164 protein-coding genes, 1 tRNA gene and 2 pseudogenes are annotated in these 180,221 nt (G+C 75.1%); 94 read left to right on the forward strand and 73 right to left on the reverse strand.

Going from position 1 to position 180,221, the window contains the following annotated elements:
- Positions 1–491 precede the first annotated feature (491 nt).
- Positions 492–1,853 carry a sugar transferase gene (locus ACI78Q_RS07530; protein WP_456922707.1) on the reverse strand — a complete coding sequence of 454 codons (1,362 nt, stop codon included), beginning with the start codon at positions 1,851–1,853 and terminating at the stop codon, positions 492–494.
- Positions 1,854–2,262: 409 nt separating this feature from the next.
- Between ACI78Q_RS07530 and ACI78Q_RS07535 the strand changes: the two genes are divergently transcribed.
- The 4 genes from ACI78Q_RS07535 to ACI78Q_RS07550 all read left to right on the forward strand — a co-directional run bounded on the left by ACI78Q_RS07535 (position 2,263) and on the right by ACI78Q_RS07550 (position 7,378).
- Entirely contained in the window at positions 2,263–3,459 is a 1,197-nt protein-coding gene (locus tag ACI78Q_RS07535) for a glycoside hydrolase family 3 N-terminal domain-containing protein (RefSeq protein WP_456922708.1), read from the forward strand.
- A gap of 505 nt (positions 3,460–3,964) precedes the next feature.
- A complete protein-coding gene (locus tag ACI78Q_RS07540; protein ID WP_456922709.1) occupies positions 3,965–4,198 on the forward strand; it encodes a hypothetical protein in 234 nt (77 codons plus the stop codon).
- 121 nt (positions 4,199–4,319) lie between these two features.
- Entirely contained in the window at positions 4,320–6,239 is a 1,920-nt protein-coding gene (locus ACI78Q_RS07545; protein WP_456922710.1) for a glycosyltransferase, read from the forward strand.
- Positions 6,236–7,378: a glycosyl hydrolase gene (locus ACI78Q_RS07550; RefSeq protein WP_456922711.1), complete on the forward strand. Its 1,143-nt coding sequence runs from the start codon at positions 6,236–6,238 to the stop codon at positions 7,376–7,378. The genes ACI78Q_RS07545 and ACI78Q_RS07550 overlap by 4 nt, the downstream gene beginning before the upstream one ends.
- A 16-nt stretch (positions 7,379–7,394) precedes the next feature.
- Here the strand turns inward: ACI78Q_RS07550 and ACI78Q_RS07555 are convergent, their stop codons facing one another.
- On the reverse strand, positions 7,395–8,480 hold the full coding sequence (locus ACI78Q_RS07555; RefSeq protein WP_456922712.1) for an NAD-dependent epimerase/dehydratase family protein: 1,086 nt from the start codon (positions 8,478–8,480) through the stop codon (positions 7,395–7,397).
- A gap of 181 nt (positions 8,481–8,661) precedes the next feature.
- Positions 8,662–9,120: a hypothetical protein gene (locus ACI78Q_RS07560; RefSeq protein ID WP_456922713.1), complete on the reverse strand. Its 459-nt coding sequence runs from the start codon at positions 9,118–9,120 to the stop codon at positions 8,662–8,664.
- Between the two features lie 152 nt (positions 9,121–9,272).
- On the opposite strand from ACI78Q_RS07560, the gene ACI78Q_RS07565 reads away from it, so the two are divergent.
- Positions 9,273–9,821: a hypothetical protein gene (locus tag ACI78Q_RS07565; RefSeq protein ID WP_456922714.1), complete on the forward strand. Its 549-nt coding sequence runs from the start codon at positions 9,273–9,275 to the stop codon at positions 9,819–9,821.
- 1,714 nt (positions 9,822–11,535) lie between these two features.
- On the opposite strand, the gene ACI78Q_RS07570 is transcribed toward ACI78Q_RS07565, so the two are convergent.
- Complete coding sequence (locus tag ACI78Q_RS07570) at positions 11,536–12,117, reverse strand: hypothetical protein (protein ID WP_456922715.1); 582 nt, start codon at positions 12,115–12,117, stop codon at positions 11,536–11,538.
- Positions 12,118–12,547: 430 nt separating this feature from the next.
- Between ACI78Q_RS07570 and ACI78Q_RS07575 the strand changes: the two genes are divergently transcribed.
- From ACI78Q_RS07575 to ACI78Q_RS07585, 3 genes are read left to right on the forward strand one after another with little or no spacing between them, the layout of a single operon-like run.
- Entirely contained in the window at positions 12,548–13,690 is a 1,143-nt protein-coding gene (locus ACI78Q_RS07575) for a Gfo/Idh/MocA family protein (RefSeq protein WP_456922716.1), read from the forward strand.
- On the forward strand, positions 13,687–14,337 hold the full coding sequence (locus ACI78Q_RS07580; RefSeq protein ID WP_456922717.1) for a hypothetical protein: 651 nt from the start codon (positions 13,687–13,689) through the stop codon (positions 14,335–14,337). The genes ACI78Q_RS07575 and ACI78Q_RS07580 overlap by 4 nt, the downstream gene beginning before the upstream one ends.
- The gene (locus ACI78Q_RS07585) at positions 14,334–15,068 is read left to right on the forward strand and encodes a sugar transferase (RefSeq protein ID WP_456922718.1); all 735 of its coding nucleotides are present in this window, start codon (positions 14,334–14,336) and stop codon (positions 15,066–15,068) included. Before ACI78Q_RS07580 ends, ACI78Q_RS07585 begins: the two co-directional genes overlap by 4 nt.
- Before the next feature lie 600 nt (positions 15,069–15,668).
- Here the strand turns inward: ACI78Q_RS07585 and ACI78Q_RS07590 are convergent.
- Positions 15,669–16,874, reverse strand: a complete 1,206-nt coding sequence (locus ACI78Q_RS07590) for a glycoside hydrolase family 5 protein (protein ID WP_456922719.1) — start codon at positions 16,872–16,874, stop codon at positions 15,669–15,671.
- A 691-nt stretch (positions 16,875–17,565) separates the two neighbouring features.
- On the opposite strand from ACI78Q_RS07590, the gene ACI78Q_RS07595 reads away from it, so the two are divergent.
- The 10 genes from ACI78Q_RS07595 to ACI78Q_RS07640 all read left to right on the forward strand — a co-directional run bounded on the left by ACI78Q_RS07595 (position 17,566) and on the right by ACI78Q_RS07640 (position 30,369).
- The gene (locus tag ACI78Q_RS07595; RefSeq protein WP_456922720.1) at positions 17,566–18,762 is read left to right on the forward strand and encodes a DegT/DnrJ/EryC1/StrS family aminotransferase; all 1,197 of its coding nucleotides are present in this window, start codon (positions 17,566–17,568) and stop codon (positions 18,760–18,762) included.
- A gap of 96 nt (positions 18,763–18,858) precedes the next feature.
- A complete protein-coding gene (gene murJ, locus ACI78Q_RS07600) occupies positions 18,859–20,535 on the forward strand; it encodes a murein biosynthesis integral membrane protein MurJ (RefSeq protein WP_456922721.1) in 1,677 nt (558 codons plus the stop codon).
- Positions 20,532–22,061, forward strand: a complete 1,530-nt coding sequence (locus ACI78Q_RS07605; RefSeq protein ID WP_456922722.1) for a hypothetical protein — start codon at positions 20,532–20,534, stop codon at positions 22,059–22,061. Before murJ ends, ACI78Q_RS07605 begins: the two co-directional genes overlap by 4 nt.
- Positions 22,054–23,484, forward strand: coding sequence for a hypothetical protein (locus ACI78Q_RS07610; protein WP_456922723.1), 1,431 nt, complete (start codon positions 22,054–22,056; stop codon positions 23,482–23,484). Before ACI78Q_RS07605 ends, ACI78Q_RS07610 begins: the two co-directional genes overlap by 8 nt.
- Positions 23,485–23,522: 38 nt before the next feature.
- Positions 23,523–24,743, forward strand: a complete 1,221-nt coding sequence (locus ACI78Q_RS07615) for an FAD-dependent oxidoreductase (protein WP_456922724.1) — start codon at positions 23,523–23,525, stop codon at positions 24,741–24,743.
- A gap of 131 nt (positions 24,744–24,874) precedes the next feature.
- Entirely contained in the window at positions 24,875–25,966 is a 1,092-nt protein-coding gene (locus tag ACI78Q_RS07620; protein ID WP_456922725.1) for a carboxylate--amine ligase, read from the forward strand.
- A gap of 30 nt (positions 25,967–25,996) precedes the next feature.
- The gene (locus ACI78Q_RS07625; RefSeq protein WP_456922727.1) at positions 25,997–27,493 is read left to right on the forward strand and encodes a hypothetical protein; all 1,497 of its coding nucleotides are present in this window, start codon (positions 25,997–25,999) and stop codon (positions 27,491–27,493) included.
- Entirely contained in the window at positions 27,493–28,770 is a 1,278-nt protein-coding gene (locus ACI78Q_RS07630; RefSeq protein WP_456922728.1) for a glycosyltransferase family 4 protein, read from the forward strand. Before ACI78Q_RS07625 ends, ACI78Q_RS07630 begins: the two co-directional genes overlap by 1 nt.
- Before the next feature lies 1 nt (position 28,771).
- Positions 28,772–29,461, forward strand: coding sequence for a hypothetical protein (locus ACI78Q_RS07635; RefSeq protein WP_456922729.1), 690 nt, complete (start codon positions 28,772–28,774; stop codon positions 29,459–29,461).
- 89 nt (positions 29,462–29,550) lie between these two features.
- Complete coding sequence (locus ACI78Q_RS07640; protein ID WP_456922730.1) at positions 29,551–30,369, forward strand: hypothetical protein; 819 nt, start codon at positions 29,551–29,553, stop codon at positions 30,367–30,369.
- An 8-nt stretch (positions 30,370–30,377) separates the two neighbouring features.
- Here the strand turns inward: ACI78Q_RS07640 and ACI78Q_RS07645 are convergent, their stop codons facing one another.
- The 5 genes and pseudogenes from ACI78Q_RS07645 to fdh all read right to left on the reverse strand — a co-directional run bounded on the left by ACI78Q_RS07645 (position 30,378) and on the right by fdh (position 37,174).
- Positions 30,378–31,220, reverse strand: a complete 843-nt coding sequence (locus tag ACI78Q_RS07645) for a polysaccharide deacetylase family protein (protein WP_456922875.1) — start codon at positions 31,218–31,220, stop codon at positions 30,378–30,380.
- A gap of 295 nt (positions 31,221–31,515) precedes the next feature.
- The gene (locus ACI78Q_RS07650) at positions 31,516–31,698 is read right to left on the reverse strand and encodes a hypothetical protein (RefSeq protein WP_456922731.1); all 183 of its coding nucleotides are present in this window, start codon (positions 31,696–31,698) and stop codon (positions 31,516–31,518) included.
- 37 nt (positions 31,699–31,735) lie between these two features.
- Entirely contained in the window at positions 31,736–32,776 is a 1,041-nt protein-coding gene (gene nrfD / locus ACI78Q_RS07655) for an NrfD/PsrC family molybdoenzyme membrane anchor subunit (protein ID WP_456922732.1), read from the reverse strand.
- Positions 32,773–33,858, reverse strand: coding sequence for a 4Fe-4S dicluster domain-containing protein (locus tag ACI78Q_RS07660; protein ID WP_456922733.1), 1,086 nt, complete (start codon positions 33,856–33,858; stop codon positions 32,773–32,775). Before ACI78Q_RS07660 ends, nrfD begins: the two co-directional genes overlap by 4 nt.
- A 19-nt stretch (positions 33,859–33,877) precedes the next feature.
- A pseudogene (fdh, locus tag ACI78Q_RS07665) lies at positions 33,878–37,174 on the reverse strand (formate dehydrogenase).
- A gap of 156 nt (positions 37,175–37,330) precedes the next feature.
- Between fdh and ACI78Q_RS07670 the strand changes: the two are divergent.
- From ACI78Q_RS07670 to ACI78Q_RS07700, 7 genes are all read left to right on the forward strand, one after another.
- On the forward strand, positions 37,331–39,925 hold the full coding sequence (locus ACI78Q_RS07670) for a putative bifunctional diguanylate cyclase/phosphodiesterase (RefSeq protein ID WP_456922734.1): 2,595 nt from the start codon (positions 37,331–37,333) through the stop codon (positions 39,923–39,925).
- A 65-nt stretch (positions 39,926–39,990) separates the two neighbouring features.
- Complete coding sequence (locus ACI78Q_RS07675) at positions 39,991–40,800, forward strand: MBL fold metallo-hydrolase (protein ID WP_456922735.1); 810 nt, start codon at positions 39,991–39,993, stop codon at positions 40,798–40,800.
- A complete protein-coding gene (locus ACI78Q_RS07680) occupies positions 40,797–41,426 on the forward strand; it encodes a DedA family protein (protein ID WP_456922736.1) in 630 nt (209 codons plus the stop codon). The genes ACI78Q_RS07675 and ACI78Q_RS07680 overlap by 4 nt, the downstream gene beginning before the upstream one ends.
- Positions 41,423–43,573: a phage holin family protein gene (locus tag ACI78Q_RS07685; protein WP_456922737.1), complete on the forward strand. Its 2,151-nt coding sequence runs from the start codon at positions 41,423–41,425 to the stop codon at positions 43,571–43,573. The genes ACI78Q_RS07680 and ACI78Q_RS07685 overlap by 4 nt, the downstream gene beginning before the upstream one ends.
- A gap of 85 nt (positions 43,574–43,658) precedes the next feature.
- Entirely contained in the window at positions 43,659–44,651 is a 993-nt protein-coding gene (locus ACI78Q_RS07690) for a glucosyl-3-phosphoglycerate synthase (protein ID WP_456922738.1), read from the forward strand.
- Positions 44,652–44,777: 126 nt separating this feature from the next.
- The gene (locus ACI78Q_RS07695; RefSeq protein WP_456922739.1) at positions 44,778–45,236 is read left to right on the forward strand and encodes a DUF5946 family protein; all 459 of its coding nucleotides are present in this window, start codon (positions 44,778–44,780) and stop codon (positions 45,234–45,236) included.
- A gap of 46 nt (positions 45,237–45,282) precedes the next feature.
- Positions 45,283–45,978: a TetR/AcrR family transcriptional regulator gene (locus ACI78Q_RS07700; RefSeq protein ID WP_456922740.1), complete on the forward strand. Its 696-nt coding sequence runs from the start codon at positions 45,283–45,285 to the stop codon at positions 45,976–45,978.
- 15 nt (positions 45,979–45,993) lie between these two features.
- Here the strand turns inward: ACI78Q_RS07700 and ACI78Q_RS07705 are convergent, their stop codons facing one another.
- From ACI78Q_RS07705 to ACI78Q_RS07720, 4 genes are all read right to left on the reverse strand, one after another.
- Positions 45,994–46,587: a TetR-like C-terminal domain-containing protein gene (locus ACI78Q_RS07705; RefSeq protein WP_456922741.1), complete on the reverse strand. Its 594-nt coding sequence runs from the start codon at positions 46,585–46,587 to the stop codon at positions 45,994–45,996.
- A gap of 144 nt (positions 46,588–46,731) precedes the next feature.
- Positions 46,732–47,064 carry a hypothetical protein gene (locus tag ACI78Q_RS07710; protein WP_456922742.1) on the reverse strand — a complete coding sequence of 111 codons (333 nt, stop codon included), beginning with the start codon at positions 47,062–47,064 and terminating at the stop codon, positions 46,732–46,734.
- A gap of 92 nt (positions 47,065–47,156) precedes the next feature.
- A complete protein-coding gene (locus ACI78Q_RS07715; RefSeq protein ID WP_456922743.1) occupies positions 47,157–48,044 on the reverse strand; it encodes a 1,4-dihydroxy-2-naphthoyl-CoA synthase in 888 nt (295 codons plus the stop codon).
- A gap of 32 nt (positions 48,045–48,076) precedes the next feature.
- The gene (locus tag ACI78Q_RS07720) at positions 48,077–49,045 is read right to left on the reverse strand and encodes a hypothetical protein (RefSeq protein ID WP_456922744.1); all 969 of its coding nucleotides are present in this window, start codon (positions 49,043–49,045) and stop codon (positions 48,077–48,079) included.
- Between the two features lie 93 nt (positions 49,046–49,138).
- Here ACI78Q_RS07720 and ACI78Q_RS07725 point away from each other — a divergent pair, with 93 nt between their 5' ends.
- Positions 49,139–49,930, forward strand: coding sequence for an endonuclease/exonuclease/phosphatase family protein (locus ACI78Q_RS07725; protein ID WP_456922745.1), 792 nt, complete (start codon positions 49,139–49,141; stop codon positions 49,928–49,930).
- Between the two features lie 11 nt (positions 49,931–49,941).
- Here the strand turns inward: ACI78Q_RS07725 and ACI78Q_RS07730 are convergent, their stop codons facing one another.
- Positions 49,942–50,415, reverse strand: coding sequence for an NUDIX domain-containing protein (locus ACI78Q_RS07730; RefSeq protein ID WP_456922746.1), 474 nt, complete (start codon positions 50,413–50,415; stop codon positions 49,942–49,944).
- 89 nt (positions 50,416–50,504) lie between these two features.
- Between ACI78Q_RS07730 and ACI78Q_RS07735 the strand changes: the two genes are divergently transcribed.
- Together ACI78Q_RS07735 and ACI78Q_RS07740 are read left to right on the forward strand one after the other, a co-directional pair.
- Entirely contained in the window at positions 50,505–51,074 is a 570-nt protein-coding gene (locus tag ACI78Q_RS07735) for an LOG family protein (protein WP_456922747.1), read from the forward strand.
- Positions 51,075–51,248: 174 nt separating this feature from the next.
- Positions 51,249–52,370 (forward strand): NAD(P)/FAD-dependent oxidoreductase, encoded by a 1,122-nt coding sequence (locus tag ACI78Q_RS07740; protein WP_456922748.1) that lies wholly within the window; start codon positions 51,249–51,251, stop codon positions 52,368–52,370.
- Here ACI78Q_RS07740 and ACI78Q_RS07745 read toward each other — a convergent pair.
- The 4 genes from ACI78Q_RS07745 to ACI78Q_RS07760 form a co-directional block, all read right to left on the reverse strand.
- Positions 52,357–53,442 carry a GGDEF domain-containing protein gene (locus ACI78Q_RS07745; RefSeq protein ID WP_456922749.1) on the reverse strand — a complete coding sequence of 362 codons (1,086 nt, stop codon included), beginning with the start codon at positions 53,440–53,442 and terminating at the stop codon, positions 52,357–52,359. The genes ACI78Q_RS07740 and ACI78Q_RS07745 overlap by 14 nt on opposite strands.
- A 43-nt stretch (positions 53,443–53,485) precedes the next feature.
- The gene (locus ACI78Q_RS07750; protein ID WP_456922750.1) at positions 53,486–54,115 is read right to left on the reverse strand and encodes a GerMN domain-containing protein; all 630 of its coding nucleotides are present in this window, start codon (positions 54,113–54,115) and stop codon (positions 53,486–53,488) included.
- Positions 54,112–55,485, reverse strand: a complete 1,374-nt coding sequence (locus ACI78Q_RS07755) for a sensor histidine kinase (RefSeq protein WP_456922752.1) — start codon at positions 55,483–55,485, stop codon at positions 54,112–54,114. The genes ACI78Q_RS07750 and ACI78Q_RS07755 overlap by 4 nt, the downstream gene beginning before the upstream one ends.
- A 79-nt stretch (positions 55,486–55,564) precedes the next feature.
- Entirely contained in the window at positions 55,565–56,287 is a 723-nt protein-coding gene (locus ACI78Q_RS07760) for a response regulator (protein ID WP_456922753.1), read from the reverse strand.
- Between the two features lie 138 nt (positions 56,288–56,425).
- Between ACI78Q_RS07760 and ACI78Q_RS07765 the strand changes: the two genes are divergently transcribed.
- Complete coding sequence (locus ACI78Q_RS07765) at positions 56,426–56,761, forward strand: STAS domain-containing protein (protein ID WP_456922754.1); 336 nt, start codon at positions 56,426–56,428, stop codon at positions 56,759–56,761.
- Positions 56,758–56,997, forward strand: coding sequence for an STAS domain-containing protein (locus ACI78Q_RS07770; protein ID WP_456922755.1), 240 nt, complete (start codon positions 56,758–56,760; stop codon positions 56,995–56,997). Before ACI78Q_RS07765 ends, ACI78Q_RS07770 begins: the two co-directional genes overlap by 4 nt.
- Before the next feature lie 24 nt (positions 56,998–57,021).
- On the opposite strand, the gene ACI78Q_RS07775 is transcribed toward ACI78Q_RS07770, so the two are convergent.
- From ACI78Q_RS07775 to ACI78Q_RS07830, 12 genes are all read right to left on the reverse strand, one after another.
- Positions 57,022–57,261: a hypothetical protein gene (locus ACI78Q_RS07775; RefSeq protein WP_456922757.1), complete on the reverse strand. Its 240-nt coding sequence runs from the start codon at positions 57,259–57,261 to the stop codon at positions 57,022–57,024.
- 34 nt (positions 57,262–57,295) lie between these two features.
- Positions 57,296–57,382: transfer RNA gene (locus ACI78Q_RS07780), tRNA-Ser, on the reverse strand.
- A gap of 118 nt (positions 57,383–57,500) precedes the next feature.
- Positions 57,501–58,208 carry a class I SAM-dependent methyltransferase gene (locus ACI78Q_RS07785; RefSeq protein ID WP_456922758.1) on the reverse strand — a complete coding sequence of 236 codons (708 nt, stop codon included), beginning with the start codon at positions 58,206–58,208 and terminating at the stop codon, positions 57,501–57,503.
- 152 nt (positions 58,209–58,360) lie between these two features.
- On the reverse strand, positions 58,361–59,392 hold the full coding sequence (locus ACI78Q_RS07790) for an ABC transporter ATP-binding protein (RefSeq protein ID WP_456922759.1): 1,032 nt from the start codon (positions 59,390–59,392) through the stop codon (positions 58,361–58,363).
- 80 nt (positions 59,393–59,472) lie between these two features.
- Complete coding sequence (locus ACI78Q_RS07795) at positions 59,473–60,471, reverse strand: ABC transporter ATP-binding protein (protein ID WP_456922760.1); 999 nt, start codon at positions 60,469–60,471, stop codon at positions 59,473–59,475.
- Positions 60,468–61,370 carry an ABC transporter permease gene (locus ACI78Q_RS07800; protein WP_456922761.1) on the reverse strand — a complete coding sequence of 301 codons (903 nt, stop codon included), beginning with the start codon at positions 61,368–61,370 and terminating at the stop codon, positions 60,468–60,470. The genes ACI78Q_RS07795 and ACI78Q_RS07800 overlap by 4 nt, the downstream gene beginning before the upstream one ends.
- Positions 61,371–61,392: 22 nt before the next feature.
- Positions 61,393–62,334, reverse strand: coding sequence for an ABC transporter permease (locus tag ACI78Q_RS07805; protein ID WP_456922876.1), 942 nt, complete (start codon positions 62,332–62,334; stop codon positions 61,393–61,395).
- On the reverse strand, positions 62,331–63,857 hold the full coding sequence (locus ACI78Q_RS07810) for an ABC transporter substrate-binding protein (RefSeq protein ID WP_456922762.1): 1,527 nt from the start codon (positions 63,855–63,857) through the stop codon (positions 62,331–62,333). The genes ACI78Q_RS07805 and ACI78Q_RS07810 overlap by 4 nt, the downstream gene beginning before the upstream one ends.
- A gap of 185 nt (positions 63,858–64,042) precedes the next feature.
- Positions 64,043–66,130, reverse strand: coding sequence for a fibronectin type III domain-containing protein (locus ACI78Q_RS07815; RefSeq protein ID WP_456922763.1), 2,088 nt, complete (start codon positions 66,128–66,130; stop codon positions 64,043–64,045).
- 535 nt (positions 66,131–66,665) lie between these two features.
- A complete protein-coding gene (locus ACI78Q_RS07820) occupies positions 66,666–68,429 on the reverse strand; it encodes a glycoside hydrolase family 2 protein (RefSeq protein WP_456922877.1) in 1,764 nt (587 codons plus the stop codon).
- Positions 68,430–68,485: 56 nt separating this feature from the next.
- Entirely contained in the window at positions 68,486–69,340 is an 855-nt protein-coding gene (locus ACI78Q_RS07825) for a MaoC family dehydratase (RefSeq protein ID WP_456922764.1), read from the reverse strand.
- Positions 69,340–70,620 (reverse strand): acetyl-CoA C-acetyltransferase, encoded by a 1,281-nt coding sequence (locus ACI78Q_RS07830; RefSeq protein WP_456922765.1) that lies wholly within the window; start codon positions 70,618–70,620, stop codon positions 69,340–69,342. Before ACI78Q_RS07830 ends, ACI78Q_RS07825 begins: the two co-directional genes overlap by 1 nt.
- Before the next feature lie 94 nt (positions 70,621–70,714).
- On the opposite strand from ACI78Q_RS07830, the gene ACI78Q_RS07835 reads away from it, so the two are divergent.
- Complete coding sequence (locus tag ACI78Q_RS07835; protein ID WP_456922766.1) at positions 70,715–71,380, forward strand: TetR family transcriptional regulator; 666 nt, start codon at positions 70,715–70,717, stop codon at positions 71,378–71,380.
- Positions 71,377–73,389, forward strand: a complete 2,013-nt coding sequence (locus tag ACI78Q_RS07840) for an acyl-CoA dehydrogenase family protein (RefSeq protein ID WP_456922767.1) — start codon at positions 71,377–71,379, stop codon at positions 73,387–73,389. Before ACI78Q_RS07835 ends, ACI78Q_RS07840 begins: the two co-directional genes overlap by 4 nt.
- Positions 73,390–73,479: 90 nt before the next feature.
- Here the strand turns inward: ACI78Q_RS07840 and ACI78Q_RS07845 are convergent, their stop codons facing one another.
- Positions 73,480–75,015 carry an amidase gene (locus ACI78Q_RS07845; RefSeq protein WP_456922768.1) on the reverse strand — a complete coding sequence of 512 codons (1,536 nt, stop codon included), beginning with the start codon at positions 75,013–75,015 and terminating at the stop codon, positions 73,480–73,482.
- Positions 75,016–75,121: 106 nt separating this feature from the next.
- Between ACI78Q_RS07845 and ACI78Q_RS07850 the strand changes: the two genes are divergently transcribed.
- Positions 75,122–75,838, forward strand: coding sequence for a trimeric intracellular cation channel family protein (locus ACI78Q_RS07850; RefSeq protein ID WP_456922769.1), 717 nt, complete (start codon positions 75,122–75,124; stop codon positions 75,836–75,838).
- A gap of 9 nt (positions 75,839–75,847) precedes the next feature.
- Here the strand turns inward: ACI78Q_RS07850 and ACI78Q_RS07855 are convergent, their stop codons facing one another.
- Positions 75,848–78,691 (reverse strand): SpoIIE family protein phosphatase, encoded by a 2,844-nt coding sequence (locus tag ACI78Q_RS07855; protein WP_456922770.1) that lies wholly within the window; start codon positions 78,689–78,691, stop codon positions 75,848–75,850.
- Positions 78,692–78,872: 181 nt separating this feature from the next.
- On the opposite strand from ACI78Q_RS07855, the gene ACI78Q_RS07860 reads away from it, so the two are divergent.
- Positions 78,873–79,967 (forward strand): EAL domain-containing protein, encoded by a 1,095-nt coding sequence (locus ACI78Q_RS07860; RefSeq protein ID WP_456922771.1) that lies wholly within the window; start codon positions 78,873–78,875, stop codon positions 79,965–79,967.
- A 55-nt stretch (positions 79,968–80,022) separates the two neighbouring features.
- Positions 80,023–80,196 (forward strand): DUF1059 domain-containing protein, encoded by a 174-nt coding sequence (locus ACI78Q_RS07865; RefSeq protein WP_456922773.1) that lies wholly within the window; start codon positions 80,023–80,025, stop codon positions 80,194–80,196.
- A gap of 46 nt (positions 80,197–80,242) precedes the next feature.
- Here ACI78Q_RS07865 and ACI78Q_RS07870 read toward each other — a convergent pair whose 3' ends face one another.
- Positions 80,243–81,166 carry an aldo/keto reductase gene (locus ACI78Q_RS07870; protein WP_456922774.1) on the reverse strand — a complete coding sequence of 308 codons (924 nt, stop codon included), beginning with the start codon at positions 81,164–81,166 and terminating at the stop codon, positions 80,243–80,245.
- 183 nt (positions 81,167–81,349) lie between these two features.
- Between ACI78Q_RS07870 and ACI78Q_RS07875 the strand changes: the two genes are divergently transcribed.
- On the forward strand, positions 81,350–81,634 hold the full coding sequence (locus ACI78Q_RS07875) for an HU family DNA-binding protein (protein WP_089336247.1): 285 nt from the start codon (positions 81,350–81,352) through the stop codon (positions 81,632–81,634).
- Between the two features lie 118 nt (positions 81,635–81,752).
- On the forward strand, positions 81,753–83,009 hold the full coding sequence (locus ACI78Q_RS07880; RefSeq protein WP_456922775.1) for a serine hydrolase domain-containing protein: 1,257 nt from the start codon (positions 81,753–81,755) through the stop codon (positions 83,007–83,009).
- A 16-nt stretch (positions 83,010–83,025) separates the two neighbouring features.
- Here ACI78Q_RS07880 and ACI78Q_RS07885 read toward each other — a convergent pair whose 3' ends face one another.
- The gene (locus ACI78Q_RS07885; protein ID WP_456922776.1) at positions 83,026–83,487 is read right to left on the reverse strand and encodes a MaoC family dehydratase; all 462 of its coding nucleotides are present in this window, start codon (positions 83,485–83,487) and stop codon (positions 83,026–83,028) included.
- Positions 83,488–83,560: 73 nt separating this feature from the next.
- Here ACI78Q_RS07885 and folP (ACI78Q_RS07890) point away from each other — a divergent pair, with 73 nt between their 5' ends.
- The 5 genes from folP (ACI78Q_RS07890) to ACI78Q_RS07910 all read left to right on the forward strand — a co-directional run bounded on the left by folP (ACI78Q_RS07890) (position 83,561) and on the right by ACI78Q_RS07910 (position 88,347).
- Entirely contained in the window at positions 83,561–84,421 is an 861-nt protein-coding gene (gene folP, locus ACI78Q_RS07890) for a dihydropteroate synthase (RefSeq protein WP_456922777.1), read from the forward strand.
- A 67-nt stretch (positions 84,422–84,488) separates the two neighbouring features.
- Positions 84,489–84,869 carry a VOC family protein gene (locus tag ACI78Q_RS07895; protein WP_456922778.1) on the forward strand — a complete coding sequence of 127 codons (381 nt, stop codon included), beginning with the start codon at positions 84,489–84,491 and terminating at the stop codon, positions 84,867–84,869.
- 109 nt (positions 84,870–84,978) lie between these two features.
- Positions 84,979–85,404 carry a PaaI family thioesterase gene (locus tag ACI78Q_RS07900; RefSeq protein WP_456922779.1) on the forward strand — a complete coding sequence of 142 codons (426 nt, stop codon included), beginning with the start codon at positions 84,979–84,981 and terminating at the stop codon, positions 85,402–85,404.
- A gap of 80 nt (positions 85,405–85,484) precedes the next feature.
- Entirely contained in the window at positions 85,485–87,083 is a 1,599-nt protein-coding gene (locus tag ACI78Q_RS07905; RefSeq protein WP_456922780.1) for a 4-coumarate--CoA ligase family protein, read from the forward strand.
- A gap of 274 nt (positions 87,084–87,357) precedes the next feature.
- Positions 87,358–88,347, forward strand: coding sequence for an NAD(P)H-quinone oxidoreductase (locus ACI78Q_RS07910; RefSeq protein ID WP_456922781.1), 990 nt, complete (start codon positions 87,358–87,360; stop codon positions 88,345–88,347).
- 16 nt (positions 88,348–88,363) lie between these two features.
- Here ACI78Q_RS07910 and ACI78Q_RS07915 read toward each other — a convergent pair whose 3' ends face one another.
- The 4 genes from ACI78Q_RS07915 to ACI78Q_RS07930 all read right to left on the reverse strand — a co-directional run bounded on the left by ACI78Q_RS07915 (position 88,364) and on the right by ACI78Q_RS07930 (position 91,026).
- Complete coding sequence (locus tag ACI78Q_RS07915; RefSeq protein ID WP_456922783.1) at positions 88,364–88,984, reverse strand: zf-HC2 domain-containing protein; 621 nt, start codon at positions 88,982–88,984, stop codon at positions 88,364–88,366.
- Positions 88,981–89,505 carry a sigma-70 family RNA polymerase sigma factor gene (locus ACI78Q_RS07920; protein WP_456922784.1) on the reverse strand — a complete coding sequence of 175 codons (525 nt, stop codon included), beginning with the start codon at positions 89,503–89,505 and terminating at the stop codon, positions 88,981–88,983. The genes ACI78Q_RS07915 and ACI78Q_RS07920 overlap by 4 nt, the downstream gene beginning before the upstream one ends.
- On the reverse strand, positions 89,505–89,633 hold the full coding sequence (locus ACI78Q_RS07925) for a hypothetical protein (protein ID WP_456922785.1): 129 nt from the start codon (positions 89,631–89,633) through the stop codon (positions 89,505–89,507). Before ACI78Q_RS07925 ends, ACI78Q_RS07920 begins: the two co-directional genes overlap by 1 nt.
- Before the next feature lie 169 nt (positions 89,634–89,802).
- On the reverse strand, positions 89,803–91,026 hold the full coding sequence (locus ACI78Q_RS07930; RefSeq protein WP_456922786.1) for a cysteine desulfurase-like protein: 1,224 nt from the start codon (positions 91,024–91,026) through the stop codon (positions 89,803–89,805).
- A gap of 90 nt (positions 91,027–91,116) precedes the next feature.
- On the opposite strand from ACI78Q_RS07930, the gene ACI78Q_RS07935 reads away from it, so the two are divergent.
- Complete coding sequence (locus ACI78Q_RS07935; protein WP_456922787.1) at positions 91,117–91,680, forward strand: bacterial proteasome activator family protein; 564 nt, start codon at positions 91,117–91,119, stop codon at positions 91,678–91,680.
- A 137-nt stretch (positions 91,681–91,817) separates the two neighbouring features.
- Entirely contained in the window at positions 91,818–92,102 is a 285-nt protein-coding gene (locus ACI78Q_RS07940) for a hypothetical protein (RefSeq protein ID WP_456922789.1), read from the forward strand.
- A gap of 103 nt (positions 92,103–92,205) precedes the next feature.
- On the opposite strand, the gene ACI78Q_RS07945 is transcribed toward ACI78Q_RS07940, so the two are convergent.
- Genes ACI78Q_RS07945 through serS form a run of 3 tightly spaced genes read right to left on the reverse strand, consistent with a single transcriptional unit; the run spans position 92,206 to position 95,202 of the window.
- A complete protein-coding gene (locus tag ACI78Q_RS07945; RefSeq protein WP_456922790.1) occupies positions 92,206–93,009 on the reverse strand; it encodes a Cof-type HAD-IIB family hydrolase in 804 nt (267 codons plus the stop codon).
- The gene (locus tag ACI78Q_RS07950) at positions 93,002–93,913 is read right to left on the reverse strand and encodes an HAD family hydrolase (protein ID WP_456922791.1); all 912 of its coding nucleotides are present in this window, start codon (positions 93,911–93,913) and stop codon (positions 93,002–93,004) included. The genes ACI78Q_RS07945 and ACI78Q_RS07950 overlap by 8 nt, the downstream gene beginning before the upstream one ends.
- Positions 93,910–95,202 (reverse strand): serine--tRNA ligase, encoded by a 1,293-nt coding sequence (gene serS, locus ACI78Q_RS07955; RefSeq protein WP_456922792.1) that lies wholly within the window; start codon positions 95,200–95,202, stop codon positions 93,910–93,912. Before serS ends, ACI78Q_RS07950 begins: the two co-directional genes overlap by 4 nt.
- A 136-nt stretch (positions 95,203–95,338) precedes the next feature.
- Here serS and ACI78Q_RS07960 point away from each other — a divergent pair, with 136 nt between their 5' ends.
- The 3 genes from ACI78Q_RS07960 to ACI78Q_RS07970 are packed head-to-tail and all read left to right on the forward strand — an operon-like array spanning position 95,339 to position 97,487.
- A complete protein-coding gene (locus ACI78Q_RS07960) occupies positions 95,339–96,769 on the forward strand; it encodes a GuaB1 family IMP dehydrogenase-related protein (RefSeq protein ID WP_456922793.1) in 1,431 nt (476 codons plus the stop codon).
- Positions 96,766–97,113, forward strand: coding sequence for a metallopeptidase family protein (locus ACI78Q_RS07965; protein ID WP_456922794.1), 348 nt, complete (start codon positions 96,766–96,768; stop codon positions 97,111–97,113). The genes ACI78Q_RS07960 and ACI78Q_RS07965 overlap by 4 nt, the downstream gene beginning before the upstream one ends.
- 44 nt (positions 97,114–97,157) lie before the next feature.
- Positions 97,158–97,487 (forward strand): GroES family chaperonin, encoded by a 330-nt coding sequence (locus ACI78Q_RS07970; protein WP_456922795.1) that lies wholly within the window; start codon positions 97,158–97,160, stop codon positions 97,485–97,487.
- A 134-nt stretch (positions 97,488–97,621) separates the two neighbouring features.
- Here ACI78Q_RS07970 and ACI78Q_RS07975 read toward each other — a convergent pair whose 3' ends face one another.
- Positions 97,622–98,092: a MarR family winged helix-turn-helix transcriptional regulator gene (locus tag ACI78Q_RS07975; protein ID WP_456922796.1), complete on the reverse strand. Its 471-nt coding sequence runs from the start codon at positions 98,090–98,092 to the stop codon at positions 97,622–97,624.
- Between the two features lie 78 nt (positions 98,093–98,170).
- On the opposite strand from ACI78Q_RS07975, the gene ACI78Q_RS07980 reads away from it, so the two are divergent.
- Complete coding sequence (locus ACI78Q_RS07980; RefSeq protein ID WP_456922797.1) at positions 98,171–100,282, forward strand: MMPL family transporter; 2,112 nt, start codon at positions 98,171–98,173, stop codon at positions 100,280–100,282.
- A gap of 33 nt (positions 100,283–100,315) precedes the next feature.
- Complete coding sequence (locus ACI78Q_RS07985) at positions 100,316–101,197, forward strand: ketopantoate reductase family protein (protein ID WP_456922798.1); 882 nt, start codon at positions 100,316–100,318, stop codon at positions 101,195–101,197.
- A 6-nt stretch (positions 101,198–101,203) separates the two neighbouring features.
- On the opposite strand, the gene pheA is transcribed toward ACI78Q_RS07985, so the two are convergent.
- The gene (gene pheA, locus ACI78Q_RS07990; RefSeq protein WP_456922799.1) at positions 101,204–102,139 is read right to left on the reverse strand and encodes a prephenate dehydratase; all 936 of its coding nucleotides are present in this window, start codon (positions 102,137–102,139) and stop codon (positions 101,204–101,206) included.
- A gap of 110 nt (positions 102,140–102,249) precedes the next feature.
- Here pheA and ACI78Q_RS07995 point away from each other — a divergent pair, with 110 nt between their 5' ends.
- The 3 genes from ACI78Q_RS07995 (at position 102,250) to larC (ending at position 107,960) form a co-directional block, all read left to right on the forward strand.
- A complete protein-coding gene (locus ACI78Q_RS07995; protein WP_456922800.1) occupies positions 102,250–103,905 on the forward strand; it encodes a diguanylate cyclase in 1,656 nt (551 codons plus the stop codon).
- A 101-nt stretch (positions 103,906–104,006) separates the two neighbouring features.
- A complete protein-coding gene (locus tag ACI78Q_RS08000; protein WP_456922801.1) occupies positions 104,007–106,694 on the forward strand; it encodes a diguanylate cyclase domain-containing protein in 2,688 nt (895 codons plus the stop codon).
- A 93-nt stretch (positions 106,695–106,787) separates the two neighbouring features.
- Positions 106,788–107,960, forward strand: a complete 1,173-nt coding sequence (gene larC, locus ACI78Q_RS08005) for a nickel pincer cofactor biosynthesis protein LarC (RefSeq protein WP_456922802.1) — start codon at positions 106,788–106,790, stop codon at positions 107,958–107,960.
- Here the strand turns inward: larC and ACI78Q_RS08010 are convergent.
- Positions 107,945–109,063, reverse strand: coding sequence for an MFS transporter (locus ACI78Q_RS08010; RefSeq protein WP_456922803.1), 1,119 nt, complete (start codon positions 109,061–109,063; stop codon positions 107,945–107,947). The two genes, larC and ACI78Q_RS08010, sit on opposite strands and share 16 nt — an antisense overlap.
- A gap of 329 nt (positions 109,064–109,392) precedes the next feature.
- Between ACI78Q_RS08010 and ACI78Q_RS08015 the strand changes: the two genes are divergently transcribed.
- Together ACI78Q_RS08015 and ACI78Q_RS08020 are read left to right on the forward strand one after the other, a co-directional pair.
- Positions 109,393–109,995: a TMEM165/GDT1 family protein gene (locus ACI78Q_RS08015; RefSeq protein WP_456922804.1), complete on the forward strand. Its 603-nt coding sequence runs from the start codon at positions 109,393–109,395 to the stop codon at positions 109,993–109,995.
- Between the two features lie 130 nt (positions 109,996–110,125).
- On the forward strand, positions 110,126–111,574 hold the full coding sequence (locus ACI78Q_RS08020; RefSeq protein WP_456922805.1) for a diguanylate cyclase domain-containing protein: 1,449 nt from the start codon (positions 110,126–110,128) through the stop codon (positions 111,572–111,574).
- On the opposite strand, the gene ACI78Q_RS08025 is transcribed toward ACI78Q_RS08020, so the two are convergent.
- Positions 111,551–112,132, reverse strand: a complete 582-nt coding sequence (locus tag ACI78Q_RS08025; protein WP_456922806.1) for a TetR/AcrR family transcriptional regulator — start codon at positions 112,130–112,132, stop codon at positions 111,551–111,553. The genes ACI78Q_RS08020 and ACI78Q_RS08025 overlap by 24 nt on opposite strands.
- 68 nt (positions 112,133–112,200) lie before the next feature.
- On the opposite strand from ACI78Q_RS08025, the gene ACI78Q_RS08030 reads away from it, so the two are divergent.
- Positions 112,201–112,581 (forward strand): hypothetical protein, encoded by a 381-nt coding sequence (locus tag ACI78Q_RS08030; protein ID WP_456922807.1) that lies wholly within the window; start codon positions 112,201–112,203, stop codon positions 112,579–112,581.
- Between the two features lie 162 nt (positions 112,582–112,743).
- Here ACI78Q_RS08030 and ACI78Q_RS08035 read toward each other — a convergent pair whose 3' ends face one another.
- Both ACI78Q_RS08035 and ACI78Q_RS08040 read right to left on the reverse strand, forming a co-directional pair.
- A complete protein-coding gene (locus ACI78Q_RS08035) occupies positions 112,744–113,661 on the reverse strand; it encodes a haloalkane dehalogenase (RefSeq protein WP_456922808.1) in 918 nt (305 codons plus the stop codon).
- 11 nt (positions 113,662–113,672) lie between these two features.
- The gene (locus ACI78Q_RS08040; RefSeq protein WP_456922809.1) at positions 113,673–114,263 is read right to left on the reverse strand and encodes a DinB family protein; all 591 of its coding nucleotides are present in this window, start codon (positions 114,261–114,263) and stop codon (positions 113,673–113,675) included.
- A gap of 104 nt (positions 114,264–114,367) precedes the next feature.
- On the opposite strand from ACI78Q_RS08040, the gene ACI78Q_RS08045 reads away from it, so the two are divergent.
- The gene (locus tag ACI78Q_RS08045; RefSeq protein WP_456922810.1) at positions 114,368–115,123 is read left to right on the forward strand and encodes a MerR family transcriptional regulator; all 756 of its coding nucleotides are present in this window, start codon (positions 114,368–114,370) and stop codon (positions 115,121–115,123) included.
- An 84-nt stretch (positions 115,124–115,207) separates the two neighbouring features.
- Here ACI78Q_RS08045 and ACI78Q_RS08050 read toward each other — a convergent pair whose 3' ends face one another.
- The gene (locus ACI78Q_RS08050; RefSeq protein ID WP_456922811.1) at positions 115,208–116,002 is read right to left on the reverse strand and encodes a methyltransferase domain-containing protein; all 795 of its coding nucleotides are present in this window, start codon (positions 116,000–116,002) and stop codon (positions 115,208–115,210) included.
- Between the two features lie 99 nt (positions 116,003–116,101).
- Here ACI78Q_RS08050 and ACI78Q_RS08055 point away from each other — a divergent pair, with 99 nt between their 5' ends.
- Together ACI78Q_RS08055 and ACI78Q_RS08060 are read left to right on the forward strand one after the other, a co-directional pair.
- A complete protein-coding gene (locus tag ACI78Q_RS08055) occupies positions 116,102–117,196 on the forward strand; it encodes an FUSC family protein (protein WP_456922812.1) in 1,095 nt (364 codons plus the stop codon).
- Between the two features lie 65 nt (positions 117,197–117,261).
- Positions 117,262–118,353, forward strand: a complete 1,092-nt coding sequence (locus ACI78Q_RS08060; RefSeq protein WP_456922813.1) for an FUSC family protein — start codon at positions 117,262–117,264, stop codon at positions 118,351–118,353.
- A 4-nt stretch (positions 118,354–118,357) separates the two neighbouring features.
- Here the strand turns inward: ACI78Q_RS08060 and ACI78Q_RS08065 are convergent, their stop codons facing one another.
- Complete coding sequence (locus tag ACI78Q_RS08065; protein WP_456922814.1) at positions 118,358–119,890, reverse strand: glycerol-3-phosphate dehydrogenase/oxidase; 1,533 nt, start codon at positions 119,888–119,890, stop codon at positions 118,358–118,360.
- A 15-nt stretch (positions 119,891–119,905) separates the two neighbouring features.
- On the opposite strand from ACI78Q_RS08065, the gene ACI78Q_RS08070 reads away from it, so the two are divergent.
- Complete coding sequence (locus ACI78Q_RS08070) at positions 119,906–121,612, forward strand: FAD-binding oxidoreductase (protein ID WP_456922815.1); 1,707 nt, start codon at positions 119,906–119,908, stop codon at positions 121,610–121,612.
- 93 nt (positions 121,613–121,705) lie between these two features.
- Here the strand turns inward: ACI78Q_RS08070 and ACI78Q_RS08075 are convergent, their stop codons facing one another.
- On the reverse strand, positions 121,706–122,314 hold the full coding sequence (locus tag ACI78Q_RS08075; RefSeq protein ID WP_456922816.1) for a hypothetical protein: 609 nt from the start codon (positions 122,312–122,314) through the stop codon (positions 121,706–121,708).
- A gap of 132 nt (positions 122,315–122,446) precedes the next feature.
- Here ACI78Q_RS08075 and ACI78Q_RS08080 point away from each other — a divergent pair, with 132 nt between their 5' ends.
- A complete protein-coding gene (locus ACI78Q_RS08080; RefSeq protein ID WP_456922817.1) occupies positions 122,447–122,914 on the forward strand; it encodes a DUF7144 family membrane protein in 468 nt (155 codons plus the stop codon).
- 46 nt (positions 122,915–122,960) lie between these two features.
- On the forward strand, positions 122,961–124,202 hold the full coding sequence (locus tag ACI78Q_RS08085) for an arginine deiminase (RefSeq protein ID WP_456922818.1): 1,242 nt from the start codon (positions 122,961–122,963) through the stop codon (positions 124,200–124,202).
- 130 nt (positions 124,203–124,332) lie between these two features.
- Here ACI78Q_RS08085 and araA read toward each other — a convergent pair whose 3' ends face one another.
- The 4 genes from araA to ACI78Q_RS08105 form a co-directional block, all read right to left on the reverse strand.
- A complete protein-coding gene (gene araA / locus ACI78Q_RS08090) occupies positions 124,333–125,844 on the reverse strand; it encodes an L-arabinose isomerase (protein WP_456922819.1) in 1,512 nt (503 codons plus the stop codon).
- Between the two features lie 10 nt (positions 125,845–125,854).
- Complete coding sequence (locus ACI78Q_RS08095; protein ID WP_456922820.1) at positions 125,855–126,532, reverse strand: L-ribulose-5-phosphate 4-epimerase; 678 nt, start codon at positions 126,530–126,532, stop codon at positions 125,855–125,857.
- A complete protein-coding gene (locus ACI78Q_RS08100) occupies positions 126,529–128,205 on the reverse strand; it encodes a xylulokinase (RefSeq protein ID WP_456922821.1) in 1,677 nt (558 codons plus the stop codon). Before ACI78Q_RS08100 ends, ACI78Q_RS08095 begins: the two co-directional genes overlap by 4 nt.
- Positions 128,206–128,304: 99 nt before the next feature.
- Positions 128,305–129,342, reverse strand: coding sequence for a LacI family DNA-binding transcriptional regulator (locus tag ACI78Q_RS08105; protein WP_456922823.1), 1,038 nt, complete (start codon positions 129,340–129,342; stop codon positions 128,305–128,307).
- A 269-nt stretch (positions 129,343–129,611) separates the two neighbouring features.
- Between ACI78Q_RS08105 and ACI78Q_RS08110 the strand changes: the two genes are divergently transcribed.
- From ACI78Q_RS08110 to folP (ACI78Q_RS08120), 3 genes are all read left to right on the forward strand, one after another.
- On the forward strand, positions 129,612–130,232 hold the full coding sequence (locus ACI78Q_RS08110; RefSeq protein ID WP_456922824.1) for a cyclodeaminase/cyclohydrolase family protein: 621 nt from the start codon (positions 129,612–129,614) through the stop codon (positions 130,230–130,232).
- Positions 130,229–131,068, forward strand: coding sequence for a bifunctional 5,10-methylenetetrahydrofolate dehydrogenase/5,10-methenyltetrahydrofolate cyclohydrolase (locus ACI78Q_RS08115; RefSeq protein WP_456922825.1), 840 nt, complete (start codon positions 130,229–130,231; stop codon positions 131,066–131,068). The genes ACI78Q_RS08110 and ACI78Q_RS08115 overlap by 4 nt, the downstream gene beginning before the upstream one ends.
- Before the next feature lie 69 nt (positions 131,069–131,137).
- Entirely contained in the window at positions 131,138–132,007 is an 870-nt protein-coding gene (gene folP / locus ACI78Q_RS08120; protein ID WP_456922826.1) for a dihydropteroate synthase, read from the forward strand.
- Positions 132,008–132,146: 139 nt separating this feature from the next.
- On the opposite strand, the gene ACI78Q_RS08125 is transcribed toward folP (ACI78Q_RS08120), so the two are convergent.
- Positions 132,147–132,872, reverse strand: coding sequence for a GntR family transcriptional regulator (locus tag ACI78Q_RS08125; protein WP_456922827.1), 726 nt, complete (start codon positions 132,870–132,872; stop codon positions 132,147–132,149).
- A gap of 84 nt (positions 132,873–132,956) precedes the next feature.
- Between ACI78Q_RS08125 and ACI78Q_RS08130 the strand changes: the two genes are divergently transcribed.
- From ACI78Q_RS08130 to ACI78Q_RS08160, 7 genes are all read left to right on the forward strand, one after another.
- Positions 132,957–134,330 carry an L-serine ammonia-lyase gene (locus ACI78Q_RS08130; RefSeq protein ID WP_456922829.1) on the forward strand — a complete coding sequence of 458 codons (1,374 nt, stop codon included), beginning with the start codon at positions 132,957–132,959 and terminating at the stop codon, positions 134,328–134,330.
- 10 nt (positions 134,331–134,340) lie between these two features.
- Entirely contained in the window at positions 134,341–135,189 is an 849-nt protein-coding gene (purU, locus tag ACI78Q_RS08135) for a formyltetrahydrofolate deformylase (protein ID WP_456922830.1), read from the forward strand.
- A gap of 13 nt (positions 135,190–135,202) precedes the next feature.
- A complete protein-coding gene (locus ACI78Q_RS08140) occupies positions 135,203–136,555 on the forward strand; it encodes a bifunctional folylpolyglutamate synthase/dihydrofolate synthase (protein ID WP_456922831.1) in 1,353 nt (450 codons plus the stop codon).
- A complete protein-coding gene (gene pabB, locus ACI78Q_RS08145; protein WP_456922832.1) occupies positions 136,552–138,375 on the forward strand; it encodes an aminodeoxychorismate synthase component I in 1,824 nt (607 codons plus the stop codon). The genes ACI78Q_RS08140 and pabB overlap by 4 nt, the downstream gene beginning before the upstream one ends.
- 273 nt (positions 138,376–138,648) lie before the next feature.
- Complete coding sequence (locus ACI78Q_RS08150; protein WP_456922833.1) at positions 138,649–139,677, forward strand: methionine ABC transporter ATP-binding protein; 1,029 nt, start codon at positions 138,649–138,651, stop codon at positions 139,675–139,677.
- Complete coding sequence (locus ACI78Q_RS08155; protein ID WP_456922834.1) at positions 139,674–140,333, forward strand: methionine ABC transporter permease; 660 nt, start codon at positions 139,674–139,676, stop codon at positions 140,331–140,333. The genes ACI78Q_RS08150 and ACI78Q_RS08155 overlap by 4 nt, the downstream gene beginning before the upstream one ends.
- Before the next feature lie 63 nt (positions 140,334–140,396).
- A complete protein-coding gene (locus tag ACI78Q_RS08160; RefSeq protein ID WP_456922835.1) occupies positions 140,397–141,215 on the forward strand; it encodes a MetQ/NlpA family ABC transporter substrate-binding protein in 819 nt (272 codons plus the stop codon).
- Positions 141,216–141,279: 64 nt separating this feature from the next.
- Here ACI78Q_RS08160 and ACI78Q_RS08165 read toward each other — a convergent pair whose 3' ends face one another.
- Together ACI78Q_RS08165 and ACI78Q_RS08170 are read right to left on the reverse strand one after the other, a co-directional pair.
- Positions 141,280–141,549, reverse strand: a complete 270-nt coding sequence (locus tag ACI78Q_RS08165) for a DUF1876 domain-containing protein (protein ID WP_456922836.1) — start codon at positions 141,547–141,549, stop codon at positions 141,280–141,282.
- Positions 141,550–141,837: 288 nt separating this feature from the next.
- Positions 141,838–142,140: a DUF3040 domain-containing protein gene (locus ACI78Q_RS08170; protein WP_456922837.1), complete on the reverse strand. Its 303-nt coding sequence runs from the start codon at positions 142,138–142,140 to the stop codon at positions 141,838–141,840.
- A 139-nt stretch (positions 142,141–142,279) separates the two neighbouring features.
- Between ACI78Q_RS08170 and ACI78Q_RS08175 the strand changes: the two genes are divergently transcribed.
- The gene (locus ACI78Q_RS08175) at positions 142,280–143,479 is read left to right on the forward strand and encodes a PucR family transcriptional regulator (protein WP_456922838.1); all 1,200 of its coding nucleotides are present in this window, start codon (positions 142,280–142,282) and stop codon (positions 143,477–143,479) included.
- Between the two features lie 95 nt (positions 143,480–143,574).
- Here ACI78Q_RS08175 and ACI78Q_RS08180 read toward each other — a convergent pair whose 3' ends face one another.
- Positions 143,575–143,853: a DUF7455 domain-containing protein gene (locus ACI78Q_RS08180; RefSeq protein ID WP_456922839.1), complete on the reverse strand. Its 279-nt coding sequence runs from the start codon at positions 143,851–143,853 to the stop codon at positions 143,575–143,577.
- A gap of 305 nt (positions 143,854–144,158) precedes the next feature.
- Between ACI78Q_RS08180 and ACI78Q_RS08185 the strand changes: the two genes are divergently transcribed.
- From ACI78Q_RS08185 to ACI78Q_RS08195, 3 genes are all read left to right on the forward strand, one after another.
- A complete protein-coding gene (locus ACI78Q_RS08185) occupies positions 144,159–144,515 on the forward strand; it encodes a hypothetical protein (protein WP_456922840.1) in 357 nt (118 codons plus the stop codon).
- Positions 144,516–144,591: 76 nt separating this feature from the next.
- Positions 144,592–145,500 (forward strand): dioxygenase family protein, encoded by a 909-nt coding sequence (locus tag ACI78Q_RS08190; protein ID WP_456922841.1) that lies wholly within the window; start codon positions 144,592–144,594, stop codon positions 145,498–145,500.
- A gap of 94 nt (positions 145,501–145,594) precedes the next feature.
- Positions 145,595–146,464: a 3-hydroxyacyl-CoA dehydrogenase family protein gene (locus ACI78Q_RS08195; protein ID WP_456922842.1), complete on the forward strand. Its 870-nt coding sequence runs from the start codon at positions 145,595–145,597 to the stop codon at positions 146,462–146,464.
- A 25-nt stretch (positions 146,465–146,489) separates the two neighbouring features.
- Here ACI78Q_RS08195 and ACI78Q_RS08200 read toward each other — a convergent pair whose 3' ends face one another.
- A complete protein-coding gene (locus tag ACI78Q_RS08200; protein ID WP_456922843.1) occupies positions 146,490–147,647 on the reverse strand; it encodes an acyl-CoA dehydrogenase family protein in 1,158 nt (385 codons plus the stop codon).
- Positions 147,648–147,759: 112 nt separating this feature from the next.
- On the opposite strand from ACI78Q_RS08200, the gene ACI78Q_RS08205 reads away from it, so the two are divergent.
- Together ACI78Q_RS08205 and serA are read left to right on the forward strand one after the other, a co-directional pair.
- The gene (locus ACI78Q_RS08205) at positions 147,760–149,259 is read left to right on the forward strand and encodes an APC family permease (RefSeq protein ID WP_456922844.1); all 1,500 of its coding nucleotides are present in this window, start codon (positions 147,760–147,762) and stop codon (positions 149,257–149,259) included.
- Between the two features lie 97 nt (positions 149,260–149,356).
- Positions 149,357–150,553 carry a phosphoglycerate dehydrogenase gene (gene serA / locus ACI78Q_RS08210; RefSeq protein WP_456922845.1) on the forward strand — a complete coding sequence of 399 codons (1,197 nt, stop codon included), beginning with the start codon at positions 149,357–149,359 and terminating at the stop codon, positions 150,551–150,553.
- Positions 150,554–150,584: 31 nt separating this feature from the next.
- Here serA and ACI78Q_RS08215 read toward each other — a convergent pair whose 3' ends face one another.
- Genes ACI78Q_RS08215 through ACI78Q_RS08225 form a run of 3 tightly spaced genes read right to left on the reverse strand, consistent with a single transcriptional unit; the run spans position 150,585 to position 152,008 of the window.
- The gene (locus ACI78Q_RS08215; RefSeq protein WP_456922846.1) at positions 150,585–150,839 is read right to left on the reverse strand and encodes a hypothetical protein; all 255 of its coding nucleotides are present in this window, start codon (positions 150,837–150,839) and stop codon (positions 150,585–150,587) included.
- A gap of 12 nt (positions 150,840–150,851) precedes the next feature.
- Positions 150,852–150,980, reverse strand: a complete 129-nt coding sequence (locus ACI78Q_RS08220; protein ID WP_456922847.1) for a hypothetical protein — start codon at positions 150,978–150,980, stop codon at positions 150,852–150,854.
- 29 nt (positions 150,981–151,009) lie between these two features.
- Entirely contained in the window at positions 151,010–152,008 is a 999-nt protein-coding gene (locus ACI78Q_RS08225; RefSeq protein ID WP_456922848.1) for an ABC transporter substrate-binding protein, read from the reverse strand.
- 178 nt (positions 152,009–152,186) lie between these two features.
- Between ACI78Q_RS08225 and ACI78Q_RS08230 the strand changes: the two genes are divergently transcribed.
- A complete protein-coding gene (locus tag ACI78Q_RS08230) occupies positions 152,187–153,062 on the forward strand; it encodes an MOSC domain-containing protein (protein ID WP_456922850.1) in 876 nt (291 codons plus the stop codon).
- Here ACI78Q_RS08230 and ACI78Q_RS08235 read toward each other — a convergent pair whose 3' ends face one another.
- Positions 153,063–153,944: a LysR family transcriptional regulator ArgP gene (locus ACI78Q_RS08235; protein WP_456922851.1), complete on the reverse strand. Its 882-nt coding sequence runs from the start codon at positions 153,942–153,944 to the stop codon at positions 153,063–153,065.
- Between the two features lie 72 nt (positions 153,945–154,016).
- Between ACI78Q_RS08235 and ACI78Q_RS08240 the strand changes: the two genes are divergently transcribed.
- The 3 genes from ACI78Q_RS08240 to ACI78Q_RS08250 all read left to right on the forward strand — a co-directional run bounded on the left by ACI78Q_RS08240 (position 154,017) and on the right by ACI78Q_RS08250 (position 156,232).
- Complete coding sequence (locus tag ACI78Q_RS08240) at positions 154,017–154,649, forward strand: LysE/ArgO family amino acid transporter (RefSeq protein ID WP_456922852.1); 633 nt, start codon at positions 154,017–154,019, stop codon at positions 154,647–154,649.
- 150 nt (positions 154,650–154,799) lie between these two features.
- Entirely contained in the window at positions 154,800–155,384 is a 585-nt protein-coding gene (locus ACI78Q_RS08245; protein ID WP_456922853.1) for a DivIVA domain-containing protein, read from the forward strand.
- A gap of 38 nt (positions 155,385–155,422) precedes the next feature.
- Complete coding sequence (locus tag ACI78Q_RS08250; RefSeq protein ID WP_456922854.1) at positions 155,423–156,232, forward strand: esterase/lipase family protein; 810 nt, start codon at positions 155,423–155,425, stop codon at positions 156,230–156,232.
- A gap of 107 nt (positions 156,233–156,339) precedes the next feature.
- Here the strand turns inward: ACI78Q_RS08250 and ACI78Q_RS08255 are convergent, their stop codons facing one another.
- Together ACI78Q_RS08255 and ACI78Q_RS08260 are read right to left on the reverse strand one after the other, a co-directional pair.
- On the reverse strand, positions 156,340–157,545 hold the full coding sequence (locus ACI78Q_RS08255; RefSeq protein ID WP_456922855.1) for an FAD-dependent monooxygenase: 1,206 nt from the start codon (positions 157,543–157,545) through the stop codon (positions 156,340–156,342).
- Between the two features lie 175 nt (positions 157,546–157,720).
- Positions 157,721–158,158: an ATP-binding protein gene (locus ACI78Q_RS08260; RefSeq protein ID WP_456922856.1), complete on the reverse strand. Its 438-nt coding sequence runs from the start codon at positions 158,156–158,158 to the stop codon at positions 157,721–157,723.
- Between the two features lie 246 nt (positions 158,159–158,404).
- Here ACI78Q_RS08260 and ACI78Q_RS08265 point away from each other — a divergent pair, with 246 nt between their 5' ends.
- Positions 158,405–159,391 (forward strand): anti-sigma factor RsbA family regulatory protein, encoded by a 987-nt coding sequence (locus ACI78Q_RS08265; protein WP_456922857.1) that lies wholly within the window; start codon positions 158,405–158,407, stop codon positions 159,389–159,391.
- Positions 159,392–159,669: 278 nt separating this feature from the next.
- Here the strand turns inward: ACI78Q_RS08265 and ACI78Q_RS08270 are convergent, their stop codons facing one another.
- Positions 159,670–159,879: a dodecin gene (locus ACI78Q_RS08270; RefSeq protein WP_456922858.1), complete on the reverse strand. Its 210-nt coding sequence runs from the start codon at positions 159,877–159,879 to the stop codon at positions 159,670–159,672.
- Positions 159,880–160,148: 269 nt separating this feature from the next.
- Between ACI78Q_RS08270 and ACI78Q_RS08275 the strand changes: the two genes are divergently transcribed.
- Positions 160,149–161,867 carry an FAD-dependent oxidoreductase gene (locus ACI78Q_RS08275; RefSeq protein ID WP_456922859.1) on the forward strand — a complete coding sequence of 573 codons (1,719 nt, stop codon included), beginning with the start codon at positions 160,149–160,151 and terminating at the stop codon, positions 161,865–161,867.
- 124 nt (positions 161,868–161,991) lie between these two features.
- On the opposite strand, the gene ACI78Q_RS08280 is transcribed toward ACI78Q_RS08275, so the two are convergent.
- From ACI78Q_RS08280 to ACI78Q_RS08290, 3 genes are all read right to left on the reverse strand, one after another.
- A complete protein-coding gene (locus ACI78Q_RS08280; protein ID WP_456922860.1) occupies positions 161,992–162,417 on the reverse strand; it encodes an ester cyclase in 426 nt (141 codons plus the stop codon).
- Between the two features lie 126 nt (positions 162,418–162,543).
- Entirely contained in the window at positions 162,544–162,987 is a 444-nt protein-coding gene (locus ACI78Q_RS08285) for a TIGR03618 family F420-dependent PPOX class oxidoreductase (RefSeq protein WP_456922861.1), read from the reverse strand.
- Positions 162,988–163,030: 43 nt separating this feature from the next.
- A complete protein-coding gene (locus ACI78Q_RS08290) occupies positions 163,031–163,702 on the reverse strand; it encodes an alpha/beta fold hydrolase (RefSeq protein ID WP_456922862.1) in 672 nt (223 codons plus the stop codon).
- A 278-nt stretch (positions 163,703–163,980) separates the two neighbouring features.
- Here ACI78Q_RS08290 and ACI78Q_RS08295 point away from each other — a divergent pair, with 278 nt between their 5' ends.
- From ACI78Q_RS08295 to ACI78Q_RS08305, 3 genes are all read left to right on the forward strand, one after another.
- Positions 163,981–164,958, forward strand: a complete 978-nt coding sequence (locus ACI78Q_RS08295; protein WP_456922863.1) for a substrate-binding domain-containing protein — start codon at positions 163,981–163,983, stop codon at positions 164,956–164,958.
- Between the two features lie 64 nt (positions 164,959–165,022).
- Entirely contained in the window at positions 165,023–166,084 is a 1,062-nt protein-coding gene (locus ACI78Q_RS08300; protein WP_456922864.1) for an ABC transporter permease, read from the forward strand.
- Positions 166,085–166,088: 4 nt separating this feature from the next.
- The gene (locus ACI78Q_RS08305; RefSeq protein WP_456922865.1) at positions 166,089–166,904 is read left to right on the forward strand and encodes an ATP-binding cassette domain-containing protein; all 816 of its coding nucleotides are present in this window, start codon (positions 166,089–166,091) and stop codon (positions 166,902–166,904) included.
- A gap of 63 nt (positions 166,905–166,967) precedes the next feature.
- Here the strand turns inward: ACI78Q_RS08305 and ACI78Q_RS08310 are convergent, their stop codons facing one another.
- Both ACI78Q_RS08310 and ACI78Q_RS08315 read right to left on the reverse strand, forming a co-directional pair.
- Positions 166,968–167,822: a sugar phosphate isomerase/epimerase family protein gene (locus ACI78Q_RS08310; RefSeq protein ID WP_456922866.1), complete on the reverse strand. Its 855-nt coding sequence runs from the start codon at positions 167,820–167,822 to the stop codon at positions 166,968–166,970.
- 2 nt (positions 167,823–167,824) lie between these two features.
- The gene (locus ACI78Q_RS08315) at positions 167,825–169,009 is read right to left on the reverse strand and encodes a phytanoyl-CoA dioxygenase family protein (RefSeq protein ID WP_456922867.1); all 1,185 of its coding nucleotides are present in this window, start codon (positions 169,007–169,009) and stop codon (positions 167,825–167,827) included.
- Between the two features lie 99 nt (positions 169,010–169,108).
- Here ACI78Q_RS08315 and ACI78Q_RS08320 point away from each other — a divergent pair, with 99 nt between their 5' ends.
- The 6 genes and pseudogenes from ACI78Q_RS08320 to ACI78Q_RS08345 all read left to right on the forward strand — a co-directional run.
- Positions 169,109–170,158 (forward strand): LacI family DNA-binding transcriptional regulator, encoded by a 1,050-nt coding sequence (locus tag ACI78Q_RS08320; protein ID WP_456922868.1) that lies wholly within the window; start codon positions 169,109–169,111, stop codon positions 170,156–170,158.
- Between the two features lie 107 nt (positions 170,159–170,265).
- Positions 170,266–171,279 carry a Gfo/Idh/MocA family protein gene (locus ACI78Q_RS08325; RefSeq protein ID WP_456922869.1) on the forward strand — a complete coding sequence of 338 codons (1,014 nt, stop codon included), beginning with the start codon at positions 170,266–170,268 and terminating at the stop codon, positions 171,277–171,279.
- 40 nt (positions 171,280–171,319) lie between these two features.
- Complete coding sequence (locus ACI78Q_RS08330; protein ID WP_456922870.1) at positions 171,320–172,333, forward strand: Gfo/Idh/MocA family protein; 1,014 nt, start codon at positions 171,320–171,322, stop codon at positions 172,331–172,333.
- Between the two features lie 235 nt (positions 172,334–172,568).
- On the forward strand, positions 172,569–173,585 hold the full coding sequence (locus ACI78Q_RS08335; RefSeq protein WP_456922871.1) for a LacI family DNA-binding transcriptional regulator: 1,017 nt from the start codon (positions 172,569–172,571) through the stop codon (positions 173,583–173,585).
- A 111-nt stretch (positions 173,586–173,696) separates the two neighbouring features.
- Positions 173,697–175,949, forward strand: a complete 2,253-nt coding sequence (locus ACI78Q_RS08340; protein ID WP_456922878.1) for a cytochrome P450 — start codon at positions 173,697–173,699, stop codon at positions 175,947–175,949.
- 32 nt (positions 175,950–175,981) lie between these two features.
- Positions 175,982–177,202: pseudogene (locus ACI78Q_RS08345) on the forward strand (cytochrome P450); the annotation flags it as partial.
- Positions 177,203–177,214: 12 nt separating this feature from the next.
- Here the strand turns inward: ACI78Q_RS08345 and ACI78Q_RS08350 are convergent.
- Complete coding sequence (locus tag ACI78Q_RS08350) at positions 177,215–178,216, reverse strand: LacI family DNA-binding transcriptional regulator (RefSeq protein ID WP_456922872.1); 1,002 nt, start codon at positions 178,214–178,216, stop codon at positions 177,215–177,217.
- 114 nt (positions 178,217–178,330) lie between these two features.
- On the opposite strand from ACI78Q_RS08350, the gene ACI78Q_RS08355 reads away from it, so the two are divergent.
- Positions 178,331–179,350: a Gfo/Idh/MocA family oxidoreductase gene (locus ACI78Q_RS08355; protein WP_456922873.1), complete on the forward strand. Its 1,020-nt coding sequence runs from the start codon at positions 178,331–178,333 to the stop codon at positions 179,348–179,350.
- A complete protein-coding gene (locus ACI78Q_RS08360; protein ID WP_456922874.1) occupies positions 179,347–180,126 on the forward strand; it encodes a TIM barrel protein in 780 nt (259 codons plus the stop codon). The genes ACI78Q_RS08355 and ACI78Q_RS08360 overlap by 4 nt, the downstream gene beginning before the upstream one ends.
- The last annotated feature ends 95 nt before the right edge of the window (positions 180,127–180,221 follow it).

The raw sequence follows: 180,221 nt of genomic DNA on the forward strand, positions 1-180,221 counted from the left end.
CCCCCGGCCCCCCCCCCGCCCCCCCCCATACCACCCCGCCCCGCGCCCCCCGCGCCCCCCCCCCCCCCCCCCCCCCCCCCCCCCCCCCCCCCCCCCCCCCCCCCGGCGACCGTCGTCCCTGCCCCCTCCCTGTCCGGACCGCGGAAGGCCCGGATCTCGCCGTCCGCCCGCTGCAGCGCCAGCCGGATCCTCTCGACGGTCGTCGTCTCGCCGTCGGTCAGCGAGCGGAGCGCCTCCACGACTGCCTCCGCGGCCGCGGCCCCGCCGGCGTGCCCGCCCATGCCGTCGGCAACGGCGAAGACCGGCGGCTCGGCGAGGAACCTGTCCTGGTTGTCCTCGCGCATACCGACCACGGTGGCCGCTCCCCAGCCCAGCTCTACCGGCGGCATCCACTCTCCACGGCTCAGATCGACGACAACGACCCGCGGGGAAGGCAGGTGCGCCGAGCGTAGAAGGTCCTGGTCGCCCCGGCAGGTCAGCGCCACTCTCATTCAGTACGCGCCCTCTCCCCGGACGACGGCACGCACCGTCTTGGCCAGGATCATGAGGTCGAACGCCAGCGACCAGTTCTCGACGTAGCGGATGTCGATCCGCACCGAGTCGTCCCACGACAGGTCGGACCGGCCGCTGACCTGCCACAGTCCGGTCAGCCCCGGCTTCACGAGGAATCGCCGGTGCATGTCCTCGCCGTAGAGCTCCACCTCGGAACGCAGCGGCGGTCGCGGGCCGACGAGGGACATCTCCCCGCGGAGGACGTTGAACAGCTGCGGCAGCTCATCCAGCGAGTAACGGCGCAACACCGTCCCGACCCGCGTCACGCGGGGGTCGTCCCTCTTCTTGAAGAGCACGCCGTTGCCGTCGTCCCCCTCGAGGTCGGCCACCATGCGGTGGGCGCCCTGCACCATGCTGCGGAACTTGAGCATCGTGAACGGCCGCCCGCAGTGGCCCACCCGCTCCTGACGGAACAACACGGGCCCCGGACTCGTGAGCCGCACCGCCAGCGCGATCCCGACCAGCGCCGGCGAGAGGAAGATCAGGATCGCGGAGGCCACCACCCGGTCGAAGCAGGCCTTCATGAACCGGCGCACCCCGGTGAGCTCCGGCCGCTCGAGGTGCAGCAGCGGCAGCCCGGCGACCGGACGGATGTGCACCCGCGGGCCGACGACGTCGGTGATCGCCGGCGCGACGAGCAGCTCAGCAGAGGTCTTCTCGAGCTGCCAACCCAGACGCCGCAGGGACGTGCCGTCGAGATCCTCGCTCGGCAGGACGGCGACCGTGTCCACCTGGAACCGCATCACCACGTCGGTGACCTCGTCGAGCCCGCCGAGCACGGGCAACCCGTTGAAGGCGTCCATCCCGGGGGAGACCTGATCTTCAGGCAGGCAGCACCCCACCACCCGGTACCCCTGGTGACGCGCCCGCTGGAGCTGCTCGTCGAGGTCTGCGACCGCGACGGGATGACCGACGAGCAGCGTCGTCTGCTGGAGGTGACCGTGGCGGCGCTCGCGGAACAGCCAGTGCCGGTGCGCGAACCGCTGGGCGAGGGTGGCGGCAGCGGTCGTGGGCAGGGCCACGACGACGAACCCACGAGCGAGTTCGATCTGGAACGCCCACGCGAACGTGCCGACGGCGGCCAGTAGCGCCACCGCAGCAGCGAAGACCCGGCGGTACTCCTCCACACCGATCCAGAGGAACCGCTGCTCGTACCCGCGGGCGAGCAGGATCGCCGGCAACCACAGCAGCGGGAGGACCAGCACACTGACCACCGCCGGACTGCCCGAGCCGTTCCAGCCGAACCAGAGCAGGTAGCCGACCAGCCCAGCGATCAGGGCGCTGAGGGCATCGAGGAGCACGGCACGCCGCACGTAGTCCGCGCGCCAGGTCCGACGTGCCTCGGTGCCCTCCCCGCTGATCCGAGCGGCGAAGGGCGACCATCCCCCGCCGACCTCGGGGCCATGGGATCGACTGGGCGAGTGGGTGATGCCGACTGCTGACACCATCTGACCCCCGTGCGGTGGCGGTTCCCCCCCAGGCATGGAACAGGACTACAGAGGCGACCTCTATCCACTGGGAGCTGCGGTAATCCTGACGATCCTGGCCAGTTCCGGATCGGCGCAAGAATTCCGGGAGACGGTCACCGCGCGGCCACCAGCGGTTATGCCCGCCGGGCGCTGACGGCCGCCGAGCCCGTCGATGTCCGCGAAAGTCTCGCCGACCGACGAGCCCGGCCGAGGCGTCGGGTGAGGACGGACAATGCGGTCGATGCGTTCGATGGCTTCCCCCTGCATCGTCCTGGCCGGCCTGTTGGTGGGCCTCGTCCTGCCTGCCTGCTCCGGCGGAGCGCCAGGACCGAGCCCGGCGGCCACTGACAGTCGCACCACCCAGGCCACCGCGAGCGTCATCTCGCCGCCAGACCCCCTGCAGCAGCAGGTGGACACCGCACTCGCCGGCCTCGGACGCCGCCAGCAGGTAGCCCAGCTCCTCGTCGTGGGCGTGCCTCTGGACGACCTCTCTCCCGTTGACGCCCTCGTGGCCGACACCGGCGTTGGGGGCGTCTTCCTCCAGGGCCGCAGCTCCGCGCTTGCCGAGGAGCTCGCCGCCGCGACGGCGCGATGGACGGAGTCGTCCGGGGGCACTGAGCCCTGGATCGCCGTCGACCAGGAGGGTGGCGCGGTCCAGAGCCTCTCCGGCCCCGGCTTCTCGGACCTGCCTTCGGCCGTAGAGCAAGGTCAGCTACCCCCTGACGAGCTCGCGGCGCTCGCCGCCGGCATCGGCGCTTCGTTGGCCGGCGCTGGCATCAACCTCGACCTGGCACCGGTCGTCGACGTCGTCCCCGAGGACACCGAGGCGAGCAACGCACCCATCGGCGCCTACGGCCGCCAGTACGGCAGCACCCCCGACGCCGTCGGGACAGCGGCCCGCACGGTCGTCGACGGTCTGGCCACGCACGGGGTCACCGCGACGCTCAAGCACTTCCCCGGGCTGGGCCTGGTGCAGGAGAACACCGACGTCAGCGCCGACGTCACCGACGACGTCACCACCCGGGACGACGACCAGCTCGCCCTTTTCGGCTCGCTGGCTGCCTCCGACGCACACCCGTTCGTGATGATGTCGTCCGCCACCTACACGCAGATCGACCCGTCCGCGCCGGCCATGTTCTCCCACACCGCCGTGACGGATCTCCTGCGTGAGCAACTCGGCTTCGGCGGGGTTGTCATCTCCGACGATCTCGGCGCGGCGCAGGCCGTCCGGGACGTGCCGGTCGGGGAACGCGCCGTTCGCTTCCTCGCTGCCGGGGGAACGCTCGTCCTCACCGTGGACGCCGGGACGGCGCCGGAGATGATCGACGCTGTTCTGGCCCGCACCGAACGCGATCCCGGCTTCTCGCACCAGGTGGACGCCGCCGTCCGCACCGCCCTCACCGCGAAGGCGCGCGCCGGCCTTCTGCGACCTGCGTAGCGCCGCATGCCGTCGCAGCACTGCACAACCTCCGGCATCCCACGAACGGTCGACTTCACCACCCGGTCAGGGGAGGCCCTGAGGACAGGACCGGTTACGACTCGTGATCAGGTTCACCCTCCCCGCGTGACCAGATGGAGGAAGGCACGAGCTGAGACCTTGCAACTCTGGGCTGAGATCGAGCGATCCGGCTACCTGAGGGCCATCGCCGGTGATGTGGTGACCCGACACGCAGGGGGTGATCGACGCGCAGCCAAGCGCGTGGCCCTCGAGGTCCTCGAGGACGTGTGGCTCCACACGAAGTCACGGCCCCTCGCGAACCTGGCCTACCGCCGGACTCTCGCGATCGGCCGACAGGCGATCCGGGTCGGAAGTGCCGCGACACTCTTGGACGACTCCCCCGAGGATGCGTGACCAGCGGTTCCCGGGCGCCGCACTGACTCGAAGAGGGACACCGGGAGCGGCGACGGCCGCACCGGAGCAGCGGCCGATTACCGTGCGCCCGGTGCTCCGCTTGCTGTTCGCGATCGTCGTGGCCGGGATCCTCACGGTGTTCGCGTTCCTGCTGCTCACCGGCGAGTACATCAACGACGGCGCGGTGCTGGTGCGGCTCGCTGAAGACCACGGGATCCACCGCGGCGACATCTTCGTGGTGACGGGGTGGGCCGCCGCCCTGCTCTCGGAGATCGGCCTGCTGATCACGAACGGGCAGCGCGGTCGCCGTCCCCCGAACGGGTGACCCAGGACGCGATCGCCTCCACCGCCACCTACCGGGCGCCGATGCGCCCCTCATGCAGACGTCCAGCGCTCGCCGAGGGCGGCACCGCACGCCCCGGGCGCTCGCCGCCGCCCCCCGCGCCGTGCCTCCCACCGCGCCGGTCCGCAGGCGGCCCCGGCCGCAGGGCGAGCTGCCCGCGCCCGAGGGCCCCGCCCGCCGCGCGCTCCTGCACGCGGTCGCCGTCGGCGCCGTCGTCTGCACCCTCGTCTACCTCGTCTGGCGCATCTGCTGGACCATGCCCGACGGCGACGCGCTGTGGCTCGGCGTCCCGTTCCTCGTCCTGGAGCTGCACGGCTTCGTGGCGCTCGTGCTGTTCGTGGTCACGACGTGGAACGTGGAACCCACCCGCGAGCGGCTGCGCACCGCGCCGAGGACCGGTCGGCAGCCGAGCGTCACCGTGCTCGTCGCCACCTACAACGAACGCCTCGAGGTGCTGCTGCCCACCGTCGCCGCCGTCCTGGCGATGGACGGCGACCACGAGACCTGGATCCTCGACGACGGCGACCGCCGCGAGGTGGCCGAGATGGCCGCCGCGCTCGGCGCCCGCTACGTCACCCGCCCGGTGCACGACCACGCCAAGGCCGGGAACCTCAACTCCGCGCTGCGCCTGGTGACCACCGACCTGATCGCGGTGTTCGACGCCGACCACGTGCCCGAGCCGGACTTCCTCACCCGCACCGTGCCCTACTTCGCCGACGAGCGGCTGGCCCTGGTGCAGACCCCGCAGGACTTCTACAACACCGCGTCCTTCGAGCACCACCGGCCGGGGTCGGCGCTGCACGAGGAGTCGCTGTTCTACCGGGTCATCCAGGCCGGCAAGCACAACGCCGGTGCCGCCTTCTGGTGCGGCACCAACGCCGTCCTGCGCGTCTCGGCGCTGCGTGAGGTCGGCGGCGTGGCCACCGAGACCCTCACCGAGGACTTCCACACCACGATGCGCCTGCACCGCGCCGGCTGGCGGACGGCGTACCACAACGAGGTCCTGGCCAGCGGTCTCGCCGCGGGCACTCCCGCGGCCTTCTACGCCCAGCGGCAGCGCTGGGGCGCCGGCGCCATGCAGGTGCTGCGCACCGACAACCCGCTCACCGCGCCGGGGCTCACCCTCGCCCAGCGGCTGAGCTACGGCTATTCGCTGTCGGCGTGGTTCGACTCGTGGCGCACCCTCGGCCTGGCCTTGATGCCGGTCGCCGTCCTCGCCACCGGCCTGTTCCCGGTCGCGGCCGACCCGTGGCACTTCGTGGTGTTCGCCGGCTCGTCGTTCGTGCTGCAGCAGGCGGCGGTCACGCTGCTCGGCCGGGGCTTCGCCCGCGCCGCCTTCTCGCTGCTGTTCGACATGGTGCGGCTGCCGTCCAACCTCGCGGCCACCCTCTCCCTCCTCCGGCGCGGCACCGGCACCTTCGCCGTCACCGCCAAGGGCCGCACCGGCGACGAGCGGGCCCGGGCCCGGGTGCCCTGGACGCTCTCCGCCCTCGGCGTCGTGCTCCTCGCCGCCGTCGTCTACGCCGGGCTCACCCTCGCCGGCCTCACGCCGACCGAGTACCCGGTCAGCGGCACAGCCGTCGTCCCGTTGCTGTGGCTGCTGGTCACCGCCGGGTTCGTCGCCACCGCGATCGCCCGGATCCGCAGCTCCCGCTTCGGCACCGAGCGTCGCGAGGGCCACCGCTTCCCCATCGCCTTCCCGGCCACCCTCGATGGCCTGCCCGGCCAGATGGTCGACGTCTCCCTCGGTGGCGCGCAGGTGCGCGTGCCCGGGGAGCCCCTCGCCGTCGGGACGGAGACGCTGCTCGCCATGTGGGTGCCCGACCGACAGGAGCCGATCATCTTCGAGGTCACCGTCCGCTCCGTGCAGGAGGACCGGCACCGGCTGCAGTTCCGCGTCCGCGACTGGCGCGCCCTGGCCGCGCTGTCCGCCACCGCCATGGGGGTCGGCGCGCTCACCTGGGCCGCCGACGCCGGGGACGCCGTCCGCCCCGCCGCCGCCGGCGTGCTGGAGCCCGCGTGAGGCGCGCCGTGGGCGCGGCCGCGGCCGCCGTCCTGACCCTGACCGGCTGCCATCCGGCTGCCGATGACCCAGAGGCCACCTGCGCGCCGACGCCGGCCGCCGACCTGGTGCCCACCTCCGGCGCCTACCTGGGCACGAACCTCGACTGGGCCGACGAGACGCTCGCCGACTACGCCGGGCAGCTGGGGGAGGCCCCCGCGGTCGCGGTGAGCTTCGCCGGCTTCCCGCTCGGCACCGACGACGAGCGGAACCTCGACGGCGCGGTGGAGCAGCTGCGTGCCGACGGCGGCCTGCTCCTGCTCACCCTCGAACCGCACGACGGGCTGGCCGCCGTCACCGACACCGCTGCCCGCGACCTCGCCGAGAGGCTCGCCGGCTGGAACGCCCACGGCGTGCCGGTCGTCGTGCGGTTCGCGCACGAGATGAACGGCTCCTGGTACGCGTGGGGCCAGCAACCCGAGGAGTACGTCGCCGCGTTCCGCCGCGTCGCCGCCGCCGTCCACACCGGGGCGCCGGGCTCGGCGACCATGTGGGCGCCGAACTACGGCGGGGGCTACCCGTTCGCCGGCGGCCGCTACGAGGGGCACTCCCCTGCCCTGGACACCGACGGGGACGGTGCCGTCACCGGCGTCGACGACCCCTACGCCCCCTACTGGCCGGGGGACGACGCCGTGGACTGGGTGGGCATGTCGCTCTACCACTGGGGCAGCGCCTACCCCTGGGGCGAGAACGAGGTGCCCGAGCCAGGCAAGTTCGTGGCCCAGCTGACCGGGGAGTACGCCGGCCTGGCCGGGGACGAGCGCCGGGTGCCCGACTTCTACGGGATCTACGGCGAGGCGCACGGCAAGCCGGTCGCCATCCCCGAGACGGCGGCGCTGTACGCACCCGGCCGCCCCGGTCCCGACGAGCTGACGGTCAAGCAGGCCTGGTGGCGCCAGGTGCACGACCCGGCACTGGCCGAGCGACTGCCCCGGCTGGCGATGGTCAACTGGTTCGAGTGGGCCAAGGACGAGCAGGAGGTGGGCGGCCGCGTCGACTGGCGCGCCACGGCCACACCCGCGATCCGGGCCGCCTACCGGTCCGACCTGCCGGCGTGGGCGCTGTGGGCCGACGCCGTGCCGACCTGCGGCGAGGCCTGAGCGCGCACCCCCGCGCTCAGACCGCCGCCTGGGGGCGCAGGTCCCGCCACCACTCGTCGTGGGCGGCGAACCAGGCGACCTCCTCGGCCAGCCCCTGCTCCAGCGTCACCATCGGCCGGAAACCCAGCTCCGCGCGCACCCGGTCGGTGCGGCACACCAGGTCCGCGGCGTTCGGACCGGCCACGTGCTGCGGCCCCGGCGGCTCCGCCCCGGCGTGCGCGGCCACCGTCCGGCACACCCGGTGGGCCAGCGCGACCGTCCGCACCACGGTCCCGCTGCCCGCGTTGACCAGGCGGAACACCGGTCCACCGGCGACGCCCGGCGGGCGGGCCAGTGCCCGCACCACGACCTGCGCCGCGTCGCTGACGTGCAGGTAGTCGCGGCGCTCCAGCCCGTCCCCGGCGATCACCGCCGGCAGCCCGGCCAGCCCGGCACGGACGAACGCCGGTACCGCCCGCGACACCGTCTCCCCCGCCCCGTACAGGGTGGTGAACCGCAGCACCGTCGCGACCGGCCCGCCCTCAGCGGCGACGACCCGCAGCAGGTCCTCCACCGCCAGCCGGGCCGCTCCGTACGCGTCGTCCGGCGTCGGCCGCAGCCCCTCGTCCGCCGGACCGCCGAGGCCGTGCCCGTACACCTCCACCGAGCTCCCGAGCACGACGTGCCCGAGCCGGTCACCCAGCGCTGCGAGCAGCTCCAGCGTCCCGGCCAGGTTCACCACCGCCTCGTGGCGGGCGCGGGCCGTAGGGGTCGTCCTGCCCGACCGCGGCGGCGCGGACGCCAGGTGCACCAGGTGCTCGACCCCGGCTGCCCGGCGGGCGAGTCGGCGCGCCACCACCGGCCGCCACCACTCCTCCTCCGCGAGGAGCCGCACGACGCCGTCCCGGATGGACTGCCGCAGCGGCTCGCGCCACCCGGCGTCCGGCCCGACCACCGTGACCTCGCAGCCGGCGGCCACCAGCCTCGGGACGACGTACGCGCCGAGGAACCCCGTGCCACCCGTGACCAGCACCGGGGTGCCGGCCAGCTCGATGGCCGGGGGGACGTCGTCGACCGCGAACAGTTCCTGGACGGTGTTGTCCCAGGAGGATGGCGGGGCCACGAGGTCCTCCTGACGTCACCCCAGTGCCCGGGCACTCCTCGCCCGAGCACTGGATCCGGAACGCCCCCGTCCGTTGCGCGGACGCTAGGCAGGCGTCAGGAGTCGTAGGAGGGACGTAGGGCCCCGCACCGGCGCGCCCTCACCCCTCGTAGGGCCGCCGCGCGCCGCGCGGAACCGTCCGTCAGCGCCCGACCGGCCGGGCCGGCTCTCTCTCCCGGGAACTGCGCGGCTGCGGCGCGCCCCCACCGTCGACGTCGGGGCGCGCGGCGGCCAGCTCGGCCCGCAGCGCCTCCGCGAAGCGGCGGGCCGAGCCCAACGCCGGCACGCTCGCGGGCCCGACCGGGATGCCCAGCACCCGGCCGCGCTCGACCAGGTAGTCGCCGACGGCGAGGTGCACCCGCCGCCGGCCGCCGCCGATCTCCTCCCACGTCACCCGCAGCGCCATCTGCCGCTCGAACCCGCCCGGCCCCTGCGCCAGGTAGCGGATCCCCGACCCGGTCGCCCGCACCTCGGTGATCGTCGTCCGCAGGTAGTGGCGGGCGGCCTCCGCCGCGCGCCGTCCGGCCGCGCGGATCGCCGCCGGCCCCAGTTCCGTCTCGGCCGTGAACGCCACGGCCGCGACGTCGTCGTCGACTGCCACCTGCTCCCCCGTCGCCCCCGTGCCGGCGCCGCGCGGCGCCGTCTCCACTCGCGCCGGGAAGCGTATGGCCTGCGGTCGCGGAACCACGCGGTTCCGTCCCCGAGCGCGACCGAGTCGTGACCTCCCGCTCATCTGTCGAGCAGTGGGACCACGTGCACCCGTCCGGGTGGATCTGCTCCACCGCGCTTCAGCTCGACGTCCCGCCGGCCGACGTCCTCGGCATGGACACGGTCACCGACCCGACGATCGCCGCGCCGACCGCCTCGCCGCAGGACGACGTCACGAGCCTCCTGCCCGGCCCCGACGCGGTGCTGGCCCACCTGGCGCAGCGGCTGGCCGCGGTCGACGACGTGCCCGGCTGCCTGGTGGTCCTGCGGGTGCAGGAGCCAGGGGACGCCGCTCCGGCCGGTCTGGCCGCCGCCACCTCGATCATCGCCCGCTCCGTGCGCGGCGACGACTGGCTCGGTCGCACCGGCCCGCACGAGTTCGCCCTCGTGCTCAGCGGCGGTCTCGGGGGCGCCATGGCCGCGGCCGCCCGCGTCGTGGGCGCGGTCAGCGAGCTCGGCAGCACCGGGCTGGGTGTCTGCGCCGGCGTCTCCGTCCTCGAGCCCGGCGTCCCGGCCGGCGAGGTCCTGCACCGCGCCTACGCGGGACTCGCCGCGGCCACCGCCGCCGGCACCGGGGCGGTCTGCGTCAGCTGAACCGCCGGCCGGAGCTCGCGCCACCCCGGACCGTTCACCGCCCCGTCGGCGGTCGCCCACGTCGCCGGCCGAGCGAGGGCGACCGGCGACGTGGGCGAGCGGCGCCTGGGTGCACGATCCGGAGGGCGGTGGATTTCGATACGGTAACGGCAGTTTCTGGTCACAGCCGGTGGAGACGCGGCGGCGTCCCACCACATTGCCGCGCGCGGATGTTGCCCTAGGACCGCCCGCGTCGCAGGGTCCCCAGCCACAGCAGGGGGAAGACACGCCCGACCAACCGCTGGCGCGTCGCCCCTTGATGGGCGAAGGGACGTGCGGTGATCGGCAGGCGCCCTGCTCGGTCGCCCGGCACAGCAGAGCTGCCGGGGACGATCGTCATGGCACCCTGCCGTCCGCCGGGCCGGCCGACGGCAGCTCCTCGGTCCACCTGGGGTCGCCGCCTGGTGGTCGGGCTCCTGCTGGCCGCATGCGCCTGGTGGTTACTGCTCGCGCTGGCCGAGGCCTCACCCGCCGCCGCGTCCCCCTCGTCATCGGATGCCTCTCAGCAACGAGGGTCGCAGCGACCCGAGGGAGGCGGCGAGACCGGGGGGCAGGGACCGTCGACTGACCGCGGGCGGTCATCGGAGGACGGGACCAGGGGTCGGGAGAGCTCGCCGCCCGACACGGGACGAGGCGCCGACGCACCGGGCGCCGACGAACCCGCCTCCCGGTCCGGGTCCGCCGCCGCAGCGCGCCGAGGCGAGTCCGCCTCCGCCCGTCGGGAGACGTCGACCGATGCGTCTCCTGCGGCCGACTCGGCAAGTGGTGAGCGTTCCGGCGGACGGCGCGACGCCGAGCCACCGCGCTCCGAGCCCTCCGACCCACCCTCGTCGGCCCCCCCTCGTGACGAGTCCCCGCGAGGAGCTGCGAGGGGCGACTCCAGCGCTTCCCCGAACCGCGAGTCCGACGCCCCTGTGCGTGCGCGTTCCCCAGAGCCCGACGTCACGTCGCCCACTGATGAGCAGCAGGAGGCCGACCCCACCGATCGACCCTCGCCTCCACGGCAGGACCGTGGTCGCCAGCCGGCGGTGGAGCCCCCCGAGACGCGGCCCACACCCGGAGCGCCCCCCGCTGACGCGGACCGGCCAGTGGACGACCCGCCCGCACGTGCGGGAGGCAGGCCTCCCCCCGACCCCAACCCGCGCACGCCGGCGGACGACCCCGACCTCGGGACGGATCCCGCCGGCCCCGCCCCCGGCACCGGTCCCACCGACCCCGGCACGCCGACGGCCGAGCCCGACCCCGGCACGGATCCCATCGACGCCACCCCAACCACGCCGGCGGCCGACCCGGACTCCGGCACCGGTCCTGCCGACCCTGGCACGCCGACGGTCGACCCCGACCCCAGCACGGATCCCATCGACGCCACCCCGGGCACCGGTCCCACCGACCTCGGCCCGTCGCCTGCCGAGCCCGGCCCCGGCACGGATGCCGTCGAGCCCGTCCCCGACACACCCTCCACCGACCCCGGCACGGACCCCGTCGAGCCCACCCCGGGCACCGGTCCCGCCGCCCCCACCCTCGGCACGCCGACGGTCGACGCCACTCCAGACCCCGAACCAGCCGAGACAGACCGCGGGACACCGCCGCTGGGTCCGCGCCCCCGGTCGCCGCTCCCCGAAGACCCCGAACCGGACCCACCACTCACCGCGCACCCATCGCCACCGGCGGCCGATCACGCCGGCTCCGTGCAAGAGCCCCGCACGACCGACGAGGAGTCGACCGCTGCCGCGAGCGGCTCCTCCCGGGCCTCCGACACACGGGAAGCCTCCGATCCCAGACGAGACGACGAGCCGGCGATCCCGTCCGGCCCCACCGCGGAGGTGAACGGTCCGACCGTCGACGCGAGCCGTGAGACCCCACCGCCTCCCACCGAGGGGATGACGACCGGGGACGCCTCCGCCCCGGCCCCGCTCGAGGACGCCGAGGTCACGGCCGCTCCGGACTCCGCACCCCCGCAGGCCAAGCCACCTGCCGCTTCCGAGACCCGGCAACGGTCCGGCGGGACGGCGACAGCGAGGGCATCGTCGACCACGCCCTCCGCCGGCACGTCGGGGGCGACCACCGCGCTACTCGTCGTCGGCAGTGACGAGCAGACGTGGACGCAGACGTTCGCGTCGCCGTCGTGCACGACCACCGGCGCACTCCCGTCCGGGAGTCGGCAGACTTCCCGTGGTAGCACCTCGTCCACCCGCCCGGGTGATGCCTCCAGCGCGGGCACGCCCGTGGGCGCCGACACCCTCTCGGCGACGAACACGCCTGTCCGACCGGTCCTCCCCCTGCTGCCGTCGTTCCCCGGCCCGCCACCGATCACGCCACCGCCGCCGCCCCTGCCGCCGATGGCGCAGTTGGCTACAGCGACGGCCGGTCCGTCCCCCCCGGGGACCGGACAGGGCACCTACATCGACGGCAAGCTGGCGATCCTCGTCGACCAGCTGCCGCTCGGGGCGCCGGGAGCCGAGGGTCGCTCCACTCGGAGTGTCGACGGACGCCCCATCATGCGATCGCACGATCCAGGGGACCGGCCCGACTGAGGAGCGGCGACGGTCGCCGTTGCGCTCGCCGCGTCGCCGACCGTGACCGCACACCTGCCCTGGCCCGGCTCAGCCGGCGCCCGTCGAGACACCTTCCCGCCCGACAACGGGCTCCTCCGCGCACTCGCGCGAGCACGCCAAGGACTACTTCCGATGAGTCAAACAGCGCACTCGATCCGCTTCACGTCCAACCACGTCTGCCCCGACCGCGTCGCCGTCGTGGGGTACGGCTACTGGGGCTCCAAGCACGTCCGGGTCCTCAGCAGCATCCCGGGCGTCGAGGTCACCGTCGTCGACGGCCAGACGACCCGCCTGGCCGAAGCGGCGGCCCACCACCCCAGCGCCCGGCTGGCCACGTGTCTGGACGACGTGCTCGACGACGTCGACGCGGTCGTCGTCGCGACGCCACCCGGCACCCACGCGGCGATCGCCCACCGCGCCCTGTCGGCCGGCCGGCACACCCTGGTCGAGAAGCCCCTCACCACGTCCGTCAGCGACGGCGAACTCCTGGTCAGGACGGCCGAAGAGCACGACGTGCGCCTCATGGTCGGCCACACGTTCGAGTACAACCCCGCCGTCCGCAAGCTGAGGGAGCTGGTGCGATCCGGGGTCTTGGGCCGGATCCTCTACGTCGACACGGCTCGGCTGAACCTGGGCCGCTACCAGAGCGATGTGAACGTCATTTGGGACCTCGCCCCGCACGACATCTCCATCGTGTCGTACGCCCTCGACGAGATGCCCACGTCCACAGCGGTCTGGGCGCACAGCCACATCAGCAACCAGCACCCCGACGTTGCCCACCTGCGCCTGGACTTCCCGTGCTCTCGGACGCAGGCCTACGTGCACGTCAGCTGGCTGACCCCGAACAAGACCCGGCGCGTGACCGTCGTCGGTGAGCGCCGGATGGCGGTGTACGACGACCTCTCGGACAACGAGCGGATCCGCGTCTACGACATCGGGGTCGACGTGGAGGCGATCGAGGACCAGGCACGGGCCCACGCCCTCCCGGTGTCCTACCGGAACGGCGACATCGTCTCCCCGTACATCGCCTTCGAGGAGCCGTTGCTCGTCCAAGATCAGCACTTCATCACCTGCGTGCGGACTGGGGCCCGGCCGGACACCCCCGGCGAGCGCGGACTGGACGTGGTGCGCGTCCTCGCCGCCACGGACCAGGCCATCCACGCCGACGGCCAGTCCGTCGACCGCACCCGGCCTTCGGACCACCTGACGGATGGCGCCGGACGACGGGGGTCGGAGACCCCGCACCCGCGCACCCCGTCCCCGGTGCTGTCATGACCGCGCTGGAGGCCGAGATCGGCCCACGGATCCTCGCCGACGACGACGTGAGCATCGGGTACCCACCGGGGCGGCCCGTCAGGGGTCCCCTCGTCCTGGGCGAGGACGCGCGGCTGCGCAGCGGCAGCGTCCTCTATCGGGGTTCCCGGATCGGTGCCCGCTTCCAGACCGGTCACCACGTCGTCATCCGGGAGGAGTGCGACATCGGTGACGACGTCTCCGTCTGGAGCGGGTCGGTGGTCGACTACGGCTGCCGCATCGGCAGTGGCGTGAAGATCCACGTCAACTGCTACGTGGCGCAGTTCACCGAGATCGCAGACGGCGCCTTCCTGGCGCCGGGCGTGACGATCGCCAACGACCTGTACCCAGGGGACCCGGACTCGGGAGCGGTCATGTCCGGCCCCTTCATCGGTGCCGGCGCGCGGATCGGCGTGAACGTCACGATCCTGCCGTTCGTGCGCATCGGCCCCGGCACACTCGTGGGCGCCGGCGCCACGGTCACCCGCGACCTGCCCGAGGGGTGCGTGGCCTACGGGAACCCCGCCGTGGTCCACGGTCGCGTGACGGAGTTGCCTCCCGTCGATCGGCGGATCGAGGCCGTCCGCGAGTCCGCCTCCCGCTACCGCCTGACCAGGAGGGACCAGTGAGACCCCTGCTCATCCGGCCCGCACCCACACCGTGGCGGGCGGCGGCGGTACCGCAGACCGCTCCCCCGGAGCCGGCTCTGCCGACGCCGGTCGTCCCCGTCCGCTCCCGGCGAGGCGTCTCGCGCGTCGTCGACGTGGTCCTCGCCGGTCTCGCGCTGGTCGTGCTCGCCCCGTTCATGGCCGTCATCGCGGTGCTGACCAGGTGCACCTCCCGGGGTCCCGCGCTGTTCCGCCAGGTGCGTCTCGGCGAGCAGCGACGGCCGTTCGTGATGCTCAAGTTCCGCACCATGCAGGCGGGGTGCGACGACACCCGGCACCGGGAGTACGTCCGCGCGTTGCTGACCGACCCCGCGGTGGTCCCCACGGGAGCCCACGGGCTGTTCAAGCTGGTCGACGACCCGCGGATCACCCCGCTGGGTGGCTGGATGCGCCGGACGAGCATCGACGAGTTGCCGCAGTTGTTCAACGTCCTGCGGGGGGAGATGGCCCTCGTCGGACCGCGGCCGGTGCTGCCGTGGGAGGCCGACCTGTTCTCCCCCCGGCACGAGGCGCGCTTCGCCGTACGGCCGGGGATGACCGGGCTGTGGCAGACCAGCGGACGCAACGGGTTGTCCATGACCGAGGCGCTCGACCTCGACGTCCGGTACGTCGAGACCCGGTCACTCCGGCTGGACGTCGCGATCCTCCTGCGCACGGTTCCCGCCGTCCTCCGCCGCAGGGGGGTCGGGTGACGTCCCTCGCCACTGATCCCGGGACCGGTCCTCCTGGGGTCCCGATCCCGCGTCGTCGCCCGGATGGGCGACGACGCGGGTCCGGCACGTGCCGGTCGCCTCCTGCCGGCGCCGGTCACCCGGCCGGACACAGCACGGCCGGTCGGTCCGGTCGGTCGGTCGGTCCTCGCCTCGTCACCGACCTGCACGCGCCCCGAGTGAGCGACCGGACGCGTCGCCTCGGTCAGAGCCGGACCGCCATTGTCGCGACGGCCGCGAGAATCGTCCGCCGGCAACCGGAGGACGCCATTCCAACGGTCACAGACAGCCGGTCGACCGACGAGCGGTGACGCTGTCAGACGTCGCGCCACCGCTCGCCGACGCATGCCTGAGAATCGTCGTGCGCCATTCTGACGATGCGGCTTGGGACATACCCGCACTCCGCACACGAAGACTCGCACAGGAATGGAGAGCGACCCATCACGCCACTCCTCTCCGTGCTGCCGGGAACGGGACCCGACCGGGACGCACCCACCTCCGGGCGGCCTCGCCCATCACAGAGGGTGAGCAGAAGCGCGGCAGACGCGTTCCGCGTGCGAGGGCAGCCGGCGCCGAGCCCCACTACTGGCCCAGGGCCGCCAGCCTCGTCCGGATCTGCTGTCCCCAGATCGGCGTCGGCGTGCCCTCGGGGTCTGCGATGAGCGCGTAGCAGTCACCCCACGCGTTCCACGACCACGCCGTCCAGCTGGCCCCGTGCCGGTCGAGCCAGTCGAGCAGCCCGTCGGAGAACCCCGTGTCGCCGACGGCACTCGGGGGGCACGGGGCGTCCCCCGCGACGTCCGCGTCCGGCCCGACCTCGCCCGCATAGAGGGGCACCCGCTCCGCGACTCGGGCCAGGACCGTGTCGTAGCAACTCGCGTCGCGGCAGATCCGGTTGAAGGCGTAGTTGTGGAAGGAGGCCACCAGGTTGTCCAGCGGGTCGTCCGGGCGGTACTCCAGCCACTGGTCGAGGACTTCGGCCCACGCGATGCCGCCGAGGGCGATGATGTTGGCGGCACCGGTCGAGCGGATCACCTCGACGAGCTCGGTCATCCCCACGGTCTGGTACTGCCCGCCACCGTTGCGCGACTCCATCGGACACCCTCCGTCGCGCCAGCACCGCCACGCCCCGTCCGAGGTCTCGCCCAGGGGCCATGGCTCGTTGAACACGTCGAAGACCACGGCCGTGTCGTCCTTGTACGCGGTTGCGACCTGACGCCAGAACTCCAGACTGTGGTCCCGGTCCGGCATCTGTTCCTGGAACTCGGACCGCGCGTCCCCGGGAGCCGAGCGGTGCAGGTCGAGCACCACGGCGAACCCCTGCGCTCGCAACAGGTCGACGAAGTCCCGGATGGCGTCCTGGTAGTTGGGACCGCCGAAGGCCGGGTCCACGCCGAGCCCGAGCCAGCACTGCTCGTTGAGGGGCACGCGGACGGTGTTGGCGCCACTCCAGGCCGCCATCTGCGCGACCCTGGCCTCGGTCATGCGGGCCGAGTCCGGCGCCGGCTGGTCGAAGAAGCCCCAGCCGGACAGGCATGCGTACTCAGAGCCGGACACGTTGAAGCCCACCAGCCGGACGGGGGCGCCGAGGGCGTTGACGATGCGGTTGCCCATCACCCGGAGCCCCGACATCGAGTCCCCCGCCGGGCCGGTCGAGTCCGCCGCCGCCTCCGACTGCTCCTGTGACGCCCCCAGCAAACGAGGGACGACGAGCAGGCCGGCGAGCAGGACGACGGCAGCGACGGCGACGGCGGCGGCCTTCTTGAAGGCAGGAGAGGCGCCCCTCATCCGACGGACTCCTCTCGTGCGCGGGCCCGGCGCGGGTCGTCGGCTGACGAGGGCAGTCACTGTCCGCTAACACCCGGCGAGTGATGCCCGGCACCGTACGTCGGGCGACACGGATCCGGAAGAGTCCGGACAAACGAGTCGCAGAATGGTGCGGAGTCGTGGCGGAGACCATTACCGGCGTCACAGTCCGCCGGTCCGAATGGATCTTCGACACAGTCGCACAGTCACGGGATGAGCACGGTCCGAAACCACGGGATGACGGACCAGCGAGATCATTGACTGATCTTGGAAAAAGCGAGGATCCGCGTTACAGGGTGTGGACAGGCGCCATTCGGTGCCCCAGAGTGACGACTGCTCCGCTTGGACGCGCCAGCCGCGGGGGCGGCTCCGAGATGACGTCTCCGAGCCCGGCCACGGTGCACGCCGCCGCAGGTCGGCCTGTCCGACGGAGTTCGAGAACCTGCACCTGAGCGGGGACACGGCCGCGCCACGACCGCCGCACGAGCGCACCAGCAGAGGTCGCGATGATCACTCCAGCCCTTGCCCGACCGCGGACGACGTGCGGCTGCCGCCGTGGCCGGGGCGGTCACGTCCCCGGCTCGTCGGTCGCCGTCCTGGTGCCGACGCCGCAGTCCGAGGCCGCGCTCACGGGAGACGGGGGGACGCTCGTCTCCCGCAGGGAGCACGTGCGATGACGACCGACCTGTCCACCACCCGGCCGGATGCCCCGCATCCGGCCGAGGCGGGGCACGGATCACTCCCTGCCGTGCCGTTCGCCGACCTCGCCGCGATGACCCGGGAGATCCGTGCCGAGGTGGAGGCCGGGTTCGCGGAGGTGCTCGACTCCGGCCGCTTCATCGGCGGGGAGGCCGTCGAGCGGTTCGAGCAGGACTGGGCCCGCTACTGCGGCACCCGTCACGCCGTCGGCATGGCCAACGGGACCGACGCCCTGCACCTGACGCTGCGCGCCTGCGGGGTGGGGCCGGGCGACGAGGTCGTCGTCCCGGCCAACACCTTCATCGCGACGGCCGAGGCGGTGGCCCTGGCCGGGGCGACGCCGCGGTTCGCCGACGTCGACCCGGACACCCTGCTCCTGACACCGGCAACCCTGGAGGCGGCGCTCACCCCGCGCACTCGCGCGGTGGTCGTCGTCCACCTGTACGGCCAGATGCCGGACATGGACGCCCTCACGCGCACCGCCGCGGCGCACGATCTCGTCGTGCTCGAGGACGCGGCGCAGGCGCACGGTGCCCACTGGCGGGGGCGCCCGGCCGGCTCCTGGGGTCACGCCGGGTGCTTCAGCTTCTACCCCGGGAAGAACCTGGGCGCCTTCGGGGACGCAGGAGCTGTGGTCACGGACGACGCCGACCTGGCCGGCCGGCTCCGCTCCATCCGGGACCACGGGAGGGCAGCCGACTCCCACCACGACCACGCGCTGCTCGGGACGAACAGCCGTCTGGACGCCCTCCAGGCCGTCGTCCTCTCCGCCAAGCTGCGCCGCCTGGACGGCTGGACGGCCGCGCGTCGTGCGCTCGCTGAGCGGTACCGGACCCGGTTGGCGGGAGGACCGGCGCGTCTGGTCGTGGGACTCCCCGACGCCGGGGACGTCCACCACCTGCTCGTCGCCCGGGTGGCCGGCCGTGAGTCGGTCCGGTCCCGGCTGCGCCGCCTCGGCATCGAGACCGGCCTCCACTACCCCGTGCCCTGCCACCTACAGCGCCCCTTCCGGTCCTCCGCTCTGCCTGGATCGCTGCCGGTCGTGGAGGCCAGCGCCGGCGAGGTGCTCTCTCTGCCCATGTCCCCACACCTGACCCCGGAGCAGGTCGACCGGGTGTGCGAGGCGCTCCAGGAGGCGGTCGCGACGGAAGCGGGCGACGGTGTCGCCTGACGATCGGGTGACATGCGCCGTGGCGCACCGGCGCCGCGTGGCCTCGCCCGGAGCCACGTCGGCGCTGACCCCCATCGCCCACCGGGCAGACCGCGGATGATCACGTCCGGAGGAGCCGAGGCACTGGACCCCGCACGGGGCGACCAGGAGGTGGTCGCCACCGCGGCTGCCGGCGACTCCGTGCGCATCGCCGGGTGGACCCTGGTCAGCCGGCTCACCGGGGTGCTCCGCGTCGCCGCCATCGGTGCGGTCCTCGGCCCCACTCTGCTGGGCAACACCTTCCAGTTCGCCAACTCGCTGCCGAACCTCGTCTACTACGGGTTCCTGGCCGGCTCCCTGTTCTCCTCCCTCCTGGTGCCGTGTCTCGTCCCGGCCCTGGACGGCGGCGACCGGCGCACCGCCGAGCAGATCGCCGGGGGCTTCCTCGGTGTCGCCCTGGCGGCCCTGGTGGTCGCGGGGTTCGCGGTCGTGCTGGTCGGCCCACTCCTGCTGCGCGTGGGCCTCCTGGGGACGGAGGCGGCTGCCCTCGGGGACACGCAGGAGCGCGTCGGGCGACTCCTGGTCTTCCTCCTCGTCCCGCAGGTCCTGCTCTACGTCGTGGTGGGGTCGGCCACGGCGGTGATGAACGCCCAGCGGCGGTTCGCCCTGGCCGCAGCGGCTCCTGCGCTGGAGAACCTCGGCATGCTCGTCGTCCTCGGGCTCGCCGCGCTCCTCTATGGCACGACCAGCCACCTCGACGTCGTCCCCGAGTCCGAGCTCGTCCTCCTCGGAGCAGGTGCGACCGGAGCGGTCGTCCTCCACGCCGCGGTCCAGTGGTGGGGTGCGCGCCGGGCGGGCGTGACGCTGGTCCCACGGGCGGGGTGGCGCAACCCCGAGGTGGTCGCCCTCGTCCGCCGGGCCATGCCCGCTCTCGGCCTCGCGGGTCTGGCCGCCCTCCAACTGCTGGCCGTCCTCGTCCTCGCCAACCGCGTCGCCGGCGGCGTCGTGGCGATGCAGATGGGGCTGACCTTCTACTACTTCGTGGTGGCCCTGGGAGCGACGCCCGTGGCGCTGTCCTTCCTCCCCCGCCTGGCCCGCTTGCACGCGGACGGCGACACCTCGGGCTTCGGGCAGGTCTGGACGCGGGGGATGGCCCTCGTGCTCTTCGTGACCGTGCCGGCGGCCATGGGCTACGTCCTCCTGGCGCGTCCCCTGGCGGAGACGATCGCGATCGGGCGCATGGGCTCGGACACCGGTGTCCACCTCGTGGCGGTCACGATCGCGACCCTCGCCCTGGGGGTGGTGGGCGAGGGCCTGTTCCAGGTGCTGACCTACACCTCCTACGCCCGCAAGGACAGCCGGACACCACTGAGCTCCATGGGCGTGCAGGTCCTGGTCTTCCTGGTGCTCGCGAGCTCTGCCTTCCTGGTGGAGGGCGCCGCCGTGCTGACCGTCCTCGGCCTCTCCTTCTCCATCGCCAACTGCGTCGGCGCCGGGCACCTCGCGCTCCGCCTCCGGCGCCGGACGGGCACGGCCCAAGGCCAACTGGGGTCGACCGTCGCGAGGGTCGTGGGTGGGGCCGCGCTGATGGCTCCCCCCGTGTGGGTGCTGACCCAGCTCATCCCCCGCTGGCTCGACGGCCGGGTCGGCTGGGCGGCGACCGTGCTGACGGCCACGGCGCTCGGCGCGACGGTGTTCCTCCTCCTCCAGGTGTGGTGGAGGTCGCCGGAGCTCGCCTGGGTCACTGGCGGGCTCGGCCGCGTCCGGGGCAGGGACCGGGAGGGTGGACCATGACGTCGCCCGGTCTGCTGAGCGCCCGTGCCCGGCACACGCGGCAGCCAGGCCGGGACCACGTCGCTGCCGCCGGGAGCAGGGCACTGGAGCCGGTGGCGCTGATCGGCGCCTGCGCCGCCGGGCTCGCGGCGGTGTACCAGCCCCTCTTGGTGGTAGGCGCCTGCGCCGTGGCGCTGCTGGTGGCCCTCGTCTGGGTCCGCCCGCCGACCGCTGCCTACCTCATCATCGGGACCACGCCGCTCGTCGCCGGGATCGACCGCGGCGTGCTGATCCCGCTCTTCCGGCCGAACGAGGCCCTGCTGCTGCTGCTCGGCGCCACCCTGTCCGCGCGTTGGCTGTTCGGACTCCGATCCGGAGCGGTCCGCTTCGGCAGACCCGACGCCGTCGAGATCGGCATCCTGCTGTTCGCGGTGACCAACTCACTGGTGCCTCTGGTCACGATGACCGTCCGCGGTCAGGAGATCACCCTGGACGACCTCCTCTACAGCCTCGTGCTCTGGAAGCTCCTCGGGTTGTACTGGATCGTCCGGTCCAGCGTCCGCGATCCACGCTCGGTGCGGAACTGTCTGCTCGTCTCACTGGCCGCTGCCGTCGTCGTCGGCGTCATCGGCATCCTGCAGGGCCTGGACCTCTTCGGCGTGCGCGGGATCCTGGCCGAGTTCTACGCCCCCTTCGGCGACACCAGCGCGGTCACCGACGTGGCCCGGGGAGGGGCGACCCTCGCCCTCCCCGCGGCGGTGGCGGACCTGATGATCATGAACCTGGCGGTGTTGGCCGGGCTGTGGCTCCGGGAGCGCCGCTACCCGTTCCTGTGCGCAGCGGTCGCGGGGTTGCTCATCCTCGCGACGCTGGCCGCGGGTGAGTTCTCCACCACTCTCGGGCTGGTCCTCGCGATCGTGCTCGTGGCCTGGATCCACCGCTCGCCCTCCCTCCTCGGCGGCTTCGGCCTCGGGTTTGGGCTCGGGATCATCGCGGTCTGGCCGATCGTCATCGAGCGCCTCTCGGGCTTCGCCCTCGCCTCCGGCATGCCGGCCAGCTGGGTGGGGCGACTGCGCAACCTGCGCACGTACTTCTGGCCGGACCTCTTCTCCCACGGCAACTACCTGCTGGGGGTGCGGCCGAGCGCGCGTGTCCCCGTGGCCACCCAGTCGCTGCAGTGGGTGTGGATCGAGAGCGGCTACACCTGGTTGCTGTGGGGCGGCGGCATCCCGCTGCTGCTCAGCTACGTCTACCTGACCACCGTGGCCTCGGCCCGGGGCTGGCTCGTCTCCCGGCGGCGCGCGGACGCGGTGGGGGCGGCAGGCAGCGCCACGTTCGTCGCGTTCGTGGTCATCGCCGTCCTCATGCTGTTCGACCCGCACGTGACCTACCGGGGATCGGCGGACGAGGCGTTCGCGCTCCTGGCGCTCACTGCCGTGGCGAGGAGGCAGGTGCCGGCCCCGGGTGCCCGCGGCGTACCGGCGAGGGCCACGGCTGCCAGGCCGGAGGACGGGATCGACGAGGGGGTCCGGCGAAGCCATGAGTGAGGACTCGACCCGGTGGGCTCCTCTGGAGGGCCCGCGCGACCGCTCGCTGCTGAGGGTGCAGGCGGGGTGGATCGTGTTCGTCGCGCTCGCGACGGCCGTGAGCGCGCTGGTCCTGTCCTGGGCGCTGCACGACCCCGTCTACCGCTCGGACGTCCAGGTCGTCGTCAACCCCGCCCTCACGCCGAGCGGCGCAGCACTGGCCACGAACATGGAGACGGAGCGGCAGGTCGCGATCTCCGGGACCGTCCTGTCGGCCGCGGCCGACCAGACGGGCCTGTCCCCGGAGCGGTTGCGGGCCGGGATGTCGGTGAGCGTGCCCCCCGAGACCACCGTCCTCGTGTTCGAGTACCAGGACCAGACCGCCGCGACGGCGCGTCGGCGGGCGCAGGCGCTCGCCGACGCGTACATCTCCTACCGCGGGACGCAGGCGGCGCTCCTGACTGCGGCGACCGACCCGGGGGCCCCCACCGGACCGGCCTACGTGACCAACGGCGCTGCCGCACTCGTCCTCGGCCTGCTCCTGGGTCTGGGCACCGCGATGGTCCGGGACCGTCGAGACGACCGGCTCCGCGGGCCGCAGGACCTGGCCCGGCGCGCCGACGCACCCCTCCTCGTCACCGTGCCGGCCACCGCCGGCCGGGACGGCGGACACGACCTCGCGGTCGTCGAGCAGCCGGCCTCCACGACGGCGGAGGCGTACCGGCAGCTGCGGACCAAGCTCTGCCGAATGGCGGGCGACCGCCGCGCGACAGGGACGGCGACGGTGACCGTGGTCGCTGGTACGGCCGAGGACGACGGGGCCGCCGACGTCGCCGCCAATCTCGCAGCGGCGCTCACCGTCGCGGGTTCCCGCGTCCTCCTCGTCGATGCGGACCTGCGCCAGGTCGGGACGGGCGACCCCGCGGAGCGCTCGACCGGCGTGGGCCTGACCGACGTGGTCGCTGGGCGCGTCCCCCTCGTCGAGGCGGTGGGTGTCGGCCGCACGGAGCGGCTCGTGGTGCTGGCCGCAGGCGGCGGCGGACACGCGGCCCCCGGGGATCTGCTCGACGAGCGGGCGATCGACCGACTGCTGCAGCAGGTCCCCCGCGACATCCGGCACGTCGTCGTCCACGCGGCACCGGTGCTGCGCGCCGCGGCGACGTCCTCGCTGTCCGAGCGCGCCGACCTGGTCGTCATCGCCGCCCTCCTGGGCGCGACCACGCGGCGCGACGTCGCCGCAGGAGTCGCCGAGCTGCGCGGCAGCGATGCCGCGCTGGCCGGATTCGTCCTGGTGGTGCGCCGCTCGGCACGCGAGCCGGGCCGAACGACCGCCGTGGGGACCGGAGCACCCGCCGACGACATCGCGCCGGACGGGCGCAGCGGCGGAACGCACCGGTCCCCGGAACGACCTGGCGCCGATGCGGTGCCGACGCCGGACGACTGACCGTCGCCCGTGTGCCCGACGATGGTGGAGGAAGTCCCATGACAGACGTGGATGTCGCGGTCCTGGGTGCCGGACCGCACGGATTGGCCGCAACTGCCCACCTGCGACGCGCGGGGGTCGACGCACGCGTCATCGGTGACCCCATGTCGTTCTGGAGGACCATGCCGGTGGGGATGGTCCTGCGGTCGAACTGGACGGCGAGCTGCATCGCCGAGTACGAGGGTCCGCTGTCGCTGGACGCGTACCGCGCGGACACCGGTGACCGTTTCACCTATCCCATCGCCCTGGAGAACTTCCTCCGCTACGGCACGTGGGTGGCCGAGCACGTCGCCCCGGACGTCGACGACCGGGTGGTCGAGCGCCTCGAGCAGGACGCCGACCGCTTCTCCCTGCGCTTCGCCGACGGGGACCAGCTGCGCGCGCACCGGGTGGTCGTGGCCGCCGGGATCGCACCTTTCGCACACCGGCCCGCCGTCGCCGCTCACCTGCCGGCGGAGCTGGTCTCGCACACCGCGGACCACCGCGACCTCGCCCGGTTCGCTGGACGCCGCGTGCTGGTGGTGGGGGGCGGCCAGAGCGCTCTGGAATCGGCCGCGCTGCTGCACGAGGCCGGCGCCGACGTGGAGGTCGCCGTCCGCAGAGATCACCTGACCTGGCTGCACGGCGGCAAGTACCACCGCATGCTGGGCCGCTGGTCGAAGGTGGTCTACGCCCCCACCGACGTGGGCCCCATGGGTCTGTCCCGCATCGTGGCGGTTCCCGACCTCTTCCGCCGACTCCCCCGACCGGTGCAGGACCCGATGGCGCACCGCTCGATCCGGCCCGCGGGTGCACGGTGGCTGCAGCCCCGCCTCGAGGGGATCCCGATCCACCTCGCGACCACGGTGGAGGAGCTCACGGCCGTGGGGGACCAGGTGCGCGCACGGCTCTCCACGGGAGGACAGCTCACGGTCGACCACGTGCTGTTCGGCACGGGCTACCGGGTCGACGTGACGCGGTACCCGTTCCTCGCGCCCTCCCTCGCCGGTCGGCTGCAGCGAGTCGGCGGGTACCCCGTGCTGCGGCGGGGGATGGAGACATCGGTGCCGGGACTGCACGTCGTCGGCGCCCCGGCCGCCTGGAGTTTCGGGCCGATCATGCGTTTCGTGGCCGGCGGCTGGTACGGCGGCCAGTCGGTGGCTCAGCGGGTCACCGCGGCCGACCGCCGGCGGCGGGGCCGCCCCGCGGTGGCGGTGCGTGAGAGGAGCGAGGCGGCGTGAGGGCCGCCGCGTCCAACCGGGCGCACGTGCGGAGGACGGGCCGTGGAGGATCCGGGCCCGTCGTCGGTGCCGTCGTGCTCGGGGGGGACTACCAGGGACTCGGGATCGTCCGCAGTCTGGGACGGCATGGAGTGCCGGTCTGCGTCGTCGACGACGAGCGGTCGATCGCCGGGGCCTCCCGCTTCACCACGCACCGGCTGCGCGTGCCCGACCTCGGCAGCGCGGACGCCACCCTGGAGGCGCTGCGGGCCGCCCGGAGCCGGTTCGGGCTGGAGGGCTGGGTCCTCTACCCCACCCGGGACGAGACGGTCGCCGTCCTGGCCACCCACCGCGAGGCGCTGGCCCGGCACTTCCGGGTACCCACGCCGTCCTGGGCCTGCGTCGAGCAGGCCTGGGACAAGCGGTGCACGTACCGGCTGGCCGAGGAACTCTCCATCCCCGTGCCGCGCACCTGGTACCCCTCCGAGGAGGCCGACCTCGCGCAGATCGACACGACCGTGCCGCTGGTGGTGAAGCCGGCGATCAAGGAGCACTTCTTCTACGCGACGCACGTGAAGGGCTGGCGGGTCACGAGCCGGAGCGAGCTGCTCGACGCCTTCCGACGGGGGACCTCCGTGGTGGGGACCGACGGCGAACTCCTGGTCCAGGAGATGATCCCGGGGGGCGGGACGCAGCAGTACTCCTACTGCGCCTTCGTCAAGGACGGTTCAGCCCTCGCCTGGATGACGGTCGTCCGGCGGCGGCAGCACCCCAGCGATCTCGGCCGGTCCACCACGTTCGCCGAGACGGTCGACGAGTCGGCTCTCGTCAAGCCCTCGCTGCGGTTCCTCGCCGAGATCGGTTACCACGGCCTGGTGGAGCTCGAGTACAAACGCGATCCGCGGGACGGCGTCCTCAAGCTCCTCGACGTCAACGCGCGGACCTGGGGCTACCACTCGCTCGGGCCCGCGGCGGGGGTCGACTTCCCGTACCTGCTCTTCCGGGACCAGGTCGGGGAGCCGGTCGCACCCGTGCGGGCCAGCGCGGGTGTGCGCTGGGTGCGCCTCACGACCGACGTGCCGAACGCACTGCGCGACCTCCGGCGCGGGGACCTCGACCTGCGGCAGTACCTGTCCTCGCTCCGGTCGGTCGACACCGAGGCGGTCTTCTCCCTGCGGGATCCGCTACCGGGCCTCTACGAGCTCGCCCTGCTGCCCTACCTGGCCGTGCGCCGGGGGTTGTGACCGAGACCGGCGACCACCCCGGGAGAACCGATGCTCCTCCGCGCCACCCACCCCTTCGCCCCGCTCGACTACCACCGCGTGCCCTACTCGGTCGACGCCCGGGACCTCGGGTCGGACCGGACGCTGGACTTCCTCGGCCGGGTCCACGACCACTCGACCGACGTGGGTGCGCGACGCGCCCTGTTCTGGTTCCGGGCGGAGGCGCGGGACCAGCTCGCGACGTCCTGCGTCGAGGGCAGGTTCCGGTTGGGGGACTCGTGGCTGGTCGGGCATGTCGTCCCGGATCCCACGGCGGCGGGGTGGTTGCCGCAGGTCGGCACCGGATGGCGCCCCGTCCAGCCGGTCCTCGATGGTCGGGGGGCGCGCGTCGCATCGGTGTGGAGGGACGAGGACGGCGCCGTGTTCGTCCCGTTCGACGCCGGCGAGGTGATGCAGAACCTCTGGTCCGAGCGGTACCTGACCATCGGGCGGAACCGATCCGCCGCCGTCGCCAAGGCCGCCCTGCTGAGGGGCTACTACCTCGCCAAACCCGCCATCCCCCGAGCCGCCCAGCTCGCCCTCCGGCGTCGCCTCACCCGGGTGCAGAGCCGGTCGGACTTCCCGCGGTGGCCGGTGGAGGACAGCCTGCACGACCTGTACGTGTGGCTCCTCGCCCTCCTGGCCGGCGTTCGGGGCGGTCCCGTCCCGTGGCTCGACGCCTGGCCCGGGGGCCGGTCGTGGGCGCTGGTGCTCACGCACGACGTGGAGACCGAGCTCGGCTACCGCAACATCGACTTGCTGCGCGACGCGGAGCGGGCGGCGGGGTTCCGCTCGTCGTGGAACTTCGTCCCCGAGCGGTACCCGGTGGAGGAGTCCGTGCTGCAGACCCTCCGGGGCGAGGGGTGCGAGATCGGCGTGCACGGACTGCGGCACGACGGTCGCGACCTGGGCTCGCGCACGCTGTTCGAACGGCGCCGGCCGGCGATCCGGGCGTACGCCGAGCGGTGGGGTGCGGTGGGGTTCCGCTCACCGGCCACCCAGCGGGTCTGGGCCTGGATGCCCCGACTGGGGTTCGACTACGACTCGTCCTACACCGACACCGACCCCTACGAGCCGCAACCGGGCGGGTGCTGCAGCCACCTGCCCTTCTTCAACGAGGACCAGGTCGAGCTGCCGATCACGCTGCCGCAGGACCACACCGTGTTCGCCATCCTAGGGCACCAGGACGCCGAACTGTGGCTGCGCAAGGCGCACCACCTGCGCGACCGCGGCGGGATGGCGCTCGTCCTCGCCCATCCGGACTACGCCGTGGACACCCGGGTGGCCAGGGCCTGGGCCCGGTTCGTGTCGGAGTTCCGAGACGACGGCACCGCGTGGCAGGCACTGCCGAGAGAGGTCGCCGAGTGGTGGCGACGACGGGCGGCGTCCACCCTCCGCGAGACCCCGGACGGATGGCGGGTGGACGGGCCGGCCGCCGCCGACGGGAGGGTCCGGTTCGCGACCCCGGACGCCGCTCTGCTCGCCGCCCCGGGGGTGGAGGCGCCGTGATGCCGTCCCGGCGCCGGCGAGCGGCCCCCGACCGCACCCCTCACGTCCTCCTCGTCGTGGAGAACGTGGCGCTGGGGATCGACATCCGGGTGCGCAAGCAGGTCCGTGACCTGGTCGCCGCCGGCTACCGGGTCACGGTCATCACCCGGGCGGCGCCGGAGAACGACGAGTACCGCCGGCTGCCCAGCACGACCGTGCTCGAATACCCCTCGCCCAGCGAGCCGCGGAGCGTGCTGGGCTACGTCCGTGAGTACGCCGTCTCGTTCGCCTGGGCGGCCGTGCACTCGGCGCGGGTCCGCCTGCGAGACCGCGTGGACGTCCTCCAGTTGAGCCAGCCCCCGGACTTCTACTTCCCCCTCGCCTGGGTGCTCAAGGGCCTGGGCGCGACGGTCGTCGTGGACCAGCGCGACCTGATGCCCGAGCTCCTCGCCATGCGTCTGGAGCGTCCCCCACCCGCCATCACCGCGGTCCTCCGGTGGTTCGAGCGCGAGACGCAGCGTGTCGCCGACGAGACGGTCACCGTCAACGACCGACTCCGGGAACGGCTGGTGCAGGCAGGGGCGGACCCCGACCGGGTGACCATCGTGCGCAACGGTCCGGTTCTCGCCCGCGTGTCGACGGCGCGCCCGGACGAGTCGTTGCGGGACGGCCGCCGGTTCCTCTGCTGCTGGACGGGCAAGATGGGCCGGCAGGACCGTCTCGACCTCGTCCTCGCGGCCGTCCACCACGTCGTCCACGTCCTCGGCGTGCAGGACGTCCGGTTCGTCCTGCTCGGTGACGGTGAGTGCCTGGATGCGGCCCGAGCGCTGTCGACGGAGCTCCGGCTGGACGCGTGGGTGTCGTTCCCCGGCTGGGTCCAGGAGGAGACCGTCTTCACGCACCTCGCCACGGCCGACCTCGGCATGGACGCCGCACTCCAGGAGGAGGTCTCGCCGGTCAAGGTGCTCGAGTACATGGCCTTCGGTGTTCCCTTCGTCGCGTTCGACCTGCGGGAGACGTCGGCCATCGGGGCCGGCGCCGGGGTGCTCGTACCACCCGGCGACGTCCCGGCGCTGGCCGGCGCGATCGTGTCACTGCTCGCTGATCCCGGGCGCCGCGCAGCCCTGGGTGGTGCCGGACGGCAGCGGTTCCGCGACGAGCTCGCATGGGAGCGGCAGGTGCGGGACTACGTCGAGGTCGTCGACAGGGCCACCGACCGCGTTGGCCGGGCCGCACGAGCCGTCCCCCTCGGCACGGCCACCCCGCCGTCCCGGCCCGACACCACGGAGGTGCGCTGACATGGCCACGACCACGCCCGCCCGCCCGCGATGGCGGTGGGTCCGCGACCGTCCCGTTCCTGCGGCGGTCGTCGGCTCGGTGCTGGTGGTCGCCGCGGGGAGTGTGGCGCAGCTGGTCGACTACGCCGTCCTCGACCTCCGGGTGGACGTACTGGACTCCGCCGAGGACGGCGGCGCCTTCGGGCTGGTCGGGGACCTCGCCGCCCTCGCGGCCGCGGGCTCGGCCTGGTTGCTGCTGGTGCGGTCCCCGCACCGTCGGCCGGCGCTCGTCGCCCTCCCGCCCCTGCTCACCGTCATCGCCGTGGACAAGGCGCTCCGCGTGCACGACCACGTCCCCCACTACCTCCTCCTGTACGCGCCTGTCCTGGCCGGTGCCTTCGCCTGCGTGGTGGCGGTCGCCCGGATGGTGCCCCGTCCCGGGTCGCGTCTCCTGCTGGCCGGCGTGGCGCTGCTGGCGGTCGCCTTCGGGCTGCACGTGGTCGGTGAGCGCGTCCTGACGGGTCTGGGCGTGGGCGCCGACCCGCTGGCGCACCAGCTCAAGGCGGTGGTGAAGCACGGCTGCGAGGTACAGGCGTGGCTGCTGCTGGCCATCGGCTGCGTGCCGGCCGCGCTCCACGCGCACCCCCGGAGGTCCCCGCACCGTGGAGCGGTGCACCCCGACGACGCTCCGGACGCCGGGCGGGGGCCCTAGTGGTGGGGCCGACCGCCGGGCCCGGGGACGGCCCCGCGGTCCGCCGGCCGAGGCGACTGCGCTGGGTATCGGGGGGCGTCCTCGCAGCCGTGACGGTCGTCGCGATCGTCGCCGCCGTCGCCGTCGCCGAGGACGGATCGGGACGTGCGACGGCCCCGGCACCCGGGCCGTCGCCGCCGCCGCCGCCGAAGGGCGGGTACCTGGAGCTTGAGCCGGTGGGGGCCTACGCCTCTCTGCCCACCGACGCCGAGGCGACCGCGATGGTGCACCGGTCGGCGTGGGAGCCCCGCCCGGAGAACCGGCGCTACAACGAAACGGTGCCGACCGGGCTGGCCCTGGTACCGCGGCGGGACGCCGACCTGGCGTACGACCCGAAGTGGAACACCCACGTGCTCGGCCGCATCACCGGAGACGCCACCGGGACGACCGACGAGATCATCCAGTGGGCGGCTGCCAAGTGGGGTGTGCCGGACGACGTCCTCAGGGCCATGGCCATGATGGAGAGCACCTGGCGCCAGTCCAACTACGGCGACTTCGTCTACGACGCCGCCGAGTGCCCGGAACCCGGCATGCCGCTCCCCTGCCCCGTGACGTTCGGGCTCGTCGGTGTGCGGTCGTCCTCGTGGCCCGGGATCTACCCGTGGAACCGCGACTCGACGGCCGCCGGCGTCGACGTCCTGGGCGGCTGGCTGCGCGGCTGCTACGAGGGTTGGGTCTGGTGGCTGCGTGACCACGGGAACCGCAGCAGGGGCGTCTACGGGCCCGGTGACCTGTGGGGCTGCGTCGGAGCCTGGTACTCCGGGGACTGGCACGACGGCAGCGCGGACGAGGTGCGCTCCGGCGAGGGCTACCTGACGCGAGCGCGGCACTGGTACCACACTGCCCCCTGGCGCGAGCCCGGCTTCTGAGACGCCCCTCAGCCGGGCACCCCCATGACCTCACGCACGGTCTGGACAGTCGTCCCCGGGGGCGCGCCGTCTCCCAGCCAGTCCAGGAAGGCGGTGAAGGACGCCACGTCGACGGGCGACTCGCCGGACATGCAGGAGGAGAACACGGGATCCCCCTGGGCACAGATGCGGTGGAACGGCACCGGGACCCACCCACCGCCGTGCTCTGTCGCGCGGACGACGGCGTCCTGCAGGGCGGCGAGCGACCACGGGCCGCTGGGGGGCGTGTGGACGGCCCGCGTCGCGAACGGGTCGCGCGGGGGGATGGTCTCGGAGAAGACCCCCACCTCGGGCCCGAGCCCGCCTCCCGACCTGCCCGACAGGTACCCGCACGAAGCCACGAGTTGCTCCGCCGCCGGGTCGAAGGCGGAGAAGGGATAGGCGAAGCTCACCGGGTCGAAGCCGAGCTCCTCCAGCCGAGCGCGCTCCCCGCACACCTCCTCGCGCCGCACCGAGTCCGGCAGGGCCGGATCGGTCAGGTCCAGGTGGTTGGCCCCGTGGCCCCCGATCTCGTTGCCGTCCGCGTGCAGGCTGGCGATCTGCGCCCAGGTCATGTTCTGGGCGTTGCCGGCGTCCACCTTCCCGGCGTTCACGTAGAAGGTCCCTCGCAGGCCCCGATCCCGCAGCAGAGGACCGGCCACGGCTTGGGCAGCATCCCCGTCGTCGAAGGTCAGGGACACGACGGTGGTCACTGCGGGGCCTGTCTGCGGTGCCGAGGGCGGCGCGCCCTGGAGATCCCCACCGCTGGGCGCGGTGGCCTGGGACGCGCCGGAGAAGACCCAGGCGGCGAGGACGACGAGCAGGACCGGCATCACCGGCACGGCCCAGCGGACCAGGGGATGCGCAGACCTCAGCCCGCGACCCCAGCCTCGCGCCGCAGTGACCACGCCGGACGCAGTGCGACCGGCTCCTCGGAGAACCCTCATCTCGCCGTCCCGTGGTGGTGGCCCATCACGGCCCAGCCGCATCTCGCCGGTTCGAGCCGCCCGGGCCGGTCCTCGTCAGCGCCGCCTCCCCCGGCGGTCTGGGCACGGTATCCGGGTCAAGTGCCCTGGAGAAGGGGCACGACCCTGGTCGTCCGCTTTGGGCACCTGGCAGTCGCAGTGGTCACCGAGAGTGGCGCCACCGACGAGTGACCGCCCAGCAGACAACGGCCAGCAACAGCAGGCCGGTGACCCAGCCGGCGACCTCGGGCGCCGGGCCACCGACCGCCGTCCACAGTGCGTGGCCGACGGCATAGCCGAGGACGACGACCAGCAGCCCGGGCACCGCGACCACGAGGACGAACACACCCGCCCTTCCGGCGGACCTCCTCCGCCGGACGCACTCAGCGGGTGATGGTGCCGGCGTCCTCCCGGGCCTTGATCCGTTCCCGCTGCGGGACGACGACGTACTTCGGGTCCTTCGTGCTGGCCATCCCCGCCTCGAACACCCCGAACCGGGTCAGCAGTGACCCGGCCGCCAGCAGGGCTCCGGAGGCCACCGCGCCGGCCCGTCGGCGTCCGGCGACGACGGTCAGCGCCGCCCCGGCCGCGGTGCAGGCCTTGGCCGCCCGCAGCAGGGCTCCGGGCCGGCCCTCGTGGTACGGCTCGCTCAGGATCCCGTGGTCGTTCTCCACCCCGTGCGTGACCGCGAGCTCGATCGCCGCCCCCGCCACCGCCATCTTGCGGGCCGGGCCGGCCTCGGCGACCGGGCTCAGCGCCATGGCCAGACCGCCGCCGGCGGCCATCCCCGAGGCCCCGAAGAGGTAGGGCAGCTGGGTGTGCGCCGCGTGCCAGGACGGGACGGCGGTGTTGGCCAGCAGCACCCCGGTGTAGCTGGCCAGCGGCCCGCCGAAGAGCGCGGCCACCACGCCACCGAAGCGCTTGAGCCGCGGGAACCAGCCGAGCAGCTCGACCGCCGCGGTCGCCCCGGCCGCCGCGCTGAACGGCGACAGGATGTAGGTGCCGATCGACAGCGGCGAGGTCGGCTTGATCACCCGCAGCATGTGCAGGAACCGCTCCGGGCGCCCCAGGTCGTGGACCAGGAAGACCACCGACGCGATCGCCCCGCCGCCCGAGACCAGCCGGGTGACCCGGGTCAGGTTCGGGCGGTCGGTGAGGTCGGCGATCGCTCCGAGGATCGACGACGACCCCGCGGCGCCGCCAAGGAAGAGGTAGAGCGGGACGTCGGGGCTCTTCCAGATCGGTGTCTTGACGATCTGCCGGCCGTAGTACGAGGTGAAGTCGGCCTCCTCGACCATCGACACCTCGCCACCGGCCCGGCCGCGACCCCGTCGGCGGCGGCGCCCGCCGTTCGCCTCGGCCGTGACGTCCGAGCCGCCGGCCCGCCGCCAGCCCGCGCCCGGCGTCGTGATCCCCTCCGTCACCGCGCCCGCCTCGAGCCGAGGACGGCGGACAGCGCCACCCCGACGATCATCACGGCCGCCTTCCCCGCGGCCTTCCACATCGCCGGCAGGTCGCGGGTGGTGACGATCGGGTCCGGCGGCAGGCCGTAGACCTCCGGCTCGTCGAGCAGCAGGAAGAACGCCCCGTTGCCACCGACGCCGTCGTCCTCGTCGCGGCCGTAGAGCCGCGCGGTCTCCACACCCTGTGCCTTGAGCGTCGCCAGCCGCGCGTCGGCCCGGGCCTGCAGCTCGTCGAGGTTGCCGAACTGGATCGACTGGGTGGGGCACGCCGTGGCGCAGGCCGGCTGCAGCCCGTCGGTGAGCCGGTCGTAGCAGAGGGTGCACTTGAACACCCGGCCGTCGTCCTTGCGCTGGTTGATGACGCCGTACGGGCAGGACGCCACGCAGTAGCCGCAGCCGTTGCAGATGTCGCCCTGGACGACCACGGTGCCGAACTCGGTGCGGAACAGCGCGCCGGTCGGGCAGACGTCGAGGCAGCCGGCGTGCGTGCAGTGCTTGCACACGTCGGAACTCATCAGCCAGCGGACCTGCCGGTCGCCGGACTGCGCGGTCTGCGGGTCGAACTCGGTCAGCGCCTCGGCGTTGAGCACGCTGGTCTGCGCCGACAGCACCTGGTCGGCGCCGAGCCCGAGCTCGTCGGCCGGGTGCCTCTGGGCGTCCCCGGTCCCGCCCGGCGCGGACACGTGGGACGGCGGCCCGACGGTGGGCATCGGCAGGTCGACGGTGCGCACCTGCTCGATGAACGCCACGTGCCGCCAGGTGTTGGCGCCCAGCTGACCGGTGTTGTCGTAGGACATGCCCGACAGCCCGATGACGTCGCGGTTGCCGTGCGAGTCGTCCATCGGCAGGAGGTTCCACTCCTTGCACGCCACCTCGCAGGCCTTGCAGCCGATGCACACCGAGGTGTCGGTGAAGAAGCCCACCCGCGCGGGGTGGTCGCCGTCGTAGCCGGCCTCGCCCTGGACGTCGGGCAGCGGCCCGTACAGCCGGTTGTGCGGGTCGTTCCCGGTGAAGGCCGGGCTCGCCGAGCTGATCGAGGTCACGCCGGCCTCCTCTCTCTGGTCACTGCGTGGACCCCTCCCCCGCGGAGGCCTCGACCGGGTCGCGGCCGTTGAGGCCCACCCGCCCGGAGGCCACGCCGGCCCGCCGTCGGTAGGACTCCACGAGCTCCAGCAGCTCCGGCCCGCGGGGACGGCGTCCCGGCCGGATGTCGCAGGTGCTCGCCTTGGACTCCTGGATGTGCGTGTTCGGGTCGAGCACGATGCCGAGCAGGTCGTTGGCGGCGTCGCCGGTGGAGATGCCGCTGTAGGACCAGTGGTACGGCATCCCGATCTGGTGCACGACCGTGCCGTCCCGCAGCCGGATGGGCCGCATCCGCTCGGTGACCAGCACCTTGGCCTCCACCGCCGTCCGGGCGCTGACCAGCGTGGCGTACTCGCCGTTGGCCAGCCCGCGCAGCTCGGCCAGCTGCGGGCTCACCTCGACGAAGAACTCCGGCTGGAGCTCGGCGAGGTAGGGCAGCGTGCGGCTCATCCCCCCGGCCGTGTGGTGCTCGGTGAGCCGGTAGGTGGTCACCTGGAACGGGAAGACGTCGCTGCGCGTCGGGTTGCCCCGGTTCCACGGCCCCTCGATGTACTCCACCGTCGGGTTCGCCTGCTGCTTGTACAGCCCGTTCTCGACGACGGACTCCGCCGGCTCGTAGTGCGTCGGCAGCGGCCCGTCGACCAGCCCCGCGGGGGCGAACAGCCAGGCCTTGCCGTCGCCCTGCATGACGAACGGGTCGGTCCCGGCGATCGCGTCCTGCGCTCGCGCGCCCTCCGGCGGCACGTAGTCCGGCCGCTTGGTCGCCTCGAAGTCGGGGACGTCGTCCCCGGTCCAGCGGCCGGCCTCCTCGTCCCACCAGACGTACTTCTTGCGCTCGCTCCACGGCCGGCCCTCCGGGTCGGCCGAGGCACGGTTGTAGAGCACGCGGCGGTTCAGCGGCCACGCCCAGCCCCACTCGGACGGGACCGGCCCCTGGTCGCGGTGCGACTTCTTGCGGGCGGACTGGTTCACCTCGTCGGCGTAGACGCCGCAGTAGATCCAGCAGCCGCCGGTGGTGGAGCCGTCGTCGGTCATCTGCATGTAGGACGACAGCGCCCGCCCGTCGGGGCCGGTGCCGTTGATCTCGCGCAGCACCGCCGCGGCGCTCGGGTCCTGCGTCTCGCCCTCGAGCGGGTAGTCCCAGGTGAGGTCGAGCAGCGGGCGGTCCCGCGGGTCGGTGGAGTCGGCCAGGCGTTCCCGCAGGATGCGGCCCAGGTGGTAGTAGAACCACAGGTCGCTGCGGGCGTCGCCCGGCGGCTCGACCGCCTTGTGCCGCCACTGCAGCACCCGCTGGGTCTGGGTGAAGGTGCCCTCCTTCTCCGCGTGCGTCGCCGCGGGCATGAAGAACACCTCGGTGCCGATCGTCTCCGGCGCCAGCTCGCCGGTCTCGATCTCGGGCGCCTGGTTCCAGAAGGTCGCCGACTCGATCATCTGCAGGTCACGGACCACCAGCCAGTCGAGGTTGGCCAGCCCGAACCGGTTCATCCGGCTGTTCGGGTGGCCGACCACCGGGTTCTCCCCGACCAGGAAGTAGCCGGAGACCTCGCCCCGGATCATCGCGGCGATCGTCTGGTACGAGCTGTGGTCGCCGTCGATCTTGGGCAGGTGGTCGAAGCAGAAGTCGTTCTCCGGCTGGGCGGCGTCCCCGAACCAGGCCTTGAGCAGGCTGACCGTGTAGGCCCGCTTGTTGCCCCAGAACCCGGCCTTGCCGGCGGCGTCGGCCACGTAGTCGTCCAGCGTCTGGTGCTGGAGGGCGTGCGGCATCGGCAGGTAGCCGGGCAGCAGGTTGAACAGCGTCGGGACGTCGGTCGAGCCCTGGATGCTGGCGTGCCCGCGCAGCGCCATGATCCCGCCGCCGGGACGGCCGATGTTGCCCAGCAGCGTCTGCAGGATCGATGCCGTGCGGATGTACTGCGCGCCGACGCTGTGCTGCGTCCAGCCCACCGAGTACACCCACGCCGTCGTCCGCTCGCGGCCGCTGTTCTCGGTGATCCACCGGGCGACCTGGAGGAAGACCTCCGGCTCGACGCCGCAGACCTCGGCCACCATCTCCGGCGTGTAGCGGTCGAAGTGCCGCTTGAGGATCTGGAAGACGCACCGCGGGTGCTGCAGCGTCTCGTCCCGCTTCGGCTTCGCCGGGATCGGGGGCCCGCCGCTGCCGGCCGCCTGGGCGCGGTCGGACCTCTTCACGTCGGGGTGCTGCTCGGCCTGCTTCTGCTCGGCCGCCTGGGCCGGGTCGTCGGAGGAGGCGTGCGGCGGCTCCTCGGGCTCGTACTGCCAGCTGGACTCGTCGTAGGTGCGGTTGGCCGGGTCGAAACCGGAGAAGATGCCGTCGAGGTCCTCGGAGTCGACGAACTCCTCACCCACCAGCGCCGCGGCGTTGGTGTAGGCCGCGACGTACTCCTTGAAGTACAGCTCGTTGTCGAGCACGTACCTGATCAGCCCGCCGAGGAACGCGATGTCGGTGCCGATGCGCAGCGGCACGTGCAGGTCGGCGATCGCGCTGGTCCGCGTGAAGCGCGGGTCGATGTGCACGATCTTCGCCCCGCGCGCCTTGGCCTCGGTGACCCACTGGAAGCCCACCGGGTGGCACTCGGCCATGTTCGAACCCTCGATGACGATGCAGTCGGAGTTCGCGAGGTCTTCCAGGGTGTTCGTGGCGCCGCCACGTCCGAACGAGGTCCCCAGACCGGGGACCGTGGCGGAGTGCTATATGCGCGCCTGGTTCTCGATCTGGATCGCGCCGAGGGCGCTGTAGAGCTTCTTCATGAGGTAGTTCTCCTCGTTGTCGAGGGTCGCCCCTCCGAGGCTCGCTACTCCCATGGTGCGGTTGACGCGCCTGCCGTCCGCGGTGTCCTGCCAGCCCTTGCGGCGGCTCTCGAGAACGCGGTCGGCGATCATCTCCATCGCCGTGTCGAGGTCGAGGTCCTCCCACTCCGTCCCGAACGGGCGGCGGTACTTGACCGTGGTGACCCGGGTCGGGCTCGTGACCAGCTGCTTGCTCGCGCTGCCCTTGGGGCACAGCCGGCCGCGGCTGATCGGCGAGTCGGGGTCGCCCTCGATCTGGACGATCTGCTCGTCCTTCACGTAGATCCGCTGCGCGCAGCCGACCGCGCAGTACGGGCAGACGCTCTGCACGACACGGTCGGCGGTGGCCGTGCGGCTCACCACGTTCTCGGTGCCCTTGCTGCGGGCCGCCCTGCCGCGTCCCAGCGGGTCCGGGCCGGTCAGCTGCCGGAACACCGGCCACGCGTCTAGCCAGGTCTTCACCCCCAGGACTCTGCCACCACCGGGGCGATCCGGCGCATCGGGGCGCGTCGCGTCCCAGGTCACCGGCCCGGCACCGCCGCCCGCCCGGCGTCGCCGCCCCTTCCGGGTGACCCGGCGCGGAGCCGCCTCCAGGGTTGCCGGAGCCGCTCCGATACCAGGGCCATGACCTCCGCACGCGCCCTCCACGGGCCGGCCGCCGTCCTGGCGCCCCGGCCCCTGCGCGGCCGCACCGGCCTGCGCGTGGTGGTCACCCTCGCCGTGGTCGCGGTCGTCACCTCCGTGGCGGGCCCTCCGGCTCTGGAGCAGGCGTCGGGGCTGGCCACGGCCGTGTCCGCGTGCCTGTACCTGCTCCTGCGGGCCGGGTGCAGTGCCGCACCGTCGGGCTGGAGGTGGTACGCGGCCGCGACCGCCACGTGCGTCGCCGGCGGGATCTCGGTGGAGGTGGTCACCGGACAGCCGGCGAGCTCGGTGCTCGGCGTCCTGCCCGGCAGCCTCCTGACGATCCTCGCCCTCCTCCGGCTGCGCGACCGGTGCTGCCGGAGCACCGACCGGGCCCGGCTGGTCACGACGTCGACGCTGTTCTTCGTGGCGACCCTCCTGGCCCTCCACGTGGTCCTGCACCTGGTACCGGCACACGCGGAGGCCGGGCTGCTCGGGGTCGCCGTGACGGTCGTCCCCGTGGTGCTCGCGTCGAGCACGGCGGCCGCGCTGCTCTTCGCCGGCACCACGGGCCCGGAGCGCGCACGGGTCGCCGCCCTGCTGCTGGTGTCCCACGGGCTGACCGCCGGCGCCGGTGTCCTCCGGGTCCTCGCATGGGGCACGTCCTCGGAGGTCCTGATGGCGTGGGTGCGGCCGGCCACCGTGCTGACGCTCGTCGTGCTGTGCCTGGCCTGCCGGGCCGACGTCCGGCGAGGGACGACGACCACCTGCGAACCCCGGGAACGCGCGACCGGGGCCGCGAGCGGTCTGCTGCCGCACGCCATGGCCCTGGTCGCGGGCTCGATGCTGCTGCTGCAGATCTCCGTGACCGGGACGGCGGACGCGCACGGCACCGTGCTCGGCGTCATCGGGCTCGGGGCCGTGCTGGCACACCAGACCGTGATGTGGCGGACCCAGCGGCGGCTCACCACCGACCTGCTGCGCAGCGAGTCCTACTTCCGCACCCTCGTGCGCAGCAGCGCCGACCCGGTCGTGATCCTCGACGGCCGGCTGCGGGTCAGCTTCGCCTCGCAGGCCCTCCGCGGACTGCTCGGCCGCGACCCGGACTCCGCAGTCGGCCGGCCCATCGCCGACGTCGTCCACCACGCCGACGCCCCGGCCCTCTTCGCCGCCCTGACCGGTCCGGTGCCCGGCTCGGTGGTCCGGATCGCGCGGGTCCGGCACGCCGACGGCAGCTGGCGACTGATCCAGGCCACCGTGGCCGACCTGCGGGAGGACCCCGACGTCGGGGCGCTGGTCCTCTACTGCCGCGACGTGACCGGCACCGTGCCCGGCACCGACGGCGACCCGGCGCTGGCGGAGCTCCGCCTCGCCGACCCGGCCACCGGCCTGCCCAACCGGACGGCGCTGGTCCGGCGGGTGGCGGCGGTGCGGCGGGAGGCGTGCGGGCGGCCGCGTGCGCTGGCGCTGCTCGGCGTCCCGGGCCTGGCCGCCCTGCCGGCCGAGGACGCCGACGCAGCCCTGCGCGCGCTCACCGCCCGGCTGACCCGCGTGCTGCGCACCGAGGACTGGCCGGCCCGCACCAAGGACGGCGACTTCGTCGTCCTCGCCTCCGGCAGCGTCGCCGACGCCGAGGTGCTCGCCGCCCGACTCGTGGCCGTCGCCGGCCCCGACCTGCGTCCCGCCGCGGGCGTCGCCGCCCTGCCCGACGACCTCGACCCCGGTGAGGCCCTGCGCCACGCCGACCTCGCCCGGTGCGCCGCGGGCCCCGGCCAGGTGCGCCGGTACGACGACGCCGTGCGGCAGCAGCGCGACCGTCGGGAGGCCCTGCGCGCCGACCTGACCGGCGCCCGCGACCGCGGCGAGTTGCGCCTGGTGTTCCAGCCGGTCGTCGACCTCGTCCTGCAGCGCACCGTGACCGTCGAGGCGCTGCTGCGCTGGCGGCACCCGGTGTTCGGAGAGGTGTCCCCCGCGGAGTTCGTGCCGCTCGCCGAGGAGTCCGCCCTGATCACCGAGCTCGGCCGGTGGGTGCTGGCCGAGGCGTGCACCACCGTCGCCGCGCTGCCCGGCCCCGAGCTCGCGGTGGCGGTCAACGTGTCGGCCCGGCAGCTGCACGGCGGCTCGCTGGCCGCCGACGTCCTGGCCGCGCTCGACGCCAGCGGGCTCCCGGCCCGGCGGCTGTGCCTCGAGCTGACCGAGTCGATGCTGCTCGACGACGAGGCGGTGGTGGAGGAGCTCCAGACGCTGCGGCAGATGGGCATCCGGGTCGCCGTCGACGACTTCGGCACCGGGTGGTCGTCGCTGGCGTACCTGGTGGGCCTGCCGGTCGACGTCCTGAAGATGGACCGCCAGTTCCTCGCCGGCGTCGAGCACGACCAGCAGCGGCAGGCGCTGTGCCGGGCCGTCCTCCAGCTGGGCGCCAGCCTCGGCCTGCCGGTCGTGGTGGAGGGCGTCGAGGGCGACGCCGAGGCCGCGCTGCTGCGGGACATGGGCCACCGCTACCTGCAGGGGTTCGCGCTGTCCTGCCCGCTGGAGGTCCCTCAGCTGGCCGCGGGCCGGTGGCCGACCGGCCTGCCGACGGTGGGTGCCGGCCGCTGATCCGGGTGTTCCCGGAAGGGGGAAACCGGTCCCGGGCTGTCACCTGGGAGGTCGATACTGGCCGCGTGGGGAGCCTGGAGATGCACTTCCTCGGCCACTCGACGGTGCGCGTCGAGCTGGCCGGGCACACCGTGCTGACCGATCCCCTGCTCACCGGCCGCGTCGGCCCGCTGCGCCGCGTGGTGCCTGTTCCCGACCCGAGCACCTGGGCCGGCGTCGACCTCGTGCTGGTCAGCCACCTGCACGGCGACCACCTGCACCTCCCCTCGCTGCGGCTGCTCGGGCCCGACGTGCGCATCGCCGTCCCGCGCGGCGCCGGCGAGTGGCTGCGCTCGCGGGGGTTCCGGCACGTGGTGGAGCTGCTGCCGGGCGAGGGGTTCGCCCACGGCGGGCTGCGGGTCACCGCCGTCCCCGCCGACCACGCCGGCCACCGCTGGGGGCCGCGGCTCACCCACGGCCCCGACACCGAGGCCGTCGGCCACCTGGTCGAGGGTGCCGGGCAGACGGTCTACGTCAGCGGCGACACCGACCTGTTCGACGAGATGCACCTGCTGGGCGGCCGCGGCCTCGACGTCGCGGTGCTGCCGGTGTGGGGCTGGGGGCCGTCGCTCGGCCCGGGCCACCTCGACCCGGACGGCGCGGCCGAGGCCACCGCGCGGCTGCGCCCCCGGGTCGCCGTCCCGGTGCACTGGGGCACCCTCGCGCTGCCCGGTTCCCTGACCCTGCCCGGGATGCGCGGCCGGATGCGCCCGCTGCTGAGCCAGCCGCCGCGCTCCTTCGCCGCCGCCGTGGCCGCCCGCGGGCTGGCCACGCACGTGGCGCTCACCGAGCCCGGGCGGCCGGTCGTGCTCCCCACCCCGACGGGGACGACGTGAGCGCGCTCGCCGCGTGGACCGACGGGTCGGCGATCGGCTACCCGGTGCTGTTCGGCGGCGTGCTGCTCGGCTCGATCGTGCCCGTGGTGCCCACCGGCGCGGTCGTCGGCGCGGGCGCCGCGTTCGCCGTCACCGCGCACGGGCTCAACCTGCCGCTGGTCGTCCTCGTGGCCACCCTCGCGGCGTGGACCGGCGACGTCGTCACCTTCGCGATCTGCCGGTCCGGCGGGCCGGCGGCGGTGCGCTGGGTGTCCCGCGGGCAGCACGCGGACCGTATCGAGGAGGTCCGCGACCAGTTCCGGCGGCACGGCTGGCAGATCGTCGTCGTCGGCCGGCTGCTGCCCGCCGGCCGGATCCCGGTGCTGCTGGCCGCCGGCGCCCTGGCCTACCCGTGGCGGCGGCTGCTGCCGGCCTCGCTCCTGGCCGCGTTCCTCTGGGCAGTGGCCTATGCGCTGCTCGGCGTGGCCAGCGGGGGCATCTTCGACTCGCCGCTCACCGCCGTCCTGCTGGCCACCGTGCTCGTGCTCGTCGTCGGTGCCCTGCTCAACCTCGTGAGCGCGCGCCGCCGCAAGCCGGCGCCGCCCGAGGAGCAGCCGGTCGAGCCCACCCAGTGCCGGCAGGCATGAGCCGTCCCGTCCCCTCCGGCCGGGTCCTCCAGCGCGGCCGGACGCCGGCCCGCGTGCTGCTCACCTGGGCCGCCACGACCGGGGCGCTGGTCGCCCTCGACGACTGGCTCGGCGACTTCACGATGACCTCGTGGTGGCAGCCGCCGGTCATCGCGCTGCTGCTCGGCCTGCTCACCGCGGTCGTGTGGCCCCTGGTCATGCGGATCGCCCTGCCCCTGGCCTTCTTCACCCTCGGGCTGGGCAGCTTCCTGCTGCTGGGCGCCGCGGTGCTGGGGCTGTCGTTCCTCGTCCCCGGCGTGGTCGTCGAGAACCTGCGCACCGCGGTGTGGGTCGGCATCGGCATGGCCGCCGTCTCCGGCGTGGTCAGCAGCGTGCTGGCCATCGACGAGGACGAACTGTTCTTCCGTCGCGCCCGCCGCCGTGCACGGGCGACGACGGAGGACGGCCCGCGCACGCCCGGCGTCCTCTTCCTCCAGATCGACGCGCTGTCGTTGGACACCGCTCGGCGCGCCGTCCGCGACGGGTCGATGCCGAACCTGGCCGCCTGGCTGCGCGAGGGCAGCCACACGCTGACCTCCTGGCACACCGACTGGAGCTCCCAGACCGGCGCGGCCGTCTGCGGCATCCTGCACGGCTCCAACCACGACGTCCCCGGCTTCCGCTGGTACGACAAGGAACGCGACCGGATCGTGCGCGTCTCCTCCCCGGTCGACGCCGCCGAGATCGAGCGTGCGCACTCCGACGGCCGCGGGCTGCTCTCCGGCGGCGGGGCCAGCCGCGGCAACCTGTTCACCGGGGACGCCGCGCACGTGAGCCTGACGATGAGCTCGCTGGCGCACGTCGTCCCTGCCGCCAGCCGCCGTCCCCGCCAGGCCCGCGACCGGGTCGGCTCGGGCTACTACGCCTACTTCGCCAGCCCGGTGAACGCGCTGCGCACGATCGCGGTCTCGGCCGTCGACATCCAGCGCGAGCTGGTCGCCGCCGCCCGGGAACGCCGCGACGACGTCCGGCCCCGCGTGTCCCGCGGCGGCATCTACCCCCTGGCCCGCCCGGGGACGACGGTCATCGCCCGCGACGTCGTCGTGTTCGCGCTGCTGGAGGACATGCTGGCCGGCCGCCCCGTCGCCTACGCGGACTTCCTCGGCTACGACGAGGCCGCCCACCACGCCGGGCTGGAGCGGGCCGACAGCCTGGCCGTCCTGCGCAGCATCGACCAGCAGATCGGCCGGCTGCACCGCGCGGCCCAGCTCGCGCCGCGGGAGTACCACCTGGTGTGCCTGTCCGACCACGGGCAGACCCAGGGCCAGGCGTTCACCGCACGCTTCGGGGAGTCCATCGAGCAGCTCGTGGGCCGGCTCTGCGGCGGCGCGCACGGCCTGCCCGAGCCGCACCTGACCGGCCCGCGGGACAGCCGCCGGCTCACCGAGGGCTGGCAGGTCGGAGCCGCGCTGGCCGAGGGCGGCCCGATCGCCCGCCGGCTGCGGGAGCGGGTCGAGCGGGCCGAGGGCGTGCCGCACTCCCACGAGCTGCCCGCCGACCGCGTGGGCGGCGCGCCGCGGGTCGCGCCGGGCGTCGTCGTCGCCGTCTCCGGCCACACCGCGATGGTGTCCTTCGCCGACATCCCGGGCCGGGTCTCGCTGGAGGAGATCGAGCGGCACTGGCCGGGGCTGCTGCCGGGACTGGTCGACCACGACGGCGTCGGCTTCCTGCTCGTGCACTCCGAGGAGTACGGGCCGGTCGTGCTCGGCCGCGACGGCGTGCACCGGCTCGCGGCGGGGCTGGTCATCGGCGAGGACCCGCTCACGCCCTACGGCGAGCACGCGGCCCGGCTGGTCGCCCGGGCGTCGACGTTCCCGCACTGCGCCGACGTCGTCATCAACAGCCGCTACGACCCCGACACCGACGAGGCCTCGGCGTTCGAGCCGCACGTCGGTTCGCACGGCGGGCTCGGCGGCGCGCAGCAGCACGGGTTCCTCGTGCACCCGAAGGCGTTCCGGCCGCCGGGCGAGATCGTGGGCGCCGAGGCCCTGCACCGCGTCTTCCGCGGCTGGCTGACCGACCTGGGCCACCCCGAGCCGCCGCTGGACGCCGCGGCCGTCGGGCCGCTGAGCACGACCGCGCTGCACCCCTCCCGCGCGGAGGTGTGACGGTCGGCGGGACAGTGGATGACGTGCGCGTGAACACCGTCGCGGCGCGTGGCGCCCGGCCGACAGCGTCCCGGAAGGTAGGACGATGAGACCCGACGCGCGCGCCTGGTTCCAGCACCGCACGACCTCCGCACCGTCCCTGGACGCCCTGGACCTGCCCGCCCTGCTGCGCGCCAAGCGCCGCGGCCGGCACCGGGTCAGCGTCGTCCTCCCCGCGCGCGACGAGGAGGCCACGGTCGGCCGGCTGGTCACCGACCTGCGCGAGCACTGGGTCCTGAGGACGCCGCTGGTGGACGAGGTGCTCGTGGTCGACTCCGACTCCACCGACGCCACGGCCCGCGTGGCCCGGGCGGCCGGCGCCGACGTCGTCGCCAGCGCCGACGTGCTGCCCGCCCACGGCACCCGCCCCGGCAAGGGCGAGGCGCTGTGGAAGTCGCTGGCCGCCACCACCGGCGACCTCGTCGTCTTCCTCGACGCCGACCTGCTCGGCGACGTCACCCACTACGTGCCCGGCCTGCTCGCGCCGCTGCTCACCGAGCCGCAGGTCGACTACGTCAAGGGCTGCTACACCCGGCCGCTGGAGGTCGTCGGCGGCACCGTCCCCGCCGGCGGCGGACGGGTCACCGAGCTGACCGCGCGCCCGCTGCTCAACGCACTGTGGCCGGAACTGGCCGGGTTCGTGCAGCCGCTCGGCGGGGAGTACGCCGGGAGGCGGTCGGTGCTGGAGCAGGTGCCGTTCGTCTCGGGCTACGGGGTGGAGGTCGGCCTGCTGGTCGACCTGCTCGCGCTGTCCGGGCTCGGCGCGCTCGCCCAGGTGGACCTCGGCGTACGGCGGCACACCTCGCAGAGCCAGGAGGCGCTCGGGCGGATGGCCGGGCAGGTGGTGTCCACCGTGCTCTCCCGGGCGGGCCAGCGCGGACCAGCCTCGCTCCGGGACGACGCCGGCGGCCTGCTCACCCAGTTCCGGCACGACGGGTCCGGCTTCGTGCCGCACAGCACCCCGGTCGCCGTCGACGAGCGGCCGCCCATGGTGACCGTGCCCGAGTACCGCGCGCCGCACGCCGACGTCGTCGGCTGACGCCGACGGGAGCATCGCAGCGAGCGCCGGCGAGCGAGGAGCGGACCGGCGGCGGAAGCCGACCCGTGGACGTCGTCGGCTGAGGTCGTCGGGGCGGGTGCCCGCGGGGTGCGGCACGATCGGGGCATGTCCTCCCCGCGGCTCTCCGGCTCCCCGCCCGGCCAGGACCCCACGACCGTCCGCTGCCCAGGCTGCGGGTCGGTCCTCGCCCTGCCCCCGGGCGACCAGCTCGCCGAGGCCGGTCCGACCGCGGCCTGCGCCCGGCTGTTCGAGGAGACACTGCGCGGGGTGCGGGAGGAGGCGGCCGCCGATCCGGGGGCCGCGGGCACCGTCGCGCTGGCCGACGACGCCTACGTCCTCCAGCACCCGCACGGCGACCCGCGGGCGCTGCGGGAGCGCCTGGAGAGCCTGGCCGCCCGGCTCGGCGACCGACCCGGCCCCGCGGACGCCGGTCCGCCCCCGGCGTGGCGCACCACGATCGCCGATGTCGCCGCCGACCTCGACGTCATCGACCTGTCCGTGCTGGTCGAGGCGTGGGCGCGGGCCGTCGTCGCCGACTGGGCCCGCGACGGGGCGGCCGCGTGACGCCGCACACCCAGCTGCGCCTACTCAGCGCAGCTACCCTCGCACGGTGAGTGAGCTCAACGGCCGGCGCGCCCGCAAGAAGGCACAGACCAGGGCCCACATCCGGCAGACCGCCCAAGGGCTCTTCGCCGAGCGCGGCTTCGAGGCCGTCACCATCGCCGACGTCGCCGCGACCGCCGACGTCGCGGTGCAGACGGTGTTCAACCACTTCTCCACCAAGGAGGAGCTGTTCTTCGACGGCCACGCCGAGTGGGTGGCCGGCCCCGCCGAGGCGGTCCGGGCACGGCCGGCCGGCGTCGCCCCCCTGGAGGCACTGCACGAGTACCTCACCGACCGCGTGGGCCTGCAGGTCCGGTACCTGACCACCGACGACGGCCGCGCCTTCGTGGCCACCCTGGAGGCCTCCCCCTCGCTGCGCACCTTCGAGCGCGAGCTGCACCACCGGTCGATGGCACTGCTCGCCGAGGCCCTGCAGGAGGCCTGGGAGTCCGACGGCGGCGCCCCGCAGATCGCCGCCGACCCCTGCACCGTCGCGTCGATCACCGCCTCGGTGTGGCTGGCCGCCGTCCGCACGATGATCCGGGAGCAGCGCCGCACCGCCGGCGAGATGGCCGGGGACTGCCCCCACCGCAGGGAGCGCGGCGCCGCCGCGGCCCGCGCCGTCGCCGACCGCGTGTTCTCCGGCCTGGTCCGTGCGATCCCGGTGACGCCGGCCGCGCCGCTGCTGAGCCGCACCGGCTGACCGGCCGGCGCCGGGTCAGACGGTGGCGTCCTCGCGGGAGGGCTGGAGGATGGGCAGCAGCACCTCGTCGACCACCCGCTGCAGCTGTTCGGTGGTCATGACGCCGTCACCCGAGGTGAACCGCTGCCACCAGAAGGCCTCGAGCACCGACCCGAGCAGGGCCAGGCGCGCCTCGGACACCTCGTCCCCGCGCTCGGCCTGACGGGCACCGAGGGTGGCCACCGCCGCCGCCAGCGGCCGGACCAGCGCGTCGTCCAGGCCGGCCCGCAGGTCCTCGTCGTGCCGGGCAGCTCCGACCAGGCTGGCCGTGGCCCGCTCCTCGCGGTCCAGCGGCCGCCGCCAGCGGTCGACCAGGCCGGTCAGGTCGTCCCGGAGGGAGCCGGTGTCCGGGGGCACCCGCACGAGGGTGAACCGGCCCACCGCGTGGCGGGCCATGGCCGCCATGGTGGGCCAGCGCCGGTAGATGCCGGCCTTCCCCGCTCGGGCGCGGGCGGCGACGCGATCGCTGTTGAGCTTTCCCCAGCCCTCCTCAGCGAGGATGTCGACGGCGACCGACAGCAGCTGGTCGGACAGTTCAGCGCTGAGAGGGCGCCCCGGGGTTCCCGTCACGCTGCGCCCCGTTCACAGGTGGAGTTCACCGCGACATCGTGGACGCTCATTGGAGTCACCACAATGACCAGAGCACGAAGTCCCCTGGTTTTTCTTGAGACTCTCAACCTTGTGCGCGAAGCGAACGGCCTCGCGTTCGCCCTGTCAGGCGCCTGCAGCGCTCTCCACGTGCACCTGAAGGCTCGCGCCGTCGTCGGCCAGCCAGCCCTTGCGCTCGGCGTAGGCGACCATCCCGTCCCACTGCTGCGCCCAGTCCGCGGCGCCGGCCTGCGGCTCGGCGGCGGCCCGCAGCGCCGCGACGTCGAGGAACCCGGTCTCGGCGTCCTGCAGCCGGCCCAGCCCCGCGTCGCGCAGCACCCGGTCGGCCTCCTCGTCGGTCACCGCACCCAGCGCCAGGTGCAGCCTCGTCAGGTCGTCGACGTCGACGACCTTCACCTCGGGCACCTCGTCGACGCCGCCCACCACCTCGACGATCACCAGAAGGACCCCCTTCTCCCCAGCCCTCGCAAGCTCGCGCCGGGACCCGGAAGGGGCCACGACGCCGGTACCGTTGGCGTCCAGCGAGACGCCTAAACGTGCCAGGGGAAACGGGAGAAGTCGGGATCGCGCTTCTCCAGGAAGGCGTCCCGCCCCTCCACGGCCTCCTCGGCCATGTACGCCAGACGGGTGGTCTCACCGGCGAACAGCTGCTGGCCGACCAGGCCGTCGTCGATCAGGTTGAACGAGTACTTGAGCATCCGCTGGGCGGTGGGGCTCTTCGCGACGATCCGCCGTCCCCAGTCCAGAGCCGTCGCCTCCAGCTCGGCGTGCGGGACGACCTTGTTGACCATGCCCATCCGGTGGGCGTCCTCGGCGGAGTACTCGTCGCCGAGGAAGAAGATCTCGCGGGCGAACTTCTGGCCGACCTGCCGGGCCAGGTACGCCGAGCCGAAGCCGCCGTCGAAGCTGCCGACGTCGGCGTCGGTCTGCTTGAACCGGGCGTGCTCGGCGCTGGCCAGCGTGAGGTCGGAGACGACGTGCAGGCTGTGCCCGCCACCCGCGGCCCAGCCCGGGACGACGCAGATGACGACCTTGGGCATGAAGCGGATCAGCCGCTGGGCCTCGAGCACGTGCAGCCGGCCGCTGGACCCGGCCGCGTGCTCGTACCCGTACCGGCCGCGCACCCGCTGGTCGCCCCCGGAGCAGAACGCCCAGCCGCCGTCCCTGGGGCTCGGGCCGTTGCCGGTGAGGATCACGCACCCCACGTCGGTGGACAACCGGGCGTGCTCCAGCGCGGTGATCAGCTCGTCGACCGTCTGGGGGCGGAAGGCGTTGCGCACCTCCGGCCGGTCGAACGCGATGCGGACCACACCCGCGTCGACGGCCCGGTGGTAGGTCAGGTCGGCGAAGTCGAAGCCCTCGACCGGCTGCCACGCGGCGCTGTCGAAGATCTCCGAGACGTCGTTCCGGGCGGTCATCCCCCGAACCTAGTGCGCGCCGTGGAACGCCCTCATGGGAGGAGCCCGCCGACGAGGTCGCTCGCGCCGTCGGCGGCGCCCCCCACCACGCCACCGGCGCCGTCCGCCACGTCGCCGACGGCGCCGCCCGCACCCTCGGTCACCCCGCCGACCGCGCCACCGACGTCGTCGAGCGGCCCGCCGCCGCGCCCGCCGGTCGACCCGCCGCTGGACGGCGCGCTGCCGGACGACGTGCCGCCCGCGCCACCGCCGGTCGACCCGCCACGCCCCGGCCGCTCGGTCGAGCCGCCGCTAGAGCCGCCGGTGGGCCCGCCACGCCCCGGCCGCTCGGGCTGCGGTGCGGGCGTGCTGCGCACCACCGGCCCGCCCCCTCCGGCGGAGGGGGCCGCGCCGGGCGCCGTCGTGACCGCCGTCCCCGGGGCCGGTGCCGGTGCCGGGGCCGGTGCCGGTGCCGGTGCCGTCGTGCCGGGGACCGCCGCCGCGGCGCCGGGAACCGAGCTGCGGGGAGCCGCGGTGCCGGGCACCGAGCTGCCGGGAGCCGCGGGCGCCGTGCCGGACGCCGTCGTCCCTGCAGCCACGGCCGCCGGCGGCACGTCGGCGGCCGCCGTCGTCTCCGCCGGGTCCGTGCCCGTCGCAGGGGCGCCCCCGGCGCCGGAGCCCTCGGGGAGCAGGCCGGTGACCAGCGACCCGGCGCCCACCGCGCTGCCCGCGGCGTCGAGCACCGGGGTGGTGGGGGTGCCCGAGACCCGGGCTGACGTGCCGATGCCCGACCTCCCCACCCCCTCCGGCTCCCCGATCGACCAGGCCGAGGCGCGCGTGTCCCGGTCCGAACCGGGCGCCGGGGCGGTCACGATCATGACGAGGGCCGCGGTGAGCAGGAACCCGGACAGGAACAGGAGCGTCAGCGGCGCGTGGGCGCGGACGGCCACCGACCACCGCCCCGACGTGGCCGCGTGGGCCGGTGCGGCGGGCTCGGCGAGGTGGCGGGGACGGCGGTACACCGGTGGGCTCCTCCTGGCGGGCGGACTGCGGTGCCCAACGTAAGCGGGCACGCACGCAGTGGCACGTCGAGCACCGGCCGGTAGCGTCGGGACGTGACCGAGCCGACCGCCGTGCGGATCGGCACCGCGAACATATCCTCGGGGCGCAGCGCGGCCGGCACGGTGCTCGACCGGGACGCACTGCGCGCGGCCGTGGCCGGGCTCGACGTCGACGTGCTCGCGGTCCAGGAGGTCGACACCGGTCAGCCCCGCTCCGCCCGCACCGACCAGGCCGCCGCCCTCGCCGACGGGCTGGGCGCCCCGCACTGGCGCGGCGCGGCGACCGTCGTCGGCACGCCGGACCCGTTCCGCAGCTGGACGCCGGCCGTGCCCGCCCTGCGCGGTCCGGACGACGCCCCCGACGGCCCCGTCTACGGGATCGCGCTGCTCAGCCGGCTGCCGGTGCGGCAGTGGTCGGTGCTGGGCCTGGGCAGCGGGCGGGCCCGGCTGCCGATGCGGGGCCCCGACGGCCGGCGCTGGTGGATCCCGGACGAGCCGCGGATCGCCGTCGCCGCGCGGCTGGACGCCGTGACCGTCGTCGCGACGCACCTCTCCTTCGCCCCGCACACCGCCGTGCGCCAGCTGCGGCGGCTGCGCGCGTGGACGGCGGCGATGCCCGGGCCCGTCGTCCTGGCCGGGGACCTCAACCTGCCCGGGCCGCTGCCCGCCCGCCTGCTGGGCGCGACCGCGCTGGTGCGCACCCCGACCTTCCCGGTCACCGACCCGCGGCTGCAGCTGGACCACCTGCTGGCGGTCGGGGACGGCGTGCGCGGGCGCGACGGCGCGGCGACGGTGCTCCCGGTCGGCGACCACCGCGCGCTGACCGTCACCGTGTCGCCGACCTGATGCGGCCCGGGCTACCGGGGCGGCACCAGCAGGTCGTGCAGGCGGGTCAGCGAGGCCTCGAAGCCGGGGTGCAGCGGGAACGCGGCGAGCTCGTCGAGCGGGACCCACGCCACGCCGTCGCTCTCGCCGTCCAGCCGCAGGTCGCCGGGCTCGATGCTGCGGACCGGCCGGGCCAGCACGGTCGTGTACGACCAGCCGCCGTGGTCGTCGACGGAGACGGCGCCCAGCTCGAGGTCGTGGGGCAGCAGGCCCAGCTCCTCCCTCACCTCCCGCAGCGCGCCGCGCTGCGGGGACTCGCCGGCGTGCAGCGCGCCCCCCGGGGTGCCCCACGTGCCGCCGTGGTGCGACCAGGCCGCCCGGTGCTGGAGCAACAGCTCGGTCCCGTCGGCGCCGGCGCGGTGCACCAGCAGCCCGGCCGCACCGAGCAGCCCCCAGTGCCGGTGCCCGAACGAGCACGTCACCCAGCCGTCGGTGGAGGAGAACACGCCCCCAGTGAACCCGGTGCGGTGCGGGAGGGGCGCGGAGGACGCGCCCTCGGCACTGCCCCCGGAGAGGGCGTGACAGGCTCGCGGGCGTGCGCGTCGCCGTCTTCACCGGGTCCCAGGACGGACCACCGTCCCACCAGCAGGCAGCCGCCGACCTCGCCGCGGACCTGGCCCGCGCCGGCGTGGGCATCGTCTACGGCGGTGGCCACGTCGGGCTGATGGGCGTCGTCGCCGACGCCGCCCTGGCCGCCGGCGGTGAGGTGGTCGGCGTCATCCCCCAGCACCTGGTGGACGACGAGCTGGCGCACCCCGGCCTGCCACAGCTGGAGGTCGTCGACTCGATGCACGAGCGCAAGGCGCGGATGGCCGAGCTCGCCGACGCCTTCGTCGCCCTGCCCGGCGCCGCCGGCACGCTCGAGGAGCTGTTCGAGGCCTGGACCTGGGGGATGCTCGGCCTGCACGCCAAGCCCGTCGTGCTCGTCGACGTCGACGGCTTCTGGCAGCCGCTGCTCACCCAGCTGCGCCGCATGGTGGACGACGGCTACCTGGCCGCTCGCCGGTTGGAGGCGCTCGGCGTGGTCACCGATGCGGCCGGCCTGCTCGCGTTCGTCTCGGCGTACGAGCACCCGACCCGGAAGTGGACCCCCACCCCGCCGTGACGGGACCCCGCCTGGTGACCTGGCGCCCCACGCAGCTCGGGCCTGGGCGCACCTGGTCCTCGGAAGGCACGGCTCTGAGTGCACGTGCACTCAGAGCCGTGGGTCGCGCAGCAGCAGGTGCCCGCGGGCCCGGTCCGGGAGCGGGGCGGGCGCGGTCGGCCTAGCGTCGGCGCCGTGGAGCGGTGGGACGTCGTCGTGGTCGGTGGCGGTCCGGCGGGGTCGGCGGCCGCGCTGGCCGCCCTGCGCACCGGGGCGTCGGTGCTGGTGCTCGACCGGGCCGACTTCCCCCGCGACAAGGTCTGCGGCGACGGCGTGGCCCCCGAGGCGCTCGACGTCCTCGCCGCGCTCGGGGTGGACCGCGCCGCCGTCGTCGACGGGTACCCGCCGGTGCCCTGCCTGGCCCTGCGCTCCCCCGGCGGCGTCACGGTCGAGCGCGCGACCGCCCGCCCGTCGCACGTCGTCCCCCGGGCGGTGCTGGACGGCCGGCTGCTGGCGGCGGCGCTGGCCCGGGGGGCGCGGTTCCGGCGGCGCACCGTGCGCGCCGTGCAGGCGGACGCCGACGGCGTGACCGTGGACGGCGCGCTGCGGGCGTCGGTGCTGGTCGCGGCCGACGGCGCGGAGTCCGTCGTCCGCCGGGCGCTGGGCCTGGGCAGCAACCCCGCCGACCGGCTGGCCGTGGCGATCCGCGGCTACGCGCCCGAGCCGCCGGGCTCCCCCGGCACGCTGGCCCTGGTGACGACGGGGCAGCGGTGGCCGGCCTACGCGTGGTCGTTCCCGATCGGCGACGGCCGCGCCAACGTGGGCTACGGCGAGCTGGTGTCGGGCGGGGCGACCCGGGCCGACCTCGTCGCGGGGCTGCACCGGCTGCTGCCGGGGGTGGAGCCGGGCCCGCTGCGGGCGCACCGGCTGCCGCTGTCCACCGGCCGGCCGCGGCAGCCCGACGGCCGGGTGCTCCTGGCCGGGGACGCCGCCTCGCTGGTCAACCCGCTGACCGGGGAGGGCATCTTCTACGCCGTCGCCTCCGGGGCGCTGGCCGGGTGCGCGGCGGCCGCGGGGCCGGACGCCGGCGTGCGCTACCGCGGCATGCTGCACCGCCGGCTGGCCGCACACCTGCGCTCCACCCGCCTGGCGTCGCAGCTGAGCCGCTGGCCCGCGGTGATGGACGCCGCGTTCCGCGCGGCCGCGGCCGACCAGCGGGTGTTCGACGACGTGGTGGAGCTCGGGCTGGCCGCCGGCCGGCTGACGCCGCGCACGCTCGCGGCCACCACGGGCCGGCTGGTCCTCAGGAGACGCTGATCGCGACCTCGACCCGGCCGCGGCCGTCCCGCTTGGCGCGGTACAGCGCCGCGTCGGCTGCGGCGTAGAGCTCCCGCATGCGGACGGCGTGCCGCGGCGCGTGCGCCACGCCCACGCTCACCGACAGTGCCAGCAGCCCGCCGTCCGGGAGCGGGAGCGGCGCGGCCCGCACCGCCTCGAGCAGCTCCTCGGCACGCCGGACGGCGACCTCCGGAGCGCACCCGCGCAGCAGGACCGCCAGCTCGTCGCCGCCCAGCCGGCTGACGACGGCGTCGCCGCTGCGCACCTGCCGGCTGAGGATCCCGGCCAGGTGCACCAGGGCGTCGTCGCCGACCGGGTGCCCGTGCACGTCGTTGACCTGTTTGAACGAGTCGACGTCGACCAGCACCAGCGCCGACCCGTCGCCTAGGCAGCCGCCCGACAGCTCGACGTCCAGCGCCTCGTCGAGGACCCGGCGCGTGACCAGCCCGGTGAGCGCGTCGACGTCGGCCTGCTGCTGCAGCGCCGCGACCATCCGGTCGTGGGCGCTCATCGCCCGCGTGAGCAGCCCGCCGACCACCGCGAGCATCGCGCCGAGGAAGAGGAGATCGGTCAGCGCCACCCGGAGCTCGTCCTCGTGCAGCAGCACGACCCCGCCGCCCAGCACCGCGACCACCGTCGTCACCACGGCAGAGGTCGGGCGCAGGTGGAAGCCCGCGTAGACGACGACGAAGGCCAGGAGCGCCTGGGCGCGCGTGGAGGAGCTGCCCGAGGAGAGGCTGAGCGCGGCCAGCACGGTGACGCCGACGACGGTCAGGCCGAGGAACGCGCCCACGCGGTCCAGCTGCTGCGGGGGGATCCACGTGAAGGCCGCCGCGGCGATGCCCAGCCCGGCCACGCAGCAGACGACCACGCCCCGGCTGGCGTCGCCGGCCCCGAGCGGACCGACGAGCGCGACCACGCCCAGCATGGCCGCGCACACCGCCAGCACGACAGCGGCGGTGCGGGCGGCGGCACGGGGCTCGCGGGCCCGGAGCGCGGCGGGGATCTGCACACCCCTCGCATCGGCCCGGGCGCCGGCCGGCTGGAGCACCCGCTGCCCCTTCGGGGGGAGCAGCCCGGGGGTGCCGCGGGGCTCAGCTCGGCGGGGCGGGCGGAGGCGTGGCCGCGGGCGCCGGCGTGAGGTAGGCGGCGTAGTCACCGGCCGTCAGCGGCGCCGCGCTCAGCTGCCCCGAGGGCAGCGGCGCCTCGATCGGCTCGCCGTCCAGGGTCAGGACGACGGCGTCGACACCGGGCACGCTGGTCGCCGACAGCACCAGCTGGGCCACCGCCTGCCGGCTGGCCGACCCCGCCGGGGGCTCGGCCGGACCGGTCAGGTCGATGGTCGCGGTGCCGCCGGTGAGGTCGGCGACGGCCAGCTCCACGTCCGGCGGCAGTGCGGTGGACAGCTGCAGGTCCAGCTCGGCCGCGGTGGGCCCGGCGGCGAGCGCGCCGAGCAGGTCGTCCAGCCGCTCCTGCAGTGACGGACCGGTCACCTCCCTCGGCCGGGGCACGAGGCTGTCGTCCGGAGCCGCCAGGTAGACCCGGCCGGCATCCGGACGCGGCTCGGGCGCGGCGGTCGGCGCCGGCGGCGCGCTGGTCGTGGTCAGCCCGAACGGGACCTCCGACGGCGGGATGGTCTCCGCCGGGCCTCCGGTGGGCACCCCGCAGCCGGCGAGGACGACGCCGAGCCCCACGAGGCCGAGGCGGGTGCGGCGGGCGCTCACCGCGCAGCCCCGGGCAGCGACAGCGTGAAGCGGGCCCCGCCGCCGGGCGCCGCGGAGCACCAGGCGGCGCCCCCGTGCCGGGCCGCGGTCTCGGCGACGATCGCCAGGCCCAGCCCGGCCCCGGGCAGCGACCGGCGGGCGGCCCGCGGCCCGCGGGCGAACCGCTCGAACACCCGCTCCCGCTCCTCGGCCGGGATGCCGGGGCCGGCGTCGTCCACGTCCACCACCACGGCGCCCCCGCGACGCTGGACGGCGACGGCGACCACCCCGCCGGCGTGCCGGTCCGCGTTGTCCAGCAGGTTGCGCACCGCCCGCTCCAGCCCGCTCTTGTCGCCGGCCACCACGGTCCCCTCGTCCGGGTCCCCGGCCAGCAGGGCGGCGTCCCGCCCCGAGCCGGCCAGCACCTCACGCACCAGGGCGGTCATCGAGACCGGCGTGGCCCGGTCCGAGGGCGGCGCGCCGTCGATGCGGGCGAGCTCGAGCAGGTCGTCGAGCATGCGCCGGAACCGGTCCAGCTCGCCCTCGACGAGGGCCAGCGCCTGGTCGGCACGCGGCGACAGCTCCGCCCGCCGGGCGGCGAGCACCTCCACGCTGGTGACGACGCCGGTCAGCGGACTGCGCAGCTCGTGGCTGACGTCGCCGACGAAGCGGGCGTCGCGCTCGAGCCGGGCCGCCAGCGCGTCGACCATGCTGTTGAACCCGGCCACGATCGCCAGCAGGTCGGGGTCGTCGGTGGGCGCGAGGCGGGTGTCGAGGTCGCCGCCGGCGATCCGGGTGGCCGCGCCGGCGACCTCCTCCAGCGGCTGCAGGGCGCGGCGGCTGGCCCAGCCGCCGAACGCCGCCCCCGCCGCGGTGGCGGCCAGCGCCCCCGCCGCCAGGACGGCCGCCAGCGTGCGCAGCACCATCTGCAGCTCGGTGAGCGGGGACAGCTCGTAGAACTCCACCCCCGCGCTGGCCACCGGCACCCCGACCAGCAGTGCCGGACCGGCCGAGGTCTGGACCCGGACTGTGCCGGCCGAGCCGTCGGCCACGAGGGTGCGCAGCCGCTCGGGCACGTCGCGGGCGCCGACGTCCAGGCTCGAGGAGTACCAGGAGTCCCCGCTGCGGACGACGACGTCCGCCCCGCCCGAGGGCACCAGCTCGGCCACCACGTCGCCGACCTCGGTGCCCGCGGTGGCCAGCCGGCTGCTCAGCACGTTGGCGTCGGCGAAGGCCTGCCGGGTGAGCGACCCCTCGCGCTGGTCGAGCAGGTAGCCGCGGGCCAGGAACCAGGTGGTGGTCACCAGCACCGCCGACACGAGCAGCGCACCTGCGGCGAAGCCCAGCACGATCCGCGCCCGCAGCCCCCGCGACCGGAGGGCCCGGATCACCGTGCCCTCGGTGCGCTTCCGCGGAGCGCTCCGCTCCTCGCTCGCCGGCGCTCGCTGTCGGGCTTCCGCTCCTGTCCGCTCACTGCGGATCCAGCCGGTAGCCCAGCCCCCGTACGGTGACCACGATCCGCGGCGCCCCCGGGTCGAGCTCGACCTTGGTGCGCAACCGCCGGATGTGGACGTCGACGATCCGTTCATCGCCGAAGAAGCCGTGCTCCCACACCCGTTCCAGCAGCGCCTGCCGGCTGAACACCCGCCCCGGGGCGGCGGCCAGCTCGCACAGCAGCCGGAACTCGGTGAGCGTGAGCGGCACCTGCTCCTGGCCGCGGTGCACGGTGCCCCGCATCTCCCGCAGCACCAGCGGCGCGGGCGGGTGCCGGTCGAGTACCACCTCCGCGGGCGCGGCCTCCGGCGTCGCGGCGCCGTGCGCCCCGGCCCGGCGCCGCAGCGCCCGCAGCCGCGCGGTGATCTCCTTGACCTGGAACGGCTTGGTCACGTAGTCGTCGGCCCCGGCCTCCAGCGCGGCGACGATGTCGTGGGTGTCGGCCCGGGCGCTGACCACGATGATCGGCAGGTCGTGGTCGCGGCGGACCTCCCGGATGACCTCGAAGCCGTCCATCGAGCCGAGCATCAGGTCGACGACCATCAGGTCGGGGGCGGCGGTGGCCACGGCGGCGACCGCGGCCTCCCCGCTCACCGCCTCGGCGACGTCGTAGCCCTCGTCCTCCAGCGCCCAGCGCAGGGCGGTGCGGATCGGGTCGTCGTCCTCGACGACCAGCAGACGCGGAGCCACTCGGGCCATGCTGCCACCGGTCGCCGGACGTTCGGCCGCCCGTCACGCGATCGCAAAGCAACGTCCAGCCGGATCTCAATGTCCGCACACGAGGCTGTCAGTGACCGCCAGCAGGATCGGCGCCACGACCCCCCGAGGAGGACTGAGATGACGATGGCCGCCCGGCACCGGATCGACGTCGAGACCCGGTCGGACGTGGTCACCATCCACCTCGACGACGCCCTGCTCGCCGACGGCCTGGCCGACGTGCGCTGGATGCTGCACGACGCGCTCCTGGCCGGGGCGCGCCGGCTGGTGGTCGACCTCGCGGGCGTGCAGCACCTGTCCAGCTCGGCGGTGGCCAGCTTCCTGTGGGCACACCGGATATGCCGGGCCCGTGGCGGCGCGGTCGTGCTGCGCGGCGCCAACCGGCGGACCGAGGACCTCCTGCACCGCACCGGCCTCTGGCGGGTCATCGAGCTGGAGACGGGGGTGCCGGCGTGACCCTCTCCGAGGTGGTCGACCGGGACGCCGGGCTGATCCGCGCCAGCGGCCACCTGACCTCGCTCGGCGCCGACCTGCTGCGCGGCACCGCCGACGGGCTGCGGGGCAGCGGCCACGCCCGCGTGGTGCTCGACCTGCGCGGGGTGCGGGCCGCCGACGCCGGCGGGCTGGACATCCTGCGGGAGATGCGGCAGGAGTTCGCCGCGGACGGCGGGGAGCTCGTCGTCCGCGCCTGAGCGGCGGTCGCCGTGAGCGGCCGGTCAGTCGCCCGGCTCGGCCGGCTCGTCCCGCGCCGCGTCCTGCTGCCGGCGGAAGCGCAGCGACTCGACCAGCACGTAGCCGAACAGGACGCACCAGGCGAAGCTGAGGAAGGCCTCTCCGCCCCGGCCGTCGACGAGGTGCAGCACCAGCTGGACGAGCGAGTACGCGAGCGCGCCGGCGGCGACGACCTGCAACCCCCGGTTGCCGAACCAGGGCGGGCGGATCGGAGCAGCGGCCACGACGGAACGGTATCCCCGCGGGCCGGTCACTCGGCGGAGGGCGTGGGATTCGAACCCACGATGGGTTTGACCCCATAGCGGTTTTCAAGACCGCCGCCATCGGCCACTAGGCGAGCCCTCCTGGCGCCGTCGAGGCTATCCCGCGGCGCGACTCGCTTCCCGCCGAGTGCGCAGTCGTGGTCGTCGACACGCGCGGACACGCCGCGGCGGGCGACGCCAACTGCGCACTCGGCCGCCGGTCAGACCGCCGTCGCGGTGACGAAGGTGCAGATCCCGTCGCCGGAGTGCGCCCGCTGCCGGACGCCGATCAGCTTGAGCAGCGCGATCTCCAGGCGGTACCCGAGCTGCACCAGGCCCTTGTAGAACGTGTTGCCGCCGTTGCGGACCTCGATCTGGTCGAACCCCGCCAGCCGGACGTGCTCGGTCAGCATCCAGTCCGGGAGGATCGTGATGTGCCCCGGTGAGTGGTAGAAGCCCGGCCCGAAGATGTACGGCGCGCCGCGGAGGAACATCTTCAGCCGCGAGTGCGGGTGCGTGATGTTCGGCGTGCTGACCAGCAGCCGGTCACCGGCCCGGAGCAGCGACCGGATCTGGCGCAGCACCTGCCGCGGGTTCTCCACGTGCTCCAGCGTCTCGACGCACACGACCATGTCGAACGGTCCGCGGGTGTCGTCGGTCCACTGCGGGTCGTCGAGGTCCAGCCGGTTGATCCAGTCGTGCGGCGGGTCCAGGTCGGTGGGGACGACGTCGAACCCGGCGTCCCGCAGCCGCAGCGCCAGCGCGCCGCACCCCGAGCCGACCTCGAGGATCCGCCCGCCGTCGGGCAGCGCCGCACGCACCAGCTCCACGGCGTACTCGTGCACCCCCGGGGCGGCGTGGATGCCGTGGCCCCGGTAGGAGGTGACGGCCTGGGTCCGCTGACCGCTCCGGTGCTCAGCCACAGTCATCGCGTCACCGTCCCACACCGGCGTCCCGTCCACCTGGGGACGACCCCGTGACACCCCGTCGCTCGACTGAGCAGTTGCGGGCGCCGACCCGCGATGACACGCCGCGGCGGGCGGCCGCAGGTGCTCATTCGGCTGGGGGCCCGCCTGTCGCGTCAGGAGGCGACCTCGGCGTCCTCCCGCTGCACCGGTGTGCCGACCACCCCGTGCAGGTGGCATGCGGCGACGTGGCCGGGCGCGGTGCCGACCGGCTGCAGCGACGGGTCGACGTCGGGACACGGCTCGAACGCGTGCGGGCAGCGGGTGCGGAACCGGCAGCCGCTGGGCACGTTCGCCGGCGAGGGGACGTCGCCGCCGAGCACGATGCGCCGGCGGGCGCGCTCCAGCGCCGGGTGCGGCACCGGGACGGCGGACAGCAGCGCCTGCGTGTAGGGCATCTGCGGCCCCGACCCGACCGCCGACGCCGGCCCGACCTCCACGATCCGCCCCAGGTACATGACGGCGATCCGGTCGGAGATGTGCCGGACGGCGGACAGGTCGTGGGAGATGAACAGCAGGGTCAGCCCCAGTTGCCGCTGCAGCCGGCGCAGCAGGTTGAGGACCTGCGCCTGCACGCTGACGTCCAGCGACGCGATCGCCTCGTCGCAGACGAGGAAGTCCGGCTCACCGGCGAGGGCGCGGGCGATGCCGACCCGCTGCCGCTGCCCGCCGGAGAACTCGTGGGGGTAGCGGCCGGCGACGGCGGGGTCCAGGCCCACCAGCTCCAGCAGCTCGGCGACCCGCGCCGCCCGCTCCCGCCGTCCACCGTGCAGGCCGTGCACCTCCAGCGGCTCGGAGACGGTCTGGGCGACGGTGCGCCGCGGGTCGAGGGAGGCGAACGGGTCCTGGAACACCATGCCGGCCCGCCGGCGCAGCTCCCGCAGCCCGCGGCGGTCCAGCGCGGTCACGTCGGTGCCGTCGAACGTCACCGTGCCGCCGGTGGGGGGCACCAGCCGCAGCAGCGCGTTGCCCAGCGTGGACTTCCCGCAGCCGGACTCCCCCACCAGCCCGAGCGTCTCCCCGCGCCGGATGTCGAGGTCCACCCCGTCCACCGCGCGCAGCACGCCCGCCGTCCGCCGCAGCGGGCCGCCGGAGCGGATCGGGAAGTGCACCTCGAGCCCCCGCGCGGAGACCAGCACCGTGTCCACGGGTGGGGCTCCGGCCTCGTTCCGCTCCTCGGTCGCCGGCGCTCCCTGCGATGCTCGCTCGCCCGTCACCCTCCAGTCACTCATCGATCCTCCGAACACCACGTCGCCGCCCGGTGCGGCAGCACGCCCGCCGACGTCCCCACGACGTTCAGCGGCGGCTGCTCGGTCTCGCAGCGGGGATCCGCGCGGACCGGGCAGCGTGGCCAGAACACGCACCCGGGTGGCAGGTCGGTCGGCGCCGGCGGCACTCCCGGGACGGTGGCGAGCTCCGGCACCTCACCGTCGACGGACGGCGCGGCGAGGTCGGGCAGCGCGCCGAGCAGCCCGCGCGTGTACGGGTGGGCGGGCCGCTCCAGGACGTCGTCCACCGTGCCGTCCTCCACGCAGCGCCCGCCGTACATGACCAGCACCCGGTCGGCGATGCCGGCGACCACCCCGAGGTCGTGGGTGATCCAGATGACGCCGGTGCCGTGGTCGGCCTGCAGCCGCTCCACCAGGTCGATGATCTGCGCCTGCACGGTGACGTCGAGCGCGGTGGTCGCCTCGTCGGCGATCAGCAGGGACGGCGAGTTCGCCAGCGCGATCGCGATGACCACCCGCTGCCGCATGCCGCCGGACAGCTCGTGCGGGTAGCGGTCCAGCGCCCCGCGCGGGTCGGGCAGCCCGACCTCGGCCAGCAGCTCCGCGGCTCGGCGCCGCGCGTCCTCCTTGCCGACCTCCCCGTGCGCGCGGATGCCCTCGACCAGCTGCCGCCCGACGGTGAGCACCGGGTTCAGCGACGTCATCGGGTCCTGGAACACCATGCCGACGCCGGGACCCCGCACCTGGCGCAGCCGCTCGGGCGGCATCGTCAGCAGGTCCTCGCCCTGCAGCAGCGCCCGCCCGGTGACCGTGGCGACGCCGGCCGGCAGCAGCCCGAGCAGGGCCAGCACCGAGACGCTCTTCCCGCTGCCGGACTCGCCGACGACGGCGACGGTCTCGCCCTCCCCCACCGCGTAGCTGAGCCCGTTGACCACCGCCGCCGGCCCGCGCGGCGTGCGCAGCCGCACCCGCAGGTCCTCGACCTCGAGCAGGGTCACCGGCCACCCCCGGACATGAGCGTGCGCTGCCGCGGGTCGAGCACGTCGCGCAGCCCGTCGCCGAGCAGGTTGAAGCACAGCACCGTCACGAAGATCGCCATGCCCGGGAAGAAGGCCAGCCACCAGGCCAGGTCGATGTACCCGCGGCCCTCGGCCAGCATCAGCCCCCACGACGGGTTCGGCGGCTGGGTGCCCAGGCCGAGGAAGGACAGCGCAGCCTCTGCCAGGACGGCGAACGCCAGGCTGATCGAGGTCTGCACGATGATCGGCGGCGCGGCGTTGGGCAGCACGTGCCGGGTGAGCAGCCGGAGGTCCGAGGCCCCCACCGAGCGGGAGGCCCGCACGTACACCTCCTCGCGGACGCCGAGCACGCTGGCGCGCGTGACCCGGGCGAACACCGGGATGTAGACGATGCCGATGGCCAGCGCGGTGTTGCCGGCCCCGGGCCCGCGGACGGCGAGCACCGCGATCGCCAGGAGCACCGCCGGGAACGCGAACAGGACGTCCATGAACCGCATCAGGACGTCGTCCACCCAGCGGCCGTAGAACCCGGACAGCAGCCCGACAAGGCTGCCGACGGCGAGCGCGAACGCCACCGCGAGGAACCCCACCCGCAGCGACACGCCCGCGCCCAGGATGACCCGGCTGAGGATGTCGCGGCCGAGGTCGTCGGTGCCGAACGGGTGCTCGAGGCTGGGCGGCTGCAGCCGGTCCTCGACGGAGATCTCGTTGGGGCCGCTCGGCGCGAGCGTCTCGTCGAAGATCGCGACCAGCACGATCCCGAGCAGCACGACCGTGGCGCCCGCCGCTGTCGGGTTGCGGGCCAGCAGTCCGAGCGTCTCGCGCCAGCGCCCGCGCGGTGGGCCGGACACGGCGGGGGCGGTCACCTCGGCGGTCATCGCAGCAGGCCTCGGCTGTGTGTCATCGGCGGATCCGGGGGTCGATGGCGGTGTAGAGGAGGTCGACCACCAGGTTGATCAGCAGGAACACCACCGCGAACAGCAGGATCGCGCCCTGCAGCACCGGGTAGTCGCGGGACTGCACCGCCTGCAGGGCCAGCTGCCCGAGGCCGGGCCAGGAGAAGACGATCTCCACCACGACCACGCCGGAGAGCAGGTAGGCCAGCTGCACGCCCGTGATCGTGACCAGGGGCAGCAGGGCGTTGCGCAGCACGTGCCAGCCGAAGACCTGCCGTGCCAGGAGCCCCTTGGCCTGCGCCGTCCGGACGTGGTCGGCGCCCCGCGCCTCCAGCACGCTGGAGCGCACGAACCGGGTGATCACCGACCCGGACACGATCCCGACGACCAGCGCCGGCATCACGAGCCGCTCCAGCCAGCCGAGCGGGTCCTCGGTCAGCGGGACGTAGCCGCCGGAGGGCAGCCAGCCCAGCGTCCCGGCGAAGACCAGGATCAGCACGATCGCCATCCAGAACTCGGGCACCGAGATGCCGATCTGGCTGACCACGGTGGCCGCCCGGTCGACGACCGAGCGGGGCCGCAGCGCCGACAGCGTGCCCAGCGGGAGGGCGATGGCCAGCGCCACGAGGATCGAGGCGAACGCGAGCGTCAGCGTGGCCGGCAGCCGCTCGGCGATCAGCGAGGTGACCGTCTCCCCGCTGCGGAAGCTCACCCCGAGGTCGCCGGTGAGCGCCCGTCCGGCCCAGGTGAGGTACTGCTGCACCAGCGGCTGGTCCAGCCCGGACCGAGCGAGCAGCGCGTCGTAGGTCTCCTGGTCGAACCGGGTGCCCAGGGCCAGCCGGATCGGGTCACCCGGGACGAACTGGACCAGGGCGAAGACGACGACGCTCACCCCCACCAGCACCACCACCGACTGCCCGGTGCGGCGGAGGAGGTACCCGCTCAGGGCAGCTCCACGGTCTCGAAGTTGATCGCCTTGTCCGCCCGGATCTGGTAGCCGGACAGGCCCGGCGCCCAGGCCTGCACCACGTCGGGGTTGTAGAGGTAGAGGTAGGAGACGTCGTCGACGATGAGCTGCGCCGCCTGGTCGTAGAGCGCCTTGCGGGCGGCCTGGTCGGTCTCGGTCGCACCCTGCTGGAGCAGCTGGTCGACCTGCGGGTTGCTGTAGCCCTGGTAGTTGTTCGGCCCACCGGTCTGGTGCTGTTCCTGGTAGTAGGCCGCCGGGTCCAGGTTGCCGAGCCAGCCGAGGTAGAAGGCGTCGAAGTCGCCCTGGCCCTGCCGGTCCAGCCAGGTGGCGAAGTCCAGCGTCTCGATCTCCACGTCGATGCCGATCGGCTCCAGCTGGCTGGCGATCACCTGCGCGGCGGTGACGGTCTCCGGGAACTCGTCGGTGACCATCAGCCCCATCGTCAGCGGCGTCTGGACGCCGGCCGAGGCCAGCAGCTGGCGGGCCTGCTCGGGGTCGGGCTGGAACGGCGCGTAGTCGTGGTGGAAGAAGCTGTCCTGCGGGATCGCGGTCTGGTTGGGCTGGGCCGCGCCGAACCAGGCCGCCTCGGCCACCGCCTGGCGGTCGATCGCGAAGGAGATCGCGCGCCGGACGTCGCGGTTGTCGAACGGCGGGCGGCCGTAGTTCATGGACATGTACCAGTAGTCGACGCTCGGCGTCCGCTGCAGCTCGACGGTGTCGTCGCCGGCCAGGGACTCGATCTGCTGCGGCGGGACGTTGTCGGTCCACTGCACCTCGCCGTTCTGCAGCGCGGTGAGCGCCGCGGCCGGCTCGGTGATGTAGCGGAACTCGACGCCGTCGACGCTCGGGGCGCCGCCCCAGTGGTCCTCGTAGGCGGTGAGCACGGTGCTGCTCGCGTCCGAGCTCTCGAGCCGGAAGGGGCCGGTGCCGTTGGCCTCGGTGGTGAGGTCGAGGTCGTCGGCGGCGTTCTCCGGCAGGATCGCCATCCCCTTGAACGAGCCGATCCGCTCCAGCAGGTTCGGCGTCGGCTGGCTCAGCGTGATGACGACGGTCTGCGGCCCGTCGGCCTCCACCGACGCGACGTTGGCGAACCGGAACGAGTTGCTGAGCTCCTCGTCGATGATCCGGTTGTAGGAGTAGACGACGTCGGCGGAGTCGAACTCGCTGCCGTCGTGGAAGGTGACCCCCTCGCGCAGGGTGAACGTCCAGGTCAGGCCGTCCTCGCTGGTCGTCCACTCCGTCGCCAGGCTCGGCTCCATCGTGAGGTCCTCGGCGTTCGGGACGACGAGGGTGTCGTACACGTTCTCCAGCACCTGGAAGCTCGGGTACGCCGTGGTCACGTGCGGGTCGAACTGGTCGGGCTGGGCGCTGACCGCGGCCACCAGCACGTCGTCGCCGCCCCCGCCGCCACCCCCACCGGTGTCGACGCTCTCGCCACCGCCGCAGGCGCTGAGCACCAGCGCTGCGGCGGCGGCCAGGGGCAGGAGTCGGTTGCTGCGCACGGGTGACCTCCGGCGGGCTCGGCAGTGGCGACCAGCACCGACCCTGCCCCCGTCCGGCCGGCCTCGCAGGTCGGGGCACTGATCGTCACCTCGCCGTGACCGGCGTTCCCCGAACGCAGTCCGGGCCCTGCTCCGTGAGGAGCAGGGCCCGGACCGTTGCGCTACCGCCTAGCGGCGGCGGGAGGTCACGCCTCCGTCGAGGCCTTCCGACGGCGGGAAGCGACGACGAGCCCGCCACCGACACCGAGGGCGGCCAGGCCACCGATCAGCGGGAGGGCCACCGAGGCACCGGTGTAGGCCAGCCCGCCCTGGTTGGCGGCCGCCGGCGCCGCGACGCCACCGGTGACGGTGAAGTCCGCGCGCATGACGTAGGCGTTGCCGTTGGCGTCCACGCCGCTGGCGACGAGGCTGTGCTGACCGTTGACCAGGTTGGCCGGGATGGTGACGTCGACGGTGAAGCGGCCGTTCTCGTCGGCCTGGACGGTCCCGAGGAACGTGGGCTCCGAGTAGACGTAGATGTCGACCGTGGAGAAGGGCAGGTAGCCCTCACCCTTCAGCGTCATCTTCTGCCCCGCCGTGACGTTGGCGATGGCCGAGCCGTCGCTGTTCTTCAGCGTGGCGTTGCCGGCCGGCACGGTGGCGGCCTTGGCCGGCGCCGGGACCGAGGCGGTCTCGATGAAGCCGGCCGGCTCGCTCAGGTTGGCGTCCTTGTCGAAGGCGAAGACGCCGACGTCGTAGGCGCGGCCGGCCACGACACCCAGCCGGCAGGTGTGGACGGTCACGTCGGTGATGCAGGAGATCATCTCGGCGCTGCTCTGCGCCCCGACCGGGTTGGCGAAGGCCTCGTAGCCGACGACGGCGGAGGCGTCGGCCGGAGCGGACCAGCTGACCACGATCGACGAGGTGCCGACGACGGCCTTGATGTCACGCACCGCGCCGATGGAGACCTGCGGGGCCTCCGGCGTGGTCGGCGTGGTGGGCGTGGTCGGATTCGTCGGGTTCGTCGGGTTGGTGCCGGTGTCCCCACCCGGGGTGCAGGTCAGGCCGGACGCGACGGCGGCGACGGTGGCGTCTGCGACGTCGGCGCCGGCGACGACGACCTGCGTCTGGTCACCGGAGCCGATGCCGGCAGCCGCTTCGGCAGCCGTGGCCTCGGCCTCGGCCTGATCGGCGATCGCGTCCAGCTCCTGAGCCTTGATCTGAGCGGCGGCGGCCGTCTCCGCGGCGGTCACGGCCAGAGCCTCGGCTTCCTCGGCGGCCGTGGCCTTCGCGTCGGCATCCACCTTCGCGGCGTTGGCGGCGATCGCGGCGCCCTCAGCGGCCTGGGCGGCGAGCCCGGCCGCGGTCTCAGCCTCGGTCACCTTCAGTTCGGCGGCCTCGAGCGCAGCGTCTGCCTCATTGGCCTTGGTCGCTGCGGCCTGGGCGGCGGTGGCGGCCTGCTCAGCGGCCGCCTCCTTCGCGTCGGCCAGCTCGTCAGCCTTGGTCGCGGCCGCTGCGGTGGCCTCAGCCTCAGCCGTCTTGGTGTCGGCGGTCGCACCGGCTGCCTCCGCGGCGGTGGCCTTGGCAGAGGCCGCGGCGGCGGCGGCATCGGCGGCCTCGACGGCGAGCCTGTATGCCTCGGCGTCCGAGGAGTCGGCCTCGGCAAGGGCCTTGTCGGCGGCAGCCTTGTCGAGCTGAGCCTTGGCGAGCTCGGCGTCGGCGTCGGCCGCGGCCTTGCGAGCGGCCTCGGCGGCGGTCTCGGCGTCAGTCGCGGCGGAGGCGGCGCTGTCCGCAGCGGTGCGGGCGTTGGTCGCCTCGGTGGCGGCATTGGTCGCCTCGGTAGCGGCCTTCTCTGCCTCGGTGGCGGCCTGGTCGGCAGCGGTCTTCGCCTGGGCGGCAGCGTCCTGTGCCGCGACGAGCGCATCGTCGGTGAGGGTGACGTCGCCAGCAGCCTTGATCGCGGCTTCCTGGAGGGTCTCGGCACGCAGTGCGGCGTTGAGGGCGGTTGCAGCGGCCTCGTCGGCCGTGGCGCGAGCGGCCTCGGCGGTCTTGGTCGCCTCGTCTGCAGCGGCCTGCGCGGTGTTCGCGGCGGCGCGGGCCTCGGTGGCGGCCTCGCGGGCCTGGATGGCGATCTGCTCCAGGCTGGGGCTGTTGCCCGGGTCGACGCAGTCGGTGGTGGTGCTGGTCGTCTCAGCCTGGGCGACGCCGCCGAAGCCGAGGACAGCGGTGGAGAGGGCGACAGAGCTGACAGCCAGGAGGCTGCCCCAACGCCGGGACGGGCTCTTCAGACTCACGGTGTTCCCCCGAGGGACAGGCCCGGTCGACGGGCGCTCCAGCCCGGTGCTCCGGGCGCAAGGAGACAACACCATGTGCAAGTCGCCACAGAAAGCGCCGACACATCACTGGTGCACCGCGTTACGAAACCGTGATGTGTACATACCGCGACCATCTCTTGGCGTAATTTGCCCACTTGTCGACAGCCGAACGAGGGGTGGCCAGCGGCCCGGGAGGCCATCCGAGACGGCCTGGTCCGCTCCACCGCTGGTCACCGGCAGGCGACTGCCGTCCGACACGCCAGGGGCGGGACACGCCCGACGACGACAGCGGCCGCCGTGGCGGTGGGGGCACCACTCCTGCGGTGCCCTCCCAGCTCTTGCGGTGTCGTACGGCCGCAGGAGCACGCGAGACACCGCAAGAGGGCGTGGACGCGTCAACCCCGGGCCCACGCCGGACACCGCAAGAGGGCGGGCCTCAGCCCGGGGCCGGGCCGGCGCCCGTCCGCGCGCCCATCCGCAGGAGCGGGCGAGACACCGCACGAGCGGGCGGGCCTCAGCCCCGGCCGAGCGTCGCCCGTCGCAGGTCGCCGAGGTCGCACTTCGCCAGGCGGTCCATGGTCAGCAGCCCGTTGACCTCCTGGTAGGTGTCCGTCAGCTGCGTCCAGCAGGCGCCGGCCAGCGCCTCGCTGGCGTGCACCGCAGCCCACTGGTCGCGGTACCGCGTCAGGAGGTCCTCCGCCGAGGAGGCGTCGGCGTACCCCCACGCCTCGGTGCGGTCCCCGGCGTCGGGCCGGCTGCGCAGCGCCTCGGCGTTCAGCGACACCCCGCCGAACTCCGAGAGGACGACGGCCCGGCCCGCCGTCCCGGCCCGGTCCAGGTCGGCCAGGCGCCCGTCGCCGCGCCGACCGGTGGCGGCACGCTCCAGGTCGGCCTGCGTGCGGTAGCGGGCGGCGAGCTCCGCGGGGTCCTGCCCGTAGTCGTGGATGCCGAGGACGTCGCCGCCGAGCGCCTCCCACCCGTCGTTGGCCGACACCGGACGGGTGCCGTCGAGGGCGTCGGCCTGCGCCGCCAGCGCCCGGACCAGCGCGCGCTGCCGCGGGTCGGTCTCGGCCTCGGGCACGCCCCAGGACTCGTTGACCGGCACCCACGCCACGACGCTGGGGTGCCCGCGGTGCGCGGCGACGACCTCGGGCCACTCGCGCAGCAGCCGAGCGGCGGCGGTGGGCCCGGGGCGGTAGGCCGACGGCATCTCCGCCCAGACCAGCAGTCCCATCCGGTCGGCGAGGGCGAGGTAGCGGGGGTCCTCGGTCTTCTGGTGCTTGCGCGCGCCGGTGAAGCCCAGTGCGCGGGTGAGCTCCAGGTCGCGCCGGAGGGCATCGACGTCCGGCGGGGTGGCCCCGGTGTCGGGCCAGTAGCCCTGGTCGAGGACCAGCCGCAGCCGCACCGGCCGGCCGTTGAGCAGGAACCGGCCGTCGTCGACCTCCACCGAGCGCAGCGCGGTGTAGCTGCGCACCTCGTCGAGCACCTGACCGGTCGCGCCGACCAGCGCGATCTCGGCGTCCAGCAGCGTGGGGGCACTCGGCTCCCACAGCAGCGCACCGCGGTCGTCGTGGCCGCCGTCCCCCACCTGGACCGTCCGCTCGACCACCGCGCCGTCCACCCGGACGTCGTCGTCGACCAGCACCCGCTCCCCGGCGCGCAGCCGCAGGTGCAGGCGGGCACCCGACACCGGCACCGACAGCTCCACCCGGACGTCCACGCGCAGCGTTCGCGGGTCACCGCGCCACTGCACGTCGGTGACGTGCTGCCGAGAGACCTGCTCCAGCCACACCGTGCGCCAGACGCCGGTGGTGCGCGGGTACCAGATCTCGTGCGGCTCGTCCCGCCAGTCCTGCTTGCCCCGCGGCGCCTCGAGGTCCAGCGGGTCGTCGTCGGCACGGACGACGAGGTCGGCGCCGTCCCCGAGCGCGTCGGTCACGTCGACGCCGAACGGGGTGTAGCCACCCTCGTGGTGCGCGACGTGGGCGCCGCCGACCCACACGTCGCAGACCCGGTCGACGGCGCCCAGGTGCAGCACCGTGCGGCGGTCGCCGTCCGGGGCCGGCAGCGGGCGGCGGTACCAGGCGCGGTTCAGTGGGCCCTTCCAGTGCACGCCGCTGGCGGGGGTCTCAGGGGCGTAGGGCACCTGGATGCGCCGGTCGAACGCGACGCCGCCGGGGGTGCCGGTCAGGTCGGGGTCGGCGGCGAACTCCCACTCCCCGTCCAGGGAGGTCCAGGGACGGCGCAGCAGCGGGCGCGGGTGCTCGGTCGGGTCCATCCGGTCCACACCCCCACCTCACCGGAGACGGGGCCGTCGCGCAGCCCGGTCCGCCCTCAGAGCGGCCGGACGGTGCCCCGCAGGTGCTCCGTGCCGGCCGCGGCGTTGCGGACGGCGAGGTCCCAGCCACCGTCGACGGGAGCGGTGGCCAGCGTGACCGTCGACGGCAGGAGCAGCGGCTTGCGGAAGGCGACGTCGGCCGTCAGCGCGTCGGGCAGCCGGCCCCCCAGTGCCGCCAGTGCGCGGGCCTCGATCCACATCCCGTGCGCGATGGCCCGCTTGAAACCGAAGGCCTTGGCGGTCAGGGCCGAGAGGTGGATCGGGTTCACGTCGCCGGACACCCCCGCGTACCGCCGTCCGGTGTCGGCGGGCACCTGCCACCGGACGGCGCCGTCGGGCAGCGCGCCCACGGTCACCTCGAGGTCGGCCCGCGGCGCGCCGTCGGGAGCGGTCGCGCCGCGGGCCAGGTAGGTCGACCGGCCGCGCCACACCTCGGCGCCGGCGGCCGAGACGGAGGCACACAGGTCGACCGTGGCCCCGCGCGGGTGCCGGGCGAACCGCTCGGCCCAGACCTCCAGGTCCAGGACCTCCCCGAGCCCGATCGGCCGGAGGGCGTCGATCCGGTTGCGGACGTGCACCAGCCCCGGCAGCGCGACGGGGAAGGACCGGTCGGCCATGAGGGCGACCTGCAGCGGGAAGGTGAGGACGTGCGGGTGGGTCACCGGCAGCGAGCCGGTGAGCCCGAACCCGCAGACCCGCGCGTAGGCGGCCACGTCCCCAGGCTCGACCACCACGCCGGTGCGGGCCAGCCGGGTGTCCGGCAGCTCGCCGCCCCGCCCGCGCGTGGTCGCCGCCGCCCGCGCGAACAGCGCCGGCATCGACGGCGCCGCCTCGAGCTCCCGGCGGGCCATCAGGACTCGAGGATCGCGACGACGCCCTGGCCGCCGGCCGCGCAGACCGAGACCAGCCCGCGCCGGCCCGGCCCGGCCTCGTGCAGCAGCTTGGCCAGCGTCGCGACGATGCGGCCGCCGGTCGCGGCGAACGGGTGCCCGGCGGCCAGCGACGAGCCGACGACGTTGAGCCGCGTCCGGTCGATCGGACCCAGGGGTGCGTCGAGCCCGAGCTTCTCCTTGCAGAACGACGGGTCCTCCCAGGCCTCCAGCGTGGCCAGCACGGTGGCGGCGAAGGCCTCGTGGATCTCGTAGAAGTCGAAGTCCTGGAGGGTGAGGCCGTTGCGGGCCAGCAGCACCGGGACGGCGGAGGCCGGGGCCATGAGCAGGCCCTCGCCGGCGTGGACGTGGTCGACCGCGGCGGTCTGGGCGTCGACGAGGTGGGCCAGCACCGGTAGCCCGCGCGCCGCGGCCCACTCGTCGGAGGCCAGCAGGACGGCGGAGGCGCCGTCGGTGAGCGGGGTGGAGTTGCCGGCGGTCATCGTGCCGTGCTCGCCGCCGAAGACCGGCTTCAGCGTGGCGAGCTTCTCCACGGTGCTGTCCGGCCGCAGGTTCTGGTCGCGGGTGAGGCCCAGGTAGGGCGTGACGAGATCGTCGAAGAAGCCGCGGTCGTAGGCGGCGGCGAGGTTGCGGTGCGAGGCGACGGCGAGCGCGTCCTGCTCCTCGCGGCCGATCCCCCACTCCTGCGCGGTGAGGGCCATGTGCTCGCCCATGGACAGCCCGGTGCGCGGCTCGGCGTTGCGCGGGGCCTCCGGCACGAACATCCCGGGGCGCACGCCGGCGAGGGCCTTCAGCCGCTGCTGCACCGTCCTGGCCTGGCTCAGCGTGATCAGCAGCCGGCGCATGTCGTCGTGGATCGCCAGCGGGGCGTCGGAGGTGGTGTCGACGCCGCCGGCGATGCCCGACTCGACCTGCCCGAGGGCGATCTTGTTGGCGACGAGGACGGCCGCCTCCAGGCCGGTGCCGCACGCCTGCTGGACGTCGTAGGCGGGGGTCCTCGCCGACAGCGTGGAACCGAGGACGGCCTCCCGGGTCAGGTTGAGGTCGCGGGCGTGCTTGAGGACGGCGCCGGCGACGACCTCCCCCACCTGCTCACCCTGCAGGCCGAAGCGGGCGGCCAGGCCGTCGAGGGTGGCCGTGAGCATGTCCTGGTTCGAGGCGGAGGCGTAGGCCCCGTTCGACCGCGCGAACGGGATCCGGTTGCCGCCGACGATCGCGGCCTTCCGGGGCGAGGGAGCCATCGGGGTACCTCCGGGGTCGGTCGCTCAGGGGGCCAAAGTGGCCACAATGGCCACCTGGAACGCGGGACTCACGGTACTGGGTACCGTCCGTACCGTGGAACTCGGGAAGGCTCTCGACGTGGCGGGAACGCGCCGGCGCGACCGCCGGGACTCCCGCTGGGACGAGCACCGCCGCGCCCGCCGCGAGCAGCTGGTCGACGCCACGCTCGCCGCCGTCGGCCGGCACGGGGCCGGCGTCGGCATGGACGAGATCGCCGCGGCGGCCGGGACCAGCAAGACCGCCGTCTACCGGCACTTCACCGACCGCGCCGAGCTGCACGTGGCCGTCTGCGCGCGGGTCGCCGAGCAGCTCACCGCCAAGCTGCGCGAGGCGATCACCTCCAGCACCGGGCCGCGGCAGATGCTCGCCGCCGCGGTCGAGACCTACCTGGCCTTCCTGGAGGCCGACCCCGAGGTCTACCGGTTCGTCGTCCGCCGGCCGGGAGCCGACCGGCCGCCGTCCCCCGACCCCATCGGCACCCTGTCCGACCTGGTCGGCGAGCAGGCGGCCGCGCTCGTGGCCGTGGCGCTGGAGCGGGCCGGCCGCGACCCCGCCGCGGCCGCGCCGTGGGGCCACGGCCTGGTCGGCCTGGTCCGCGCCGCCGCCGACTGGTGGCTGCAGGCCGACCGCCCCATGCCCCGCGCCGACCTGGCCGCCCACCTGACCGATCTCGCCTGGGCCGGCCTGTCCGGCGTCGTCCCCGAGGAGGACCAGCGATGACCTCGACCCTGCCGACCGCCGTCGACCCGACCGCACTCACCGAGGTGCTCGACGGCCGGTGGGCCCACGTCCGCCGCGACGCCCGCGAGCACCTGCGCGACCCCGACCTGCTGCCCGTCTACGGCGAGACCGTCGCGCAGGCCCGCGCGCGGGTCACCCGCGCGGCCCGGGTGCTCGCCGCCTCCGGCCGGGTCGGCCTCGGCTTCCCCAAGGAGTACGGCGGGGAGGACGACGCCGGGGGCTCGGTGGTCTCGGTGGAGATGCTGGCCTTCACCGACCTGTCGGTCATGGTGAAGGCCGGCGTCCAGTGGGGGCTGTTCGGCGGCGCCGTCCAGCTGCTCGGCACCGAGCGGCACCACGCCGCGTACCTGCCCGCGATCATGAGCTTCGACCTGCCCGGGTGCTTCGCGATGACCGAGACCGGTCACGGCTCCGACGTCCAGCAGCTGCGGACGACGTGCACCTACGACCCCGCCACGCAGACCTTCGACCTGCACACGCCGCACGAGGGCGCGCGCAAGGACTACATCGGCAACGCGGCGCAGGACGGCCGCATGGCGGTGGTCTTCGCCCAGCTGGTCACGAACGGCGAGCGGCACGGCGTGCACGCCTGGCTCGTGCCGATCCGCGACGAGCAGGGGAACCCGCTGCCCGGCGTCACCATCGGCGACGACGGCCCCAAGGCCGGGCTCAACGGCGTCGACAACGGCCGGCTGAGCTTCGACCACGTGCGCGTGCCGCGGGACATGCTGCTCGACCGGTACGGCCAGGTCGCGCCCGACGGCACCTACACCAGCTCCATCGAGAACGAGACCCGGCGCTTCTTCACGATGCTCGGCACGCTGGTCCGGGGCCGGGTGAGCGTCGGCGGCTCGGCGTCCTCGGCCACCAAGCTCGCCCTCGACATCGCCGTCCGCTACGGCGAGGTCCGCCGCCAGTTCGCCGCCCCCGGCGCCGACCGCGAGGTCGCGATCAACGACTACCTGGTGCACCAGCGCGCGCTGCTGCCGGCCCTGGCCGCCACCTACGCCTACTCCTTCGCGCAGGAGGAGCTGGTCGGCACGATGCACGACGTCCAAGGGGTGGACGAGGTCGACGAGCGCGCGCAGCGGGAGCTGGAGTCCCGGGCCGCCGGCCTCAAGGCCGCCCAGACCTGGCACGCCACCCGCACCATCCAGCTGTGCCGCGAGGCCTGCGGCGGCGCCGGCTACCTGCAGGAGAACCGGCTGCCGCACCTCAAGGCCGACACCGACGTCTTCACCACCTTCGAGGGCGACAACACCGTCCTTCTGCAGCTGGTCGCCAAGGGGCTGCTCACCGGCTACCGCGACGCGTTCGGCTCCCTCGACGGGTGGGGCCGGGTCGGGTTCGTCGCCGACCTGGTCCGCGAGACCGTGCTGGAGCGGACCGCGGCCCGCGGGCTCATCGCCCGGCTGGTCGACGCCGTCCCCGGCCGGGACGACGAGGTGCCGATGCTCGACCGCGGCTGGCAGCTGAAGGTGTTCGAGGACCGCGAGAAGCACACCCTCGACAGCGCCATCCGCCGGCTCCGTCGCGGTGCGGCGCAGCCCGGCACCGACCCGTTCGACGTGTTCAACGACGTCCAGGACCACGTGCTGCAGGCGGCGCAGGCGCACATCGACCGCATCGTGCTCGAGGCCTTCGTCGCCGGCATCGAGCGCACGGCGGACGACGGCGCCCGCGCCCTGCTCGACCGCCTCTGCGACCTGTACGCGCTGTCGACCGTCGAGGCGCACAAGGGCTGGTTCCTCGAGCACGGCCGGCTGACCGCGCCCCGGGCCAAGGCCCTCACGGCCACGGTGAACGCGCTGCTCAAGGAGCTGCGCCCGCACCTGGTCACGCTGGTCGACGGCTTCGCCATCCCGGCGGAGTGGAAGCGCGCGGCGATCCTGGAGGAGGAGCCGGCGCGACAGGAGGCCATGCAGGCCCACGACGCCCGGGTGCTCGCGGGGACGGCGACCGCCGTGGAGGTCCCGCCGGCCCAGTGACGGGGCCCGCGGCCGACTGGGCAGTTGCGGTCGTCGACACGGTGGGACGCGCCGTACGGGACGACCGGAACTGCCCAGTCGGCCGGCGGGTCAGCGGGCCGGTGGGCGCGGGAAGCCGCCGACCAGCTGCTCGAAGGCGTGCGCCACCTTCAGCGGCGTGGTGTCCTCGAACCGGCGTCCGACCAGCATCATCCCGACCGGCAGCCCCTGCGAGAGCCCGGCCGGGACGCTCGTGGCCGGGTGGCCGCTGACGTCGAACGGCGCGCAGTTGACGATCATCTCCAGCGCGCGGGCCACCCGGGTCTCCAGCGGGTCGTCCGGTGCCGGGATCTCGGGGGCGACCATCGGCACGGTGGGCATCACCAGCAGGTCGACGTCGGTCAGCGCGGCGTCGTACTGCCGGCGGACCTCGGTCGCCAGGTTCCGCGCCATCGCGTAGTGCCGGGTCTGCTCCTGCTCGAAGGACCAGCGGCCGGCCAGCGCCACCGCGGTCACGGTCGGCGACCACCGGTCGACCACCTCGCGCCGCTGCCGGCCGTAGTGCGCGACCAGCTCGGGGTCGTAGCGGCCCTCGTAGTTCCAGCCGTAGGCGTTGCCCTCGATCATCTGCACCGTCGCGCCGTCGGTGGCGATGACGTTCCAGACGTGCAGGGCGTGCCGGTGCCACGGCAGGTCGACGTCCACGACCTCGATGCCGAGCTCGCGCAGCCGGCCGGCCGCCTCCCGGACCGTGTCGTCCACACCCGGCTCGGAGAGCTCCTCCCAGCCGAAGCCCTGCGCGACGACGCCGACCCGCAGCCCGGCGACGTCCCCGCCGAGCGCGGCGGCGTACTGCTCGGGGGCGAGGTCGGCCGGCTGGCGCGGGTCCTGGCCGTCGCGGCCGGCGAGGACGTCGAGCATCGCGGCGGCGTCGGCGACCGTGCGGGTCATCGGGCCCAGGTGGTCGAGGGTCAGCTCGATGGGGAACGCCCCCGTGTACGGGACCAGGCCGTGGGTCGGCTTGTGGCCGACGATGCCGGAGAAGGCGGCCGGCATGCGGATCGAGCCGCCCTGGTCGCCGCCGATCGCGAGGTCCACCTCGCCGGCGGCCACGAGCGCGGCGCTGCCGCTGGAGCTGCCGCCCGTCGTCCGGGACGGGTCCCAGGGGTTGCGCACCGGGCCGGTGACGGAGGTGTGGCTGCCCCCGGAGAAGCAGAGGTCCTCGCAGACGGCCTTGCCCACGACCGTCGCGCCGGCCTCGAGCAGCCGGGTGACGACGGTGGCGTCCTCGCGGGGGACGAAGCCCTCCACGGTGTACGAGCCGTTCATCATCGGGACACCGGCGACCTCGACGTTGTCCTTGACCGCCACCGTCCGGCCGGCCAGCGGCCCCTCGGCGGCCCCGCGGATCTCGGTGGTGACGTACCAGGCGCCCAGCGGGTTGTCGGCGTCGGCCGGCCGGGTGCTCGGCCGGTCCGCGGGCGCCTGCGGGGCGATCCCGGCGTAGAGCTCCTCGACCGCGTCGTAGGAGGTGAGGAACGCGGCGACGATCGGGGTGTAGGACGCGACGTCCTCCGCGCTGGGCTTCATGCCGTAGCTGGCCGCCAGCGCGGCGACCTCGTTCTCGTCCGGCGGGCGTACGGGCACGGCGACCTCCAGTGCTGCGGCGGGTGTGCTGGGCAAGCTAGCGATGCCGCGGCCGTGCTGTCACCGGGAACGGGACCGGCCGGAGGGCCGGGGAGAATGCCCGCCCGTGGAGATCATCGCCGCGGCCGGAGAGGCGCTGCGGGTGCCGGCCCCCGTCGACCTCGCCGCGATCGTCGTCGGTGCGCTCACCGGCGGCCTGCTCGCCGCGCGGGAGGGGTTCGCGGTCTCCGGCGTCCTGCTGCTGGCGGTGAGCGGCGGACTGGGGGGCGGGCTCATCCGCGACGTCCTGCTGGCCCAGGGCCCGCCGGTCGCGCTGACCAACCCGGCCTACCTGCCCACCGTGGCGATCACCGCGATGGTGACCTTCTACTTCTCCGGCTGGCTGTCCCGGCTGACCGGGCTGCTGGTCGTGCTCGACGCGGTCACCCTCGGCTTCTTCACCGTCATCGGCGCGCAGAAGGCGCAGCTGGCCGCGCTGCCCAGCGCGTCGGTCGTCTTCGTCGGCACCGTGACCGCGGTGGGTGGCGCGCTCATCCGGGACGTGCTGCTCGCGCAGCGGGCCGAGATCGTCCAGCCCGGCCCGTACAACGCGGTCGCCGCGCTGCTGGGTGCCACGGTCCTCACGGTCCTGGCCGGCCCGCTGGACATGGACCCGATCCCGGTGGCGGCGGTGGTCATCACCCTGGTGGCCGCGCTGCGCGTGCTGTCGGTGTGGCGGGGGTGGGAGGCGCCGGTGGCCCTCGACCTCCCCGGGCGGGCCCGCAGCCGGCTGGTCCGCGTGCGCCGCGGCCGGCGGGTCAAGCTGCGGCGCCGCAACCGCTAGCTGTACTGCTCATCTCTCGACGCCGGCCTCGGGGTTCACGTCGGGGGCCGGGGCGATGCCCGGCGGGACGATCTGCGGGCCCGCCTCGGCCGGGCGGGGCTCGGCCTGGGTGTGCAGCCGGACGGCGAGCAGCGCGACGTCGTCCTCCGCGTCGGGCAGGAACAGCCGCTCGAGCACCCGGTCGCACAGGCTCTCCAGCGGCAGCCCGGCGTTCTCGCGCAGCACCGCGACCAGCGCCTCGGTGCCGGCGTCCAGGTCGCGGTCGCGGCGCTCGACGAGTCCGTCGGTGTAGAGGAACACGGTGGTGCCCGCCGGGAGGACCGCCACCCGGTCGCCCCGCGACCGCGAGGGGTCCACGCCCAGCAGCAGGTCGGCCGGCCGCCCGTCGAGGACCTCGACCGTGCCGTCGGGCGAGACGACCACCGGCGGCGGGTGCCCGGCACTCGACCAGCGCAGCCGGGTCTGGTCCAGCCGCAGGTCGGTCTCGTCCTGCTCCAGCCGGGCGACCAGCGCGGTGGCCAGGGTGTCCAGGGCCAGCCCGCGGATGGCGCGGTCGAGTTCGCCGAGCACCTGGGCCGGGGTGGCGCCGCTGGAGTAGCTGATGCCCCGCAGCAGGCCGCGCAGCTGGCCCATGGCCGCCGCCGCCCGGCTGTCGTGGCCGACGACGTCGCCGATGGCCAGCACCGTGGCACCCCCGGCCTCGAGGAAGGCGTCGTACCAGTCGCCGCCGATCTCCGCGCCCGCCGCGGCCGGCACGTACCGGACGACGATCTGGCAGTGGTCGGGCTCGGGCGGGGCGGTGAGCATGCTGTGCTGCAGCGCGTCGGCCAGCACCCGCTGCTGGCCGTAGAGCCGGGCGTGGTGCAGCGCCAGCCCCGCCCGGCGCCCGACCTCCACCGCGGTGTCGATCTCGGCCTGCGAGTGCGGTCCGCGGGCGGCGCCGCTGAACAGCCCGAGCGCGCCGAGGACCTGCCCGCGGGCCACGAGGGGCACGACCACGCCGGCGGCGACGTCCAGCCGGTCCAGCAGCTGCCGGGTCGCCGCCTCCGGGATGGCCCGCTCGATCCGCGCCGCGTCGATGTGCGGCAGCACCAGCGGCCGGCCGGTGCGGGTGACGACGTTGGCCGCCGCCTCGTCGGTCATCACCGCGACCATCGAGTGCACGTACAGCTCGAGCTCCGCCCGCAGCTCCGGGTCGCGGTGCGCCGAGGCCATCTCGTGCAGCCGCCCCTGCTCGTCGGTGACGACCAGCCAGCACCAGTCGCCGAGCGTGGGGACGACGAGGTCGGCGAGCTGGCCGACCTGCTGGGCGATGTCCAGGCTGCCCGACAGCACCCGGCCGGCGTCGGCGAGCAGCTGCAGCCGGGAGTTGGCCTCCACCATCGCGGCGACGGCCTCGGCGCGCACCCGGTCGGCCTGCAGCCGCGACGTCGTGAGCGCGATCTGCGCGGTGAGCCCCTCGAGGAGCTCGACGTCGGGCTCGGTGAAGGTGTGCTCGGTGGTCCAGACGACGGTGAAGCTGCCGATCAGCCGGCCCTCCACCCGCAGCGGCAGGGTGGCCAGTGCCCGGGTCTGCAGCACCGCGTTGATCTCGGCCATCCGCGGGAAGCGGGCCTCGGCCTCGGCCGCGTCGGTGAACATCAGCCGCTCGCCGTGGCGGGCGACGTGCTGGATCGGGAGATCGTCGACGTCGTCCATCGGGACGCCGTCCAGCGGCAGCTCGACGCCGACCTCGCGGGACACCACGTCGAGGATGCGGCGCGTGAGGTGCAGGTAGAGGTGCTGGTCCTGCGGGTCCTGCACGGCCAGGCCGATGGCGTCGGCACCGAGCGCCCGCGCGCCGCGCAGGGCGATCTCGGCCAGCTGCGGGATGCGGGTGGCGTTGGCCAGCTGCGCGGCGACCTCGGCGATGGCCGCGGCCCGCTGCACCGCCGACATCCGCCGCTCGGCCTCCTCGCGGGCGGCGGTGACGTCGATGACCGTGCCGAGCAGCCGCACCGGCTCGCCGCGCGGGTCGCTGATCACGCGGCCGCGCGACACGGTCCACAGGTAGGTGCCGTCGACCCGGCGCATCCGGGCCTCGGTCATGAACTCCGCGCGCTGCTCGATCGCCGTGCGCATGGCCTCGACGACGGCGGGGCGGTCGTCGGGGTGGACGTGGTCGGCCAGCACGTCCTGCAGGGAGGTGTGCTCGACGGAGCCGTCCAAACCGAACAGCGCCGCGCAGCGCTCGTCCCAGAGCATCGTGCCGGTGTGCAGGTCGCGCTCCCAGATGCCGATGGAGCTGGCCTCGAGGGCGATGTCCAGCCGGGCCAGCGAGGTGCCGATCGCCGTCCGCGCGGCGGAGAGCTCCAGCTCGGCGATGACCGAGTCCGCCAGCTGCTCCAGCAGGGCGGCGTCGTCGTCCGACCACGCGCGGGGCACGGCGTCGTAGACGGCCAGGACACCGACGACGTGCCCGGATCCCGCGACCAGCGGCACGCCCAGGTAGGCCGCGACCTGGCCGGAGGTGACCGCCGGCAGCCCGGCCACCGAGACCAGCGCCCGGGCGTCGGGGAGGACGAGGGGCGCCCCGCGCCGCACGGTGATCGCGGAGATGGCGCCGGTCAGCAGCGCCGGGCCGCCGATGACGCCCGGGGGTAGGCCGTGGCCGCCGACCACCGTGTCCTGGTCGGTGAGGATGGTGACCTTGGCGTGGCCGGCGCCCACCAGGCGGGCGGCGAGCTCGGAGAGCCGGTCGAACGCCGCCGCGCCCGGGACCTCGACCAGCAGCCGGCGGGCGGCGGCGATGCGCTGGGGGTCGCGGAGGACGTCGGGGGCACCCGGCGACGAGGACGCCAGTGGCGACGTCATGCTCCCCCCTTCCGCTGCTGCAGCGGACTCCGGCTGCTGACCGCGACAGCCCCATGCTGTCACGCGCGCGCGATCAGGGACCGGACCGCCCGAGACGCCCGTCACCGGTGTCGCTCCCCCGCCGGGGTGAGCCCGCCGGGACGCCGGTCAAGCGGCCGTGGTGGCGGGCCGATGGGACGGCATGTCGGTGATGCGGACGAGCCACCTCCCGGACTGCCGTCCACTGCTCGCCGACCCCGACGACCTGACCATGGTGTTCCAGCCGATCGTCGACCTCGCCGCCGCGCGCGTCGCCGGCTACGAGGCGCTGTCCCGCTTCCCGGGCACCGCGGGGCCGGACGTGTGGTTCGCCGCCGCGGCCGAGTGCGGCCGGGCCGCCGAGCTGGAGGCCCTGGCCATCGTCAAGTCGCTGGCCGCCGTCCCGTACCTGCCCGGCGACACGTTCCTGACCGTCAACGTCAGCCCGCACCTGCTGGGCAGCGAGCCGGTGCAGGACGCGCTGGCCGGCCGTCCGGACCTGCACCGGGTGGTCGTCGAGCTCACCGAGCACACCCCCGTCGACGACCTGGGGGCCCTGCGCCGCCAGGCCGACGAGCTGCGCGCCCGCGGCGCGCTCATCGCCCTGGACGACGCCGGCTCCGGGTACTCGGGGCTGCAGCAGATGGCGACCGTCCGGCCGCAGCTGGTCAAGCTCGACCGCGCGCTGGTGACCGGCATCGACACCGACCCGGTCCGCTCGGCGCTGACCGAGATGGTCGGCGAGTTCGCCGGCCGGATCGACGCCTGGCTGCTGGCCGAGGGGATCGAGACCCCCGGTGAGCTGGCCGCCTTCATCCGCCTCGGCGTCCCGCTGGGGCAGGGGTGGGTGCTGGGCCGCCCGGCTCCCGACTTCGCCCCCCTCGCGCCGGAGGTCGTGCGGCTCGTGCAGGCGCAGGCCGCCCGCGCGCGGCTCACCCAGAGCGTGGCCAGCCTGCTGCGTCCGGTGCGCCAGTGCGGCGCGGACGAGCCCGCAGCCGGCGTCCCGCCCGCCGTGCTGGTGGGCGACCTCGGGAACCCGGTGGGCCTGCTCCTGGTCGACGTCCGGACCGGCGCGACGTTCACCGCGCCCGTGTCACTGCGGGTGCACCCGTCCGCGGGCGTCACCGAGACCCTGCAGCGGGCCCTGACCCGGCCCCCGGCGCAGCGCTTCGACCCCGTCGTCTGCACCGACCCGACCGGCGCCGTCGTCGGCCTGTTGCGCGTCGAGGACCTCGCCTCCGCCGCCTCGGCGCGCTGACCCCCGATCCCCCGGCCGCCCGCCCGGGCGGCACCACCCACGACAAGGAGTCCCCATGAAGACCTTCGCCTGCGGCGACGTCATCCCCGGGTGCAGCGCCCGCTTCTCCGCTGCCGACGAGGGCGGCATCCTCTCCGCGGTCGCCGGCCACGCGGCCGCGGACCACGGCGTCACCGATGTCCCCCCGGAGCTGGTCGCGGCCGTCCGCCAGCACATCCACGCGATCTGATCCACCGGGGTGGCCCGGGTGCGCAGGCCGCACCCGGGCACCCCGCTCAGGACGACGCGTCGGTGAGCAGCCTCCGCTGGTCGTCGGTGAGCACGAGGTCCTGCATGGGCAGCAGGTCGGCGAGCTGGTCCACCGACCGGCCGCTGGCGATCGGCGCCACCACGGTGGGCTGGTCGGCGAGCCAGCGCAGCGCCACCGCCGCACCGCTGACCCCGTGGGCCTGCGCCACCTCCTGCAGCGCGGCCAGCACGCGGTCGCCCCGCTCCCCCACGTACGCCGCCGCGCCCTTCGCCCGCGGCGAGTCGACCTGCTCCCCCGCCCGGTACTTGCCGGTCAGGAAACCCCTGGCCAGGGCGAAGTACGGCAGCACGCCGAGCCCGCGCTCCTCGACGACGTCGCGCAGCTCCGCCTCGTAGGCCGGCCGCTCCATGAGGTTGTAGTGCGGCTGCAGCGCCACGTAACCGGTCAGGCCGAGCCGCGCCGAGGTGTCCAGCGCCTCGGTCAGCCGCGCCGCCGAGTAGTTCGACGCCGCGGCGTGGCGGACCTTGCCGGCCTGCACCAGCTCGTCGAACGCCTGCAGCGTCTCCTCCAGCGGCGTCGTCTCGTCGTCGTAGTGCGCGTAGTAGAGGTCGATCCGGTCGGTCTGCAGCCGGCGCAGCGACCCCTCGGCCGCCGTGCGGATCGCCGCCGCGGACAGCGGGTGCTCCTTCTCCAGTGGCGAGGCCTTCGTCGCCACGACGACCCGGTCCCGCGCGCCGCGCGCCGCCATCCAGGCGCCGAGGATCTCCTCCGACCGTCCCTTGCCGTAGGACTCCGCGGTGTCCACGAACGGGGCCTGCGTGGACGGCGTCGCGTCGGCGAAGCGGTCCAGCAGCGCGAAGGACGTCGGCTCGTCCGCCGTCCAGCCGAAGACGTTGCCGCCCAGGCACAGGTCGCTGACGTGCAGGTCGGTCCCGGGGATCTGCGGCATGCCCCCACGCTAGGTGCGCAGGGCCGCGCACGCCGCTCGATCGGGTGGGACCGATGGGGCGTGAGGGACCCGTCCCACCCCCCTCGGTGGCGGATCGTCAGTACGGCATGGCAGCGTGCCACCGGTCCGACCTCGGCGGACTGCCGCGGGCGGACCACCCCAGCCACTCTCGAGAGGAAGATCGTGAACAAGGCCGAACTCGTCTCCGCCATCGCCAAGCGGGCCGACGTGCCCGCCTCGACCGTCGACTCGGTGCTCGCCGGGCTCCAGGACGAGCTCGTCGACGCCATCACCCGCGGTGAGAAGGTCGCCGTCTCCGGCCTGCTGACCGTCGAGCGCACCCAGCGTTCGGCGCGCACCGGCCGCAACCCGCAGACCGGCGAGTCCATCGACATCCCCGCGGCCAACACCGTCAAGGTCACCGCCGGCTCGAACCTGAAGAAGGCTGCGAGCAACGTCCCCGTCTGATCCACCCCGGCCCGTCGGGGCCGGCGGCCGCACCCGTGTGGGCTGACTCACAGCGTCGTGGGTCAGGATGCGGGGCGGGCGCCGCCCGACGGCGGGTGCGCCGACGAACGGAGGGCACGTGACGACGGAGCTGCAGGTGGACACCGACCCGGCCGAGGTGGGCTTCGACCCCGGCCGCCTGGCCCGCATCGACCGGCGGCTGGCCCGCTGGGTGGACGAGGGCCGGCTCCCCGGCTTCCTCGTGACGGTGGCCCGCCACGGCCGTCTGGTGCACGTGGGCCGGTACGGCTCCCGGGACGTCGAGGCCGGGCTGCCGGTCGAGACCGACACCCGCTGGCGCATCTACTCGATGACCAAGCCGATCACCTCCGTGGCCGCGATGATGCTGTACGAGGAGGGCGCCTTCGAGCTCTCCGACCCCATCGCGCGGTGGCTGCCCGAGTTCGCCGAGACCCGCGTGTACGTGGCCGGCTCGGCACTGAAGCCGGTGACCGCCCCGCAGACCGAGCCGATCCGCGTCTGGCACCTGCTCACCCACACCTCCGGTCTGACCTACGGGTTCCACCACGCCCACCCCGTCGACGCGATGTACCGGGCCGCCGGCCACGAGTGGGGCACCCCGGCCGGCGCGGACTGCGCGGAGGTCTGCCGGCAGTGGGCGGCCATCCCCCTGGTCTTCCAGCCGGGCTCGGAGTGGAACTACGGGGTCTCCACCGACGTCCTCGGCCGGCTGGTCGAGGTGCTCTCCGGCCAGCCGCTGGACGAGTTCTTCGAGCAGCGCATCTTCGCCCCGCTCGGCATGCGGGACACCTCCTTCGGGCTGCGCGAGGGCGACGACCCCGAGTCCCTGGCCCGCCTCTACACCGCCGTCCCGGGGCAGCCCGGCGGCGTGCCGACGACGTACGCCCCGCTCGACACGATGGGCGCGGCGGCGCTGCACAAGCCGGCGTTCCTCTCCGGTGGCGGCGGGCTGGTCTCCACCGCCGGTGACTACCTGCGCTTCATCGAGCTGCTCCGCCGCGGTGGCGCCCACGACGGCGGCCGCCTGCTCGGCCCGCGCACGATCGCGCACATGACCCGCAACCACCTGCCGGGGAACGCCGACCTGGAGTCCTTCGGCCGGCCGCTGTTCGCCGAGACGCCGCTGCGCGGGGTGGGTTTCGGGCTGGGGTTCTCGATGGTCATCGACCCCGCCCGCTACGGCGTGGTGGCCAGCGCCGGCGACTACAGCTGGGGCGGGGCGGCGTCCACCGCGTTCTACGTGGACCCGGTCGAGGACGTGACGGTGGGCTTCTACACCCAGCTGCTGCCCTCGAGCACGCTGCCGATCCGCAACTTCCTCCGCGCCCTGGTCAACCAGGCCCTGGTCGACTGACGGCGCCCCACCCGGTTCACGTGTAGCGGCGGGAGAGGGTGGTGGCGACCATCGCCGGCTTGGTGCCGCCCTCGACCTCCATGGTCACGGTCAGCGCCAGCTGGACGCCGCCGTCGACCGGGGTGGCCGAGTCGAGCACCGCACCGGCCCGCACCCGGCTGCCCACCGGCACCGGCGCGGGGAAGCGCACCTTCTCCGTGCCGTAGTTGACGGCCATGCGGAAGCCGGTGAACTCGACGATCTGCGGCGTCAGGGAGGGCAGCAGCGACAGCGTCAGGTAGCCGTGCGCGATCGGGCCGCCGAAGGGGCTCTCCCGGCGGGCCCGCTCGGGGTCGACGTGGATCCACTGGTGGTCGCCGGTGGCCTCGGCGAACAGGTCCACCCGCTCCTGGGTGATCTCGACCCAGTCGCTGTGGCCGAGGTGCTGCCCGACCAGGCCCTGCACGCCCTCGACGCCGTGCGCCGTCGTCGCTGCCATCCCGTCGTCCTCCCGCCGTGCGGTCGTCTGGTTGGCTGACTCCACCACAGACGGACCGCGGACGGAGGAAGGCTTGCTGCGTCTGGGAGCCCTCGACGTGCCACCCGGGCGGCTGGTCGTCATGGCGATCGTCAACCGCACGCCGGACTCGTTCTACGACCGCGGCGCCACCTACGAACTGGCCGCCGCCGTCGAGCGGGTGGACCGGGTGGTCGCCGAGGGCGCGGACATGGTGGACGTCGGCGGGGTGAAGGCCGCCCCCGGTGAGGACGTGGACGCCGCCGAGGAGATCCGGCGCACCGTCGACCTGGTCGCCGCCATCCGCGCGGCCCACCCGGCGCTGCCGATCTCGATCGACACGTGGCGCGCGGAGGTGGCGCGGGAGGCCCTGGCAGCCGGCGCCGACGTCGTCAACGACGCGTGGGGCGGGGTCGACCCGGAGCTGGCGGCCGTCGCCGCCGAGGCGGGTGCGGGGCTGGTCTGCACCCACGCCGGCGGCCTGCCACCGCGCACCCGGCCGCACCGGGTCACCTACGACGACGTGGTGGCCGACGTGGTGGCCCGGACGACGGCGCTGGCCGAGGCCGCCGTCGCCGCGGGCGTGGACCGGGAGCGGGTGCTGGTCGACCCCGGGCACGACTTCGGCAAGAACACCCGCCACTCGCTGGAGGCCACCCGGCGGCTGGACGAGCTGGTCGCCACCGGGTGGCCGGTGCTGGTGGCGCTGTCCAACAAGGACTTCGTCGGCGAGTCCCTCGACGTCCCCCTGGAGGAGCGGCTGACCGGCACCCTCGCGGCGACCACGGTGAGCGCCTGGCTCGGCGCGACGGTCTTCCGGGCGCACGACGTCGCCGCGACCCGGCAGACGCTGGACATGGTCGCGGCCATCCGCGGCGACCGGGAACCGCTGCGCACCACTCGCGGCCTCGCGTGATGCCCCTGGTGGCGCGCGCCCGGCGGGTCTAGCCTGCGCCGCACCGATCGGCCCAGGAGGTGGCGGCATGAGCGGCAGGGTCGTGCACTTCGAGCTCCCCTTCGACGACGGGGACCGTGCGCGCGGGTTCTACAAGGAGGCGTTCGGCTGGCAGGTCCAGGAGATGCCGGAGATGGCCTACACACTGGTCATGTCCGGCCCCAGCGGTGACCAGGGACCGACCGAGCCGGGCTTCATCAACGGCGGGATGATGGCCCGCGAAGGCGGTCCCTCGACCGCGCCGGTCATCGTCGTCGACGTGGAGAGCATCGACGTCGCCCTGGAGCGGATCGGCGAGCTCGGCGGGTCCACGGTGACGCCGAAGATGCCGGTGGGCGACATGGGCTTCGCCGCGTACGTGCGCGACCCGGAGGGCAACGTCATCGGCCTGTGGGAGACCGCCGGCTGAGCCGCGCGGCACAGGAACCGATGCGCACGTCCGGGGCCTCCTGACGTGCGCATCGGTTCCGACACGTGCGCCCGGCGGGGCGACGGTGGCGGTCGATAGGTTCCGCGCCATGGCCGCCACCGGGTTCCACACCGCCGACGAGCTCAACGCCCTGCTGCCGGGCACCCTCCCCGGCCTGCTGGGCCTGACGATCACCGCGCACGAGCCCGGACGGCTGGAGGCGGCCCTCGACGTGCGGCCGGAGCTGCTGGCCCCGAACGGCTACCTGCACGCGGCCACGGTGGTGGGGCTGGCCGACACCTCCTGCGGACTGGCCACCCGCGCGCTGCTGCCCGAGGGCTCCTCGGGGTTCACCACGATCGAGCTGAAGACCAACTTCCTGGGCACCGTCCGGGAGGGCCGGATCACCACGGTGGCCACCAACGCCCACGCCGGGCGGACGACGCAGGTGTGGGACGCCGTGGTGACCGCGGCGGGCTCGGGGAAGACGATCGCGCTGTTCCGCTGCACCCAGTCGGTGCTCTGGCCGCGGTGACCCGGGCGGGTGTCCCCTCTGTGGCGCAGGCCACGCCGGATGTGAGACTGACGCCACACCCGCCGAGAAGAGGAGTCCCCGTGGCGCTGGCCAGCCCGTATCCCGACGTCGAGATCCCGGACCTGTCGGTCCCCGCGTACGTCCTGACCGCCGGCGGGGCGCGGCCCGAGGCCCCTGCGCTCGTCGACGGGCTCAGCGGCGACACGATCACCCACGGCCAGCTCGCCGCCTACGTCGACCGCGTCGCGGCCGCGCTGCACGCCCGGGGCCTGCGCAAGGGCGACGTGGTCGCGGTGTTCTGCCCGAACACGCCCTGGTACCCGGTGGTCTTCCACGGGATCGCCGCGGCCGGCTGCGTGATGTCGCCGATCAACTCCCTCTACACGCCCGACGAGATCGCCTTCCAGCTGCGCGACTCCGGGGCGAAGGTGCTCATCACCGTCTCGCCGTTCCTCGACCGCGCGAAGGCCGCCGTGCAGCAGGCGCCGGTCGAGGAGGTGGTCGTCATGGACGGCGCCGAGGGGCACGCCTCCCTGGTGGACCTGCTCAGCAGCGACGCCCCGTCGGTGCAGGTGGACATCGACCCGGCGAACGACCTGGTGACACTGCCCTACTCCAGCGGCACGACCGGGCTGCCCAAGGGCGTCATGCTCACGCACCGCAACCTCGTGGCCAACGTGCTGCAGATGCGGCCGATCATGAACGCGCACGACGGCGACGAGCGGATCATCGCCGTCCTGCCGTTCTTCCACATCTACGGCCTGACCGTGCTGATGAACCAGGGCCTGGTCGCCGGCACGGTGGTGACGCTGCCCCGTTTCGACCTCGAGGAGTTCCTCCGGGTCATCCAGGACCAGAAGATCACGCGGGCGTTCGTGGCGCCGCCGATCGTGCTCGCGCTGGCCAAGCACCCGCTGGTCGACCAGTACGACCTCTCCTCCCTGCGCACCATCACCTCCGGTGCCGCGCCGCTGGACGAGGGGCTGGCGCTGGCCGCCGAGCAGCGGCTGCGCAAGGGCGCCCCGGAGGGGGTCACGATCGCGCAGGGCTACGGGATGACCGAGCTGTCGCCGGTCTCGCACAGCACCCCCGACGCCGGGATGGAGCCGCCCGGCTTCACCGGCCCGGTGCCGAAGGGCTCGGTCGGGGTGTCGGTGCCGAACACCGAGTGCCGCCTGGTCGACCCGGCCACCGGCGAGGACGTCGGCCCGGGCGAGCGCGGGGAGCTGTGGGTGCGCGGCCCGCAGGTCATGAAGGGCTACCTGAACAACCCGCAGGCCACCGCCGAGACCCTGGACGCCGAGGGGTGGCTGCACACCGGCGACGTCGCGGTGGTCGACGAGAACGGCGTCTACACCGTCGTCGACCGCGTCAAGGAGCTGATCAAGTACAAGGGCTACCAGGTGGCCCCGGCCGAGCTCGAGGCCGTGCTGCTCGGCCACCCGGAGATCGCCGACGCCGCCGTCATCGGGGTCAAGGACGCCGACAGCGGCGAGGAGCTGCCCAAGGCGTTCGTCGTCCGGGCCGCCGGCTCGGCGCTGACGCCGGAGGCGGTCATGGAGTACATGGCCGAGAAGGTGGCGCCGCACAAGAAGGTGCGGCTCGTGGAGTTCATCGAGCAGGTGCCGAAGTCCTCGGCCGGCAAGATCCTGCGCAAGGAGCTCAGGGCCGCCCGCTGAGCGGACCGCTCCGGGCGCGCCGGCGGCCACGAGGCCGGTGCGCCCGGAGCGGGTTCAGCGGTGCGCCCGTGGCCCCGTCCCGGGACCCGCCGCGAGCCTGCGAGCGATGGGCAGGACGGGGTCAGCCCACCGCCCGTGGCCCCGTCCCGGGACCCGCCGCGAGCCTGCGAGCGGTGGGCAGGACGGGGTCAGCCCACCGCCCGTGGCCCCGTCCCGGGACCCGCCGCGAGCCTGCGAGCGGTGGGCAGGACGGGGTCCTTCTAGGGTCGGGGCCATGCGCGCGGTGACTCTGAGCGGACCCGGTGGACCCGAGGTGCTGGAGTGGGGCGAGGTCCCCGACCCCGAGCTCAAGCCCGGCGAGGTGCTCGTCGACGTCGTCGCCACCGCGGTCAACCGGGCCGACCTGCTGCAGCGCGCCGGCAACTACCCACCGCCCCCGGGTGCCAGCGAGGTCCTCGGCCTGGAGTGCAGCGGGATCGTCAGCGAGATCGGTGAGGGCGTCACCGGCTGGTCGGTCGGCGACGAGGTGTGCGCGCTGCTGTCCGGCGGCGGCTACGCCGAGCGGGTCGCCGTCCCCGCCGGGCAGCTGCTCCCCCGCCCGGCCGGCGTCGAGCTTGCCACGGCCGCGGCGCTGCCCGAGGTGGTCTGCACGGTGTGGTCCAACGTCTTCATGCTCGCCCGGCTGACCCGCGGCGACGACTTCCTCGTGCACGGCGGCTCGAGCGGGATCGGGACGATGGCCATCCAGCTGGCCGCCCGCGCCGGCGCGCGGGTGTTCACCACCGCCGGCACCGCGGCCAAGCTCGACGTCTGCCGCGAGCTCGGCGCCGACGTGCTGATCAACTACCGCGACGAGGACTTCGTGGCGTGCGTGCGGGAGGAGACCGACGGCGCGGGCGTCGACGTCGTCCTCGACAACATGGGCGCCAAGTACCTGGCCCGGAACGTCGACGCGCTGGCCACCGGCGGGCGGCTGGTCTGCATCGGCATGCAGGGCGGGACGAAGGCCGAGCTCGACCTCGGCGGGCTGATGCGCAAGCGCGCCGCGATCCACGCCACGACGCTGCGGGCGCGCCCGGCGACGGGCCCGGGAGGCAAGGCCGAGATCGTCGCCGCGGTGCGGCACGACGTGTGGCCGGACGTCGAGCGCGGCGTCGTGCGGCCGATCATCGACCGCCGGCTGCCGATGGCGCGGGCCGCCGAGGCGCACCGGGTGGTCGACGCCAGCGAGCACGTCGGCAAGGTGCTGCTGGTCAACGAGTGAGCGGGTGCGGGCGCCCCTACAGCGGCGCCCGCACGAGGGCCGCGCCGTCCTCGTCGACCACGAGGACGGCGGTGACGGCGCCCGCGTCGACGTCCGCCCAGCCCCGCCAGATGCCGCCGCCCTCGTAGTCGACCGCCCACTCCCCCGCCGCGTGGTGGCGGCCGTCGCGGTCCACGACCACCAGCCGGCACCAGGCCTCCTGGGGGAGCCCGGCGACCGCGACGTCCACCACCGTGCCGCCGCCCCCTGTCGACGCGGTCACGGCCATGCGCACCGCACCCTCGGACGCCACCGCCGTGGTCGCACCGCTGCCGGACCACGCCGCCATCCCGGCCGCCGCGCCTCCGGCGACGAGCACCAGCGCGGCCGCCACCAGCAGCAGCCGGCGGGCCCGGGAGGGCCGCCGGGCCGCGGCCGACACCCGCGCGAAGAGGTCCGGCGAGGGCGTGACGTGCGGCGCCTCGAGGTCCGCGGGGTCCACCAGCGCGAGCAGTTCCGGCAGCGCCGCCAGCTCGGCCAGCTCCGCCCGGCAGTCGGCGCAGTCGTCCAGGTGCGCCTCGACCCGCCGTCGGTCCGCCGGCTCGAACGCCCCGAGCAGGAGGGCGCCGAGGTCGGGCACCACGGCACGGCAGGTCACGTCGTCATCCCTCTCTCGGCCAGGGCGAGCTTGAGCGCGCGCAGGGCGTAGTAGCAGCGGGACTTCACCGTGCCGGGCGGGACGCCGAGCACGGCGGCGGCCTCCCTCACCGTGCGCCCCCGGTAGTAGGTCTCGACGAGGACCGCCCGGTGCTCGGCCGACAGCGCCCTGAGCGCATCGGTGACGACGATCCGGTCCAGCGCCGGGCCGAGCTCGTCGAGTGCGGGCACGGCCGCCAGGCCAGTGTCGGCCACCTCGGGCGGCCGCGCCCGCCGGGCCCGGTGGGCGTCGATGGCCAGGCGGTGGGCGACGGTGAACAGCCACGGGCGGACGGGCGCCGCATCGGGGTCCAGGTCGTCGAGGTGCCGCCACGCGCGGACGAGGGTCTCCTGGACGACGTCCTCGGCGCGGGAGCGGTCGCCGTCGCACAGCCGAACGGCGTAGGCGAGAAGGGCGGCGGCGTGCGCGTCGTAGAGCGCGCGCAGGGTGCGCTCCCCGGTGTCGCCGCTCCGCGCGCCCATCAGCCGGCCGGCACCTCGCGGGGTGGAGCCCCGGCATCCAGGCCTCCGCGCGGCCGGACGACGGCGACCGCGCCGGCGCGCTGCACCCGCACGCCGGGCCGGGGCGCGGCCGGGCGGGACGGGCTCATCGCACACTCCTCCGGAACGGGGCGGATCAGTATGCGGGCAGCGCGGCCGGTACGGCGGTGCTCGCGAGCTGGTGGGCGGGACGGCCGTGCTCCGCATGGGATCCCCTCCGCCGGGTGGTCCCCGCGGCAGGGGCCACACCCCGCAGTACGGCTCCCGGCCGGGAAGGGTTCAGCGCGGACGGAGGGCGGCGACCGAGTCGACGAGGTGACCGACCTCGTCGGCGGTGTTGTAGTGCATGAGGCCCAGCTGCACCGCGCCGCCCTCCTCGTTCACGCCGAGTGCGTCGAAGAGCTCGCGGGCGTAGAAGTCGCCGTCCCAGGCGCAGATCCCGCGGCGGGCGAGCTCCACGGCGACCTGGCGCGGACGCATGCCGGCGACGGTGAACGACAGCGTCGGCGTGGTGCGGGCCGCCGAGCCGAGGACCTGCACGTGCCGCATCGCGCGCAGCGCCTGGTCGAGCCAGGCGAACAGGCCGGCCTCGTACTCGGCGACGGCGGCCATCGACGTCCGCAGCCGTTCGCGGCGGGAGCCGGTCGCCCGGTCGCTGAGCCCGGCCAGGTGCTCGACGGCGGCGGTCACCCCGGCCAGCAGCTCGAACGGCGGCGTCCCGCTCTCGAACCGGTCCGGCACCCGGTCGGGGACGGGCGCGAGCTTCTCCGGGTGGAGTTCGGCGAGCAGCGCCGGGTCGGCGACGACGGCGCCGACGTGCGGGCCGCACCACTTGTCCGCCGCGACCGTGAGGAAGTCCGCGCCGAGCGCCGTGACGTCGAGCAGGGTGTGCGGGGCGGCGTGCACCCCGTCGACGTAGACCAGCGCGCCCACCGCGTGCGCCCGCTGCGCGATCGCGGCGACGTCCGGGCAGGTGCCCAGGGCGCTGCTGGCGGCGGTGAGGCTGACCAGCCGGGTGCGGCTGGTCAGCAGCTCGTCGTACTGCCAGTCCGGCAGCTCACCGGTCTCGATGTCCACCTCGGCCCACCGGACCGTGACGCCGGACTGCTCGGCGAGTTGCACCCAGGGGCGGATGTTGGCGTCGTGGTCCAGCCGGCTCACCACGATCTCGTCGCCGGGTCGCCACGTCCGGGCCAGCGTGCGGGCCATCGTGTAGGTCAGCGCCGTCATGTTCGCACCCAGGACGACACCGGAGGAGACCCCGCCGACGAGGTCGGCCACCGCGGCGCGGGCGCTGGCGACCAGCCCCTCCGCGCGGGCCGACGCCGGGAACACCCCGCCGCGGTCGGCCACCGGGACCCGCATGGCCTGCGCGACGGCGAGCACGACGCTCTCCGGCAGCAGCGCGCCGGCCGGCCCGTCGGCGTGGACGAAGCCGTCGGAGAGGCCCGGGAACAGGCCGCGGACGCGCGCGACGTCCAGGTGTCCCTCCCCCGGTCCCATGGTCTTCGACCCTAGACGCTGCGCGCCCGGCTCCCGGCGGGCCGTCCGGGTCCTCGGCGGGCATCCAGCCGATCAGGGGAGGATGGGGACATGACCGCACCGGGAAACGGGAGTGAACGCCCACAACAGGTCGTCGTCGTCGGCCCCGACGGCCGGCCGGTCGGCACGATGCCCATGCCGCAGGGCCAGGACGACGGCGCCGACCGTGCCGACGGCGAGGCCACCATCGGCGACATGGTCGAGCAGCCGGCGAAGGTCATGCGGATCGGCACCATGATCAAGCAGCTGCTCGAGGAGGTCCGCGCCGCGCCGCTGGACGAGGCCAGCCGGCAGCGGCTGCGCGACATCCACGCCTCGTCGATCCGCGAGCTGGAGCAGGGCCTGGCGCCGGAGCTGCGCGACGAGTTGGAGCGGATCACGCTGCCCTTCGCGGAGGACGAGACGCCCTCGGACGCCGAGCTGCGGATCGCGCAGGCGCAGCTGGTCGGCTGGCTGGAGGGCGTGTTCCACGGCATCCAGACCGCGCTGTTCGCCCAGCAGATGGCCGCCCGCGCCCAGCTGGAGGAGATGCGCCGGCGCGCGCTGCCCGGCGGCCAGCAGGGCGTGCCGCCGCAGCAGCCGGACTTCCGTCCCGGCGGCGGCCAGTACCTGTAGCACCCGCCGCGTCACGCTGCGGAGTGGGCCGTTCCCCTGACCGGGTGAACGGCCCGCTCCGGTCGTTTCACCCCCGCCGTGGCCGCCGACCCTGCCCACCCCGGCCGGAGAGTCCGGCCTGCGGGAACGGAGGAACGGTGACCACAGAGCAGCACTCGCCGGCCACACGCGGCGGGACGCAGAGCGGTCTCGGCATCGGCGGCTTCGTGACCGGGCTGGCCGGCCTCGTCCTGTCCTGGCTGATCCCGATCCTGGGCCTGGTCCTGGGCGTCCTGGGCGTCGTCCTGGGCTCGGTCGGCCGCCGGCAGTCCGCGCGGAACGGGGCACCGACCGGGCTGGCGACGGCCGGGGTCGTCCTCGGCGCCCTGGCGGTCGTCGCGTCGATCGTCGCCTTCGTGATCGCCTACAACGCCCTCACCTGAGCCCGGACGCGGCGGCGCCGTCCCCCGCGGGGGTGGGGACGGCGCCGCCGCGGGTCCGCGGTCAGGCGCGGGAGCCGCCGACGCCGGTCGGCCCGGCCGGCGGCTACAGCGCGGCGAGGAAGGCGGCCACCCCGTCGTCGTCGTTGGTGCCGGTCACGTCGGTGGCCGCGGCGAGCAGGTCGGGGTGCGCGTGGGCCATCGCCACGGCCCGGCCACCGGCCTCCCGCACCCAGTCGAACGCGGCGATGTCGTTGGGCATGTCACCGAAGACGACGACGTCCTCCGGGCCGACGCCGTGCTGGGCGGCGACCTTCGCCAGGCCGCTGGCCTTGGTGACGCCGAGCGCGGAGATCTCGGCCAGCGCGTCGCTGGAGGAGTTGGTGACCGTGGCCCGGCCGTCCACCGCGGCCTCGACCAGGGCGACGAACTCGTCGCGCGGCAGTGCCTCGTGGCGGGCCAGCAGCTTGGCCACGGGCACGGCGACCAGCTCCTCCAGCGGGGCGACGGAGACACCGGGGGCGTCGACGTCCCAGCGCGGCTGGTACACCGGCTCGTGCCGGAACTCCAGGCCGTACTCGACGGCGAACCAGGTGTCCGGCTGCTGGCGGCGCAGCTCGGCGGTGACCTCCTGCAGCACCTCGGGCTCGAGGTGGTCCTCGTCGAGGATCTCGAAGCTCTCGAGGTCCAGCAGCACCGCGCCGTTGCAGCAGACGGCGGTGCCGTGCCCCAGGACGTCGCGGATGCGGGTCATCCAGCGCGGCGGCCGGCCGGTGGCCAGCACCACCGGGACGCCGTCGGCCCGCCAGCGCTCCAGCTCGGCGACGGTCGCCTCGCTGACCGTGTCGTCCCGGTGCAGGAGCGTGCCGTCCATGTCGCTGGCGATCAGTCTCGGCTTCCAGTCAGACACCGAGCACAGCCTCCAGGTATCGGGCGACGCCGTCCGCGTCGTGCCCGCTGGTGCGCAGCGGGGTGGCGGCGAGGACGTCGGGGTGCGCGTTGGCGACGGCGACCGCCCGCCCGCCGGCGACCCGCACCGCCTCCAGCATCGGCAGGTCGTTGGGCATGTCACCGAAGACCAGGACGTCACCGAACCCGACGCCGTAGCGCTCCAGCGCGATGGCCAACCCGGACGCCTTGGTGACGCCGACCGGCAGGACCTCGATGAAGCCGAGCCCGGCGTGGGTCAGCTCGGCCTCCGCCGGGTCGACGACCCGCCGGGCGCGGGCCAGCAGCTCGTCCTGGCCGAGGGAGGGCGACCGGAGGAACACCTTGAGCACCGCACCCTGCGGCAGCACCTGGGCCCGCGGCAGCAGGTGGGCCGGCTCCGGGTAGGGCCAGTCGAAGCCGTGCTGGACGCGCAGCGCGCTGTGCACCTCGGCCTGCTCGGCGGCGTCCTCGACGGCGACGACGAGCTCACCGGCCACCGCCTCGATCCGCTCGATGACCGCCATCGCCCGGTCGCGGGGCAGCCCCACGGTGCGCAGCACCTCGTCGCGCTCCAGGTCGACGACGAAGCCGCCCTGGGCCAGGACGGCGATGCCGCGCCCGTCCATCGCCCCGCGGACGCTGTCGAGCAGCCGCGGGCCGCGGCCGGTCACGCCCACGACCGGGATCCCGGCGTCCCAGCAGGCCTCCAGCGCCGCCCGCGTGCGGGCGCTGACCTCGCCGTCGGAGCGCAGCAGGGTGCCGTCGAGGTCGCTGGCCACCAGCTTGGGACGCCAGTCGCCCAGGTCGCCGGGCTCGACCACACGGTCGGAGTGCGGGGAGGGCACGTGCCCGGAGAGCACGGCCCGGGGCGCGGCGTCGCTCATGCGGGCACCGGCGCCGCCAGCGTCATGCCGGGGGCGAGGACCTCGTGGCCGCCCAGCCACGGGCGCAGCGCCGCCGGGACGTACACCGAGCCGTCGGCGCGCTGGTGCACCTCGAGCAGGCAGGCGATGGTGCGGGCGATGGCGCACAGCGTGCCGTTGAGCGTGGCCGCCGGCTGGTTCTTCCCGTCGGCGTCGCGGTACCGGATGGCCAGCCGGCGGGCCTGGAAGGTGGTGCAGTCCGAGGTGCTGGTCAGCTCGCGGTAGGTGCCCTGACTGGGGAACCACGCCTCGATGTCGTACTTGCGGGCGGCACTGGTGCCCAGGTCACCGGCGGCGATGTCGACCACCCGGTACGGCAGCTCCAGCAGCTGGAGGAACTCCTCCTCCCAGGCCAGCAGCCGCAGGTGCTCCTCGGCGGCCTCCTCGGGCCGGCAGAAGCTGAACATCTCGACCTTGTCGAACCAGTGCACGCGGATGATGCCGCGGGTGTCCTTGCCGTAGGAGCCGGCCTCGCGGCGGAAGCAGGACGACCAGCCGGCGTAGCGGCGGGGGCCGGCCGCCAGGTCCAGCACCTCGTTCTGGTGCATGCCGGCCAGCGCGACCTCGGAGGTGCCGACCAGGTACAGGTCGTCGCGCTCGACGCGGTAGACCTCCTCGTCGTGCTCACCGAGGAAGCCGGTGCCCTCCATGGCCTCGGGCCGCACCAGCGCCGGGGCGACGACGGGGGTGAACCCGGCGGCGACGGCCCGGCTGATGGCCAGCTGGGCGAGGGCGAACTCGAGCAGCGCGCCGGGGCCGGTGAGGAAGTAGAAGCGGGCGCCGGAGACCTTCGCCCCGCGCTCCATGTCGATCGCGCCGAGCGCCTCGCCGATCTCCAGGTGGTCGCGCACCGGGAAGTCGTAGGAGGGCACCTCGCCGACGGTGCGCATCGTCACCGCGTCGTCCTCACCGCCGGGCGGCACCTCGTCGTGGACGACGTTGGGGATCCGCAGGTGCGCCTCGCGCAGGGCGGCGTCCGCGGCACGCAGCGCCTCCTCGGCCTCCTTCACCTGGGCGGCCAGTGCCTTGGCCCGCTCCAGGACGGCGGGCCGCTCCTCCGGGGAGGCCTTCTTCACCGCCTGCGAGGCGGCCTTCTGCTCGGCGCGCAGGTCGTCGGCGCGCTTGACCGCCTCCCGGCGGGCGGTGTCGGCAGCGATCAGGTCGTCGACCCGGGACTCGTCGGCCCCGCGGGCTCGCTGGCTGGCCTTGACGAGGTCGGGGTGCTCACGCACGAGCCGCAGGTCGATCACACACCGATCGTACGGACGCACCCCGCCGTGCCGCCCCGCCCGGCGAGATCGCCGCTGTCGCACGGTCGCCGGGCTCCAGGCGGGCCGGATCGGCGACCTCACCGGCGGCGGTCGTGCAGCCTGGGACACTGGACCCATGCGCTTCCTGGGTGGCACCCGTCCGGCGACCGACCTGACCTACGCCGACGTGTTCATGGTGCCCAACCACTCCACCGTGGGCTCCCGGCTCGAGGTCGACCTGACCACGCCCGACCGGGTGGGTACGACCATCCCCGTCGTGGTCGCGAACATGACCGCGATCTCCGGCCGCCGCATGGCCGAGACCGTGGCCCGCCGCGGCGGGCTGGCCGTGCTCCCCCAGGACATCCCGGTGGACGTCGTCGGCGAGGTCGTGTCGTGGGTGAAGGCCCGGCACCCGGTCTACGACACCCCGATCACGCTCGACCCGTCGTCCACGGTCGCCGAGGCGCTGTCGCTCATGCACAAGCGCGCGCACGGCGTGGTCGTGGTGGTGTCCGGCGGCCACCCGGTCGGGATCGTCACCGACGGCGCCTGCCAGGACGTGGACCGCTTCACCCAGCTCGCGCAGGTCATGACCGAGCCGCTCACCGTCCCGGCCGGCACCGACCTGCCCAAGATCTTCGACGTCCTGTCCGACGAGCGGGTCAACGCCGCGCCCGTCGTGGAGGGCGACCGGCTGGTCGGGATCATCACCCGCAAGGGCGCGCTGCGCTCGGCGCTCTACCTCCCCGCGGTCAACGGGGACGGGCAGCTGCTCACCTCGGCCGCCGTCGGCATCAACGGCGACGTCGCGGGCAAGGCCGGCGCGCTGCTGGCCTCCGGCGTCGACGTGCTCGTCGTCGACACCGCGCACGGGCACCAGGAGAAGGCGGTCGAGGCGGTCCGCGCGGTGCGGTCCGTGGCCGGCGCGACGCCGGTCGTGGCCGGCAACGTGGTCACCGCCGAGGGCACTCGCGACCTCATCGAGGCCGGCGCGGACGTCGTCAAGGTCGGCGTCGGCCCCGGCGCGATGTGCACCACGCGGATGATGACCGGCGTCGGCCGGCCGCAGTTCTCCGCCGTCGAGGAGTGCGCCGCGGCGGCCCGTGCCCTGGGCAAGCACGTGTGGGCCGACGGCGGCGTGCGCCACCCGCGCGACGTCGCGCTGGCGCTGGCCGCCGGCGCGGCGAACGTGATGGTCGGCTCCTGGTTCGCCGGCACCTACGAGTCGGCCGGCGACGTCCACGACGACGGCAACGGCCGCCAGTACAAGGAGTCCTTCGGCATGGCCTCGGCCCGCGCGGTCAAGGCCCGGACGTCGGCGCAGAGCGGGTTCGAGCGGGCCCGGGCCGGCCTGTTCGAGGAGGGCATCAGCTCCTCGCGGATGTACCTCGACCCGGCCCGTCCCGGTGTCGAGGACCTCATCGACCAGATCGTGGCCGGGGTGCGGTCGTCGTTCACCTACGCCGGCGCCCGCACGGTGGACCAGTTCCACGAGCGGGCGGTCGTGGGGGTGCAGAGCGCGGCCGGCTACGAGGAGGGCCGGCCGCTGCCCACCAGCTGGTGAAGGCGCTGCCGCTCCCCGTCTTCGAGGAGCTGGTCGCCGACGCCCTCGACCAGGTGCCGGCCGAGCTCATGGCGCTGCTGGACAACGTCGTCGTCCTGGTCGAGGACCGCAACGAGGAGGAGCCCGAGCTGCTCGGGCTCTACGACGGCTACGCCCTGACCGAGCGGGGCTGGCAGTACGGCGGCGCGCTGCCGGACCGGATCATGATCTACCGCGAGGCCATCTGCGACATCTGCTCGACCGCCGAGGAGGTCGTCGAGGAGGTCACGATCACCGTCGTCCACGAGATCGCGCACCACTTCGGCATCGACGACGAGCGGCTGCACGAGCTCGGGTGGGGCTGACGGGTGCGGCTCGACGATCGGCGCCCCGCGTAACGTGACCCGGCGTGGCTGACGTCAGGGGCTCAGGGCTGCCGATCAAGATGCTGCACGACCGCATCCTGGTGGCGCTCCGCAAGGAGGACGGCGAGCGCCGCTCCACGGGCGGCATCCTCATCCCGGCGACCGCCCAGGTGGGCAAGCGGCTGGTGTGGGGCGAGGCGCGCGGCGTCGGTGCCGGGGTCCGCCAGGTGAAGGTCGGCGACCAGGTGCTGTTCTCCCCCGAGGACCAGCACGAGGTCGAGGTGCACGGCGAGGAGCTGATCATCCTGCGCGAGCGGGACGTGCACGCCGTCGCGGCCGAGCGGATCGAGGAGTCCACCGGCCTCTACCTCTGAGGCCCGCGTCGCGGCGCCGGTCGCGCGGTGTCCGGATCCGCGGGCGCCGGGGCAGGCACGCCGAGACCCTGCTCTGTGCGCAGACCGTGCGCAAGCGGCGGGCGAGACCACGATGTGTGCACAGAGCGTGGGACTCAGTCGGCGGCCGGCCGGGCGTGCCGCTCGATCACCGCGGTCATCTCCTCCAGGAACCGGCGGACGACGGCCAGCTCCTCGCCCGAGTAGCCGGCCATCGCGCCGACGAGGTCGCGCTGCAGCCCACCGAAGTACTCCGCCCCGGCCGCCATCGCCTCGTCGGAGATCTCCAGCGCCACCCGGCGCCGGTCCTCGGGGTCCCGGACCCGCCGCACGTGGCCGACCCGCTCCAGCCGGTCGACCAGCGCGGTCACCGACGCCGAGCTGAGCTCCACGGCCGAGCCGAGCGCGCCCGCGGTGAGCGCCTGGCCGCGGCGGGCGGCGTCCATGATCGCCACCAGCGCCCGGACGTCGGTGCGCCCCAGGCCGTGCAGCCCGGCGAACCGCTGTCCCACCGCGTCCAGCTCGACGGTCAGCCGGCGGAGGAGCAGCGCCACCTCCTGCCGCCCGGCGTCGGCGTCCTCGGCCACTCCACCCTCCCGTTGGCGCGCGGCGGCAGAGCGCCGTATTCTCTCGACGATCGAGATGATCGACCGTCGAAGGACATCATGCGCTCCGTCGCCCGCTGGTTGCTCCCCGCCCTCGTCGCCCTCCTCTGGCTCGGCCTGGCCGGCCCGCTGGGGTCGTTCAGCGGCAGGCTGACCGAGGTCCAGGAGAACGACTCCGCAGCCTTCCTGCCCGACAGCGCGGAGTCCACCCGGGTGACCGAGCTGCTGGCGGGCTTCCGGACCGAGCGCAGCCTCCCGGTCGTCCTGCTGTGGGAGAGCGCGGACGGCGCCCTCGAGGAGGCGCAGCTCGGGGAGATCGCCGGGCGCACCCGCGAGGCGGTCGGCCTGGCCGAGGAGGCCGGCGCCCTGACCGGCGAGGCGTCCCCGCCGATCCCGTCGGAGGACGGCGAGGCGGTGCAGGCGGTCCTGCCGTTGGACCCCGACCTCGGCGACGCGCTCGGCGAGGTGGTCGGCGAGCTGCGGGCGCTGCCCGGTGTCGAGGGCACCACCGCGTACGTCACCGGCCCGGGCGCGGTGTTCAACGACTTCCGCGAGGGCTTCTCCGGCATCGACGGCCTGCTGCTGCTCGCCGCGTTCGGCGTGGTCCTGCTGATCCTGCTGATCGTCTACCGCAGCCCGCTCCTGCCGCTGCTGGTGATCACCACGGCCGGGCTGGCCCTCGTGGTCTCCCTCGCGGTCGCCTACCTGCTGGCCGACCGGGGCTGGATCGAGGTCAACGGCCAGAGCCAGGGCATCGCCTCGATCCTCGTCGTCGGCGCGGCCACCGACTACGGCCTGCTGCTGGTCGCCCGCTACCGCGAGGAGCTGCGCCGGGAGACCTCCCGGACCACCGCCATGCGTACGGCGCTCCGGCAGTCGTGGGAGCCGATCGTGGCCAGCGGCGCCACCGTCGTCCTCGGCGTCCTGTGCCTGCTCTTCTCCGACCTCGGCTCCAACCGCGGCCTGGGGCCGATCTCCGCGGTGAGCATCGCCGTCGCGGTGCTGGCCGCGCTCACCTTCCTGCCCGCGGCGCTGGTGCTCCTCGGCCGGGCGGCGTTCTGGCCGTTCCGGCCGCGCGTGGGCGACGACCAGCCGCACGGGCGCGGCTGGCAGCGGGTGGCCACCGGCGTGGGGCGCCGTCCGGGCCGGGTGCTGCTGGCCAGCCTCGCCGTCCTGGTCGCGCTCGCCGCGTTCGCGCCGACCTTCGACGCCGGGGGCATCGCCCTGTCCGACGCCGTCCGCGGGGGCTCGCCGTCGGCGACGGGGCAGGAGGCGCTGGCGCGGCACTTCGACGCCGGCGGCGCCAGCCCGGCCGTCGTCCTCACCCCGGCCGGCGACTGGCCGGCGGTCGCCGAGGCCGCCGCGGGCCTGGACGGCGTCACCGACGTCGTGCCCTTCAGCGGCGAGCGGTCCGGACCGCCCGGCGCGGGCGACCCGGTCGAGGTCGACGGGCTGGTCCGGCTCGACGTCACCCTCGCCGACGCCCCCGACAGCGAGGCCGCGCAGGCCGTGGTCGCCGAGCTGCGGACGGCGGTGCGCGACGTCGACCCCGAGGCGCTGGTCGGCGGCTCGACGGCGAGCGACCTGGACACCCAGGAGACCGCGGCCCGCGACCTGGCGGTGATCGTGCCGCTGGTGCTGCTGGTCATCACCGTGGTCCTCGCGCTGCTGCTCCGGGCGCTGGTCGCGCCGGTGCTGCTGGTGGCCACGGTCGCGCTGAGCGTGCTCTCGACGGTCGGCGTGAGCGCGCTGGTGTTCGAGCACGTCTTCGACTTCCCGGGCAGCGATCCGCAGGTGCTGCTGATCGGGTTCGTCTTCCTGGTGGCGCTCGGGATCGACTACAACATCTTCCTGATGACCCGGGCGCGGGAGGAGTCCGCCCACCACGGCACGAGGGACGGCGTGCTGCGGGCCCTCGCGGTCACCGGCGGGGTCATCACCAGCGCCGGCCTGGTGCTGGCCGCCACCTTCGGCGCCCTCACCGTGCTGCCTCTGGTGATCCTGACCCAGCTCGGGTTCCTCGTCGGCTTCGGCGTCCTGCTGGACACCTTCCTCGTCCGCTCGCTGCTGGTGCCGGCGGCGGTGCACCTGGCCGGCGACCGGGTGTGGTGGCCCGGCGCCCTGGCGGCGCGGACGACGCCGGCGCCGGAGCGCGAGCCGGCGCGCGTGTAGCCGGCCTCCGCCCGCCCGGGCCAGGGTGGTGGCATGGACCCGCTGCGCATCGCGGTGCTCGGCCCCGGCGGGGTCGGGGGCCTGCTCGCCGCCCTGCTGGCCCGGCGGGGGCACGCGGTCACCTGCCTCGCCGGCCGGGAGACGGCCACGGTCGTCGACCGGGACGGGCTCCGGGTGATCAGTGACCGCTACGGCGAGTTCGCGGTGCCGGTCTCCGGTGCGGAGGTCCTGCCCGGGCCGGTCGACGCCTGCCTGGTCACCACCAAGGCCACCCAGCTGGAGCCGGCGCTGGACCGGCTCCCGCCCGACGTGCTGGGGACGGCCCTGCTCGTGCCGCTGCTCAACGGCCTGGAGCACATGGCGGTGCTCCGAGCCCGGCTGCCGCGGGCCCGCACCGTCGCGGGCTCCATCCAGGTGATCGCCAGCCGCACCGCCCCGGGGGCGATCCGGCACGAGGGCCGGCTCGCCACCGTCACGCTGGCACCGGGCGCCGAGCTCCTCGCCGCGGCCCTGGCCGACGCCGGCGTGGACGTCGCCGCGCGCGCCGACGAGGCCGGGCTGCTCTGGGCCAAGCTGTGCTTCCTCGCCCCGATGGCGCTGCTGACTACCAGCGTGGGCGGCCCGATCGGGGAGGTGCGCGAGCGGCGAGGGGCCGACCTGCGGGCTGTCGTCGAGGAGATCGCCGCGGTGGCCCGCGCCGAGGGCGCCGAGGTCGACGCGGCGGCCACCCTCCGGTTCGCCGAGACCGTGCCCGCGGCAGCGAAGTCGTCGATGCTGCGCGACGTCGAGGCCGGCAACCGCACCGAGCTGGAGGCGATCGGCGGCGCCGTGGTGCGGGCCGCCGACCGGCACGGCGTCGACGTCCCGGTCGTCCGCCGCATCGTCACCGAGCTGCGCGCCCGGGTCCGGACCTGAGCGGTGTCAGGCGCGGCCCTCCCGCACGGCCTGCAGCCAGCCGGCGGCCTCGGCGAAGGCGTCGTCGCCGGCGGTCGGCGGCACCGGCTTGTTCTCCCGGCCGTCGGCCCGCGGGTAGGAGCCGAGGAAGCGGACGTCGTCGCACACCCGGTGCAGCCCGGCCAGCGCCTCACCCACGCGGGCGTCGGCGACGTGCCCCTCGCAGTCGAGGGAGAACGAGTACACGCCCAGCCGCTCCCGGGTGGGGCGCGACTCGATGCGGGTCAGGCTGATCCCGCGCACGGAGAACTCGCGCAGCAGTTCCAGCAGGGCGCCGGTGCGGTCGCCGACCACCGCGACCAGCGAGGTCTTGTCGTTGCCGGTGGGGGCCGGCAGCGGCCCCGGCGGGGTAACCAGGAGGAAGCGGGTGACCGCGCCGGGGTGGTCGGCGACGTCCTCGACCAGGGCGGTCAGCCCGTAGCGCTCGGCGGCGATCGGCGCGCAGACCGCGGCGTCGAACTCCCCCTCGGCGACCTGCCGGGCCGCCCCGGCGGTGGACGTCGCCGGCAGGGGGACGACGCCGGGCAGGAGCTCGGCCAGGCGGCGGGCGGTCTGCGCCAGCGCGTGCGGGTGGCTGGCCACGCTGCGGACGGCGGCCAGGTCGGTGCCCGGCCGCACGGCGAGGACGAAGGAGACCGCCAGGAACACCTCGCGGGCGATCAGCAGCGGGGCGCCGTCGGCCAGCGCGTCCATGGTGGCCGGCACCGAGCCCTCGACCGAGTTCTCGATCGGGACGAGGGCCGCGTCGGCCTCCCCCGAGCGGACCGCGGCGAGCGCCGCCGGGACGCTGGCCGCGGGCTGCCGCACCCCCTCCGCAGGGGGAACGACCCTGCTCAGGGCCGCTTCGGCGAAGGTACCCTCGGGCCCGAGATAGGCGAACCGCGTCGGGGGCATCGCAGGCATCCGACGAGGGTAGTGCGGTGGGCCCGGGGCGCCCGCCCCGCCCGGGAGAGCTGCGTCACTCCCCGCACCCGGCGGCCACGCCGGTCGTTGACCCGTCGATGGAGGGATGCGTGACCGCCGGCCCGGACCGCCTCGTCGAGGCCGAGCTCGAGGACGTGCTCTGGCGCCTCCTCGCGGCCAGCTCCCGGGACGACCCCACCGTCTTCACCACCGAGCACGACCGGGCCGAGGCCGTGCTGGTCGCCGCCACCGAACCGCACTGGACGGCCTGGCGGCACGCCTTCGCCGCCCGGCGGGGGCTGCTGGACGGGGACCGTGACGTCGCCGCGAGCGGCGTGCGGGCGGCCCGGGACGCGGTGGTCCGCTGCGCGCCCACCGACCGGACGGCGCTGACGCTGGCCTACCTGGCCCACGTCGAGGTCGCCTCCGACCACTTCGACGCGGCGATGCTCACCGCCATCGACGCGAGCCTGATCGCGGAGGGCTCCGGCGCGGGCGGCCCCTCGCGGGCGCTGCACCAGGCCCACCGGTGGCTCTCGCTCACCCTCACCGCCCTGGACCTGGAGGAGCTCGCCGTCGCCCAGGCGCTGTCCGGGCACCGGGTCGCCGCGGCGCTGCCGGACCTGGCCGACCAGTGGCTGATGCTGCAGCTGTGCGCCCAGCAGCACGCCGAGCTGGCCCAGACTCTGCACCGGCGCGGCGACCTGGACCGCTCCCGGGAACTGGCCGACGTCGCCGTCGAGTGCGCGCGGACCGCCCGCGCCCTGGACTGGGAGCCCGAGCCCGCCGAGCAGGACCTGCTGGACGTCGTCCAGGCGTGGGGACTGACCTGCCGCGGCGACCTGGACGACGCCCTGGGCCCGCTGCGCAGCGCGCACCGGCGGGTCCACCGCGACGGCGGCATCTGGCTGCGCGGGTACACCGACCTGGTGCTCGCCCGGCTGCTCACCCGGCTCGCGCGGTCCCAGGCCGGTGGCGGGCACGGCGCCGAGGCCACCGACCTGCTGGTCGACGCCGCGGGTGCCTTCGCCGCCACCGGGGACCGCCGGCGCTACCGGCAGTGCCTGCTGGAGCTGGGCCAGAGCACCGCCGCCATGGGCCGCCCGGCCGAGGCGCTGCACTGGCTGGAGGCCTACCGCGCCGACACCGGCCGGGCGCACGCCCGCGGCCGGGAGCTGTGGGCGGAGATGTTCGTGCGCCGCAGCCGGCTGCGGGAGGCCGAGCGGCAGACCGCCGTCCTCCGGCGGCACGCGATGGAAGACCCCCTCACCGGCCTCGGCAACCGGCGCAGCGCGGAGCGGCGGCTGGGCAACCTGCGGCTGGGCGAGGAGCCGCTGTCGCTGGCCGTCGTCGACGTCGACCGGTTCAAGGAGGTCAACGACGACACCTCCCACTCGCACGGCGACGAGGTGCTGCGGCGGGTGGCCGCGCTGCTGCTGGAGCACAGCCGCACCGGCGACGAGGTGTACCGCTGGGCGGGCGACGAGTTCCTCGTCGTCCTGCCGACGGCCACCGAGCACCAGGCGCTGGTCGCCATGGACCGGCTGCGCGCCGCCGTGGCCGGCGCCGACTGGGCGGACCTCCAGCTCACCGAGCCGGTGACCGTGAGCATCGGGGTGGCGACGGCGGCCGGCGCCGCCGAGGAGCCGGTCGCGTGGCGTTCGCTGTTCGACACCGCCGACCTGCACCTGTTCACCGCCAAGCGCAGCGGCCGCAACCGGGTCCGCGCCCCGGGCGGGCGGGCGCCGCGCGAGGACGCCTCGTGACCGGACTCGCCGGGTGGGACGGCTGTGACGAAACGGACGACCGTCGGCGCGCCCCCCGGCCGGTGCTCGACTCGGCGCGGGAGGCCGTGCACAGTGCGCTCGTGCCACCGGGAACCCTGCACCAACGGGTGACCGCTGCGCTGGCGAACTGGCAGCTCGACGACGCCGAGGAGCTGCTCGCCGACGTCGAGACCGACATCTCGCCCTACGAGGTCTCCTCCCCGGACGACGCACCGGACCCGCTCGGCCGCGCCTGGGCCGACACGCTGCGCGCCGAGCTGCTGGTGCGCCGGCTGCGGGTGGCCGGGTTCACGCTCGTCGGCGACCCGGTGGAGCCGCCGCACGGCACGGGCACGCCGCCCGCCCTCGACCTGCACGCCGGGGTCGCCGAGCTCATCGACGGCACCGAGGACGCCGACCCGCGGGCCGAGTCCGCCTCCCGCGCAGCCCTGGCGATCGCGCTGGTGCGCTCGGCGAAGGCCGCGTTCGAGGCCACCGACGACGACCTGCAGCGCGCGGCCGGCCTGGCGCGGCACGCCCGCATCGAACTGCTCTCGCGTCGCATCGACGCCGCGATGGACGAGGCGGTCGAGGCCGCCAGCCTGCTCGACCCCGCGCTGCCGCCGTCCCTGCTGCTCATCGACACCCTCGGCACCCTCGCCGCGGTGCTCGCCGACCTCGAGCTCATGCCCCTGGCCCTGGACTACCAGCGGCGGGCGCACGAGGCGGCGGCCGCACCCGGGGCGCTGACCGGCGAGGACGGCGACGCCGACGTGCTCGTCGCCCGCACCGCGACCCGCCTGGGCGAGCTGTGCGCCGAGCTCGGCGAGGCGCTGCTGGACGACGGCGTCCCCGACGCCGCCGAGGCGCACTTCGCCGAGGCCCGGGAGCTGGCCGAACAGGCGCTGGCGCTGCTGCCGCCCGAGGCGGCCGAGGCCGTCGTCGCCGCCCAGGTCGTGCACGGCTGGGCCCTGGTCGGCCTCGGCGCGCACGCCGCGGCCGCCGCACCGCTGCGCGCCGCCGTCCGCGTCACCTCCGCCGGCGGCGACCGCGCCCTCCTGTCGGCCGCCCTGCTGGCGCTGGGCCGCGCGCTGCGCCGCCAGGGCGACGGCCGCGGGGCCGACGAGCAGCTGGCCCGGGCGCTGGCCATCGCCACCGAGCACGGGCTGCCGAGGCTGCGCCGGGCCGCGCTGCGCGAGCTGTGCACGCTGCACTCGGAGCTCGACGACGCCGGCCGGGCCCTGCCCTACCTGCAGGCCTACCTCGCCGACGAGCTGGACCGGGTCGACGAGCGGCGCACCCGCTGGGTGGAGCTGTTCGGCCGGCGCAAGAGCCTGCTGGAGACCGAGCGGGCCGCCGGGCAGCTGCGCCGGCAGGCCTACGAGGACCCGCTCACCCACCTGCCCAACCGGCGCTACGCCGAGGCCCGGCTGGACGTCCTGCTCTCCTCCGGCGCCGCCCCCGCGCTGGCCGTGGTGGACGTCGACCGGTTCAAGGAGGTCAACGACACCGCCGGGCACCCGACCGGCGACGTGGTGCTGCGCACCGTGGGCGAGCTGCTGATCGCCGGCGTCCGCGACACCGACGAGGTGTGCCGCTGGGCCGGCGACGAGTTCGTCGTGCTGCTGCCCGAGACCACCGCCGAGCAGGCCGAGCGCGCGCTGGAGCGCACCCGCCGTGCGGTCGCCGCCCACGACTGGGCGAGCCTCGGCGTGGACCTCCCCGTCACCATCAGCGTCGGCATCGCCTCGGCCACCCGCGGCGACGACCGCCGCACCCTGTTCGCCGCCGCCGACGGGGTGCTCTACGACGCCAAGCGCCGCGGCCGCGACCGCGTCGTCCGGCTGTCGGCGAAGACGCAGACCCGCGCCGGGGACAGCCCGCTCGACGCGCTGTTCGGCCCGCCGTCGTCGGCTGCGACGCCTGTGACGGACGTGTCCACTGGGACCGACACGGCCCCCGCCGGTACCCGGGAGCCGGTCGTCGTGGCGCCTAGGGTCCCTGCCGTGCAGCCTTCCCCGCTGGACGACCCCGCCGGTGACCCCGGCGGTTTCGCCCCCCTCCTCGTCGAGCCGGTCGACTCCCCGCTGGGCCTGGGCAGTCCCGTCGAGCCCGCGCTCGGGCCGGTGCCGCCGGTCGAGCCCGCTCCCGCGGCCCCGCTGCGGGACGCGCCGGCCGAGCCCGACGTCGTCTGGGCCACCGGCCGCAGCACCGAGCAGGTGCTGACGCTGGTCCGCGAGGCACGCCGGGAGTTCCCCGACCGGCCCGCCGTCGTGGTGCGCGCCACCGCCGAGACCCTGGTGGCGCTGGCCAGCGAGCACGACGCGTACACGACCGTCGACGCCGCGGCGATGTCCGCGGCCGTCGGGCCGCTGCCGGAGCCCGTGGGCCGCATCGGCGTCCTGTGCGGTGCCGGCGGCGACCTGCCCGTGGCCGCCGAGGCCGCCTTCGCCGCCCGGATCACCGGGACCTCGGTGGTGCGGGTGGACGACGTCGGGGGCAGCCGGATCCGCCCGCTGCTGACCGATCGCACCCTGCTCGACGACGTGGACTGCCTGGTCGTGGTGGCGGGCATGGACGCCTCGCTGGCCGGCCTGGTCGGCGCGATGACCGACGTGCCGATCGTCGCCGTCCCCACCTCCACCGGGCAGCCCGGCTCGTTCGGCGGGTTCAGCGCGCTGCTGACCATGCTCAACTCGGCGTCACCCGGCGTCGTGGTGAGCAACATCGACAACGGCCACTCCGCCGGCGTCTTCGCCGCCCGCATCGCCCGGAGGACCCGCCGGTAGCTGCCTCCTGCGGGATCCCGTGCGCTCCTGCGGCGGTGCACCGCCGCAGGAGCGCACGGAACACCGCAGAAGCGCCCTCACTACGGTCTCAGCGTGATCGGTTGGCTGGACCTGGCGGCAGGGGCTTCCGGGGATCTCCTGTTGGGCGCGCTCGTCGACGCCGGGGTGCCGCTGGAGGTCCCGGCGACGGCCGTGGCCGCGCTGCCGGTCGAGCGCATCCGGCTGGTCACCGAGCAGGTGAGCCGGCACGGGCTGGGCGCCACGCGGGTGCACGTGCACGCCCCGCCGTCGGTGCGCACCCGCACCTGGGCCGACGTCCGCGACCTGCTCGCCGACGCCGACCTCGCCCCCGCGGTCCGGGACGGCGCGCTGGCGGTCTTCGAGCGGCTGGCGGTCGCCGAGGGCCGGGTGCACCGGATCGCGCCGGAGAGCGTCCACTTCCACGAGGTCGGGGCGCTGGACGCGCTGGCCGACGTCGTCGGGGTGGTCGCCGCGTTCGAGCACCTGGGCCTGGAGCGGCTCACCGCCTCCCCCGTCGCGCTGGGCAGCGGCGCGGCCCGCAGCGCGCACGGCGTGGTGCCGGTCCCGGCGCCCGCGGTGCTGGAACTGCTGGCCGGGGCGCCGGTGCACGCCGGCCCGGTGCCCGCGGAGGCCTGCACGCCCACGGGTGCCGCACTGCTGGCCGCCCGCGTGGACGAGTGGACGACGCTGCCGCCGATGCGGGTGCAGACGGTGGGCGTCGGCGCCGGTGCCCGCGACCCCGAGCAGCTGCCCAACGTCGTCCGGCTGGTGCTCGGGGAGCCCGAGCCGCCCACGCCGGCCTCGGCGGTGGTGCTGGAGGCCAACGTCGACGACCTGGACCCGCGGCTGTGGCCCGGCGTGCTCGACCGGCTGCTGGCGGCCGGCGCCCAGGACGCCTGGCTGACCCCGATCCTCATGAAGAAGGGGCGCCCGGCGCACACCCTGTCGGTGCTGTGCCCGCCCGACGCGGTCGACGAGCTGCGCGCGACGGTGTTCACCGCGACGTCCACGATCGGGCTGCGGGTGGTGCCGGTCGGCAAGGTGGCGCTGGAGCGGGCCTCGGCGTCGGTGGCGGTCCTCGGCGGCCGGGTGGGCGTGAAGCTCGCCGTCCTCGACGGGCGCGTGGTCAACGTCAGCGTGGAGTTCGACGACGTGGCCGCGCTGGCCGGGCGGCTCGCGGCGCCGGTCAAGGAGGTCCTGCGCGCGGCCACGGCCGCCGCCGAGGCGGCCTACCCCGTGCCCTGACCGGTGCCGGGCGGACGGCGCAGGCCCGCGGCGACCACCGGGACGACGGCGAGGACGGCGACCGCCACGCCCCCGAGACCGCCGAGCGCCCAGGCCGCGAACACCGGGAGCGAGGCCAGCTCGAGCCCGAGTCCCGCGACCGAGGTGATGGTCGCCCGGTGCGGACCGGTGATGCGGTGCTGCAGCCGCGCCTCCCCGACGACCAGCACGGCGATGTAGACGCCGTAGGCCGCGGCGAGCGCGACCAGCGCCGCCGGCCGGGCCCACAGCGCCGTGCCGACGAGCAGGAGCCCGGACAGCGCCAGCAGCGCCGGCAGCGCGCGGTCGGGGAGCCGCTCGGCCCGGCCGGCCAGGGCCCCGCCCAGCGCTCCGGCCAGCGCGGTGGCCAGGACGGCGAAGGGCACGGCCTCGGTGGACACGCCCCAGTCCGCGGCGAGGACGGGGAAGTACTCCTCGACCGCGTCCAGGCCGCCGAGGAGGGCGACCGCGAGCACGGTGAGCCGCAGACCCGGGCGCAGCGCCTCGGCCACGCCCTGCCGGAGCGGTACGTCCTCGCCCTCGTCGTCCTCGGCGACGTGCCGGGCCTCGGGGAAGCGGAGCGCGAGCGCGGCGGCGGCCAGGCACACCGCGACGCTGGCCCAGCCGACGGCCGGGTACCCGCCCACGGCGAACAGCGCGCTGGCCGCGGCCGCCGTCGGCACCTGCACGAGCAGCTCGGCGCCGGTCATCCAGCCGTTGACGCGGGTGTAGGCCGACTCGGCCCCGACCGCGGCCAGCCCGTCGTAGACGAGGGCCTCCGCGGCGCCGGACACCAGCGCGGAGGAGACGCCCCACAGCGCGAACCCGATGGCGAACGCCGGGGCGGCGGGGGCGGCGGTCCACACCGCGAAGGCGACCGCCTGGAGCACGCCACCGAGGACGACGACCCCACGCCGCGACCAGCGGTCGGCCAGGACGCCGGCCGGGACCTCGGTGAGCAGGCCGGTGACCGACCAGACGGCGAACAGCGCGGACACCTGGGCGCCGGAGAGCCCGGTGTCGAGGAAGAGCAGCGCGTAGAGCGGGTAGTACGGGACCAGCTCGGAGAGCGCGGCCCAGCCCACGGCCAGCCGGGCCAGCGGCCGGGCCGCGGGGGTCAGGGGGGCCGTGGACGGGCGTCAACGGAACGGCATGGCCCGACGCTAGTGCGACAGCTCACCCGTGCGCACCCGGATTCCCCCGGGAGGGCTCGGCTAGGCTGGCGGGCCGAGAAGGGGAGTAGCCCCCCGTCCGCTGGTCGACATGCTGGCGCACCACCCCGCGGTGGTCGCCCGGTCAGCGGGCCCACGCCCCCGGCGTGGGTGGGCGAGACCTTCGACCAGTGCAGTCCCGTGCTGCCGGTCGGAGGCGTACCCGCACCCGCCCGGCAGTGCCGAGCGGAAGAGAGAAACCCGTGCTGTCCCTGTCGGTCATCGCGACCGCGTTCATCCTCGTCCTGCCCGTCGAGCTGCCGGACAAGACGCTGTTCGCCAGCCTGGTGCTCGCCACCCGCTTCCCGCACTGGCCGGTGTTCATCGGCGTCGGCGCGGCGTTCGGCCTGCAGGTGGCGATCGCCGTCACCGCCGGCAGCCTGCTGTCGCTGCTCCCCGGCGCGCTGGTCAGCGGCGTGGTGGCGGTCCTCTTCCTGGTCGGCGCGGTGCTGCTGTGGCGCAGCGCGAACAGTGGCCCGGAGGACGCCGACGACGTCGCCGCCGGCCGCGAGGGGACGTCGTTCTTCCGCGCCGCGGCCATCTCCTTCGGCGTGCTGTTCGCCGCGGAGTGGGGAGACCTCTCCCAGCTGGCCACCGCCGGCCTCGCCGCCCGCCTGGACGCCCCCCTGTCGGTGTTCATCGGCGCCTGGGCCGCGCTGCTCACCGTGTCCGGCCTCGCGGTCTTCCTCGGCAAGAAGCTGGCCGACCGCCTGCCGATCGCGCTCATCCGGCGGGTGGCGGCCGGGCTGTTCCTGGTCTTCGCCGTCGTGGCCGCCGTCGAGACGGTACGCACGCTGGCATCCTGATACGAGAACACCCCGTCCGGGGGACGTCCGCCCGCGGTTCCTCAACCGGGGCGGCGCGGGCGTCGATGGGGTGGCAGGACGGCGGGAGGCGCCGGCCGTACCGGGACGACGCCGAGGAGCCGTGGGACCAGTGACCGAGCCAGCGGGCAGCCGCGCCCCGCTGCTGCACGAGCTGGAGGTCCTCGACGTCCGCCGAGACCCCGAGGTGGAGCGGGTGGTCCGCGTGGCCGCCGCCCTGACCCGGGCGCCCCACGCGGCGGTGCACGTGCTGGACGACCGGGAGGAGCTCCGGCTGTCCCCGCACGGCTCCGGCGGCGGGGTCGCGCCGGGCGAGGCGTCCATCAGCGCCGTGCTGACCGGCTGGGGCCCGGGCGTGCACGCCTTCGAGGACCTCAGCGCCGATCCCCGCTTCGCGACCAACCCGTGGGTCGACGGCCGCCGCGCGCGGGTGCGCGGCTACGCCAGCGCCGCCCTGGTCATCGAGGGCACCACCGTCGGGACGCTGGCCGTGCTCGACGAGCAGCCGCACGCCTTCTCCGCCGACGACCGCGACCGCCTCGGCGACCTCGCCGACGTGATCGTGGGCATCGTGGAGCGGCGCCGCGCCGTCCGGCAGCTGGCCGACGTCGCCGCCGCCACCACGGTCGCCCGCCGGGACGCGGAGCGGGCGCACGCCGAGCTGGCCCGCTCGGAGGCCTTCGTCCGCGCGCTGCTCGAGGCGCTGCCCGTCGGCGTCGTCGCCGCCGACGCCGACGGCCGGGTGGTGCTGTTCAACGAGGTCAGCCGGCAGTGGCACGGGGCGGACGCCGACCCGCGGGTGGACGTCGCCGACTTCCCCGCCGCCTTCTCCCTCAGCGAGCCCGACGGGCGCCCGCTCGCCCCGCACCGCGTCCCGCTCACCCGCGTGTTCCGCGAGGACCGGATCGCCGACGTCGGGATGCGGATCGCGCCGGCCGGCGGCGCCGTCCGCGAGGTGCTGGCCTCCGGCACGTCGATCCGGGACGACGACGGGACACTCCTCGGTGCGGTGGTCGCCCTGGCCGACGTCACGGCGCAGCGGGAGCTGGAGCGGGCCCTGCGCGCCGCGGCGCTGCACGACCCCCTCACCGGCCTGCCCAACCGCGCCCTGCTGATGGACCGCCTCGGCCAGCTCCTGGAGCCCACGCGGCGGGCAGCAGAGCCGCTCGCCGTCCTGTTCTGCGACCTCGACGGCTTCAAGCCGGTCAACGACACCGCCGGCCACGCCGTCGGGGACGAGGTGCTGGTGCAGGCCGCCCGCCGACTGCAGGCGGCGGTGCGCCCCGGCGACACCGTGGCCCGCCTGGGCGGCGACGAGTTCGTCGTGCTGTGCCCCGGGCTGGACTGCGCCCACGCGGCCCGGTCGGTGGCCGACCGCGTCACGGCGTCCTTCGACGCGCCCCTGACCGACGCGCGCGGTGGCCGGCACCGCGTCGGCGTGAGCGTCGGTGTCGCGGTCTGCGACGCCGGGGACACTCCCGAGACGGCGCTGGCCGCCGCCGACGCGGCGATGTACCGGGTGAAGAGCGCCCGGCGCTCAGCCCGCGCCGTTCCCGCCTGAGGCGGCCGGCGAGACCAGGGCCAGCCGGCCGACCAGGTCGCGCAGCCGGCCGTCGAGCTCCGGGGCGCCCGCCCCGGCCGCCCGCAGTGTCACCACCCCGTGCAGGGCCGTCCAGATGAGCAGCGCGTCGCCCCGGGCGTCCCGGCTGGCCGAGCGCCCGGCCTCCTGGCAGGCGGTGACGGCGTCGACCAGCACGTCGAAGGCGCCCGCTCCGCCGGGGACCTCCTGCCGCTGGAACATCGCCCGGTAGCGGGCAGGTGCGGTGAGGCCGGCCGTGACGTAGGCCCGGCACCCGGCCACCAGCCGCTCCACCGGGTCCTCGATCCCGGCCACCGACGTCTCGATCGCCGCGCGCAGCGCGAGGAAGCCCTCCTCGAGGACGGCGTCGACCAGGGCCCCCAGGTCGGCGAAGTGCCCGTACACCGCGGGCGCGGTCACCCCCGCCTCGCGGGCGACCGCACGCAGCGTCACGGCCTCCACCGAGCCGGTCCGCTCGATCAGCGCGGCGGCGGAGGCGACGAGGTCGGTGCGCAGGCGGCCGGGGGTCCGTGGGGGCACAAGGTCACTTTACATGCGTTAAGAAGGCGCCTAGCCTCTGGTGCTAAACGCATGTAAAGGAGGTTGTCGTGCCCCTCATCCCCGACCTGCCGTGGAAGGCCGAGACCGTCGGTGACGGTCCCGGCGTCGTCGTCCTCACCCAGCTGCACCTGCGCCGCTTCCGCGACGTCCCGGCGTTCCTGCGTGCCTCGCTGGCCATCCGGAAGCAGGCCATGCGCAGCCCGGGGGCGCGCTCGCTGTTCCTCCGGGCCCGGCCCCTGGCGCGCCACTTCACGACCGTGTCCTGGTGGGACGACCAGGCCGCGATGGTGGCCTTCGTCCGCACCGACCCGCACCGCTCGGCGATGCGCCGGTGGGGTCCGGAGATGAGGGCGTTCAGCAACCGATCGTTCCCGGGCACCGCCGGCGTCGTCCCCACGGTGGCGGAGGCGGAGGCCCAGCCCGCCTGACCGGCGCCCCAGCGGGAGCCCGTCGGCACCCTGGACCCACCGCGACAGACACCTCTCCGCGCGTGCTCCGGCTCTGAGTGCACCTGCACTCGGAGCCGGAGCACCGGAGGGGCACCCCGGACCCGGCCGCGCACGCCCCCGGTCCGCGAGGCCCCGGACGGCTCAGCGCAGCGTCGGGATCCACTCCGCCAGCGCCCGGCCGATCTCGTGCGGCGAGTCCTCGGGCACGAAGTGCGCGCCCGGCACGGTGACCTCGGTCAGCGCCGCCCACTTGCGCACGAAGGCGCGCTGCCGGCCGACCAGGATCGACCCCGGGTCGGCGTTGAGGAACAGCTTCGGCACGTCGCTGGTGCGCAGCCACTGCCCGTACCGGGCGACGACGTCGCGGACCTTCGGCGGCACGTTCTCCAGCGGGATCTGACGGGGCCACTCCAGCGTCGGCCAGCGGTCCTCGGGGGTGCGGAAGGGCTGCCGGTACCGCTCGTGCGCCTCGGGGCTCAGCCCGCGGGCGACCGAGGCGGGCAGGATCCGCTCGACGAAGGCGTTCTTCTCCAGCACCGCCGCCGGCCCGTCGGGGCCGCGCATGGTGCGGAAGAGGCGTCGCGCGTCCGCCGGCCAGTCCGCCCAGGTCAGCGGGGTCACGATCGCCTCGGTGAAGGCGAGCCCGCGGACCGCGCCGGGGTGCCGGTGCGCCCAGTCGAAGCCCAGCGCGGAGCCCCAGTCGTGCATCACGAAGACGACCCGCTCGGTGGCGCCGACCTCGGCGAGGAATCGCTCCAGGAACCCGGCGTGGGCGGCGAAGGAGTACGTGCCGGGCCCGGGGTCGGGCAGCTTGTCCGACTCCCCCATGCCGATGAGGTCCGGCGCCAGGCAGCGGCCCAGGTGCTGCACGTGCGGCAGCACGTTGCGCCACAGGTAGGACGACGTCGGGTTGCCGTGCAGGAAGACGATGTCGTTCCCGCCCGCCCCGCGCTCCCCCACCTCGACGTAGGCCATCTGGAGGGTGCCGTCGGCCCGCCGGTCCACCCGCACGCGCTTGCGGGGGAAGGGGTCCTCGGGCGAGACGTCGTCGGTGGCCATGCCTGCGATCCTCACGCATCCACCGGAGGGCCACCCGTCGGGCCCGGCGCCGTGCGGCCGGCCGCCTGTCGCGCCGCCGTCTCGATGCGGTCGCGGAAGGCCGCCCACTCCGCGTCGCTGCGCTCGGGCAGGTTGGGGTTGGCCGCGGTCATCCCGGCCGCGCCGTCGATGGACTCCCGGACGACGTCGGCGTGCCCGGCGTGCCGGGCGGTCTCCACGCACATGTGCACCAGCAGGGTGTGCAGCGTCGGGTGCCGCCGCTCCTCCGGCCACCACGGCACCTCGCCGACGGCGTCCAGCGGCAGCGCCTCGATGGTCGCGTCGGCGTGCGCCGCCGAGAACCGGTACAGCTCCACGACGTCCTCGCGGCGCTCGTCGGGGCGGGCCCACATGTCGGCGTCGTCCTCACCGCCGTCGTCCCACGGGCAGGGCCGGCCGCTGGGCCGGCCGAGCACCTCCCCGAAGTAGCCGAGCTGCACGTAGGCGACGTGCTTGACCAGGCCGAGCAGGTTGGTGCCGGTGCGCGTCATCGACCGCCGGACGGCGTACTCGTCGAGGCCGTCGAGCTTGCCGAGCAGAGAAAGGACCCGCCTGCCCCCCACGCCTCGCGAGCTCGGCGAGGGCCCCTGCAGGCGGGCCGACGGATCGCGCTTGACCCTGACGCGACGTCAGGCTGTCCACTCGTCCACGTCGGAGAGGAGGGACCGTGAACGTGGGAGAGGTGGCTGCCCTGGCCGGGGTCACGGTGCGCACGCTGCACCACTACGACCGGATCGGGCTGCTGTCGCCGTCCGGGCGGACGTCGGCCGGCTACCGCCGGTACTCGCCGGCCGACCTGGACCGACTGCACCGGGTGCTGGTCTACCGCGAGCTCGGCTTCCCCCTCGAGGAGGTCGCGACGCTGCTGGACGACCCGTCGGCCGACCCCGCCGAGCACCTGCGCCGCCAGCACCGGCTGCTGCGGGACCGGCTGGAGCGGACGCGGGCGATGGTCGCGGCCGTCGAGAAGGAGATGGAGGCGAGGGCGATGGGGATCTCGTTGACCCCCGAGGAGCGGTTCGAGGTGTTCGGCGAGCACGACCCGGCGCAGTACGAGGCCGAGGCCGAGGAGCGCTGGGGCGACACCGCGGCGTGGGCGGAGTCGCAGCGGCGCACGCGGGGCTACGCGAAGGAGGACTGGCTGCGGGTGAAGGGCGAGATGGCCGACATCGGCGACCGGTGGGTGGCGGTGCTGCGGTCGGGCGCGGCGCCGGACTCGGAGCAGGCGATGGACGTCGCGGAGGACGACCGGCAGCACATCAGCCGGAACTTCTACGAGTGCTCGCCCGAGATGCACGCCGCCCTGGGGCGCATGTACGTCGAGGACCCGCGGTTCACGGCCACGTACGAGGCGATGGCCCCCGGGCTGGCGCAGTACGTGAGCACCGCCGTCCAGGCCAACGCCGCCCGCCAGGGGGCGTGAGCCCGCGCCCTGCGGGCGTTCCACGTGCAACCGCGGTCCTGCCGGACCCGCAGAGGACGAGGGACGCCCGCAGAGCCGCCTGGCTCAGAGCCGGATCAGCAGCTCGCCGTGCATCATCCCCAGCCAGCCGTCGTCCGCCCCGGCCCAGCGCAGCCACGCGGCGGCGACCCCCTCGAGCTCGTCGGGGGTGGCCAGCCCGTAGGCGACCGCCTGCTCCGCGAACGCCGACGCCGTCGCGCGGCCGGCCCAGGAGGTGCCCCACCACTGCCGTTCGGCCGGCGAGGCGTAGCACCAGGACGACGCCGTCGCGGTGACGTCGCGCAGCCCCGCGGCGTGCGCCCAGGCCAGCAGCCGGCGTCCGGCGTCGGGCTCGGCCGCGTTGTGGCGGGCGACGGCGTGGTAGAGCTCCAGCCACCGGTCCAGGCCCCCGTCGGCGGGGAACCAGGTGAACGTGGCGTGGTCGACGTCCCGGACGGCGACCACCCCGCCCGGCCGGCACACCCGCGCCATCTCCCGCAGCGCGGCGACCGGGTCGGTGAGGTGCTGGAGCACCTGGTGGGCGTGGACGACGTCGAAGGAGCCGTCGGGCGCGTCGAGGGCGTAGCCGTCGCCGACCGCGAAGGTCACGTCGACCCCGGCCGCGGCCGCGGCCGCGCGGGCCTCCTCGAGCGGTGCCGGTGAGAGGTCCAGCCCGACCACCCGCCCCGGGGCCACGCGGGCGGCGAGGTCGACGGTGATCGTGCCCGGGCCGCAGCCCACGTCGAGCAGGTCGAGTCCGGGTCGCAGGTGCGGCAGCAGGTGCGGAGCGGAGTTCTCCGCGGTGCGCCAGCGGTGGGACTGCAGGACGGAGTCGGCGTGCCCGTGCGTGTAGGTGTCCACGGGCCCAGCCTGCACCGCCGCGTCCACACCGTGGAACTGGCTTCTCACGTGATGGGACGATCTGGCCCGGGGTGCGGGCGGTTGCGAGGCTGGGGACCCGTGACGTCCCTGCGTGCGCTGCTGCGCGACCCGACGGTCCAGCGCGGGATCCGCGCGGCGATCGCGGCGGGGCTGGCCTGGCAGGTCGCCGTGCTGCTCCCGGCGCCGTTCCCGGCCTACGCGTACTACGCGCCGCTCGGCGCGATCATCGCCGTCCACCCCACCATCGCCGACTCGGCCAGCGCCTCCTGGCGGACCGTGCTCGCGATCCTCCTGGGCGCGGGGCTCGCCACGGGCGTCGCCGCGCTCCCCGGCCCCCTCCCGACGGCGCTGACGCTGGCGACGCTGGTCGCGGTGGCCGTGGCGCTCGAGCGGTGGCGGGTGCTCGGCGAGGGCGCCGGCTGGGTGAGCGTCGCCGCCGTCTTCACCCTCACCATCGGCACCAGCGGCGACGCCTCCGACTTCGTCCTCGCCTACGCCGGGCTGGTGCTGCTCGGCGCGGCGATCGGGGTGCTGGTGACCACGGCGCTGTTCCCCCCGCTGCAGCTGACCCGTGCCACCGCCCAGATCACCCGCACCCGGCACCTCGTCGCCGAGCACCTGAGCCGGACCGCCGCCGAGCTGCGCGCCGACCGGACCCCCACGACCGAGGACGAGCGGGCCCACGGCGCCGCCCTGCGCGCCGCCCTCGACGCGATGCGCGACGCCGAGCGGACGGTCGAGCGCGCTCGGCGCGCGAACCCGCGGGCCCGCCGCTGGCAGGAGCCGGCCGCGCGCATCCGGGACGAGTCCCGCGCCCTGGACCGCGTCGCGGTCCTGCTCGACGACGTCACCGCCCTGGTGGCGGAGTACCAGCCGCACCTGCGCGGCGGTGAGCGGCCCGACCTGGGCACCGCCCGGCGCGTCGCCGACGCCCTCGAGGGCCTGGCCGGGGTGGTCCGGACGCCGTACCACGCCGCGGACGCGGTCCGGCCCGACGACCGCGACCACCGGGTCCAGGTCGCCGGCGAGGCGCTGACCGCCCTCGTCGACCGGCTGCGGGCCACCACGCTCGACGAGGACCCAGGCCTGCTCGCCCTGAGCGCGGTGGCGGTCGGGGTGGAGCGGGCACTCGCGGCGCTGGACGCACTGCCCGGGGAGGAGCCGGCGGACTGAACCGCGACCAGCGTCACCCTCCCCCGGCCCGCGCCCGGGGCGGGCAACGGTCATCCTGGGTCCCCGTGGGGATCCTCTGGGCGCAGCTGCGCCGGCCGGCCGTGCAGCGGGGCGTGCGTGCGGCCGTCGCGGCTGGGCTGGCCTGGCAGGCCGCCGGCCTGCTCCCCCCGATGCTGTCGGACTACGCGTACTACGCCCCGCTGGGCGCGGTCATCGCCGTCCACCCCACGATCGCCGACTCGGCCAGCGCCGCCTGGCGCAGCGTGCTGGCGATCCTCACCGGCTTCGGGCTGGCCGTCGCGGTCTACGAGCTCACCCGCCCGGTGCCCAGCGCCCTGACCATCGCGCTGATCGTGGCGCTGGCGATCGCCGTCGAGCAGTGGGGGCTGTGGCGCGAGCAGGCCAGCTGGGTCAGCTTCGCCGCCGTCCTCATGCTCACGGTGGGCCTCGACGACCCCGACGCCTACGTGCTGCGCTACGCGGGCCTGACGCTGCTGGGTGCGGCGATCGGCGTCCTGGTCACCACCGTGCTGTTCCCGCCCCTGCAGCTGACCAACGCCGTCGAGCAGATCACCCGCACACGCCAGGCGCTCGCCGACCACCTGCGCGAGATCGCGGCGACACTGCACGAGGGCCGGGTGCCCGACGCCGCCGAGTGGGCCCGCCGGGCCCGGCGGCTGGACCGGGAGCTGGACCGGATGCGCGCGGCCGAGGCCCAGGTGGAGCGGGCGCGCCGGGCCAACCCGCGGGCCCGCCGGTGGCGGGGCCGGGCGGCGGGCATCCGCGCCGAGTCCCGAGCGGTGGACCGCGTCGCCGTCCTCGTCGACGACCTCATCTCGCTGGTCGTGGAGTTCCAGCCGCACCGCCGGGCCGTCGACCACGTGGACGCCGGCACCGGCCGGGCGCTCGCCGACGCCCTCGACGGCCTGGCCGGCGTGGTCGCCACCCCGTACCACCGCGCGGACGGGACGACGCCCGACGAGCGGGACGGCCGCATCGCCACTGCCACCGCCGCGCTCGACCGGCTGGTCGCGCTGCTGCGCACCGCGACGGTCTCCGACGAGGAGGGGTTCTTCGCCATGGGCGCGGTGGCGGTCGGCGTCCGGCGCGGGCTGACCGCCCTGGACGTGCACGCGCGCCGGCAGCCGGCCGCCTGAGCGGTCAGAGTTCCTCGGCGAGCACCCGCTCGGCCACCGGGACGGCGCGCTCGCGGTCGGCCGGCACCAGGCCGATCCGCACCCGGCGGTCCAGCAGGTCGGCCACGGTCCGCGCACCCTCGGCCCGGACGGCGAACCGCAGCTCCCCGAGCGTCTCCGGCCGCCCCGCCACCACCGGGTCGGCGCCGAGCCCCGCGACGACCGGCGCCTCGGTGCCGTACCGCGCGACCAGCCGCTGCGGCGCCTCGACCCGGTCCAGCGCGCGGCGCGGGGCGGCACCGACCAGCGGCAGGCGGGCGGTGTCCGACCGGCGGGCGCCGCGGCCGAGCCGCGTCACCACGGCGTCGACGGCCTGCTCGGCCATGGCGCGGTAGGTGGTCAGCTTGCCGCCGACGAGGGTGAGGACGGGTCCGTCCCAGCGCAGCAGGTGCCGCCGGGAGAGGTCGGCGGTGGCGTTCCCGGGGCCGGCGCCGGCCGAGGCGGGCAGCACCAGCGGCCGCAGCCCGGCGTAGGCGCCCACCACGTCGGCGCGGGTCAGCGGCTCGGCGAGCACCTGGTTGACCGTGTCCAGCAGGTGCGTCACCTCGGCGTCGTCGGGCACCGGGTCCTCGTCGCGCGCCGGGCCGGGCACCGGCTCGTCGGTGAGCCCCAGGTACACCAGCCCGTCCGGCTGCGGCAGCGCGAAGACGTACCGCGACCGCGATCCGGGCAGCGGCACGGTCAGCGCCGCCGACGGCGAGCCCAGCCGCGCGGCCGGGACCACCAGGTGCGACCCGCGCGACCGCACGAGGCGCACCCCGGGGGCCAGCCGCTGCGCCCAGACGCCGGTCGCGTTGACGACCACGCCGGCCCGCAGTGACAGCGCCTCCCCGTCGTCGGTCTCCACGTGCACGTCGGCGCCGTCCACCGCCCTCACCGCCGCGCCGGTCAGCACCCGCGCCCCGCACTCGGCCGCCGTCCGGGCCAGGGCGACCACGAGCCGGGCGTCGTCGGTGAGCTGGCCGTCCCAGAACACCAGCCCGCCGCGGCGCCCGCGCACGCCCGGGGTCAGCCGGGCCAGCTCGGCGGCGTCCACCCGGCGGGTGCCCGGCAGCGAGCCGCGCCCGCCGGGCACCGACGTCCGGACGGCGTCCCCCAGCCGGCCGCCGACACCGGCCAGCGCGCTGGCGGCGCGCCCGGCCGCGTCGGGCACGAGGAAGGCCAGCGGGCGCACCAGGTGGGGGGCGGTCGCCCCCATGAGGACGGCGCGCTCGCGGGCGCTCTCCCGCGCCAGCGCGAACTCGCCGTGGGCCAGGTAGCGGAGCCCGCCGTGCACCAGCTTCGACGACCAGCGGCTGGTGCCCGCGGCGAGGTCGGTGCGCTCCAGCAGCGCGACCGACAGCCCCCGAGAGGCGGCGTCGAGGGCCACGCCGGCGCCGGTCACGCCGCCGCCGACGACCACCACGTCGACCCAGCCGCCGGCCACGGCGTCGAGGTCCGCGACCCGGCGTGCGGCGGAGAGCACACCGGCGCCGTCGGCAGGTCCCCCGCTGCGCACCGGCAGACTGTAGCCGTGCCGGATCAGCCCGAACTGACGATCCAGGGCTGGGGCGCCCCCACCCGCCCCCGCGACGCGACGGTGGCCGTCGGGCGGGACGGCGAGGAGGGCACGCTCGAGCTCGCGCCCTTCCCGCCGCTGGCCGAGGTGCTGCCCAAGGCCGCCCGCAAGCACCTGGCCCGGGAGCTGGACTGGACGCCGCGGCCCACCCCGCCGGTCCCGGTGGGCGAGATCCGGCTGGCGCCCTCCCGGCTGGCCGAGGAGTGCCGGCTGCGGCTGGTCGAGCTGCTCGGCGAGGAGCACGTGCGCACCGACCGCGACAGCCGGCTGCGGCACGCCGGCGGCAAGAGCTACCTGGACCTGCTGCGCCGTCGGGAGGGCGACGCCTCCGACGCCCCCGACGCCGTCGTCGCCCCCGGCAGCACCGCGGAGACCGCCGCGCTGCTGGCGCTGTGCAGCGAGATGGGTGTCGTCGTCGTGCCCTTCGGCGGCGGCACCAGCGTGGTCGGCGGGCTCTCGGGCGTCGACGCCGACGACCGGCCGTCGATCTCGGTCGACCTGGCCCGCATGGCGGAGGTGACCGGCCTCGACGTGCCGTCGTCCCTCGTCACCGTCGGGCCCGGGATGCGCGGGCCGGCGCTGGAGGAGCACCTGGGCGGGCACGGCCTCACCCTCGGCCACCTGCCGCAGAGCTGGGAGTTCGCCACCCTCGGCGGCTACGCGGCGACCCGGTCAGCGGGGCAGGCGTCCACCGGGCTGGGCCGCTTCGACGACCTCGTGGCCGGGCTGACGCTGGCCACGCCCACCGGCGTGCTGGAGCTCGGGCACCCGCCGGCCTCGGCGGCCGGGCCGGACCTGCTCGGCCTCGCGCTGGGCTCCGAGGGCGCGCTCGGCATCATCACCGAGCTGCGGCTGCGAGTGCGGCCCAGGACGCGGGCCGGCCGCTACGAGGGCTGGTCGTTCCGCTCGTGGGCGGCAGGGCTGGCCGCGCTGCAGCGGCTGGCGCGCCACGACCTGCTCCCCGACGTCGTCCGGCTGTCCGACCCCGACGAGACGCGGGCCAGCCTGCTGATGAGCGGCGGGGCCGGCGCGCGGGCCCTGCGCGGCTCGCTGCGCGCCCGGCGGCGCGGCGCCGGCTGCCTGCTCGTGGTCGGCTGGGAGGGGCTGCCGCAGCTGGTGCGGGCCCGCACGCAGGCCGCGGCGTCCGTGCTGCGGGACGGCGGGGCCGTGCGGGTCGGCCGGCGGGTCGGCGAGTCGTGGCGGAAGCACCGCTTCGGCGCGCCCTACCTGCGCGACTCGCTGATGGACGCCGGCCTGCTGGTCGAGACCCTGGAGACGGCGGCCACCTGGTCCGAGCTGCCGGGGGTCTACGACGCCGTCCGCCGGGCGCTGCGCGAGTCGCTCGGCAGCCGGGGCCGGACGCCGCTGGTGCTCAGCCACGTCTCGCACTGCTACGCCACCGGGGCCTCGCTGTACGTCACCGTGCTGGCCGACCGCGACGACGACCTCCCCATCCAACAGTGGCTGGTCGCCAAGCGGGCGGTGACCGACGCGCTGGTGGCCGCCGGCGGCACCCTCACCCACCACCACGCCGTGGGCGCCGACCACCGCCCGTGGCTGGAGCGCGAGATCGGCCCGCTCGGCGTCGACGTGCTGCGGGCGGTCAAGCAGCGACTGGATCCGCGCGGCGTCTGCAACCCCGGCGTCCTGCTGCCCGACTGAAGCGACTCGCACCTGGCCCGGGTGCCCGAGGAGACGGCCACCCGCCCCCGCCGGAAGCGCTCGGCGCCGAGGTCCGCCTGACACCGCCGCAGGTCAGCCGTCCGGCAGGTGCACCGTCGTCGTCACCCGGGCCAGGCTCGGCGCCGGCGGGACCGAGCCGAACCCGAAGGTGACCTGCGGCCGCACCGGGGTGAGCGCCCCCAGCGGCGCGCCGTCCCACACGGCCTGGGCCGCCGTCACCGTGTGCAGGTCCTGGACGCCGTACCACTCGGTGCGCCCGTTGCCGGCCGAACCCGTCGTCCGCAGCCCGGCGAGCACCCGGGCCGGCCGGTCGAGCAGCCCCACCCACGCCGGGGCGCGGGCCAGGGGCGCGGGGACGGCGCGCAGCAGCCACCCGAGCGGCGACCGGCGCCCGGTGCGGGCCCACAGCCGCAGCGGGCCGGCCGTCACCGTCCAGGTCGCGGCGTCCGGCCGGGCCACGACCACGTCGGCCGGCAGCACCTCGTCGAAGGTGTACGTCGCGGCGATGAAGTCGCCGGCCGCGGACGACGGGGCGAGCAGCACCCGGGTGCCGTCGGGGCGCTGCACCATGACGTCGGACAGCGGCCCGAACGGGGACCGGGGCCAGTGCCCGACGACCAGACGGGTGCCCGACGTCGTGCCGACGCCGAGGATCCAGCCGTCGAACCGGAGGCGGGCCACCGGTCGAGCATGCCCGGCCACTCGGCCGGGTGGGACGGCGCATCGTCCGTTCCGCATGAGGCGCCCGGCCCCCGTCGCCCGCGAGGCTCGGCCCATCGGGCGGGGCGGTCCTGCCCGGGAGGAGGCAGCGCCATGGCGAGCGCAGGCCAAGAGCACTGGGAGGCGAACTGGCAGGCCGAGGCCCACGTCGGCCGCTACGGCTCCGGTGACCGGGCGACCGGCTGGGCGGCGTGGGTCACCTTCGCCGCCGTCCTGCTCGTGCTGATCGGCCTCTTCTCGGTGATGGAGGGGGTCACGGCACTCCTCAACGACGACTTCTACCTGGTCCGGTCCACCGCGCTCGTCGTCACCGCCGACTACGCCCTCTGGGGCTGGCTGCACGTCATCCTGGGCATCGCCGCGATCGTCGTGGGCGCGGGCGTGCTGCACGGCAGCCGCTTCGCCCGCATGGCGGCGGTCGTGTTCGCCGCCGTCAGCGCGCTCGTGCACCTGGCGTTCCTCCCGGCCTACCCGGTCTGGTCGGCGCTGGTGATCGCGTTCGACGTGCTGGTGATCTACGCCCTCACCGTGCGCGCGGAGGAGGTCGCCACCCTGCGGTGACGGCGGACGGGCGGCCCCGGGGCGCCGCCTGTGCCAGCCTCGCCCCATGACCGCCGTCGAGACCGCCGTCGAGACCGCCGTCCCGGGCGCGACCAGCGAGGTCGGGCCGCTGCGGACGGTGCTGCTGCACCGCCCGGGCGCCGAGCTGCGCCGGCTGACCCCGCGCAACAACGACCAGCTGCTGTTCGACGGCGTCCCGTGGGTGCGGCGGGCGCAGGACGAGCACGACGCGTTCGCCGCGGAGCTGACCGCGCGCGGGGTGGAGGTGCTGTACCTGGACCGGCTGCTGGCCGAGGTGCTGACCGTCCCCGCGGCGCGGCACGAGCTCGTCACCGCCGCGGTCGACGACCCGCGGCTGGGGGCCACGCTGAAGCGGACCGCCGCCGCGCACCTGGCCGACCTCTCCCCCACCGACCTCGCCGCGGCCCTCATCGCCGGGCTGGCGCACGACGAGCTGCCCGGCGCCCGCGGCCTGTCCTTCGAGCTGATGGGCCGCGGCGACTTCGTCGTCCGGCCGCTGCCGAACCTGCTGTTCACCCGCGACTCGTCGGTGTGGGTCGGCGACCAGGTCGCCGTCACGTCGCTCGCGATGCCCGCCCGGCACCGCGAGAGCACGATCACCGCCGCGATCTACGCCCACCACCCGCGGTTCGCCGGCGCCGAGCAGCTCTACGACGCCTCCCTGGAGCACCTCGAGGGCGGGGACGTGCTGCTCCTCGCCCCCGGGGTCGTGGCCGTGGGCGTGGGCGAGCGGACGACGGCCGGCGGGGCGGAGCGGCTGGCCCGGCGGGCCTTCGCCCGCGGGCTGGCGCACACCGTGCTGGTGGTCCCCATCGCGCAGGAGCGGGCGACGATGCACCTGGACACCATCGCGACGATGGTCGACGTCGACGCGTTCGTCATGTACCCCGCGGTCGCCGACTCCCTGGTGGCCTGGACGGTCACCGCCGGGGACGAGCCGCCGGACGACGACGACACCACGGACCTCGCCGTCCGCGGTCCCGCGCCGTTCCTCGAGGCGGCGGCCGCGGCGATGGGGATCGACCGGCTGCGGCTGATCGACACCGGCCTGGACCCGGTCACCGCCGAGCGCGAGCAGTGGGACGACGGCAACAACACCCTCGCGCTGGCCCCGCGGCTGACCGTGGCCTACGAGCGCAACACCGTCACCAACGCCGCGCTGGAGGCCGCCGGGATCGAGGTGGTCCGGATCGCCGGCTCGGAGCTCGGCAGCGGCCGCGGCGGCCCGCGGTGCATGTCGTGCCCGGTGTCGCGGGTCCCGCTCTGACCGTCGGCGCGGCCGGGTCACCCGCTGGCGGGCAACCCCGTCCCGGGAAGCTCGTGCTCTGCCCACCGTGGTGGGCAGAGCACGAGCACCGCAGGAGCAGGTCGGTCCGGGGAGGGACGCCGTCCGGCGGCTAGAGCCCCTGCGCCAGCCGGTGGTAGGCCGCGCTCCAGCGCAGCTCCTTGGCCAGCGACCGGCGCGTGGTGTCGGCGTCGATCACGACCAGCTCGGTGGAGAACACCTCGGCCAGGTCGGTCAGCTCGTCGGCACCGAGAGCGGTCGACAGCACCGTGTGGTGCGGGCCGCCGGCGGTCAGCCAGCCCTCGGTCGCCGTCTCGAAGTCCGGCCGGGGCTCCCAGACGGCGCGGGCGACGGGCAGGTTCGGCAGCGGCTCGTCGGGCTCGACGACGTCGATCTCGTTGGCCACCCAGCGGAACCGGTCACCCAGGTCGCACCAGCCGACGACGACGCCCTCGTCCGGGGCCGCGGTGAACACCAGCCGGGCCGGGTCCTCGCGGCCGCCGATCGACAGCGGGTGCACCTCGACCCGCGGCCGCTCACCGGCGATCGTCGGGCAGACCTCGAGCATGTGGGCGCCGAGGATCTTCGGGGTGTCGGTGGCCAGGTGGTAGGTGTAGTCCTCCATGAACGAGGTGCCGCCCGGCAGCCCGTGGGCGGCGACCTTGAGGGTGTGCAGCAGCACCGAGGTCTTCCAGTCGCCCTCGCCGCCGAAGCCGTAGCCGTCGGCCATCAGCCGCTGGACGGCGAGGCCCGGGAGCTGGCGCAGCCCCCCGAGGTCCTCGAAGTTCGTGGTGAACGCGCCGAAGCCGCCGTCCTCGAGGAAGGTGCGCAGCGCGGCCTCGATGCGGGCCTGGTAGCGCACCGCCTCGTGCTGCCCCCCGCCCGGGCGGGCGTCGTCGGCGAACTCGTAGAGGTCGCCGTACTCGGCGACCAGCGCGTCGACGGCGGAGTCCTCGACGGCGTCCACCACGGCGACCAGGTCGTTGACGCCCCAGGTGTTCACCGAGACGCCGAAGCGGATCTCCGCCTCCACCTTGTCGCCCTCGGTCACCGCGACGTTGCGCATGTTGTCGCCGAACCGGGCCAGCTTGAGCGACCGTACCGCCGCCGCGGCGGCCGCGGCGCGCGCCCAGGAGCCCACCCGCGCCTTGACCCGCGGGTTGTCCACGTGCCCGGCGACCGTCGTCCGCGGCATCCGCAGCCGGGTCAGGATGAACCCGTACTCGCGGTCGCCGTGGGCGGCCTGGTTGAGGTTCATGAAGTCCATGTCGATCGTCGCCCACGGCAGGGCGGCGTCGGCCTGGGTGTGCAGGTGCAGCAGCGGCTTGCGCAGCGCGTCCAGCCCGGAGATCCACATCTTCGCCGGGGAGAAGGTGTGCATCCAGGTGATGACGCCGACGCACGAGGGGTCCTCGTTGGCCTCGCCCATCGCCCGCCGGATGGCGCCGGCGTCGGTCAGGACCGGCTTCCAGACCACCCGGATCGGGACCTCACCGGCCTGGTCGAGCGCGGCGGCGACGCGCTGGGACTGCTCGGCGACCTGCTGGAGCGTCTCCTCGCCGTACAGCCCCTGGCTGCCCGTCAGGAACCACAGCTCGTGCCCGGTGAACGGGTCCGTGCGCATCAAGCCTTCCTCACTGTCCGTAGACGTTCTGGTAGCGCGTGTACAAGGAGTCGACGTCGGCCTGGGCGATCGGCAGCGGCTCGCCGAGCTGGCGCGAGAAGTGCACCGTGCGGGCGACGTCCTCGGTCATGACGGCGGCCTTCACCGCGGCCTTCGCCGACCGGCCGATGGTGAACACGCCGTGGTTGCGCATGAGCACCGCCGGGGAGCGGGAGCCCGACAGCGTGGCCACGATCCCCTGGCCGATCGAGTCGTCGCCGATCAGCGCGAACGGCCCGACCGGGATGGGGCCGCCGAACTCGTCGGCCATCGCGGTCAGCACGCACGGGATCGGCTCGGCGCGCGCCGCCCAGGCCGTGGCGTACGGGCTGTGCGTGTGCACCTGGCCGTTGACCTCGGGCATGTTCCGGTAGACGTAGGCGTGCGCGTCGGTGTCGCTGGAGGGCTTCTTCACGCCGTCCACGGCGTTGCCGTCGAGGTCGCAGACGGTGACGCCCTCCCAGGTCAGCTCGTCGTACTCGACGCCGCTGCCCTTGATCACGAACAGGTCCTCGCCGGGCACCCGCTCGGAGACGTTGCCCGACGTCCAGGTCACCAGCTCGTAGCGGGTCAGGTAGGAGTGCAGGCGGGCCACGTGCTCGCGCTGCTCGCGGTGGGTCCCGCGCTCGGTCAGGGTGGGGAGGCTCATACCGGCTGCTCCTCGGTCAGGGCGGCGGAGGTCGTGTCGGGATCGGCGGGCCGCGGCTCGGCCCGTCGGTGGTCGTTGCCCACGTGGTCCACGGCGGCCCGCTGGACCGGGAGTGCCGCGGTGTACCGCCGCATGAACGCGTCGAAGCCGGCGACGTCGGCCGGCTCGGGGTCGACGGTCTCCAGCTCGGTACCGGTGAAGACGGCGGTGTCCAGGTAGTCGGCCAGGGTCTGCTCCGGCGAGCGCCGGGTCGAGAAGGCTGCGAGGACGGCCATCCCCCACGCGCCGCCCTCGGCCGCGACGTCCCCGACGGAGACCGGCGTGTCGATCGCCGCGGCCAGGAAGCGCTGCGCCACGCCCCGGGTCCTGAACAGGCCCCCGTGCGCGAACATCCGGTCCAGCCGCACGCCCTCGGCCTTCTGCAGGACGTCCATGCCGATCCGCAGGGTGGCCAGGGAGGCGAACAGGTGTGTCCGCATGAAGGTGCCCAGGTCGAACGTGCTGTCCGGGGACCGCAGGAAGAGCGGCCGCCCCTCCTCGAAGCCGGTGATCGGCTCGCCCGAGAGGTAGTTGTAGGCCAGCAGCCCGCCGCAGTCGGCGGCCCCACCGAGCGCGGCGGTGAACAGGGTCTCGAAGACCGCCGACGGGTCGGCGGCAGCCCCCAGGGCCCGGGCGAACTCGGCGAACAGCCCGGCCCACGCGTCGAGCTCACTGGCCCCGTTGTTGCAGTGCACCATCGCCACCGGGTCCCCGGCCGGCGTCGTGACCAGGTCGAGTTCGGGGTGCGCCCGGCTGAGCTCGTGCTCGAGCACGACCATGGCGAAGATGCTGGTCCCGGCGGAGACGTTGCCGGTGCGCGGGGCGACCGAGCCGGTGGCGACCATCCCCGTCCCCGCATCGCCCTCGGGCGGGCACAGCGGGATGCCGGCCCGCAGCCGCCCGGTGGGGTCGAGCAGCTCGGCGCCCGCGTCCGTCAGCGTGCCGGCCGGCTGCCCCGCGAGCGCGATCGCCGGCAGCAGGTCCGCGAGGGTCAGCTGCGCCCCCGCCTCGGCCGCGAGCCGGTCGAACCGGGCCAGCATCGCGGCGGAGTAGCCGCCGGTGTCGCCGTCGATCGGGAACATGCCGCTGGCGTCGCCGACGCCGAGCACCTTCTCCCCCGTGAGCTGCCAGTGCACGTAGCCGGCCAGCGTCGTCAGGTGGTCCAGCCGGCCGACGTGCTCCTCGCCGTCCAGGATCGCCTGGTAGAGGTGCGCGACGCTCCACCGGTGCGGGATGTTGACGCCGAACTCCGCGCTGAGCCGCTCGGCCGACTCCCCCGTGTTCGTGTTGCGCCAGGTCCGGAACGGGGTCAGCAGCTCCCCGGCGGCGTCGAACGCCAGGTAACCGTGCATCATCGCCGACACGCCGAGCCCGCCGACCGTGGTGAGCTCCACCCCGTGGCGTCGCCGCACGTCGTCGGCCAGGGCCGCGACACCCTCCTGCACGCTGGCCCAGACGGCGTCCAGCGAGTACGTCCAGAGCCGGTCCACGAACTGGTTCTCCCAGTCGGAGGTGCCGACGGCGAGCGGAGCGTGGTCCGGGCCGATCAGCACGGCCTTGATGCGGGTCGAGCCCAGCTCGATCCCCAGGGCGGTGCGGCCTGCGGTGATCGCCGCGCCGGCATCGGTCGTCATGTCAGGAGACCCCTCCGTCACCGGTGCCAGGCCCGTCCCGGCGATCCGGTCGACCGCCGGACGTCGCCCGGGAATGTGGATGTTAGCGCTAACACATGCTCAGTTCGGCGCCCGGTGCGGAGCGGGCCCGGTGCTGGAGCGGACCAGCAACGCCGGCGGCACCGGGTCCGGGTGCAGCTCCTCGCCGTGGAGCCGCGCGAGCACCAGCCGCACCCCGCGGCGGCCGAGCTCGGCGAAGTCCTGCCGGACCGTGGTCAGCGGCGGGGTGAAGTAGGGGGCCTCGGGCAGGTCGTCGAAGCCGACGACGCTGACGTCGCGAGGCGCGTCCAGCCCCTCCTCGTGGAAGGCGGCCAGCAACCCGAGCGCCATCTGGTCGTTGGCCAGGAACACCGCGGTGACCTCCTCGCCGGCGCGCACCCGCGCGGCGAGGTCCTTGCCGGCGGCGTACCCCGACGACGGAGTCCAGTCCCCGCGCAGGTACGGCGGGACCGGCACCCCGTGCGCGCACAGCTCCGCCCGCCAGCCGGCGATGCGGTCCCGCGCCTCCTGCGAGTCGGCCGGGCCGGTCACGTGGTGCACCGTGCGGTGGCCGAGGCCGAGCAGGTGCCGCGTGGCCAGCCGCGCCCCGGTCACCTGGTCCACGCCCACGGCCGGCTCCTCGACCGCGCCGCCGCTCTGCACGATGACCACGGGGAGCGGCGTGTCGATGAGGTGCAGGGCCTCCGCGGCGTCGTCGTAGGTGGCCAGCGCCACCACCGCGTCGACCGACTGGCCGACGAACCGGTCCACCGCCGCCCGCATCGCCTCGGCGGTCGCCTCGTCCAGGACCGTGACCGACAGCGAGTAGCCGGCGGCGCGCGCGGCCTGCTCCAGCCCGACCAGCGTCTGCGCCGGGCCGTACTGGTTGATGTTCACGGTGACGAAGCCGATGGTGCGGGTGGAGCCGGTGACCAGCGCCCGCGCGGCGGAGTTCGGCCGGTAGCCGAGCTCCCGGATCGCCCGCTCGACTCGTTCCCGGGTCTGCGGTGCGACGTTGCGGTGCCCGTTGATCACCCGGGAGACCGTCTGGTGCGAGACACCGGCCCGGGCGGCGACGTCGGACATGACCAGCGCGCGGGTCGCCCCCTCGGGCTCCACCGTCCACCCCTCCCGTCGACGGGGCGCCTCTGCCCCGTGTGGTCGCCCCGTGCCGTCGGGGGGGGGGGGGGGGGGGCCCCCCCGGGGCCCCCCCCCCCCCCCCCCCCCCACGATGAGGGCACACCGCGCCGCGCGCGTCGGCGGTCGACCACTCCGCGCAGGGATCAGTGGTCACCGCACCGGACGTCGCCCTCCCCCCACCCGCCACCCGCTCCGGGTGGTGCCGGGGAGGGCCGCCCCGCCCCCGTCATCCGTGGAAGGACCCGCCCGTGCGCACCGACACCATCGAGACCTTCCTGGCGCAGCTCGCCGCCAGGGTGCCCGCCCCGGGAGGCGGGGCCACCGCCGCACTGCACGCCGCCCAGGCAGCCGCCCTGGTGGCGATGGTCGCCCGCTACAGCGACTCGGCGCGGTACGCCGAGCACGCCGAGGAGATCGCCACCGTCACGCACACCGCGGACCGGCTGCGCGAGAACGCGCTGGGCCTGGCCGAGGAGGACGCCGCGGCCTTCACCGCGGTCACCGAGGCCTACCGGCTCCCGAAGGGGACGCCGGACGAGGCCGCCGCTCGGTCCGCGGCGATCGCCCAGGCCCTGGTCGCGGCGGCGCACGTGCCGGCGATCGTGATCGCCGTCGCCGAGCAGGTGCTGGGCCTGGCCGAGCAGCTGCTGCCGATCGGCAACCGCAACGTGGTCAGCGACGTCGCGGCCGCCGCGGAGGCGGCCCGGGCGGCGGCCACGACGGCCCGGGTCAACGTCGAGATCAACCTCGGCGGCATCAAGGACCCGACGGCCCGGGGCGAGCTCGCCGCCGTCGTGGACACCGTCGACGACCTCGTCCTGCGCGCGGAGAAGGTCACCGCCGCCGTCCGGGACGGGCTGGTCCGATGACCGCGACGCTGAGCGGGACCGAGCTGGCCGCCGCCATCCGCGCCGAGGCCGCCGCCGCGGCCACGGAGCTGACCGCGGCCGGGACCCCGCCCCGCCTGGCCGTGGTCGTCGCGACGGCGGACGAGTCCAGCGCCTGGTACGTCCGCTCCATCGCGCGCGCCGCGGAGCGGACCGGCATCGCCTGCTCGGTCGTCGACCTGGGGGAGACGGCGACGCCCGACCGGATCCGCGCCGAGCTCGCCGCGCTCAGCGCCGACCCCGCGGTGCACGGGATCATCCTGCAGACCCCGCTGCCCGCGGGCGCGGTGTTCGAGGACCTCGCCGCGGCGATCGACCCCGCCAAGGACGTCGACGGTGCCAACCCGCTCAGCCTGGGTCGGCTGGCCGCCGGCCTGCCCGCCCATCCACCGGCGACCGCGGCGGCGGTGCTCGCGCTCCTGGACGCCCACGGGATCCCGCTGTCCGGGGCGCACGCGGTCGTGGTGGGCCGCTCCACCGTCGTCGGCAAGCCCGCGGCGCACCTGCTGCTGCAGCGCGACGCCACCGTGACGGTCTGCCACAGCCGCACCAAGGACCTCGCCGCGGTCACCCGCACCGCGGACGTGCTCGTCGCGGCGGTCGGCCGGCCGGAGCTCGTCACGGCCGAGCACGTCGCCGAGCACGCGGTCGTCGTCGACGTCGGGACCAACCCGACGGCCGACGGCGGGCTGGTCGGGGACGTCGACGCGGGCTCGGTCTCGGGACGGGTCGCCGGCCTGACCCCGGTGCCCGGCGGCGTCGGGCCGGTCACCACCGCCCTCCTGCTGCAGCACACGATCCGGGCTGCGCGGCCCTGACCGCTCCCGGGCGGGACGGCCGTGACCCCGCCGCCCCGCCGTCGGGACCACATCGATCGGAGCACCCTCATGACCGGCACGGCTGTGGCGGAGCGCACGACGGCAGGCGCCGGCGCGGCGCCCGCCCTCCGCCGGGCGCTGGCGACGCGGCAGCCCCTGGTCTGCGGCATCCTCAACGTCACGCCCGACTCGTTCTCCGACGGCGGGCGGTTCGACGGCCTCGAGCGGGCCGTCGAGCACGGCCGCCGCCTGGCGGCCCAGGGGGCCGACCTCATCGACGTCGGCGGGGAGTCCACCCGGCCGGGCGCGCGGCCGCCGGCCCTCGCCGAGGAACTGGCCCGCGTCGTCCCGGTCGTCGAGGCACTGGCCCGGGAGGTCCCCGTGCCGCTGTCGGTGGACACCTCACGTCCCGAGGTCATGGCAGCCGCGGTGGCCGCCGGCGCGAGCATGGTCAACGACGTGCGGGCGCTGCAGCGGCCGGGCGCCCTGGAGGCCGCGGCACAGCTCGGCGTCCCGGTGTGCCTCATGCACATGCAGCGCTCGCCGGACACCATGCAGGAGGACCCGCACTACCGGGACGTCGTCGCCGAGGTGCGCGCCTTCCTCACCGGGCGCATCGGCGCCTGCCTGGACGCCGGTGTCCGCCCGGAGGACCTGGTGGTCGACCCGGGGTTCGGGTTCGGCAAGACGCCGGCGCACAACGTCGCGCTCCTGGCGTCGCTCGGCACGTTCACCGGGCTCGGCGTCCCGGTCATGGTGGGGCTGTCCCGCAAGTCCGTGCTGGGTCAGCTGACCGGGCGGGCCGTGGGGGAGCGGCTGCCCGCCTCACTCGCCGCGGCGCTCGTCGCGGTGCAGCGGGGAGCGTCGGTGCTGCGGGTCCACGACGTCGCCGCCACGCGGGACGTCCTGGCGGTCCTGGACGCCGTCGGCCCCGTGTGAGACCGGCACCCCGGTGGGACGGGCCTGCCGGGGCGGACCGGGCACGTTCTCGCGGTGTCCTGCCTGCTCTCGCGGTGGTGCAGCGCCGCGGGAGTGCGCGGAACGCCGCGCGAGCGTCAGCGGGGCAGGAGGCCGTTCCTCAGATCACCGCGCGGATCGCCTGCTCGAAGCCGAGGACGTGCTCACGGGCGAGGTCGTCGGCCCGGTCGGCGTCGCCGGCGGCGATCGCCCGGAGCAGCGCCACGTGCTCGCCGACGTGCTCGTCCACCGTGGGCAGGCGGTCCAGGAACAGGCAGAAGATGCGCGTGGCCAGGTTGTCGTAGCGGATGAGGACGTCCTCGAGGTGCGGGTTGCCGGCCGCCCGGTAGATGGCGCGGTGCACCGCGAGGTCCCAGCGCATCAGCTCCGCGGGGTCGATCGCGGTGACGTCCAGCTGCTCGATCCCCGTGGCCAGCTCGTCGAGCTCGCCGTGGCCCACTCGGGCGGCCCGCTCCGCGGCCCGACGGGCGGCCAGGGGCTCGAGCTGGGCACGGATGTCCGAGATGTGTGCCAGGTCGGAGATGTCCATGCCGGTGGCGAACGTCCCCCGCCGCGGGTAGGACACGACCAGCCGGTCGCCCTCCAGCCGCTTCAGTGCCTCGCGCACCGGCGTCCGGCCCACGCCCAGGTCCTTGGCCAGCTCGTCGTCGTCGATCGGGTCTCCCGGCCGGATGGCCAGCATGATCAGCCGGTCCCTGATCGCCACGTAGGCCTTGTCCGCCAGCGACGTGGCGGCGGACGGGTCGAGCTCCAGCGGTGCGAGGGTCACGAGCAGATCGTAGAGGTTGACCGCCGGCAGGCCTTGCCTCTCGAGAGGGATCGACATACCGTCATCGTACTACTGATATACCAACTGTGTACCTGTACCGCGGTTGGTTCGCGTCACAACTGCGGCACGAGGAGGCACCGGGTGACCATCAGCGCCTTCGACCTGTTCAAGGTGGGCATCGGCCCGTCGAGCTCGCACACCGTCGGCCCCATGCGGGCCGCCGCCACCTTCGCCTCCCGCCTGCGGGAGGAGGGGGTGCTCGCGCGGGTCGCCGGGGTCCGGTGCGAGCTGTTCGGGTCGCTCGGGGCCACCGGGCACGGCCACGGCAGCGTCAAGGCCGTCGTCCTCGGGCTGGAGGGCGAGCAGCCCGACCTCGTCGACCCCGTCGCGGCCGGCCCCCGGGTCGAGGCCATCCGCCGGGAGGGGAAGCTGCGGCTGGCCGGCGAGCACCCCATCGCGTTCGCGGTGGACGACGACGTCGTGCTGCACCGGCGCAAGCGGCTGGACTTCCACAGCAACGGGATGCTCTTCGTGGCCGTCGACGCCGACGGGGCGGAACTCGCCCGGCGCGAGTTCTACTCGGTGGGCGGCGGGTTCGTCCTCGACGAGGACGAGGCCGGCAACCCGGTGATCGTCGAGGACGCCACGCCGGTGCCGTACCCGTTCCGCACCGGCGAGGAGCTGCTCGCGCGCACCCGGGAGACGGGCCTGCGCATCAGCGACGTGGTGCTGGCCAACGAGCTCGCCTGGCGCAGCGAGGCCGAGGTGCGCGCCGGTCTGCTGCACGTCTGGGCGGTCATGCAGGAGTGCGTCGAGCGCGGCACGCGGACCACTGGCGTCCTGCCCGGCGGCCTCCGGGTCCGCCGGCGCGCGGCCGCGCTGCGCGCCCAGCTGGAGGAGCACCCGGACGAGGCCGACCCGCTGCGCGCCATGGAGTGGGTCACCCTCTACGCCCTGGCCGTGAACGAGGAGAACGCCGCCGGCGGGCGGGTCGTGACCGCGCCGACCAACGGCGCCGCCGGGATCGTGCCGGCCGTCCTGCACTACTACCGCGACTTCGTCGGCACCTTCTCCGACGACGGGGTGGTGCGCTTCCTGCTCACCGCCGCGGCCATCGGGCTGCTGTTCAAGGAGAACGCCTCCATCTCCGGCGCGGAGGTGGGCTGCCAGGGCGAGGTCGGCTCGGCCTGCTCCATGGCCGCCGCCGGCCTGGCCGAGGTCCTCGGTGGGACGCCTGAGCAGGTGGAGAACGCCGCCGAGATCGGCATCGAGCACAACCTCGGCCTCACCTGTGACCCCGTCGGAGGCCTCGTGCAGATCCCCTGCATCGAGCGCAACGCCGTCGGCTCGGTCAAGGCCATCACCGCGGCGCGCATGGCCGTCCGCGGCGACGGCCGGCACCACGTCCCGCTGGACAAGGCCATCAAGACCATGCGCGAGACCGGCGCGGACATGAAGGACAAGTACAAGGAGACCGCCCGTGGCGGGCTGGCGCTCAACATCGTCGAGTGCTGAGGAGGCACCCGTGTCCCACCCCTACACCCTCACGCTCAGCTGCCAGGAGCGCCCGGGCATCGTGCACGCGGTCAGCTCGTTCCTGTTCGAGCACGGCTGCGACATCGTCGAGCACCAGCAGTTCGACGACGCCCTCCGCGGCCAGCTGTTCCTGCGGACGGCGTTCGTTTGCTCCCAGGAGACCGACGCCGAACGCCTGGCCGCGGAGTTCGGTGCGGTGGCCGAGGAGTTCGGCATGACCTTCGACATCACCGGCGAGGAGCCGCAGCGGGTGGTGGTCATGGTGTCCAAGCTCGGCCACTGCCTCAACGACCTCGTCTTCCGCTGGCGGGCCGGCAGCCTCGGCGCCGAACTCGTCGCCGTCGTCTCCAACCACGAGGACCTGCGCCCGATGGCGGAGGCGGCCGGGTTGCCCTTCCACCACGTGCCGGTGACGCCGGCGACCAAGCGCGAGGCCGAGGCCCGGCTGCTCGAGCTGGTCGACGAGCACCGCGCCGACCTGGTCGTGCTCGCGCGCTACATGCAGGTGCTCTCCGACGAGGCCTGCTCCGCCCTGCACGGCCGGGCCATCAACATCCACCACTCCTTCCTGCCGGGGTTCAAGGGCGCCAAGCCCTACCACCAGGCCTTCGACCGCGGCGTGAAGCTGGTCGGCGCGACCGCCCACTACGTGACCCCCGACCTGGACGAGGGGCCGATCATCGAGCAGGAGGTCATCCGCATCGACCACACCTACGACCCGCGCGCCCTCGCCACCGTCGGCCAGGACGCCGAGGCGCTGGCGCTGTCGCGGGCCGTCCGGTGGCACAGCGAGCGGCGCGTGCTGCTCAACGGCCACAGCACCGTCGTCTTCCGCTGAGCCGGCTGCCCTGATGGCGCCCGTCGCGGCTCCGGCGTCCCCGGCCGCGCTCGAGCGGGTCCACCGGTACCTGTACGAGGAGCTCGGGCCGCAGCGGGGGCCGGCCGGCGCGGGCCCGACCCGCGCCCGGGCCCTGTTCAGGGCACTGGGAGATCCGCAGGACCGCTTCCGCGCGGTCCACGTGGCGGGCACCGCCGGCAAGGGCTCGGTGAGCACGTTCGTCGCGAGCCTGCTGCGGGCGCACGGGTTCCGGGTCGGCACCCACCTCTCACCCCACGTGTACAGCGTGCTGGAGCGGTTCCAGCTGGACGGGCAGCCGGCGCCGGCCGAGCTCGTCGACGCGGAGCTGGACCGGATCCGGCCGGCCGTCGAGATGGTCGAGCGGAGCGGGCACGGGCGGCCGTCCTTCTTCGAGGTCACCAACGCGATCGCGTTCGGCCTGTTCGCCGACCGGGTCGACCACGGGGTCGTCGAGACGGGGGTCGGGGGCCTGCTCGACTCCACCAACGCCATCTCCCGGGCCGACAAGCTCGCGGTGATCACCCCGATCGGCCTGGACCACCAGGACCTGCTCGGGCCCACGCTGGAGGAGATCGCGGCGCAGAAGGCCGGCATCCTGCCGATCGGCGGACGTGCCGTCGTCGCCCGCCAGCCGGGCGCCGGGGTGGCGGACGTGCTGACCGCCGAGGCGGTCCGCCGGGGGTGCGGCCTCCGGTGGGTGGACACCGGCGCGTCCGCGGGGCCGGCCCGGACCGGGCCCGGCGGCACCGAGCTGCGCCTCCCGGGCCGGCCGCCGCTGCCCCTGGGGCTCACCGGGCGGCACCAGGCGGGGAACGCCCACCTGGCGCTGCGGGCCGTCGAGGCGATCGCGGCCCGCGACGGGTGGGCCCTCGACGCGGACGCCGTCCGCCTCGGGCTGCGCAGCGCCACGCTGCCCGGCCGCTTCGAACGCCGGGAGGTCGCCGGCCGGCCCGTGGTCCTCGACGGAGCGCACAACCCCATGAAGCTGGCCGCGCTGGTGGCGACCCTGCGGGAGGTGCACCCCGGCGCCCGGTTCCCGTGGGTGTTCGCCGTCAAGCAGGACAAGGACCTGCGGGCGGCCCTCCGGGTCATCGCGCCCACGGCGTCGCTGGTGGTCGCCACGCAGTTCTCCACCGCGCAGGGCGACCACGCCGCCGGCACCTCCGTCCCCGCCGAGCGGGTGGCCCGGGCGGCCGCCGAGTGCGGGATCGCGGCACTGGTGGAGGAGGACCCGCCGGCTGCGGTGCTCCGTGCCGCGGAACGGGCCGGGGCCGGTCTGCCCGTCGTGGTCAGTGGCTCGTTCCACCTGCTCGCCGCCGTGTCGCCGGGGAGGGCGGCACCGTGAGGCCCCGGACGCCGTGGGCCCGCTTCGACGACCTGCGCGCCGGGACCGCCGTCCGGTGCCCGCCGCCCCACCGGGTGCTGGTCGCCGAGCGGCCCGGGGAGGTCCTCGACGTCCTCGCCGAGGTGGAGCGCGCGACCGACGCCGGGGCGTGGGCCTTCGGGTACGTCGCCTACGAGGCCGCCGCGGGGCTGGACCCGCGGCTCCCCGTCCACGGGACCACGCCCCTGGGCGTGCCGCTGGTGTGGTTCGGGCTCTGCGACGAGCCCGTCCCGGTGCCCGTGCTGGTGGCGACCGGGCCGGCCGCGACCGCCCGGTGGCGTCCCGCGTGGACGCCGGACGGGCACGCCGCCGGCGTCGGGGAGGTCCGGGATCGGATCGCCGCGGGGGACACCTACCAGTGCAACCTCACCGTGCGGATGTCGGGCTCGGTGACCGGGGATCCCGTGCACCTGTACCGGGACCTGGCGCTGGGGCAGCGCGGCGCGTACAACGCCCACCTCGACCTGGGCCGGTTCGCCGTGGCCAGCGCCAGCCCCGAGCTGTTCTTCGAGCGCCGCGGGGACGACGTCCTGCTCCGCCCCATGAAGGGGACGGCGCGGCGGGGCCGGGACGAGGCGGAGGACCGGTGCCTGGCCGACCGGCTGCGCGCCAGCCCCAAGGAGCGCGCGGAGAACGTGATGATCGTCGACCTGATGCGCAACGACGTCGGCCGGATCGCGGAGATCGGCAGCGTCGAGGTGCCGGCGCTGCTCACCGTCGAGCGCTACGAGACGGTGCTGCAGCTGACCTCCGACGTCACGGCCCGTCTCCGCCCCGGAACCGGCCTGGTGGAGCTGTTCCGGGCACTCTTCCCCTGCGGCTCGGTCACGGGTGCGCCCAAGGCGAGCTCCATGGGCATCATCCGGTCCCTGGAACCGGACCCCCGGGGCGTCTACTGCGGAGCGATCGGCCTCGTGGGTCCACCGGACGCCCCGGTGCGGGCCCGCTTCAGCGTGGCCATCCGGACGGCGGTCGTGGACACGTCCACGGGGGAGGCCGTGTACGGGACCGGGAGCGGCATCACGTGGGGCTCGGAGGCGGCCGCGGAGCACGACGAGGTGCTCGCCAAGGCCGCCGTCCTGGCCGCCCGGCCCCGCGAGTTCGAGCTGCTGGAGACCATGCGACACGACCCGCGACACGGCCTGCGCAACCTCGACGGGCACCTGCAGCGGCTGGCCGCCTCGGCCGGGCACCTCGGGTTCCGCTTCGACGGGTCGCAGGCGCGGCGCCTGCTGGGCACGCGGCTGGCCGGGCAGCCGCCGGCGCGCGTCCGGCTGCGGCTCCGCCGGGACGGGACGCTCGCCGTCGACGTCGAGGCGCTCCCCGCCCTCCCGGCCGGACCGGTGCTGCTCGCCGTCGACGACGAGCCGGTCGACCCCGGGGCGGGGTGGCTCCGCCACAAGACGAGCCTGCGCGGCCCCTACGACCGGCGCCGCGGCCGGCGCCCGGACGTCGACGACGTGATCATGGTGAACACGAGGGGAGAGCTCACCGAGGTCACCCGGGCCACGCTCGCCGTGCGGATCGACGGGCAGTGGTGGACACCGCCGGTGGAGTCCGGCTGCCTGCCGGGCGTCGAGCGCGCGCGCCTGATCGCGGCGGGCCGGCTGCGCGAGCGGGTGCTCTCCGTGGCCGACCTCGACCGGGCCGAGGGGGTGGCGGTGCTCAGTTCGCTGCGAGGATGGCGCGCCGCGCGGCTGTGGACCGCGCCACGCGAGGTGCCCACGCCCGCCCGGACCGCGCCGGCATCGGCGCCGGCCGCGCTCGCCGCCCGGGGCTGAACCGCCCGGCGAGCCGGGCGATCCGGCGGCAGGTGTGATCCACACCAATCCGGTGGGATTTGTTGCGGGCTCCGTGGTGGGGGAGCATGGCGGGGTGGCCTGGCAGATCCTGACGAGTGACCGTGCCGTCGACCTCGCCGGCACCGCCAGCTGCCTCTGTCGCTGACGTCCCTGCGCCGCCCCGTCCACCCGGGGCCGGACGCCGTCGCGCCGAGCCCCTGCGCGACCGCGCAGCCCTGCCCGGCCCGACCCGCTCCCCGAGGACCCGCTCCCGTGATCGAACTGCACGACGTCCGCAAGGTGTTCCCCGCCCGGGGACGGGCCGGCGAGGTCGTCGCCGTCGACGGGGTCAGCCTGCGGGTGGAGGCCGGTGAGTTCGCCGGCGTGGTCGGCCCGAGCGGATCGGGCAAGAGCACCCTGGTGCGCCTGGTCAACCTGCTCGAGCGCCCGACGTCGGGGTCGGTGACCGTGGACGGGCAGGTGCTCACCGACCTGCCCGCCGACCGGGTGCGCGAGGCCCGCCGCTCCATCGGGATGGTCTTCCAGCACTTCGAGCTGCTGGACTCCCGGACGGCGGCGGAGAACGTGGAGCACCCGCTGGAGCTGGCCGGCGTCGGCCGGGCCGAGCGCCGGCGCCGCGCGCTGGAGCTGCTGGACCTCGTCGGACTGGGCGAGCGGGCCGGCGCGCACCCCGGGCAGCTGTCCGGCGGGCAGAAGCAGCGGGTGGCCATCGCCCGGGCCCTCGCCGGCCGCCCGCGGGTGCTGCTCTGCGACGAGGCGACCTCGGCCCTGGACCAGGCGAGCACCGCCGGCGTGCTCGACCTGCTCCGGCGGGTCCGCGCCGAGCTGGGCCTCACCGTCCTGCTCATCACGCACGAGATGGCCGTGGTCAAGGCCGTCTGCGACAGCGCCGTCCTGCTGGAACGGGGCCGGGTCGTCGACGGCGGCCGGCTGACCGACGTCCTCACGCGGGAGCACTCGCCGCTGGGCGAGGCCCTGCTGCCGGCCCCCGTCGCCGACGCCGGCGCCGGGCACGGCGGGGCACTGGTCCGCGTGACCGTCACCGACCGCACCCCGGAGACCGTCGTGCTGCAGACCCTCGTCGGGGAGCTCGGCCTCGCGGTGGAGGTCGCCGGCGGCTCGGTGGAGACGGTCGCCGGAGGCCGCTACGGCCGGCTGCTGCTGCGCGTCACCGGGGACCTCGACCGGCTCGACGGCGCCGTCCGCCGGTTGCGGGACGACGGCGTCCTCGTCGAACAGGTGCACCCGGGTGTGACCGCGGGTGCGGGGGCCGGGCGATGAGCGACTGGAGCCGCGTGTGGCCGCAGCTGATGGAGGCCACCGGCGAGACCCTCTACATGGTGGGCGTCGCCGCGCTGGTCACCGTGCTCCTCGGCGTGCCGCTCGGGGTGCTGCTGACCGTCACCGCGCCCGGCGGGCTGGCCCCGCGGCCCACCCTGAACCGCGCCCTCGGGCTCGTGGTCAACCTCGGCCGCGCGCTGCCGTTCATCATCCTGCTGGTCCTCGTCGCGCCGGTCACCCGCGGCATCGTGGGCACCACGATCGGCTCCACCGCGGCGATCGTGCCGCTGACCATCGGCGCCGTCCCCTTCCTCGCGCGGCTGGTGGAGACCAGCCTGCGCGAGGTCGCCCCCGGCAAGGTCGAGGCGGCGCTGTCGATGGGCGCCCGCCGCCGGGACGTCGTCCGCACCGTGCTGCTGCCCGAGGCGCGGCCCTCGCTGATCGCGGGGGCCACCGTCACCGTCGTGGCGCTGATCAGCTACTCGGCGATGGCCGGTGCCGTCGGCGGCGGCGGGCTCGGCGACTTCGCGATCCGCTTCGGGTACCAGCAGTTCCGCACCGACATCACGCTCAGCACCGTCGTCCTGCTGCTCGTCATCGTCCAGGCCCTGCAGTGGGCCGGTGACCGCTGGGCGCGCAGCCTGGCCCACGTCTGACCCCTCGCCGGTGGCCGTCGGGCCGCCGGCACCCGCCGCACCACCCGAAGGAGAACCACCGTCATGCGCTCCCGCTCCACCGTGCTCCTGGCCGCCACCGCGGCGACCGTGCTGCTCACCGGCTGCGGCGGCGGCGAGGCCGAGCTGTCCGCCGCCGACGAGCCGCTGCGGGTCGGCGCCTCCCCGGTCCCGCACGCCGAGATCCTCCGTTTCATCGACGAGGACCTCGCCGCCGACGCCGGCCTGGACCTCGACGTCGTCGAGTTCACCGACTACGTGCAGCCCAACGTGGCCCTCGACGACGGGTCGCTGGACGCCAACTACTTCCAGACCGTCCCGTACCTGGAGGAGCAGGTGGCCAGCGCCGGCTACGACTTCACCGCGCTGGAGCCGGTGCACATCGAGCCGCTGGGCATCTACTCGCAGTCGCTGACCGACCTCGCCGCCCTGCCGGACTCCGCCACCGTGGCGATCCCCAACGACCCGACCAACGTCGCGCGCGCCCTGCGGCTGCTCGAGGCCAACGACCTGATCACCCTGGCCGACACCGGGGACGCCGCCCCGACGTCCCTCGACATCCAGGACAACCCGAAGGACCTGCAGATCTCCGAGGTCGAGGCCGCGCAGGTGCCCCGGTCGCTGGCCGACGTCGACATCGCGGTGATCAACGGCAACTACGCCATCGAGGCCGACCTGGTCCCGGCCGAGGACGCCCTGGCGCTGGAGGAGGCCGAGGGCAACCCCAACGCCAACCTGGTCGTCGTCCGGGCCGGCGACGAGGACGACGAGCGGATCCAGCAGCTCGAGGAGCTGATCCACTCCGACGAGGTCCGCCAGTTCATCGAGGACACCTACGAGGGCGCGGTCATCCCCGCCTTCTGAGCGCACGACAGCAGTGGGCCGGCCGCCCGTCCGGCCGGCCCGCTGCCGCCGGGGCCCGCGGTCCTCACATCGTGAGGTGGGCCGGTGTGCCCGTCGACTGCTCGACGTCCTCGCTCGCGGTCCGGAGCAGCCGGTGGCTCAGGTCCGACAGTGCCCGCGCGACCGCGATCTCGTCCCCGATCTCCGGGACGTCGCGGTCGGCCGGGTCCAGCCGGGCGAGGCCGACACCCGTGAGGGCCTCGGTGTCCCGCGTGCGCAGCCGCGCCACCGCACGGGTGTGTCCGTCGTGCTCGTCGATCTCGATGTCGACCGTCCAGGTCGTGGTCCGGCCCATCTCGTCCTCCCTCGCTCGATGTCCGGCTCCCGGGGCTCGGCGCAGCCGGGGCCCGTGCCGGTCAGCGGGGACGGCGGGCCTCGGCGGTGCCGCGGGTGGAGGCGGCGGCCGTGGCGTAGCCGACCAGCACCCGCCTGCTCTCGGTCACGGGGTCACGCTGCGCGGCCCGACGCGCCACGGGGAGGGACCGACGTCCCCGTCAGGACGTGCCGGACGTCGCCGCCTCCCCGGCGACGCGCCGGCGGCCGCAGCCGATCGGCCTCCTCCGCGCTCGTGGTCCGCGCCGGGTCACCCGGGCCGGACCGCCGGGTCGGTCTCCTCGCTCCGGAGCAGCGGCCAGTAGCGCCACAGGAGCCAGCCCACCGCCGTGGCCGCCCCGATGGCGAGAGCGGTGACCATGGCGCCGAAGATGACCAGCAGCAGCGCGCTCCACGTGCCGGCCACCAGCACGGCGGGCAGGTCGTCCAGCCCGCGGCCCTCGAGGCGGCGCCGGCGCGTCGAGCGGACGCCGGGCAGGACAGGCTCCTCGGCCTCGGCGGCGTAGCACCGCTCGATGTCGTCCCAGATCCGCTGTTCGTGACTGCTCAGCACGGTCCACCTCCTGCTGACCTCGACGATGCCCGCCGGGCGGGAACCCCGGCCAGGGCAGTTCCCGGTCACCTGGCGCTTGCCCACCTTGCCGACGATCGGCAACGCTCGGGGGAGGGAGCGGCGCGGTGGGGGAGGGGCGATGGCGACCGACCGGCAGGCCGGGACAGCGGGTGACGACTGGTTGACACCCGTCGCGGCGTCGGCGGCGTCGGCCTGTCAGGCCCCGGTGGAGCTGCTGGGCGGCTACCTGCCGATGCTGGCCGACGCGGCCGTCTCCGGGCGCCGTCCCGACGCGTGGCAGCTCGAGGCGGTCCGCGAGCTGGGGCGGCGGGCCGCGGCGCAGGGGGTCGGCGCCCGCCGCGCGGTCGACCTGTACCTGTCGGCGTCGTGGCGGCTGTGGCGGCAGCTGCCCGTCGTGGTGCGCTCCAGCGACCCGGAGAAGGTGCGCCGCGCCGCGGAGGCGGTGCTGCGGGTGCTCGACGACGCCGTCGGCGTGCTCGTCGACGGCCACCAGTCCGAGCGGCGCGAGATGATCCGCCACGAGGAGGCGCTGCGCGCGGAGTTCGTCGACGACCTGCTCCGCGGGGACGCCGACGTCGCCCGGATGGTCGAGCGCGCCGAGCCGTTCGGCATCGACCTGGGCAGGTCCCACCACGTGGCCCTCGCCGTCCCGCGCGGGTCCGGCGGCCCGGTCGACCGCGCGGCCGTCGTGCTGGAGCGGGTCGTCGTCGACCGGTTCGGCGACCGGGACGTGCTCGTGGCCACCAAGGACGGCCGCGTGGTCGTGGTCGTGCCGGCCGGGACGGCGGCCCCGTCCGCGCGCACGGCGGACCTCGGCGCGGTCATCCACGCCGAGCTCGGCCGGGTCGACGGCACACGGCGCTGGCGGGTGGCGGCCGGGCGGGCGTTCCCCGGCGCCTACGGTGTCGCGCGCTCCTACGAGGAGGCCCGCGAGGCGCTGGTGGTCGCCGACCGGCTCGGCCTCGACGCGGACGTGGTCCACGCCCGCGACCTCCTGGTGTACCGGGTGCTCGGCCGCGACCAGGCGGCGGTCGTCGACCTGGTGCACGACGTGCTCGGCCCGCTGCGGGACAGCCGCGGCGGCGCCGAGGTGCTGCTGGAGACCCTGCTCGCGTACTTCGACGCCGGCGACGTCGCGACCGAGACCGCCCGTCGCCTGCACGTCTCGGTGCGCACCGTGACCTACCGGCTGGCCCGGGTCGCCCAGCTGACCGGGCTCAGCGTGTCCCGGCCCGACCAGCGGTTCTCGCTGCACGCCGCGGTGCTGGGCGCCCGGCTCCTCGAGTGGCCGGCGCGGCCACTGCCCGCCGACCCCTGACCACCGGACGCCGCGGCCGCGCGCTGCTGCAGCCGGGTGCGTGCCCGCGCCTCCGCCGCCCCCGCCAGAGGCCACGGACCGCACGCCGGTGGCGGTCACGGCGAGGCGTTGACCGCGTCCGTCCCGTCGTGGACGGTCGCCCCGGCGGCGGCGAGGGCCGCCTCGTGCTCCCGGCCGTGGTGAGCGCAGAAGAGCAGGTCGTTGCCGCCGGGCAGGACGGCGCGGATGAAGGCCTGCGCGCCGCAGGAGCCCCGGCCGGTCCTGCCGTTCGGGCCGCCCACGACCGCGGGGGCGTCGCAGCGGTCGGCGAGCGCCAGCGGGCCGGCGGGAGCCGTCGTCCCTCGGGCGTGCTCGTGGGCGGTTGCGGTGGGCACCTGGGTCCTCCGGTTCGGGGTCGATCGGTCTCGGTCACCGGGAACGTCGCGGGCCGCGCGCTGTCGGGCGGTCCGGCCGGGTCCACGTCCCGACCCGACCCTGCTGGGCAGGCGCCCGGCCGGCCAGGGGCGTCGTCGGGAAGCCGGGGCGCGGAGGCTTGCCGACGGTCGGCAACGGTCGTGGGCCGACGGACGAGCTTGCCGACGACCGGCAGCGACGGCAGGTCGTACGTCGCCGACGTGCGCCGTGGCCCGGCGCGGTCGCCGGTGGAGACGCTCGGGGCCGGCAGAGGAGGAGGTCGAGCGTGCTCAGCGATCCGGAGCAGCGGGTGTGGGACGACGTCGAGCGGTTCTGGGCGGAGGAGGCCGTGGAGCCGCGGCCCGCGCCGCCCCCGCGCCGGAGGGGCCCCCGCGGTCTGGACGACGGGTGCGCCGCCGCCGTCGTCGTCCTCTGGCTCGCGATCCTGCTGGTCCTCCTCGGCGTGCCGGCCGTCGCCGCCGCGCTCGCTGTGGCCACCGCCGTCCCGTGGGTGCTGTGGCGTCACTGGCCCCGGCTGGGCGAGCGGGGGTCGGCCTCGACCTGGTCGGTGCTGGGCGAGATCTCCGGGGGGTCGCAGGCGGCCCGCCGACCGGGTGACCGGTCGGGTCGCAGCGATACTTGAACTCTCAACATGAATGACGGACAGTGGAGTGGCCTGCCGCCACCGCAGCGCCGCCGGGCGTCGACGAAGGAGTCCCATGACCACGACCGTCTCCACCACCGCGGCCGCGGACAGCCGCATCCCCGCGCAGCACCCGTTCGCCGCGCACCTGCGCCGGACCGCGGCCGCGGAGGCGGCGGAGCCGCACCGGCCGTGGACGCCGGAGGACGGGCCGCTGCCCAGCCTCTACCTGAGCCACGGGGGTGGCCCGCTGCCGTTCGAGAGCCCCGAGTGGCTGGACCCGCTGCACGACTGGGCCCGGTCCCTGCCGAGGCCGAGGGCGATCCTCGTGGTGTCCGCGCACTGGGAGTCCGCTCCGCTGTCGGTCAGCGCTCCCCGGCCGCGGGAGCTGGTCTACGACTTCGGCGGCTTCGACCCGCTGTACCACTCGTTCCGCTACGACACCCCCGACGCCGATGAGCTGGCCCGGCAGGTCGTCGGGCTGATGCCGGACACCGAGCAGGTGCACGAGCACGCCCGCCGCGGCCTGGACCACGGCTCCTGGGTCCCGCTGAAGATCATGTACCCGGCCGCCGACGTCCCGGTGCTGCAGCTGAGCCTGCCCACCGACGACCCCGACCGGCTGCTCGCCCTCGGGCGGCGGCTGCGCCCGCTGCGCGAGCAGGGGGTCCTGGTCGTCGGCTCGGGGCACATGACCCACGGCCTGCCGTTCCTGACCCGGGAGATGTTCCTGGACAACGCCGTCCCCGGCTGGTCGGCCGACTTCGACGCCTGGGCCGCCGACGCGCTGGCCCGTGGCGACGTCGCCGAGCTCGCCCGGTTCCGGACCGCGGCGCCGGGGATGCCGTACGCGCACCCGACGGTGGAGCACTTCACCCCGCTGTTCGTCACCCTGGGCGCGGCCACCGACCCGGGCGCGCCGGTCACCACGACCCTCGACGGGTACGCGGTCGGCTTCTCGCGGCGCTCCTTCCAGGCCGCCTGAGCGGCGCGGCCGCTCGGCGGTCGAGCGGTCCCGCGCGCGCCGTACCGGGGGCGCTGCGAGGCTGGGGCCCCGACCACTGCGAGGAGGGCCCGCGATGGGCTACGTGTTCCCCGAGGACGCCGATCGGCGGCCGGTGGCCGTCGTCGGCGCCGGCAGCCTCGGCCGCCGCATCGCGGCCGTCCTGGCCGCGGGTGGCACGGACGTGCGGCTCACCGACGTCTCGGCCGAGCAGCGGGAGTCCGCACGGGACTCCGCCGCGGCCTCGGTCGAGGACGTCCACCGGATCCTCGGACTGGCCAACCCGGGACGCGGGACGGTCTCCGCGGTCGCCGACCTGGGGGAGGCCGTGGCCGGGGCCTGGCTGGCGGTCGAGGCGGTACCGGAGCGGGTGGAGGTGAAGACGGCCGTCTTCGGCGAGCTGGACCGGCTGGCCGAGCCCGACGCCGTCCTCGCCAGCAACTCGTCGTCCATCCCGACCCGGCAGGTGATCGGCGAGGTCACGCGCCCCGAGCGGGTGCTCAACACGCACTTCCAGTCCCCGCCGGAGCACAACGCCGTGGAGCTGATGTCCTGCGGCCGGACCGACCCGGCGGTCATCGACGCGCTGGTGGAGTGGCTGCCCCGGTACGGGCTCGTGCCCTTCCGCGTGCGCCGGGAGAGCGACGGGTTCATCTTCAACCGCATCTGGGCGGCCATCAAACGCGAGTGCCTCATGGTCGTCGAGGAGGGGGTGGCCACCCCCGAGGACGTCGACGCCATGTGGCAGCTGTTCACCCGCCCGGGGACGCCGCCGTTCCGGTTGATGGACGTCGTGGGGCTCGACGTCGTCCTGGCCATCGAGGAGCACTACGCCGACGTGCGCGAGGGGATCCCCGACGGGCCGCGGCGGCTGGTGCGGGAGTACGTCGAGCAGGGCCGCCTCGGGCGCAAGAGCGGCCGCGGCTTCTACGACGACTACGGGTGAGGCCCAGCGTGCCGCCCGGACCCGCTCAGTAGGACCGCGGCAGCCCGAGCACCTTCGTGGCGACGAACGCCTTGACCATGTTGTTGCTGATCGGCGCGACCTGGTAAAGGCGGGTCTCGCGGAACTTGCGCTCGACGTCGTACTGGTCGACGAACCCGTTGCCGCCGTGCGTGTCGAGGGCGGCGTTGCCGGCGGCCCAGCTGGCCTCCGACGCCAGGTGCTTGGCCATGTTGGCCTCGGCGCCGCAGGGCTCGCCCGCGTCGAACAGCCGCGCGGCCTGGTAGCGCATCAGGTCGGCGGCGCGCACCTTCATGTAGGCGTCGGCGAGGGGGAAGGCCACCCCCTGGTTGGCGCCGATCGGCCGGCCGAACACCTCCCGCTCGTTGGCGTAGGCGACGGCGCGCTCGACGAACCAGTAGCCGTCGCCGATGGCCTCGGCGGCGAGCAGGATGCGCTCGGCGTTCCAGCCGTCGATGACGTAGCGGAAGCCGGCGTCGACCTCGCCGACGACGTGGTCGGCCGGCACGCGCACACCCCGGTAGAGGACCTGGTTGGTGGCGTAGTTGAACATCGTGCGCACCGGCAGGACCTCGAGGGTGTCCGGCTGTTCGGCGCGCACCTGCCGCAGGTCGACGAGGAAGAGGGTCAGGCCGCGGGTGCGGTCGGCGCCCCGCTCGCTGGTGCGGGCGAGGACGAGCGCGAGGTCGGACTCCACGATCCGGCTGGTCCAGTTCTTGTGCCCGGTGAGCACGTAGTCGTTCCCGTCGCGGACCGCCGTGGTGGCGATGCTGGTGGTGTCGGAACCCGCGGCGGGCTCGGTGACGGAGAACGCCTGCAGCCGGAGCTCACCCGTGGCGATGAGCGGCAGGTACGCGTCCTTGAGCCGGTCGCTGCCGTGCCGCAGGAGGGCGCCCAGCGTGTACATCTGGGCATGGCAGGCGGCCGAGTGCCCCCCGGACCGGTTGATCTCCTCCATGACCACCGAGGCCTGGGTCAGCCCCAGCCCGCCGCCGCCGTACCCGGTGGGGATCAGGACGGCGAGCAGCCCGGAGGCGGTCAGGGTGTCCACGAACTCCTGCGGGTAGCGGCGGTCGCGGTCGGTCTCCCGCCAGTACTCGTCGGGGAACCGGGCGCACAGTGCACGGGTGCGGGCGCGCAACTGGTCCAGGTCGGTCTCGTCCACCCCGTGGTCGTAGCCCGCGCCGGGCGCCGTCACTCCTCCCCGGGAGCGACCGCGCGGCCGCGTCGGGGAGCCCCCCGTCGGCGCGGCGTCCCGCACCTGCGATAACCGTCGCATGAGCGCACACCCCGCCGCCCGCCCGGACCCGGGGGCCACCCTCCGCCCGGGCGCCATCGGCTCCGTCGACGCCCTCGTGATCGGGCTGGCGTCCACGTCGCCGGCGTACTCGCTGGCGGCGGTCATCGGCGCCCTGGTCGCGCTCACCGGGGTGCACGCCCCCGGCGTGCTGCTGGCCTCGTTCGTGCCGATGCTGCTGATCGCCTCGGCGTTCGCCGCGCTCAACCGGGTCGACCCCGACTGCGGTACGACGTTCTCGTGGGTGACGCGGGCTCTGGGGCCGTGGGCGGGCTGGATGGGTGGATGGGCGATCACCATGACCGGCGTCCTGGTCATCGGGTCGCTCGCCGAGGTCGGCGTCGTCTTCACGCTGCGGACGCTGGGCCTGGACGCGCCGGCCGACGACACGGCCGTCGTCCTCGTCCTGACCGTCGCGCTCATCCTGCTGATGACCTGGATCTGCGTGCTCGGCACGGAGCTGTCGGCGCGCCTGCAGAACGGGCTGATCATCGCCCAGAGCCTCGCCCTGCTGGTCTTCGCCGCGGTGGCGATCGTCCGCGGGGTCACCGGCGACAGCCCGCTCGGCGGCCTCGACCCGAGCTGGAGCTGGCTGGACCCGTTCGGCGCCGGCGGGGCGGCCCTGTCCGGGGGGCTGCTGCTCGGGGTGTTCGCGTACTGGGGCTGGGAGTCGGCGGTCAACCTCACCGAGGAGACCCGCGACCCGACGTCCGCCCCCGGCCGGGCCGCGATCGCCTCCACGGTCGTCCTGCTGGTCACCTACGTCGGTGTCGCCGTCGCCGTCCTCGCCTTCGCCGGCACCGGGCACCTCGCGCAGAACGCGGACGAGGAGGAGGCGATCTTCGCGCTGCTGTCCACCGAGGTGCTGGGCGGCTGGGACTGGGTGGTCCTGCTGGCCGTCGCCACGTCGGCCATCGCCTCCACCCAGACCACGATCATCCCGGCCTCGCGCACCGGGCTGTCGATGGCGCGGCGGCACGCGTTCCCGCGCCGCCTCGGCCACGTCTCACCGCGGCACCGCACCCCGGACGTGTCGACGTGGTGGGTGGGCGGCATCGCCAGTGTCTGGTTCGTCGTGGTCAGCCTGCTCAGCGAGGACGCCCTGTTCGACTCGATCACCGCGCTGTCGCTGCTGATCGCCTTCTACTACGCGCTGACCGGCATCGCCTGCGCGGTCTACCACCGCCGGCAGCTGACCCGCAGCGTGTCGTCGTTCCTGCTCATCGGGGTGGGTCCGCTGGCCGGGGCGGGGTTGCTGATCTGGCTGCTGGTGCTCGCGGTCCGCGACATGTCCGACCCGGCGAACTCCTACACCGGGCAGGCCTGGCTGGGCGTCGGCCCGCCGCTGGTCATCGGCGTGGGCATCACCCTCGCCGGGGTGGTCCTCATGCTGGCCTGGCGGGCGAGGGACGCCCGGTTCTGGCGGGAGCGGCCCGGGATCGCCGGGGACCGCGTCGAGGTCGACGCGGACCTGCGCTGAGCGCCGTCCCGGCGGACGCCGGCCCGACCGCCACCGGACGCCCCGGGCGCAACTGGGAGGATCGGTCCGACGCGCAACTCACGGAGGACGGTTCGACATGCCCAAGGCGCTGCTGCTGGAGAACATCGACGCGGTGGCGGTGGAGTCGCTGTCCTCGGCGGGCTACGAGGTGGAGGCGCTGCGGGGGGCGCTGGACGAGGCCGACCTGACCGCCGCGCTGGACGGAGTCGACCTGCTGGGCATCCGGTCGAAGACGCAGGTGACCAAGGCCGTGGTCGAGGCCCATCCGGAACTGGTGGCGGTGGGCGCCTTCTGCATCGGCACCAACCAGATCGACCTCGCCGCGGCGGCCGGGGCCGGGGTGGCGGTGTTCAACGCGCCGTACTCCAACACCCGCAGCGTCGTGGAGCTGGCGATCGCGGAGATCATCAGCCTGGCCCGGCGGCTCAACGACCGCGACCGCGCGCTGCACGCCGGCATCTGGGACAAGTCGGCCAAGGGCAGCCACGAGGTCCGGGGCCGGACGCTGGGCATCGTCGGCTACGGCAACATCGGCAGCCAGCTGTCGGTGCTGGCCGAGGCGCTGGGCATGCGGGTGCTGTTCTACGACCTGGAGGACAAGCTCGCCCTGGGCAACGCCGAGGCCTGCGGCAGCCTGGAGGAGCTGCTCGAGCGCGCCGAGGCGGTGACGCTGCACGTCGACGGGCGGGCCGGCAACGCGGGGCTGTTCGGCGCGGAGCAGTTCGCCCGGATGCGCCGGCGCAGCCTGTTCCTCAACCTCTCCCGCGGGTTCGTCGTCGACCACGAGGCGCTGCGCGAGCACATCGAGAGCGGCCACATCGCCGGCGCCGCGGTCGACGTCTTCCCCGACGAGCCGCGCGAGCAGGGCGACCCGTTCGACTCCGTCCTGCGCGGGCTGCCCAACGTCATCCTCACCCCGCACGTCGGCGGGTCCACGCAGGAGGCCCAGTACGACATCGGGCGGTTCGTGGCCGGGAAGCTGGCCGACTACACCCGCACCGGGACGACGACGCTGAGCGTGAACCTGCCCGCGGTGGCCCTGCACGGGTCGTCCGGGGGCCGCTTCGCGCTGCTGCACCGCAACGTGCCCGGCGTCCTGGCCCGTGCCGACGCCCTGGTCGGGGAGCACGGCCTGAACGTCGACGGCCAGGTGCTGGCCACCCGCGGCGAGCTCGGCTACGTGGTGACCGACGTGAGCGACGCCATGCCCGCGGCCCTGCTGGAGGCGCTCCGGGCGCTGCCCGAGACCGTCCGCCTGACCACCTTCCGCTGAGGCCTCCCGGCCGGCCGCCCACCTCGACGGGCTACCGGGCCAGGCGCAGTGCCGGCGGCGCGGTCGCGGGGCCCTCGACCGGCGCCGCCCCTCCGGGGAGGACGACGAGCGCCGGGCGCCGGCCGGGCGCCGTCGGCGCCCCGAGCACGGCCTGGAGGGACGCGTTCGCGTAGCCGGCGGGCAGCCGCCGGCACTCGTCGTGGACCTGCGGCGGCGCGGCGGGACGGGCGGGGACCGGTGCCAGGTGGACGTAGGTGATGCCGTCCGCGGGGTCGTAGGTCCTCATCTCGTCCTCGCCTCATCCCGGACCACCGGTGCCGCGCTCGCTGCCTGCGATGGCGACGGCGCCGATGCCGTCCGACAGGTCCAGCGTGGCCCGGGGGTACGACAGGAATCCGGCCTCCGCGCGGGGGCGCCGGACGCTCACGGGTGGGGGTCCGGCGCCCCGGCACGGGGTCAGTCGACGGGGGCGATCAGCGCGTCGAGGTCGTCGACCGGCTCGTCGATGAATCCGAACTCGATCATCGACTCCTGGGTCACCTCGGCCCGCTCGGTGCTCGGGGCCCGGTCCTCCAGCCACGCCGGCAGGGTCATGCGCGCGGCCAGCTCGGGGGTGAGCTGGGTGTAGGTCGGCAGGATGTCGACGACCTGCTGCGGGTCGGACTCGGCCAGCTCCGCACCGCGCTCCAGGGCGCGGGCGAACGCCGCGGTGACCTCGGGGTTCTCCGCGGAGTACTGCGACGTGGTCATGAATCCGATGACGGGCATCTCGGCGACCCGCTCACCGCAGCTGCTGCTGGGTTCGGCGACCACGCGGGCCCCCTGGTCCTCGGCGAGGGTGGTGAACGGCTCGCCGATGAACGCGGCGCCCACGTTGCCCTGCTGGAGGGCCGCCGGCATGTCCGGGAAGGGGATCTCGACGAGCTCGAAGTCACCCTCCTGCAGGCCACCGGCGGCCATGCACTCCCGGACCTGCAGCTCGACCAGGCCGGCGAGGGTGTTGACCGCGATCCGCTGGCCCTGCAGGTCGGCGGGGGTCTGGGCCGGGGAGTTCCCCGCGACCATGATCCCGTTGACGCCCTCCTTGGGGCCGGTCATCTCCCAGACCATCTGTGCCGGCAGGCCCTGGCTGGCCGCCTGGAGCACCGTGGTCCAGTTGGAGCTGCTGAACTGCAGGTCGCCGGCGACCATCGCCGGCAGCGCGGCCGAGCCGCCCGCGACCATCTGGGTCTCGACCTCGAGCCCCTCGTCGGCGAAGTAGCCCTCCTGGATGGCCAGGAACAGCGGGGCGTTGTCCGGGATCGGCAGCGTGCCGACCAGGATCGACACCGGGTCCTCCGGGCTCAGCTGCGTGCTCCCGGTCGCGGCCTCGTCGTCCCCACCCCCGCAGGCCACCAGCAGGACGGCGGCCACGGCGACCGGGACACCTCGCCGGACGGAACGGCTGATCCTCACGTGCTCTCCTCGACTCGATGCCCGTCCCGTCCGAGCTGGGGGACCGTGGCGGCTCGCCGAGCACCATAGTGACCGCCGTCACGGCGCCCTCCGCGACGTTCCGGTCCCCGGAAGTCCTGTTCGGACCGGGCGCGGGACGATGCGGAGGTGCCGTGGGGCGGAGACTCCTGGAGGACCGGTGATCGACGTCGAGCTCCCGCCCGGACCCGCCGCGGGCGCGCTCGCCCGGGGGTTCGCCGCCTGCCTGGCGTCGGTCACCGAGGTCCCCGTGGCGGAGCTGCCGCCCCCCGGGGACGACCTGGCGTCCGCCCTCGGTTCCTGGCGGACCTGGCTGGCCGGGCGTGGCTCGGGCCTGGTGCCCGTCGCCGACCCGGTGCGCTTCCAGTGGGCCGGGTGGTGGATCGCCGTCGTCGAGGGCCCGGACGGCGCGGCGGTGGCCGTGGTCGCGTTCGGCACGCCCCCGGGCGTCGTCCTCAGCCCGCAGGCACCCGCGCTGCTGGGCCGGGCCACCGCGGACCTGTGCATCCGTGAGGCGCACGCCGTCGCCTCGCTCGACCCGGTCCTGCACCGGCCGCCGGCCGGCGCGGACCTGCACGGCACCGTCGAGGGCCTCGCCGTGGCTCCGGCGGCCGAGGCCCCGATGCAGCTGCTGACGGTCGCGCGGGCCCGTGCCGGCCGCGGGCTGGAGGGCGACCGCTACGCCGCGGGAGCCGGCACGTTCAGCCCCCGTGCCGGGAGGCGTCCCGGGTACGACCTGACCCTGATGGCGGCCGAGGTGCTCGACGAGCTCGCCGCCGCCGGCCGGGGCCCGGACTTCGCGGGGACCCGGCGCAACGTCCTCACCCGCGGGCTGGACGTGAACGCGCTGGTCGGGCGGCGCTTCCGCATCGGTGACGTGCTGTGCGAGGGGCGCCGGCCGTGCGAGCCCTGCGTCCACCTCGACCGGCTCAGCGGCCCGGGGGTGCTGCGGCCGCTGATCCACCGCGGCGGCCTGCGGGCCGACGTCCTCACCGACGGGGAGATCCGCCTCGGCGCACCGGTCCGCACCGTCTGATCAGGGATCCAGGTCGCGGCCGGCGGCGGCCAGCACCGCCTCCCGCACCCGGTCGAGGGTGGGGGAGCGCAGTCGCCACTGCTGCCAGTACAGGACGACGTCCACCGCGGCGGCCGGGTCCAGCTCGACCAGTTCGGCGGGCAGCCCGCGGGCCTGGAGGTCGGGCACCATGCCCCAGCCCAGTCCGAGGCCGACCGCGGCGGCGTAGTCCGCCGAGGCGGGCACGAAGTGCACCGGCGGGGCGACGCCGGCGCCGGCCTGCGCGTGCAGGTAGCGGTGCTGCAGGTCGTCCTTGCGGTCGAAGACGACGACCGGGGCGCGGGCGAGCGCCTCCGGCGTGGGGCCGCCGGGGAACCAGCGCCGCGCGAAGCCGGGGGTGGCCATCGGCCGGTAGCGCATGCCGCCCAGGCGGGTGGAGGTGCAGCCGGGCACCGGGTCGGCGTCGGCGGTCACCGCCGCCATGACCGTGCCGGCGCGCAGCAGGGCGCTGGTGTGCTCCTGGTCCTCGCGGTACAGGTCGAAGCAGACCTCGCCGGCCAGCGGCGCCAGCGCGGGCAGCACCCAGGTGGCCATCGAGTCGGCGTTGACCGCGACGGGCAGCGTGGGCACGCGCTCGGGTGCGGGCTCCCCGCCGAGCTCGCGGGCGACGTCGGCGGTGAGGAGGTCGACCTGCCGGGCCAGCCGCAGCACCGCCTGCCCGGACTCGGTGACCTGCACCGGCTTGGTCCGCACCAGCAGGATCCGGCCGGTCGCGACCTCGAGGGCGCGCAACCGCTGGCTGACCGCCGACGGGGTGACGTGCAGCGCCCGGGCGGCGGCCTCCAGCGTGCCGCCGCGGACGGTCGCGTCCAGCGCCCTTAGCTGGCCCAGGTCCAGGTCCATGGACAGCGATGTTAACGATGCATCAGGATCATGAGCTGGACTGCACGGATCGCCGTTCCTACCGTCGACCGTGTGCTCACCACCCCCGCGCTGCTCGCCGTCGCGTCCGGGCTGGCGCTCGGCCTGGGGCTGATCGTCGCCATCGGCGCCCAGAACGCGTTCGTCCTGCGGCAGGGCCTCCGGCTCGAGCACGTGGCCGCGGTCGTGGCCGTGTGCGCCCTCTCCGACCTCGCGCTGATCGCCGCCGGTGTGCTGGGCGCCGGCGCGGCCCTGTCGCGGGTGCCGTGGCTCATCCCGGTGGTCTGCCTCGCGGGGGCGGCGTTCCTCCTCTGCTACGGCGTGCTCGCCGCCCGGCGCGCGCTGCGTCCCGGCGCGCTCCTGCCCGATGCCGCCGGCGCGCGCGCCGGTCTCGCGGTGACCGTCGGCACGTGCCTGGCGCTGACCTGGCTCAACCCGCACGTGTACCTGGACACGGTGGTGCTCCTCGGCTCCATGGCCGCCACGTACGGCGAGCACCGGTGGCAGTTCGCCGCGGGCGCCGGCCTGGGCAGCGCCGTCTGGTTCACCGGCCTCGGCTTCGGCGCCCGGCTGCTCCGGCCGGTGTTCGCCCGCCCGGTGGCCTGGCGGGTCCTCGACGGGGGCATCGCCGTGGTCATGTCGGTCCTCGCCGTCTCCCTGGCGGTCCGCGGCGTCGCCGGGGCCTGAGCCCGGCACGGGACGGGGCGCGGGCACCCGGGTGGCGGAGGGCGCCGGGGGAGGACGGCGCCGGTCGCAGGTATCACGAGCCCGGCCGGAGGACTCCGAGCACTCGCTGACCAGGACACGCCCACCCGACTCGTCGCGAAGGAGCCCGCCGTGCCCATCACGCCCGCCGACATCGAGGCCCAGCAGTTCCGCATCGTCTTCCGCGGCTACGACGTCGAGGAGGTCGACACCTTCCTCGACCGGCTGCAGCAGGCGTGCGGCGAGCCTGCCGAAGCGGCGCCGGACACGGCGCCCGACCAGCCGGTGCCGGCGGCGGACGGCGAGCGACCGCAGGACGACGAGGCGGCTGCCGCCCGGGCGCTGCGCACCCTCCTGCGGGCCGAGCAGATGGCCGACCAGGTGCTCGCCGACGCCGCTGCCGAGGGGGAACGGCTCGTCGCGGAGGGCCGGGCGGAGCGGGAGCGGATCCTGGCGGAGGCCCACGCCGAGCGGGCACGGGCCGAGGCGGAGCTGGTGGAGCACCGCCAGCGCGAGCTCGGCGTGCTGGCGGTGCGCCGCGCGGAGCTCCAGAGCGAGGTCGACCGGCTGGACGGCATCGAGCGCGAGGCCCGCACGTCGTTGCGGGAGTGGCTGCAGGACCACCTGGACCGGGTCGGCCCCGGCGTCCCGGTCGTGGGTGCGCAGCCGCCGTCCTCCATCCGGGCCACCGGCGAGCCCCGCCCCCGCGCGGCCTGAGCCGGGCTGCGGGCAGTTCCCCCGAGCCGGAGGGCCGCGTGGGGCAGCGGAGACCCTCCGCGTGCATCGGACCCGCGCACCTCGCCGTCCTGCGTGAGCTCGCCGCCCTGGCGGCGGCCGCGGTCCGCTACCCGCTCGGGTTCACGTCGGCGACCAACGGGGCCGCACTCCGGCTCCTCGGCGCGGGCGCCGAGCCGGCGGCCGGGCCGCTGACCACCCCGGTCGTCCTGGTCCACGGCTACGGCGGGAACCGGTCGAACTGGCTGCCGCTGGAGCTCGCGCTCTCCCGTGCCGGGTTCGTGCACGTGTACGCCATGCGGTTCAACCCGCTGACCACCGACGTCCCCCGCCTCGCCGCCCGCCTCGTCGACGACTGCCGCGGCGCGATGCGGCGGGCGGGCAGCGACCGGGTCCACGTCGTCGGCCACAGCCTGGGCGGTGTCGTGCTCCGCTGTGCCGCGGCGCGCCTGGGGCTCGACGCCGCCCTGGACCGCGGGGTCACGATCGCCACGCCGCACCGCGGGACGTCCGTGGCGCGGCTCGGGCGGGGCCGGGTCGCGGCCGAGCTCCGGCCCGGCTCGCCGCTGCTCCGCGCGATCGAGCACGCCCGGGGCTCGGCCACGGTCAGGTGGCTGTCGTACTGGTCGGACCTCGACCCGATCGTCCGGCCGTGGTCGGCCCTGTTGCCCGACTCCGTGCCCGGTGCCGTCAACATCGCGGTGCCGCAGGAGGGACACCTGTCCATCCTGCGCGCGCCCGCCCTCCTCACCGATCTGGTCCGGCGCCTGCGTCAGGCCGAGGTGCCGACGCCGTCGCCTGCGGCGGACCGGCTCCCACGGGTGGCGTGAGGGCCGTGGCTCCGTGGCTCGGCCGCGTCCACGTGCGTGACCCCGGCGACCGGTCCACCGGCCCCCACCACGCCGGGTGGCTCCGCCCCCCGTGGCGCTCGTCCGGGTCAGATCCGTGCCCGGGCCTCGGCCGTGTCCGGGTCGTAGGCGTAGATCCACCCGCTCGCGACGAGGGGGTCGGCGGCGGCCAGCCCCGCATCGCGCGCCGCCTGCTCGGGGCCGTCCGGCAGGTGGTTGACGTGCGCCCGGGCGTGGCTGATCTCCTGCAGCCGGGTGGTGCGCCCGATCCGCAGCGACTCGTACCGCCGCAGCGCGCGGGCCGGGTCCTGCGGGTCGTCGACGAGGCAGCGGGCCAGGACGGCGGCGTCCTCGATGGACTGCGCGGCGCCCTGGGCGAAGAAGGGGAACATCGGGTGGGCGGCGTCGCCGAGCAGCGTGACCGGGCCGCGGCTCCAGCGCTCCAGCGGCGCGCGGTCCAGCAGCGCCCACCTGCCCGGCGTGCCGGCCTGCCGGATGAGCTCCTGCAGGCGCGGGTCCCAGCCGGCGAACTCGGCGAGGAACTCCTCGACGGTCGCGGTGGCGCTCCAGGACTCGACGGTGAAGTCCCCGGCCGGGGCGAACGCCACGAGGTTGACCGCCTCCCCGCCGGAGATCGGGTAGTGCACCAGGTGGTGGCCGGGGCCGATCCACAGGGTCTGCGCGCGGCGGCGGGCGAAGTCGGGGGCGCGGTCGGCCGGCACGATGGCGCGGAAGGCCGACAGCCCCGAGTACGTCGCGGGCGACGGCTCGGTCACCACCCCTCGCACGGTCGAGTGCACGCCGTCGGCCCCGATGACGACGTCGGCCTCGGTGCTGGTGCCGTCGGCGAACGAGACCACCACCGCGTCGCCGTCCACCGCGACCGACGTGCAGCGCGCGCCCAGCCGCACCCGGTCGGCGGGGACGGCCGAGCCGATCGCGCGGAGCAGGTCGGCGCGATGCAGTGTGTAGGTCCGCTCGCCGTAGAGGCGCTCGCACGAGCCGGCCAGGTCCTCGGCGGACAGCACCCGCCCGTCCTCCCACCGGCGGAACTCCCAGCCCACGTCCAGCGGGACGGCGCGGTCGAGCAGCGCGTCCAGCACGCCCAGCCGGCGGAGCAGGCGCACGGCGTTGGGGGCCAGGACCAGCCCGGCGCCGACCTCCGTGAGCTCCCGGGCCTGCTCGTGGACGACGGCCGGCAGCCCCGTCCGGTCGAGGAAGGCGGCCGCCGCGAGGCCACCGATCCCTGCGCCGACGATGGCGATCCGGGGGGTGCCGGCGGACGTGGCGACCATGGTGTTCCGCTCCCTCTCGGCGATCCGGTGGCGCTGGCGGACAGCGGGCAGGACCTGCGGACCCGAGCCTGCCCTGCGGCGCAGCCCCGCGCCTCCCGATCGCGGCGTTGCCGCCCACGCGGATCGCCGCTGCCGCCCCCGCGGACCCCCGGCGCAGGAGTGCGCCGGGCGACGATCAGGAGGCCACCAGGGCCCAGACGGTCTTGGCGCGCCCGTCGCGGTACACGCCGTGGCGCACCGTGAGCCGGCTGACCATGTGCAGGCCCATGCCGCCCCGCTCGGCCGGCCGGTCGACGGCGACCGAGGGGACCCGCTCGGGAGCGGCGTCGGTGGCGATGACCAGCCAGCCGTCGGCGTGCCGGCACAGCTCGATCGACGCGGGCGGGGAGCCGTGCCGCAGGGCGTTGGACGCCAGCTCCTCGAGCACCATGACCACGTGGTCGGCGGTCTCGGCCGAGGCGCCGTCCGGGTCGCGGGTCAGGCACCGCCGCGCGCCGCGCCGGGCCGTGGCGAGCTGGCGCGGCTGGTCGAGGTCCCAGGCACAGCACTCCTGCGCCTCGGGCGCGGGGGAGGGCTCCCACGGGCGGGGCGGGGGAGAGGCGGGAGTGGACACGGTGCTCCGTTGCCGTTCCTGGGCGGTGCCGTTCCTGTTCCCCCTGCCGCGCGGGCCACACCTGCCGGTCGGTCCGTCGCGCACGGACCTCCCGGCGGCTCCCCCTTTCCGGGGGAGACGTCGCCCACGGGCGGCGTGGCACCCGCCGACGCCGGGCACGCGGTCGTCGGAGGCGGCTACCGTGGCAGGGCAGGCACTCGGCAACGACCCGGGCGGGTCGACGGCCACGACGGGGGGGAGCACGCGGTGGGCGGGGACGGAACAGTCGCGGCCGACACCGCCGACGCTGCCGTCGACGTCCAGGCGCGGGGGTTCCGGCACGACGCGCTGGTCTACGAGTCCCCCGACGAGCTGGTCGCGGTCGCCGCCCCCTGGCTGCTGGCGGGCCTGGCAGCCGGCGACGCCGCGGTGATCGCCGCTGCGCCGGAGACCGCCGGCCTGCTGCACGAGGCCGTCGGCGCCGATCCCCGGGTGACCGTGCTCGAGCGCCACGCCCTGTACCGCGCCCGCACGCCCACGGCCATCACGGCGTTCCGCCGCCTCGCCGACGAGCAGGCCGCATCCGGGCGGCGGGTCCGCGTCGTGGGCGAGGTCGACTTCGGCGCCAGCGACGCCGACCGCCGCGAGTGGCAGGCCTACGAGTCGGTCATCAACGCCGCGTTCGCCCCGCTGCCGCTGTGGGGCCTGTGTGTCTTCCGGGCGGACCTGCCCGAGCCGGTCCTGCGCTCGGCCCGGCACACCCACCCGCAGCTGGTCGGCCCCGGCGGGCGGGAGGCCAGCCCCGACTTCGTCGACCCGGCCACCTACCTGCGCGGCCTCCCGGTGCCGCCCGAGCCGCTGGAGGACACCCCGCCCGCGCTGGCCGACGACGACATCACCGACTACGCCGGCCTGCGGCACGCCGTCCGCCGGCTGCTTGCCGAGGTCGACGGGCCCCGCGACGTCCTCGAGGACTTCCTGATGGCCACCGACGAGATGACCTCCAACGCCGTACGTCACGGACGGGCGCCGGCCGGGTTGCGGCTGTGGACGGCGCCGGGCCGGCTGGTGGCCACCATCCGGGACTCCGGCCGCGGCTGGGACGACCCCTTCGCCGGCTACGGGCCGGCGCACGGTGCGGACCTCTCCCACGGCGGCATGGGCCTGTGGCTGGCCCGCCAGCTGTGCGACCACGTCGCCATCCGCCGCGACGAGCACGGCGTCAGCGTCCGGCTGTCCACCAGCTGGAGCTGACGCCCGCGGGGCGCGGGGCCGGCCGGCCGCACGCTCCGGTGCGGTCAGCGACCCGCCGCGCCGGTCGTGCAGGCGGGACAGCGGCCCAGTAGACGACCTCGGCCTCGTCGATCGCGTACCTCGCGTCGTCCGACGCCGTGAGGCACGGGCTGGCACCGACCGCGCGGTCGACGTCGACGATGGCGGCGCAGGACCGGCAGACGAGATGGTGGTGGTTGCACGAAGACGGGTGCGACGTCGTCCCGGCGGCTCCGCCGGGACGACGTCGCGCTGCTCGGCTAGTCCTCGACGCGGAACCCGATCTTCATCTCCACCTGGTAGTACGCGACGTCGCCGTCGGCCACCATGCCGCGGATCTGCTGGACCTCCAGCCACTCGATGTTCCGCACGGTCTGGGATGCCTTGCGCACCGCCGTGCGGATCGCGTCGTCGACGCTGGTGGGGGAACTGCCGACGATCTCGCTCATCCGGTAGACGTGGTTGCTCAACCCAACTCCTCAGGGAGGCAGCCCGGACGGCTGCGGGGGCTCCACCGTGGCAGATGGGTGCGCGGTCGGCCCCCCGGAACGGGACGGGGACACCGCGGTGACCGCCGCGATCCCCGCCGGGGGAGAGCGCACGTCCGGGCGGTCGTCCCCAGCGCGGGCGGGCCCAGGGCATTCGGTCCCGTGTCGTCCGGTCCCGCGCCCGTACACCTTGACCGCGCATGCGGGACGCGCTGGGCTGGCGGCCACCCCCTCCGCCCTGCGAGGTCCCCATGCCTCTCCCCGACGAGATCCCCGCTCCCCGGACCGGGGCGCCCGCTGCCGCGCCGGCCCGCGAGTCCGCGGCCCCGGTCCCCGACGACCGCCCGCCCGACGCCGTCACCGACGTGGTCGTCGTCGGCGGGGGCGGGGCCGGCCTGCCCACCGCACTGTTCAGCCGCTGGCTGGGCAACGAGGTCGTGCTGCTGGAGAAGGCCGACGAGCTCGGCGGCACCGCCCGCAAGGCGGCCTTCTGGTACTGGGTGCCCGCCAACGAGCCGATGCGCGCGGCGGGGATCGCCGACGAGGAGCCGGACTTCCTGCGCTACGTGGCCCGGCTGTCGCGGCCCGCCGCCTACGACCCGACGTCCCCGACGCTGGGCCTGTCGCAGTGGGAGTACGACACCTGCCGGGCCATCTACGCCAGCGCCTCCCCGGCGGCCGAGCTGCTGGCGCAGCGGGGGGCGCTGGAGTACCGGCACTGCGCCGAGGTGCCCGACTACTGGTCGGAGATCCCCGAGGACAAGGCGCCCACCGGGCGGGTCCTGGTGCCCCTCGGTGCGCGCGAGTCGATGTCAGACGGCGGTGCCGTCGCCGTCGAGTCCCTGAGCGCCGCGGCCCGCCGGGACGGCGTCGACGTCCGCACCGGTCACCGGGTGCAGCGCCTGGTCGTCCGGGACGGCGCGGTCGTCGGCGTGGAGGCGACCACGCGGGACGGCCGCACGCACCGCATCGCCGCCCGCAAGGCCGTCGTCTTCGCCACCGGCGGGTTCACCCACGACGTCGACCTGCGGCGCAACAACCTGCCCGCGGGCATCTACGGCGGGTGTGCGGCGACCACCAACGAGGGCGACTTCCTCGCCATCGCCGCGCCGCTGGGCGCCCAGCTGCGGAACATGAACTCCGCGTGGATGTGCCCGATCCCGCTGGAGCGGGCGGTCGCGCGTGACCCGGGCCTGATCGGCATGTTCTCCGTGGCCGGCGACTCGACGGTCTTCGTCGACAAGACCGGCCGCCGGGTGGTCAACGAGAAGCTGCAGTACAACGAGCTGGCCCAGACCTTCTCCACCTGGGACGGCGGCAGGGGCGAGTACCCGTACCTCGTGCTGGTGCAGATCTGGGACCAGCACAGCCAGGACCACTCGGCCAGCGACGAGTACGGCCGGCTGATCGTCCCGCCCGGCACCGACGACTCGCACGTCATCCGGGGGGAGACCCTCGAGGCCCTGGCCGACGCGATCGCCGAGCGGCTGCGCCGGTACGCGGCCGTGACCGGTGGGCTGGCCCTCGACGCGGACTTCGTCCCGACCCTGCGGCAGACCATCGCGCGCTTCAACGGGTTCGCCGAGCGCGGCGTCGACGAGGACTTCCACCGCGGCGAGAAGGCGGTGCAGCTGCTGTTCAACGGGCCGGTCGCCGACGAGCCCGGGCGGGCCAACCCGACCATGTGGCCGATCAGCGACCGCGGCCCGTACTACGCCGCCCTCGTCACCGGCGGCACGCTGGACACCAAGGGCGGGCCGCGGACCAGCCCCGACGGCCAGGTCCTCGACGACACCGGGACGCCGGTGCCCGGGCTCTACGGCGTCGGGAACTGCGTCGCCTCCGCCTCCGCCCAGGCCTACTGGGCCGGCGGGGCCACCCTCGGCCCGATCATCGCCCTCGCCCACCGGGCCGCCGAGGCCGCCGACCGGGAACCGACGCGGCAGCCGGCCGTCCTGAGCCCCGCGTGAGGGCCGGCTCCCACCGCTGATGGCACCGCGCTCGTGCGGTGCTGCGCACGGTCGTGCGGTGCTGCACGACCGCGAGAGCCGACACGACACCGCGAGAGTCGCGCGGATCGCCGGCGTCCGCGGCTCAGGCCGGGGCCGGGACGGCGCCCAACTGCACCATGAGGCCCAGGAAGTCGGCGGTGGTCCACCGCTCGATCACCTCGTCGCCCCGGAGCCGCATGATCGTGATGCCCTCGAACACGTACGGCCGGCCCGTGGCGGGCACTCCCATGAACTCGCCGCGGTGCTCGCCGGACACGGCGAACCGGCAGCTGTACAGGTCGCCGTCGACGAGGTGTTCGTGGAAGTCCAACTGCGGGTTGGGCCGCCCCGGCGCCCCCATGGCCGACCAGAAGCGCTCGTAGAAGGCAGTCACGGACGGCTTGTCCATCGGATCCGGCTCCATGCCGTGGAACCGCAGGTCCCGGGCGTACACCTCGAGGTAGCCCGGCAGGTCCCCGGCGTTCCACCGTTGCCGTGCCCGTTCGACCCGTTCGGCGGGAGAGGTCATGACTCCTCCTGCGTGACGTGCCCCCGCAGCCTCGCGGAGGACCCTGGCAGGCGGGTCCCGGCCGCCCCAGAGCCCTTCGTCCCGCCGGGGCGGGAGGGTGTGGCGGCGCTCCCGCACCCGCCGGCCTCACCGGTTGCTGTAGACCCGGCCCGGCGCGACGAGGACGGCGGTGCGCCGCTGCTCGGCCATGACCCGGTCGTAGGCGTCCCAGTCGTCGTGCCGGCCGCCGGCCGCGGTGAACACCGCGCGCAGCAGCAGCCGCAGCCGGTCGGCGTCGTCCAGCCACGGCTGCGGGTCGTCGGGCCCGGCCAGCTCCGCGCGCCCCTCCACCGTCGCCCACTCCCACCCGTGCCGGAACGTGAGGCTCAGCTGCGGCCGGGCGCGCAGGTTGGTCAGCTTCACCCGGCCGTAGGTCACGAAGCCGACCACCCGCTCGCCGGTCGCCGGGTGGGGGAGGAGCCCCGCGTTGACCACCGACGCCTGGACGGTGGCGTCGGCCCGCAACGTGGCGACGACCGCGAGGTGGTGCTCGCGCGCGGCGAGGGCGGCGACGTCGTCGAGGCCGGTCATGCCGTGCAGCGTCGCACCGATCCCGTCGCCGGGCGTGCCGCTGTCACCCCGCTCGTCCCGCGGCCGCGACGCGCTCGGCGACGAGGGCGGCGACCGCCTCGGGCCGGGACGCGGCGGGGCTGTGCCCGGAGGCCCACTCCACGGTCCGGGTGGCCCGCTGCGCCATCACCCGCTGCAGCTCCGGGTGCACCACCTCGTCGGCGGTGCAGACGACGAAGGTCGACGGCACCGTCCGCCAGGCGATGACCTCCGGCACCCCGCGGAAGACCGGTCGCGCGACCGGGCGCAGCCGGGCGGCGGCCGCCGCGGCGACGTCGGCCGGCGCGTCGGCGAACAGCAGCCGCGGGCCGAGCTCGGGATCCAGGCCCACCTCGTCACCGGACACCCGCACCGCCTCGCCCAGCCGCGTGTCCGGCAGCCCCTGCCCGGCGCGGGTCCGGCTGACCGACTCGCCCTCGTCGAGCTGGAACGCCGCGAGGTAGACCAGCTCGCGCACGAGCGGGTGCGCGCCCGCGGCGGTGATGACCGCCCCGCCGTAGGAGTGCCCGACCAGCACCGCGGGCCGGCCGAACCGGTCGAGGGCGTCGCGCACCGTCCGGGTGTCGGCGGCGAGGTCGGTCAGCGGCAGGTCGACCGCGACGCTGTCCACCCCCTGGGCAGCCAGCGCCGCGCGGACGGCGTCCCAGCACCAGGCGCCGTGCCAGAGGCCGTGCACGAGGACGGCGCCGGGGGTCGTCGAGGTCTACTCCACCCGAGCCAGTCTGCCCGTCGGCGTCCCCGGCCCGGCGACGCACGGGTGCCTGGGCAAGGCGGGTGCCGAGGAGGAGCCTTGACGCTCTTGGTGAGCCGTGTCACATTGACCCATGTCACTATGTCCGGACATGAGGACGGCAGAGGGCCCGATGTCCTCACGGCTGAGCGCTCCACCCGACGTCCAGGACTCAGCAGGTCAGCGGCCACCAGCCCGGTGGTCAACCCGACGAGGAGGCACGAATGAGGACCAGCCGTAGGTCGCTGAAGGTGGCGGTGGTCGTGACCGCCGCCGCCACGGCGCTGGCCGCGTGCAGCAGTCAGGGCGGAGCACAGAACGAGGGCGGTGGGGCCGCTGCGGAGGGCGAGAACTTCACCATCGCGATGATCACGCACGAGGCGCCCGGGGACACCTTCTGGGACAAGATCCGCGCCGGGGCCGAGGCGGCCGCCGCGAACCACAACATCACGCTGAACTACTCCAACGACCCCGACGCCGGCGAGCAGGCGACCCTCGTCCAGAACGCGGTCGACAGCGACGTGGACGGCATCGCCGTCACGCTGGCCTATCCCGACCAGGTCGGTCCGGCCGCGCAATCAGCCGCGGAGGGCATTCCGGTCGTCGCGTTCAACTCCGGGATCAACAACTACCAGGACTACGGCGTGTCGATGTACTTCGGCTCCAACGAGCAGCTCGCCGGCCGGACCGTCGGTGAGCGCATCGGCCAGGACGGCGGCGGCAAGGCGCTCTGCGTGATCCAGGAGCAGGGGCAGGTGGCGCTGGAGACCCGCTGTGCCGGCGTGGCCGAGGGCTTCCCCAACACCGAGGTCCTCTACGTGCAGGGGACCGACCTTCCCTCGGTGCAGCAGACGATCGGCTCCAGCCTCCAGACCGACCCGTCGATCACCCACATCGTCACCCTCGGTGCCCCGGTCGCCCAGGCTGCGCAGCAGGCCAAGTCGGACACCGGTAGCCAGGCGCAGGTCATCACCTTCGACCTGAACGCGGACGTCGCCCAGGCGATCCAGAACGGAGACATCGCCTTCTCGATCGACCAGCAGCCCTACGTCCAGGGCTACATGGCCGTCACGTCGCTGTGGCTGAACCTCACCAACGGCAACGACATCGGCGGTGGCCAGCCGGTCCTCACCGGTCCGTCCATCGTCGACGAGTCGAACATCGACGTGATCTTGCCGTACACGGAGAACAACACCCGCTGATCGCCACCCGGGGGGAGTCGGGTTTCCGGCTCCCCCCGCCCGTCCCGACTCCTCTGGAGCAGCCATGAGCTCATCCGTGGCGGCGAAGCCGTCCAACGCACCCCCGACCACGCCGCCGGGGCGCACCCAGCGGTCGCTGGTGTCCCGCGTCCTCGGCCGGCCCGAGGTCGGCGCGCTGGCGGCGGCGATCGTGATCTTCGCCTTCTTCTTCGCCGTGGCCCCGCCGTTCCGGACGCTGCCCGCGCTGGCGACGGTCCTCTACGCCTCCTCCACGATCGGCATCGTCGCGGTCGGTGTGGCACTGCTGATGATCGGTGGCGAGTTCGACCTGTCCGCCGGTGTCACGGTCACCACGTCGGCGCTGGCGTCGGCGATGATCTGCTACCAGTTCAGCCTGAACATGTGGGTCGGCGTCGTCGTCAGCCTGCTCATCGCGCTGGCGATCGGCTTCGTCAACGGCTACCTGGTGATGAGAACGGGGATCCCCAGCTTCCTCATCACGCTGAGCACCTTCTTCATCCTCCAGGGCGTCAACCTCGGCGTCACCAAGCTGGTCACCGGGACGGTCGCCACCCCCAACGCCAGCGCGCTGGACGGCTTCGACGCGGCGAAGGCGGTCTTCGCCTCCGACATCCCGCTGGGGTTCATGACCGTCAAGGTCACCGTGCTGTGGTGGCTGCTGTTCGTGGCCGTCGGCACCTGGCTGCTGCTGCGCACCCGCACCGGCAACTGGATCACCGCGGTCGGCGGCAACCAGGCCAGCGCCCGCGCGGTCGGCGTGCCGGTCCGCGCGACCAAGATCGGCCTGTTCATGGGCGTGTCGTTCCTGGCCTGGTTCCTGGGCATGCACCTGCTGTTCAACTTCAGCTCCGTGCAGGCCGGCCTCGGCATCGGCAACGAGTTCATCTACATCATCGCCGCGGTCGTCGGCGGTGCGCTGCTCACCGGCGGCTACGGCTCCGCCGTCGGCTCGGCGCTGGGCGCCTTCATCTTCGGGATGACCACCCAGGGGATCGTCTACGCCGGCTGGGACCCGAACTGGTTCCGCACCTTCCTCGGCGTGATGTTGCTGCTCGCCGTGATGGTCAACCTGTACATCAAGAACTACGCCGCCCAGAGGAGATGACGACGTGACAGACACCATCGCCGAACACGCCGCCCCCGACCTGCACAAGGGCGAGCCCCTCGTCGAGATGGAGGGCGTCGGCAAGGCCTACGGCGCCATCCGGGCCCTGGAGGGCATCAACCTCAAGGTGAACGCCGGCGAGGTGGCCTGCGTGCTGGGGGACAACGGCGCCGGCAAGTCCACCCTCATCAAGATCATCTCCGGGCTGCACCCGCACACCGAGGGCACGCTGAAGGTCGACGGCCAGGAGCGGCGCTTCGGCTCCCCGCGCGAGTCCCTGGACGCCGGCATCGCCACCGTCTACCAGGACCTCGCGGTCGTGGGGCTCATGGAGGTCTGGCGGAACTTCTTCCTCGGGTCGGAGATCCGCAAGGGCAAGTACCCCATGGCGCCGCTGGACATCTCGGCCATGCGCGAGATCGCCGACGCCGAGCTGCAGAAGATGGGCATCGTCGTCAAGGACATCAACCAGCCCATCGGCACCCTCTCCGGCGGCCAGCGGCAGTGCGTCGCCATCGCCCGGGCGGTGTACTTCGGGGCCCGCGTGCTGATCCTCGACGAGCCGACGGCGGCCCTGGGCGTCAAGCAGTCCGGGGTGGTGCTGAAGTACACCGCCGCGGCGCGGGACGCCGGTCTCGGCGTCGTCTTCATCACCCACAACCCGCACCACGCCTACCTGGTGGGCGACCACTTCATCATCCTCAAGCTCGGCCGCCGCGTGCTGGACAAGAAGCGCTCGGAGGTCACGCTGGAGGAGCTCACCACCGAGATGGCCGGCGGCCAGGAGCTGGCCGAGCTCAGCCACGAGCTCAAGCGCTGAACCGACCCGACGGCGCCCGCCCTCCCGGCACCCGGAGGGCGGGCGCCGTCGTCGTCCCGGGCGTCAGCCGGGGCGCACCGCCACCAGCTCGCGCGCGGTGGCCGCGGCGCGCGCGGCGGCCTGGCGGACGTCGAGCCGGCGGTGCCCGGCGGAGAGGATCTCGACCCCCCACGGACCGGCCCACCCGGCGGCGCGCAGCGCGGTGATCGCGCCGGGCAGGTCGAAGTCCCCCTCGCCGCAGTAGCGCCGCCGGTCCACGGTGTCCTCGAACAGCGTCCCCGCCGGCGTGCTGTCGGCGTCGTCCAACTCCACGCCGACGATCCGGTGCAGCGGGAGCGACGCGAGCTCGGCCGGCGGCGTGCCGGCGCGCTCGACGTGCCAGACGTCGACGACGACCCCGCCGGCGGGGTGGGCGGCGTCCTCCACCAGTCGCAGCGCGTCGTGGACGGTCGCGACGTCGGTCCACGGCAGGAACTCGATGCCCAGGCGTGCTCCGGCGTCGGCGGCCTGGGCGGCCAGCCGGGCGAACTCGGCCGCTCGGCGCCCGCCGTCCCCCGGCGCGTCGCCGGCGTCGGGGGTGACCTTGAGGTGCCGGGCGCCGAGTGCCTCGGCGGCCCTGAGCAGGAACCCGCGCAGCTCGTCCGACGCCGCCCGCTCGGGCCCGCTGCTGCACCAGCCGGGGAGGCCCTCCAGCTCCAGGTGGACCAGGCCGTTGTCGGCCAGGATCGCCCGGATGCCGGGGAAGCCGTGCTCCCGCTCGGCGACGGCCAGGTCGACGGCGAGCACCCCGAAACCGGTGAACCCCGCGGCGGCCGCCGCCTCGATCCGCTCCCGCAGGGGCACCGGGCTGCGCCAGTCCGCCCGGGACGGCGCGGCGTCGCCGGCCGTCGTCCAGCACGTGGCCAGCAGCTCGTCCATCGCTAGAGGGCGCCGGCGTGCCGCTCGGCCTGGGCGGTGAGCTCGGCGTCGAGTGCCGCCGGCGACCAGCCCTCCTGCAGGGCGCGCCACACGAGCTCCGCCTGGGTCTCAGGCGCCAGGCCGCCGATCGGCTGGTCGCGGTCGAGGTTGGTGGGGAAGGCGTAGCCCTCGGCGGAGGCGGCGACGGCGTTGCGCAGGGCGCGCTCGTCGGCGCCGGCGGCCCGCTGCTCGAGCAGGCCCGGGTAGAGGGCGCGGACCATCGCCGTCCGGTCGACGGTCTCCATCGCGCGGCCGAAGGCGGAGGAGACCTGCAGCAGGTTGGCCATGCGGCGCACGCCGGCCGACCGGTTGGTGCCCGCGCCGTGGAACAGCGCCGGGTTGAAGAAGGCGGCGTCGCCCTTGCGCAGCGGCAGCTGCACGAAGTGCTCGTCGAAGTAGGCGGTGAACTGCGGCTGGTGGAAGGCGACGTACCCGGGGGCGTACTTCTGCGAGTGCGGCAGGTACATCGTGGGGCCGGTCTCCACGGGCATGTCGCAGTGCGCCACCGCACCCTGCAGCGTCATGACGGGGGAGAGCCGGTGCACGTGCGCGGGGTAGGCCAGCGCCTGCTCCTCGGACATGAAGCCCAGGTGGTAGTCGCGGTGCGCGACCTGCGCCCTGCCGCCGGGGTTGACCACGTTGACCTGGCTGGTGACCTGGTAGCCACGGCCCAGCCACGCCTCGGAGACCAGCGCGAGGACGTCGTTGCCGTAGTACTCGGCGAACAGCCGCGGCTCGCGGACGGCGAACTTGTCCAGCGCGCCCCAGACGCGGTCGTTGGCGCCGGGGGTGGCGAAGTGGTCCCCGCCGACGACGCCGGCCGCCTTCTGCTCGGCGATCAGCGCCTCGAAGACCGCGGTGGCGCGGTCGACGACTCCGGTGTCGGGGAAGGCGCCGGCGAAGACGACGATCCCCGGCCCGTCGGCCAGCGCGCGGGCCAGCTCGGCCTGCACCTCCCGGCGTCCCCCGGGGGTGGCGACGGCGTCGCGCAGCCGCGCGCCGTAGACGAGGACGTCCTGCCGCACCTCGTCGGCGGTGGGGTACTCGGCCGGGTCGGTGGTCGTCTCGACGACGGCGCGGAAGTCCGCCAGGCGGCAGTCCTGCGCGGTGAACCAGCCGGGGGTGCGTCGGGTGAGGGAGGCGGTCACGGGAGCGTCCTTCCTGAGCGGGGGCTGCAGACGAGCCTGACGGGTCGGTGATCCCGCATCAACCTCGCCCTTCCCTCATCTCCCCCTCAGACTGGGCCGGTGCCGCACCCGTACCCCATCCGCGAGATCGCCCGCCAGGCGGGCCTGTCCGAGGCCACCGTGGACCGCGTGCTCAACCGGCGCGGCGGCGTCCGGCAGAGCACGGTCGACGAGGTGCACCGGGCGATCGCCGACCTGCACCGGCAGCGCTCGCAGGTGCGGCTGAGCGGGCGGACCTTCTTCCTGGACGTGGTCGTCGACGCACCCGCCCGGTTCTCCGCCGCCGTCCGAGCCGCGCTGGAGTCGCAGCTGCCGCTGGTCCGCCCGGCGACCTTCCGGGCGCGCTTCCACCTGGCCGAGTCCCCGCCGGTCGCCGAGCTGGTCGCCACGCTCGACGGCATCGCGCGGCGCGGCTCGCAGGGCGTCGTCCTCAAGGCCCCGGACTCCCCGCTGGTCGCGGTGGCCGTCGAGCGGCTGGCCGAGGGAGGCATCCCGGTCGTCACGCTGGTGACGGACCTGCCGACCAGCCGCCGCGTGGCCTACGTCGGCCTGGACAACCGCGCCGCCGGGGCCACGGCCGCCTACCTGCTCGACCAGTGGCTCGGCGACGACGACGGCGCGGTGCTGGTGACCCGGGGCACCGGCACCTTCCGCGGCGAGGACGAGCGCGAGATGGGCTTCCGCGCGACGCTGCGGCAGCTTCGCCCCGGCCGCCGGCAGGTCGACCTGGTCGACGCGAGCGGGGACGACGCGGTGCTGCGCGGGCTGGTCGGCGACGCGCTCGCCGCCGACCCCGGCATCGCCGCCGTCTACTCGCTGTACGCCACCGGCGGCAACGCCGCGACGGTCGCGGCCTTCGCCGACGCCGGGCGCGGCTGCCGCGCCTTCGTCGCCCACGACCTGGACGCCGAGAACCTCGCGCTGCTGCAGGCCGGCCGGCTGTCGGCGGTGCTGCACCACGACCTGGCCCTCGACCTGCGCCGCGCCTGCCACGTGGTGATGCAGGCCCACGGCGCGCTGCCCGGCGCGCCCCGCTCCTGGCACTCCGGCGTCTCGGTGGTCACGCCGCACAACATCCCCGTCGAGGTGCTGTCCGCGCCGGCCCGCTGAGGGGAACTCGAGGGCTCCGCGTCGTTGACGGGGTCGTGGCGGCGGCCACAGCCTTGACCCCGGCACGGCCGGCACCGGCCGGCCGGACACGGAGTCGAGGAGGCGTCGTGACGCTGGACGTCGGGGTCATCGGGGTCGGCATGATCGGCCAGGAGCACGTCCGCCGCCTGGACGGCGGCCCCGGGGGCAGCCGCGTCGTGGCCGTCGCCGACGCCGACGCCGGGCGCGCCGCCACCGTGGCCGGGCAGCTGCCCGACGCCAAGGCGCTGCCGACGGGCGAGGAGCTGATCGCCTCCGACGCCGTCGACGCCGTCGTCGTCACCTCGTGGGGCCCCACGCACGAGCCCTACGTGCTCGCGGCCGTCGCCGCCGGCAAGCCGGTGTTCTGCGAGAAGCCGCTGGCCACCAGCCAGGACGCCTGCCGGCGCATCGTCGACGCGGAGGTCGCCGCCGGGCGCCGGCTGGTCCAGGTCGGGTTCAACCGGCGGTACGACCCGGCGCACCGGGCGCTGAAGCAGGCCCTGGACGGCGGTGCGATCGGCGCGCCGCTGCTGGTGCACTGCGCGCACCGCAACGCCTCGGTGCCCCCGCACTACACGCGTGACATGTCGATCGCCGACACCGCGATCCACGAGATCGACGAGCTGCGCTGGCTGCTGGGGACCGAGATCGCCGCCGTGCGGGTGCTCACCCCGCGCAGGAGCAGCCGCGGCGGGGAGCTGCAGGACCCGCTGCTGGTGCTGTTCGAGATGGCCGACGGCGTGCTGGTCGACGTCGAGGTGTCGGTCAACGTCCACTACGGCTACGAGATCCGCTGCGAGGTGTCGGGGGAGACCGGCACCGTCGAGCTGGCCGACCCCGCGCCGGTGACCATCCGCCGCGAGGGCGCCGTCGCCGGTCTGGTGCCGGCCGACTGGCGCGAACGCTTCGCCCTCTCCTACGACGTCGAGCTGCGCGAGTGGGTCGACGCCGTCGCCGGCGGGCGGTCGCCGCAGGGGCCCGGCGCCTGGGACGGCTTCGTCGCGCAGGTCGTCTCCGACGCGGCGCTGCAGGCGCTGCACACCGGAGCCCGGGTCGCGGTCGAGCTGCCCCCACGGCCGGACCTCTACGCCCCCGCCTGACCACCGGGCCCGGGCCCACCCCCCACACGAGAGGCTCAGCATGCGCATCGGACTCATCGGTCTCGGCAGGATCGGGGCCTTCCACGCCGGCACGCTGGTCGGCATCCCGGCGGTCGAGTCCCTCGTGGTGACCGACCTCGTGCCCGACCGGACCAAGCAGGTCGTCGACCGCCACCGGGCCGACGGCGTCGAGGGCGTCGACTCCCTGGCGGCGCTGCTCGGCTCCGGCGTCGACGGGGTGGTCATCGCGGCGGGCACCGACGCGCACCCCGAGCTCGTCCTCGCCTGCGTCGAGGCCGGGCTGCCGACGCTGTGCGAGAAGCCGGTCGCGCAGACCGGCGCGGCCGGCGCGGAGCTGCTGCGCCGGCTGGAGGGCTCCACCGTGCCGGTCCAGATCGGGTTCCAGCGCCGCTACGACGCCGCCATCGCCGCGGCCCGGGCCGCGGTCGCCGGCGGCGAGCTCGGCTGGGTCACCACGGTGCGCTCCACCACGCTGGACCCCGAGCCCCCGCCGCCGGAGTACATCGCGGTCTCCGGTGGCATCTTCCGCGACTGCGGCGTGCACGACTTCGACGCCGTCCGGTGGGTGACCGGCCAGGAGGCCGTCGAGGTCTACGCCACCGGCAGCAACCAGGGCGCGGACTTCTTCCGCCGGTACGGGGACGTCGACACCTCCGCGGCCGTCGTGACCTTCGCCGGCGGCGCCCTGGGGATCGTGTCCAACACCCGCTACAACGCGCGCGGCTACGACGTGCGGCTGGAGGTCCACGGCTCGCGCGACAGCGTCGCCGCCGGCGTCGACGACGGGTGGCCGATCCGCGCCACCGAGCCCGGCGTCACGTTCCCGGCCGGCCCGCCGCACCGCTTCTTCATGGACCGCTTCCAGCCGGCCTTCCGGGCGCAGTTCGAGACCTTCCTCGAGGTCGTCGCCGGCGACCGCCCCTCGCCGTGCACGGTCGCCGACGGGCTGGAGGCCGACTGGATCGCCGAGGCCTGCGCCCGGTCGCTGGCCGAGCACCGGCCGGTGCGGATCGACGAGGTGCGCCTGGCATGAGCGGCCCGCCCGGGCGCGGTCCTCGTGATCATGGTGTCGTGACCACTCCGAAGCACGCAGCGGTGGTCACGACGCCATGATCACGATGACGGGAATCCGCTGACCACACCTTCACGGCGGGGCCGGCCCGGGCACGCTCCCCCCTCGGGGTCATTGGCCGGGGCACCTTGAAGCGCTTCACTGGCGTCGTGGACCGCACCAGCAGGTCGCCGCGGTGTCGTGGGAGCGGGCGGCCGTGACCGCCTCGAACCGCGCGCGGCGTCCGCGGCTGCAGGACGTCGCCGATGAGGCCGGCGTCTCGGCGGCGACGGCGTCCCTCGTGCTGCGCGGGGCGCCCGGCCCGAGCGGCGCCACGCGGGAACGGGTCCTCGGCGCGGCGGGCCGCCTGGGGTACCGCCCGGACCGGGCGGCGAGCCTGCTGGCCCGCCGGCGCAGCGGGTTGATCGGGATCGCCATGGACGTCCGGAGCACCTTCCACGCCCAGCTGGTCGAGGACGTCCACGAGGCCGCCGAGGCGCACGGCTACGACCTCGTGCTCAGCACGGTCACCCGGACCCGCGACGAGCGCCGGGCGGTCGAGACGCTGCTGGACTCGCGGTGCGAGGCGCTGCTGCTGCTGGGGCCGGACGCGCCCGCCGCCCGGCTGAGCGCGCTGGCCCGGCAGCTGCCGGTGGTCGCCGTCGGCCGGCCGGTGTCGGCCGAGGGCGTCGACGTCGTCCGCGCCGCCGACGACGACGGCGTGGCGCAGGCCGTGGAGCACCTGGCCGACCTGGGGCACCGGCGCATCGCCCACGTCGACGGCGGCCGCGGGCCGATCGCCGCCGCCCGGCGGCGGGGCTACGAGCGGGCGATGCGCCGCCGGGGCCTCGGGGAGCACGTACGGGTCGTGGGCGGGGACGCCGGCGAGGGGGCCGGCGGCCGCGCGGCGGCGCCGCTGCTCGGCTCCGACGTGCGTCCGACGGCGGTGGTGACCTACAACGACGCCTCCGCGGTCGGCCTGCTCGACGCCCTGCTGCGCGCCGGTGTCGACGTGCCGGGGGAGGTCTCCGTGGTCGGGTACGACGACAGCCCGCTCTCCCGGCTGGCGCACATCGACCTGACCACCGTCAGCCAGGACTCCCCGCAGATGGCCCGGCTCGCGGTGGGGGCGGTGGTCGAGCGGCTCGACGGCGGCCGCACCGACCGGCGCGAGGTCGTCGTCCCGCCGCACCTCGTCGTCCGGGGGACGACGGGGCCGCCGACTTCGTCCTGACAAAGTCTTGACGGTGACACCGGTCACCCCCCACGCTGGCGTTTGAAGCGCTTCAAAGCCCCGCGCGTCGATCCCGACGCCCTCGCCGCCCACGCGCCCGCGGAGACCGCCATGGCCAGCCTCGCCACCGAGCTCGACTACGACCCGTTCGCCCCCGACTTCTACACGTCCGACCCGTTCGCGGTGTACCGGCGCATGCGGGACGAGGCGCCGGTCTACTGGAGCGAGCGGTGGGGCTGGTACGCCCTTACCCGCTTCGAGGACGTGCGCGCCGCCGCGCTCGACGCGGAGACCTTCCTCAGCTACGAGGGCATGGACATCGACGACAGCCGCCTGGAGCAGGTGCCGCCGGGGTCGATCGGCAGCATGGACAACCCCCGGCACGACCAGGTCCGCTCGGTCGTGCAGCCGTACTTCCTGCCGCGCCGGATCGCCGAGCTGGAGGACGGCATCCGCGCGGTGGTGCGCGAGCTGGTCGCCTCGTGGCGGGACCGCGGCGCCGTGGACCTCGCCCAGGAGCTGGCCTGGCCGATGCCGTTCGACGTGTTCTTCCACCTGATGGGGCTGCCGAGCCGGCACGCGCCGGACCCGGTGGAGCGGACGCGGCGGGAGCAGCTGGAGCACTGGACCCACGAGCTCAAGGACCGGGTGCCCGGCACGCCGCACCTGACCCCGGTCGCGCGGGCGGCCACGGCCGGCGTCCAGCAGTTCTTCATCGACCTGCTCGACGACCGCCGCCGCAGCGCGCGCGACGACCTGGTCACCCGGTTCGTGCAGGCCGACATCGACGGAGTGCCGTTCGTGGAGGACCGGGTCACGCCGGACTCCGAGGTCAGCGGCCTGATGATGATCCTGTTCCTGGGCGGGGTGGAGTCCACCGCCGGACTGACCGGCACGCTGTTCAAGCTGCTGGCCGAGAACCCCGACCAGCGCGCGCTGCTGCAGCAGGACCCCTCGCTGATCCCGAACGCCGTCGAGGAGGCCCTCCGCCTCATCACGCCCCTGCAGCTCACCGCCCGGACGACGTCGCGCGAGGTGACCCTGCACGGGGTGACCATCCCCGCCGGCGGCCGGGTCGTCCTCGTCCCGGGCGCGGCCAACCGCGACGAGCGCCAGTTCCCGGACCCGGACCGGTTCGACGTCACCCGGCCCCGGGCCCGGCACCTGGGCTTCGGGGAGGGCGTGCACGGCTGCCTCGGCGCCCCGCTGGCCCGCCTGGAGGCCCGGATCGCGCTGGAGGAGGCGCTCCCGGTGCTGGGCGACTACGAGCCGGCCGGCCCGCCGGGGTTCTACCCGAGCTCGCCGAACATGTACGTCTGGAAGTCCCTGCCGGTCACCTTCGGCCCCCGGGGTGCCGACGGGCGCCGCCCGCACGTCGAGGAGGTGCACCACCGGACGACCTCGGTCACCCTCGCCACCTCCGAGTTCGAGGTGTCCGCGCGCGTGGTCGCCAAGCGGCAGGCCGCCGACGGCGTCGTCACGCTGGCGCTGCGGGAGGCCGGCGACGCCCCGCTCCCGCGCTGGGAGCCCGGCGCCCACGTCGACCTCGTCCTCGACGGGGCGCCCACCCGGCAGTACTCGCTGTGCGGCGACCCCGCCGACCGCTCCCAGTACCGGCTGGGCATCCTGCGCGACCCGGCCGGCCGCGGCAGCTCGCTGTTCGTGCACGACCGCCTGCAGGAGGGCGACACCGTCCGGGTGCGCGGGCCGCGGAACAACTTCCCGCTCGTCGACTCACCCCGCTACCTGTTCGTCGCCGGCGGCATCGGCATCACGCCGATCCTGCCGATGATCCGCGCCGCGGAGGCCGCCGGCGCCGACTGGGAGCTGGTCTACGGCGGGCGCCGGCGGGCGTCGATGGCCTTCCTCGGCGAGCTGGCGCGGTACGGCGGCCGGGTGACGGTCTGCCCGCAGGACGAGGTCGGCCTGCTCGACCTCGACACGCTGCTGCGCGAGCCGCGCCCCGACACGCGGGTCTACTGCTGCGGCCCGGAGCCGCTGCTCGCGGCGGTCGAGCAGCGCTGCGCGGCGTGGCCGGCCGGGTCGCTGCACGTCGAGCGGTTCACGGCCAGGCCGCTGACCGAGCCGGTGCGGTCGGACACCTTCGAGGTCGTCCTCGCCCGGAGCGAGCTCACCCTGCCGGTGGCGCCGGACCGCTCGATCCTCGACGTGGTGGAGGCGGCCGGTGTGGGCGTCCTCTCCTCGTGCGCCGAGGGCACCTGCGGCACCTGCGAGACCACCGTCCTCGACGGCGTCCCCGACCACCGCGACTCGGTGCTGAGCAGCGAGGAGCGGGCGGCCGACGACTGCATGATGATCTGCGTCTCCCGGTCGACGACGCCGCGCCTGGTCCTCGATCTCTGAAGAGCACCCCTCACCCGACCGAGGAGACCGCCATGACCCCCGCCCGCACCGCGATGGAGTACGACCCCTTCAGCCCGGAGTTCCAGGCCGACCCCTATCCCGTGTACCGGTGGATGCAGGAGGAGGCGCCGGTCTTCCACAGCGAGAAGTGGGGATGGTGGGCGCTGTCCCGGTACGAGGACGTCCGCGCGGCCGCGACCGACCCGGACACGTTCCTCAGCTACGAGGGCATCGACATCGACGACACCGCCAAGGACCAGAGCGGGCCGGGCTTCCTGCCCGACGTCGACAACCCGCGGCACGACCCGGTCCGCCGCGTGGTGCAGCCGCACTTCCTGCCACGGCGCATCGCCGCCAAGGAGGACGCCATCCGGGACGTCGTCCGCGGCCTGGTCGACACCTGGCGCGACCGCGGGCACGTCGACCTCGCCCGGGAGCTGGCCTGGCCCATGCCCAACGAGGTCTTCTTCACCGTGCTGGGCCTGCCCAGCGCCCGGGAGGAGGGCCGGGCCCAGCTCGACCGCTGGGTGCACGAGCTCAAGGACCGCCGTCCGGGCGACCCCAGCCTCACCCCGGTCGCCAGGGCCGCCACCGAGGGCATCCGGGACTACTTCATCGCCCTGCTGGAGGACCGCCGGCGCGCCCCGCGCGAGGACGTCGTCACCGCGCTGGTCCAGGCCGAGATCGACGGGGTGCCCTTCGCCGACGAGCACCTGACGCCGGCCTCGGAGATCCTCGGCCTGATGATGGTGCTCTTCCTGGGCGGGGTGGAGTCCACGGCGGGGCTGACCGGCACGCTGTTCAAGCTGCTGGCCGAGAACCCCGACCAGCGCACGCTGCTGCGGCAGGACCCCTCGCTGATCCCGACCGCGGTGGAGGAGGCGATCCGCCACTCCAGCCCGCTGCAGCTGGTCGGGCGCACCACGTCCCGCGAGGTCACCCTGCACGGCGTGACCATCCCCGCGGGCGGGCGGGTGGTGCTCGTCTACGGCGCGGCCAACCGCGATCCGCGCCAGTACGCCGACCCGGACCGGTTCGACGTCACCCGCGGCAGGGTGCGGCACCTCGGCTTCGGCGAGGGCCGGCACGGCTGCCTCGGTGCGCCGCTGGCCCGGCTCGAGGCGAGGGTGGCCCTGGAGGAGGCGCTGCCGGTGCTGGGCGACTACACGCTCGCCGGGCCGCCGGTCCGCTACCGGACCACGCCGAACATGTACGTGTGGGACTCCCTGCCGCTGTCCTTCGCCGTCCCGGGGTGAGCGGGGGCGTCAGCGGGGCGGGGCGGTGGTGCTCCGGACGACCAGCCGCGGCGGCACCACGAGCTCGCGCTGCTCGACGGGGACGCCGTCGAGCCGGTCGAGGGCCCGCTGCACGGCCAGCGTGCTCAGCCGCCCGACGTCCTGGGCGACGGAGGTGAGGTCGACCGAGGAGAGCCGGGCGATCCGGCTGTCGTCGTAGCCCACGACGCTCACGTCCCCGGGCACCGTGCGCCCCGCCCGGCGCAGGACGTCGAGCAGGCCCAGCGCGCAGCGGTCGTTGAAGGCCGCGACGGCTCCCGGGAGGGGGCCGGCCAGCAGCGTGCGCGCGGCGGCCGCGCCGTCCTCCTCGGTGAGCCCGCCGGGCACGATCCGCGGCTCGAGGCCGTGCCGGCGCGCCGCCTCGCGGTACCCCCGGCGCCGCTCGGCCGCGCCCGGGGCGCGCCCGCCGTCGACGTGCACCACCTCGCGGTGGCCGAGGGCCACCAGGTGGTCGACCGCCAGCCGCGCGCCCTCGTCGTCCGCGGTCCGGACGACGTCGACCGCGGCCGACCGCACCGAGCGCGCGACCACCACGACCGGCAGGCGCTCGGCGAGACCGGCGAGCTGTGCGCTGGGCGAGGAGGGGCCGAGCAGGACCAGCGCCTCGCAGCGGTCGCGCAGCAGTCCCTCGACCGCCCGCTGCTCGCCGCGGCCCGGCGTCACGGCGCTGAGGGCCAGCTCGTACCCGGCCCGCTCGGCGGCGGCGTAGAGCCCGGTCAGCAGGTCGCCGTGGAAGGCGTGCTGCACCCCGAAGACGACGCCGATCAGCCGGCTGCGGGAGCTGCGCAGCAGGCGGGCGCGGCTGTCGGGCCGGTAGCCGATCTCCTCGGCGGCGCGCCGCACCCGCTCCCGGGTCGCGGTGCTGGCCCCCGGGGCGTCGCGCATGACGATCGAGACCAGGGCGGTGGAGACCCCGGCGCGGGCAGCGACGTCGGCGAGGGTCGGCCGCCGGTCGGGGCCCGTGGAGGACACCCGGCGAGCGTAGCCCTGACAGCTAGAACGTTCTAGCGCGATCCCCTTGACGAGGGAGAGTGACGGGGGCCACGCTGGCAAGGACCTAGAACGTTCTAGCCGAGGGAGTCCGGGATGGCTGGCGAGACCGTGGGCGTGGCCCTGATCGGATCGGGACGCATGGGCGCCTTCCACGCGCAGACGGTGGCCCTGCGCCTGCCGCGGGCGCGGCTGGTCGCGGTGGCCGACCCCGCACCCGGGGCGGCGGAGCGGCTGACCGGGGCGCTGGGCGCGGGACGGGCGTACACCGACCTGGCGCAGGTCTGGGCGGACCCGGAGGTCGACGCCGTGGTGATCGCCGCCCCCGCGCGGTCGCACGCCGACCTGGTCGTGGCCGCCACCGCCGCGGACCGGCACGTGTTCTGCGAGAAGCCGATGGCGGTCACGCTGCCCGACGCCGACCGGGCGATCGACGCCGCGCGCGCCGCGGGCGTCGTCCTGCAGGTGGGGTTCAACCGGCGGTTCGCCGCGGACTGGCGGGCCGCCCGCGCGCTGCTCGACGCCGGCACGCTCGGCACGCCGCGGCAGCTGCGCTCGCTGACCCGCGACCCGGGCGGCTTCGACCCCTCGCGGGTGCTGCCGGACACGATCTTCCTGGAGACGCTGATCCACGACTTCGACACGCTGCGCTTCCTCAACCCCGGCGCCGAGGCCGTCGAGGTGTACGCCACCGCCGACGCGCTGGTGGAGCCGTCGTGGCGGGACCGCGGGCTGCTGGACACCGCCGTCGTGCACGTCCGCTTCGACAACGGCGCCATGGCGGTCGCCGAGGCCTGCTTCGAGGCCGCCTACGGCTACGACGTCCGCGGGGAGGTGCTCGGCTCCGGCGGCCTGGCCACGATGGGCGACGGCCGCCGCACCGGGATGGTCTTCTCCGGCTCCGCCGGCCGGCTGGTCGAGACCGTGCGCAGCGACCAGGAGCTCTTCCCCGAGGGCTACACCGGCGAGCTGGCCGCGTTCGTCGACGCCGTCCGCACCGGCACGCCGGCCCCCGTGACCGGCGAGGACGCCCGGGCGGCCCTGGCGATCGCCCTCGCCGCGGCGGAGTCGGTCCGCGCCGGCCGCCCGGTCCGCATCGACGAGGTCGAGAAGTGACCGCCTACCGGCTGGCCGCGTCGGCCGAGATGCTCTTCCTCGACCTGCCGTTCGCCGAGCGGGTGCGGCGCATCGCCGACGCCGGCTGCGAGGTCGAGATCTGGGACTGGACGGTCCAGGACGTCGACGAGCTGGCCGCCACCGGGGCGACGTTCTCGTCGATGACCGGTTACGTCACCGGCACCCTGGCCGACGCCGACGGCGCGGAGGAGCTGCTGAAGACGGCCGAGCAGTCCCTGACCGTCGCCGAGCGGCTGGACTGCCCGCGGCTGAACGTGCACGGCACCGGGCTGGACGGCCGCGGGCTGCCGGTGGTGCCGAGCGAGGTCGTGACCCCGGCGATGTGGCTCACCGCCGCCCGCACCCTGGAGCGGCTGGCGGCGCTGGGGGAGCGGGCCGGGCGGGTGTTCACCCTGGAGAACCTCAACACCGCCGTCGACCACCCGGGCACGCCGTTCGCCCGCGCCGCCGACACGATCGCGCTGGTGGAGGCGGTGGGCAGCCCGCACCTGCGGCTCAACCTCGACCTCTACCACGCGCAGATCGGCGAGGGGAACCTCGTGCAGCTGGTGGAGCGGGCGCTGCCGCTGGTGGGCGAGATCCAGGTGGCCGACGTCCCGGGCCGGTGCGAGCCGGGCACGGGGGAGATCCACCACCCGGCGATCGCCGCCGTCCTCGACCGGCTCGGCTACACCGGCGTCGTCGCCCTGGAGGGCTGGGCGTCGGGCGACCCGGCCGTGGCCCTGGACCGGTTCCGCGCCGCCTACACCCGCTGACCCGCGCGCGCCCGTGCCCTGCCCACCACCGTGGGCAGGGCACGACGTCCTGCCCGGCGCTGGCCCTCACGGGATGCTCGTGCTCTGCCCCGCAC

It is taken from the genome of Geodermatophilus sp. SYSU D00705, assembly GCF_054050135.1.

Coding starts and splice junctions, on each gene's coding strand:
- ACI78Q_RS07535 (WP_456922708.1), top strand. CDS start 2,263: ATGCGTTCGATGGCTTCCCCCTGCATCGTCCTGGCCGGCCTGTTGGTG.
- ACI78Q_RS07575 (WP_456922716.1), top strand. CDS start 12,548: ATGAGTCAAACAGCGCACTCGATCCGCTTCACGTCCAACCACGTCTGC.
- ACI78Q_RS07580 (WP_456922717.1), top strand. CDS start 13,687: ATGACCGCGCTGGAGGCCGAGATCGGCCCACGGATCCTCGCCGACGAC.
- ACI78Q_RS07590 (WP_456922719.1), bottom strand. CDS start 16,874: ATGAGGGGCGCCTCTCCTGCCTTCAAGAAGGCCGCCGCCGTCGCCGTC.
- ACI78Q_RS07595 (WP_456922720.1), top strand. CDS start 17,566: ATGACGACCGACCTGTCCACCACCCGGCCGGATGCCCCGCATCCGGCC.
- murJ (WP_456922721.1), top strand. CDS start 18,859: ATGATCACGTCCGGAGGAGCCGAGGCACTGGACCCCGCACGGGGCGAC.
- ACI78Q_RS07605 (WP_456922722.1), top strand. CDS start 20,532: ATGACGTCGCCCGGTCTGCTGAGCGCCCGTGCCCGGCACACGCGGCAG.
- ACI78Q_RS07610 (WP_456922723.1), top strand. CDS start 22,054: ATGAGTGAGGACTCGACCCGGTGGGCTCCTCTGGAGGGCCCGCGCGAC.
- ACI78Q_RS07615 (WP_456922724.1), top strand. CDS start 23,523: ATGACAGACGTGGATGTCGCGGTCCTGGGTGCCGGACCGCACGGATTG.
- ACI78Q_RS07625 (WP_456922727.1), top strand. CDS start 25,997: ATGCTCCTCCGCGCCACCCACCCCTTCGCCCCGCTCGACTACCACCGC.
- ACI78Q_RS07630 (WP_456922728.1), top strand. CDS start 27,493: ATGCCGTCCCGGCGCCGGCGAGCGGCCCCCGACCGCACCCCTCACGTC.
- ACI78Q_RS07635 (WP_456922729.1), top strand. CDS start 28,772: ATGGCCACGACCACGCCCGCCCGCCCGCGATGGCGGTGGGTCCGCGAC.
- ACI78Q_RS07645 (WP_456922875.1), bottom strand. CDS start 31,220: ATGCCGGTCCTGCTCGTCGTCCTCGCCGCCTGGGTCTTCTCCGGCGCG.
- ACI78Q_RS07670 (WP_456922734.1), top strand. CDS start 37,331: ATGACCTCCGCACGCGCCCTCCACGGGCCGGCCGCCGTCCTGGCGCCC.
- ACI78Q_RS07685 (WP_456922737.1), top strand. CDS start 41,423: ATGAGCCGTCCCGTCCCCTCCGGCCGGGTCCTCCAGCGCGGCCGGACG.
- ACI78Q_RS07690 (WP_456922738.1), top strand. CDS start 43,659: ATGAGACCCGACGCGCGCGCCTGGTTCCAGCACCGCACGACCTCCGCA.
- ACI78Q_RS07695 (WP_456922739.1), top strand. CDS start 44,778: ATGTCCTCCCCGCGGCTCTCCGGCTCCCCGCCCGGCCAGGACCCCACG.
- ACI78Q_RS07715 (WP_456922743.1), bottom strand. CDS start 48,044: ATGACCGCCCGGAACGACGTCTCGGAGATCTTCGACAGCGCCGCGTGG.
- ACI78Q_RS07760 (WP_456922753.1), bottom strand. CDS start 56,287: ATGGCCCGAGTGGCTCCGCGTCTGCTGGTCGTCGAGGACGACGACCCG.
- ACI78Q_RS07765 (WP_456922754.1), top strand. CDS start 56,426: ATGACGATGGCCGCCCGGCACCGGATCGACGTCGAGACCCGGTCGGAC.
- ACI78Q_RS07785 (WP_456922758.1), bottom strand. CDS start 58,208: ATGACTGTGGCTGAGCACCGGAGCGGTCAGCGGACCCAGGCCGTCACC.
- ACI78Q_RS07800 (WP_456922761.1), bottom strand. CDS start 61,370: ATGACCGCCGAGGTGACCGCCCCCGCCGTGTCCGGCCCACCGCGCGGG.
- ACI78Q_RS07820 (WP_456922877.1), bottom strand. CDS start 68,429: ATGGACCCGACCGAGCACCCGCGCCCGCTGCTGCGCCGTCCCTGGACC.
- ACI78Q_RS07825 (WP_456922764.1), bottom strand. CDS start 69,340: ATGGCCCGCCGGGAGCTCGAGGCGGCGCCGTCGATGCCGGCGCTGTTC.
- ACI78Q_RS07830 (WP_456922765.1), bottom strand. CDS start 70,620: ATGGCTCCCTCGCCCCGGAAGGCCGCGATCGTCGGCGGCAACCGGATC.
- ACI78Q_RS07840 (WP_456922767.1), top strand. CDS start 71,377: ATGACCTCGACCCTGCCGACCGCCGTCGACCCGACCGCACTCACCGAG.
- ACI78Q_RS07855 (WP_456922770.1), bottom strand. CDS start 78,691: ATGACGTCGCCACTGGCGTCCTCGTCGCCGGGTGCCCCCGACGTCCTC.
- ACI78Q_RS07860 (WP_456922771.1), top strand. CDS start 78,873: ATGTCGGTGATGCGGACGAGCCACCTCCCGGACTGCCGTCCACTGCTC.
- ACI78Q_RS07865 (WP_456922773.1), top strand. CDS start 80,023: ATGAAGACCTTCGCCTGCGGCGACGTCATCCCCGGGTGCAGCGCCCGC.
- ACI78Q_RS07870 (WP_456922774.1), bottom strand. CDS start 81,166: ATGCCGCAGATCCCCGGGACCGACCTGCACGTCAGCGACCTGTGCCTG.
- ACI78Q_RS07885 (WP_456922776.1), bottom strand. CDS start 83,487: ATGGCAGCGACGACGGCGCACGGCGTCGAGGGCGTGCAGGGCCTGGTC.
- ACI78Q_RS07895 (WP_456922778.1), top strand. CDS start 84,489: ATGAGCGGCAGGGTCGTGCACTTCGAGCTCCCCTTCGACGACGGGGAC.
- ACI78Q_RS07900 (WP_456922779.1), top strand. CDS start 84,979: ATGGCCGCCACCGGGTTCCACACCGCCGACGAGCTCAACGCCCTGCTG.
- ACI78Q_RS07910 (WP_456922781.1), top strand. CDS start 87,358: ATGCGCGCGGTGACTCTGAGCGGACCCGGTGGACCCGAGGTGCTGGAG.
- ACI78Q_RS07920 (WP_456922784.1), bottom strand. CDS start 89,505: ATGGGCGCGCGGAGCGGCGACACCGGGGAGCGCACCCTGCGCGCGCTC.
- ACI78Q_RS07925 (WP_456922785.1), bottom strand. CDS start 89,633: ATGAGCCCGTCCCGCCCGGCCGCGCCCCGGCCCGGCGTGCGGGTGCAG.
- ACI78Q_RS07930 (WP_456922786.1), bottom strand. CDS start 91,026: ATGGGACCGGGGGAGGGACACCTGGACGTCGCGCGCGTCCGCGGCCTG.
- ACI78Q_RS07935 (WP_456922787.1), top strand. CDS start 91,117: ATGACCGCACCGGGAAACGGGAGTGAACGCCCACAACAGGTCGTCGTC.
- ACI78Q_RS07950 (WP_456922791.1), bottom strand. CDS start 93,913: ATGAGCGACGCCGCGCCCCGGGCCGTGCTCTCCGGGCACGTGCCCTCC.
- ACI78Q_RS07960 (WP_456922793.1), top strand. CDS start 95,339: ATGCGCTTCCTGGGTGGCACCCGTCCGGCGACCGACCTGACCTACGCC.
- ACI78Q_RS07980 (WP_456922797.1), top strand. CDS start 98,171: ATGCGCTCCGTCGCCCGCTGGTTGCTCCCCGCCCTCGTCGCCCTCCTC.
- ACI78Q_RS07985 (WP_456922798.1), top strand. CDS start 100,316: ATGGACCCGCTGCGCATCGCGGTGCTCGGCCCCGGCGGGGTCGGGGGC.
- pheA (WP_456922799.1), bottom strand. CDS start 102,139: ATGCCTGCGATGCCCCCGACGCGGTTCGCCTATCTCGGGCCCGAGGGT.
- ACI78Q_RS08035 (WP_456922808.1), bottom strand. CDS start 113,661: ATGGCCACCGACGACGTCTCGCCCGAGGACCCCTTCCCCCGCAAGCGC.
- ACI78Q_RS08080 (WP_456922817.1), top strand. CDS start 122,447: ATGGCGAGCGCAGGCCAAGAGCACTGGGAGGCGAACTGGCAGGCCGAG.
- ACI78Q_RS08085 (WP_456922818.1), top strand. CDS start 122,961: ATGACCGCCGTCGAGACCGCCGTCGAGACCGCCGTCCCGGGCGCGACC.
- araA (WP_456922819.1), bottom strand. CDS start 125,844: ATGCGCACGGACCCGTTCACCGGGCACGAGCTGTGGTTCCTGACGGGC.
- ACI78Q_RS08095 (WP_456922820.1), bottom strand. CDS start 126,532: ATGAGCCTCCCCACCCTGACCGAGCGCGGGACCCACCGCGAGCAGCGC.
- ACI78Q_RS08100 (WP_456922821.1), bottom strand. CDS start 128,205: ATGACGACCGATGCCGGCGCGGCGATCACCGCAGGCCGCACCGCCCTG.
- ACI78Q_RS08115 (WP_456922825.1), top strand. CDS start 130,229: ATGACCGCGACGCTGAGCGGGACCGAGCTGGCCGCCGCCATCCGCGCC.
- folP (WP_456922826.1), top strand. CDS start 131,138: ATGACCGGCACGGCTGTGGCGGAGCGCACGACGGCAGGCGCCGGCGCG.
- ACI78Q_RS08125 (WP_456922827.1), bottom strand. CDS start 132,872: ATGTCGATCCCTCTCGAGAGGCAAGGCCTGCCGGCGGTCAACCTCTAC.
- ACI78Q_RS08140 (WP_456922831.1), top strand. CDS start 135,203: ATGGCGCCCGTCGCGGCTCCGGCGTCCCCGGCCGCGCTCGAGCGGGTC.
- ACI78Q_RS08155 (WP_456922834.1), top strand. CDS start 139,674: ATGAGCGACTGGAGCCGCGTGTGGCCGCAGCTGATGGAGGCCACCGGC.
- ACI78Q_RS08160 (WP_456922835.1), top strand. CDS start 140,397: ATGCGCTCCCGCTCCACCGTGCTCCTGGCCGCCACCGCGGCGACCGTG.
- ACI78Q_RS08165 (WP_456922836.1), bottom strand. CDS start 141,549: ATGGGCCGGACCACGACCTGGACGGTCGACATCGAGATCGACGAGCAC.
- ACI78Q_RS08175 (WP_456922838.1), top strand. CDS start 142,280: ATGGCGACCGACCGGCAGGCCGGGACAGCGGGTGACGACTGGTTGACA.
- ACI78Q_RS08190 (WP_456922841.1), top strand. CDS start 144,592: ATGACCACGACCGTCTCCACCACCGCGGCCGCGGACAGCCGCATCCCC.
- ACI78Q_RS08195 (WP_456922842.1), top strand. CDS start 145,595: ATGGGCTACGTGTTCCCCGAGGACGCCGATCGGCGGCCGGTGGCCGTC.
- ACI78Q_RS08205 (WP_456922844.1), top strand. CDS start 147,760: ATGAGCGCACACCCCGCCGCCCGCCCGGACCCGGGGGCCACCCTCCGC.
- serA (WP_456922845.1), top strand. CDS start 149,357: ATGCCCAAGGCGCTGCTGCTGGAGAACATCGACGCGGTGGCGGTGGAG.
- ACI78Q_RS08215 (WP_456922846.1), bottom strand. CDS start 150,839: ATGAGGACCTACGACCCCGCGGACGGCATCACCTACGTCCACCTGGCA.
- ACI78Q_RS08235 (WP_456922851.1), bottom strand. CDS start 153,944: ATGGACCTGGACCTGGGCCAGCTAAGGGCGCTGGACGCGACCGTCCGC.
- ACI78Q_RS08255 (WP_456922855.1), bottom strand. CDS start 157,545: ATGGTCGCCACGTCCGCCGGCACCCCCCGGATCGCCATCGTCGGCGCA.
- ACI78Q_RS08275 (WP_456922859.1), top strand. CDS start 160,149: ATGCCTCTCCCCGACGAGATCCCCGCTCCCCGGACCGGGGCGCCCGCT.
- ACI78Q_RS08280 (WP_456922860.1), bottom strand. CDS start 162,417: ATGACCTCTCCCGCCGAACGGGTCGAACGGGCACGGCAACGGTGGAAC.
- ACI78Q_RS08285 (WP_456922861.1), bottom strand. CDS start 162,987: ATGACCGGCCTCGACGACGTCGCCGCCCTCGCCGCGCGCGAGCACCAC.
- ACI78Q_RS08295 (WP_456922863.1), top strand. CDS start 163,981: ATGAGGACCAGCCGTAGGTCGCTGAAGGTGGCGGTGGTCGTGACCGCC.
- ACI78Q_RS08300 (WP_456922864.1), top strand. CDS start 165,023: ATGAGCTCATCCGTGGCGGCGAAGCCGTCCAACGCACCCCCGACCACG.
- ACI78Q_RS08310 (WP_456922866.1), bottom strand. CDS start 167,822: ATGGACGAGCTGCTGGCCACGTGCTGGACGACGGCCGGCGACGCCGCG.
- ACI78Q_RS08330 (WP_456922870.1), top strand. CDS start 171,320: ATGCGCATCGGACTCATCGGTCTCGGCAGGATCGGGGCCTTCCACGCC.
- ACI78Q_RS08340 (WP_456922878.1), top strand. CDS start 173,697: ATGGCCAGCCTCGCCACCGAGCTCGACTACGACCCGTTCGCCCCCGAC.
- ACI78Q_RS08355 (WP_456922873.1), top strand. CDS start 178,331: ATGGCTGGCGAGACCGTGGGCGTGGCCCTGATCGGATCGGGACGCATG.